The 230,686-nt window shown below is 30.4% G+C and carries 192 protein-coding genes, 4 pseudogenes, 2 CRISPR repeat arrays and 1 riboswitch (2 of these 199 cut by a window edge); of the genes and pseudogenes, 107 read left to right on the top strand and 89 right to left on the bottom strand.

What is annotated here, in order from left to right; all coding sequences use genetic code 11:
* Window positions 1–467 carry the 5' portion of an acyl-CoA reductase gene (locus GQR92_RS01120; protein ID WP_158837395.1) on the bottom strand. It extends 595 nt beyond the left edge of the window, so 467 of the gene's 1,062 nt are visible here — the first part of the coding sequence; the start codon lies at window positions 465–467; the stop codon falls past the left edge of the window.
* Window positions 468–537: 70 nt separating this feature from the next.
* Here GQR92_RS01120 and GQR92_RS01125 point away from each other — a divergent pair, with 70 nt between their 5' ends.
* Window positions 538–888 carry a 4Fe-4S dicluster domain-containing protein gene (locus GQR92_RS01125; protein ID WP_158837396.1) on the top strand — a complete coding sequence of 117 codons (351 nt, stop codon included), beginning with the start codon at window positions 538–540 and terminating at the stop codon, window positions 886–888.
* 212 nt (window positions 889–1,100) lie between these two features.
* On the opposite strand, the gene GQR92_RS01130 is transcribed toward GQR92_RS01125, so the two are convergent.
* The 4 genes from GQR92_RS01130 to GQR92_RS01145 all read right to left on the bottom strand — a co-directional run bounded on the left by GQR92_RS01130 (window position 1,101) and on the right by GQR92_RS01145 (window position 8,606).
* A complete protein-coding gene (locus GQR92_RS01130; protein WP_158837397.1) occupies window positions 1,101–3,869 on the bottom strand; it encodes a TonB-dependent receptor in 2,769 nt (922 codons plus the stop codon).
* A 161-nt stretch (window positions 3,870–4,030) separates the two neighbouring features.
* The gene (locus GQR92_RS01135; RefSeq protein ID WP_158837398.1) at window positions 4,031–6,961 is read right to left on the bottom strand and encodes a TonB-dependent receptor; all 2,931 of its coding nucleotides are present in this window, start codon (window positions 6,959–6,961) and stop codon (window positions 4,031–4,033) included.
* Window positions 6,962–6,981: 20 nt separating this feature from the next.
* Window positions 6,982–7,971, bottom strand: a complete 990-nt coding sequence (locus GQR92_RS01140; protein ID WP_158837399.1) for a FecR family protein — start codon at window positions 7,969–7,971, stop codon at window positions 6,982–6,984.
* A gap of 71 nt (window positions 7,972–8,042) precedes the next feature.
* Window positions 8,043–8,606 (bottom strand): RNA polymerase sigma factor, encoded by a 564-nt coding sequence (locus GQR92_RS01145; protein ID WP_158837400.1) that lies wholly within the window; start codon window positions 8,604–8,606, stop codon window positions 8,043–8,045.
* Window positions 8,607–8,734: 128 nt separating this feature from the next.
* On the opposite strand from GQR92_RS01145, the gene ychF reads away from it, so the two are divergent.
* Entirely contained in the window at window positions 8,735–9,826 is a 1,092-nt protein-coding gene (gene ychF / locus GQR92_RS01150) for a redox-regulated ATPase YchF (RefSeq protein WP_158837401.1), read from the top strand.
* Between the two features lie 96 nt (window positions 9,827–9,922).
* Here ychF and GQR92_RS01155 read toward each other — a convergent pair whose 3' ends face one another.
* The gene (locus GQR92_RS01155) at window positions 9,923–11,764 is read right to left on the bottom strand and encodes a PLP-dependent transferase (protein WP_158837402.1); all 1,842 of its coding nucleotides are present in this window, start codon (window positions 11,762–11,764) and stop codon (window positions 9,923–9,925) included.
* 467 nt (window positions 11,765–12,231) lie between these two features.
* Here GQR92_RS01155 and GQR92_RS01160 point away from each other — a divergent pair, with 467 nt between their 5' ends.
* Entirely contained in the window at window positions 12,232–13,020 is a 789-nt protein-coding gene (locus GQR92_RS01160; protein ID WP_158837403.1) for a transglutaminase-like domain-containing protein, read from the top strand.
* Window positions 13,021–13,055: 35 nt separating this feature from the next.
* Here the strand turns inward: GQR92_RS01160 and GQR92_RS01165 are convergent, their stop codons facing one another.
* From GQR92_RS01165 to gcvT, 12 genes are all read right to left on the bottom strand, one after another.
* On the bottom strand, window positions 13,056–14,033 hold the full coding sequence (locus GQR92_RS01165) for a permease (protein ID WP_158837404.1): 978 nt from the start codon (window positions 14,031–14,033) through the stop codon (window positions 13,056–13,058).
* Window positions 14,026–14,433, bottom strand: coding sequence for an OsmC family protein (locus GQR92_RS01170; protein WP_158837405.1), 408 nt, complete (start codon window positions 14,431–14,433; stop codon window positions 14,026–14,028). Before GQR92_RS01170 ends, GQR92_RS01165 begins: the two co-directional genes overlap by 8 nt.
* A gap of 14 nt (window positions 14,434–14,447) precedes the next feature.
* Window positions 14,448–14,684, bottom strand: a complete 237-nt coding sequence (locus GQR92_RS01175) for a thioredoxin family protein (RefSeq protein WP_158837406.1) — start codon at window positions 14,682–14,684, stop codon at window positions 14,448–14,450.
* A 50-nt stretch (window positions 14,685–14,734) separates the two neighbouring features.
* Window positions 14,735–15,040, bottom strand: coding sequence for an ArsR/SmtB family transcription factor (locus tag GQR92_RS01180; protein WP_158841893.1), 306 nt, complete (start codon window positions 15,038–15,040; stop codon window positions 14,735–14,737).
* A 141-nt stretch (window positions 15,041–15,181) separates the two neighbouring features.
* Complete coding sequence (locus GQR92_RS01185; protein WP_158837407.1) at window positions 15,182–15,976, bottom strand: hypothetical protein; 795 nt, start codon at window positions 15,974–15,976, stop codon at window positions 15,182–15,184.
* A 113-nt stretch (window positions 15,977–16,089) separates the two neighbouring features.
* Window positions 16,090–16,956, bottom strand: coding sequence for a YkgJ family cysteine cluster protein (locus GQR92_RS01190; RefSeq protein ID WP_158837408.1), 867 nt, complete (start codon window positions 16,954–16,956; stop codon window positions 16,090–16,092).
* A gap of 98 nt (window positions 16,957–17,054) precedes the next feature.
* Window positions 17,055–18,071 (bottom strand): Gfo/Idh/MocA family oxidoreductase, encoded by a 1,017-nt coding sequence (locus GQR92_RS01195; RefSeq protein WP_158837409.1) that lies wholly within the window; start codon window positions 18,069–18,071, stop codon window positions 17,055–17,057.
* Between the two features lie 51 nt (window positions 18,072–18,122).
* A complete protein-coding gene (locus GQR92_RS01200; protein ID WP_158837410.1) occupies window positions 18,123–19,316 on the bottom strand; it encodes a hypothetical protein in 1,194 nt (397 codons plus the stop codon).
* 131 nt (window positions 19,317–19,447) lie between these two features.
* Entirely contained in the window at window positions 19,448–20,446 is a 999-nt protein-coding gene (locus GQR92_RS01205) for a metal-dependent hydrolase (protein ID WP_158837411.1), read from the bottom strand.
* Window positions 20,447–20,468: 22 nt separating this feature from the next.
* Window positions 20,469–21,584: an SDR family oxidoreductase gene (locus GQR92_RS01210; RefSeq protein ID WP_158837412.1), complete on the bottom strand. Its 1,116-nt coding sequence runs from the start codon at window positions 21,582–21,584 to the stop codon at window positions 20,469–20,471.
* 191 nt (window positions 21,585–21,775) lie between these two features.
* Window positions 21,776–22,669, bottom strand: a complete 894-nt coding sequence (locus GQR92_RS01215; protein ID WP_158837413.1) for an IS1595 family transposase — start codon at window positions 22,667–22,669, stop codon at window positions 21,776–21,778.
* Window positions 22,670–22,732: 63 nt separating this feature from the next.
* Entirely contained in the window at window positions 22,733–23,818 is a 1,086-nt protein-coding gene (gene gcvT / locus GQR92_RS01220) for a glycine cleavage system aminomethyltransferase GcvT (RefSeq protein ID WP_158837414.1), read from the bottom strand.
* 132 nt (window positions 23,819–23,950) lie between these two features.
* Between gcvT and GQR92_RS01225 the strand changes: the two genes are divergently transcribed.
* Window positions 23,951–25,585: an aminopeptidase P family protein gene (locus tag GQR92_RS01225; protein ID WP_158837415.1), complete on the top strand. Its 1,635-nt coding sequence runs from the start codon at window positions 23,951–23,953 to the stop codon at window positions 25,583–25,585.
* Window positions 25,585–25,806, top strand: a complete 222-nt coding sequence (locus GQR92_RS01230; protein WP_068448094.1) for a VF530 family DNA-binding protein — start codon at window positions 25,585–25,587, stop codon at window positions 25,804–25,806. The genes GQR92_RS01225 and GQR92_RS01230 overlap by 1 nt, the downstream gene beginning before the upstream one ends.
* A gap of 219 nt (window positions 25,807–26,025) precedes the next feature.
* Here GQR92_RS01230 and GQR92_RS01235 read toward each other — a convergent pair whose 3' ends face one another.
* A complete protein-coding gene (locus GQR92_RS01235) occupies window positions 26,026–26,709 on the bottom strand; it encodes an SIR2 family NAD-dependent protein deacylase (RefSeq protein WP_158837416.1) in 684 nt (227 codons plus the stop codon).
* Window positions 26,710–26,780: 71 nt separating this feature from the next.
* Here GQR92_RS01235 and GQR92_RS01240 point away from each other — a divergent pair, with 71 nt between their 5' ends.
* Window positions 26,781–27,458: a TrmH family RNA methyltransferase gene (locus tag GQR92_RS01240; RefSeq protein ID WP_158841895.1), complete on the top strand. Its 678-nt coding sequence runs from the start codon at window positions 26,781–26,783 to the stop codon at window positions 27,456–27,458.
* A gap of 95 nt (window positions 27,459–27,553) precedes the next feature.
* Here GQR92_RS01240 and GQR92_RS01245 read toward each other — a convergent pair whose 3' ends face one another.
* The 4 genes from GQR92_RS01245 to tsaE all read right to left on the bottom strand — a co-directional run bounded on the left by GQR92_RS01245 (window position 27,554) and on the right by tsaE (window position 33,481).
* Window positions 27,554–27,922, bottom strand: a complete 369-nt coding sequence (locus GQR92_RS01245) for a DUF4258 domain-containing protein (protein ID WP_158837417.1) — start codon at window positions 27,920–27,922, stop codon at window positions 27,554–27,556.
* A 50-nt stretch (window positions 27,923–27,972) separates the two neighbouring features.
* On the bottom strand, window positions 27,973–31,800 hold the full coding sequence (locus GQR92_RS01250; protein WP_158837418.1) for a T9SS type B sorting domain-containing protein: 3,828 nt from the start codon (window positions 31,798–31,800) through the stop codon (window positions 27,973–27,975).
* Window positions 31,801–31,869: 69 nt separating this feature from the next.
* Window positions 31,870–33,066, bottom strand: a complete 1,197-nt coding sequence (locus GQR92_RS01255; RefSeq protein ID WP_158837419.1) for an alanine dehydrogenase — start codon at window positions 33,064–33,066, stop codon at window positions 31,870–31,872.
* 7 nt (window positions 33,067–33,073) lie between these two features.
* Window positions 33,074–33,481: a tRNA (adenosine(37)-N6)-threonylcarbamoyltransferase complex ATPase subunit type 1 TsaE gene (gene tsaE, locus GQR92_RS01260; protein ID WP_158837420.1), complete on the bottom strand. Its 408-nt coding sequence runs from the start codon at window positions 33,479–33,481 to the stop codon at window positions 33,074–33,076.
* 161 nt (window positions 33,482–33,642) lie between these two features.
* Here tsaE and GQR92_RS01265 point away from each other — a divergent pair, with 161 nt between their 5' ends.
* Window positions 33,643–37,626 (top strand): T9SS type A sorting domain-containing protein, encoded by a 3,984-nt coding sequence (locus GQR92_RS01265; RefSeq protein WP_158837421.1) that lies wholly within the window; start codon window positions 33,643–33,645, stop codon window positions 37,624–37,626.
* A gap of 9 nt (window positions 37,627–37,635) precedes the next feature.
* Entirely contained in the window at window positions 37,636–37,782 is a 147-nt protein-coding gene (locus GQR92_RS17765) for a hypothetical protein (RefSeq protein WP_199269167.1), read from the top strand.
* A gap of 109 nt (window positions 37,783–37,891) precedes the next feature.
* Here the strand turns inward: GQR92_RS17765 and GQR92_RS01270 are convergent, their stop codons facing one another.
* Window positions 37,892–39,439 carry a bifunctional response regulator/alkaline phosphatase family protein gene (locus GQR92_RS01270; RefSeq protein WP_158837422.1) on the bottom strand — a complete coding sequence of 516 codons (1,548 nt, stop codon included), beginning with the start codon at window positions 39,437–39,439 and terminating at the stop codon, window positions 37,892–37,894.
* Window positions 39,440–39,708: 269 nt separating this feature from the next.
* On the opposite strand from GQR92_RS01270, the gene GQR92_RS01275 reads away from it, so the two are divergent.
* The 9 genes from GQR92_RS01275 (at window position 39,709) to fabG (ending at window position 50,630) form a co-directional block, all read left to right on the top strand.
* Entirely contained in the window at window positions 39,709–40,932 is a 1,224-nt protein-coding gene (locus GQR92_RS01275) for an HD domain-containing protein (RefSeq protein WP_158837423.1), read from the top strand.
* A gap of 46 nt (window positions 40,933–40,978) precedes the next feature.
* Window positions 40,979–42,022, top strand: coding sequence for a UDP-3-O-(3-hydroxymyristoyl)glucosamine N-acyltransferase (lpxD, locus tag GQR92_RS01280; protein ID WP_158837424.1), 1,044 nt, complete (start codon window positions 40,979–40,981; stop codon window positions 42,020–42,022).
* Complete coding sequence (locus GQR92_RS01285) at window positions 42,015–43,406, top strand: bifunctional UDP-3-O-[3-hydroxymyristoyl] N-acetylglucosamine deacetylase/3-hydroxyacyl-ACP dehydratase (protein ID WP_158837425.1); 1,392 nt, start codon at window positions 42,015–42,017, stop codon at window positions 43,404–43,406. Before lpxD ends, GQR92_RS01285 begins: the two co-directional genes overlap by 8 nt.
* A 3-nt stretch (window positions 43,407–43,409) precedes the next feature.
* Complete coding sequence (lpxA, locus tag GQR92_RS01290) at window positions 43,410–44,195, top strand: acyl-ACP--UDP-N-acetylglucosamine O-acyltransferase (protein ID WP_158837426.1); 786 nt, start codon at window positions 43,410–43,412, stop codon at window positions 44,193–44,195.
* 9 nt (window positions 44,196–44,204) lie between these two features.
* Entirely contained in the window at window positions 44,205–44,771 is a 567-nt protein-coding gene (efp, locus tag GQR92_RS01295) for an elongation factor P (RefSeq protein WP_158837427.1), read from the top strand.
* A gap of 63 nt (window positions 44,772–44,834) precedes the next feature.
* A complete protein-coding gene (locus tag GQR92_RS01300) occupies window positions 44,835–45,761 on the top strand; it encodes a UDP-3-O-(3-hydroxymyristoyl)glucosamine N-acyltransferase (RefSeq protein WP_158837428.1) in 927 nt (308 codons plus the stop codon).
* A 61-nt stretch (window positions 45,762–45,822) separates the two neighbouring features.
* The gene (gene sucD, locus GQR92_RS01305) at window positions 45,823–46,695 is read left to right on the top strand and encodes a succinate--CoA ligase subunit alpha (protein ID WP_158837429.1); all 873 of its coding nucleotides are present in this window, start codon (window positions 45,823–45,825) and stop codon (window positions 46,693–46,695) included.
* A 106-nt stretch (window positions 46,696–46,801) separates the two neighbouring features.
* Complete coding sequence (locus GQR92_RS01310; protein WP_158837430.1) at window positions 46,802–49,765, top strand: M16 family metallopeptidase; 2,964 nt, start codon at window positions 46,802–46,804, stop codon at window positions 49,763–49,765.
* A 121-nt stretch (window positions 49,766–49,886) separates the two neighbouring features.
* On the top strand, window positions 49,887–50,630 hold the full coding sequence (gene fabG, locus GQR92_RS01315; protein ID WP_068448066.1) for a 3-oxoacyl-[acyl-carrier-protein] reductase: 744 nt from the start codon (window positions 49,887–49,889) through the stop codon (window positions 50,628–50,630).
* A gap of 65 nt (window positions 50,631–50,695) precedes the next feature.
* On the opposite strand, the gene GQR92_RS01320 is transcribed toward fabG, so the two are convergent.
* On the bottom strand, window positions 50,696–51,433 hold the full coding sequence (locus GQR92_RS01320; RefSeq protein ID WP_158837431.1) for an NUDIX hydrolase: 738 nt from the start codon (window positions 51,431–51,433) through the stop codon (window positions 50,696–50,698).
* 319 nt (window positions 51,434–51,752) lie between these two features.
* Between GQR92_RS01320 and GQR92_RS01325 the strand changes: the two genes are divergently transcribed.
* The 6 genes from GQR92_RS01325 to GQR92_RS01350 are packed head-to-tail and all read left to right on the top strand — an operon-like array spanning window position 51,753 to window position 58,623.
* Window positions 51,753–52,613: a hypothetical protein gene (locus tag GQR92_RS01325; protein ID WP_158837432.1), complete on the top strand. Its 861-nt coding sequence runs from the start codon at window positions 51,753–51,755 to the stop codon at window positions 52,611–52,613.
* Window positions 52,614–52,634: 21 nt separating this feature from the next.
* Window positions 52,635–53,693 carry a substrate-binding domain-containing protein gene (locus GQR92_RS01330; RefSeq protein ID WP_158837433.1) on the top strand — a complete coding sequence of 353 codons (1,059 nt, stop codon included), beginning with the start codon at window positions 52,635–52,637 and terminating at the stop codon, window positions 53,691–53,693.
* Window positions 53,694–53,744: 51 nt separating this feature from the next.
* Window positions 53,745–55,235, top strand: coding sequence for a sugar ABC transporter ATP-binding protein (locus GQR92_RS01335; protein WP_233269938.1), 1,491 nt, complete (start codon window positions 53,745–53,747; stop codon window positions 55,233–55,235).
* 20 nt (window positions 55,236–55,255) lie between these two features.
* Window positions 55,256–56,224, top strand: a complete 969-nt coding sequence (locus GQR92_RS01340) for an ABC transporter permease (protein WP_158837435.1) — start codon at window positions 55,256–55,258, stop codon at window positions 56,222–56,224.
* A gap of 11 nt (window positions 56,225–56,235) precedes the next feature.
* Entirely contained in the window at window positions 56,236–57,726 is a 1,491-nt protein-coding gene (locus tag GQR92_RS01345) for a mannitol dehydrogenase family protein (RefSeq protein ID WP_158837436.1), read from the top strand.
* A 6-nt stretch (window positions 57,727–57,732) separates the two neighbouring features.
* Complete coding sequence (locus GQR92_RS01350; RefSeq protein ID WP_158837437.1) at window positions 57,733–58,623, top strand: carbohydrate kinase family protein; 891 nt, start codon at window positions 57,733–57,735, stop codon at window positions 58,621–58,623.
* 62 nt (window positions 58,624–58,685) lie between these two features.
* On the opposite strand, the gene GQR92_RS01355 is transcribed toward GQR92_RS01350, so the two are convergent.
* On the bottom strand, window positions 58,686–59,585 hold the full coding sequence (locus GQR92_RS01355; RefSeq protein ID WP_158837438.1) for an EamA family transporter: 900 nt from the start codon (window positions 59,583–59,585) through the stop codon (window positions 58,686–58,688).
* Between the two features lie 484 nt (window positions 59,586–60,069).
* On the opposite strand from GQR92_RS01355, the gene GQR92_RS01360 reads away from it, so the two are divergent.
* Window positions 60,070–61,536 carry a circularly permuted type 2 ATP-grasp protein gene (locus GQR92_RS01360; protein WP_158837439.1) on the top strand — a complete coding sequence of 489 codons (1,467 nt, stop codon included), beginning with the start codon at window positions 60,070–60,072 and terminating at the stop codon, window positions 61,534–61,536.
* Window positions 61,537–61,542: 6 nt separating this feature from the next.
* Window positions 61,543–62,592 (top strand): alpha-E domain-containing protein, encoded by a 1,050-nt coding sequence (locus GQR92_RS01365; protein WP_158837440.1) that lies wholly within the window; start codon window positions 61,543–61,545, stop codon window positions 62,590–62,592.
* Window positions 62,593–62,659: 67 nt separating this feature from the next.
* On the opposite strand, the gene GQR92_RS01370 is transcribed toward GQR92_RS01365, so the two are convergent.
* The 3 genes from GQR92_RS01370 to GQR92_RS01380 are packed head-to-tail and all read right to left on the bottom strand — an operon-like array spanning window position 62,660 to window position 69,511.
* Entirely contained in the window at window positions 62,660–63,580 is a 921-nt protein-coding gene (locus GQR92_RS01370; RefSeq protein ID WP_158837441.1) for a transglutaminase family protein, read from the bottom strand.
* 1 nt (window position 63,581) lies between these two features.
* Window positions 63,582–66,152 (bottom strand): circularly permuted type 2 ATP-grasp protein, encoded by a 2,571-nt coding sequence (locus GQR92_RS01375; protein ID WP_233269939.1) that lies wholly within the window; start codon window positions 66,150–66,152, stop codon window positions 63,582–63,584.
* A gap of 26 nt (window positions 66,153–66,178) precedes the next feature.
* On the bottom strand, window positions 66,179–69,511 hold the full coding sequence (locus GQR92_RS01380) for a transglutaminase family protein (protein WP_158837442.1): 3,333 nt from the start codon (window positions 69,509–69,511) through the stop codon (window positions 66,179–66,181).
* Window positions 69,512–70,417: 906 nt separating this feature from the next.
* On the opposite strand from GQR92_RS01380, the gene mce reads away from it, so the two are divergent.
* The 8 genes from mce to scpA all read left to right on the top strand — a co-directional run bounded on the left by mce (window position 70,418) and on the right by scpA (window position 79,890).
* Window positions 70,418–70,822 (top strand): methylmalonyl-CoA epimerase, encoded by a 405-nt coding sequence (mce, locus tag GQR92_RS01385; protein WP_158837443.1) that lies wholly within the window; start codon window positions 70,418–70,420, stop codon window positions 70,820–70,822.
* Window positions 70,823–70,848: 26 nt separating this feature from the next.
* The gene (locus tag GQR92_RS01390) at window positions 70,849–72,408 is read left to right on the top strand and encodes an acyl-CoA carboxylase subunit beta (protein WP_158837444.1); all 1,560 of its coding nucleotides are present in this window, start codon (window positions 70,849–70,851) and stop codon (window positions 72,406–72,408) included.
* Entirely contained in the window at window positions 72,408–72,767 is a 360-nt protein-coding gene (locus GQR92_RS01395) for an OadG family protein (RefSeq protein WP_158837445.1), read from the top strand. The genes GQR92_RS01390 and GQR92_RS01395 overlap by 1 nt, the downstream gene beginning before the upstream one ends.
* Window positions 72,768–72,770: 3 nt before the next feature.
* Window positions 72,771–73,190 carry a biotin/lipoyl-containing protein gene (locus tag GQR92_RS01400; protein ID WP_158837446.1) on the top strand — a complete coding sequence of 140 codons (420 nt, stop codon included), beginning with the start codon at window positions 72,771–72,773 and terminating at the stop codon, window positions 73,188–73,190.
* Window positions 73,191–73,200: 10 nt separating this feature from the next.
* Entirely contained in the window at window positions 73,201–74,532 is a 1,332-nt protein-coding gene (locus tag GQR92_RS01405) for a sodium ion-translocating decarboxylase subunit beta (protein WP_158837447.1), read from the top strand.
* Window positions 74,533–74,590: 58 nt separating this feature from the next.
* Window positions 74,591–75,880: an acetyl-CoA hydrolase/transferase family protein gene (locus GQR92_RS01410; protein ID WP_158837448.1), complete on the top strand. Its 1,290-nt coding sequence runs from the start codon at window positions 74,591–74,593 to the stop codon at window positions 75,878–75,880.
* Window positions 75,881–75,958: 78 nt separating this feature from the next.
* Complete coding sequence (locus GQR92_RS01415) at window positions 75,959–77,761, top strand: methylmalonyl-CoA mutase family protein (protein WP_158837449.1); 1,803 nt, start codon at window positions 75,959–75,961, stop codon at window positions 77,759–77,761.
* Complete coding sequence (scpA, locus tag GQR92_RS01420) at window positions 77,758–79,890, top strand: methylmalonyl-CoA mutase (RefSeq protein WP_158837450.1); 2,133 nt, start codon at window positions 77,758–77,760, stop codon at window positions 79,888–79,890. The genes GQR92_RS01415 and scpA overlap by 4 nt, the downstream gene beginning before the upstream one ends.
* Window positions 79,891–80,194: 304 nt before the next feature.
* Here scpA and GQR92_RS01425 read toward each other — a convergent pair whose 3' ends face one another.
* The gene (locus GQR92_RS01425) at window positions 80,195–80,947 is read right to left on the bottom strand and encodes an acyl-[acyl-carrier-protein] thioesterase (RefSeq protein WP_158837451.1); all 753 of its coding nucleotides are present in this window, start codon (window positions 80,945–80,947) and stop codon (window positions 80,195–80,197) included.
* A gap of 33 nt (window positions 80,948–80,980) precedes the next feature.
* A complete protein-coding gene (gene meaB / locus GQR92_RS01430; protein WP_158837452.1) occupies window positions 80,981–81,985 on the bottom strand; it encodes a methylmalonyl Co-A mutase-associated GTPase MeaB in 1,005 nt (334 codons plus the stop codon).
* Window positions 81,986–82,202: 217 nt separating this feature from the next.
* Here meaB and GQR92_RS01435 point away from each other — a divergent pair, with 217 nt between their 5' ends.
* Window positions 82,203–82,436, top strand: a complete 234-nt coding sequence (locus GQR92_RS01435) for a hypothetical protein (protein WP_158837453.1) — start codon at window positions 82,203–82,205, stop codon at window positions 82,434–82,436.
* On the top strand, window positions 82,420–82,722 hold the full coding sequence (locus GQR92_RS01440) for a type II toxin-antitoxin system RelE/ParE family toxin (RefSeq protein ID WP_158837454.1): 303 nt from the start codon (window positions 82,420–82,422) through the stop codon (window positions 82,720–82,722). The genes GQR92_RS01435 and GQR92_RS01440 overlap by 17 nt, the downstream gene beginning before the upstream one ends.
* A 113-nt stretch (window positions 82,723–82,835) precedes the next feature.
* On the opposite strand, the gene GQR92_RS01445 is transcribed toward GQR92_RS01440, so the two are convergent.
* Together GQR92_RS01445 and GQR92_RS01450 are read right to left on the bottom strand one after the other, a co-directional pair.
* Complete coding sequence (locus GQR92_RS01445; protein WP_158837455.1) at window positions 82,836–83,576, bottom strand: acyl-CoA desaturase; 741 nt, start codon at window positions 83,574–83,576, stop codon at window positions 82,836–82,838.
* 142 nt (window positions 83,577–83,718) lie between these two features.
* Window positions 83,719–84,291, bottom strand: a complete 573-nt coding sequence (locus GQR92_RS01450) for a Crp/Fnr family transcriptional regulator (RefSeq protein WP_158837456.1) — start codon at window positions 84,289–84,291, stop codon at window positions 83,719–83,721.
* A gap of 175 nt (window positions 84,292–84,466) precedes the next feature.
* On the opposite strand from GQR92_RS01450, the gene GQR92_RS01455 reads away from it, so the two are divergent.
* The 6 genes from GQR92_RS01455 to GQR92_RS01480 all read left to right on the top strand — a co-directional run bounded on the left by GQR92_RS01455 (window position 84,467) and on the right by GQR92_RS01480 (window position 93,079).
* A complete protein-coding gene (locus tag GQR92_RS01455; RefSeq protein WP_158837457.1) occupies window positions 84,467–85,807 on the top strand; it encodes a DEAD/DEAH box helicase in 1,341 nt (446 codons plus the stop codon).
* Window positions 85,808–85,809: 2 nt separating this feature from the next.
* The gene (locus GQR92_RS01460; protein WP_158837458.1) at window positions 85,810–87,117 is read left to right on the top strand and encodes a DEAD/DEAH box helicase; all 1,308 of its coding nucleotides are present in this window, start codon (window positions 85,810–85,812) and stop codon (window positions 87,115–87,117) included.
* A 4-nt stretch (window positions 87,118–87,121) separates the two neighbouring features.
* On the top strand, window positions 87,122–88,657 hold the full coding sequence (locus tag GQR92_RS01465) for an SDR family NAD(P)-dependent oxidoreductase (protein WP_158837459.1): 1,536 nt from the start codon (window positions 87,122–87,124) through the stop codon (window positions 88,655–88,657).
* A gap of 190 nt (window positions 88,658–88,847) precedes the next feature.
* The gene (gene cas1 / locus GQR92_RS01470) at window positions 88,848–89,735 is read left to right on the top strand and encodes a type II CRISPR-associated endonuclease Cas1 (protein ID WP_158837460.1); all 888 of its coding nucleotides are present in this window, start codon (window positions 88,848–88,850) and stop codon (window positions 89,733–89,735) included.
* A 14-nt stretch (window positions 89,736–89,749) separates the two neighbouring features.
* Entirely contained in the window at window positions 89,750–90,055 is a 306-nt protein-coding gene (gene cas2 / locus GQR92_RS01475) for a CRISPR-associated endonuclease Cas2 (protein WP_233269941.1), read from the top strand.
* Between the two features lie 165 nt (window positions 90,056–90,220).
* A CRISPR array of direct repeats spans window positions 90,221–92,104; the repeat unit is 36 nt; unit sequence AATATCGTTTTTTCTAATCTTTAATCAAACCACAAC.
* A gap of 81 nt (window positions 92,105–92,185) precedes the next feature.
* A complete protein-coding gene (locus tag GQR92_RS01480; RefSeq protein WP_158837462.1) occupies window positions 92,186–93,079 on the top strand; it encodes an IS1595 family transposase in 894 nt (297 codons plus the stop codon).
* Between the two features lie 21 nt (window positions 93,080–93,100).
* Window positions 93,101–94,718: direct repeats of the CRISPR family, unit length 36 nt; unit sequence AATATCGTTTTTTCTAATCTTTAATCAAACCACAAC.
* 39 nt (window positions 94,719–94,757) lie between these two features.
* Here GQR92_RS01480 and cas9 read toward each other — a convergent pair.
* On the bottom strand, window positions 94,758–99,083 hold the full coding sequence (gene cas9 / locus GQR92_RS01485; RefSeq protein WP_158837463.1) for a type II CRISPR RNA-guided endonuclease Cas9: 4,326 nt from the start codon (window positions 99,081–99,083) through the stop codon (window positions 94,758–94,760).
* 392 nt (window positions 99,084–99,475) lie between these two features.
* Between cas9 and GQR92_RS01490 the strand changes: the two genes are divergently transcribed.
* From GQR92_RS01490 to GQR92_RS01500, 3 genes are all read left to right on the top strand, one after another.
* Window positions 99,476–99,742, top strand: coding sequence for a hypothetical protein (locus GQR92_RS01490; RefSeq protein ID WP_158837464.1), 267 nt, complete (start codon window positions 99,476–99,478; stop codon window positions 99,740–99,742).
* A 158-nt stretch (window positions 99,743–99,900) separates the two neighbouring features.
* Complete coding sequence (locus tag GQR92_RS01495; protein WP_105048543.1) at window positions 99,901–100,092, top strand: cold-shock protein; 192 nt, start codon at window positions 99,901–99,903, stop codon at window positions 100,090–100,092.
* Window positions 100,093–100,511: 419 nt separating this feature from the next.
* Window positions 100,512–102,311, top strand: a complete 1,800-nt coding sequence (locus GQR92_RS01500; RefSeq protein WP_233269942.1) for a hypothetical protein — start codon at window positions 100,512–100,514, stop codon at window positions 102,309–102,311.
* A gap of 78 nt (window positions 102,312–102,389) precedes the next feature.
* On the opposite strand, the gene GQR92_RS01505 is transcribed toward GQR92_RS01500, so the two are convergent.
* From GQR92_RS01505 to GQR92_RS01515, 3 genes are all read right to left on the bottom strand, one after another.
* Window positions 102,390–103,661, bottom strand: a complete 1,272-nt coding sequence (locus GQR92_RS01505; protein ID WP_158837465.1) for an adenylosuccinate synthase — start codon at window positions 103,659–103,661, stop codon at window positions 102,390–102,392.
* A gap of 39 nt (window positions 103,662–103,700) precedes the next feature.
* On the bottom strand, window positions 103,701–104,150 hold the full coding sequence (locus GQR92_RS01510; RefSeq protein WP_158837466.1) for a Fur family transcriptional regulator: 450 nt from the start codon (window positions 104,148–104,150) through the stop codon (window positions 103,701–103,703).
* A 75-nt stretch (window positions 104,151–104,225) separates the two neighbouring features.
* Window positions 104,226–106,445 carry a RelA/SpoT family protein gene (locus GQR92_RS01515; protein WP_158837467.1) on the bottom strand — a complete coding sequence of 740 codons (2,220 nt, stop codon included), beginning with the start codon at window positions 106,443–106,445 and terminating at the stop codon, window positions 104,226–104,228.
* Between the two features lie 106 nt (window positions 106,446–106,551).
* On the opposite strand from GQR92_RS01515, the gene GQR92_RS01520 reads away from it, so the two are divergent.
* A complete protein-coding gene (locus GQR92_RS01520; protein WP_158837468.1) occupies window positions 106,552–107,028 on the top strand; it encodes a hypothetical protein in 477 nt (158 codons plus the stop codon).
* On the opposite strand, the gene GQR92_RS01525 is transcribed toward GQR92_RS01520, so the two are convergent.
* From GQR92_RS01525 to GQR92_RS01575, 11 genes are all read right to left on the bottom strand, one after another.
* On the bottom strand, window positions 107,025–108,257 hold the full coding sequence (locus tag GQR92_RS01525) for a M48 family metallopeptidase (RefSeq protein WP_158837469.1): 1,233 nt from the start codon (window positions 108,255–108,257) through the stop codon (window positions 107,025–107,027). The genes GQR92_RS01520 and GQR92_RS01525 overlap by 4 nt on opposite strands.
* A gap of 54 nt (window positions 108,258–108,311) precedes the next feature.
* Window positions 108,312–108,764, bottom strand: coding sequence for a GNAT family N-acetyltransferase (locus GQR92_RS01530; protein ID WP_158837470.1), 453 nt, complete (start codon window positions 108,762–108,764; stop codon window positions 108,312–108,314).
* A gap of 30 nt (window positions 108,765–108,794) precedes the next feature.
* The gene (gene ppgK, locus GQR92_RS01535; protein ID WP_158837471.1) at window positions 108,795–109,541 is read right to left on the bottom strand and encodes a polyphosphate--glucose phosphotransferase; all 747 of its coding nucleotides are present in this window, start codon (window positions 109,539–109,541) and stop codon (window positions 108,795–108,797) included.
* 3 nt (window positions 109,542–109,544) lie between these two features.
* Window positions 109,545–110,342 (bottom strand): TrmH family RNA methyltransferase, encoded by a 798-nt coding sequence (locus GQR92_RS01540; protein WP_158837472.1) that lies wholly within the window; start codon window positions 110,340–110,342, stop codon window positions 109,545–109,547.
* Between the two features lie 324 nt (window positions 110,343–110,666).
* The gene (locus tag GQR92_RS01545) at window positions 110,667–111,473 is read right to left on the bottom strand and encodes a type 1 glutamine amidotransferase domain-containing protein (protein ID WP_199269168.1); all 807 of its coding nucleotides are present in this window, start codon (window positions 111,471–111,473) and stop codon (window positions 110,667–110,669) included.
* An 8-nt stretch (window positions 111,474–111,481) separates the two neighbouring features.
* The gene (locus GQR92_RS01550) at window positions 111,482–112,642 is read right to left on the bottom strand and encodes an iron-containing alcohol dehydrogenase (protein WP_158837473.1); all 1,161 of its coding nucleotides are present in this window, start codon (window positions 112,640–112,642) and stop codon (window positions 111,482–111,484) included.
* 12 nt (window positions 112,643–112,654) lie between these two features.
* Complete coding sequence (locus GQR92_RS01555) at window positions 112,655–113,653, bottom strand: NADP-dependent oxidoreductase (RefSeq protein WP_441339139.1); 999 nt, start codon at window positions 113,651–113,653, stop codon at window positions 112,655–112,657.
* Between the two features lie 10 nt (window positions 113,654–113,663).
* Window positions 113,664–114,296 carry a nitroreductase family protein gene (locus tag GQR92_RS01560; RefSeq protein ID WP_158837475.1) on the bottom strand — a complete coding sequence of 211 codons (633 nt, stop codon included), beginning with the start codon at window positions 114,294–114,296 and terminating at the stop codon, window positions 113,664–113,666.
* Window positions 114,297–114,306: 10 nt separating this feature from the next.
* A complete protein-coding gene (locus GQR92_RS01565; RefSeq protein WP_158837476.1) occupies window positions 114,307–114,972 on the bottom strand; it encodes an NAD(P)H-binding protein in 666 nt (221 codons plus the stop codon).
* A 1-nt stretch (window position 114,973) separates the two neighbouring features.
* On the bottom strand, window positions 114,974–115,558 hold the full coding sequence (locus GQR92_RS01570) for a TetR/AcrR family transcriptional regulator (protein WP_105048667.1): 585 nt from the start codon (window positions 115,556–115,558) through the stop codon (window positions 114,974–114,976).
* The gene (locus GQR92_RS01575; RefSeq protein ID WP_158837477.1) at window positions 115,558–115,923 is read right to left on the bottom strand and encodes a DoxX family protein; all 366 of its coding nucleotides are present in this window, start codon (window positions 115,921–115,923) and stop codon (window positions 115,558–115,560) included. Before GQR92_RS01575 ends, GQR92_RS01570 begins: the two co-directional genes overlap by 1 nt.
* A 196-nt stretch (window positions 115,924–116,119) precedes the next feature.
* Between GQR92_RS01575 and GQR92_RS01580 the strand changes: the two genes are divergently transcribed.
* From GQR92_RS01580 to GQR92_RS01610, 7 genes are all read left to right on the top strand, one after another.
* Entirely contained in the window at window positions 116,120–117,022 is a 903-nt protein-coding gene (locus tag GQR92_RS01580; protein WP_158837478.1) for a helix-turn-helix domain-containing protein, read from the top strand.
* Window positions 117,023–117,180: 158 nt separating this feature from the next.
* On the top strand, window positions 117,181–117,990 hold the full coding sequence (locus GQR92_RS01585) for a universal stress protein (protein WP_158837479.1): 810 nt from the start codon (window positions 117,181–117,183) through the stop codon (window positions 117,988–117,990).
* Between the two features lie 225 nt (window positions 117,991–118,215).
* Window positions 118,216–118,647 carry an RrF2 family transcriptional regulator gene (locus GQR92_RS01590; RefSeq protein ID WP_158837480.1) on the top strand — a complete coding sequence of 144 codons (432 nt, stop codon included), beginning with the start codon at window positions 118,216–118,218 and terminating at the stop codon, window positions 118,645–118,647.
* A 65-nt stretch (window positions 118,648–118,712) separates the two neighbouring features.
* Entirely contained in the window at window positions 118,713–119,048 is a 336-nt protein-coding gene (locus GQR92_RS01595; RefSeq protein ID WP_158837481.1) for a cupin domain-containing protein, read from the top strand.
* Window positions 119,049–119,068: 20 nt separating this feature from the next.
* Window positions 119,069–121,288 (top strand): nitric-oxide reductase large subunit, encoded by a 2,220-nt coding sequence (locus GQR92_RS01600; protein WP_158837482.1) that lies wholly within the window; start codon window positions 119,069–119,071, stop codon window positions 121,286–121,288.
* 65 nt (window positions 121,289–121,353) lie between these two features.
* A complete protein-coding gene (locus GQR92_RS01605) occupies window positions 121,354–121,746 on the top strand; it encodes a group III truncated hemoglobin (RefSeq protein WP_158837483.1) in 393 nt (130 codons plus the stop codon).
* Between the two features lie 106 nt (window positions 121,747–121,852).
* Window positions 121,853–123,133, top strand: a complete 1,281-nt coding sequence (locus tag GQR92_RS01610; RefSeq protein ID WP_158837484.1) for a porin — start codon at window positions 121,853–121,855, stop codon at window positions 123,131–123,133.
* Window positions 123,134–123,202: 69 nt separating this feature from the next.
* On the opposite strand, the gene GQR92_RS01615 is transcribed toward GQR92_RS01610, so the two are convergent.
* Window positions 123,203–123,640 (bottom strand): TlpA family protein disulfide reductase, encoded by a 438-nt coding sequence (locus GQR92_RS01615; protein ID WP_158837485.1) that lies wholly within the window; start codon window positions 123,638–123,640, stop codon window positions 123,203–123,205.
* Between the two features lie 150 nt (window positions 123,641–123,790).
* On the opposite strand from GQR92_RS01615, the gene GQR92_RS01620 reads away from it, so the two are divergent.
* The 10 genes from GQR92_RS01620 to GQR92_RS01665 all read left to right on the top strand — a co-directional run bounded on the left by GQR92_RS01620 (window position 123,791) and on the right by GQR92_RS01665 (window position 139,130).
* A complete protein-coding gene (locus GQR92_RS01620) occupies window positions 123,791–124,798 on the top strand; it encodes an LLM class flavin-dependent oxidoreductase (RefSeq protein WP_158837486.1) in 1,008 nt (335 codons plus the stop codon).
* 251 nt (window positions 124,799–125,049) lie between these two features.
* Window positions 125,050–125,835, top strand: coding sequence for a patatin-like phospholipase family protein (locus tag GQR92_RS01625; RefSeq protein WP_158837487.1), 786 nt, complete (start codon window positions 125,050–125,052; stop codon window positions 125,833–125,835).
* Window positions 125,836–126,340: 505 nt separating this feature from the next.
* Entirely contained in the window at window positions 126,341–127,411 is a 1,071-nt protein-coding gene (locus GQR92_RS01630) for a DNA cytosine methyltransferase (RefSeq protein ID WP_199269169.1), read from the top strand.
* A complete protein-coding gene (locus GQR92_RS01635) occupies window positions 127,401–130,301 on the top strand; it encodes an ATP-binding protein (RefSeq protein WP_158837488.1) in 2,901 nt (966 codons plus the stop codon). The genes GQR92_RS01630 and GQR92_RS01635 overlap by 11 nt, the downstream gene beginning before the upstream one ends.
* Window positions 130,301–131,857 (top strand): response regulator receiver domain, encoded by a 1,557-nt coding sequence (locus GQR92_RS01640; protein ID WP_158837489.1) that lies wholly within the window; start codon window positions 130,301–130,303, stop codon window positions 131,855–131,857. The genes GQR92_RS01635 and GQR92_RS01640 overlap by 1 nt, the downstream gene beginning before the upstream one ends.
* Window positions 131,858–132,048: 191 nt before the next feature.
* Complete coding sequence (locus GQR92_RS01645; protein WP_233269943.1) at window positions 132,049–133,344, top strand: TolC family protein; 1,296 nt, start codon at window positions 132,049–132,051, stop codon at window positions 133,342–133,344.
* Between the two features lie 11 nt (window positions 133,345–133,355).
* On the top strand, window positions 133,356–134,558 hold the full coding sequence (locus GQR92_RS01650) for an efflux RND transporter periplasmic adaptor subunit (protein ID WP_158837491.1): 1,203 nt from the start codon (window positions 133,356–133,358) through the stop codon (window positions 134,556–134,558).
* 6 nt (window positions 134,559–134,564) lie between these two features.
* Window positions 134,565–135,308, top strand: a complete 744-nt coding sequence (locus tag GQR92_RS01655; protein ID WP_158837492.1) for an ABC transporter ATP-binding protein — start codon at window positions 134,565–134,567, stop codon at window positions 135,306–135,308.
* A gap of 2 nt (window positions 135,309–135,310) precedes the next feature.
* Window positions 135,311–136,531, top strand: a complete 1,221-nt coding sequence (locus GQR92_RS01660) for an ABC transporter permease (RefSeq protein ID WP_158837493.1) — start codon at window positions 135,311–135,313, stop codon at window positions 136,529–136,531.
* A 217-nt stretch (window positions 136,532–136,748) separates the two neighbouring features.
* On the top strand, window positions 136,749–139,130 hold the full coding sequence (locus GQR92_RS01665) for an outer membrane beta-barrel family protein (RefSeq protein ID WP_158837494.1): 2,382 nt from the start codon (window positions 136,749–136,751) through the stop codon (window positions 139,128–139,130).
* A 203-nt stretch (window positions 139,131–139,333) separates the two neighbouring features.
* Here the strand turns inward: GQR92_RS01665 and GQR92_RS01670 are convergent, their stop codons facing one another.
* Window positions 139,334–139,843 (bottom strand): hypothetical protein, encoded by a 510-nt coding sequence (locus tag GQR92_RS01670; protein ID WP_158837495.1) that lies wholly within the window; start codon window positions 139,841–139,843, stop codon window positions 139,334–139,336.
* 160 nt (window positions 139,844–140,003) lie between these two features.
* Window positions 140,004–140,612, bottom strand: coding sequence for a hypothetical protein (locus tag GQR92_RS01675; RefSeq protein ID WP_158837496.1), 609 nt, complete (start codon window positions 140,610–140,612; stop codon window positions 140,004–140,006).
* 508 nt (window positions 140,613–141,120) lie between these two features.
* Between GQR92_RS01675 and GQR92_RS01680 the strand changes: the two genes are divergently transcribed.
* The 4 genes from GQR92_RS01680 to GQR92_RS01695 all read left to right on the top strand — a co-directional run bounded on the left by GQR92_RS01680 (window position 141,121) and on the right by GQR92_RS01695 (window position 144,211).
* A complete protein-coding gene (locus GQR92_RS01680; protein WP_158837497.1) occupies window positions 141,121–142,158 on the top strand; it encodes a sensor histidine kinase in 1,038 nt (345 codons plus the stop codon).
* A gap of 2 nt (window positions 142,159–142,160) precedes the next feature.
* Window positions 142,161–142,895 (top strand): LytR/AlgR family response regulator transcription factor, encoded by a 735-nt coding sequence (locus GQR92_RS01685; RefSeq protein ID WP_158837498.1) that lies wholly within the window; start codon window positions 142,161–142,163, stop codon window positions 142,893–142,895.
* Window positions 142,896–143,050: 155 nt separating this feature from the next.
* Window positions 143,051–143,353, top strand: coding sequence for a hypothetical protein (locus GQR92_RS01690; protein ID WP_158837499.1), 303 nt, complete (start codon window positions 143,051–143,053; stop codon window positions 143,351–143,353).
* A 231-nt stretch (window positions 143,354–143,584) separates the two neighbouring features.
* A complete protein-coding gene (locus tag GQR92_RS01695; protein ID WP_158837500.1) occupies window positions 143,585–144,211 on the top strand; it encodes a DUF6515 family protein in 627 nt (208 codons plus the stop codon).
* A 94-nt stretch (window positions 144,212–144,305) separates the two neighbouring features.
* Here GQR92_RS01695 and GQR92_RS01700 read toward each other — a convergent pair whose 3' ends face one another.
* Genes GQR92_RS01700 through GQR92_RS01710 form a run of 3 tightly spaced genes read right to left on the bottom strand, consistent with a single transcriptional unit; the run spans window position 144,306 to window position 146,916 of the window.
* On the bottom strand, window positions 144,306–145,556 hold the full coding sequence (locus GQR92_RS01700; RefSeq protein ID WP_158837501.1) for a mechanosensitive ion channel family protein: 1,251 nt from the start codon (window positions 145,554–145,556) through the stop codon (window positions 144,306–144,308).
* Between the two features lie 54 nt (window positions 145,557–145,610).
* On the bottom strand, window positions 145,611–146,249 hold the full coding sequence (locus tag GQR92_RS01705) for a thiamine phosphate synthase (RefSeq protein ID WP_158837502.1): 639 nt from the start codon (window positions 146,247–146,249) through the stop codon (window positions 145,611–145,613).
* 52 nt (window positions 146,250–146,301) lie between these two features.
* Entirely contained in the window at window positions 146,302–146,916 is a 615-nt protein-coding gene (locus tag GQR92_RS01710; RefSeq protein WP_158837503.1) for a DEAD/DEAH box helicase, read from the bottom strand.
* A 150-nt stretch (window positions 146,917–147,066) separates the two neighbouring features.
* Between GQR92_RS01710 and GQR92_RS01715 the strand changes: the two genes are divergently transcribed.
* From GQR92_RS01715 to GQR92_RS01730, 4 genes are all read left to right on the top strand, one after another.
* Window positions 147,067–147,495 (top strand): MgtC/SapB family protein, encoded by a 429-nt coding sequence (locus GQR92_RS01715; protein WP_158837504.1) that lies wholly within the window; start codon window positions 147,067–147,069, stop codon window positions 147,493–147,495.
* A 357-nt stretch (window positions 147,496–147,852) separates the two neighbouring features.
* Entirely contained in the window at window positions 147,853–149,022 is a 1,170-nt protein-coding gene (locus GQR92_RS01720) for an FAD-dependent oxidoreductase (RefSeq protein ID WP_158837505.1), read from the top strand.
* A gap of 12 nt (window positions 149,023–149,034) precedes the next feature.
* The gene (locus tag GQR92_RS01725; protein ID WP_158837506.1) at window positions 149,035–150,783 is read left to right on the top strand and encodes a flavin monoamine oxidase family protein; all 1,749 of its coding nucleotides are present in this window, start codon (window positions 149,035–149,037) and stop codon (window positions 150,781–150,783) included.
* Window positions 150,784–150,853: 70 nt separating this feature from the next.
* Window positions 150,854–151,924, top strand: a complete 1,071-nt coding sequence (locus GQR92_RS01730) for a peroxidase, FMP-type (RefSeq protein WP_158837507.1) — start codon at window positions 150,854–150,856, stop codon at window positions 151,922–151,924.
* A 108-nt stretch (window positions 151,925–152,032) separates the two neighbouring features.
* Here the strand turns inward: GQR92_RS01730 and GQR92_RS01735 are convergent, their stop codons facing one another.
* The gene (locus GQR92_RS01735) at window positions 152,033–152,914 is read right to left on the bottom strand and encodes an AraC family transcriptional regulator (protein WP_158837508.1); all 882 of its coding nucleotides are present in this window, start codon (window positions 152,912–152,914) and stop codon (window positions 152,033–152,035) included.
* Between the two features lie 198 nt (window positions 152,915–153,112).
* Between GQR92_RS01735 and GQR92_RS01740 the strand changes: the two genes are divergently transcribed.
* Window positions 153,113–153,787 carry an NAD(P)H-dependent oxidoreductase gene (locus GQR92_RS01740; RefSeq protein WP_158837509.1) on the top strand — a complete coding sequence of 225 codons (675 nt, stop codon included), beginning with the start codon at window positions 153,113–153,115 and terminating at the stop codon, window positions 153,785–153,787.
* Between the two features lie 39 nt (window positions 153,788–153,826).
* On the opposite strand, the pseudogene GQR92_RS01745 reads toward GQR92_RS01740, so the two are convergent.
* From GQR92_RS01745 to GQR92_RS01760, 4 genes and pseudogenes are all read right to left on the bottom strand, one after another.
* Window positions 153,827–154,711: pseudogene (locus GQR92_RS01745) on the bottom strand (IS1595 family transposase); the annotation flags it as partial.
* A gap of 138 nt (window positions 154,712–154,849) precedes the next feature.
* Entirely contained in the window at window positions 154,850–157,207 is a 2,358-nt protein-coding gene (locus GQR92_RS01750) for a sensor histidine kinase (RefSeq protein WP_158837510.1), read from the bottom strand.
* 269 nt (window positions 157,208–157,476) lie between these two features.
* The gene (locus GQR92_RS01755; protein ID WP_158837511.1) at window positions 157,477–158,109 is read right to left on the bottom strand and encodes an NAD(P)-dependent oxidoreductase; all 633 of its coding nucleotides are present in this window, start codon (window positions 158,107–158,109) and stop codon (window positions 157,477–157,479) included.
* Between the two features lie 66 nt (window positions 158,110–158,175).
* Window positions 158,176–158,586, bottom strand: a complete 411-nt coding sequence (locus tag GQR92_RS01760) for an Rrf2 family transcriptional regulator (protein WP_158837512.1) — start codon at window positions 158,584–158,586, stop codon at window positions 158,176–158,178.
* A gap of 157 nt (window positions 158,587–158,743) precedes the next feature.
* Here GQR92_RS01760 and GQR92_RS01765 point away from each other — a divergent pair, with 157 nt between their 5' ends.
* Window positions 158,744–159,523, top strand: coding sequence for a zinc-dependent peptidase (locus tag GQR92_RS01765; RefSeq protein ID WP_158837513.1), 780 nt, complete (start codon window positions 158,744–158,746; stop codon window positions 159,521–159,523).
* A 26-nt stretch (window positions 159,524–159,549) separates the two neighbouring features.
* Here GQR92_RS01765 and GQR92_RS01770 read toward each other — a convergent pair whose 3' ends face one another.
* The 6 genes and pseudogenes from GQR92_RS01770 to GQR92_RS01790 all read right to left on the bottom strand — a co-directional run.
* Window positions 159,550–160,074, bottom strand: a complete 525-nt coding sequence (locus GQR92_RS01770; protein ID WP_158837514.1) for a thioredoxin family protein — start codon at window positions 160,072–160,074, stop codon at window positions 159,550–159,552.
* Window positions 160,075–160,109: 35 nt separating this feature from the next.
* Window positions 160,110–160,760 carry a peroxiredoxin-like family protein gene (locus GQR92_RS01775; RefSeq protein ID WP_158837515.1) on the bottom strand — a complete coding sequence of 217 codons (651 nt, stop codon included), beginning with the start codon at window positions 160,758–160,760 and terminating at the stop codon, window positions 160,110–160,112.
* Window positions 160,761–160,952: 192 nt separating this feature from the next.
* On the bottom strand, window positions 160,953–161,672 hold the full coding sequence (locus tag GQR92_RS01780) for a tRNA-uridine aminocarboxypropyltransferase (RefSeq protein ID WP_302849595.1): 720 nt from the start codon (window positions 161,670–161,672) through the stop codon (window positions 160,953–160,955).
* A gap of 75 nt (window positions 161,673–161,747) precedes the next feature.
* Window positions 161,748–161,984, bottom strand: a pseudogene (locus tag GQR92_RS18225) (hypothetical protein); the annotation flags it as partial.
* 12 nt (window positions 161,985–161,996) lie between these two features.
* The gene (locus tag GQR92_RS01785) at window positions 161,997–162,902 is read right to left on the bottom strand and encodes an IS982 family transposase (protein WP_158837517.1); all 906 of its coding nucleotides are present in this window, start codon (window positions 162,900–162,902) and stop codon (window positions 161,997–161,999) included.
* Between the two features lie 97 nt (window positions 162,903–162,999).
* A pseudogene (locus tag GQR92_RS01790) lies at window positions 163,000–165,984 on the bottom strand (YobI family P-loop NTPase); the annotation flags it as partial.
* Window positions 165,985–166,036: 52 nt separating this feature from the next.
* Between GQR92_RS01790 and GQR92_RS01795 the strand changes: the two are divergent.
* The gene (locus GQR92_RS01795; protein ID WP_158837462.1) at window positions 166,037–166,930 is read left to right on the top strand and encodes an IS1595 family transposase; all 894 of its coding nucleotides are present in this window, start codon (window positions 166,037–166,039) and stop codon (window positions 166,928–166,930) included.
* A 16-nt stretch (window positions 166,931–166,946) separates the two neighbouring features.
* Here the strand turns inward: GQR92_RS01795 and GQR92_RS01800 are convergent.
* Window positions 166,947–167,420, bottom strand: a pseudogene (locus GQR92_RS01800) (YobI family P-loop NTPase); the annotation flags it as partial.
* Window positions 167,421–167,638: 218 nt separating this feature from the next.
* Here GQR92_RS01800 and GQR92_RS01805 point away from each other — a divergent pair.
* Window positions 167,639–169,516 (top strand): B12-binding domain-containing radical SAM protein, encoded by a 1,878-nt coding sequence (locus GQR92_RS01805; protein WP_233269945.1) that lies wholly within the window; start codon window positions 167,639–167,641, stop codon window positions 169,514–169,516.
* A 324-nt stretch (window positions 169,517–169,840) separates the two neighbouring features.
* Here the strand turns inward: GQR92_RS01805 and GQR92_RS01810 are convergent, their stop codons facing one another.
* Window positions 169,841–170,773 carry a hypothetical protein gene (locus tag GQR92_RS01810; protein ID WP_158837520.1) on the bottom strand — a complete coding sequence of 311 codons (933 nt, stop codon included), beginning with the start codon at window positions 170,771–170,773 and terminating at the stop codon, window positions 169,841–169,843.
* 62 nt (window positions 170,774–170,835) lie between these two features.
* Entirely contained in the window at window positions 170,836–171,348 is a 513-nt protein-coding gene (locus tag GQR92_RS01815; protein WP_158837521.1) for a VOC family protein, read from the bottom strand.
* Between the two features lie 157 nt (window positions 171,349–171,505).
* Between GQR92_RS01815 and GQR92_RS01820 the strand changes: the two genes are divergently transcribed.
* On the top strand, window positions 171,506–171,781 hold the full coding sequence (locus GQR92_RS01820; protein WP_158841907.1) for a winged helix-turn-helix transcriptional regulator: 276 nt from the start codon (window positions 171,506–171,508) through the stop codon (window positions 171,779–171,781).
* 458 nt (window positions 171,782–172,239) lie between these two features.
* Here the strand turns inward: GQR92_RS01820 and GQR92_RS01825 are convergent, their stop codons facing one another.
* The 5 genes from GQR92_RS01825 to GQR92_RS01845 form a co-directional block, all read right to left on the bottom strand.
* Window positions 172,240–172,755 (bottom strand): hypothetical protein, encoded by a 516-nt coding sequence (locus GQR92_RS01825; protein ID WP_158837522.1) that lies wholly within the window; start codon window positions 172,753–172,755, stop codon window positions 172,240–172,242.
* A gap of 179 nt (window positions 172,756–172,934) precedes the next feature.
* Entirely contained in the window at window positions 172,935–173,765 is an 831-nt protein-coding gene (locus GQR92_RS01830; RefSeq protein WP_158837523.1) for a mechanosensitive ion channel family protein, read from the bottom strand.
* A gap of 16 nt (window positions 173,766–173,781) precedes the next feature.
* Window positions 173,782–174,165 carry a DUF3037 domain-containing protein gene (locus GQR92_RS01835; protein WP_158837524.1) on the bottom strand — a complete coding sequence of 128 codons (384 nt, stop codon included), beginning with the start codon at window positions 174,163–174,165 and terminating at the stop codon, window positions 173,782–173,784.
* Entirely contained in the window at window positions 174,155–174,934 is a 780-nt protein-coding gene (locus GQR92_RS01840) for a HipA family kinase (RefSeq protein WP_158837525.1), read from the bottom strand. The genes GQR92_RS01835 and GQR92_RS01840 overlap by 11 nt, the downstream gene beginning before the upstream one ends.
* 80 nt (window positions 174,935–175,014) lie before the next feature.
* On the bottom strand, window positions 175,015–175,368 hold the full coding sequence (locus GQR92_RS01845; RefSeq protein WP_158837526.1) for a helix-turn-helix domain-containing protein: 354 nt from the start codon (window positions 175,366–175,368) through the stop codon (window positions 175,015–175,017).
* 473 nt (window positions 175,369–175,841) lie between these two features.
* Between GQR92_RS01845 and GQR92_RS01850 the strand changes: the two genes are divergently transcribed.
* The 3 genes from GQR92_RS01850 (at window position 175,842) to GQR92_RS01860 (ending at window position 179,564) form a co-directional block, all read left to right on the top strand.
* A complete protein-coding gene (locus tag GQR92_RS01850) occupies window positions 175,842–176,900 on the top strand; it encodes a M14 family zinc carboxypeptidase (protein WP_158837527.1) in 1,059 nt (352 codons plus the stop codon).
* 76 nt (window positions 176,901–176,976) lie between these two features.
* The gene (locus GQR92_RS01855; RefSeq protein WP_158837528.1) at window positions 176,977–177,456 is read left to right on the top strand and encodes an Lrp/AsnC family transcriptional regulator; all 480 of its coding nucleotides are present in this window, start codon (window positions 176,977–176,979) and stop codon (window positions 177,454–177,456) included.
* Between the two features lie 116 nt (window positions 177,457–177,572).
* Window positions 177,573–179,564, top strand: coding sequence for an alpha-ketoacid dehydrogenase subunit alpha/beta (locus GQR92_RS01860; RefSeq protein ID WP_158837529.1), 1,992 nt, complete (start codon window positions 177,573–177,575; stop codon window positions 179,562–179,564).
* Between the two features lie 91 nt (window positions 179,565–179,655).
* Here the strand turns inward: GQR92_RS01860 and GQR92_RS01865 are convergent, their stop codons facing one another.
* Complete coding sequence (locus GQR92_RS01865) at window positions 179,656–180,519, bottom strand: hypothetical protein (RefSeq protein ID WP_158837530.1); 864 nt, start codon at window positions 180,517–180,519, stop codon at window positions 179,656–179,658.
* A gap of 509 nt (window positions 180,520–181,028) precedes the next feature.
* Here GQR92_RS01865 and GQR92_RS01870 point away from each other — a divergent pair.
* The 4 genes from GQR92_RS01870 (at window position 181,029) to GQR92_RS01885 (ending at window position 183,970) form a co-directional block, all read left to right on the top strand.
* On the top strand, window positions 181,029–182,033 hold the full coding sequence (locus GQR92_RS01870; protein ID WP_158837531.1) for an NADP-dependent oxidoreductase: 1,005 nt from the start codon (window positions 181,029–181,031) through the stop codon (window positions 182,031–182,033).
* A gap of 5 nt (window positions 182,034–182,038) precedes the next feature.
* Window positions 182,039–182,218, top strand: coding sequence for a CPXCG motif-containing cysteine-rich protein (locus GQR92_RS01875; protein ID WP_233269947.1), 180 nt, complete (start codon window positions 182,039–182,041; stop codon window positions 182,216–182,218).
* A gap of 166 nt (window positions 182,219–182,384) precedes the next feature.
* Window positions 182,385–183,200 carry an alpha/beta hydrolase gene (locus tag GQR92_RS01880; protein WP_158837532.1) on the top strand — a complete coding sequence of 272 codons (816 nt, stop codon included), beginning with the start codon at window positions 182,385–182,387 and terminating at the stop codon, window positions 183,198–183,200.
* Window positions 183,201–183,340: 140 nt separating this feature from the next.
* Window positions 183,341–183,970 carry a hypothetical protein gene (locus tag GQR92_RS01885; RefSeq protein ID WP_158837533.1) on the top strand — a complete coding sequence of 210 codons (630 nt, stop codon included), beginning with the start codon at window positions 183,341–183,343 and terminating at the stop codon, window positions 183,968–183,970.
* Window positions 183,971–184,003: 33 nt separating this feature from the next.
* On the opposite strand, the gene GQR92_RS01890 is transcribed toward GQR92_RS01885, so the two are convergent.
* The 9 genes from GQR92_RS01890 to GQR92_RS01930 all read right to left on the bottom strand — a co-directional run bounded on the left by GQR92_RS01890 (window position 184,004) and on the right by GQR92_RS01930 (window position 193,343).
* Complete coding sequence (locus tag GQR92_RS01890; RefSeq protein ID WP_158837534.1) at window positions 184,004–184,708, bottom strand: pseudouridine synthase; 705 nt, start codon at window positions 184,706–184,708, stop codon at window positions 184,004–184,006.
* Between the two features lie 6 nt (window positions 184,709–184,714).
* The gene (locus GQR92_RS01895) at window positions 184,715–185,836 is read right to left on the bottom strand and encodes a TlpA disulfide reductase family protein (RefSeq protein WP_158837535.1); all 1,122 of its coding nucleotides are present in this window, start codon (window positions 185,834–185,836) and stop codon (window positions 184,715–184,717) included.
* Window positions 185,837–185,932: 96 nt separating this feature from the next.
* Entirely contained in the window at window positions 185,933–187,126 is a 1,194-nt protein-coding gene (locus tag GQR92_RS01900) for a multidrug effflux MFS transporter (RefSeq protein WP_158837536.1), read from the bottom strand.
* Window positions 187,127–187,233: 107 nt separating this feature from the next.
* The gene (locus GQR92_RS01905) at window positions 187,234–187,635 is read right to left on the bottom strand and encodes a DUF805 domain-containing protein (RefSeq protein WP_233269949.1); all 402 of its coding nucleotides are present in this window, start codon (window positions 187,633–187,635) and stop codon (window positions 187,234–187,236) included.
* Window positions 187,636–187,689: 54 nt separating this feature from the next.
* Window positions 187,690–189,024, bottom strand: a complete 1,335-nt coding sequence (locus GQR92_RS01910) for a DUF58 domain-containing protein (protein WP_233269952.1) — start codon at window positions 189,022–189,024, stop codon at window positions 187,690–187,692.
* A 421-nt stretch (window positions 189,025–189,445) separates the two neighbouring features.
* Window positions 189,446–190,450, bottom strand: a complete 1,005-nt coding sequence (locus tag GQR92_RS01915; protein ID WP_158837537.1) for an AAA family ATPase — start codon at window positions 190,448–190,450, stop codon at window positions 189,446–189,448.
* A 3-nt stretch (window positions 190,451–190,453) separates the two neighbouring features.
* Complete coding sequence (locus tag GQR92_RS01920) at window positions 190,454–191,665, bottom strand: DUF4350 domain-containing protein (RefSeq protein ID WP_233269954.1); 1,212 nt, start codon at window positions 191,663–191,665, stop codon at window positions 190,454–190,456.
* Window positions 191,662–192,378, bottom strand: coding sequence for a DUF4129 domain-containing protein (locus GQR92_RS01925; protein WP_158837538.1), 717 nt, complete (start codon window positions 192,376–192,378; stop codon window positions 191,662–191,664). Before GQR92_RS01925 ends, GQR92_RS01920 begins: the two co-directional genes overlap by 4 nt.
* A complete protein-coding gene (locus GQR92_RS01930; RefSeq protein WP_158837539.1) occupies window positions 192,378–193,343 on the bottom strand; it encodes a stage II sporulation protein M in 966 nt (321 codons plus the stop codon). Before GQR92_RS01930 ends, GQR92_RS01925 begins: the two co-directional genes overlap by 1 nt.
* Window positions 193,344–193,365: 22 nt before the next feature.
* Between GQR92_RS01930 and GQR92_RS01935 the strand changes: the two genes are divergently transcribed.
* The 3 genes from GQR92_RS01935 to GQR92_RS01945 all read left to right on the top strand — a co-directional run bounded on the left by GQR92_RS01935 (window position 193,366) and on the right by GQR92_RS01945 (window position 195,966).
* Window positions 193,366–194,178, top strand: a complete 813-nt coding sequence (locus GQR92_RS01935; RefSeq protein WP_158837540.1) for an RDD family protein — start codon at window positions 193,366–193,368, stop codon at window positions 194,176–194,178.
* A gap of 163 nt (window positions 194,179–194,341) precedes the next feature.
* Window positions 194,342–195,598 carry an ammonium transporter gene (locus GQR92_RS01940; protein WP_158837541.1) on the top strand — a complete coding sequence of 419 codons (1,257 nt, stop codon included), beginning with the start codon at window positions 194,342–194,344 and terminating at the stop codon, window positions 195,596–195,598.
* Window positions 195,599–195,624: 26 nt separating this feature from the next.
* Window positions 195,625–195,966: a P-II family nitrogen regulator gene (locus GQR92_RS01945; RefSeq protein WP_158837542.1), complete on the top strand. Its 342-nt coding sequence runs from the start codon at window positions 195,625–195,627 to the stop codon at window positions 195,964–195,966.
* A gap of 323 nt (window positions 195,967–196,289) precedes the next feature.
* Here GQR92_RS01945 and GQR92_RS01950 read toward each other — a convergent pair whose 3' ends face one another.
* The 6 genes from GQR92_RS01950 to GQR92_RS17770 all read right to left on the bottom strand — a co-directional run bounded on the left by GQR92_RS01950 (window position 196,290) and on the right by GQR92_RS17770 (window position 205,485).
* The gene (locus tag GQR92_RS01950; protein ID WP_158837543.1) at window positions 196,290–199,163 is read right to left on the bottom strand and encodes a type I restriction endonuclease subunit R; all 2,874 of its coding nucleotides are present in this window, start codon (window positions 199,161–199,163) and stop codon (window positions 196,290–196,292) included.
* Window positions 199,164–199,171: 8 nt separating this feature from the next.
* Window positions 199,172–200,701 (bottom strand): Fic family protein, encoded by a 1,530-nt coding sequence (locus GQR92_RS01955; protein WP_158837544.1) that lies wholly within the window; start codon window positions 200,699–200,701, stop codon window positions 199,172–199,174.
* Between the two features lie 374 nt (window positions 200,702–201,075).
* The gene (locus tag GQR92_RS01960; protein ID WP_158837545.1) at window positions 201,076–201,363 is read right to left on the bottom strand and encodes a GIY-YIG nuclease family protein; all 288 of its coding nucleotides are present in this window, start codon (window positions 201,361–201,363) and stop codon (window positions 201,076–201,078) included.
* Window positions 201,364–202,107: 744 nt separating this feature from the next.
* Window positions 202,108–203,496: a restriction endonuclease subunit S gene (locus GQR92_RS01965; protein ID WP_199269170.1), complete on the bottom strand. Its 1,389-nt coding sequence runs from the start codon at window positions 203,494–203,496 to the stop codon at window positions 202,108–202,110.
* 52 nt (window positions 203,497–203,548) lie between these two features.
* Window positions 203,549–205,123 (bottom strand): type I restriction-modification system subunit M, encoded by a 1,575-nt coding sequence (locus GQR92_RS01970; protein ID WP_158837546.1) that lies wholly within the window; start codon window positions 205,121–205,123, stop codon window positions 203,549–203,551.
* A gap of 224 nt (window positions 205,124–205,347) precedes the next feature.
* Window positions 205,348–205,485, bottom strand: coding sequence for a hypothetical protein (locus GQR92_RS17770; RefSeq protein WP_199269171.1), 138 nt, complete (start codon window positions 205,483–205,485; stop codon window positions 205,348–205,350).
* A 397-nt stretch (window positions 205,486–205,882) separates the two neighbouring features.
* Between GQR92_RS17770 and GQR92_RS01975 the strand changes: the two genes are divergently transcribed.
* The 22 genes from GQR92_RS01975 to cobN form a co-directional block, all read left to right on the top strand.
* Entirely contained in the window at window positions 205,883–207,340 is a 1,458-nt protein-coding gene (locus GQR92_RS01975; protein ID WP_158837547.1) for a cobyric acid synthase, read from the top strand.
* Window positions 207,340–208,347 (top strand): pyridoxal phosphate-dependent aminotransferase, encoded by a 1,008-nt coding sequence (locus tag GQR92_RS01980; protein WP_158837548.1) that lies wholly within the window; start codon window positions 207,340–207,342, stop codon window positions 208,345–208,347. Before GQR92_RS01975 ends, GQR92_RS01980 begins: the two co-directional genes overlap by 1 nt.
* On the top strand, window positions 208,338–209,270 hold the full coding sequence (cbiB, locus tag GQR92_RS01985) for an adenosylcobinamide-phosphate synthase CbiB (protein ID WP_158837549.1): 933 nt from the start codon (window positions 208,338–208,340) through the stop codon (window positions 209,268–209,270). The genes GQR92_RS01980 and cbiB overlap by 10 nt, the downstream gene beginning before the upstream one ends.
* 1 nt (window position 209,271) lies before the next feature.
* On the top strand, window positions 209,272–209,799 hold the full coding sequence (locus GQR92_RS01990; RefSeq protein ID WP_158837550.1) for an AAA family ATPase: 528 nt from the start codon (window positions 209,272–209,274) through the stop codon (window positions 209,797–209,799).
* Between the two features lie 18 nt (window positions 209,800–209,817).
* Window positions 209,818–210,025, top strand: a riboswitch (cobalamin riboswitch).
* 90 nt (window positions 210,026–210,115) lie between these two features.
* Complete coding sequence (locus GQR92_RS01995; protein WP_158837551.1) at window positions 210,116–210,520, top strand: hypothetical protein; 405 nt, start codon at window positions 210,116–210,118, stop codon at window positions 210,518–210,520.
* Window positions 210,521–210,523: 3 nt separating this feature from the next.
* On the top strand, window positions 210,524–211,333 hold the full coding sequence (locus GQR92_RS02000; RefSeq protein ID WP_158837552.1) for a (2Fe-2S) ferredoxin domain-containing protein: 810 nt from the start codon (window positions 210,524–210,526) through the stop codon (window positions 211,331–211,333).
* Window positions 211,326–212,873, top strand: coding sequence for a uroporphyrinogen-III C-methyltransferase (gene cobA / locus GQR92_RS02005; RefSeq protein WP_158837553.1), 1,548 nt, complete (start codon window positions 211,326–211,328; stop codon window positions 212,871–212,873). Before GQR92_RS02000 ends, cobA begins: the two co-directional genes overlap by 8 nt.
* A 4-nt stretch (window positions 212,874–212,877) precedes the next feature.
* A complete protein-coding gene (locus tag GQR92_RS02010; RefSeq protein ID WP_158837554.1) occupies window positions 212,878–213,810 on the top strand; it encodes a sirohydrochlorin chelatase in 933 nt (310 codons plus the stop codon).
* Entirely contained in the window at window positions 213,807–214,517 is a 711-nt protein-coding gene (cobI, locus tag GQR92_RS02015; RefSeq protein ID WP_158837555.1) for a precorrin-2 C(20)-methyltransferase, read from the top strand. The genes GQR92_RS02010 and cobI overlap by 4 nt, the downstream gene beginning before the upstream one ends.
* Entirely contained in the window at window positions 214,514–215,890 is a 1,377-nt protein-coding gene (gene cobJ / locus GQR92_RS02020; RefSeq protein ID WP_158837556.1) for a precorrin-3B C(17)-methyltransferase, read from the top strand. The genes cobI and cobJ overlap by 4 nt, the downstream gene beginning before the upstream one ends.
* A 2-nt stretch (window positions 215,891–215,892) precedes the next feature.
* Window positions 215,893–216,534 (top strand): 5,6-dimethylbenzimidazole synthase, encoded by a 642-nt coding sequence (bluB, locus tag GQR92_RS02025; RefSeq protein WP_158837557.1) that lies wholly within the window; start codon window positions 215,893–215,895, stop codon window positions 216,532–216,534.
* Complete coding sequence (cbiE, locus tag GQR92_RS02030) at window positions 216,535–217,734, top strand: precorrin-6y C5,15-methyltransferase (decarboxylating) subunit CbiE (protein ID WP_158837558.1); 1,200 nt, start codon at window positions 216,535–216,537, stop codon at window positions 217,732–217,734.
* A complete protein-coding gene (gene cobM / locus GQR92_RS02035) occupies window positions 217,735–219,576 on the top strand; it encodes a precorrin-4 C(11)-methyltransferase (protein ID WP_158837559.1) in 1,842 nt (613 codons plus the stop codon).
* Between the two features lie 25 nt (window positions 219,577–219,601).
* Entirely contained in the window at window positions 219,602–220,390 is a 789-nt protein-coding gene (locus GQR92_RS02040; protein WP_158837560.1) for a precorrin-6A/cobalt-precorrin-6A reductase, read from the top strand.
* Window positions 220,381–221,466, top strand: coding sequence for a cobalt-precorrin-5B (C(1))-methyltransferase CbiD (gene cbiD, locus GQR92_RS02045; protein ID WP_158837561.1), 1,086 nt, complete (start codon window positions 220,381–220,383; stop codon window positions 221,464–221,466). Before GQR92_RS02040 ends, cbiD begins: the two co-directional genes overlap by 10 nt.
* A gap of 26 nt (window positions 221,467–221,492) precedes the next feature.
* Window positions 221,493–222,179, top strand: coding sequence for a hypothetical protein (locus tag GQR92_RS02050; RefSeq protein ID WP_233269956.1), 687 nt, complete (start codon window positions 221,493–221,495; stop codon window positions 222,177–222,179).
* On the top strand, window positions 222,176–223,828 hold the full coding sequence (locus tag GQR92_RS02055) for an AAA family ATPase (protein ID WP_158837563.1): 1,653 nt from the start codon (window positions 222,176–222,178) through the stop codon (window positions 223,826–223,828). Before GQR92_RS02050 ends, GQR92_RS02055 begins: the two co-directional genes overlap by 4 nt.
* 9 nt (window positions 223,829–223,837) lie before the next feature.
* Entirely contained in the window at window positions 223,838–225,154 is a 1,317-nt protein-coding gene (locus GQR92_RS02060; protein WP_158837564.1) for a cobyrinate a,c-diamide synthase, read from the top strand.
* Entirely contained in the window at window positions 225,151–225,735 is a 585-nt protein-coding gene (locus tag GQR92_RS02065; RefSeq protein WP_158837565.1) for a cob(I)yrinic acid a,c-diamide adenosyltransferase, read from the top strand. Before GQR92_RS02060 ends, GQR92_RS02065 begins: the two co-directional genes overlap by 4 nt.
* Window positions 225,736–226,040: 305 nt before the next feature.
* Window positions 226,041–227,114, top strand: a complete 1,074-nt coding sequence (gene cobW, locus GQR92_RS02070) for a cobalamin biosynthesis protein CobW (RefSeq protein ID WP_158837566.1) — start codon at window positions 226,041–226,043, stop codon at window positions 227,112–227,114.
* Window positions 227,115–227,117: 3 nt separating this feature from the next.
* Window positions 227,118–227,633 (top strand): DUF6933 domain-containing protein, encoded by a 516-nt coding sequence (locus GQR92_RS02075; RefSeq protein WP_158837567.1) that lies wholly within the window; start codon window positions 227,118–227,120, stop codon window positions 227,631–227,633.
* Between the two features lie 104 nt (window positions 227,634–227,737).
* Window positions 227,738–230,686 carry the 5' portion of a cobaltochelatase subunit CobN gene (gene cobN / locus GQR92_RS02080; RefSeq protein ID WP_158837568.1) on the top strand. Its footprint extends 798 nt past the window's final position, so 2,949 of the gene's 3,747 nt are visible here — the first part of the coding sequence; the start codon lies at window positions 227,738–227,740; the stop codon falls past the right edge of the window.

Here is a 230,686-nt window from a genome sequence, read left to right on the forward strand (position 1 = left end):
TTTTCTTCTGTAAAAGTAATTTTACCCTTAAAATAGGAGTCAACATACTCTAAATACTTGGCTAAAAATGGTAATAAATGTTTATCGTTAGAAGATTGTTTTACCAATACCTCATGTCCCGAAATTAATACGGATAAGAAATCGTGAAATCCAACCAAAGGAACGTTACCCGCCATAATAATGGCAACTTTTTTAGATGGATTGTTGTTTAATTTAACATCTTTAGAAAAGTGTGTTAAATTGCTTTCTGTTAGCGCTTTACTCCAAGATTCAAAAGTAAGACGTATGTTTTCTTTTGTAAACCAAGAGTTATTTTCATGAGCTAATTTTATTTGATGTAGAAAACCATCAAAAAATATTTCATTATGTTCAATACTATCGATTTTTTTTATATTATCGATAGAAAACTGTCGTAAAAAGTCGCCTAATTTTACGAATGCAGTAATTCTGTTTTGAATACTATTCATTTATTTTGGTTGTCTATAATATTGGCTTTATTTTTGCAACTGCAAAGGTACAAAAACAGAACAGAAAATTATGGCAATTATAATAACAGATGAATGTATAAATTGTGGGGCATGTGAACCAGAATGTCCTAACACTGCAATTTACGAAGGAGCTGACGATTGGAAATATTCTGATGGAACAGATTTAAAAGGAAAAGCGGTTTTACCAAGTGGTAAGTCTGTAAACGCCGATGAAGATCAAGAACCTGTTTCTGATGAAATTTATTACATCGTTCCAGATAAGTGTACAGAATGTAAAGGTTTTCATGATGAGCCACAATGTGCTGCAGTATGTCCTGTAGATTGTTGTGTACCAGATGATGACGTTGTAGAAACAGAAGAAGAGCTGTTAGAGAAACAACGTTTTATGCATAATGAATAGATGCTAAACTTTTAGAAATAATAATCTATATTTTTAAATTAGATATAAAAAATCCCGAATTTACTTCGGGATTTTTTGTGTGTATTATTATTTTAATAAAAAATAATGCTATCAATAACATTAAAAATATAATCTATTAATATTAAAAACCCCCAAGCTTAAAAACTTGGGGTTTCTGTTTTTAAATAATCAACTTAAAAGAACTCTTAAGTTTAAAATTGATAATTAAATGATAGGTTAAACATAGTTCCTAATTGACTAAAGTGAGAACCATCATAAGTTGTTGTAGCATAACGATTGTTAAAAGTAATTGCATTAGAATTATTTTCTAGCGCTGTTAAACCAGTACTAGTAATTGATGTATCATCAATAATAGCTTGTCCTGCTGCATTTTCTGCTTTAAACGCCCATTCTGGAAGAATGTTAAATAAGTTATTAATATTTAAAGCAATTGTTATTTTTTCAGTTGCATTAAAGTTAATACCTAAATCTGTAACTATTTTTGGCGTAAACTCTGTTCTTAAATCATTACTCATAAACTTTTGTTTAAAAGTAGTTTTACCAAAGTATGTGTTGTTTAAAGAGAAACCGAATTTATTAATATCATAGTTTGCACCTAAAATCCATTTTGTTTTTGGTCTAGATGTAAACATTAATGCTTCTGTAGATCTATCTAAAACAGCATAACTATTTCCGTCTTCACCTACAATAGTAGGGATATCATTTGTTCTGTCATTTTCTATAGTATAGTTACCAGATAAGTTAAAAGCTAATTTACCATCACCTATTTCTATACCTTTAAAGTTAGAAACAAAATCAATACCAGAAGTTGTAGTGTTTAATCCGTTAATAAAGAATTGGTTTCCAGCAATTGGATTTGTAAAAATAATTCTATCATCAACATCAATTTTATAGTAATCTAAAGTAAAGCTAAAGTTTCTTGATGGTCTAGCACCAAAACCAATCGTAAAGTTTGTAGACTCTTCTGGTTTTAAACTAGGTATACCTAATGCTCTTGCTTTTGGAGATACATTATTAACAATTCCGTTTATTTCAATTCCACCATCTTCAGCAAAAGAATATTGTAATTTTTCTGTATAAATTTGGTGTAAAGTTGGTGCTCTAAATCCTGTAGAAACAGATGCTCTAATAGTATATTTATCATCTGCAAATTTATAACGAGAACTAGCTTTCCAAACAAAAGTGTTTCCGAAATCTGAATAATTTTCTCCCCTAACAGTACCATTGATCAAAAAGTCTTCAGAAATATCCCAAGCTAAATCAAAATATCCACCAACGTTATATCTATTAAAGTTTCCGGAGTTTATAAGGTCATTTCCTGCAAAAGAATCTGAACCTCCACCTTCATAAGAAGCAACGTCTCCTTCAATAATTTCGAAGTTTTCTGTTCTAAATTCTGCTCCAAATGCAATTGCCACTTTATCAGATAATATTTTAGAAAGATCTAAGTTTCCTACAATATGGTTAAAAGAAGTTCCACCAGGGTTAAAACTAGTAGTACTGTTTTCTCTATACTTGTTGTTGTTATAGGTAACTTCTCCATCATCAACTAGTGTGTTGTTGTTCGTATCCGTCCAAATAGGGTCTGTAAGTGTATAAGAACTATTATGAGAATTGTTTACATTATAATTTTGAGAGTTACCACCAAAAGTGATACTAGAATCTATATTCCAATCATTAATAACTTTTTTTAGACCTAATGTTGCATTATAATCATTTAAGATACCTTCAAAAGTAGGTACATATCCATCAAAACCACCCGCATTTGTAGGGTGATCACCAGGAAATAAATCAGCTAAATAAGGTTCTGTAACTACTGATTTCCAATATGGAGTTCTGTAGTTTGCAAAAGAATTTACTTTTTTAAATACATAAGCAGCATTAAAATATAATTTTGAAGTTTCGCTTAAATCATATCCACCATTAATTAAAAATTTAGCAGCTGCAGTTTCTGGAGAACCGTTAATGTTATTAGCATCTGGGTTTCTAGATAAAAATTCTTGTACATCACCTAAATTAGCACCAAACTCATTAGCTTCTCCTAATGCACTAACCGTACCTGGTCTGTTTGCTAAACTTGTTTTAGAGAAATCGACAGTATAGTTTATAAAACCTTTGTCATCACCAATTGAAAAACCGTTATTAACAGAAACACCAAACATTTCTCCATCACCTTCAGAAGTTAAACCTGTTCTTAATGTAGCAGAACCTCCGTCTGATGCATCTTTTAAAATAATATTCATAACTCCCGCAATTGCATCAGAACCATATTGAGCAGAAGCTCCGTCTCTTAAAATTTCAATAGATTTAATTGCGTCTGTTGGAATGGCAGAAATATCTGCACCTGTTTCACCACGTCCAGGAGAATCTTGAGTGTATAATAAAGCACTTAAGTTTTTACGTTTACCATTAATTAATATTAATGTTCTACTTGGTCCCATATTTCTAATTTCATACGGGTCTAATAAAGAAGTTGCATCATTTACTGGAGTTTGTACCGTGTTAAATGAAGGTATTTTGTATTGTAATGCTTTATCAAAACTTGTTTGCCCAGTAGATGTTAAATCTTTAGCAGATACTACATCTATAGGTAAAGGACTTTTGGTATTAGATCTAGAAGGTGTTCTAGAACCTGTTACTACCACTTCGTCTAAAGCATTGTCTTCATTAACAACAATTGTTAAAAAAGATTGGTCATTAACTTTTACAGATTTTGTTTCAAAACCCATAGAAGATACTGTTAATGTTACTGGTAAACTTTTTACAGTTATAGAGAATAAACCATTGTCATTAGAAACAATACCGTTAGATCTGTTTCCTTTTTGAATAATGTTCATATAAGGTAAACCTTCACCAGATGAATCCGTTACTTTACCTTTAATTGTTTGTGCCATGAATCCTAAAGGAAACATAAACAAAAAAGTAATTGTGCAAAATTTTAATAAATACTTTTGTTTCATAAATATAATTATTGGTTCATAAATTTGTTAGTTGAGTCTCTTACATTTTAAGTGGTTATTAAGAGCTCATTTATTATATAAGGAAGAAAACAAAAAAGTATACTCTTTAAAAATGAGTTTTTTTTAAAGAAAGTGCTAAAATAAAAATAGTATGATACATTTTAGAGCTTAATATTTAGTTTAGTGTAGTAAAATGAGCCATTCGTTCCCATTTGTGTAGCGTCCCATAAACCACCACTATCTGTATGGTTATTTTGGTTGGTGGGGTAGATGTTAAACAAGTTATCTGCACCTAATTGTAGGTTAACTGTTTTATTTAATTGATAACTAAAATGTAAGTCTGTTGTTATTTTTGGTTGATAAATGTCTGTAGCAGCTTCTAACCTTTCTAATTCAGAATTATTAAAATTAGATAAGTCTTGGCCTATTTGCCAATCTATTAATTTTACTTCACTAAACCTTGTTAGGTTTAAAGATATTTTTAATTTTTTGTACTCGTAATTTAATCCCAAGTTAAATTTGCTTTTTGGTGCCGATGCTAATAGAAATTGTTGATCTCTTTTACCGAAAAAAGTTTCTTTATCTAGTTCTTTATTTTTTATATTAGTAATACTCATGTGGTTAATGTTACCAGATAAATCAACAGAAAATATGTTGTTTTCAAAACTTTTTTTCCAGTTTAAAACCAAATCTACCCCCGTTGTTTTGGTATCTACACCATTTGCAAAAAATTGTACATTATTTACATCAAAACCAAGTGTTGTTGCATCAAAGTTTCCACTTAAAATTATTCGATCTTTAATGTGAACAAAGTAAGTATCTACAGAAGCTTTTAAATTTGAACTGAGTTTAGAGGTAAAGCCAAAACTAAAATTCTTAGCTTTTTCTTCTTTTAGATTATCAATGTTAAATCTTCTTGCAATTGGACTATTATTTGCCACTAATAATGATTCTGTTGGTTTATTACCAATAAAATTAGTAAATGTTAAATTATAATAGATTTGTGCTAAAGATGGGGCTCTAAAACCTGTGCTATAAGAACTACGAAGATTAAATTTCTTATTTATTTTATATCTAGAAGCTAATTTGTAATTTAAGGTACTTCCAAAATCACTGTAATATTCATAACGTAAGGCAGCACCTAACATAAGGTTTTTAGAAAAATCTATTTCTGTATCGGCATAAATACTAAAGTTAGACCTGTTTCTATCTACTTCATTTTCTGGGGCATAACCAGGAAAACCTTGAGAGCCTCCAGGTCTCATAATGCCATTGTATGTTTTGTAATCTTCAATAGGAGTTAGGTTTGTTATTAAATTACCATTAATATCATAACTAGCGTAGGACGCTTCTTCTCCTGCAAAAATTTTATATTTATCTAAACGATATTCTAAGCCTAAGGCAATATTAAACCCATAAGTAGTGGTATCAAAATATTTAGAAAAATCAATGCTTGTAGTATTTTGTATTAATTGATGACCACCAGCATCAAATTCTGTAGGTGAGTTTTCTAAAAGTGTTGCATTTAAAGTGTTTTTTATAAAATAATGAAAATTATTTCTTCCAAAAGTGTTATTTACATCAACGTTCCAGTCTTTAAAATAGGTAATCAATCCAAATGATAAAGAATTATCAAGAATATTAGAGGTAATTAAAGGGTTAAATCCGTTCTGATAAATTTCTAATACGTTTCTTTCACTGTCTGGTCTTCTGGTAAAAGCGTATGCTTCTGTATTCTTATAATTAAGTCCACCATTTATATATAATTTAGTGTTTTTATAAATAGGAATTTCAGAATTTAGAAAAAGACTTGCGTTTTTTACAGCAGCTTGCCCAAATTTTTCTCTTGCAAATGTACCCGGTCTTAAGGTGTTGTCTACAGATAGTGCTTCTACGGTGAAGTTTATAAAACCACCTTCGCTAATTTTAGTTCCGTAATTTAAAGCTAATTTAGATGTAAAACCATCTGTTTTAGTAGGTAAAAAACGATTGCTATTTGCATTATGAAAACCTAAAGTAGAATTTACATTTAGTTCATTATCTGTATCTTTTAAAACAATATTTAAAACTCCCGCAATAGCATCAGAGCCATATTGGGCAGATGCACCGTCTCGTAATAATTCTATTCTTTTTATGGCTGAAATAGGAATTGCATTTAAATCGGTACCAGAATTTCCTCTTCCTCTTGTTCCATATAAATTGATTAAAGATGCTTGATGTCTTCTTTTTCCGTTGATTAAAACCAAGGTTTGATCTGGTCCTAGACCTCTAATTGTTGCAGGATCTATATGATCTGCACCATCAGCACCAGATTGTTTTGTAGCGTTAAAAGAAGGAATAGCGTATTGTAAAAACTGATTAATTTCTACTTGACTACTTTTTGTTGCTGTTTCTTCGATATCAATAAAATCGATAGCAACGGGAGTATCATTGGCAACTCTATTTTTATTTCTAGAACCTATAAGTTGTACTTCATCTAATTGCTGACCAGATAATAAAACGATGGTATTAAATGTGTTTGTATTTAGCTGTAAGGTTTTAGAGTTGTGGCCAATAAAGCTAATGGTAATATTGTTTTTATCTTTAATTTCAAACTCAAAAGTACCATCTCTTTTTGTTGTTGTACCTTTTAAAGATTCTAATTCTTGCAGTGTTGCGCCACTAAGCGGTGTATTGTCAGAACTTAAAACGATTCCTCTAACAATAGATTTATTTTCTTTATAAGCACTGTTGGTAGTTTTAGAAAGATTTACTCTTGCTTTATGAATAAACCTCTTTTTAGAAGTGATATCCCTTAGGTAAATAACATAATAATTATTCCCTAAATCATCAAATAGAAAAGGAGTAAGTTTTTCTAATAATGAAATGGATTCATTTATAGATAAGTTTACAAAACCTTCTTTTTGGATGTATTTATTGTCTAGTAAGTTTGCATTGTAGGTAAAGAATATTTTATGCTCATTACTAATTTGATCTAGTAAAGTAGCTAAAGGAATCCGCTCTTTTTTTATGCTTTGAGCAACTAGTGTTTGATACGTAAAAGTTGCAAAAACAAGTAATATCAGTTTTATATATACAGATTTTTGAATCATTTACTGATTTAAAGTTATACCTACTTCTTACTGATAATTAAATTATTATCTTTTTTGACAATAATTACATTAACAGATTTTTCGATGGCTTTTAAACAAATGTCAATATTCGTAATAGGTACAGCTCCTGTTATTAATATATTTTTACTTTCATCATCTTTAAAAATTATAGAATAACCGTAAGATTCTTCTATTTTTTCCATCGCTTTTTCCAAAGATAGGTTTTCAAACAGTAAGGAACCATTTTTCCAAGAAGTTTTTATGGTAGGATCAAGAGTATTTATGTCTTCTAAGATTTTATTTTTTTCTGCTGAGTACGAAATATAATTACCAGGTAACATCTTTTTATCTGCACCATTATTTAGTTTTAACCAAATATTTCCTTCTTCTAAGAATACATCCGTTTTTTCTTTTTTTGTATTCACATTAAAAGAAGTACCGTAAACTTCTACAGATAAATCGTTTGTTATTACCCAAAATTTTGCATTTGTAGCTATTTTTTTATCCACCTGAAAAAAGGCTTCACCAGACAACCAAACTTTTCTGCTTTCGTTTTTATAGTAGGATAAACTAGAATTAGAATTTAAGGTAACACGGCTACCATCTAGTAATTTTATATTTAAAATTTCTCCATAACTGGTTTTATGGGTCATTTTGGTGTTAATAAAAGAAAAATAAATACCTATAGAAATTAGTAGAAGTATAGAAGCTGCTACACTAAAAGTTTTAAGATATTTAACTTTTTTCTTAGCTACTGGGTTTTTAGCTTTAATTTTAGCTTCTAGTTTTTGCCATTCTAAACTAATTTTTTCTTTATCAACAGTTTGTTGATTAAAAGCAATGCCTAAAACCAGGTCTTTAGCAGTACTTACTAATTCTTCTTTATCTTTATTGTTTGCAATCCAAAAATCCCAAAAACCTACATCAGTTCCGTTGTTTTGAAGCACCCAATTTTTAAATGAATCATCATCTAAAAAGTCATTTATGGTATTGTATTCTTTCTTAATCATTTCAATAAATAGGTCATTGTACTTGTATAAGGCAAATATTGTTTTTTTATACTCTTAATTTTATGTTAAACTCAATTAAATAATTTTAGAATAGAAATTTCTTCTTTTAAACTTTTTATGGCTTTATGAAGAGAGTTTATAACACTTTGATAATTAATACCCATTATTTCTGATATTTCGGTAGCTTTTAAACCACTGTAGTATTTTAGATAAATGGCTTCTTTTTGTCTTTTGGGTAATTTATTTAATAATATAGAGAGGTTTTTATTTTTAAAACTTTCTGTTTCTTGATATGTCATTATTTCCTCAGCAGTAAACTGTAGGTCTACAAAAGTTTCATTTGAAAAATCAGTATGTTTTAATTTTGCATTTTTCTGCATCATTTTTAATAAAAACCGTTTATAGGATGTAAATAGGTAAGGGGCAATCGTATCTAAATCGCTTAAATTTTCTCTATGTTCATAAACGTATAAAAAGAAATCCTGTAAAGAATCTTCTGTAAGAGCAACATCATTAGAAATTTTTAAGCCATAATTATGTAGCATAGGATAATAGATTTCAAAGAGTGTAGAAAATGCTCTAAGATCTCCTTCCTTTAAGGCTTTCCAAATAAATTGATCTGTTATTTTATTCATTTAAGAGTGTAAATGTGACAAATATTTTTTTAAAAATAAATAAAATTGATGATTCTACGCTTTCTTTATTAATTTAATTATATTTTTATGAAAGTTCCGTTATATTTGCACTCGCAAAATTTATTTACATGAAAGCCGGAATTGTAGGATTACCAAACGTAGGAAAATCAACTTTATTTAACTGTTTATCAAATGCAAAAGCGCAAAGTGCTAACTTTCCTTTTTGTACAATTGAGCCTAATTTAGGAGTTGTAAATGTGCCAGATTCACGTTTAAAAAAATTAGAAGAATTAGTTGTTCCAGAAAGAGTTCAAACTGCTACAGTAGAAATTGTAGATATAGCTGGCTTGGTAAAAGGAGCAAGTAAAGGAGAGGGTTTAGGAAATCAGTTTTTGGCAAATATTAGAGAAACAGACGCCATTTTACATGTAGTACGTTGTTTTGATAATGATAATATTATTCATGTAGATAATTCTATAGATCCTGTTAGAGATAAAGAAACAATTGATTTTGAATTGCAACTAAAAGATTTAGAAACGGTTCAAAAACGATTAGAACGTGTAAAAAGAACGGCTAAAACTGGTAATAAAGAAGCGCAAGCAGAACTGGTGGTTTTATTAAAAATTGAAGAAACTTTATTAAAAGGTGTTTCTGTAAGAACTTTAGATTTTTCTGAGAAAGAAATGGAGTTTGTGCAAGTTTTACAGTTTATTACAGCAAAACCAGTATTATATGTTTGTAATGTTGATGAAGGTTCTGCCGTATCTGGAAATGCGTATGTAGATAGAATTAAAGAAGCTGTTAAAGACGAAAATGCAGAAGTTATTGTTTTGGCAGTTGGTACGGAAGCAGATATTACAGAATTAGATGATTACGAAGAAAGACAAATGTTTTTAGCAGATATTGGCTTAGAAGAAGCTGGTGTGGCTAGATTGGTTCGTTCTGCATATAAATTATTAAACTTACAAACCTATTTTACAGCAGGTGTAAAAGAAGTTAGAGCTTGGACTATTCCTATTGGTTCTACTGCGCCACAAGCTGCAGGAGTAATTCATACCGATTTTGAAAAAGGTTTTATTAGAGCAGAAACTATTGCGTACGAAGATTTTGTAACTTATGGTTCTGAAGCTAAAGTAAAAGAAGCGGGTAAAATGAGAGTAGAAGGTAAGGAGTACATTGTTAAAGATGGTGATGTATTGCACTTTAGATTTAATGTGTAATTAGTTACACCTAATATTATAAAAAAAAACCAATGAGAAATCATTGGTTTTTTTTTGTCAACCTAAATTTATTTTAGGTTAAATATATGGTTGATTTTAAATACTCTCTACAAACTTTAAAAATACTTCTTTATGGTGTTCTAAATCCATGTTAGGAGATAATGATACACGTACAATATAATCTTTATCGCCTTCTTTTGTGGTTCCTTGTGTAGATGTTGCAGGTATCGTCCAATAACATCCTTTTAGTTGTCCGTAACTTACACAGAATTTACTTTCATCAGGAATTTCTGTAATCATTAAGTTGATTAACTTTAAATTTAAAGCTCTTTTATTAGTTTCTTTCTCTTCATCTGTGTTTCCTGTTGTAGGTAGATCTAATGAAAATACAGATGGCGTAAACCCTTGTGTAGCTAGTTCTTCTGACACAAAATTGATTTTTGCTCCTGGTAAAGTTTCGTGAATATAGTTTACAAAAAAACGTGTATTTGTATATGCATCTACAATTCTTTGTTTCATAGAAGGCATTTGTTGTGCTAGTATTTCGTACTGAAGACTAGTAGCTTCATTATCACAAAGAAGTAAATGATGCTCTATTTTATTTATTAGTGAGTCTGTTTTTTTATTTCCGATACAGTAACCTGCAGTACATTTTCCGCCACTTGGAAATTTAGAACCACTCGCAAAAGAAATAGTTCTTACTGTTGATAGTATTTCTCCTTCACCTAAAAAGTGAACATTAGGACAAAATGTTTGATCTAAAATAAAAACTGGGTCAATAGCAGTTTCTCCCGTGGTAGTTGTACGTTTTCTACTTAAAACTTCTTTTAATTTGATTAAATCCGGAACTTCAACTCTTGGGTTTGTTGGTATTTCTGCAATAATATAAGGTACAGCGTCTTGTTTAGCAATGTTGTTTAAAACGGTATCAATACTTTGTACCATATCATTATCTCCATCAACTAATAAATCTACAATTTCTACATGATCAATACAAGCAGCAACACGTCTTGCTTGGTCATTTGTACCACCATAGCAATTTGGAGGAACAATAATTTTAATTGCTTTTCCTTTATGGTTTTCTGCTGCATCATGAATCAACCCCATTAAAATGGCATACTGAATAGACAGTCCACTAGAAGCAACTAAAGGTTTTGTTTTAGATCCCGTAACTTCTTTAATAGCATTTAAGACACTTGTTTTATTGGTGTCGTTATCGATTTTATTTTCAATAGCAGATTTTGTAACCAAAGCTTTTAAAGCAATAAGAGAATTAGAAGGAGTCATAGCAATGGTTTCTCTTCTTCTTACATGCTGAATGTCTGAAATGTAATTTTCATTTTGCGTACCATTTACAACTAAAATACTACCAAGGTGTCCATAAAGATTAACTACAAAATCTATGTTTGAAATCTTGTTAAAGGTATCAATTTTGTCTTCTTCTGATATAAAAATTGTACTTCCGTTAAATGAAGAAATATCAGATAATTTTGTTAATTTTTCTAACTTAAAATTATAGTTGTAAATATTTGTAATTACCTCATTATCAAAATTTTCGGAAAGTTTACCTAAATAAACAATTCTAGTTTTTTTATTTTCTAATAAATTCTTTCTTAGCACTGCTAAAACAGGAATAGTTTGTGATGAAAAACTAATTACGTTCTCTGGTTTAATAGCGTTTAATTTTGCAATTCCCCATTCTAAAACACAAGATAATGGATGCCCTAAACGAATATAATCATAAGCGGTAGGCAATGCATTTAAAGCAGCTGATGCAGTATTATTGTTGTTAAACAAAGTTTCAAACTGATTTAAAAAGTCAGTTTTAGCTAATTTTTCATTATAAATATCTAATCGATGTGTCGTTAAATTTAACCATGATGTTGGTACATTTTCTAATACATCTTTAATATAATTTAATATTTTTTTGTCTTCCATAATTGACGTTTTTATATATTAGGTACTGTAGATTATTTAGTTTTTGTTAAAATAACTACAAGATATTTTATTAGTTTACTTTTAAAATAGTTAGCGAAGTTAGTTTTTTTGAGTTGAAAAATCAACGTGTGTCATCTCTCGTTTTAAATTTTAACAACTTCTGTTAAAATTCTAAAAGAATACATTCCATGTTTAAAATATCCTTTGTAAAAGGTTATTTTTTATAGATTATACAACAAAGATTTTAAAGACGGTTTATTTAGTTTGTTGATGATTTTTAATACGAAATGACTTTTTTTTATAAACACGGAGTACATTATAATCACCATTTTTAAGCTATATTATTGTTGTTTAAGTAAATTTAGGTTGTATTTAATACATATAAATCAACACTTTTCTATTATTAATCCGTTACATTTAAGAGTTACCAATTTTGGTGTCGCAATTGTTATTAATAAAATTTATTTATGTGGTTACGTGTAAGTTGTAATTTGGCTTTTGATATAGAAACACCAACTCCCTTTATTTTAATGTTACGTCCTAGAAGTGGTGCAGAGCAGTGGATTGAGCGAGATGAGTTTAAAATATATCCAAATGTACCCATCATAGAGTTTACAGATGATTATGGTAACTTATGCCAACGTTTGGTGGCTCCAGTAGGTAAGTTTACTCTTTTTACGAGTTCAGATGTAAAAACGTCTGAATTTGTTGATGTAAATTTTGATGCCTCTTTTGTAGAAATTCAGAATTTACCCAATGAAGTACTTTGTTATTTATTACCTAGTAGGTATTGTGAATCTGATCGTTTTAACGACTTAGCAAATACAATTACCGCAGACAAACTGGTTGGATATAAACAAGTCTTTGCTATAGAAGAATGGTTACGTACAAATATTAGTTACATTCCCGGTAGTAGTGATTTTCCTATTTCTGCCACAGAAGTAAATTACAAACGTTCTGGTGTTTGTAGAGATTTAGCGCATTTAGGTATTGCATTATGCCGAAGTTTAAGCATTCCTGCACGTATGGTTGTTGGTTATTTACATAAATTACAACCTATGGATATGCACGCTTGGTTTGAAGCTTATATTGGCGGACGTTGGTATACTTTTGATGCTACACAAACCGGACAAAAAGGTGGTTATGTAGCCGTAGGTTATGGTTTAGATGCTGCAGATGTGGCTCTTTTTAACCAATTTGGGCCTGTTGCACATTCTTTAGAGCAACGTGTAACGGTTAAGCAAATTAAAATTTAAGTTATTCTATTTATTCTTTTTGATGATCATTTGAGTTATAAAATCATATTAAATAAATATCCAGAAATAATGATGCAGAGTGTTACCACACCAAAAAAGATGGCTATTAATTTTAAGGTCATAACTTTCTTTAATAACATTGCTTCTGGTAGTGATAAACCAACAACCCCCATCATAAAAGCAATTGCGGTTCCTAAGGGAATTCCTTTTGCTACTAAAACTTGTGCTACAGGTAGTATTCCGGATGCATTAGAATACATTGGTACTGCTAAAATAGTAGCAATTGGCACCGCAAAAAGATTGTCTTTGGCCATGTATTTTTCAAAAAAACCTTCAGGGATATAGCCATGCATTAAACCACCAATGGCAATACCAACTATTACATACGGAATAACACCTTTTAAAATAGCAAGTACTTCTGCCCAAATTATGGGTAAACGTTGTTGTAAGGTTTGTTTTTCTGCTATAAAAAGGTCTTGTTCTTTTTGTGCATTAGCTAACACTTCTTTTACCCAAGGAGTTAAATAGGTTTCTAATTTTAATTTTTGAAGAATAACCCCGGAAATAGTTCCTAATAAAATACCACTAACTACGTAGATAATAGTAGTTTTAACTCCAAATAAACCTATAAAAAGTCCAATGGCAACTTCATTAACCAAAGGAGATGTTATTAGAAAAGCAAAAGTAACGCCTAACGGAATTCCGCCTCTTACAAAACCAATAAATAAAGGAACTGATGAGCAAGAACAAAAAGGCGTTACAACACCAAAAAGACTTGCCATTAGGTATTCTAAACCGTATAATTTATTTCTTGATAGGTAATTTTTAACTTTGTCTATCGGGAAATAACTATTTACAATTCCCATTAAAAAAATGATTACAAAAAGTAATATGAGAATTTTTGTAGTGTCGTAAATAAAGAAGTTTAAGGTTTCTGCTAAATGCTGTCCTTTGTTTAAGTTTAAAACATCATAGACAAACCAATCTGCTATATTTTGTATCCAATCAAACATTTTCTATCGCTTTTATAATACCAGAAATACTACAAGATAATTTTATGGTATTGTAGATCGTTCCGTGTTTTTCAATATTCTTTTTTAACAAATCTATATTTAACTTTTTATCGCTGCTATAGATCGTTAAATTGTAAATAAGGTTATCCATCCTTGGTGGATTTTTAAGTCGCGTAGCATGAACATCAAGCGTAGCTTTAGAATACGTAAATTTCATCATTGTAGAAAAACGTTCTACATTTTTAAGCATGCAGGCAGCAAATGAAGCTAAGAATAGTTCTGCCGGATTAGGTAAACTTTTAGCCATTTTTAGAGTAGTGCCAAATTTCACTTTAGATTCTTTGATATGAATAACAGCATCTTCATTTGATACAGAAGATGCTTTAATTTGATAATTCATAATTTAGAATTTAATTATTTTAGTAGCGCTAGTACTTCCTCTTTAGAAGGAATTCTACCTTTAATGGTAACAACATTATCAACAACTAATGCAGGTGTAGTCATTACGTTAAACTTCATGATTTCCATAATATCTTCTACTTTTTCAATAGAAGCATCGATGTTGTTTTCTGAAACTACAGTTTTAACAACTGCGGTCATTGATTGACATTTTGGACAACCAGTACCTAAAACTTTAATTACTTTACTCATAATTTTAATATTTGTTTATCGCAAATAAGCGATGTAGTTACATTATAAAATCATTCAAAAAATTGTTGAAATAAAGATTTTGCAATGTTCCAATTTTTTTGATTGATACAATACTTTATTTTTGGAGGTTTTAATTCTCCTTGTATAAGTCCCGCATTTTTTAATTCTTTTAAATGCTGAGAAATGGTAGATTGTGCCAACGGAAAAATTTCTACTAAATCTCCGGTAAAACAGCACGATTGGTTTTCTAGATGTTTTAAAATTGCAATACGAGTTGGATGCCCCAAAGCTTTGGCAAATTTAGCTAAGGTTTTATTATTTTCTTTGTGAGCTAAGGGAGTTAAATTTCTTTCCATAATTCTTATCGTAAATTTACGATAGGTATATGTTTTAAAATCTGACATTTATCACCTTTGCTATATTTATGAGAGAATAGTATTAAAGCAAAAATCCCACTGATTTCTCAGTGGGATTATTATGTGTAAAAAATAGAATGCTTATTTTTTAATATAGTTTTCTGGAATAGCAAAGCTTTTTCTAAAACCTTCCAGAAAGTGGATATTAGTAATTTTTGCACTTCCTATTTTATCAGACAAACCTGTTTCTATGTTCCAACCATAATATCCCCAGTTTGTAGCAAACGGAATTCCATCAATCATTTTATAATCTTCATATTTAATTGCATGAGGATCTGCTTCTGCCGCTTCTTTTGTTTTTCCAGAAGTAACAATGTATGCAACATCTTCTAAAAGGTGTGTCTTTTTATCAGCATAAACAATATACCAATCATCTGGTGCATCACCAATATTAGCTTCAAAACTTAACTTTGCAACATCGTAGTTGTTTGTTGTTTCTTTTGTTTTAAAATCGTCATTCCATTTTGTTCCATTGTCATTTAACTTGTAAGGAAACAAGAAAAAATAACTCCAAGTGTATGCGTGAAAACGAACTCCAGGATTGTCATTTAAACTAGGAGAAACAAAAACATTTTCTTTGTTTACATAAATTTCATCACCATTTTTATAAGTAATTTTTGCAATGTCTGATGTTGCTGAAACTGTAATGGTTGCATTAAAAATTTCATTTCCCCCAAATTCAATTGCTGCATCAAACTGAATTGCTTCGTTTTTTAAAAAAGCTTCTTTTTTATGTGCTGTTTCAATTTTTTGAGAAAATGTTTTTTCTACAACTACTTTTGGTTTTTCTTCTATTTGTTTTGCTTTTGCTGGAGCTTTGTTACAACTTACAATAAGTAATAAACTGGCAAATAATGTGATAATTGTTTTTTTCATGTTATTTGTTTAAGTGGATGTTATTTGATTTTAATTAGATATAATCGGTTAAAAAGTTGAAACCTTACATTTTTTTTAAGAAATTTTGAATATTATTTTAGAGCTCTAAAATACTACTCTTTTGCACCATGACTTTTTGCGGTTTCTATCCAAAGTTCTGCAATTCCTTTTGTGTCTGCTCCTAAACCTCTAGATAAGTGTAAAGCAACTCCCATAACTAAAACACAAGCTTTATGTACTTCTTCTAAAGTTTGTAAACTTCCAAATTCTTCTTGCGCTTTTAGTTGTAATAAATTATTGTGTTGCTGTGCAAAATCGATAGGGTTTTCAATAACATCAGTTATGTCAGGAATCATTAATGCATCTATCCAACTTTTACCGATTCTTTCAGCTAGGGTTTCAGGAAGTTCTTTTCCCATTTCTCTCCAGGTTGATAATGTTTTTGTATCGCCAGAGGCGGATAAGCCTGTATCTAACAATAATTCGAAAGCAATATCTGCAATGTTTTGCATCATCATTAAATATTCGTCTTGTGCTTTTTCAAAAGGATCTGCACCTTGTCCTTTTAAATACTCTCCAACACTCAATTTAGGTAATTCTAAAACTTCAGCACAATCTGTTAAACAAGGAAATTGTTTTCCTTCGTAAATATAATGCGCTTTTTCAAATTGTATTTGACGTCCTAAAGGATATAAACGACAAGCCAAAGGGCGACCTAAATGAACGCTACAGCCCATATTATCTACATATTGACTGCACGCTAATTGGCCTTTTTTATCTGGTTTTCCGTTAAAGGTTAATCGGATACCTCCAAAATCTGTATACAAATCACGAAACGCTCTTGGACTTATTTTTTTCTCTTTACTAAAACTCAATAATTCCCAAGGATTCAACATTACAGCTTTTCCAAAACAGCAGGTTCCGGAGCGAGAGCAGGTAAGAGGTAATATACTTTCTTTGCTCAGTTTTGTTGTTTGCATTCTTTAGGATGGTTTATAGTAATTTGGTTTAATATCGATTCAATAATTGTGCTGTAAAGGTATTATTTTTCAATCTTAAATTTATAAGAAATTGTTTTTTAACTTTCTAAAATTTCTAATTGAAGTATAATTTGTTCTTCGGTTACCGGATAGGGTTTTCCTTCTCTAATAGTATTGTAAACATTGTCAAAAACTTGCTTATAGGTAGATTTTTCTGAAATTATATTTTCATGTTGTTTTAATCCTTCATCTGTGAAAGTCGTTAAAACTCCATGTTTATGAGTTGCTTCTATTCCGAATATTGGGTTAGAAGGTTTTATGCCTTCTTGCAATTGTTGTTCTTGAACGTCTGTACGGTCTTTTACATAAGAACCTTTTGTTCCGTGTAAAATAAAAGCGGGTTGTGGTTCGGCAACTAACAGACTTGTTGTAATAAAAACTTGCATGCCTTCTGGGTACAATAAATGAAAATGAGCATAATCATCTACTTGTGTATTTGGTCTAAATTTACCTACGTTTTTTCTCCACTCTAACGGAGTGCCAAAAAGAGAAATTGCAGCATCTAACAAATGCGGACCTAAATCATACGCTAAACCGCTACCAGGAACGGGAGTTTCTTTGGTGATTTTTTCACCTATCACATATTTATAACGGTCATAACGAAGATGAAACTCTACTAATTTACCCAATTTACCAGATGCTAATACACTTTTAACAGATAAAAAATCACTATCATACCGTCTATTTTGATATGCCAATACATGACAATTATATTTCTTTGCAGCTATAAAAAGTTGCTTTGCTTCAGATGAATTTACAGTAAAAGGTTTTTCTAATAACACATGCTTTTTTGCTTTCAGTGCTTTTAATGCAAACTCAAAATGAGTGGGATTTGGCGTATTCACAATAACCAATTCAATTTCTGAATCGGCTAAAATTTCATCAATAGTATTGTAGCTTTTTATATCAGAATATATTAGATGTGCTTTCTTTTTAGACCTTTCTACGACTGCTTTTAATTCAAAATTTTGATGTTCATCTAAAAAAGGAGCATGAAATATTTGTCCAGACATTCCAAAAGATAAAATTCCTGTTTTTATTACATCATTAGTCATAAAGTCGATTTTTATTGTGTAATTTATTTGTAAAAAGTTGTAGCTAAAAATTTAATATTCCATTAAAGCATTAAATTTACTGTTTAAACTGTAGATGTTTAAATTATCATCAAAAGCAATCTGAACTGCTAAAAGTTTTGATTCTAATTCAGTAATTTTAGTATCAATTTTATTTTTATCTCCAATTACTTTACTTTTTTCTAAAACCTGTTTTAAAGCAGATTGATAGGTTGTAAAAATAGAGATATATTCTTTACTTAAAGACTCAATTTCATCTCTTATAAACTTAGCTTGATTTAACGCATAGTTAGGATACATTAAGTTTTTGTTTGTTAAATGATTGTTGTAATCTAAGGGTTTAGCACTAATTATTTTATCTACACTTTGTTGTATAATTCCTTTGGTGTAGTGTTTATTAATTACCTTTGTTAAGGTTAATTTTTTATCTTGTTCAGATATTGAATTCGGGTTTAATGTATTAGAACGTTCTGTTGTGTATTGTGTTAAAAGTAATACCAAACCTTCTTTTCTGATGTCTAAATTACCAAGGTTTTGTTCAAATTCAGTTTGTGCTTTCGCTAACCCTTCATAATGCACTAAATATGCACTTAAAGATTTTTTTAAATCAATAACATCATCTATCGAAACATCGTTTCCTTTAAGAGCATTTCCCATCACCAAATCTACCACAGATTTTATAGAACTTACAACAGGTATAGCGCTTGATATTTCTTGAGTTAGTGGAGATTTAATGATGTTATCTATAAAAAGTAAGAATTTAGATTTTTTAACTCCATTTATCTTTTTATTCCCTTTTATGATTTTATTTTCTAAAATTTCAGCAATTTTTTCTGATAATGAAAAACCTAAATCGGAGTTGTCAGGATTGTTTAAGCTAGAAATTTGAGTAAGATAATCACTTGTTGCATCTAATTGTTTTATAGCATTTAAACTAGCGTTTGATGCAAAAACAAATTCTGTTGTGTTTATTATTTTTTTTCTTCGTTGTTCTAATTGTTTCTTTAAACCAAAAAGTTCTGCGTCAGACAGTTCTTTAATAATTTGGTTATTAGATTTCATTAATTCTTCAAAATTATTTACTTTAAGAACAATGGTGTCTAATTTTTCTTTTGTTTTTAAAAGCTCAAAATAGTTTTTATAAATTACATTTAAAGAGTCTTTATTATTTTGTCCGCTTACAATTGATGTTGAAATAATGATAATAATTGTCAGTAATTTTTTCATAAGATAGGTTGTTCTTGGTTCAAGTTCCTTAAAATATTAATTCTGATGTAACGTCAATATTCATGCCTTTAATCAGAAGTGAGCGAAATTAGCTTTTTTGAGTTAAAATATCAAATTGAAAAAGACTCCTTTTAATTGCCTTTAATCCTTTCCCATAATTCTGATAACAGTTTTTTACCGTCGCTTTTATCTTTGGGTTCTTCTATAAAAAACGGAACTCCGTTCGCATCAATTTCAATTTTATATTTAAAAACAAAATTCTCTGCATTTGGTTTTATGCTTAAAGCTCCGAATCGTAAATCATTAAAATACAAAACACCTTCTTTTTTATTGATGGTGTACCAGCCTTTAGAAATAGCAATCATGCGTTTTACTTTAGGTTGATGTATTAAATCTGCTAACAACTCATGATTTTTAGGATAACGAGAAAACTGAATAGGATTTTTATCAAAAAAAGAGGAATGACCAATTAAAAAAGCATTTTCTGTTGCTACATTGGCAGTCCATAAAATGGTGTTTAATGGCGTTGGTTTTGTAGCTAGTTCTTTGTACTGAATATTTTGAGCGGCTAATTCTTTGGTAAATGTTTGGTAAGCAATACCTTTTAAAACCAATGTAAGTACTAAATAAGAACTGCTAATAATAAGCCCTAAATTATTGTAAAAACGTCTTTTTTTAGACTCTTTTTTCTGACGCATTACCAAAACTAAAAACACAATAAATGGTAAGGTATATAAAGGGTCTACTACAAATACATTTTTAAAAGCTAGCCGAATATCTAAAGGCCAAAAAAGTTGTGTTCCCCAAGTGGTTTGTGCATCTAAAATAGGGTGTGTTATAAATGCCCAAAAGAAAAGCCAAGACCAATCTTTAACGTTTTTATATTTTTCGAACCTAGTAACTATAAATGCAAAAATAGGCGCGAAGAGTACAGAAAAAAAGATAGAATGCGTAAAACCTCTATGCATTTCTAAAGCAGTAACTTTATCTGTAAAGAAAGCAGAAAGCACATCTAAATCAGGAATAGTACCTGCAATTGCACCATATAACATGGCTTTATTACCAATTTTTCTTCCTAAAACAGCTTCTCCAACTGCAGCACCTAAAACTATTTGCGTTAATGAATCCAATGTTTTAAAATGTATTTAATAGTTAGTAACTTTTTCTAAACTTTTTTTCTACAGAAAAATTAATTAGGTTCATAAAGTTTGCATGAACACCTAAAGTATCTTCTAACTTTAATTGGTGAATAAGTTTTAAAATCTGATCAGAATTAAACTGTAAATCAGGAATAGAGATATAATTTTCGAAAATATCACCTATGGTTTTGTAATACAGTTTCTCAAAAGTGTTTAGGTTTTCTGGTTTTTTGTTAACGTATTGGTAAGAATTTACATCAAAAGATTTTAAAACATCGCCTACATAATCTTTATGTAAAATCTGTGTAGGGTTTACAATATTCAATTCTTTAATCTGCGGATTTAAAAAAGCGTATAAAATGGCTTTAGAAACAAAATCTACAGGCACAATATTTAAGCCACTTTCTTTATCAATCCATATTCTAAAAGCATTTTTAGATTTGGTTGCATATTTTGCTAAAAAGATAGCCCAAGAATAAAAAACATCAAATTTTGGCGTTTCAAAAAAAGGTTTGTTAATTAAACGACCACAAATAATACTGGGTCTTAAAATCTGAGAAGCAATGTTTTTAGAAGCACAGGTTTCTTTTACAAAACGTTCACTTTCATATTTAGATTGCTCATACGGATTTCTAAAATCGGTAACCGTATAGTTTCCGATTGTATCGTTTACTTTTTCATTTTGTATGCCAAAAGAATACGCAGTACTAATGTATAAAAAGCGAGTTACACGTTTAGGTAACTGCTCTAAAAGTTGCTTGGTTACCAAATAATTTTGAGAATGAACTGTTTTTTTGGAATCGCTTGTACTAGATAAATTGGTAGAACCTGCGCAATGAATTACAGTATCAAAATGATATTTTTCTAAAACCTCTTTGCTAATTGTAGCTAAATCATTCTTAATTATAGTAATCTTTTCTAAACAAGCTTCAATAGTAAAATCATTTAAAAACTCCGGACGAGACGCGTCTTGTAAAACAGCTAATAAACGTTGTTCTGCTGTTTTTTCATTGGCTCTAATAACAACAAAAAGATGTTGTACCGTTTTGTCTACAATGGCTTTATGTAACCATTCAAAAATAATATGACTCCCAACAATTCCGGTTCCTCCAGTTAATAAACAATTCATGTTTTTTTTGATAAAATTTCAATAGGTGATTTAATAAAAAAATAGTTGTCTTAAAACAGACAACTATTTTTCCGCTTGAGCGAAGTAGAAAGGTATAGTCATAATAACTTATAAAGTTCTCGCCTGTGCTCGAACGGACATACTAATATTTTTTTAGAGAACTTCTAAAATGTTTTTATAGAGGTCAGTAGTTAGTTACATATAATTTTGTGATGTTCTACTTTCTCCTTTTCAACCATTTTAGTTATTAAGTTATTGAATATTGTTGCTTTACTTTGTGATCGATTAATTCTAAAACAAAATTCATTAAAATATCTATTTAGATTAAAGTCACTTACCCAAGAATACGTTGTTCTTATCCAAGATTTCACCTGATGAATCATTGTATGAAGTGCTTTAAAATTCATACCTCCATTACTTTCTATTTGAGTAATATTATAAGCTTTCGCAATAGGTCTGTAACCTCTCCATTTGTCGGTTATCACTTTAGCTTCTCGACTGATATGATTCACAAAAATATATTGCAAAGAACTAGCTGAAAAATCTTCGATTCTCATGGCATACATTCTTTTAACTTTTCCATCTTGAGTTAGTTCAACAGCAGTTATAGCTTTCTTTTTCTTAGCATTATAACTTCTTCCTACTTTATCTTTTTCTCGTCCACCCAAAACAAATTCATCCACATGAACAATACCGGTCATAGGACTATTTCCACTACTTTCCATAGCTTCTCTAATTTTGAGCATAAATAAACGGGCAGTCTTTTCTGTTACACTAAAACGAACTGCAACATAACTAGCAGAAAGGCTTTTAGTACTCGTACTCATTTCAAAAACAATAAAGAAAGCTTTTCTAACACCAAACTTTACTTTATGAAAAAGTGTGTTTGATGTAGATGATTCTTGATGAGAGCAAATATTACATGTCCGTGAAAAATCTTTTCTTATTTGAGCCTTTTTATGACCACATTTAACACATTGAAATCCATCTTTCCACTTAATATCTGCCAAGTATTTCTTGCAATCTTCATCCGTTTTAAACCGATCAGCAAACTCTAGAAGGTTTTGTCCTTTAAATATATTCATAATATTACTGTATTTGTTGTTTTTAAAGATATGAATTTAAATACTGACCTCTATGTTTTTATTTTATCCTTTGTAAAAGGGAAGTTTTACAATTGTTGCCGGAATCGCTTTCTTACGAACCTGAATATGAATTTGTGATCCTGCTTTAGACAAGATTCTAGGTACATACCCCATTCCAATACCTTTGTTTAAACAAGGACTCATGGTACCAGAAGTTACTACACCAATTACGTTTCCGTTTCCGTCTACAATATCATAACCATGTCTTGGTATCCCTCTTTCATCTAGTTCAAAAGCAACCAATCTTCTTTCTGGTTTGTGTTCTTTTTCTTTAGCTAAAGCTTCTGCATTAACAAAATCTTTGGTAAATTTAGTAATCCAGCTTAAACCAGCTTCTATTGGCGATGTGGTATCGTCAATATCGTTACCGTATAAACAATATCCCATTTCTAAACGTAAGGTATCTCTTGCGGCTAAACCAATTGGCTTAATTCCGTAATCTGCACCAGCTTCAAAAACTTTAGTCCAAATTTGTTCCGCCTCTTCGTTTTTACAGTAAATTTCAAATCCGCCAGAACCGGTATAACCTGTTGCAGAAATAATTACATTTTCGATACCAGCAAAGTCACCAATTTTAAATTTATAAAAAGGAATACCTGCTAAATCTACCGAAGTTAAAGATTGCATTGCTTCTACAGCCTTTGGACCTTGAATTGCAAGTAAAGAATAACCTTCAGATAGGTTTTTTAAATCGGCATTAAAATCCTCATTATATTTAGAAATCCAATTCCAATCTTTTTCAATATTAGAAGCATTTACAACTAATAAATACGTGTTTTCTTTAATTTTATAACAAATTAAATCATCTACAATTCCGTTTTCTTCATTAGGGAAACAACTGTATTGAGCATCTCCAATGGCAAGTTTAGAGGCGTCATTAGAGGTTACTTTTTGTATTAAAGCCAATGCATTTTCACCTTCCACCAAAAACTCTCCCATGTGGCTAACATCAAAAACGCCAACAGATTCTCTTACTGTTAAATGTTCTGCCGTAACTCCTTCATATTGTACAGGCATATTGTAACCAGCAAAAGGAACCATTTTAGCACCTAAAGCAACGTGAATATTATTTAATGCAATATTTTTCATGAATAAATTTCTTTAAATTTCAGCTAAAATATTGAAAAAAATGGAATTATCTATCACTAATAGTTTGTTAATATTTTTAGCTAGAAAAGAATAAATGTTACATTTGATTTTCTCAAAAATAAAATCACTTTTATGAAAGTTTTTAAATTTTTATGCATCGCTTTTTTATTACTTAGCTTAAACACTTTAGCACAAGCGCCCACAGATTTTCTATCCAAAGAATTTCATAAAGATAGGCGCGAGGTTTTGCGATCTAAAATGCCACAAAACTCTGTAGCTGTTGTGTTTGCAAACTCTGTTAGAAATAGAGCAAATGATGTAGATTATGTGTTTCATCAAGATCCTAACTTTTATTATTTAACCGGTTATAAAGAACCCAATGCGGTTTTAGTGTTGTTTTCGGAAAACCAAACAAATGCAAAAGGAGCTTCTTATAATGAAATATTATACGTTCAGAAAAAAGATGCGCAAGCAGAAATGTGGTACGGAACACGTTTGGGAGCAGTAGGTGCAGCAAAAGAATTGGGTTTTAATGATGTAATGACTGGAGAAGATTTTATAAAAACACAAATCGATTTTAAGAAATTTAATCGTGTTTTTATCGAGAAATTTAACGACGATTATAGAAATTCAACCAGAAATAAAGCAGAAATTTATGATTTAGTAGCTAGTTTTAAAGAAGTTTCAGGATTTAATAACATACAGTTTTCATCAGAATATGTAGAAAAAGTACATCAGGCAATTGCAAATGTTCCTGAAAAAAATAGGATTGAGCTTTCAAAGAAAATCAATCAAGAGCTTACACGGTATCCAGAACTGCAAAAAGACAAGTTAATTATGGATTTTGCAAGTGCAAAAAATGATACTGAGTTAAAAGATTATCAGCAAAAAATAAGCCTGAGTTTAAAAGCAAAAAAAGAAAATAATTTCGATTTTTCTTTCTTATCAAGTAATTTAGCTACGTTAAGAGAAGTGAAGACGGAAGAAGAAATAAAACTATTAACCAAAGCAATAAGAATTTCTGCTATTGGTCAAATAGAAGTAATGAAGGCAATGAAACCACACATGTCTGAAACCGAATTACAAGGAATTCATGAGTTTGTGTATAAAAAATACGGTGCAGAATACGAAGGATATCCGTCTATTGTAGGTGCCGGAAACAATGGTTGTATTTTACATTATATAGAAAATAATAAAACAATAATTGGCAACGATTTAGTTTTGATGGATTTAGGTGCAGAGTACAGAGGCTTTACAGCCGATGTTACACGTACCATTCCTGCCAACGGAAAATTTACAAAAGAGCAAGAAGAAATCTACAACATCGTTTATAAAGCACAAGAAGCTGGTATTGCCTTGTATGTTATTGGCGGTAGCATGAGCGCACCAAATAGAGCTGCAGTAAAAGTAGTAAACGAAGGGTTGTTTCAATTAGGAATTATAAAATCTGTTGATGAGAAACACAATTATTTACCACACGGAACCATACATCATATTGGTTTAGACGTGCACGATCCGGGAAATTATAATAACTTTGAAGAAAATATGATTGCCACCATGGAACCTGGAATTTATATACCAGAAGGTAGTAATTGTGATAAAAAATATTGGGGAATTGGTATTCGGATAGAAGATGATATTTTAATAACCCAAAACGGACCTGTAAACCTTTCTGTAGAAGCACCTAGAACCGTAAAAGAAATAGAAAAAATGATGGCAAAAAAGTCTGTTCTAGACGATTTTGTATTACCAAATTTAGATAAATAATGAGCACCGAACAACCAAATAATCCGTTACACGGAATAAAGTTAGCCACTATGTTAGAGCAATTGTTCAAAGAATATGGTTGGGAAGAATTAGGAGATATTTTAAATATTAATGCATTTAAAAACAATCCTACCTATAAATCTAGTTTAAAATTTTTAAGAACAACACCTTGGGCAAGAGAAAAAGTAGAGCGTTTTTATTTAAAAAATATGATTAAATAGTTTTTTTAGAAGCTATTTCCTGCTTTCCGCACTCGCTTTTTTTATGCTGAAAAAGCATAAAAAAGAGCTCAAACAATTGCTGCAATCAGGGCTAGACTTGTTTGCCAATTACTTTAAATTAAGAGGTGCTATTGCAATTCTAATTAGGAAGTAAGAGAAATATGAAATGAGTATAAGATTTCTCAATATCTAAAAAGTTCATTTCGAAATGACAAGCTTTCAGTAAATCAATAAATCAATCAATTTTTCTGTTCCAATACTTGCAATTTCTTTAATGATGGTTAAATTTTTAAAACTACTTTCAGAAATTGCAGGTTTTGTGTCTATAAAATAAATAGGTGTATTGGGTTTTACATAATCTACTAAACCTGCTGCAGGATAGACTTGCATAGAAGTACCAATAATAACCAAGATATCTGCTTTTTTAGTTATTTCTATGGCTTTATCTAACATGGGTACCATTTCTCCAAACCAAACAATATGAGGTCTTAATTGGCTTTTTTTAGGACATAAGTCTCCCAAAACTAAATCTTTTTTCCAATCTAAAATAATTGTTTCATCAGCAGAACTTCTTACTTTTAAAAGTTCGCCATGTAAATGAGTTACATTTTTACTGCCAGCACGTTCATGTAAATCATCCACATTTTGTGTGATAATTTCTACATTAAAATCCTTTTCTAATTCCATTAAATTAACATGGCCTTTGTTGGGATTAACGTCTAACAATTGCTTTCTGCGTTCATTGTAAAAGTTTAAAACTAATTCAGGATTTGCAGCAAAACCATCTGGAGAAGCAACCTCCATAACATTATGACCTTCCCACAAACCATCTGCATCTCTAAAGGTTTGTATGCCGCTTTCTGCAGAAATTCCTGCTCCAGTTAAAACAACTAATCTTTTCATGAGAGTATCGGTTTTTGTATTTTTATAAAATCTTTAATGAAGATAAAAATAATAATTCTAAGTTTGTAATTATGATTGATGAAAAACTATTAAATTACTTTGAAACCTATTTAACAGATAAAAGAAAAGATCTTTTTAAAAAGGTTTTAGAAGATAGAACTCGACATTTTACAGTGGTTTTAGAAGATATTTTTCAACCTCATAATGCAAGTGCAGTGGTTAGAACTGCAGATATTTTTGGTGTACAAGATGTGCACGCTATAGAAAATAAATATACAAATAAGGTTTCTAGACACGTTGCAAAAGGTTCTCAAAAATGGATAACTTCTACACGTTATAAAAAAGACGGAGATAATACCAAAGTATGTTTAGATAATTTACGAGAACAAGGATATCAAATTATTGCAACAACGCCTCATAATGATTCTTGTTTATTACAAGATTTTGATATCACTAAAAAATCGGCATTTGTATTTGGAGTAGAAGCAGAGGGCGTTTCTGATTATGTAAAGGAACAAGCTGATGGTTTTTTAAAAATACCAATGGTTGGTTTTACAGAAAGCTTAAATATTTCTGTAGCGGCAGCCATTATTTTACAAGATGTAACCACAAAATTAAGAAATTCTAACGTTGATTGGCAATTATCAAAAGAAGAAAAAGACGTTTTGTATTTTAATTGGGTAAAGAAAACAATTAAAAATGTAGATAAAATTGAAAAATATTATCAAGAAAATCTAAATAAAAAATAATGTTTTTAGAATTTTAATTATAACTCTTCATTATTAAAATTACTAAAAATAGATTCCTGCTTTCGCAGGAATGACAACAAAATATTTCTAAATTATTATTCTACTATTACTTTTTCTATAGTAGCAGAAGTTTCGCAACGTTTTACTAATAAGCTTACTTTTTCTAATTCTTTTGTGCCTGTAATATAATATTCGGCACAAGGTTCTTGTCTGGGTTTGCTTTTGCCAAAATCAACATCACCGGTATATAAAATGGTGTTTATTTTTAACGTATCAATATTAAATTTGTGCATCGCATTTTTAGCGTCATCAGAAAATATACGCTGTTTAATTCTAATGCTTTTTAGAGTTCTAGCATCCATTCCGTAATCGAATGTTGCTTGTTTCTTTTGCCAGAAAAAATAAACAGCAACAGAACCTAATGATAAACCTACTAAATAATAACCTATTCGTTTAATGAGCATTGTACAATTTTGAGATGCAAATTTAAGTTTTTTAATCAGTTATAAGTAATTTATCTTAGTAAAGAAAAGTGCGATCTAAAAATAGCTTCTTTTCCTTCTTTAGTATACTTTAATACAAACCAATAATCTGTATTTGGCATTTTATTTCCATTAAAATTAAAACCATCCCATCCTAATTCACTTGGTTTAATAATATTTATAAGTTTACCATATCTATCATAAATAGTTATAGTAGATTTTAGATCGTTTTTTAAATCAGAGATGTTCCATCGATCATTTTTATTATCGTTGTTAGGAGTAAAAAATTTAGGATAATCTAATGCTACAAGTTCTAATGTTAAGTTATTACAAATACCTGTAAGGTCTTTAATTGTAATGGTATATGTACCTGGTTTAATGTTTCCGAAGAAATTAGACTCTTGAAAAACACCATCATCTAAAGCATATTGATAATTACCTAAACCTTCATTAATAGTCTTGATCTCTACAGCATAAAAATCAGAAAAATTATCCGTTAAAAATTTAATTTCAAATTCTGGCGTAGAGCTTTGTATAATTACTTCTGTTGGTTTATAGTTACAATCTGCATTACCTATTGGGTTAATTTTAGTAGCTTCTATAGTGTATGTTCCTGCTTTTAAAGCGTTCCAATCAGACATAGAAGAATCTGGGTTTAGTAAGTTTCCTTCTAAAAACCATCTTATATCATAACTAGTTGGGTCTAAACCTGTTTCTATTAAAAATGGATTGTTTGTTTGGTTCGTTTCATTGTCTACACAAATAGCACCACCAAGAACATTTAAATCTAATAAAGGATATATCGTAATAGAAAAAACATCATCAATAAAACAATCTGGGTGTTCTTCTTGATAGGCATGTACATAGATTTCTTGTGTTTCAGTTACACTTGTTACGTTTGTAATTGTGTATTCTGAAAGATCTATTAAATCTGTTTTATTTGGACCTCTATAATATTCTACTATTATATTAGGTATTGATATTGTTGGTAGCGTTACAGAGCCACATAGATCTATATCGTCTAATACTCCTAAATTTGGTTTTGCAAATACAGTAACTGTAAAACTACTATTATTTTGACAAGGAAAAAATCTTGTATCATCTCCTATAATATAAATAGTTTGCGTTGTGTCAATGACATCTCCTGCATTTAAGAGACCTGTTTTATTGCTGTTTTGATAATAATTACCTGGTTTTGTTAATGCAGGGAGCTCATAAAAAACACAGGCTTTTACGTCATCAAAAACATCTACTTTAACATCTAAAATATTTACTGTAAAGGATTTCTCATTAGCACAAGTAGCAATGTCTGGGTCTTGATTATAGATATAAACAACTTGTGTTTCTTCTATAGCTTCTCCTGGATTTAATTGAGTACCTGCACCGTTAGCTTCTGTAAAAAACTTACCACCAAAACTTAATGTTGGTAAAATGTATGGTTCGCATACAGAAACATCAAAAAAATCGGGGATGGTTGGTATGGGTTTAATTGTAACTCTAAAACTTGTTTCATCATCACAACCAGTACTTGGATTTTTATTAAATATATAAATTGTTTGTGTTCTATTTATTTCATCACCTTCAAATAAAGGAGTACCAGAACCTTTTGGTCCTGTAAAGTAGTTACCATTAACTAAAGCTGGTAACGTAGGTAAATCGTCTACACATTTTATAATATCGTTTATTGTATCTACTTCTGGAAGCGGGTTAATTGTAATTGTAACATTATATCCAGTACAATTTGTGCTTGTTGTTATTTCATCGGCATAATAATATACATTTTGTGTAGCTGTAATATTTGTTCCTGGTCTTATTTCAGTATCACGAGTACTATCTGTATAATATTTTCCGTTAGCTAAAGTTGGTATTCTATAGTTGCCACAAGCTGTAATATCTGTATAATTACTAGGGTTTATAATGGTTATTTTAAAAATACTTTCGTTAGAGCAATCGGAGTCTGTATCGATATTGTAAATATAGATATCTTTGGTTTCGTTAATGATATCTCCAGCATTTAAAAGAGTTCCCGAACCATTTGAACCTGTATAATAGTTTCCATTCGTTAAAGGGGCTAAGGTTACAGACCCGCAAGTAATTATATCATCTATCGTATCTACTAAGGGTAGTGGATGAATAATTAGATTGAATGGAGTATCCTGACAAACGGTGCTATTTAATTCGGAATAAAAATGTACAGTAGTATCTTCTGTTAAGATGGTACCAACTGGAATTTCGTCTACACCATTTTGTTTTTTATAAAATTTTCCTAAAGAAGTATTTGGTATTGTATATGAGCCACAGTGTTCTAGCGCTATTTCAAAATTTCTTGCTAATGAAACCTTAAAAGATGTTTCATTAGAACAACTGCTTACGGCGTCTTCATTGTAAATATATATCGTTGAGTTATTTGTTATTTTTTCACCTGCAGATAATTTTGTACCACCTCCGGATGGAGCTGTATAATATTCTCCGTTTGTTAGTGTTGGTAATGTGTACTCATCACAAACTTGCACATCTGGTAAGTTATCAACTAAAGGTATTGCGCTAATTTTTATATTGAAACTAACCACATCAAAACAGGTTTTATCTTTATTAGATAATCTTGCCCAAAGCGTAAATGAATTACTTGGTATTGTATAATTTGCAGGGGCTGTAATAGGATCTAAATTGTTATTTGCATTATCTTCTGTTGTATAATAGTTGATATTGTAATTTGCAGCCGTTAATCCGTTTAGTATTATAGAATCTATTCTATTTGGAATATTAATGATTGTATTATCTGTACAAATTGATACATCATCTGGTTTTGTAGCTTTAATAGTTGTTATTTTAATTTCATCTTTTAATTGACAACTAACATCGGTTAAAGACGTAATTGTTAACCCGTAGGTATCTGGAGTGTTAACTGTTATTTCTGTTCCGATTTCTGTTAAAGGAATCCCGTTTTTTGTCCATTCAAATTTATAATTGTCTGTTTTAGAAAATCCAGAATCTAAAACAACTTCTTCTCCATCACAAATTTCTTTATTAGAACCTAAATCTAAAGTATTGGTAAAAATTCCTGGTGCAATAAAAACAGCAGAATCATAATCTGAATTACTATAGTCTCCAATAACAAACTTTATTTGATATTCATTATTGGGAATTACGGTTGCAGAGGCATTTATAACTTCAGTAAAACCTCTCATATTAATAGTTGAGTTGTTACTATTATTACCATAATAAGATCCAAATAATTCTATATTACTTGAATCGCAGATACCGTTATGTTGATTATCTCTAATGTTTTCAACAGATATATTTGTATCGGATTCTGGTATTGTTGCAATATTAATAGCGTCTCCTGTATCTATATTTGTTAATATGATTGCAAATAAATCTCTACTTTTACACTGAAACTCTCCATATTCATTAGAGGCAAATATGTAATTAAAGCTAATTTTTTTTCCTATTGGAGTAAAATTAAATTCTAAAAAACCTACGTCGGTAATATTAGAAATATCTCCTTCTTGTTCATTTATTTGTTGTAAATCTGTATCACCATTAGTAGAGTTTTCTGTACTTAGGTTTGTATTTGTAAAGGAACCCTCGGAGTTTTTTGCTGTTCCTGTTCTAATAATAATACCTTTCGATATTGGAAAACTACCTCCATTATTATTAAAAGAAGCAACAGATTGGTTAGAAGAGATATTAAAATTAGATTTTGAGATACAAGTACTCTCAACAAGTTGGTTTACAAGCTGTTCTTCTGTATAAGAAGTATCATCTACACTTACGGTTTGAGAAAATAATGAACTTGAAATTATTAGTGTAATAATAAAAACAAAAGTGTCAAAAAATCTATTTAAGGGGGGTGTCATTTCTGCTATTTTTTTATGTTGATAATTATCTAAAATTAATGAATAAAAACAAGATATCAAAAAAAGAACTTAAAGAATTAATAAGTTAATATCTCTAAAAGGTAAATCGAACCAATCTGCAACAGTTCTGTTTGTTAGAATTCCGTGATAAAAATACATTCCGTTTCGTAAACTTTTATCAAAACGGGCAGCGTTTTCAAAACCACCTTCTTCTGCAATATTTAATAAATAAGGCGTAAAAATATTACTAATAGACAAAGAAGCTGTTCTTGCATAACGGGCAGGAATATTAGGTACGCAATAATGTACAACTCCGTGTTTTATAAATGTAGGTGTTTTATGTGTAGTTACATTAGAGGTTTCAAAACAACCACCTCTATCTATACTTACATCAATAATTACAGCACCTTCTTTCATCGTTTCTACCATTTCTTCGGTAGCACAAATGGGCGATCTATTTTTACCTCTAATGGCTCCAATAGCAACATCGGCACGCATTAATGCTTTTGCAACAGACTTTGGTTGTAAGGTAGATGTGTAAATTGGTGAATTAAGGCAATCTTGTAATTTACGTAATTTACTAATAGAATTGTCAAAAACTTTTACTCTTGCTCCTAATCCAATTGCTGTTTTTGCAGCATATTCTCCAACCGTTCCTGCACCGAAAATAACAACACTAGAAGGCGGAACACCACCTATGTTGCCTAATAATAGGCCATTACCTTTATTAATTCCGCTCATTAATTCTGCGGCAATTAATACAGAGGCTGTACCTGCAATTTCACTTAAAGATTTTACAATAGGATAGGTGTTGTGGTCATCTTTTATATAATCGAAAGCCACTGCTGTAATTCGTTTTTTTGCGAGACATTCAAAATAATTTTTGTTCTGAGTTTTTAATTGTAAAGAAGAAATTAGAATCGTTTGAGGATTTATATATTCTATTTCTCTTTCTGTTGGTGGCGCTACTTTTAAAACAATATTACATTTAAAAGCTTCTTCTACATCGTAAGAAATTTTTGCACCTGCTTCAGAGTATTCTCTATCGGCATAATTTGCATTGTCTCCAGCACCTGTTTCTACAACTATTCTATGCCCATGAGCGCATAAAGCAGAAACAGCATCTGGTGTTAAGCAAACACGCTTTTCGCCTAAATAAGTTTCTTTAGGTAGGCCTATAAAAAGTTCTCCTTTTTGTCTTTTAATTTCTAACATTTCTTCTTGTGGAAGCAATTCTTCTTTACTGAAAGGAGAAAATGAACTCATAGTTTGGTTATTTTAGTTGAATGTTTCTTTGGTGGTCATTTAAAATAGATAAATGAATTTGAATAGCATCTAAAGGTAGTAAATTTTCTATATTTTCTGGCCATTCTATCAAACACCAGTCATTATTATCAAAATATTCTTCAATTCCCATGTCTAATGCTTCTTCTTCGTCTTCAATTCTGTAAAAATCAAAATGAAAAACACTTTCGTTTTTTGAGGTTTGATATTCATTTACTAGCGAAAAAGTTGGGGAAGAAATGGTGTCTAAAACATTAAGTTGCTTACAAATTTCTTTAATCAATGTTGTTTTACCAACGCCCATTTGTCCGTAAAATAATAAGGTTTTATTTTCTACGGATGCAATAAGTTCTGCAGCAACTTCAGATAAGTTTTCTAAAGAATAGTTTTTGTTCATAGTACAAAAATAAGAAACATATCAATTATAAATTCAATGAGAGGTTAAAATATACCTACTTGTAAGTATTTTTTATTTTGAATGTATTTTTATTTTTGTTGAAATTAATTTTAAATAAAATTGCTATGAAAATAAGATTACTATGTACTATATGTTTGTTTTTGAGCATAACTTTATTTGCTCAAAACACTACTTACATTCCTGACGACAATTTTGAACAAGCTTTAATTGATGCTGGTATTGATGATATATTAGATGATTATGTATTAACCAGTAATATTGAAAATTTAACGGAACTAAATATTCAATCTAAAGGAATTGTTGATATCACAGGTATTTCTGGTTTTGAAAATCTTGAAATTCTAAATTGTGCTTATAACCAAATTGTAACATTAGATTTGACTAGTAATTTAAAATTAACAAATTTAAATTGTAAACATGCTGCAATTGAAGAACTAATAATTACTAGCAATATTCAATTACTTGATTTAGATGCAAGTAATAATGAATTACTTAGTTTAGATATAAGCGGCAATGTTAATATACAGAAAATTGACATTAATGATGCGAGTCTTTATACCGGAGGTAATAAATTAACAGAACTAGATGTTAGTAACAATTTAGAACTTACTACGCTAAATTGTTCTGCAAATAATATTACTAATTTAGATGTAAGTAAAAACACAAAAATGATTTCATTAAGTTGTGCTTATAATCCACTACAAAATTTAAATGTTAAAAATGGTAATAATAAAAACTTTACTTTTTTTAGTTCTTATTGGTCACAAGTATCTTGTATTAAAGTAGATGATGCAGAATGGAGTAGCACAAATTGGTCTGCTAGGACTACAAATAGTGGTTTTAGTGAATTTTGTAGTGATGGAGGAAACACTAAAATTAATGATAATAATTTAGAACAAGCTCTAATAGATTTAGGTCATGACAGTATTGGTGAGTTAGATGGTTTTGTGCCAACAGAAGAAATTGTTAATATCACTGATTTAGATTTATCTAATAGAAACATAAAACATATAGCAGGTTTAAAAGCTTTTACTTCTTTAAAAAATTTAAATTTATCTAATAATATAATGGATTATGAATGTCAAGTACAAATGTCTTTGTATTTTAATAGTTATATAATTGAAAAATTAGATGTTTCAAATAATCTTCTAACAGGTTGTTTTAAAGTAAGTGGATGGGCTAATCTAAAAGAGTTTAATTGCGCTAACAATCAATTATCTTCAATATTATTACAAGAAGATAGTAATCTAGAAAAGCTTACATGTAATAATAATTTACTAACTGCAATCGATGTATCTAAAACCTATAAGCTTGAAACATTATCGATTAGTGATAATCCAATATCTCAATTAAATATCACAAACAATACAGAGTTAAAAACACTTGACGTATCAAATTGTGGTTTAAATAACATCAATACAACTAACAACACAAAATTAGAGTCATTTTATCTAAATAACAATTCTATAGATATTATTGATGTATCTAAAAATTTAAATATTAAAGATTTAAGAGTAAATAATAATCAAATACAAGAATTAGATATATCTAAGCATCAAAATTTAATTAGATTATTTGCCTCAGATAATAAATTAACAAATGTAAATATTAAAAATGGTAATAATATAAACATATCAAATGTAAATTTAAAATTATCAAACAACCCAAACTTAACCTGTATTCAAGTAGATAACCAACAATATAGTTTAGATAACTGGATTTTTATAGATGCACAAACAGGTTTTAGCGAAGACTGTTCTCAAAACGATGCTGTTTCTAATTACTATACAACAGTGCCAGATACTGATTTTGAAAAAGTATTAATATACTATAACATTGATGATGTAGTTGATGGTAAATTTATTACTAAAAATGCTTACTATATAACAGAAATAATTACTGATATACAAACTAATGGAGAGGATTTAAGACCTATAGATTTAAAAGGTATAGAAGCACTTAAATCTTTGAAAAAGTTACAATGTGGTAGTTATCGACTAGAAAGAATAGATTTAAGCAAAAATTTAGCCCTAGAAGAAATAAATATAGATGGAAAAGTTACAGAATTAGATGTAAGCAATCTTGTCAATTTAAAAAAATTATATTGTGATAATGGAGAATTAACCAGTTTAAATTTGGCTGGGGCAATTAATTTAGAAATACTTCAAACTCAAGGAAATCAACTTACAACTATAGATGTTTCAACAAATACTAAATTAACTTGGTTAAATGTTAGTAATAACCAATTAACTAATATAAATGTAACTAATAATACAGCTTTACAAACTTTTGCTTGTTATGATAATGAAATTGAATATTTATATTTAGGTCAGCTAGAAAATTTGATAAATTTTTCTGCTCAAAGAAATAATCTAAAATATCTAAATATAAAGAATGGAGGCAATAAAACAATGAGTGATTTTTACGTTAAAGAAAATCCAAATTTAAGCTGTATACAAGTTGATGATGAAGCATGGAGTTCTGCTTATTGGGCTAGTACTAAAGACGATATAGCCAGTTTTAGTAATGAATGTTCTGCTATAGATTTGCCTATAAATGTAGAAGGTATGTGGAATGATCCTTCAAATTGGGCGAGTGGAGTAGTACCAACAGCAACAGACAATGTTGTCATTCCTTCAGGTACAACGTTACAAATTAGTGCAGATATTTCTGAAATTAACTCTTTAGAAAATGACGGAACCATTGTTATTAGCCCTACTTTTTCTTTAAAATCTAAAAGTAATATGGTTAACAACGGTACTATTGTTATGGATTCTAATGCTGATGATAGTTCAGTATTATTTATCGTAGGAACTTCTACAGGAGAAGTTAAATACACTCGTGGAGGCTTAAAAGCAAACAAATGGAGTTTAGTGACTCCGCCTGTTTTTGGTCAAAAAATTAAAGAATTTGCAATAGATGTTACTAATGATATTCGTAAAAATACTACAGTAACTCCAAATAAATATGCTATTGGTTTTTATGATGATTCAAATTCTGGAGGAACAAAATGGGGATATTACACAGAAAATGTAGATGAAAACTTATCATTTACTGCAGGAGAGAGTTATGCAATTTCTAGAAACACAGACGGTGCTGTAAGTTTTACAGGAACTTTAACTACCAATAATTTAGATAAAATGTTAAAACCGGGAGAATGGAATGCTATTGGTAATCCTTTTACAACTTATTATCCTGCAAATAAAAATAGTAGTACTAGTTTTTTAAATGACAATTATGCTATTTTAGATGATAATTTTAAAGGTTTGTATGTTTGGGATACTACTCAAAATAAATATGTAATTGTTAGTGAGTTAGATCTCCAAAATCGATCATTTACACCTGGTCAAGGTTTTTTTATAAAAGTAAAAGCAGATGCCAATAAAATTGAGTTTAAAGAAGCAAAACGTAGTATAAAACCAACAACAGGTAATACTGGTTTTAGTAAAAGAGAAAACAGCTATATAAAATTGTTGGCTAATAATGGTGTAAATACAGTTGCTACAGATATTAAGTTTTTTAATAATGCAACTACTGGTTTTGATATTGGTTTTGATATTGGGAATTTTGATAGCTCTTTCGATTTATATACGCACTTAGTAGATAAAAGTAATACAAATAATTATACAATTCAATCGTTACCTATTCATAATGAAGAAAAAGTTATTATACCACTAGGTTTATCAGCAAAAGATACCGAAGTAATATTTTCTTCTTTCCATAATAGTCTACCAGAAGATACAACTTTAGTGTTAGAAGATAGAAAATATGAAACATTTACAGATATTACAGATGAGGGCAGTACTTATAAAATTTCCGTGAAAGATGCTATTTTAAGTAATAGATTTTATCTACATGTTAATTATTCAAAAGCTGCTTTAAGTTTAGAAAATTCAACTATAAATGCAATTCAAATTTATGCAAATAACAAAACACTTTTTGTAAAAGGATTAAAGAATAAGTTTTATTTAGAGTTGTATAATCTTTTAGGGCAAAATGTTTTTAAAATGACAATGAATAAGGATCAAGAAATAAAATTACCAAAGTCAATCAAACAAGGTGTTTATAGTGTAAAATTAAGTTCTAGTACCAATGTTGTTACAAAAAATATTATAATCGAATAATTAAGAATTATGGAAAATATATCAAGAAAAGAAGCCATAAAAAAAATAGGAAATTATAGCAAATATGCAGTATTAACTGCAATAGGAACGTATATAATTTTGTCTCCAAAAAAAGCACAAGCTGCAAGTCCAGAGCCTTTAGGAACCGGTTTTTAAAGTTATTAAAATAAAAAAAGAGTTAACTTAGGTTAACTCTTTTTGTTTTACTGTAAAAACAAGCTATAGAAATCATAAGATTTTAATGGTTTGTTATAAATATATATTTCTATTTAGGACTATAAACTGCACATGGAATAATCATTTCCTCTAAAGAAACGCCACCGTGTTGATACGTGTTTTTATAGTATTTTACAAAGTGATTAAAGTTGTTTGGATAGGCAAAAAATAAGTCTTCTTTTGCAAAAACAAAAGAACTATTCATTGCTATCGTTGGTAAAAAAATATCTTTCGGGTTTCTTACAGCATATACATCTTTGTCTTCGTATGTAAGGCTTTTACCAGTCTTGTAACGAAGGTTTGCACTAATGTTTTTATCGCCAATTACTTTTGTTGGGTGTTTACAATTAATGGTTCCGTGATCTGTGGTAATAATTAATTTCTGCCCTAATTGTTGTGCTTTTTGTATAACTTCAAACAAAGGAGAGTTTTTAAACCAGCTCAATGTAAGGCTTCTATAAGCTTTGTCATCTCCTGCCAATTCTTTTATTACTTCCATTTCTGTTTTAGAGTGTGATAGCATATCAACAAAATTATACACCACTGCCGTTAAGTCGTTTTGTTTTGTTCCGTTGTAATTATCGGCTAAATCTTTACCGTTTTTTAGGTTGGTAATCTTATAATATTCGTGTGTAATATTTAAACCTAAACGTTTTATTTGTGCTGATAAAAAGTCGTTTTCATACAGATTCATACCACCTTCATCAGTATCGTTTTTCCAAAAATTTGGATGACGTTTTTCCATTTCAGAAGGCATTAAGCCAGAAAAAATGGCATTTCTAGCGTATTGTGTTGCCGTTGGTAGAATAGAAAAATAAGAATATTCTTCGTCTTTTTTGTAATGATTATTAATTAATGGTTCTAAAATTCGGTATTGATCGTAACGTAAATTATCAATAACCACCCATAAAACACCTTGGTCTTTGTTTAATTGTGGTACTACATAATCTTTAAATAAGGTATGAGAAAAGGTAGGCTTGTCATGTGCTGTTAAATAATCTTCATAATTTTTTTTGATAAATTTAAAAAACTGACTATTGGCTTCTTGTTTCTGACTTTCTAGAATTCCTAACATTCCTGGGTCACTAATATTTTCTAATTCTAGTTCCCAATGCACCAATTTTTTGTATAATTCAATCCATTCTTCATAAGAATTTACCATGGCCAAATCCATAGAAATTTTTCTAAATTCTTGCTGATAACTAGACGTTGTTTTTTCGGATACCAAACGTGAGTGATCTAAGTTCTTTTTTAAACTTAATAAAATCTGACTTGGGTTTACTGGTTTTATCAAATAATCGGCAATTTTAGAACCAATTGCTTCTTCCATTATATATTCTTCTTCACTTTTAGTAATCATTACTACAGGCAAATTTGCTTGTTTTTGTTTAATTTCTGCAAGTGTATCTAAGCCAGTTAAACCAGGCATATTTTCATCTAAAAAAACGATATCAAAATTTTGTTCTCCCACTAAATCAATAGCATCTGCACCGTTTGTACAAGTAGTTACTTTGTAATTTTTACGTTCTAAAAAAAGAATGTGAGGTTTTAATAATTCTATCTCATCATCAACCCATAAAATTTGGATACTGCTCATATTTCGTTTGTAATTTTAACATTTAACGATAAAAGTAACCAATTGTTATACCTTTTTTGTTTTAAAAGTGATAAAATATTGCCAATTTTGTTTTTTCATATAATTGATATATTCTCATTTTTTTTTAACAAATAAAATTGATCTTCTTAATTTAAAAAAAAGCTTCTTTTTTCTAATGATAATGGCTTTTAAAAAAATCTAAAACTATAAATTTGTCAATTCGTGGCATTAATTTGTATTTTGCCATAGATTGATAAATAAAGCTCCTTTTGAAGAAAAAAAAACATAATAAATTAAAGATATTAAACGATCCTATTTACGGATTTATACAAATACCAAATACTTTAATTTTTGATTTAATAGAACATCCTTATTTTCAGCGTTTAAGAAGAATTGCTCAAATGGGTTTTTCTAATTTAGTGTATCCAGGTGCAAATCACACCCGTTTTCACCACGCAATTGGTTGCATGCATTTAATGCAGAAAGCAGTAAGAGTTTTACGTTTTAAACAGATAGAAATTTCTAATGAGGAAGAAAACGCTGTTTATATCGCTATTTTATTACACGATATTGGTCATGGATCATTTTCGCATGCTTTAGAACATAGTATCGTAAATGGTATTTCTCATGAAGAAATCTCTTTAAAATTTATGAGAAAGTTAAACGATGAGTTTAACGGAAAATTAGATTTGGCAATAGAAATTTTTGAAGGTAGGTATCATAGAAAATTTCTTTGCAAGTTAATTTCTAGTCAATTAGATATTGATCGATTAGATTATTTAAAAAGAGACAGCTTTTATACAGGTGTTACAGAGGGTAATATTTCTTCAGACAGGTTAATAGCCATGATGAATGTAAAAGATGATGAGTTAGTTATAGAAGGAAAAGGTATTTATTCTGTAGAAAACTTTTTAATTGCGAGACGTTTAATGTATTGGCAAGTGTATTTACATAAAACAGGTTTAGTGGCAGAAAACATGCTAGTAAATGTTTTAAAAAGAGCGAAAGAATTAGCAGAAAAAGGAGAGGTTTTATTCGCAAGTACTTCTTTAGGTTATTTCTTGTACAACAAAATATCGCAAGAAAATTTTACAGATGAAACTCTAGAAATGTTCTCTAAATTAGATGATTATGATGTAATGTCTGCTATAAAAGAATGGACCAATCATAGTGATAAAGTTTTATCTTTATTATCTAAAATGATTGTAGATAGAAAATTGTTACGCATAGAAATACAGCAAGATGCTTTTAAAGAAAGTTATTTAGATAAAAAATTAAATAAGGTTACTAAAAAGTTTCAGATTACATCAGAAGAAAGTAATTACTTTGTTTTTTCACAGCAAATAAGTAACCAAGCTTATAGTACAAATAAACCTATTTATATCTTAAATAAAAAAGGAAAATTAATGGATATTGCAAAAGCATCAGATCAATTAAATCTGCTAGCGCTTACAAATCCTGTCGTAAAATATTTTATTTGTTATCCAAAGTAATAAGGATATTAGCCAAATCGTTATAATTTTTATATTTTTGCCTTTAATGAAATTTACAGCACAAAAAATAGCAGAGATTTTAGAAGGTGATGTCATTGGAAACCCCAATGTAGAAGTTTCTAAATTAACTAAAATAGAAGAAGGAGAAAAAGGTTCTTTAACCTTTCTTTCTAATCCAAAATACAATTCTTTTTTATACAAAACAAATGCTTCAGTTGTTATTGTTAATAAGACTTTTCTGCCAGAAAAGGAATTTAACGCAACACTGATAAAAGTAGAAAATGCGTACGAAGCCTTTTCTCAAATATTAGCATTTTATAATGATATAAAAAATAATAAGACAGGTAGAGAAGTACCACATTTTATTTCAGATTCAGCAAAAATTGGTGAAAATGAATATATTGGTGCCTTCTCATATATAGGAGAAAATGTGGTTCTTGGAGAAAATGTAAAAATTTATCCAAATGCGTACATTGGTGATAATGCTTTAATAGGTAATAATTGTGTAATCTTTTCTGGTGTAAAAATATATTCTGAAACCGTAATAGGGAATAATTGTAAAATACATTCAGGTAGTATTATTGGAGCAGATGGCTTTGGTTTTGCTCCAAATAAAAACGGAGAATATAAAGCAATACCACAAATAGGTAATGTTATTATAGAAGATAACGTAGATATTGGATCTGCCTGTACTATAGATAGAGCTACCATGGGATCTACTATTATACGTAAAGGCGTTAAATTAGATAACCAAATACAAGTTGCTCATAATGTAGAGATTGGAAAAAATACTGTAATTGCTGCTCAAACAGGAATTGCGGGTTCAACCAAAATTGGTGAAAATTGTATGATTGGTGGACAAGTAGGGTTTGTTGGTCATATTACTGTAGGTAATTATGTGAAAATTTTAGCCCAAGCAGGTATCTCAAAAAATTTAAAAGATAATGAGGTTGTAAACGGATCACCAGCATTTAAAATACAAGATTTTAATAAAAGTTCTGTCTATTTTAGAAATTTACCTAAAATGGCCTCGAAAATTAACAATATAGAAAAAGAGTTGAAGACTCAAAAATCAATCATAAATGAGTAAGAAACAAAAAACGATTCAAAGAGAAGTAAGTTTATCTGGTGTTGGTATTCACACTGGTAATACCGTAAAAATGACAATTAAACCTGCACCTATAAATCATGGCTTTGCTTTTAGTAGAGTAGATTTAGAAGGATCACCAATTATAGCGGCAAAGGCAGAATATGTTGTAAATACACAAAGAGGAACAAACCTAGAAAAAAACGGTGTTCAAATTCAGACTTCAGAGCATGTTTTGGCTGCTGCAGTAGGTTTAGATATAGACAACCTTTTAATAGAACTAGACTCTTCTGAACCACCAATTATGGATGGTTCTTCTAAATACTTTGTAGAAGCTTTAGAAAAAGCCGGAATAGAAGAACAAGATGCAGACATTGAAGAATATGTTGTAAAAGAAATTATATCTTTTAAAGACGATGTTACAGGAAGTGAAATTATTTTAATGCCTTCGGATGAATACCAAGTTACAGCTATGGTAGATTTTGGAACTAAAATTTTAGGAACTCAAAATGCAAATCTAGAAAAGATTTCTGATTTTAAAGAAGAAATTGCTGGCGCAAGAACGTTTAGTTTTTTACATGAAATTGAAATGCTTTTAGAACACGATCTTATTAAAGGTGGTGATTTAAACAACGCTATTGTTTATGTAGACAAAGAATTGTCTAGCGAAACAATGGAGAAATTAAAAAAAGCATTTAATAAAGAAGACATTACAATTAAGCCAAATGGTATTTTAGACAACCTAACTTTACATTGGGCTAATGAAGCCGCAAGACATAAATTATTAGATGTAATTGGAGATTTAGCTTTAGTTGGTATTCGTATTAAAGGAAAAGTAATTGCTAATAAACCAGGACACTTAATTAATACTCAATTTGCTAAAAAATTAGCAAAAATTATTAAGCTAGAAAAAAGAAACAATGTTCCTTCATATGATTTAAATTTACCTCCATTATTAGACATTCATCAAATTATGGAGATTCTTCCTCATAGACCTCCGTTTTTATTGATTGATAGAATTTTAGAGCTTTCTGACAAACATGTAGTTGGAATGAAGAATGTAACCATGAATGAAAACTTTTTTGTTGGTCACTTTCCAGGTTCACCAGTAATGCCAGGAGTTTTACAAGTAGAAGCTATGGCACAGTGTGGTGGAGTTCTAGTTTTAAACACCGTTCCAGATCCAGAAAACTATTTAACTTACTTTATGAAAATGGATAAAGTAAAGTTTAAACAAAAAGTTTTACCAGGAGATACTATCATTTTTAAATGTGAGTTAATTACACCAATCAGAAGAGGTATCTGTCACATGCAAGCGTATGCTTATGCAAACGGAAAACTAGTTGCAGAAGCAGAATTAATGGCTCAAATTGCTAGAAAAAAATAAACTATGAATCAACCATTAGCGTATGTACATCCGCAAGCAAAAATAGCAAGAAACGTAGTAATAGAACCATTTACAACCATTCATAATAATGTTACTATAGGTTCTGGTACTTGGATAGGTTCTAACGTAACTATAATGGAGGGTGCTAAAATTGGTGAAAATTGTAGAATTTTTCCAGGAGCAGTAATTTCTGCAATTCCTCAAGATTTAAAATTTAATGACGAGGAAACTACCGTAGAAATAGGTAATAATGTTACCATTAGAGAGTGTGTTACTATTAATAGAGGTACTTCAGATAGAATGAAAACCAAAATTGGAGATAATTGTTTAATTATGGCATATTGCCATATTGCACATGATACTTATGTTGGCAATAATTGTATTTTTTCTAACAATACTACGTTAGCAGGTCATGTAACTATTGGAGACAACGTTGTGTTGGCTGGTATGGTTGCAGTGCATCAATTTGCTTCTGTAGGTAATCATGCTTTTGTAACCGGAGGTTCTTTGGTAAGAAAAGATGTTCCTCCATTTGTTAAAGCCGCAAGAGAGCCACTTTCTTATGTTGGTATTAACTCTGTAGGATTGCGTAGAAGAGGATTTTCAACAGAAAAAATTAGAGAGATTCAAGATATTTACAGAATACTTTTTCAAAGAAATTATAATAATTCCCAAGCAATCGATATCATAGAAGCAGAAATGGAAGCAACTCCAGAACGTGATGAGATCATTCAATTTATTAAAGATTCGCACAGAGGAATTATGAAAGGATATTATAAAGCTAATTAAAAAATAGAAATGGCAACAACATCAGATATTAGAAATGGATTGTGTATTAGATACAATAACGATATATACAAAATAATAGAATTTTTACACGTAAAACCAGGTAAAGGGCCTGCTTTTGTAAGAACAAAATTAAAAAGTGTTACCAATGGTAAAGTAGTAGATAATACGTTTCCTGCAGGAAGAAAAATTGATGATGTAAGAGTAGAAACACATAAGTTTCAGTTTTTATATCACGATGGAGAGTTTTATCATTTTATGAACGAAGCAGATTATACTCAAATTCGTTTGTTAGAAGCTGCTTTAGACAATCCTGGATTAATGAAAGAAGGAGAAATAGTAACTATTATCATCAATTCTGAAGATAATATGCCACTTTCTGTAGATTTACCAGCAAGTGTAATTTTAGAAGTTACGCATGCAGAACCTGGAGTTAAAGGTAATACAGCTACAAATGCAACAAAACCTGCAACTGTAGAAACAGGAGCGCTAGTTAATGTGCCTTTATTTATAAATGAAGGAGATAAAATTAAAGTAGAAACAACCAAAGGTACTTATCAAGAACGTATTAAAGAATAGTTTGTTAGCAATACGCTTTAGGCACTATGCTTAAAGCTTATTACATAAAGCATATAGCAAATAATGAAATTCAAAAAACCACAAACTCTACAAGAAATTGCATCATTAATTAATGTAAATTATATAGGTGATGCAAATTTTGAAATTTCAGGAATTAATGAAATTCATGTTGTAACCAAGGGAGATATCGTTTTTGTAGATCATCCAAAGTATTATGAAAAAGCATTAAATTCTGCAGCAACTACTATTTTAATTAATAAAGAAGTAGCGTGTCCAGAAGGAAAAGCTTTGTTAATTTCAGACGATCCATTTCGTGATTTTAATAAAATAACAAAGTATTTTAATCCTTTTATAGCTTCTAAAGTTAGTATTTCGGATTCTGCGGTTATTGGTGCAAATACAATTATTCAGCCAAATGTTTTTGTTGGTAACCATGTAACTATTGGTCAAAATTGTGTAATTCATCCTAATGTTACTATTTATGATCATTCTGTTATTGGTAATAACGTAACTATTCATGCAAATACCGTTTTAGGTGCAGATGCATTTTATTATAAAAACAGACCAGAAGGATTTGATAAATTAATTTCTGGAGGAAGAGTTGTTTTAGAAGACGATGTAGATTTAGGAGCATCTTGCACAATAGATAAAGGTGTTACTGGTGATACAACAATTGGAAAAGGTACCAAAATTGATAATCAGGTTCATGTTGGGCATGATACTAAAATTGGAAAAAAATGTTTAATAGCATCACAAACCGGTATTGCTGGTTGTGTAATTATTGAAGATGAAGTAACCATTTGGGGACAAGTAGGTACAAATAGCGGAATTACAATAGGCAAAGGAGCTGTAATTCTAGGGCAAACAGGAGTTACAAAGTCTGTTGCAGGAGGAAAAAGTTATTTTGGAACACCGGTTTCAGAGTCAAGAGAAAAATTAAAAGAAATGGCAGAAATAAAACGTTTTTTAAAAGAGAGAAAGAATTCTTAAAATCCTTTTTTAAAAACAATCAATAAACTATTTTTGCGTAACAAAATAAAATATCAAACCAATGAGTGTTTTAGTAAATAAAAATTCAAAGATTATTGTTCAAGGTTTTACAGGTAGTGAAGGTACTTTTCACGCTGGTCAAATGATTGATTATGGAACGAATGTTGTTGGAGGTGTAACTCCAGGTAAAGGAGGGCAAGTACATTTAGATAAACCTGTTTTTAATACAGTAAAAGAATCTGTAGAACAAGTAGGAGCTGATACTTCAATAATTTTTGTACCACCAGCTTTTGCTGCAGATGCAATTATGGAAGCTGCAGACGCAGGTATTAAAGTAATTATTTGTATTACGGAAGGAATTCCTACTGCAGATATGGTAAAAGTAAAAGCATATATAGACAACAGAGATTGTAGATTAGTTGGTCCTAACTGTCCAGGTGTAATTACTCCAGATGAAGCTAAAGTTGGTATTATGCCAGGTTTTATTTTCAAAAAAGGTAGAGTAGGTATTGTATCTAAATCTGGTACGTTAACTTATGAAGCAGCAGACCAAGTAGTAAAACAAGGTTACGGAATTACAACAGCAATTGGTATTGGTGGAGATCCAATTATTGGAACGACTACTAAAGAAGCAGTTGAGTTGTTAATGAATGACCCAGAAACAGAAGCAATTGTTATGATTGGTGAAATTGGTGGTAATTTAGAAGCAGAAGCTGCACAATGGATTAAAGCTGATGGAAATAGAAAACCAGTTGTTGGTTTTATCGCAGGTCAAACTGCACCAGCAGGAAGAACAATGGGGCATGCAGGTGCTATTGTTGGTGGCGCTGATGATACAGCACAAGCAAAAATGAAAATTTTAGCAGAAAACGGAATTCACGTTGTGAGTTCTCCAGCTAAAATTGGTGAAATGATTGCAAAAGTATTAAAGTAAATCAATTTTCATTAAGAAACTGTTAAAGTTTTGTGATAAAATAGTATAAACTCCGATGAATTCGTAAATTCATCGGAGTTTTTTTATTTCAACCAAAATTATTATTATGAAAAAGATTAAATTGTTATGTATTAGCTTTTTGTTAGTTGCAGCCGCGAGTTGTAAAACAGAAACAAAAAAGAGTTACGGAGTAGCATCACAAAAGGATGCCAACGGGTTATCCTACGAAACGGTAGAAAATGATCCGACAGGTTTACGCTTGTACACTTTAGAAAATGGATTAAAAGTCTATTTAAGTCAGAATTCTGATGAACCTAAAATTCAAACTTACATTGCAGTAAGAGCAGGTTCTAATTACGATCCTAAAGAATCTACAGGTTTGGCTCACTATTTAGAGCACATGGTGTTTAAAGGAACACACAAAATAGGAACTGCAGATTGGGAAAAAGAAAAAGTATTTTTAGATACAATTTCTAATTTGTATGAGCAACACAGAGCAGAAAAAGACGCTGACAAAAAATTAGCGCTCTATAAAGAAATTGATAGAGTTTCTTTAGAAGCCTCTAACTATTCAATTGCTAACGAATATGATAAAATGACTGCCTCTTTAGGGGCTACAGGTACCAATGCATATACTTGGTTTGAGCAAACTGTGTATACCAATAAAATACCAGCCAACGAATTAGATAAATGGGTAGATTTAGAAGCTGAGCGTTTTGGTACTTTAGTGTTGCGTTTATTTCATACAGAATTAGAAGCTGTTTTTGAAGAGTTTAACCGCGGACAAGACAATGATTTTAGAAAACGTTATGCAGCAATGTTAGATGGTTTGTTTCCGAATCATCCATACGGACAACAAACAACAATTGGTAAAGCAGAGCATTTAAAAAATCCATCTATGGTAGATATTCAAAACTACTTTAATAAATATTATGTGCCCAATAATATGGCTGTAATTTTAGTTGGAGATTTTGAATTTGAACCAACCATTAAAAAAATAAATGCCACTTTTGGTAAATTTGAGAGAAAAGAATTAACGCACCCAACTTTAGCAAAAGAAACTAAAATTACAGCACCAATTGTAAATGAAGTTTTCGGGCCAACATCAGAATCTATTTCTATAGCATTTAGATCTGAAGGAATTAATAGCGAAGAAGAAAAAATGGTAACGCTGTGCGATATGATTATGTCTAATGGAAATGCAGGTATTATCGATTTAAATTTAAATCAGAAACAATTGGTGCAAAGAGCAGGTTGTTCTCCTACTTTTTTAAATGATTATGGTTATCACTCATTTACAGGATCTCCAAAAACAGGTCAAACTTTAGATGAAGTTAAAGATTTATTATTAGCTCAAATAGAAAAATTAAAAAAAGGTGAGTTTGAAGACTGGATGATTGAAGCAGTTGTTAATGACTTAAAATTAAGTCAGACAAAAGAGTATGAAAACAATTCTACTTTAGCAGATACTTATGTAAATGCTTTCATTTATCAACAAGATTGGTCTAAAAGAGTTCAGTTTTTAGATGATTTAAAGAAAATATCAAAAGAACAATTAACTGTATTTGCTAAGAAATTTTATCAAGATAATTACGTAGTAACCTATAAAAGAAATGGAGAAGATAAAAATATTGTAAAAGTAGCAAACCCAGGTATTACGCCAGTTCATTTAAATAGAGATAAAAGCTCTGTATATTTAACAGCTTTTAATAAAGTTGAGTCGAAACCTTTACAACCTAAATATGTAGATTATAAAACAGCAATTAAAGAAACAAAAACAGCAAACGGAATTAAAGTTTCTTATGTTTTAAATGATAAAAATGATTTGTTTGATATGAATATCATTTTTGATATGGGAAGTGATAATGACAAAAAATTAACTTTAGCTGCTGGATATTTAGAATATATTGGTACAGATAAATATACCAATGAAGCGCTTAAAAAAGAGTTTTACAAATTAGGGATTTCTTATTATGTAAACACCTCAAATGATAAAACATATGTTGGCTTAAATGGATTGAAAGAAAATTTACCAAAAGGGTTAGAGTTATTAGAAGATCTTTGGGATAACGCTAAAGCGGATAAAGATGCTTATAATAAATATGTAGAAAAAATTTACAAAGGGCGTCAGGATGGAAAAACTCAAAAAGGAAATATTCTTTGGAATGGTTTGATGAATTATGGTAAATACGGAGAAAATTCTTCATTAAGAGACATCATGCAAATTGACGAATTAAAAGCAATCGATCCAGAAGAATTAGTGGCACTTGTAAAAGATATGAAAAACTACAAGCAGCGTATTTTTTATTATGGTAAAGATGTAGAAGCAGCTGTTGCCGCATTAAATACAAATCATAAAATATATGGAGAATTAAAAGAATATCCGGTAGCTAAAGAATATAAAGAAACTGAAACAGGTGGAAATGTATTTTTTACAGATTATGATATGGTACAAACCGAATTGATGTTTTTAGCAAAAGGCGCTCCTTTTAAGCCAGAAAACATGGCAGCATCAACGTTGTTTAATACATATTTTGGTAGTGGATTATCATCAATTGTATTTCAAGAGATAAGAGAATCTAAATCTTTGGCATATTCTGCTTTTGCCGCTTATAGCAATGCATCTAAAAAAGGAGATGCCAATTATGTAATGGCTTATGTGGGTACACAAGCTAATAAATTAGAGCAAGCTGTAGATGCTATGATGGAATTGATGAATGATATGCCAGAAGCAGAAAAACAATTTAATGCAGCAAAAGAAGCAACCTTAAAAAAATTAGCAGCTCAAAGAATTACTAAATCTAGTATTTTCTGGTCTTTTGAAAGATTACAAAAATTAGGTATTGATAACGATAATAGAGAAGAAATGTACAACGCTATAAAAGGGATGACTATAGGTGATTTAAAAGCATTCTTTAATAAAAACATTAAAGGAGAATCTTATAATGTTATGGTGATTGGTAATAAGAAAGATTTAAATGTTGAATCTCTACAAAAACTAGGGAAAATAAAGGAATTAGATATCGATTATCTATTTAACTACGTAGATAAAAAGGAAGTAAAACAATAGTTGTTACGCCGGAAAAAATAAATATCTAAATTTATTGCAAATAAAAACTCGTAGACCAAATTTTGGTTTACGAGTTTTTTTATTTTTAGTATCTTTACGGCCGTAAAAACAACTAAATTATATGAAATTATTAGAAAATAAATCAGCAATTATTACTGGTGCTACAAGAGGAATTGGTCGTGGAATTGCTATTGAATTTGCCAAACAAGGTGCAAATGTGGCTTTTACTTACAGTTCTTCTGTTGATGCTGCAAACGCTTTAGAAGAAGAATTAAAAGCTTTTGGAGTTTCTGCAAAAGGATATCAATCTAATGCAGCAGATTTTGATGCTGCTCAAGAATTAGCAAAAGAAGTTTTAAAAGAATTTGGAGCTATTGATATTTTAGTAAATAATGCAGGTATTACAAAAGATAATTTGTTAATGCGTATTTCTGAAGACGATTTTGATAAAGTAATAGAAGTAAATTTAAAGTCTGTATTTAATTTAACCAAAGCAGTTATTCGTCCGATGATGAAACAACGTAAAGGGTCTATTATTAATATGAGTTCTGTTGTAGGTATTAAAGGAAATGCTGGTCAAACTAATTATGCAGCTTCTAAAGCTGGTATTGTTGGGTTTTCTAAATCGGTTGCATTAGAGTTAGGTTCTAGAAATATTAGAAGTAACGTTGTTGCTCCTGGTTTTATAGAAACAGAAATGACAGAAAAATTAGATGAAGCAACTGTACAAAGTTGGAGAGACGGAATTCCTTTAAAAAGGGGAGGACAACCAATAGATATTGCGAATGCTTGTGTGTTTTTAGCTTCTGATATGAGTGCTTATATAACTGGGCAAACATTGTCTGTAGATGGTGGAATGAATTAATAAAACACTTCTTATAAAATAAAAAAAAGCTTTAATAGTACTACTATTAAAGCTTTTTTTGTGTCTTAAATATTGATTAAATAATTTTTCTGAAACATTTTATCATAAATATCTTTACTAAACATGTATAATTGAGCTGGTTTTTTTGATACTCCAACTTGTTTTTCATCTAAAGGAACAATGTATTTTTTATTAATTAACTTTCTTCTAAAGTTTCTATTATCAATTTCTATAGCCAAAATAGATTGGTATAAGTCTTGCACTTCATTAATGGTAAACTTATCTGGTAATAATTCAAAAATAATAGGTTCTTGCAAACATTTTATTTTTAAATCTTCATAAGCTTCTTCTATAATTTGTTGATGATCGAAACCTAATTCTGGTAAATCATTAATAGAAAACCATTTTGCTTGGTATTTATTATCGGTAAGGGAAACGTCTTCGGTTTTTAATAAAAAATAGTAAGCAATGGTAATTGTTCTTAAATTGAATTTTTCATTTTCAATCCAAAGCAAATCTTTTTCATCCATCAACCTGTTAGGGTTTCCAAAAGCCTTAAATTGTTTTTTATAGAGGTTTGTTAATCCTGTTAGTTCTTTTAAAACTCTAGAAGCAGCAGTATCTAATGTTTCACTTTCAAATACATGATATCCTGTTAATACGTAATCATCAACAAGTACTTTCTTTTCGGTTTTAGATTCTAAATAACGTTTTATCAATAATACATTTAACGATTTTGCGTCTGTATCGTAACCAAAAACAACACAATCTACCGATAAATTGGGGATCTTCTTAATTTCCATAATATAATTTAGGGTGTAAATTTACATTAATATTTTATAAAGCACTAATAAACGTCAAATATACATTATTAGTTAATATGTTTTTTTTTTTTTACCTTAAAAATTAAGAATTGTAATTTTTTTATTTTTTTACAAGGCTTTAAATCCTTGTAAATACAACAATGTAGTGTTAATTTAGAGTACTATAAAGTTAATTTAGAATATTTTTTTAATTATTTTTTTGAGTTTGTATTCTTTTTTTATATACATTTGCGAATCAAACGTCATAATGACGCTTTTTGAAAAATTGATTTTAAAATAACTAATTAAATTAAAAACAATGAAACTAACATTTCAGCATTTAAAACAAAAAAGCACATTTACTTTAAAAGTAAATGTGCAATCACTATTTGTTATTGCAATTTTTCTATTTGTATTTCAAACAATGAATGCTCAGGAAAATAATACAAAAGGCGATTACCAGGCATTTACAATTGGTGGACATTTAAAAAACATGCATTTATGGCATGGGTTTGTTGTGCATTCAGGAGCATTATTTGCTACCAATTTAGAATACAATTCTAAAAACAGTAAATTTACCTTAGGTGTTTGGGGAGGAGCTGGTTTTGCAGGGGCAGATGTTTGGAATAATACAACTCAGCAATATGTAAATGCAAATTATAAAGAGTTCTCTATTTATACTTCTTATCGTTTTTCTGATAATTTCTTTATAGAAGCAGTTACACATAATAATTTTACAGGTGTAGAAGAAAGAGGAGATCAATTGCATTATTGGAGTTATGATAAAACACAAGGGTATAATTTTGTAGACATTAACTTTGGATACAATCTTACACAAAACACCTCTTTATATTTAGCGACCATTATTGGTGGTGGTTCTGGTGATTATGAAGTACAAACAGATGGCTCTCTTAAAGATTCTTGGACACAGTATTTAGAAGTTAAAAGCAAGGTTTGGGAAAAAGAGGATGCTAAATTATCTTTATTTGTAGGTGGAGCTTGGTCTTTGGCAACAGATAAAACTTTTTACACAGAAAGTAAAGGAAATATTATTAATGTAGGAGCTGCCTTTAATAAAAAAATAAAAATAGCTAACTTTAGCTTACCTGTAGAAGTTACTGCTATGTGGAACCCAGAAAAGGAAATTACTGTATTACAGTTAGACCTTACTTTATTTTAAACGAAACTAATTTACTTAATTATGAAAACAAAAAAAAATATCTTAAAGGAAATTCTTACACCGATTATTGCATTGGTATTAATGTTTACTTTTTCTAGTTGTTTAGATCAAGAAAGTACTACTTCTGCAAATGTAAATAGTTCTGATGCTTCTGGTGAAATCTATGAAAGTGCTATAAACTTAACAGGTAAAAAAATTGGCTATTGTACGCCTTCCTTAAATGCACCTTATTACCAAGCGCTGTTTCAAAGCATAAAAGCAACTACAGAAAAAAACGGAATGATTTTTTTATCTGCAGACGGTCAAGATGATATTAATAAACAAGTTGCCGCTGTAGAAGATTTAATAACCAAAGGTGTAGATGCTTTGTTATTAAATCCTAAAGATCCAGATGCTTTGGTTGGTGTAACTAAATTAGCAAAAGCAGCGGGTATACCTGTTTTTATTATTGATAGTTCTATCAATCCTTCTGCCGATTATGTAACTACAATTCAGTCTAATAATTTGGCAAACGGTGAATTAGCAGGTGAGTGGCTTGTTAAAAAAATGGGGAAAACTAAAATGAATATTGCTTTATTAAGTGGTAATGCTGGTAACCCTGTAGGAAGAACTCGTAAACAAGGTTTGTTACAAGGTATTACAGAAGAGCAATTAAGAACCCAAGGTAAAATTGATTTAAATGTAAAAACGCAAGCTTATACAGATTGGACCTATGCTGGAGGATTAAAAGCAATGGAAGATATTTTAGTAGCACATCCAGATATTAATGTAGTAATTACAGAGTCTGATGTTTGTGTGCTAGGTGCTATTAAAGCGATTGCACAAGCAGGTAAAACAGATGATATTTTAATTGTTGCTGGAGCTGACGGACAAAAAGAAGCGATTAAATATATTATGGATACCAATTTTTATGGATGTACCGCCATGAATAGCCCTGTTCAAATAGGAAAAAATGCTGTTAAATGTGCCATTCAATTTATCAACGGAAAAAAAGATTTTCCTAAAAAATCATATACAGCACCGCTTTTAATTACAAAAGAAAATGCTGCTAAATATTACAATCCAAAAGCTTTATTTTAAGAACCAAACTTCATGATTATGAAAACTTCAAATAGCGAATATAGGCTCGAAATGACTGGAATTTCCAAAAGTTTTGGTGTTGTTTCTGTCCTAGAAAATGTAAATCTAAAAGTAAAGCCAGGAGAAATCCATGCTTTATTGGGCGAAAACGGTGCGGGAAAATCTACTTTGGTTAAAATTCTTAGTGGAGTACATCAAAAAGATAGTGGTAAGGTTGTCTTAAATGGAGAAGAAATCAACCCGAAAAACACGCACGACGGACAAATACTAGGAATTAGTGTGGTGTATCAAGAGTTGTCTTTAGTAAACGATTTATCGGTTGCAGAAAATATTTATTTACACAAGTTAGGTGCAAGTAAATTTTGGATGAATTGGACAAAAATAACAAAAGATGCACAAGAATTAATAGATTCTTTAGGTTTCGAAATTGATGCTTCTGCAAAGGTTAGAGACTTAAGTATTGTGCAAAAACAAGTAGTAGAAATTGCAAAAGCTTTATCCGAAGATACTAAAGTACTAGTGTTAGATGAGCCTACTACAGTTTTTGATCCTACAGATACTAAGAAGTTATTTGAAAACCTTTTTAAACTAAAAGCAAAAGGAATTTCAATTATTTATATCTCACATCATTTAGAAGAAATTTTTAAAATAGCAGATTCAATTACGGTATTAAGAGATGGAGTAGATACCGGAAGTATGGCGGTAGCCGATACAGATACAGATGGTGTAATACGATTAATGATTGGTCGTGAATTAAAAGATTTATATCCTACAAGAAATGTTGTAATTGGAAAAGTGCCTGTTTTTGAAGTTAAAAATTTAACGGCAAAGGATAATTTGGTGCATGATGTATCTTTTTCGGTAAGACCGGGAGAAGTGTTAGGAATTGCAGGTTTAGGAGGAAGTGGAAGAACGGAAACAGCGAAACTTATTTTTGGTGCTGACAAGAAGAAATCGGGAACTTTAATTTTAAACGGAAAAGAAATAACCACCAAAACTCCTGTTTGCGCAGTTGGTCATCAAATTGGTTTTGTATCCGAAGATAGAAAAGAAGATGGTGTGTTTTTACCACTATCTATTAGAAGAAATATAAGTGTTACTAATTTTACAGGTATTTCTGGCAAATTAGGTTTTATCAATACAGAAAACGAATATAAAAATGTTTTAGGTTTAATTGAAAAGTTAAATATTAAAGCACCTAGTTCTGAGGTTGATGTTAAAAATCTAAGTGGTGGAAATCAGCAAAAAGTAGCTTTAGCAAAATGGTTAAGTATAGATAGTAAAGTAATATTTATTGATGAACCTACACGTGGAGTAGATGTTGGTGCAAAAATTGAGATTTATAACCTTATAAATGAAGTTGCTAAAAAAGGTGTTGCAGTAGTGGTTATCTCTTCTGATATGCCAGAAATAATGGGGATTTCAGACCGTATTTTGGTGATGCATGAAGGTACATTTTACGGCGAATTATCTAAGGAAGAGTTTTCTGAAGAAAACATTCTACGTTACTCAATAGGGAAAGAATTAAAAAAAGCAATTTAAAAAACTAAAAAAATAAAATCATGGCATTCACATTAAAACAACAATTAAGTAGCCCTGGGGGGTTTCTTAAGTTTCTAGTAAAATACAATACAATATTCATTTTTATATTGTTGGTCGTTTTTTCAGCATTTATTTCTGATGTATTTTTTACTTCTGTAAATCTTTCAAATTTATTAAAACAAGTATCTAGTATTGGTATTATCAGTATTGGTATGTTGTTGGTAATATTAACAGGCGGAATCGATTTATCTGTAGGTTCTATGGTGGCTTTATTAGCTGTCGTTTTTGCAATTTTAGTCAATACGGTTGTATTACCCGCGGCTATTGTATTAACCATTGCTTTAGGTTTTGGTTTAGGTAGTGTCTCTGGATATCTTGTAGCTTACCAAAAAATGGCGCCATTTGTGGCAACTTTAGCTTTAATGACCATTGCAAGAGGTTTAGGGTTTATCTACTCTAAAGGATCACCAATTACGTTTAGAACATCAGGAGGAGAATTTATGTCAAACTTTGCAAATAATTCTACTTTAGGGATTCCTAACATTGCAATTGTGTTCTTTTTAATTGTAATTTTTGCCATGGTAATGCTACGTTACAATGTATTTGGTAGATTAATAATTGCAATTGGAAGTAATGAAGAGGCTTCTCGTTTATCGGGTATAAAAGTAAATAAATACAAGTTTTTAGTCTACGCAATTTCTGGAGCTTTGGCGGCAACTGCTGCTGTTGTTGTGGCTTCTAGAACCAATTTAGGTTCTCCAAATATGGGAATGGCCTGGGAGTTAGATGCCATTGCTGCTGTAGTAATTGGTGGTGCAAGTTTAAATGGAGGAAAAGGAACTGCTATTAACACTTTAATGGGAGTACTTATTTTAGGTTTAATAGGTAATATTTTAAACCTATTAAATGTTCCTTCTTATCCACAACAAGTCGTAAAAGGTGCAATTATCATTTTTGCTGTATTGTTACAACGTTTTGAAAGTAAATAAAAAAATATATCATGAAAACTTATAAATTAAACAACCATAACTTATCTCAATTTTCCGAAGTAGTTTCTATCCCCCAATACGATAGATCTAAAGTAAAAGCAGGTATTGTACATGTTGGTGTTGGTGGCTTTCATAGAGCGCACGAAGCCTATTATACAGATCAATTGTTGCATAAAGAAACAGAAGGAAATTGGGGTATTTGTGGTATTGCATTATTAGAATATGATGCTAAAATTTACAATACTCTTAAAGATCAAGATGGTTTATACACATTAATTGTAAAAGAACTAGATGGTACTTTAACCAAACGAGTAATTGGATCTATTGTAGAGTATTTATATGCTCCTGAAAATCCAATAAAAGTGGTTGAAAAAATGGCGAATCCAGACATTAAAATCATCACTTTAACTATTACAGAAGGAGGTTATAATTATAGTGAAGCAACAGGGGAATTTAATTTCGAAAATTCTGCTATTCAGTTTGATTTAGAAAACCCACAAGCACCAAAAACAATTTTTGGCTTCTTAACGCAAGCTTTAAAAATGCGTAAAGAAAAAGGATTAAAAGGTGTTACCATTCAGTCTTGTGATAATATTCAGGGAAATGGGCAGATGGCAGAAAAAATGTTGCTGAGTTATGTAAAAGTTGCTGAACCAACATTAGTGTCTTGGATTAATGAAAATGTTTCGTTTCCGAATGCCATGGTAGATCGAATTACGCCTGCAACAAATGCTACAGATATTTCTAGTTTAAAAGAAACATCGGGTATTGATGATGCTTGGCCAGTAGTTTGTGAGCCTTTTAAACAATGGGTTATAGAAGATAATTTTGCAGCAGGAAGACCTGCTTGGGAAACTGTTGGCGCTCAGTTTGTTGATGATGTGGTTCCGTTTGAAAAAATGAAATTAAGCTTATTAAATGCAGGACATACAGTTTTAGGCATTCTAGGTGATTTAATGGGGTACGCAACTATTGATGAGTCTGTACATAACAAAGAGATACAAAACTTTTTACATAATTATATGAATATTGAAGTAACACCAACTTTGGCAGGATTAGAAGGTGTTAATCTAGAAGAATACAAAGAGTCATTATTACAACGATTTGGAAACATATATATTAAAGATCAAATTGACAGAATTTGTTCTGAAAGTTCGGCTAAATTTCCAATATTTATTTTACCAACAGTAAACAAGCAATTAGAAAATAAAGGTTCTGTTCAGTTTGCAGCTTTTGTGGTAGCTGCTTGGGCAATTTATAGTTTAGGAAAAAATGAAAATGGTAAACCTTTATTAATTAAAGATGCCATGCAAGGTATTTTGAATGATAAAGCAATAGCCTCGAAAGAAAATCCTACAGAATTTTTAGAAATAGCAGCTGTTTTTGGAAAGTTAAAAGAGTCTAAAACTTTTGTAGATGCGTACACAACTTCTTATCAAAATATTACAAAAAATGGTGTAGAGAAATGTGTTATTATTATGAATAATTCTATACTTAATTAATAGCTTATGAAAAATATAGTTTGTTTTGGTGAGGTTTTATGGGATGTATTTCCGAATCATAAAAAAATTGGAGGAGCACCCTTAAACGTAGCTTTAAGATTACAATCTTTAGAGAACAAAGTTGCTGTAATTACAAGAATAGGTAAGGACGTGGCTGGAGATAAAATAAAAGACTTTATTGAAGAACGAGGAGTACAAACGGAAAATGTCCAGATAGATGCAACTTTAAAAACAGGAGAAGTAGCTGTTGTTTTAGATACAAATGGAGCAGCATCTTATACTATAAATTTTCCAAGAGCTTGGGATGGTATTCAGTTAACAGCAACAGCAAAAGAAATTACTAAAAAATCTGATGCTTTTATCTTTGGTAGTTTAGTTGCTAGAAATGATGTTTCTAGAGATACTTTATATCAACTTTTAAAAATAGCAAAATATAAAATTTTTGATGTAAATCTTAGAGCTCCACATTATACAATAGCTATCTTAAATGATTTAATGCAGGAAGCTAGTTTTATCAAATTTAATGATGATGAAATTTTTGAAATAGCAAAAGGGTTAGCGTTTAGTTCAAACTCATTAGAAGAGAATATAAAGTTTATTGCAGAAGCTACAAACACAAAATCTATTTGTGTTACAAAAGGTGGTGATGGTGCTATTTTATATTATAATGATGTTTTTTACTATAATAATGGTTATAAAATTGAGGTTGTAGATACAGTTGGAGCAGGAGATTCTTTTTTAGCATCCTTAATTAATAAGTTATTAAAAGGAACTTTGCCTCAAGAGGCGATAGATTTTGCTTGTGCAGTAGGTGCTTTAATAGCTGGTAGCGAAGGAGCAAATCCTGAAATTAAAGAAACAGAAATTTTAAACTTTATTAAACAAGCAACGATATAAAAGTCGAGTTTTGATAGAATAAAAAAAAGGTTTCTCATTATAATGAGAAACCTTTTTTTTGTTTAAGAATATAATATAAAAAATACGCCTAACATGATTCCGAAAAGCGGAATTAGTTTTTTACGTTTATTTTGTTCTTTAAAAATAAGTCCACCCACCACCACGGCAATTAAAATCTGACTTCTTTTTATGGCAGACAATAACATAATTAATGCATCAGGATCTTGTAATGCCTTAAAATAAAAGTAATCTGCTGTCTGTAATAAGATTCCCACTGCGGGTATAGACCATCTCCATTTAAAAGCTTTTCTTTTATCAGCATAGGGAAACCATGTAATAGATAAAATAACAAACAAGATTAGTATAGTATAAAAACAGAACCAAAATTGTAATGTTTGAGGGTTTAGTGTTAAACTTTGTATTAGAAATTTATCATACAAACCACTAGAAGCTCCTAAAAAAGTAGCACCTATAATTGCAAAAATCCATTTATTTCTTTTAAAGTTAATTCCTTCCTTTTTTCCAATTTTAGAATATAAAAGTACCGAAAGAATAATTAGGAAAAAACCAATCCATTGTAAAAAGTTTGGTTTTTCTTGATAAATAAAAATGGCACCTATAAACGTGAAAAAAGGGCCTGCAGATCTAATTGGTGTTACAATAGTAATTGGTAAATGTTTTAAAGCCTGATAAGCCAAAACCCAAGAAGCTGCCATTATCATCGATTTTATAAAAATAAACCCATGAGTAGTCCAAGGAATACTTGTTATATAAAACCCTATCTTTTGCATATAATCTGGATTCCAAATAGATCCCAAATAGAAGGGAAGTATCAACAGAAAACCAGCAGAAATAGTGCCCAACAATACAGGGAAAACCTCATTACCTTGTACGGCATGTTTTTTACATAAATTGTGTAACCCTAAAAATAAAGCAGCTAAAAGTCCTAAGTACATCCACATAATGCGCACGAAGATACTAGAATCAAAAAAATATGAAACAGTTAATTATTAGTATTTTATTTAAAATTAAAAACATCAATTAAAATTAAGGTTAACTTGTTGTTAAATAGTGTTTTACTTTTTGTTTGATGTTTATTATTAAAAAGTTATTTTTTTAATAACAAACTTTTTCAATTTTTTAAGAGAATAAACGCTATCTTTTGTAGGTATTTTAAGAAAGTACCTAAATGCAGGTTTTTTAATTAAAAAAAGCGCTTTTATTGTTGTTTTTTATAGATTTCACTATTGTTTTCGTCTTTTTAACAAATAAATGCATATCAATTATATCCTTATTGTTGATTTATTAAAGATTTGGTATCAATTTATTATTATTACTGTAAAAAAATAAATGAAATAAAATTACTATTACAATAATCGCAACATAATTTAAAAATCATTGATATTTTCATAAAACTAATTTATATTTACTAAAAAATTATAAGATTTGAAAAAAACTACAACACTACCGCTATTTTCAACTTACGAATTAGATTCTAGATTTTATGATGAGCTCTTTAATAAGAATAATGAAATAAGAGAAGTTTATAAAACTTTGTATAATTTATTTGGATCTTATTCTGTGTCAGAATTCGATCGTTTAAATAAAAAGGCAAAAGATTCTTTTTTTAATTTAGGAATTACGTTTCAGGTTTATGGTGAGAAGGAGGTAAAAGAGAAAATTTTTCCTTTCGATTTATTTCCAAGAATTATTAATAATAAAGAATGGACGACCATAGAAAAAGGTGTTTTGCAAAGAAGCAAAGCGCTAAATCTTTTTCTTTGGGACCTTTATCATGATCAGAAAATTATAAAACAAGGTATTGTACCAGAAGATTTAATTAAATCTTCTGTCAACTTTTTACCTCAAATGATTGGGTTAGATCCTCCTGGAGGAATTTATAATCATATTTCTGGTACCGATTTAATAAAACATTCTGATGGTAATTATTATGTTTTAGAAGATAATATTAGATGTCCTTCTGGTGTGAGTTATGTCATTGGAAATAGAACTGCTGTAAAACACGCGTTGTTTGGTGTTTTTAATCAATACAATGCACATACTGTTGTAGATTATGGTTCTAAGTTATTAGAAACCATGGAATCTGTAAAACCGAATGGAGTAGATGCTCCTGTTTGTGTTATTATTACGCCTGGTGTTTATAACTCTGCTTATTATGAGCATTCCTTTTTAGCAAAACAAATGGGTGTTGTTTTAGTAGAAGGACGAGATCTGTTTGTAGAAAATGGATTTGTATATATGAGAACTATTTATGGGCCAGAAAAAGTAGATGTTATTTATAGAAGAATAGATGATTTATTTATAGATCCTCTAGTCTTTAAAAAGGATTCTATGTTGGGAGTTCCTGGGTTGTTTTCTGTGTATTTAAAAGGAAACGTAACTTTAGTAAATGCACCCGGTACAGGTGTTGCAGATGATAAAGCTGTTTATACGTATATGCCAGAAATTATTAAATACTATTTAGATGAAGAACCTATTTTAAATAATGTACACACCTATCATTGTAGTAGAAAAGACGAATTAAAGTATGTGCTAGAAAACATTGATAAGTTGGTTGTAAAACCTGTTGATGAGTCTGGTGGATATGGAATTTCTATTGGTAGTAAATTAACAAAAGAAGAAATTGAAAAAGTTAAAAAGACAATATTAGCAGACCCTAGAAAATACATAGCACAACCTATTATGTCTTTATCTACACACCCAACGTATGTGGATGAAAATGAGTCTTTTGAGTCTAGACACGTAGATTTAAGAACTTTTACTTTATTAGGAAAAGACATCGATTTTGTATTAAAAGGAGGGTTGTCTAGAGTTGCGCTTAAAAAAGGAAATTTAATAGTAAATTCATCTCAAGGTGGTGGTTCAAAAGACACTTGGGTTTTAAAAAAATAAAGAAATATGTTAGCAAGAGTAGCCAATAACCTTTTTTGGATGGGAAGATATATTGAACGTTCAGAGCACTTAGCAAGGTTTTTAAACGTCAATTATTTTTCTTCTTTAGATGCACCAGATGAATTATCACAATCTAGACAATTTGTATTGCGTTCTGTAATGTACATGTCTGCAAATGAAATTATAGATGCAGATATTACATTAGATGAAGAAGCTGTTTTATTTAATGTTGGGTTAAATTTAGAAAAACCTTATTCTGTTGTAAATACATTTGCAAATGCGCATGAAAATGCTCGAAGTTCTAGAGATTTAATTTCCACTGAATTATTTGAATGTATTAATACCGTTAACCATAGAATTAAAGCATATCCAATAGAGCTATTTGTAAAAAGTGGCTTGTATGATTTTACGTCTATTGTAACACAGTCTGCATCAGATGTAAGAAGTAAAATTAAAAGTACACTTTTACATGATGAAGTATATGCTATTATTATGTTGGGAGTTTATTTAGAAAGAGCCATTCAGGTATCAAGAATTATAAATTCTAAACTAAGTGATGTTGCTGCTTCAAAAGAACTTTATGGAGATTTAGCAGATAATTACCAATGGTCTACACTTTTAAAATGTGTTTCTACGCACGATATGATGCGTCGTTACTATAAAAAAACGCCTACTAGAAAAACAGCCTTAGAGTTTATTATTTTAAATGAAAAATGCCCAAGATCTATAAAAAATTGTTTAGCTCAAATTTATAAATATATCTGTATTATTTCTAAAGATAAAGTGATATCAAATGATTCTGCCGCTTTTTTAATTGGTAAAATGAAAGCTGAGTTTGAGTATAAATTATTTACTGATATCGATGATAATTTAGAGGAGTTTATTGCTGATTTAATAGAGAAATTAGTATTAATAGCATCTAAACTAGAAGAGAATTATTTTAATATTACAGACCCTAGTTTTGTAAAAGAACAACAAGGAAGTAATGATGAAAAAATAGAGGAAGAAGAAGTGAAAGCTGAAAAGGAAGTAACTCAAAAGCAAAAACAAAAATAAGTGTTTATATTCTTTTTGTTCATTTTGATAAAAAATATCAAAATGAACAAAAAGATAATTTTTTAGTTTAAAATTGAGTTTGATACTGACTTTGATTATTTTTTGTTGGTCTTAAATCTACAGAAACATCCATTTTGCTTTTACCTGTACTATAAATTACACCTTTTAATGGAGGTACATCATAATAATCTCTACCATGTGCAACTACAATATGTTGATTTTTTGGTATTTGATTGTTGGTAGGGTCAAAATCTACCCAACCCAAAGTAGGTATAAATACAGAAAACCAAGCATGAGAAGCATCTGTACCAATCAATTTTTCTTTACCTTCTGGTGCTACTGTTTCTATATAACCACTAACATATCTTGCAGGTAAGCCCATAGACCTAACACAAGCAATGGCAATTTGCGCAAAATCTTGGCAAACACCTTTTTTCTCTTTCATTACTTCTTTTAATGGTGTAGCTATGTTTGTAAAACCAGAAACAAAATCAAAATCGGTAAAAATACGTTGCATTAATTCATAAGAAGCTTCATATAAAGATCTTTCTGGTTTAAAAGAAACCAATGCATATTCTTTAATTACAGCACTCATATCAGAAATTAATGGAGAGCCTAATACAAATTGTCTTGCTTCAATAATGTCTGGTTGTATTCCTTTTAATAATTTTAAAGATTCTTCTACAGTCACTTTTTTTCCTTCCACAAAATTTTCTCCTTCTATTTGAAGGTTGTAATCTCTAGCAACTTTACTACGTGCGATAACAATTAGTTCTTCATGATTTTGCTGTATAGAAAAGCGTGTAACCGTATTACCAAAAAAATCTATTCTTTCAGAAATGTCTGTCGGAGTCGGACTTATTTCTAATACGTATTCTAAAACAGCTTGTCCTTTAAAACTTTTAGGTTTTAAGGTGGTTATGTTATGGCAAAAGGAAGCTCCGTTTTCATAACTATATTTTGTTTTGTGCCAAAGATCAAAAATCATATTAATTAGAAATTTTTCTATCTACCAACTGTTTCTGTTGTTGAGAGTGGTTAAAGTATGTGTCTGAAACAGACAAAGAAGTAGTGTGTAATAAATCGCTTAAATCAGATAATAATTCATCTAAATTCTTACGCATATTAGAAGTTTCATCAATTTCTAAAATTTCTTCTAATGATAAACTTTGTATTTTGTCAATAACTGATTCAATATTTTTTTGACAATCGGTCATTTCTATCGATACATTTGTATTAGGTAATCTATCAATATCTTTCTTCATTCGTTGTACTTGGTACATTAAAGATCTAGAATACTCTTTATCTAAAAGTAATAATTTCAGTACGTTTTCTATACTTAAATAAGATTTGTAACTGTATCTATAAATATTTAAACTTTCATGACTATTTAAAAGCGATTCTAAAATTTCGTATTCTAATTCTTCATTATAATTTACAATAATTAAAGATCTAAATTTTTCTATGGTCATAGAAGCTTGCTCTACCTGCAAACCAATAAAGTAGAGTAGTAGTCCTTGTCTTACTAAAATACTTTCTTCTGTTAAAGCCATAAATGCAATTAGTCTGGTAATAATTTTATCAAAAAATTTAGATAAGGTAGTAGCAGAGTAATCTTCTTCTTCTTTTAATTTGACCAATTGTTTCTGTATTCCATCAAAAACGCGCCACATATCTTTAGACCACAAGTTTCTTAAAGAATAATAAGAGTTGTTAAAGCTTTGCATAGACTGTGCAAAACCACCTATTCTTTGGGTATCTAAAGTAAGTGCTTTAATTTCTTTTAACGGATTTTTTAAAGCTTCTTCTGCTTTTTCTCCTGTAAAACCAGGAAATGTAGACGTTATGTTAGTAATAGATTGAAATAATATTTTTAAACTTTCTGATTCTGATTTCCGATCGTTGTTATATTGTACATGCGTCATTTGGTTTAAAACCATTCTTAAATACCTTGCAGTAAACAATGTTCTACCTAAATATCTACCAGACCAATATAAATTTTCGGCAGTATTACTTGGCACATCATTAATACTTTCTGTGTGCTTAGAGGTTGTTTTGTTCCAAGAATAGTTTTGTAAATAATTTTGTTTTTTATCACAAACAATCCAAAAATCTTTACTGGTTCCTCCTCTATGGTTAGATACAAATAAATCTTCTCGTTCTGTTGCAACCCTAACTAAACCACCAGGCATTACGCTATAACCATTATCTTTTGCTATAGAAAAAGTTCTACATAAAATTTTACGAGGTTCTAACTTGTCTTCTACAAAATTTGGTGCTGTAGAAAAAGATATTTTTTCTTGAGCAACAAATCTATTTGGGTTTTCTAATATTTCTGCTTTTAAATCTTTAAGTTCTTCTTTACTTAAAAACTCACAGAAATAAATATGTTCTCTATGCGATCTGTCAATTCTTTTTACCACATAAGAGGGCAGGTCTTCTAGTACATGTTTTCGTTCTTTTTCTTGTCCGCACCACCACGAAGCAATTTGTGGTAAAATCAATTTTTCTTTTAAGAAGAATTCACAGATGTTTTCCATAAATGGAATAAGGGCAGGGTTTTCTAAAATACCACTTCCAATAGGGTTTACGATGGCAACATTTTGTAAACGAACTACTTCTAATAAACCTGCAACTCCTAAATAAGAGTCTTCCTTTAATTCTAAAGGATCCATAAAATTATCATCTACACGTCTTAAAATAACATCAACTTGTTTTAATCCCTTTAAAGATTTTAACCAAACTTTACCGTGTCTTACCACTAAATCATTTCCTTTTACCAAAGGATGCCCTAAAAATGAAGATAAAAAAGAATGTTCAAAATAAGTTTCATTATGTGGTCCTGGTGTTAAAATAACCACCATTGGGTTTTCTTTATTAGACGGAGCAACATTCAACAATAATTTGTTAAAATCATTAAAGAAAGTAGAAGGTTGCTTTACATTGATGTTGTTAAATATTTCAGGTATAATTTTACTTGTAGAAAATCTATTTTCTAAAGCATATCCCATACCAGAAGGAGCTTGTGTTCTATCATTAACAACCCACATTCTTCCATCTGGACCTCTCGCTAAATCTACAGCATGTACCAATAATTGTTTTGCTGTTTTATATTCTATTTGATCGCAAGAACGTAAAAAACCTCTATGTGCATAAATTACTTCTGGCGGAATAATTCCGTTTTTAAGCAATTCACGTTTACCATATAAATCTTTTAAAATTAGGTCTAAAAGCTCAGATCTTTGTTGAATTCCTTTCTCAACTTCTGTCCATTCATTTTGATGAATCATAAACGGCACAACATTTAAATTCCAAGGTCTATTTAATCCTTTAGGATCATTATATACATTGTAAGTAACACCGTTTTCTGCTAAAAGCCAATCTATATCAGCTTGTTTAGAAGCTAATTCTTTGGGACCAATTTTTTGTAAATTGTCTAATAAAATTTTCCAATCCGATTTTTCGTCCATCTTAGAGATTAATAATTCGTCATATTTCGTTTTATTTAAAAAATAATCATATAAAATTGTCTTTTCAACTTTCTTGTCTTCTATCATCATAATTCACACTACCTATAAAAATTTCCTTACTTTTTTCTTAAATCTAAAGTATAAGGAAATTCAAAATTAACAGGCAACTCTTTAAACTTAAATCGTTTAGAGCTACTGTTTTGTTCTACACTTCTACTTGTGCTTTCTGTATTTGGGTTGATACTTTCTACAGGGTCAATTTCACCTTGTGTGTGTCCAAATTCCCAGAAGCGATTTATTCGTCTTGATTCTGCTTCATAACTATTTACTGGATATTCGTCATAAGATCTACCTCCTGGATGTGCCACAAAATAAGTACAACCACCAATAGAGCGTTTGTTCCAAGTATCTACAATATCAAAAACAAGCGGAGTATCTACAGGTATTGTTGGGTGTAAAGCAGAGAAAGGATCCCAAGCTTTATAACGCACACCTGCAACATATTCTCCATGAACACCAGTACTATTTAATTGCACTTTAACACCGTTACAACTTAATACAAAGCGGTCTTCATTAAAATTAGAAACTTTTACTTGTAGTCTTTCTAAAGAAGAATCTACATATCTAGCAGTTCCTCCACCAGTCATTTCTTCACCTAAAACATTCCAAGGTTCTATACCAGCTCTTAATTCTAAATGAATATTATTAATGTCTACCATCCCATGTAATGGGAATCTAAATTCGAAAAATGGATCGAACCAATCTTCTTTAAAGTCGTAACCCGCTTTATTTAATTGATCTACAATGTCTTTAATGTCTTCTCTTACATAATGTTCTATTAAGAATTTATCATGTAATTCTGTTCCCCAACGTACTAAATTATGTTCGTAAGGTTTTTTCCAAAACCAAGCTACTAAGGTTCTAACCAATAGCATTTGTACCAAACTCATTTTTGGATGCGGAGGCATATCAAAACCACGTAACTCTAAAATACCTAATCTTCCTGTAGAAGAATCTGGCGAGTATAGTTTATCAATACAAAATTCTGCTCTGTGCGTATTACCCGTTAAATCGGTTAATAAATGTCTAAACAATCTATCGGTTAACCAAAAAGGAACTTCTCCATCTTTCGGAATTTGATTAAAGGCAATTTCTAACTCGTATAAGTTGTCTAAACGAGCTTCATCTACTCTTGGTGCCTGACTTGTTGGCCCCACAAAAGAACCAGAGAATAAATACGTTAATCCTGGGTGATGTTGCCAAAAAGTTAACAAACTACGTAACAAACTTGGTTTACGTAATAAAGGACTGTCTGCAGGACTTGTACCTCCTAAAGTAACGTGGTTTCCACCACCAGTTCCTGTATGTTTACCATCTAGCATAAACTTTTCTGTACCTAATCTTGCTTTTTTAGCCTCGTTGTAAAAAGTAAATGTGTTTTTACATAAGTCTTCCCAATTGGTAACTGGGTGTACATTAACCTCTATAACAGCAGGGTCTGGTGTTATTTTTAGAGATTCTAATCTATTGTCATGAGGAGGTTCATAACCTTCCATAATAACAGGTACATTTAATTCTTTTGCTGTAATTTCTATGGCAGCAATTAAATCTAAAAACATTTCTGCCGTTTCTAAAGGAGGTAAAAATAAATACAATTTATCTTCTCTAATTTCTGCACAAAGTGCAGTACGTACAAAATAGTTTGGTTGGTTTAATTCTAGTCCAAAATCTAAAAAATCTTGATATCTTTTCTTTACAATATTTTTAAAACTTGGTAAACGTTTCTTTTTAGAAAATAAATCGGGTTCATAAATTGGAAAAACTTCATGTTCTGGTTTTTCCATTAATGAATCTAAAGGCAATCTTAATCCCATAGGAGAATTCCCTGGAGTTAAAAAGATGTGCTGTCTTCTAAAAGTCCAAGCACTGGTAAACCATTTATCTTCTGTTTTATTTAAAGGAAGTAAATGACCAACAGGTGTAGATGCTCCTTTTTCATAAATTTCATGTAATTTTTTACGCGCTAAAGAACCGTCTTTGTCCTTTGCAGGATCTATATCTATAGGTAAATTTCCTTGTTCCCATAAATGATAAAAAGGATCTTCGTAACTTGGTAAAATATGTTCTGTAGAAACACGTAAATATTTGGTAAGTGTTTCTAAAAATAATTTATCAGAATTTTCTGGTACAATAGGGTTATCAGCATAGCTAGATAAATACTTTTTGTTATACCAAATTGGTCTACCATCTTTACGCCAGCAAATTTCTATTTGCCATCTTGGTAAAGGCTCTCCAGGATACCATTTTCCTTGTGCATGATGTAAAACAGCTCCGTTACCAAATTTGTCATATAAACCTTTGGTTAAATCGCCAGCTAATTTTCTTTTATTTGGTCCATCTGCGGTTGTATTCCACTCTGGAGATTCTAAATCATCAATAGAAATAAAGGTAGGTTCGCCACCCATTGTTAATCTTACATCACCCTTTTCTAATTGCTTCTCTACTTTATTACCTAGTTTGTATACTTCTTTCCATTGTTCTTCTGTATACGGTTTTGTAACTCTTGGAGATTCTAAAATTCGTGTCACTTTGTTCTCAAAAAAGAATTCAGTTTCACATTTATCTGTCATTCCAGAAACTGGCGCAGCACTTTCAAAAGAAGGTGTACAGGCTAACGGAATATGACCTTCACTAGCCAAAAGACCAGAAGTAGCGTCAAAACCAATCCAACCAGCACCTGGCAAATAAACTTCTGCCCAAGCGTGTAAATCTGTAAAATCTTCTTCTGGACCAGAAGGGCCATCTAAAGACTTTTCATCAGATTTTAATTGCACTAAATATCCAGAAACAAAACGTGCTCCAAAACCTAAGTGACGTAGAGTTTGCACAAATAACCATGCATAATCTCTACAAGATCCATTTTTCTGATTCAAAGTTTCTTCACAACTTTGAACACCCGGATCCATTCTAATATTATAATTTAAAAACTCGTAAATTTTCTGGTTGATATCAATCAAAAAATAAATAGTTTTTCTAGGCGTATAATCTAATGTTTTTATAAATTCTTCTAATAATTTCCCTTTATCTGTAATTTCTAAATAAGGCTGTAACTCTTTCTTAACTGTTTCTGTATATACAAACGGATATTCTTCGGCATATTCTTCAATAAAGAAATCAAAAGGGTTTATCGTTTTTAAATCTGCAATAATCTCAACATCAATAGACATTTCATCCGTTTTCTCAGGAAAAACCAAACGAGCAACATAATTACCAAAAGGATCTTGTTGCCAGTTAAAAAATTGTTCTTCTGGCGTAATTTTAATTGAGTACGATTCTATGGGAGTTCTAGAGTGTGGTGCTGGTCTAAGTCTAAAAATATGAGGAGATAAGGATACTTTTCTATCATACTTATAAGTAGTCTTGTGTGATATTACGATTTTTAATGCCATATATACAGATATTATGAGTGCAAATTAGCGAGTTAATTTTAGATAACTTATTATAAATAAAGCGAAAAAAAACGCGGACAAATTTAAGTATTTATTATTCTAAATACGCTTAAATTTTTCAATAAAAATGAGTCTTAAAAAGATTATCACTAAATAATAGCTCAATTTTTAATATCATTTTGTTTCGATTATATTTTTTATAAATTTACTAATAAAAAAATGTAAAACCTTAATTAATTACATTGTATTTGTTTATTTTATTGATGTAGTAATAATATTTACGCAAATTTATTGTTAAAATGATAATATAGTGATTTGATGTTGTTTTATCAGAGAAAAAGAATTTAACGATATATAAAGTAGAAGACATTTAATTATTCAAATTATTTATTTGCAAAAATTTAAATAAAACCTCATGATCTTAGATGTGTAAACAAGAATTATTTTGGAGTTGTAATTATAATTGTCACTATAACTACTTTGGATACTTATAAAATAGGTTTTTAAAATTGACAAATTATCTGTTTCCTTCTAATTTTTACCTGAATTAAAAAAACAGCTATCATCGACAACCCCTAATCATCAAGAGACCTTCATCCTAGCTTTCCCAAAAGCTTAAGAAAGAAAGTAGATACCTATTTTAAAACACGTAATAAAAGAAGAAATATCAATAATCACTCTACGTAGTAGGTAAAATGTAAAAGTTTTTTTTAATCTAATTGACAGTGAGTAGTTTACCTTTTTTATAATAACTTAATAATAGAATAGAATCGTGAGAATAGCATGGTTAGTTTTTTTCTTTTTTGTTAAATATACAACTGCTTTTAATTGTCTAGGAACATGACAACTATCATAGTCTAAAATATATATGTAAGCTAAATTTGAGGAAATTAAAATATCGAAGTTATGAATATTTCACATATAGAGCATTTAGGTATTGCTGTTGATAATTTAGAGGAATCAATAAAATACTATGAAGAGGTCTTAGGATTGAAGTGTTATTCTATAGAAGAGGTTGCTGACCAAAAGGTTAAGACAGCCTTTTTTTTGGTAGGTAATACAAAAATTGAACTATTAGAAAGTACTTCTCCGGATGGACCCATTGGTAAGTTTATAGAAAAGAAAGGAGCTGGCATTCATCATATTGCTTTTGCCGTCCCCAATGCAACAGAAGCGTTAAAAACAGCAGAGAAACGAGGAGTGAGGTTGGTTGATAAAGTTTCTAGAAAAGGAGCAGAAGGACTAAATATTGGTTTCTTACATCCAAAATCTACATTAGGAGTACTTACAGAACTTTGTTCTAAAGAATAATCGACAAGAAAAATACATAAATAATAATGGCAAATCAAGATAAAATTAACGAGCTCATAGAAAAAAGAGCAGAAGCTAAAATGGGGGGAGGAGAAAAACGTATCGATTCTCAACACGCCAAAGGTAAATTAACAGCACGAGAACGTATAGATATTCTTTTAGACGAAGATAGTTTTGAAGAGTTTGACATGTTTGTAACCCACCGAACAAAATCTTTTGGGTTGGATAAACAAATTTATCTTTCTGATGGTGTGGTTACAGGGCACGGTACAATAGACGGAAGAATTGTTTATGTCTTTGCGCAAGATTTTACTGTTTTCGGAGGTTCATTGTCTGAAACCTATGCTTTAAAGATTTGTAAGGTAATGGATATGGCTATGAAAATTGGGGTTCCGGTTATCGGATTAAACGATTCTGGTGGCGCACGTATTCAAGAGGGAGTAAGGTCTTTAGCTGGTTATGCAGAAATTTTTCAAAGAAACATTATGGCATCTGGGGTCATTCCTCAAATTTCGTCAATTTTAGGACCTTGTGCTGGTGGAGCGGTTTATTCTCCGGCATTAACAGACTTTACTATTATGACAGAAAATACAAGTTATATGTTTGTTACTGGTCCAAAAGTAGTAAAATCGGTAACTGGAGAAGTGGTTACAGCAGAAGAACTAGGAGGTGCTAAAATTCATTCTACTAGATCTGGTGTTTCTCATTTCTTAGCAGCAAATGATGAAGAAAATTTATTGCTCGTTCGCAAGTTGTTAAGTTATATGCCTGCAAACAATTTAGAAGAACCACCAATAATTGCATGTAATGATCCTATTGATCGATTAGATGATGCTTTAAATGAAATTATTCCAGAAAATCCAAATCAACCTTATGACATTGTTGATGTAATATCAATACTTGCAGACAACGGAGAGTTTACAGAAGTGCATAGAAATTATGCACGTAATATTTGTGTAGGTTTTGCAAGGTTTAATGGTCGTCCGGTTGGTATTGTTGCCAATCAACCAAAATATTATGCAGGTGTTTTAGATATTGATGCATCAAGAAAAGCGGCTCGTTTTGTACGTTTTTGTGATGCTTTTAATATTGCAATTGTAACGCTTGTTGATGTTCCAGGATTCTTACCAGGTACTGGTCAAGAATATGGAGGAATTATTTTACATGGAGCAAAATTATTGTTTGCTTATGGAGAAGCTACGGTACCTAAAGTAACTATTACTTTGCGTAAATCTTATGGTGGTGCGCACGATGTAATGAGTTGCAAGCAACTAAGGGGTGATGTAAATTATGCATGGCCAACTGCAGAAATTGCGGTAATGGGAGCAAAGGGAGCTGTTGAGGTTTTAGAAGGATCTAATATTAGAAAAATAGAAGATGCTGGAGAAAAACAAGAGTACATTCAGAAAAAAGAGGATGAGTATACAGAGAAGTTTGCCAATCCTTATATGGCAGCAAAATATGGGTTTATAGATGATGTAATTGAGCCAAGAAACACCCGTTTTAGAATTGTTAGAGCTTTAGAATTACTTCAAAATAAAAAAGATGTAAACCCTCCAAAAAAACACTCAAATATTCCATTATAATGACATATCTACTAATAAATACAAACACAATAAGTGAAGGTTACGTTATCTTATTTACTGGGTTATTCATTGTTTTTAGTGCCTTGGTAACACTTGCACTTGTTTTTAATTATGGATTGCCTGTAATGCTTTATGTGTATAACATAATTACCAAAGGAAAGGACAAAAAAGTTAGTGAAATTAAAATAAAAAAAGATAGCAATTTCACAGGAGAAATTTCTGCGGTTATAGGAGCTGCAATTCACATGTATACAAGTGAACAGCATGATCATGAAAGCGCAATTTTAACAATTAAACAAGTTAAAAAAACATATTCACCTTGGAGTTCTAAAATTTACGGAATTCAAAATAGATTATAACAAATGAAAAGCTATAAATTTAAAGTAAACGATAACGGTTACACCGTTAATATAAAGTCACATGAAGACAATATTATTAACCTAGAAGTTAATGGTACTTTATATGAGGTGAAAATGAACGAGGAGATTAAAAAATCTAAAACTCCTACTTTAGTTCGTGCTGCATCGCTTAGACCTGCAGAGCCTCTAAAAGTAAATCCTAAGTCTCAAAAAACACGTATTGTAGCCCCAATTCCTGGTGTTGTATTATCTATCGATGTAAAAGTAGGAGATACACTTAAGGTAGGAGACAGAGTGCTTGTTTTAGAAGCAATGAAAATGGAAAATAGTATTGTTTGTGAAAATGCTGGTACAATTACGGCTATAAAAATTAGCGTTGGTCAGCAAGTATTGCATGATGAATTAATGATAGAACTAGAATAAAATACAAAACATGAAAAAAGTAATATTAATATTTTGTGTTCTATCTTTATTGATCTTTATAAGACCAGTATTAGGTTTTGACACAAATTCGAACACCGACAGCTTAAACGATGCTACGGTTTCTACTACGCAGGTTGATAAAGCATCACCACAACAAGGTGTTTTTGATGGAGCGCTTAAAGGGATTAAAACATTTTATGGGTACACCGGTTTTGCAAATGCAACATCAGGAAACTTAATAATGATTATAATCGGAATTGTATTTATCTACTTAGGTATTAAATATGATTACGAGCCCTTACTGTTAATACCTATTGGTGCTGGTGTTATTATAGGAAACATCCCTTTTGTCGCCGGAAATCAAACCGGAATCTATGAGACAGGATCTGTGTTAAACTTTCTTTATTTTGGGGTGGTAAAAGGAATTTATCCGCCATTAATTTTTTTAGGAATTGGTGCAATGACAGATTTTTCATCTTTAATTGCAAATCCAAAATTAATGCTTTTAGGTGCTGCTGCTCAAATTGGGGTTTTTGCTACTTTTATGGGAGCATTGTATTTAGGGTTTAACCTTCCAGAAGCAGGTGCAATTGGTATTATTGGTGGTGCAGATGGACCAACAGCTATTTTTCTTTCTTCTAAATTAGCCAATGGAGTTAATATAATGGCAGATGGTACTACGGTAAAAAATCTAATTGGGCCTATTGCTATTGCAGCCTATTCTTACATGGCATTGGTGCCTGTAATTCAACCTCCTTTAATGAGAATGTTAATCTCTAAAGAGGATAGAAAAATTAAAATGAAACCACCAAGAGCTGTTAGTCAAAAGGAAAAAATGATTTTCCCTGTGGTAGCTTTAATTTTAACAACGTTCATTTCTCCGAGTGCATTACCGTTATTAGGTATGTTATTCTTTGGTAATTTACTTAAAGAATCTGGCAGAACAGAAAGGTTAGCAGATACAGCAAGAACTAAATTAATAGACATTGTAACCATTTTACTAGGGGTTACTGTAGGTGCTTCTACACAGGCAGACATCTTTATTACTAAAGATTCTTTGTTAATATTTGGTTTAGGAGCCATATCATTTGTGATTGCTACTTGTGGAGGTTTATTATTTGCTCGATTTATGAATAGATTCTTAAAAGGCGATAATAAAATTAATCCATTAATTGGTGCAGCAGGTGTATCTGCAGTACCAGATAGTGCAAGAGTTGTACATACTGAGGGATTAAAATATGATTCCAGTAATTATTTATTAATGCACGCCATGGCGCCAAATGTAGCGGGAGTTATTGGGTCTGCAATTGCTGCGGGGATTATACTAAGTTTCTTAGGATAAAAAACGGTTCGTTTAATTATTTAAATGAACAAAACAACAATTTTTAAATTTTGATGAAATGAAAATACCAAATAAGATGACAGCAGATGAGGCTGTTAAATTAATCAAATCTAACAATAGAGTTTTAATACAAGGAGGTTCTGCAACGCCACAAGCATTAATTAATGCCATGGTTAAAAGAGCTCCAGAATTAAGAAATGTTGAACTTGTTCATTTACATACTGAAGGAGCATGTGGATACACTGCTCCAGAATTAAGAGAAAGTTTTCATACCAATGCTTTTTTTATTGGTGGTAACATTCGTAAAATGGTGGGTGATACTGTAGATTATATTCCTGTTTTTTTAAGTGAAATACCAAGTTTATTCCGTCAAGGCTATATGGATTTAGATGTGGTACTGGTAAATGTGTCACCACCAGATAAACATGGTTTTTGTTCTTTGGGAGTTTCTGTAGACATTGTTATTTCTGGTATTGAACGAGGTAAAAAAGTGATTGCTCAAATTAATTCGCGCATGCCTAGAACTTTTGGAGATGCTCAAATACATTTAAAACATTTTGATGCATGTGTAGAAATAGAAGAAGAAATCTACGAAATGAAATTTGTAGAACCTTCAGGTATTGAAAAATCGATAGGTAAAAACATTGCAGAAATTATTGATGACGGAGCAACCCTTCAAATGGGGATTGGTGGAATTCCAAATGCAGTTTTAACCTTTTTACACAACCACAAAAACTTAGGGGTACATACAGAAATGTTTTCTGAAGGGATTGTAGATTTGGTTAAAAACGGTGTTGTAAACGGTTCTAAAAAGAATACAAATCCGTATAAAATTGTTTCTGGTTTTGCAATGGGAACAAGGCGTTTATATGATTTTATGGATGATAATCCAGAAATTGAAATGAATGATATTGCGTATGTTAATGATACTTCTATCATTCGTAAGAATCCAAAAGTAACTGCAATTAACTCGGCTATAGAAGTAGATTTAACAGGGCAAATTTGTGCAGATTCTATTGGTCAGAGAATGTTTTCTGGTGTTGGTGGTCAAATGGATTTTATGCGAGGAGCTGCTTTATCTGAAGGAGGAAAACCTATCTGTGCAATTACTTCTACAACATGTAAAGGTGTTTCTAAAATTACGCCCGTTTTAAAAGTAGGTGCAGGTGTAGTAACAACGCGTGCACATGCAAGGTTTGTAGCTACAGAATATGGTATTGCAGAGCTGTTTGGTAGAAACCTAAAACAACGTGCGCAATCGCTAAGAGATATTGCACACCCAGATCACAGAGAAGAATTGGATAAAGCAATTTTTGAAAGATTTAAAAGTAGTTTAATGACAAAATAAATTAGTTAAATTTACAGAATATTTAAAAAACGACTTAAAATCACTGTAAATTTAACATTATTAATAAATTCACACATAATGAGCAATAAAAATAAACCACTTTTTTCTGATTTCTCTCCAGTTACAACTGAGCAGTGGATGGAAAGAGTGAATGTAGATTTAAAAGGAGCTGATTTTGATAGAAAACTAGTTTGGAAAAACCTTACTGGAATCAATTTTCAGCCTTGTTATAATATTGAAAACAAAATCACGCAGCTTACAAATACCGGAGAGAATTCTCAATCGTTGGTAAATTATAGATGTATTGCTGCTTGTTGTGGGAAATCTGGAAATGATTTAGCTTTAAAAGCAATTGAAGAAGGAATAAATGGTATCATTTTTCAAATGATGACTAATGTAGCTGTAAAAGAACTTTTAAACGGAATTGATTTAGATAAAATTTCGGTTTCATTTAAATTAAATAACAACGCACTAGTTTTTACGAAAGATTTAGTAGCTTTTGCAAAAGGTAAAAACTTAAAAGGATACATAGATACAGGCTTAATCTCTAGTTATGTAACAACCGGTACGTTTAATGAAAATCTTGTAGAGGTTACTGCAGAATTAGTGAAATTAACAACTAATTTTCCAAACTTTAAAGCAATTACTATTTCTGGAACTGAGTATTTAGATGCTGGTGCAAACCAAGTGCAAGAAATAGCGTATACTTTAAGTTCTCTTGTTTTTTTAACGGAAAAATTAAAAGAAAAAGGAATTTCTGTTCAAGCTATTTTCGATAATTTAAATTTCAATTTAGCTGTTGGTTTAGAGTATTTTGTAGAGATTGGTAAATTTAGAGCATTCAATAACTTATTAGCTGAGGTTGCGGCTAAATATCAGCTTGCTGATTTTTCGAATACAATAACCGCTAAAACATCTATTTGGAGTAAATCTATTACAGATGCAGAAACTAATTTGTTACGTTGTACAACAGAAGCAATGGCGGCAATATTAGGTAATGTAGACGGAGTTTTAATTGATGCTTATGATAAAGAATTTAAAAGTTCTTCTGATTTTTCTAGCAGAATAGCAGGTAATATTACCACTATTTTAAGAGAGGAATCTTACTTTGGTAAAGTTTCTAACCCTGTTGATGGCTCTTATTATATAGAAGAAGTAAGTTCTAAAATTGCAGATAAAGCTTTAGAGTTATTTAAAGAAACAGAAAAGAATGGTGGATTTTACATCAATTTTGAAAACGAAACCATTCAACAACAAATTACTGAAATTCGTTTGCAAAAATTAAAATTAATTAGCCAACGTAGAACACCGATGGTAGGTGTTAATAAGTATCCTAACTTAATGGAAACGGTTGCTGCAAATATACTTTCTAAAGATGGTGGTATCGCTAACTCAAAAGTATTAACTCCAAGAAGAGCTTCTTTAGAAATTGAAGCAATGCGCAGAGTAACTGAGGAGTTGGTTGCAGAAACAAATGTGCGTCCAATTGTACAATTAGCTAGTTATGGTAATTTAAATATGCGTAAAGCAAGAGCTGCTTTTGCGTATGATTTTATTGGAGTAAGCGGTTTTGATGTGCATCAAGAAGAAAGTTTTGCAAGTGCAGAAGTTGCCGCTAGAGAAAGTGCAAAATCTGCTGCACACGTGGTTGTTATTTGTAGTTCTGATGAAGATTATGATCAAACGGCTGTCAACTTTGTAAAAACATTTAGAGCTATAAATACTGAGAAAGTATTGTTGTTAGCCGGTGCTCCAAAAAATATGGATGAATTAACGGCTGCTGGTTTAGATGGTGTTGTTAACATGAGATCAGATGTTTTGGTAACGCTCTCAGCAATTCAGCAAAAAGTTCTACAAACCTTAAAATCTTTAGTAATATGAGACCAGATTTTTCAGATATCAAAATAAATTCAGCTGTTAAACAAACCGCTGCAACTTCAGATAATCATCACGTTTGGAATACTCCTGAAGGTATTCCTGTAAAAAAACAATTTACAAAACAAGATATTACCAAAGCAGAACATTTAGGTTTTGCAGCAGGTGTACCTCCTTTTTTAAGAGGACCATATAGTGCCATGTATGCAATGCGTCCTTGGACCATTCGTCAATACGCAGGTTTTTCAACCGCAGAAGAATCCAATGCTTTTTACAGAAGAAACTTAGCGGCAGGACAAAAAGGACTTTCAGTAGCTTTTGATTTAGCCACGCACCGTGGATATGATTCAGATCATCCACGTGTAACTGGAGATGTTGGTAAGGCCGGTGTTGCCATCGATTCTATTTTAGATATGGAGATTTTGTTCGATCAAATTCCGTTAGATAAAATGTCTGTTTCTATGACAATGAATGGAGCAGTATTGCCAATTATGGCTTTTTATATTGCTGCAGCAAGAAAACAAGGTGTTGCTTTAGATCAACTTTCTGGGACTATTCAGAATGATATTTTAAAAGAATTTATGGTGCGTAACACCTATATTTATCCACCATTACCTTCTATGAAAATTATTGGTGATATTTTTGATTACACCACTAAGAATATGCCGAAATTTAACTCCATTTCTATTTCTGGTTATCACATGCAAGAAGCCGGTGCAACTGCGGATATTGAATTAGCATATACTTTGGCAGATGGAATGGAGTACATTAGAACGGGATTAAAATCTGGTTTAAAAATTGATGAATTTGCGCCTCGTTTATCATTCTTTTGGGCTGTTGGTATGAATCATTTTATGGAAATTGCAAAAATGCGTGCTGCACGTATGCTTTGGGCAAAAATTATAAAAACGTTCAATCCAAAGAATCCAAAATCGATGGCATTGCGTACGCATAGTCAGACCTCTGGTTGGAGTTTAAGTGAGCAAGATCCTTTTAATAATGTTGCAAGAACTTGTGTAGAAGCAATGGCGGCAACTTTAGGAGGTACACAATCTTTACATACCAATGCATTGGATGAAGCGATTGCCTTGCCAACAGATTTCTCTGCAAGAATTGCACGTAATACACAGATTTTTATTCAGGATGAAACGCAGATGACCAAATCAGTAGATCCTTGGGCAGGTTCTTATTATGTTGAATATTTAACACAAGAAATTGCCAAAAAAGCATGGAAACTAATTGAAGAAGTGGAAGAACTAGGAGGGATGGCAAAAGCGATTGAAACCGGAGTTCCAAAATTACGTATTGAGGAAGCATCTGCACGTAAACAGGCACGTTTAGATTCTGGTCAGGATATTTTAGTGGGAGTAAATAAATTTAAAACGACTGAAAAAACGAATATTGAAATCTTAGATGTAGATAATACAGTTGTTAGAGATTCTCAGATAGCGCGTATCAATAAAATGAAAGCAGCACGTAATTCTGTACTAGTTGCAGCTAACTTAAAAGCATTAGAAGATTGTGCAGGAACAGGAAAAGGTAATTTATTAGCTTTGGCTGTTGAAGCTGCAGAAAATTTTGCTACTTTAGGTGAGATATCAGATGCTTTAGAAGTTCATTTTGGAAGACATAAAGCAGATACTAAATTAATAAGTGGAGTGTACGGAAAAGAAGTGAAAAACGATGATACATTTGCTAGAGCGCAAAAATTAACTGATAAATTTGCAGAAATCGAAGGTCGTAGACCAAGAGTTATGATTGCAAAAATGGGTCAAGATGGGCATGATAGAGGTGCAAAAGTAGTTGCTTCTAGTTTTGCAGATTTAGGTTTTGATGTAGATATGGGCTCTTTGTTTCAAACTCCGGAAGAGGTAGCAAAACAAGCTGTAGAAAACGATGTACATTTTGTTGGGGCGTCTAGTTTGGCGGCAGGTCATAAAACATTAATTCCGCAATTAATTGGCGAATTAGAAAAATTAGGAAGACCAGATATTATGGTTTTTGCTGGTGGAGTTATTCCTGCACAAGATTATGATTTTTTATTAGATAGAAAAGTAGTTGCCATTTTTGGTCCTGGAACGGTAATTTCTGAATCTGCGATTACTATTATGGAAAAATACTTAGAGCAAGAATAAGTTTAAAATTTATAAATAAAAGAGCCCAAACATTAAATTGTTTGGGCTTTTTTGTTGTTATCATCCACATAAATACGATTTTAGATTGTTATGTGTTTGTAATTATGAGTACTATATTGGTGAAAAAAACATAAGAACTTGTCACTTCGACCTGAGGAGAAGTCTCATAATACTGATAACACAAAAATGAGCACCTTTATGTGATTTCTCCCTTTGGTCGAAAAGACAAAACTGTATGGAAAGTTGAATGTTAGATAAAATATTTACAAAAAAAAACAAAAAGACAAACTGTGCTCGGTAAATGTCAATAAACTTTCCAAATAGTCTTTGCAGTAGCACAAACTTTATCGCTGCCTTTAATTTTGATGGTATGTGTAAAAGAATTTTCTATTTCATCTTTTTCAGTTAACGATACAACCGTGTCTCCATATGCTGCTTCAGCAATAAAGCGTCCGTCTATTTCGTATAAATAATAATTGTCTACAATATCTTCAGGAATAGATTCAATAACCCATTGTAAATATCTAATATTATTAACATGCTTATTCATGTCTGTATCAAACCTATTAACTCTAAATTGTTTTGTGTATTCAGAGAAATCTACAGCATTTATTTTTTTCTTAATATTTCTATTAATCGCTTTTTTATTAAAAGAAGACCATTTTTCTTTAATTTCATTAAAAATAGGGACAGGTTTTCTGTTTTTTATATCAAAAAATACCCATAAACCTTTTGCGCTACCAATAATTTTATCGTTTTCATCATAGATAATATTTTCTCTATAACCTTTAATTAAAGTGTAATCTGACAACCAAGTTCTAATGGTAATTCTTTCTTTATAATTTGGATAACGCTCCATTTGTAAAACACCAGAAACTAAAACCCAACCCACATTTTTCTTTACAAGATCGAATAAACTGTGGTTTATGGAGTAGCAATGGTCTGCAGCGGTTTCTTCTAATAAGGCTAAAATAATTGTAGGTGTTGCTAGCCCTAATTTATTCATTTCAAAATACCTTAATTCAAATTGCTTGTCAAAATATTTATCGAATTCCATATTTTATATTTTGAAGGTGAGCGTAAAAATTGTTTAAAATGATTTCTTAAATTGATCTATAATTTTTTGTGCTGCTTTAACAGGTGAAATTTTACTAGTAATAATCTCTTTTTCTATTTCTGAAAGTTGATTTTTAATATCTTTTGAACCGTAAAACAAATGTTTCAGTTCTTCATTAATATTATTATACATCCATTTTATTTGTTGATGGTTTCTGTTTTTTAAAAAGTAACCATTTTCATCAACTAACTTTTTAAAATTTAAAATTTCATTCCACACATTAGAAATTCCAATATTTTTTATTGCTGAAGCTGTACTCGCAACAGGAGTCCAACCAGACTCTGATGCTGGAAAAATATGCAGTGCGTTTTGGTATTGTCTTTTAGCTAATTTACTCATGGTAATATTATCGCCATCGGCTTTATTGATGACCACCATGTCTGCCATTTCCATTATTCCTTTTTTAATTCCCTGCAATTCATCACCAGCACCGGCAAGCATCAGTAATAAAAAGAAATCAGTCATTCCGTGTACAGCCGTTTCCGATTGTCCAACACCAACGGTTTCTATTAGAACAACATCGTAACCAGCAGCTTCACAAAGTAACATGGTTTCACCGGTTTTGTTAGAAACACCACCTAGAGTATCGCCAGAGGCGGAAGGTCTAATATACGCTTCTTGCAAGACAGATAATTCGTCCATTCTAGTTTTATCACCCAAAATACTTCCACGAGAACGCTGACTTGTTGGGTCTATGGATAATATGGCTACTTTATGTCCTTCTTTTACTAAATGCAAACCAAACACTTCTATAAAGGTACTCTTACCAACGCCTGGAACTCCAGTAATACCAATACGGATTGATTTACCTGAGTTTGGTAATATTTTTTGGATTATTTCTTTGGCTAAACTTTTATCACTTTCTAAATTACTCTCGATAATGGTAATTGCTCTAGAAAGAATTACTCTATCACCTTTTAAAACACCGTCTATATAGGCTTGTGCAAGTAATCTTTTTTTGGGTTTGTAGTTTTTCATTTTAGAGACTAAAAACTAAGTTTATAGGCTAGTTTTCAGGTATAACAAAGATACAAATAATGAAAAAAACACCAATAATTAAAGAGGGTTTTTAAATGATTTTTCTAGTTATAAATTCGAATAAATTTACTTTAAAAATGTATTTACCTAAATTAGGTAATAGTAAAAAAACTCTTATACAATTGAAAATCGGACTGAATTTTGTAATTTTGATATTATGGATATAAACCTACAAAATAAAAAAATTGAATTGATACAATGGTTGTCAACTTTAAACGATGTTTCTTTAATTGAAAAGTTAATGAAACTTAGAGATAAAGAGAAAACTGATTGGTGGAATGAAATTTCTACAGAAGAAAAAAAATCTATTGAAAAAGGAGTACTTGACGCAGATAATGGAAAAATAACTTCTCATTCTACTGTAAAAGAAATATATGAAAAGTGGCTTTAAAATATTTTGGACTGACCATGCTATTTCTGAATTAAAAGAAACTCTTGAGTATTTAGAATATCAATGGACAGAAAGAGAATTGAGAATTTTTTCAGCAAAATTAGACCACACAATAACTTTAATTTCTAAATCTCCTGAAATATTCCCTTCGTCATTAGGGAAAAATGGAATTAGAAAAGCTGTTATTGAAAAACATAATACTTTATATTATAGGATAAATATTGATACTATTGAAATTCTATCTTTATTTTCAAATAGACAAAACCCAAAGAAAAATAAATTATAATACATTTACCTAATTCCGTACAAACTTACTTGCTACTTTTAGTTCACTTGGAAACAAAGTTTATAATAACGTTTAAAAATAAAGAATAGAAATCAACCTTTTTTTACAAAGTATTACTCTTTTATTTTGATGGCTTTCAGTTTAATCAACCCAAAAAAGTCTAAAACTTTTATAATTAAATACGTCATGTCTATTTCGTGCCATTTTACACCAAAATTAGGACTACTTGCATGTTTATGATGATTATTATGATAACCTTCTCCCATCATTAAGAAATCGAAATGAAAAAGATTCTTACTGGTGTTTTTCATTTTATAATTTACATAACCATAAATATGTCCAAACCAATTGATGATAACTCCGTGAATAGGTGCCATTAAAAAAGCGATTGGTAATAAAAGCCATTGCCACCAAGAAGTTACAAAGAAGGCAAAGAATAAAATGTAAAATGCAATCCAAAAAATACGAGAAAAACGAGAACCAGCAAAAGCATCAAACGTTTTCCATTGAGGAACATTTTTAGTAAAACGATCATCAATAGCAATACGTTGCTCATTTATATCTTGATAAATAGTTTTTGTTTTCCACATCATTGCAAACATATTTGCATCGTAAGAAGGAGAGTGTGGGTCTTTTTCTGTATCTGTATACGCATGATGCATTCTGTGCATAATTCCGTATCCGTAAGCACTTAAGTAACTAGATCCTTGAAAAATCCATGTTAAAATAAAGGTGATTTTTTCCATGGTTTTAGACATGGTAAATACTTGGTGTGCCGCATAACGGTGTAAAAAGAAAGATTGAAAAAACAAACCTCCATACCAAAGCACTATAATAAAAATAACTACTGCCATATTTGTATTTTTTACAAAGGTAGTTCGCTATTTTAAGGGAAACAATGAACCTAAATCAATTAAAAAAAGAAATACAACCTTTAATTTTTGTTTCCGCCGTGGCGGAAAAAACTTTATAAATGAACATTTAGAAAAAAAAACTTTAAATTATCCGTTTTCTAATTCTGCTTAAAGCTTGTGCCGTAATACCTATGTAAGAACTAATGTATTTTAAAGGAACTTCTTTTAAAAGTTCTGGGCGTTCTTTAAATAATTTTAGATAACGTTCTTCTGCTGTTAGGTTTAAAAGATTTTGTTCTCTACTAGATTTGATTAAAAAAAGGCGTTCTGCGGTTAATCGACCAATTAAATTACCAATTTGAGTTGTTCTGTAAATTTCTTGTAAATCTGTATAAGAAATGCTTAAAAGGGTAGTGTCTGTAAGTGCTTGTAACTGGTAAGCAGATGGTTTTTGCGTTAAAAAAGAATCGTAAGCACTAATAAATTGGTCTTTAAAACTAAAACCAAAGGTGATTTCTTTTTCTGGATTTTCTTTCGGGATAAATAAACGCACCACGCCAGATTCTATAAAAGAAATATGGTTCTCTATTTCGTTCAGTTTTAAGAAAACAGTTTTCTTTTTAATGATACGAGGTTTTAATTTTGACGTAAAAAAAGCCCAATCTTCTTGAGATATGTTGGCTATTTGCTGTAAGTATGCTTTTATCTGTTCCAAATGTGTTTTTAGACTAAAATAGAGTTGCAAATATACGGATTCAGAAAGCCTATTTTGGTCTTATTTCTGTTATATAATACTCCTTTTATTTTTAAACAAAACAATTTAGCTTCACCAACAGTTATTTCTTTAATTAACTAGAACGATATTGTTACCTTTGCAAAAAATATATTTAATGTCAAAAACTTTTTCATCTTTAGGAATTCATAAAGAACTAGAAGCACGTTTAGCAAAATTAGAAATTACAGTTCCTACTGCGGTTCAAGAAAAAACCATTCCTTTTATCTTACATAAAAAGAAAGATATGGTGGTTTTAGCAAAAACAGGAACTGGTAAAACAGCTGCTTTCGGTTTGCCTTTATTGCAAAAAATTAAAGCTGATGAAACTCATATACAAGTTTTAATCTTAGCACCAACAAGGGAATTAGGACATCAGATATATGATAATTTAATTTCTTTTGCTTCTGATGAACAAAAAGAAAAGATTGTTTCTATTTGTGGAGGAATCCCAATAAAACCACAGATTGAAGCCATTAAAAAGAACCCAAGTATTGTAATTGCAACTCCAGGTCGTTTGGTAGATTTAATGAAACGTGAAGCGATTGATATTAAAAAAATCAACTATTTTGTTTTAGATGAAGCAGATGAAATGGTAAGCGCTTTAAAGGAAGAAGTAGATGCTATTATAAAAGAAATTCCGAATGTTAGAAGAACGTTGTTGTTTACAGCAACGATGCCCGGAACCATCAAGCAATTGATACAAAACTATATGTCTAAACACGTAGAACATATAGAAACTGATATGGATTCTGTTGGGCATAAAGGAATCGATCATCAATATGTGGTGGTAGAACCAATTGAAAAATTGAATGTTTTAATGCACTTTTTATCGACTAAAGAAGGAGAACGCGGAATTATTTTCTGTAAAACAAAAGCTGCCGTTAATAAATTAGCTAAAAATTTAGCGATTAATAAATTTTCATCAGGTGCTTTACACGGTAGTTTAACCCAAGGTATTCGTGATCGAGTTATGGGACAATTTAGAGAAGGAAATATCGATATTTTGGTGGCTACAGATTTAGCAGCTCGTGGTATTGACGTTAAAGAAATTTCTTACGTAGTAAATTACCATTTACCAGACAGGTATGATACGTATGTACATAGAAGCGGACGTACAGCTAGGGCAGGAGCAACCGGACTTTCTTTAAGTGTGATACAACCAGAAGAATTAGAAGAAATTCCTGAATTTGAAGAAGATTTAGGTTTGACTTTTAAAGAATATAAAAAAGCAGATGCACAAAGTATAGAAGACAATAATACAATTCTGTGGGCTAAAAAAGTGTTTAAAACAAAACCAAATCGTGGTATTTCAGAAGATTTAAAAGCAGAGATTAAAACAATTTTTCATCATTTAACCAAAGAAGAATTGGTAGATAAAGTTTTGGCTAATTATTTAGCACAAACAGCAAGTGCAAAAACAAAAACAGCAGTAATTAAAAAGAAGAAAAAGAAATAAGCATGGCAAATATTATAAAAACTCAACAAGATATATTATCAAAATTGCAGATTGAAGAGTTAAATCAAATGCAAAAAGAAGCTATTGCTACCATTCATAAAAATGATAATGTAATTTTACTTTCGCCAACAGGAACGGGAAAAACATTGGCTTTTTCTTTACCTTTATTAGAATTTTTAGATCCAAATTTAGAAGAAGTACAAGCTTTAATTTTAGTACCTTCCAGAGAATTAGCAATTCAAATAGAACAAGTAATTCGTTCTATGGGTTCTGGTTTTAAGGTAAATGCGGTGTATGGAGGTAGACCGATGTCTAAAGATAAGATAGAATTAAAGCATATTCCTGCAATTTTAATAGGAACACCAGGTCGAATTTCTGACCACTTTGCAAACGATCGTTTTTCTAAAGAGCATATAAAAACTTTAATTTTAGATGAATTTGATAAATCTTTAGAGGTTGGTTTTGAATATGAAATGCGTAATATTATCAATCAATTATCTTTAAATAAACGCATATTAACTTCTGCAACACAGGGAGTTGAAATTCCTGATTTTGTAGGTTTAAGTAAACCAAACACAGTTAATTACTTAAAAGCAGTAACTTCTAAATTAGAAATAAGAACAGTAGTTTCTCCTGCTAAAAACAAACTGAATACCTTATTACATTTACTAAATCATTTAGGAAATAAGCAAGGTATCGTTTTTTGTAATTTAAAAGATTCTATAAATAATGTAAGTACATTTTTAGAGAGCAAGAACATAAAACATGGTTGTTTTAGTGGAGGAATGGAGCAGAAAGATAGAGAACGTTCTTTAATAAAATTTAGAAACGGGACCAATCAATTATTAATTGCTACAGATTTAGCAGCAAGAGGTATCGATGTACCAGAAATGAGTTTCATCATTCATTATGAATTGCCACAAGCAGTAGAAGAATTTACACATAGAAACGGGCGTACAGCAAGAGTTTCTGCAGAAGGAACAGCCTTTGTTTTAAAATGGAAAGACGAACGTTTACCAGATTTTATTAAACATGCAGATTTACAAGATATTTCTAAACAAGCAGAAAGAAGTCCTGTTTTTTGGGAAACTTTATTTATTTCTGGGGGTAGAAAAGACAAAATTTCGAAAGGAGATATTGCTGGTTTGTTTATAAAACAAGGAAAATTAAGTAAAGATCAACTGGGTGACATAGAGTTGAAACAAGATTGTGCTTTTGTAGCAGTGCCATCAACATTAACAGCAGAATTAATAGAAAAATTAAACAATTCTCGTTTAAAAAAGAAAAAAGTACGTATTTACGAAGTGTAATAATATGAGTAATAAAGATTTAAATACAGAGGTAGATTCGTGTATTAATACCCTTCAAAAATTATTGGAGGACACAAATCAGCTTTTTGAATTGCCAGAAGAACAAAGAGTAGCGCTTTTTAAAGTTGCTGGCGAATTATCTCGTCCAAATAGAGATGAGTTTCAGCGTAGACGTAAAGATGCTAAAAAAGCGGCAAAACGTAAAATGATTGAAAGCGATAAACACGCTAGAAAATCTACCGGAATACGTTCTGCAAGAGAAGCCGCATTATTTGTTGCACCAAAATTATTAGGAGCAGCAGAATTAAATGAAGATACACCAGAATTAGAATCGCCAAGAAATTGTTATGTCTGTAAAACGGTTTTTACCAAATTGCATCATTTTTATGACACGATGTGTACCGAATGTGGAGATTTAAATTATGCAAAACGTTTTCAAACAACAGATTTAAAAGGTCAAGTAGCAGTAATTACAGGTTCTCGTTTAAAAATCGGATACCACATTACCTTAATGTGTTTACGTTCTGGAGCTACGGTTGTGGCAACTACGCGTTTTCCTGCAGATTCTGCAATTCGTTTTTCTAAAGAAGAAGATTATAAAGATTGGAGTCATCGTTTACACATTCATGGCTTAGATTTAAGACATATACCAAGTGTAGAAATTTTCTGTAATTATATAGAACAAAAATACGATCGATTAGATATTTTAATTAATAATGCAGCACAAACTGTAAGACGTCCGTCTGGTTTTTATTTCCATTTAATGGAAAATGAAAAATTACCGGTAGATCAACTTCCTAAATTGGCTCAAACATTATTAAAAGATCATTCTAGCTGTTTAGAAGAATTAGCAGATCTAAGTGTTTCTACTTCTAAAACAGATAAAAATAATGTTTTGCCAGTTACTTGGCACGGACCAGAACCTGGTATTGGTTTAAGAAATTCGGCAGAATTATCTCAAATACCGTATAGTTTTGACAACTCATTACAAACAGCAGAAGTTTTTCCGGAAGGAGAATTAGATGCCGATTTACAACAAGTAGATTTAAGAAAAACAAATAGTTGGCGTTTAAAATTAGGGGAAATAGAAACGACAGAAATGGTAGAAGTACAGTTAGTAAATGCTGTTGCTCCGTTTGTGTTATGTAATCGTTTGTCTAATTTAATGATGAAAGAAAATACGGGTAAAAAGCATATTATCAATGTAACTGCGATGGAAGGGAAGTTTCATCGATTTAAAAAAGTAGATAGACATCCGCATACAAATATGGCTAAAGCAGCCTTAAATATGTTAACACATACATCTGCATCTACATTTGCAAAGTCTGGTATTTATATGAATGCTGTAGATACAGGTTGGGTTACAGATGAAGATCCTGCAGAATTATCTAAGCACAAAGTAGAAACTCATGATTTTCAGCCACCGTTAGATATTGTAGATGGCGCTGCAAGAGTTATGGATCCATTAATTGATGGTATAAATACGGGTAAACATTGGTCTGGAAAATTCTTAAAAGATTATTTTCCGATAGATTGGTAGCATAACCTAAACAATTAAACAAAAGCTCAACTATAACTGGTTGAGCTTTTTTTATACAAAAATTTTGCTCAGTTACGGTTTTCAGTAAATTAAATATAAATTTTATGTCTATTCTTACCTTAGTTATATTGTTAAAGTATTCTTTTTTAATAATTTGACAGTAGAAATCGTCTAGTATAAAATGAAAACTATGATTAAAAGAACGTTATTTTTTTCTAATAAATATTCTTTAACTACAAAATTAGAGCAACTTGTAGTTAAGAATGAAAAACAAGAGATAAAAACTGTCCCCATAGAAGATATTGGTTTTATTGTCATAGAAAATCAAGAAACATATATTTCTGTTCCAGCACTTTCTAAATTAGCCGCTAACAATGTAAGTGTTATTTTTTGTGATCATAAACACATGCCGCAAAGCATGCTTTTAAATTTAGACAACCATCATATTCAACAAGAATTATTTAAACATCAAATAAATGCTACAGAACCACTAAAAAAACAACTGTGGCAACAAATAATAAAGTATAAAATAGAAAACCAAGCGTTACTTTTAGACAAGCAAGGGAAAATTAACACCCCTTTAAATTATTATAAATCTAAAGTTTTAAGTGGCGATATTGATAATAGAGAAGGGGTAGCTGCAGCCTATTATTGGAAAAATATTTTCGACTTCAAGTTTAAAAGAGAAAGAGTAGGAGTGTACCCAAATTTGTTTTTAAATTATGGTTATATTGTTTTAAGAGCTGCAGTTGCAAGAGCACTTTCTGGTAGTGGCTTATTAAATACACTAGGTATTCATCATCATAATAAATACAATGCATTTTGTTTGGCAGATGATATTATGGAACCTTACAGACCTTTAGTAGATGCAAAAGTTTTAGAAATTATAAATAAGTACGATGAGCACGATTTAATAACGCCCATTAAGTTAGATTTATTAAGTGTATTAACACAAACAGTTTATTTTGAAGATAAAAAAAGCCCATTAATGGTAGCTTTAAGCAGTACAACAAGTTCTTTACAACAGTGTTATGCAGGTAAATCTAGAAAAATTTTGTATCCAAAACTATGGATTTAAATGGGTATAGAATTATGTGGTTATTTGTTTTTTTTGATTTACCTACCGATACTAAAAAAGACCGCAGAAATGCACAATTGTTTAGAAAAAACTTATTAAAAGATGGTTTTACAATGATGCAATTTTCTGTTTATATGCGGCATTGTGCGAGTAGCGAAAGTGCAGATGCTCATGAAAAAAGGATAAAAGCTTTGTTACCACCTTACGGAAAAGTAAGTATTTTAAGAATTACAGATAAACAATATGGCAATATTATGAACTTTTGGGGGAAAGTACCAACCCCAAAAGAACCGCCTCCAATGCAATTAGAACTTTTTTAATAGCAGGGTAATAACCGATAACTTCATTATTTAGTTTTTTCCTAGAGGTTGCTTCTTAGAAAACAAAAAATGCTTCAAATAAAGCAATTAGGTCTTTATAAGAAGCATTTTTTATTTACGATATTTACTTTAAAACTATGATAATTAGAAGTTAACAGCACAACTAATATCGTTTTTTCTAATCTTTAATCAAACCACAACTGACACATACTGATACTGACACATACTGATAATATCGTTTTTTCTAATCTTTAATCAAACCACAACCTTATGTATTTCAATTATCTCTTGGAACTCAATATCGTTTTTTCTAATCTTTAATCAAACCACAACAACTACAAATCAAAAGAATCTGAAACTTTAAATATCGTTTTTTCTAATCTTTAATCAAACCACAACTAGGATAGATTTATCAGCAGAAGTGCAATCAATATCGTTTTTTCTAATCTTTAATCAAACCACAACTCAGCACCATCATATTCATCAACCTCAAAGAATATCGTTTTTTCTAATCTTTAATCAAACCACAACAGCTCTTGCAACGAAAGAAAAATTAACCAAAATATCGTTTTTTCTAATCTTTAATCAAACCACAACCATTTAATAGTGTTTTAAACAGCGTTTAATAATATCGTTTTTTCTAATCTTTAATCAAACCACAACATGAAACCAGTTTCTAATTTTATACGCTCAAATATCGTTTTTTCTAATCTTTAATCAAACCACAACTCGTACATTTCAACCGTCAACCAAACCGCTAATATCGTTTTTTCTAATCTTTAATCAAACCACAACATGCCATAACATTGTCTGTACTGGTGCTTTAATATCGTTTTTTCTAATCTTTAATCAAACCACAACCGTTTCTATCTGGATATTGGTTACTGTTTAAATATCGTTTTTTCTAATCTTTAATCAAACCACAACTTTAGATGCTGCAATAGAAAAACTGCTACTAATATCGTTTTTTCTAATCTTTAATCAAACCACAACTTTGAAACATTCTGCCCATCATCGCAGATAAATATCGTTTTTTCTAATCTTTAATCAAACCACAACTTTACCACGACCAAATACTTCTTCGATATGAATATCGTTTTTTCTAATCTTTAATCAAACCACAACAATTTGTAAACAGCTCATTCCATCAAAACAAATATCGTTTTTTCTAATCTTTAATCAAACCACAACAGTGCCTTTAGCAGACGTAGAACCACTCACAATATCGTTTTTTCTAATCTTTAATCAAACCACAACTGTTAAAGCTTCCTTAACTGGTTCTGCTGTAATATCGTTTTTTCTAATCTTTAATCAAACCACAACTTGCTTCTACGCTTACCTAAAGGATCTACAAATATCGTTTTTTCTAATCTTTAATCAAACCACAACCTGTAAGTACCACCATAGATGTAGCCTTTTAATATCGTTTTTTCTAATCTTTAATCAAACCACAACCATGATTTACAACAATCTATTCTTGGCAGAAATATCGTTTTTTCTAATCTTTAATCAAACCACAACAACAAAAAGACAAGAAGCTGAACTAAAACTAATATCGTTTTTTCTAATCTTTAATCAAACCACAACAATGCATCTTGTATGGTTGGTTTTAAGGCAAATATCGTTTTTTCTAATCTTTAATCAAACCACAACTTCTGAATCTGGCTCACTTATTACAGCAAAAATATCGTTTTTTCTAATCTTTAATCAAACCACAACACTTCGCCGCAGGCAATTACCTCTAATTCGAATATCGTTTTTTCTAATCTTTAATCAAACCACAACATATAAGCAATTACAAATACACGAAATACCAATATCGTTTTTTCTAATCTTTAATCAAACCACAACTATTAAGTGTTCAATATCTATTATACCTTAATATCGTTTTTTCTAATCTTTAATCAAACCACAACAGAAAATGCGGTACAATATTCCGATTTTCCAATATCGTTTTTTCTAATCTTTAATCAAACCACAACAACTCGTAACCAGTACCCGCCAATTTGCCAAATATCGTTTTTTCTAATCTTTAATCAAACCACAACATAATTTTACTGTTTTATATTAAAAATTTTAGAGGTCAGTATTTAAATTCATATCTTTAAAAACAACAAATACAGTAATATTATGAATATATTTAAAGGACAAAACCTTCTAGAGTTTGCTGATCGGTTTAAAACGGATGAAGATTGCAAGAAATACTTGGCAGATATTAAGTGGAAAGATGGATTTCAATGTGTTAAATGTGGACATAAAAAGGCTCAAATAAGAAAAGATTTTTCACGGACATGTAATATTTGCTCTCATCAAGAATCATCTACATCAAACACACTTTTTCATAAAGTAAAGTTTGGTGTTAGAAAAGCTTTCTTTATTGTTTTTGAAATGAGTACGAGTACTAAAAGCCTTTCTGCTAGTTATGTTGCAGTTCGTTTTAGTGTAACAGAAAAGACTGCACGTTTATTTATGCTCAAAATTAGAGAAGCTATGGAAAGTAGTGGAAATAGTCCTATGACCGGTATTGTTCATGTGGATGAATTTGTTTTGGGTGGACGAGAAAAAGATAAAGTAGGAAGAAGTTATAATGCTAAGAAAAAGAAAGCTATAACTGCTGTTGAACTAACTGAAGATGGAAAAGTTAAAAGAATGTATGCCATGAGAATCGAAGATTTTTCAGCTAGTTCTTTGCAATATATTTTTGTGAATCATATCAGTCGAGAAGCTAAAGTGATAACCGACAAATGGAGAGGTTACAGACCTATTGCGAAAGCTTATAATATTACTCAAATAGAAAGTAATGGAGGTATGAATTTTAAAGCACTTCATACAATGATTCATCAGGTGAAATCTTGGATAAGAACAACGTATTCTTGGGTAAGTGACTTTAATCTAAATAGATATTTTAATGAATTTTGTTTTAGAATTAATCGATCACAAAGTAAAGCAACAATATTCAATAACTTAATAACAAAAATGGTTCAAAAGGATAAAGTAGAGCAGCACAAAATTATATGTAACTAACTACTGACCTCTAAAAAATTTAATATCGTTTTTTCTAATCTTTAATCAAACCACAACTAATGGCAAAAGTTTCAAGAAGTATATTAAAATATCGTTTTTTCTAATCTTTAATCAAACCACAACATAAACACATCATATTGCTGCTCTTTATTTAATATCGTTTTTTCTAATCTTTAATCAAACCACAACCTTAAAACTATTTTATCAATAATAGTTTTAAATATCGTTTTTTCTAATCTTTAATCAAACCACAACTATCCAACTTCTCCAAAAGATTATAATAAAATATCGTTTTTTCTAATCTTTAATCAAACCACAACTATTCGTATAACTCTTTATCAGAGTCTTCTAATATCGTTTTTTCTAATCTTTAATCAAACCACAACTGGTGCGCTTGTTTCTTGAGAACCACCTACAATATCGTTTTTTCTAATCTTTAATCAAACCACAACTGGCTATCTAAGTGGGATTATGAAGAATATAATATCGTTTTTTCTAATCTTTAATCAAACCACAACTTGGTAAAACATTACTTTCTCAGGTGTTAGAATATCGTTTTTTCTAATCTTTAATCAAACCACAACATTGAAGGAATTGTTAATTTTTGCATTTTTAATATCGTTTTTTCTAATCTTTAATCAAACCACAACTTAAGAATAGATTATGAAGTATAATATAGTAATATCGTTTTTTCTAATCTTTAATCAAACCACAACAAAAAACATTTGATTACACTAACATTGACGAATATCGTTTTTTCTAATCTTTAATCAAACCACAACTATATGAAGTCGCTTTCATCTGATTCTGAAAATATCGTTTTTTCTAATCTTTAATCAAACCACAACTTTTTTTCCTGGTCCTTTTGGTTCTGACGCAATATCGTTTTTTCTAATCTTTAATCAAACCACAACTATATAACCTATCGTAATAAGGCTTGTAAGAATATCGTTTTTTCTAATCTTTAATCAAACCACAACTTTAATACATTAGTTGGTTGGAGAATAGAAAATATCGTTTTTTCTAATCTTTAATCAAACCACAACTCTCAAAGAATCGCTCTGGTTCTTACATTCAATATCGTTTTTTCTAATCTTTAATCAAACCACAACCGCATCATTACTACCGCCGTTTTCTATGCCAATATCGTTTTTTCTAATCTTTAATCAAACCACAACTTATTATTAGACATAAGTAAATCTATCTTTAATATCGTTTTTTCTAATCTTTAATCAAACCACAACTGGAATTGGAAATCACAAAACAAAACTAAAAATATCGTTTTTTCTAATCTTTAATCAAACCACAACAGTGGAGGTGAATGGAAAAAAAGAATTGATAATATCGTTTTTTCTAATCTTTAATCAAACCACAACTTACCGGTTGGGTTTCTTAAATCTCCAAAAAATATCGTTTTTTCTAATCTTTAATCAAACCACAACTTGGTAATACTACCAATTAAAAATTAATTTAATATCGTTTTTTCTAATCTTTAATCAAACCACAACTCTGTAGTGCTTTTCCATTATTGTAAATCTAATATCGTTTTTTCTAATCTTTAATCAAACCACAACAGTTTTAGCAGCGTTTTCTAAACCAGGAGAATATCGTTTTTTCTAATCTTTAATCAAACCAAATATGTCAAGGAACTTATTATTTGTCTCGAAGAGTCAAATTGTTATATTATTTCTAGTTTTCCAATTGAATTTATCTTAAAATCATAACCTTCTACAAGGCAATCAAAACTATTAACACCTACCTTTATCCATGGATATTTTTTGTGCTCGCCAATATTTTTCCCTCCTTTCATACCACTTTTTAGTCCCATAATAGATGTTAGAGTTTTCTTTTCTCGAGCTTCAGTATGATGTAATAACTTTATTTCTGCAGATTTTTCAACATCCAATTGTGTTATTTGAAATAAACGTTCCAGTAATTGTTGTTCATCCATTTCAAATAATTCTTCAGGATTCTTATCATAAACCAAAACCATTTTTCCCTTTATTAAAATATATTTTAACGGATTATTATTCTTATCTTTTTCTGGAGCAATTGGATAGAGTTGATTATTAACATTACTCTTTTTAAAATAGCTACCTGCCTCTAAATTATTAATTAATAAATTAGATCTTGTAACTCTACCTTTTCCATCAATTCCCTCATAAATAGCCATACAATAATTACTGTCATTCTTTGCAAAATAATGTTGTTTGTGTTCATGCCTAGATGCATCTCGATGCTTTTTTATTTCTAAAGGTACTTTTACATCTGTTGCAAAATATCGAATCTTTTTTATTGGGATAGGACTTCCATTTTTATTAGGCAAAATATAAAGTTCATGTTCCATTTTGTGTATTAAAACTTCAATTTCAGCTTTTAAAATGACTTCTTCTGCATCATTAACTTTATTAATTTTCTTTTTTAAAGTTTCAATTTCTTTCTTTATTATCTTTTCTTCTTTACGTGCATTAGTTACAATTTCTTTAATTTTATCATCAACAATATGTTTTATATCGGTGTCGGAAAAACTATCTATCGGTTTTCTCAATACATACTTTACGACTTCTTCAACTTCTCCTTTTTTGTTGGTTTCTTCCCTTTTTATAGCTCCATAAAAGCTTTCTTTATGTAAAGCACCTCTTACAGCGTCACCTTGTTGGTATTTAATTTCTCCTTTTTCATTTCGTTGAATAATACCACGTTTACGTATAGCTTTTTTACTTTGTATTGGTAAAACATCGGGTGTATGATGACTAATTAGTGTATTGTTATCAAAATTATTTACATCATTATTAAAACCCTTCCAAGGTATTCTATGTTTAAAGGAAGGTTTTGGTTTTCCGTAAAACTGATAGTCTTCATAATTATGATAATAGCTTGCCAAGGCATCATTAATATCTTTTTCGCAACATGCTACAACTACTGCATCTTTTGCGTGATGCGCGTGGTTAATCCTTTCTTTTTTATCTAAGCCCCAAATATCTCTTAAATTAGATGTGGTTCTTCCTTTTACTGGATACACTTTAGAAAACAATGATTTTAAAAACAAGTTTCCGTACTTGCTAATAATACCAATATCTACAGATTGGCTGTTTTTAAACCCTCTAGGTATTTCTGTTATGGTAAAAGTTTTATATTTACTCTTTAAGTAATTATATTCAAAACGTAACTTGGTTCTATTTTGAATATATCTATCTTTATTTTCTTTTGTAGTTGCTCCTCTTACTTTTTTAGTAATATCTCTAATTTGATTTTCTAAACTTTTATATTTAGCATACCAATGGTTTATTCTTGGCATGATTTCCTCATGATTATTACATTCGGTAGGTATTTTATCTTTTTTAATATCTCTATTATAAACGGAACAACAGAGCGTTTTATTAATTTGTGAATTGTCTAAACTTTTACTTCTAGGAACAGTATGTTCTATATCAAATTTTGGATTTGCTCCAATAAAATCAGATATACAAATAGTTTTACCAGTATATAAACAAACTCTATTTTGTTCTAACCAAAGTTGATATTTTAAAATATCTGTTTCCGTTGGCTCGTATTCAGAAATAATTTTATCATTACAATCATCTATTTTTATTTCTCCTTTAAAAATTGCTTTTATCTCATCTGCAAAACTAGTACGTTTCTTTTGTAAATCAGTTTGCCATTGTCTAATAGCTGTTCTTTCATTGGCGCTTTTAAGCTCTCTAGCCATTTCAATTCTAATAATTGTATTCTCATCTACAGCATCGTCTTTTATTAGTTGATTGATAACTTTACGAAGTTGATGCAACGCTCGCATTGCCATAGGATTTTTAATAGAAGATATAAGCGGACTTCCTAAATATAGTTTGCCATCTTTATCGCTACGTTTTGCTTTTTTATAAACTTCTATTGCAGAAGGGTGGTAGAGATTTTTCAAGCTATCTTCACTAACATTAAAGTTGTCTCTTAAAAAAGCTTTTACACGTTCGTCTAAGGTTTCTTTTTTTAAGAATTCTCCACGACCAGAGTTTAATTCCATTTGAGTAGAAAAAAGATTAAAACTATTTTTTAAAAGAACTCCCTTTTTTTCTTCGGAAAACAAATCCCAACGTTTTAAACCAAAATAATCTTGAATACTTTTTTCTATGTCTTTTTTATATGCTTCTACAACAAAAGTATTTTTGCCGTTCCAAGTTTCCTGATTATCCTTTACTTTTTTAATTGTTCCATTAACAATATCAACTATATTTCTATATGTATTATAATTCTCAATTATAGAAAATACTTCATTATTTATTACCTTTCTGTCGTCTTCATTATTCCAAATAGGTTGTGGTAAAACGGTTTTCATATTCGCTAGAAACACTGCATGAGAGTACAATAGGTCTTTTTCTAAATAAGGTAATATGTTTCTAATTGCCTTTAAACTTAACGAACCATAATCTTGCTTTAATTTAATTTTTGAAAATTTGATTGCAATGTCTTCATCACAGTCTAAATAATCAATTACAAATTGTTTTAGTTTTTCTGTTTTATCAAATCTAAAAAGCACATGCCAAATGGCGTCAATTATTTGATGTGGTGTTTTACTAGAATTGTCTTTATTTTTTTTATTAAAATTCTCTATTAAATAAGCTTTCCAATCATCACCAAAAACAGATTTTAAATTTGCAATTGTTGGGCAACTGCTAACATTTGTATAGTTTCCAAAATTGAACAAGACATCAAAGTCTTTAGCATTTTTGTCTTTATAATATCCAGATTTTAAATGTTTAGGTGTTAATTTTTTTGCTATTTCTTCAAAATCGAAATTTGGTTTTGATTTTCTATAAAAAAGAGATGCTATAATTGACTTTTCTTCAGTATTTAAAAACCTTAATTTATCTTGACTTTCTGGCTTTATTTTAATGGAATTAATAAAACCTTGCATTCTAAATAATTCAAAATCAGGATGAGAAATAGGTACACAAGCCTTGTCGTTTTCTAAAGGACATTTTGCGACCAATCCTTTTTGAGATTTTAAAGGTCTTTGATAAAAGATAGCATTTTCAATAGTTGTCCTTAATGTTATTGGTAGGTTTTGTTTATCGCAAATAATGTGGAATTCATTTAAATAATGTTCTTCTCTATGGGTGTAATTATTTCTAATTTTTTGCCCTTTTTTGTGTAAACCATAAAAATATTCTCCTAAAGTACTGCAATTAGCCTCTTCTATTTTAATTGATAAATCGCTAATTGCACTTTTAACTTTTCCTGAAAATTCTTTACGATTTAACCGTTCTAATAATTTTTCTTTTACTATATCGAATGTTTCATCAGTATTTTCCTTTAAAATAGATTTGAATGCTCTACCTAAAACAAATAATGCTTTACTGTTTGCTTCTGTTTTATCGTAAGCTTCTAAAAAATCATTATACATTTTTAATAATTCTTCTGAAGTATTGGCTTGTTGAATTATATCTTCAATGTCATTGTTTTTTTCTTCAACAATTGAATTATCCGAAGTATCTAATCTATTACTTAAAAAACCGCGTCTTTGTGAAATATGATATAAAGCTCTACCTAGTTCGTGCTTATCACTTATTTTATTTAAATCTAGTTTTTTGGAAGAAGCGTTAAACCGAAAGGCATAAGGGTTTTTAATTTGTTCTTTCCTTTCTAATTTATCATTTTGATTGTCTGTACTTAACCACAATCTGAATTCATCATTATTAGGATATATTTTTTTGTATCTCCAAAGTTTTAGTTCCTCGTCAGTTAATTTAGGGCATAAATTATTATCAGATAAGACCTTTAATAGTTCTAACTTTCTTAATTTTCTTCTATATTTAAGTTTTCGTCCACTTCTATAATCAGTACGTTGTGCTGCTTTAGAACTTTCGCTACTTGTTTTTGCTTCAATATTTACGCCCTCTGAAAATATCCTTACACCTTTATCAATTAAAGAAAACTCGTTTATATCTTTTTCTACTATTGCCCAACCAATACTGTTTGTTCCTAAATCTAATCCTAAAATTTTTGCCATAGCTTTTTTTTTACTAAAATAAAGGTAAGTAAATAAAAAATAGCTACTTTACGGAAAGCCGTAATAATTAATAGAATTTTATTTATATCTTTACAGTAGATTAAAATTTCTAATCTTTAATCTTATCACAATAAGGCTATATGCCGTAGATGAAAATCTTTAGTCCTGCTTCGGTAGGACTTTTTTTATGCTTTAAAAAGTAGAAAAACATAATTTTAACAGCCTTTACATACTGTTGTTTTTAAAGGAATGGGGATTGTTTTAAAACAACCTCCATTCCTCTTTTTGTATATGGCTATGTGTTTTTTTTGCAAGTATAAAATTAAAACAGTAACTTAGGAGGAGTTACTTTAGAGTAACATTATTTATGAACCCTTTAAATTTATACAATTATGTTAGCTTTTAGAACAGAAATTAGAAATTCACCAAGAGAACAAACTTTAAAAATTTATTTAAGTGACATTTCATTAGATCACGAATTAAAAATGTTACTAGAAAACATTAAAGGTGTTCGTATTGTAGAAGTACAAGAGAGTATGAGTAGAAATAGAGTGGAAGAAAATGTAACCATTTTTAGAGATTTAAAGCACTCTATAAATAGCATTAAGGAAAAAGTAGATGCTTTTTTAACCCTTTATTTTGAAAAAGCTGTTATCTAAATATTGCTTTTTTTAACTTACCTATTTACGCGTAATCATAGCCAAATAATAAGGAATTTTATAATAAATTAAAAAGAAAACAATTATAAGGTTGTATATCAGAAAAATGGAACCATCTTTGCATATATAATTAGTATTATAAATTTAACAACATTATTATGAGTAAAGGTACAGTAAAGTTTTTCAACGAAACAAAAGGATTTGGTTTTATTACTGAAGAAGGAGTAGACAAAGATCATTTTGTACACGTTTCTGGTTTAATTGATGAAATTAGAGAAGGTGACGAAGTTGAATTTGACTTACAAGAAGGAAACAAAGGTTTAAACGCAGTTAACGTAAAAGTTATCTAAGAAATATACTTAAAGTTTTATAAAAGCCCATCAATTAATTGATGGGCTTTTTTTTATGTTTTTAATTATCCTTAAGCTTTAAAAGCACAAAAAGGCCTAAAACAATTACTATAAGTACAAAGGAAACATACTTGTTTATTTGTAATAACTATTGCTTATAGCAAAAATTAAGATTGCAAATCATAGTTTAATAAGTTACTGTATTTTAGAGTTACAATATTGTTTAAGTACTTATTAAACAAAATGAAAATAACATAAAACTAGTGTTATTCTAATATGTACTCTAAAGTAAAATAACGGAGTATAAACTTATTAATGCTAGATTCATTAATTTTATTTCTATTTTTTTAATGATAATAGTCATGTTTTTAATAATGAGATAGATATAAATTGCAAGCTTAATTAAAATTAATTAAACAATGAAAAAGGCACATTCATTTCACATTCCTGTAATGGGAATTGGGTTTACAATAGATTCTCCTTTAAAAGTAGCACAATTTGGTATTGATTCTGTTGTTTCTTTGGTAGACGATATTTTAGTAGAAAAAATGCGTAAAATTTACAGCGAAAAATTTGAAATACCTTATAAAGAGATTTCAGACAAAGTTGATGATTTTAGAGCAAAGAGAATTACCTCTTATTTAAATCTATTACACGATCAAACAGAAGAAAAATTTAATCAATTAAAAAATATTACTTCAGAAAAAAGTAAGGCTTTAAAAGATTATATTCAGATGTTACCAGAATATTCTTCTTTAAAAAAAGAGTTTCATAAATTAACAGAAGATGGCGTAGATTTTTCTAAAATGAAAGATTGGGCAAATAAAAATTTGTCTATGGGGAGTATTGATGTCAATATTATGACAAAGATTGATAAAGCAAATTACCTTAATAAAGAATTATTACCAATAGAATATAATGATGCACATGCAGCTTTAAGAGGTTTTTCTGAAAGTAAATTAGCATCCTCATTAGTACTTTCTGCGGGTATGAATCCTAGGTTATACACTTATATGAGTAATTTTAAAGATTTTTTTCCTGATAAAAATGGTTACATTAAAAAGAAAATTATTTTAAAGGTAAGCGATTATAGATCTGCTTTTATTCAAGGAAAATTTTTAGCTAAAAAAGGCTTATGGGTTTCAGAATACAGAATAGAATCTGGTTTAAATTGTGGAGGACACGCCTTTGCTACAGATGGTTTTTTAATGGGGCCTGTTTTAAAAGAGTTTAAAGAAAATAAAGAAACTCTAAAAAGTACAACATTAACATTATTAATGGAAGCTTTAAAAGAAGCCGATAAAATTATACCTGCTAAAGATTTAGAATTAAAAATCACCACTCAAGGTGGTGTTGGTACCGATGAGGAGCATGCATTTTTAATGGAAGAATATCAATTAGATTCAGTAGGGTGGGGAAGTCCATTTTTATTGGTTCCGGAGGCTACAAGTGTAGATGCTAAAACAATGGAAAAATTAGCAAGCGCTAAAGAATCTGATTTGTATTTAAGTAATACATCTCCTTTAGGGGTTCCTTTTAACACACTTAGAGGAAATACAAAAGATATTCAAAAACAACAGCATATCGATAAAAACAGACCAGGTAGTGCTTGTCCTAATAAATTTATCGCTTTAAATTACGAATTTAAAGATACAGGTTTGTGTACTGCATCAAGAGAATATCAGCATTTAAAATTAAAAGAATTAGATGCTTTAGAATTATCTGTAGAAGATAAAAAGCGTAAATATGATGCAATTATCGAAAAATCTTGTATTTGTGTTGGTTTAAGTACATCTACATTAATTTTAAATAATGTAAGTACTAAGAAAACTGGCGATGGTGTTTCTGTTTGTCCTGGACCTAATATGGCGTATTATGATAAAGTAATGAGCTTACGCGGAATTACAGATCATATTTATGGTAGAAAGAATATGATTTCTAGATTAGACAGACCTAATGTTTTTGTAAAAGAGTTGTCTCTTTACATTACACATTTACAAGAAAAAGTGGCAGATGTAAAAGCTACAATTGATAAAAAACAATTGCGTTATTTATTAAAATTTAAAAAGAATTTAGAAGCCGGAATTCTGTATTATACTGAATTATTTTTAGAGAAAAAAGAGTCTTTTGTAGATCAAAAAGAAGCGCTTTTAAATGCACTTCAGTTTCAGCAAAACAAACTAATATTGATTAGTGAACAAATAGAAAAGTTAAAGTAATTTTTTTAGAATTGAACATAAAAAAAGCATCTTTCAAAATATTGAAAGATGCTTTTTAATTTTATAGTAAATTACTAATTATCTTGTAATTGTTTGTTTTCTATCTGGCCCAACAGAAACAATAGATACAGGAACTCCAGTTTCTTTTTCAATAAAAGCAACATAGTCTAGTAAATTTTGTGGTAATTGATCTGCAGAAGTCATTTTAGTTAAATCTTCATCCCATCCTTTAAATTCAGAATAGTTTACAGAAACATTTTCTGGTTCTATATTATAAGGTAAGTGGCTAATTTCTTTTCCTTTATAGTTATAAGTAGTACATACTTTTAAGGTATCAAATCCAGATAAAACATCACCTTTCATCATCATTAATTGTGTAACACCATTTACATCTACAGCATATTTTAATGCAACTAGATCTAACCAACCACAACGTCTTGCTCTACCTGTTGTTGCACCAAATTCATGACCAATTCTAGCCATATCTTCACCATCTTTATCAAATAATTCGGTAGGAAAAGGTCCAGAACCAACACGAGTAGTATATGCTTTAAAGATTCCAAAAACTTCTCCAATTCTATTTGGAGCAACTCCTAAACCAGTACAAGCACCTGCTGCAGTAGTGTTAGAAGAAGTTACAAAAGGATAGGTACCAAAGTCAATATCTAATAAAGACCCTTGCGCTCCTTCAGCTAAAATTGTTTTTTTATCTTTTATAGCTTGGTTTAAAAACTCTTCACTATCAATAAAAGCTAAAGTTCTTAATTTATCAATTCCTCTAATAAATTCTGCTTCTAATTCTTTTAAATCATATTCTACCTGAACATCAAAGAATTCTAACATTTTAATATGTTTAGCTGTTAAAGCATCATATTTTTCTTTCCAGTCTTCTAATTCTAAATCTCCAACTCTCATTCCGTTTCTACCGGTTTTGTCCATATAAGTTGGACCAATACCTTTTAATGTAGAACCAATTTTAGCTTTTCCTTTAGAGGTTTCTGAAGCTGCATCTAATAATCTGTGTGTTGGTAAGATTAAATGTGCTTTTCTAGAAATTAATAATTTAGAAGTATAATCTATGTTGTGTTTGTCTAGATTTTCTAATTCTTTTTTAAAGATTACTGGGTCAATTACAACTCCATTACCAACTACATTTAAAGCTGTTTTATGGAATATTCCAGAAGGAATTGTGTGTAAGACATGTTTATGTCCATCAAAAATTAAAGTATGTCCCGCATTTGGACCACCTTGAAAACGTGCAATGATATCATAGTTTTTTGTAAGTACGTCTACAATTTTACCTTTTCCTTCATCTCCCCATTGTAATCCTAGTAATAAATCTACAGCCATTATAGTTGTGTTAATTGTTGTTTATTGTTGTATTGTTAATTAAGATTTGTTCTTTTTTGTTCCGTAAAAGTAAAGTGAATGATTATGAATATCAATATCAAAAACGTCTTCTATGGTTTTTTTTATAACTTGAATTCGTGGATCACAAAATTCTTTTACGTCTCCAGAATCCGTAAAAATTACGTGATCGTGATTTTTATCGAAGTAACTTTTTTCATAACGGGCCATAGATTGCCCATCAAACTGATGCTTTCTTACTAAACCGCAGTCTAAAAGTAAATCTATTGTATTATAAAGTGTAGCTCTACTAACTCTATAATTTTTATTTTTCATTTTAATATAGAGAGATTCTATATCAAAATGCTCATCAGCTACGTATATTTCTTGAAGTATAGCATAGCGTTCTGGTGTTTTTCTATGCTTATTTTCGCTTAAATATGTAGTGAAAACTTTTTTTACTATTTCTTGATTTTCAAGAGAATTGCTCATTTATGAATGATTTTTTTACAAAAGACAAATTTACAGTTATTTCTTAATAAATTAATACTTTTAATCAATTGATATTTACAAAGTATTAACACGTTCTACTTTTTTAACTCCTTCTATTTTAAGAAGGTTTCTAACTAACTTATCTAATTGCGAACTATTTTTAACACTTATAGAGATTTTACCATCAAAAACCCCTTCGTCTCCTTTAATATTTATGCTGTTAATAAACACGCCCATATTATTAGAAATAGTACGAGTTACATCATTTGCCATTCCTTGATTGTCTACGCCTGATATTTCTAAAATTACTTTAAAGTCTTGTTTTGTAGAATCTATCCATTTTGCAGGCATAATTCTATAAGCATAATTAGATTGTAATGATATGGCATTGGGGCAATTCATTTTATGCACTTTTATACCTTCACTAATTGTTAAAAAACCAAAAACTTTATCTCCTGGTATCGGGTTACAACATTTAGAAAGTTTATAATCTAGTTTTTGTTCATCTTTTCCAAAAACTAAAGCATCATATTTACTTGAAACGGCATCAGTTTCTGGATATTCTTTTTCGGCAGTGTTTCTGGTTAATTTAGTTTTAAAGAAATTTAAAATCTTACTGTTTCGTTGAGAAACAAATGCTTTTAATTGTGTATTATCAATAGCACCATTACCAATTCTATAAAATAAATCGAAGCTGGTTCTTAATTTAAAATAGTTTACTAATTCATTAACTGTTTTATCATTAAAAGTAATTTTTAAATGACGTAGTTTTCGCATTAAAACAGCTTTTCCTTCTTCTGCAATTAATTTTTCTTCTTCATTTAAAGCAGCTCTAATTTTTGCTTTTGCTCTTGCTGTAATTACAAAATCTAACCATCTAGAATTTGGTTTGTTAGAAGCTGTTGTAATTACTTCTATTTGATCACCACTTTTTAATTGATGGCTTAAAGGCATTAATTTTCCGTTTACTTTTGCGCCTCTACATTTTAAGCCTACATCTGTATGTATCGAAAAAGCAAAATCTAAAGCAGTTGCGTTTTTTGGAAGCGATTTTAAATCACCTTTAGGTGTAAAAACATATATTTCTTTCGAATATAAATTGAGTTTAAAATTTTCTACAAAATCAACAGCATTTAAAGTTTGGGTTTCTAAGGTTTCTTTTAATTTATTTAACCAATCTTCTAGTCCGTTATCTTTTGTAGCTCCTTGTTTGTATTTAAAGTGTGCTGCATACCCTTTTTCTGCAATCTCATTCATTCTGCTAGAACGAATTTGCACTTCTACCCATTGAGAACCTGGCCCAACTACGGTAATATGCAAAGCTTCATAACCGGTAGATTTTGGTTGCGAAATCCAATCTCTTAAACGAGTAGGGTTGGGTTTAAAATAATCGGTTACAATGGTATAAATTTTCCAAGCATCAAACTTATCATCATTAGAGTTGGGTTCATATATAATTCTAATGGCGTATTTATCGTACACCTCATCAAAAGTTACATTCTGATTGATCATTTTTCTACGAATAGAATAAATAGATTTAAACCTACCTTTTATTTCATAATCGAAGTTTTCTTTATCTAAACCAGATTTTAAAGTATCCTCAAATCGTTGTAAATAATTTTTCTGATCTTCTTTACTTTCTTTAATTTTACCTAAAATACCATAATAAGCTTCTGGTTCTGTATATTTTAAACCTAAATCTTCTAATTCGGTTTTTATATTGTACAAGCCTAAACGATGCGCTAAAGGAGCATAAATGTATAGTGTTTCAGATGCAATTTTTACCTGTTTATGTGCAGGCATTGCATCCATTGTTTGCATATTATGCAGTCTGTCTGCAATTTTTATCAAAATAACCCTAACATCATCATTTAATGTTAAGAGCATTTTTCTAAAATTCTCTGCTTGTATAGATGCGTCTTGTTCTTTGTTTAAGCGAGATATTTTGGTTAATCCGTTTACAATTTTTGCAATGGTTTCACCAAAAAGGTGCTCCATATCTTCTATGGTATAATCTGTATCTTCTACAACATCGTGTAATAGGGCAGAAGCAATAGAAATAGCATCTAAACCAATTTCATAAGCAACAATTTTAGCAACAGCAATAGGATGATAAATATAAGGTTCACCAGTTTTTCTACGCTGAGTAGAATGTGCATCTACAGCAATATCAAAGGCTTTTCTTATGAGTTCTTTGTCTTCTTTAGACATAATCTCATAGGTTCCTTTTAGCAAATCTTTATATCGTTTTGCTATTTCTTTATTTTCTTCTTCTATGGTTGCTGTGTATTCCAAAAACGAGATTTTAAAATTGGGGTTAACTTAAAGTGAAATTAGCAATAAGTATTTTAACATACAAGTATTTCGTTTTCTAAATGTATTTATTTGCTATTTTTGCAAAATGAAAAACATTTACCTCATTTTAGTATTCTTATTTTTAAGTTTTAATAACTATTGTCAAGTTAAAGAAGGTGCAGATAATCTTTTTGAGCTTCAAAAAAAGAAAGTAGCAATTAATATCAGTAAAAATGTTTTTACAAGTGTTTACCAAAACATGTATGTATCTAAAAAACCAGATGCTTTAGTTTTGGCGGTAATTATTCCTATTTCTTATGATGCACAAAAGGCTAAAATAAACGGAGGCACTGTGGTAAAAGAAATTCCGTTTAAAGGTGAAAAAATGATAAATAATGAAAACGTATTATGTTTTACAGGTACAATAATAAAAAAAGGAATTGAATTTAAAAAACAGGTCTATTATATTAAGCAACACAAAAATACCTGTATAGAATTAACAACAATGTTGCCCCTTAATGCAGATACTAAGGATAAAAAGATGATGATAAACATTGTTAATTCTGTTGTTAAAAAGAATTAGTTTTCTAAATTATTAATTCTTTCCAACAAAGTTGGATGTGAGTAATGCGCAAATACATAGGCAGGATGTGGTGTTAAATTACTTAAACTATTCTTAGATAATTTTTTAAGTGATGTAACTAGTGCTTGTCCTTCAAAAGTTTCTTTGGCAAAATTATCTGCTTGGTATTCAAATTTTCTAGACATATAATTCATAAATAACCCTGTTATTTCTGATATTGGCGAATATAAAATTCCGAATGCAATTAAACCAATATGAAAACTTGGTTTAGCAACACCTAAAGCTTCTGATAAAACAGGTGTATTGATAAATAGCGAAAGAATAAACAGCGTGAATCCTGTTAATAAAATTGATGAAATTAGATTAAAAATGATGTGTTTTCTTTTATAATGACCAACTTCATGCGCTAAAACAGCTACTATTTCATCTGTATTTAAGTCGTTAATTAAAGTGTCATATAATGTAATTCTTTTTTGAGAACCAAAACCAGAAAAATATGCATTTGCCTTTGTAGAACGTTTAGAACCGTCGATTACAAATATATTATTGATGGTAAAACCAACCTTTTTAGCATATTTTTCTATAGCAGATTTTAATTCTCCGTCTTCTAACGGACTTTGTTTATTAAATAAAGGAACAATTAATTTTGCATAAAACATATTCATAAACAAAGAGAATACAGCAACTAGAATCCAAGCGTAAATCCAGAAATCTTCACCTGTAAGTTGATAAAACCATATGATTAAAGCTAAAATTCCGCCACCTAATAAAGCGCTCATTGCTAATCCTTTTAATTTATCTAGCCAAAATGTTTTTATGGTAGATTTGTTAAAACCAAACTTTTCTTCAATAACAAATGTGCTGTAATAAGAGAGCGGTGTGGTCATAATCTCTGAACCTAGCATAATGATTCCGAAGAAAATTAAAGCCACCAAAATAGGGTTATCAGTATATGTTCTTGCAAAAGAATCTACATATTTAAATCCATCAATAAAAAAGAAAACCAACGTTAAAAGTGTTGAAAATAATGAAGTTATGTTAGAGAATTTTGCACTCGTCTTTTTATAAGCTTGCGATTTTTTATATTCCTCTTTATCATAAACATCCTTTAGTTTCTTAGGAATTTCATCATCAAAACGTTTTTCATTTAAGATATCTAAGATTTTATCAACAATAAAACTGATAATTAATATGGAGATGATGATGTAAAATAAAGTGGTTGGTTGCATAAGTATGTATAAATTTCTTTAATCAATCTGATTAAAAGATGGGGTTATAAATAATTAAAAATGTAATTTCATGCCTTCGTGTGTTGCTTTAAAACCTAAGTTTTCATAAAATTTAATTGCTCTAGGTCTTTTTTTATCCGAAGTTAATTGCACTACATGTACGTTTTTTTCTTTAGCTCTATCTATTGCCCATTCAAATACACTTTTACCAATTCCGAGTCCTCTTTGATCATTTCTTATAAAGACATTCTCTATTTGCGCTCTTGTTCCGCCACAAAAACTCAAGTATTGAATATAGGTTATTTGTAAAGTTCCAATAACTTCAAGATTCTCGTTTTCTACAACAATTAATTCTTGATTTTTATCTGCATCTATTTTTTGAAATGCATTTAAATAGGAAGAAGGCAAGGGGTTTTTAAAGTTTTCTCTTTTTTTTCCGAGTTCATCATCAGCCATCATTTCTACGATTACAGAAATGTCTTTTTGAGTTGCTTTTCTAAAATTCATTACTATTTACACTTTAATAGAATACCTATTTTATTTTTTATGTTCTTTACTAGCGTAAATTGCAGCTCCAATAATACCCGCATTGTTTTTATATTCCGCTACTTTAACCTTTACTTCAGTTTGTAAATGTTCTTTAAAACCGTCATATCTTTTGCTAATACCTCCACCTAAAACAATTAAACTAGGTGTGTAAACAATTCTAATATATTCTAATAAAGAATCGAATCTTATTGCCCAATCTTTTAATTTTAAGTTCTCTTTTTTTCTTACGGAATCTGCTGTGTGAAATTCAATTATTTCACCGTTTGTATGCAACATTTTACCTATTTCTAAATTAGGAATTAAGTTACCGTTAAAAAATAAACCAGAACCTATTCCGGTACCAATGGTAATCATAATAACAACACCTTTTTCTTTTTTAGCAGCTCCTAAACTTACTTCTGCTAAACCTGCTAAATCTGCGTCATTACTAATATAAAAAGGTAACTTACATTCTTTTCTAAATAATTTATCAACTTTTACGTTCAACCATTTTTCACTTAAATTCCCTGGATGAATGCATTTACCATTTACAATTGTGGTTGGAAAACTACAACCCACAGCCTTTTTCCAATTAAAAAAAACGATCATTTGGTTTATAACCTTTGCAACAGCTTCTGGAGTTGCAGGTTTTGGAGTGTCTATTCTATGTCTTTCAGAAAGTAATTCTCCTGTTTTGGTGTTTACAATTGCTGCTTTAATTCCAGATCCACCTATATCAATTCCTAATACTTTCATTCTTTATAACTTAAAATTTCTTTGTCTTTTTGCTTCAAACAGAATAATTGCAGCAGAAACAGAAACATTCATAGAATCTATTTGTCCTTGCATGGGAATATTTATATTTTGAGAAGCAGCTTCTCTCCAAATTTCTGTTAAACCTGTAGCTTCTGTACCCACAACTATTGCAGTACTTTTTGTGTAATTTTCTTGATGATATTCATTTGAATTCTGCAAAGTAGCAGCATAAATATCAATATTTTTTTCTTGAAGAAAAGTAATTATTCCTTCAGATGTACCTACCGCAATTTGATTGGTAAAAACACAGCCAACACTAGATCTTATAATATTAGCATTGTACAAATCGCTTTTAGGATTTGCTATAAAAACAGCATCAATATTTGCAGCATCAGCAGTTCTTAGTAAAGCACCAATATTCCCAGGTTTTTCAACACCTTCTGCAACTAAAATTAGTGGATTTGTGGTTTTAAATTGAATGTTTTTTAAGGAGAAGTCTTTAGCTTTTGTAACGGCTATAATACCTTCTGTAGAATCTCTGTAAGCCAGTTTTTGATAGACTTCTTTAGAAATTATAACTCTATTAACGTTTGCATTAAAAAGGTGTAAAATTTCATTCTCTGAAATTAAATCAGGATTAAAAAGAATGGTATCAAACTCATAATTTGCAGAAATTGCTAAAGTTATTTCTCGCTTTCCTTCAATAATAAAGAGTTCCTGTTTTTTTCGTTCACGAGCTTTATCTTGCAGTTTTAGCAAGTTTTTTACGTACGGATTTTGGATACTAGTTATTTCTTTCATTAGTACAAATATACCTAATTATAGGTATTGACTAAGTAGTAAATTATAACAATATTTGTAGCTTAATAAACCAAATTATTAATTTTAGAGTATTAAATGTATTTGAATTAAATTTTCTATGAAAAGGAAAGATAAAAACAGGTTTATTATAAATTATTTTTGATAAAAAGGCTCGCTAATAGTGAGTCTTTTTTGTTTACTAGTTTTAGAAATTTGCTAACTATTATAAAATAATTACTAGATCTTTAATAAATTTTTATAATTAAAAAAAGGTTGTCTTTTTACAGACAACCTTTTACATAAAACCAAACTAAAACTAACTAATTATTTTAAACTTGCTAATAATTTTTCTGCAACTAATTCTGATGATGCAGGGTTTTGACCTGTAATTAAATTACCATCTTGTATTGCAAAAGGTGCCCAATCTTCTCCATTAGAATAAAATGCGCCATTTTCTATAAGCATATCTTCTAATAATAATGGTACAACTTCTGTTAAACCAACAGCTGCTTCTTCTTTATTAGAAAATCCTGTTACTTTTTTACCTTTAACCAATGCAGTTCCATCAGCATTTTTAACATCTCTTAATACCGCAGGTGCATGACAAACAAATGCAATTGGTTTCTCTTGACGATCGAATTTTTCGATTAGCGCAACAGATACCTTATCGTTTGTTAAATCCCATAAAGGACCGTGACCACCAGGATAAAATACAGCATCAAAATCATCTGCGTTCATATCTGCTAATACTTTTGTGTTTTCAATTAAAGACTTAGTAGCTGCATCTTTATTATAACGATCTGTAGAAGCTGTAGCTGCATCTGGAGCATCACTACTTGGGTCTATAGGTGCAGCGCCACCTTTAGGAGTTGCAATAGTAATTGTAGCTCCTTTATCTAATAATGTGTAATATGGAGTAGCAAATTCTTCTACCCAAAATCCTGTTTTCTTTCCTGTATTTCCTAATTTATCGTGAGATGTTAATACAAATAATATATTCATTTTTTTGTCTTTTTTAATTGTTGTTTTTACCTCCGAAATTTTATCCGAAGTTGTTTCTTTTTTTGAATCCTTACAACTAGAAGCTGTAATGATTGTAAGCGTTAAAGCTAAAATTTTTGTTATCTTCATAAATTAAATTAGTAAGCCATTTTTACAATTTCTTTTACCTTATTTGGTGATAAATTTTTGTGTTCTCCTAAACCTAACCAACCACGATCTGTAAAACGTTTTGCAATTTCTTCTGCGGTTCCTTTATAATCATCTGTATAATCAGATAGTTTTGTGTCTATTCCTAATTTGTGGAAAAAAGCAACTGTTTTTTCAATAGCAGCATAAGCTCTATCTTCTTTACTTCCTTCTTTAATTTTCCAAACACGTTCGCCATATTGAGCTAATTTTTCTTTTTTAGCTTCAAAATTATACTTGTAATGACTTGGTGTAATTATTGCTAAAGTACGTGCGTGATCTATGCCAAATAAAGCTGTTAACTCGTGGCCCATTGCGTGTACAGCCCAATCTCCTGGAACTCCTTTTTGTATTAATCCGTTTAAAGCCATGGTACAACTCCACATAAAATTAGCCGCAGCATCATAATCCGTAGGGTCTTTTAAAACCTTTGGAGCTATTTCTATAATAGTTTGTAAAATACTTTCTGCAAAACGATCTTGTAACAATCCTTGAACAGGATACGTCATATATTGTTCTAAAACGTGCGTAAAAGAATCCATTAATCCATTTTGCAATTGACGTTGTGGAATAGAAGCAATCACTTGAGGATCTAATATAGAGAACACAGGGAATAATCCTGGACCACCCATTGCTAGTTTTTCTTTTGTTTCTCTTCTTGTAATTACAGCACCAGAATTCATTTCAGAACCCGTAGCAGGTAATGTTAAAACAGTTCCAAAAGGCATTCCTTTTTCCGTTTTAATATTATTTGTTAAAATATCCCAAGGAGTTTCTCCTTCAAATACTGCTGCAGCAGATAAAAATTTGGTTCCGTCTATTACAGATCCACCACCAACAGCTAATAAAAAAGTAATACTTTCTTCTTTAATTACATGTAAAGCTTCCATTAAAGTTGCATATTCTGGGTTTGCAGGGATTCCTCCAAACTCAACAACTTCAACATTTGCTAACGCTTTTTTTACTTGATCGTAAATTCCGTTTTTCTTTATACTACCACCACCGTACAATAATAATACTTTAGCGTTTTTAGGAATCTCGGTTTCTAATTGTTTAATTGTATCCTTTCCAAAAATAATTTTGGTTGGGTTTTTTAATTCAAAATTGTTCATTTTTTTTCTTTTTTAAATTTTAACGATCATTTTTCCTTTGTTTTTACCTTCAAATAAGTCGATAAAAGCATTTGGAATATTATCGAAACCTTCCACAATCGTTTCTGTGTAAGTTAATTTTCCTTCTTTTAACCAACCTGATAAATTTTGCATTGCTTCAGGAAATTTATCAGCATAATTAGACACAATAAATCCTTGCATTAAGGCGCTATTTTTAACTAAAAATGGTTGTACGCTTAAACTTGTAGGTAATTCTGTTTCATTGTAAACAGAAATGGCACCACAAATAATAATTCTAGCAAAACGGTTAATGTTGAATAATACAGCGTCAGATATTGGTCCGCCAACATTATCAAAATAAATATCTACACCATTTGGCGCTGTCTTTTTAATATCAGCATTGATGTCTTTACTTGTGTTATAATTGATACCTGCATCAAAACCAAATTTGGTTTTAAGCATCTCTATTTTTTCGTCCGTTCCAGCAATTCCAATTACTGTAAGTCCCATAATTTTGGCAATCTGACCTACAATAGAACCAACAGCTCCGGCAGCACCAGAAACAACAATTGTTTCTCCTGCAACAGGTTTACCTATTTGGTTTAAACCTAAATATGCCGTTAAACCTGTCATCCCTAACACTCCTAAATACGTGCTTAATGGTGCTTTAGAACCATCTACTTTTAAAAGACCTTCTCCGTTAGAAACTTGTTGAGTTTGCCAATTTAATAATCCGGAAACAAAATCTCCTTCTTTAAAATTATCATTTTTAGAAGCAATCACCTTAGCAACAACTCCAGATTGTACTGGTTTATTTAACTCGAAAGAAGGAACATACGATTTTGCATCGCTCATTCTTCCTCTTAAATAAGGATCTACAGAAACATAAGCTGCTTCTAATAGTATTTCTCCTGTATTGATTGTAATTTCTTTGTCTTCTGTTAAAAATTCAAAGTTTGAAACAGTAGGTTTCCCTTCTGGTCTATTTTTTAATATGATAGTTTTCATAATTTCTTTTTTTTTACTCTATTACGGTTACTAAGTCTGTCATAGGTTTTCTAACTTTTACTAAGTTTACCAACCAATCTTTATCTTCTGCTCTATAACCAATTGGTAATAAAACTGCACTACGTAAACCTTTTTCACGTAAGCCTAAAATTTCATCTACTGCATTTGCATCAAAACCTTCTAATGGAGTTGCATCTACACCTTCATAAGCAGCAGCTGTAATAGCATTTGCAAAAGCAATATATGCTTGTTTTGCAGCATGGTTAAAGTTTTCTTCAGCATCTTTTTGAGGATACATGCCTAATAACATCTGACGGTAATCTTCCCAACCTTCGTTTTTAAAACCACGAATTTCGTTTGTTAAATCGAACATATAATTAATACGATCTACAGTATAAGTGTCCCAAGCAGCAAAAACAAGAAGGTGAGAACAGTCTGTAATTACAGATTGATTCCAAGCTACTGGTTTAATTTTTTCTTTAATATCTTTATTTTTAATGACAAAAATTTCAAACGGTTGTAAACCACTTGATGTTGGCGATAAACGTGCAGCTTCTAAGATACGTTCTATTTTATCTTCAGAAACTTTCTCTCCATTCATTGCTTTTGCAGCATATCTCCAGTTTAATTTATCTAATAATTCCATCTGTTTAATTTTAATTGTTTTTTGAAATTTGTTTTATATCGTTTGAGGTTATAATTACCTCGGTATTACTTTTATTATTAGCTAAAATGATCATTGCTTTTGCAATACTTTCAGCATTTATTATTTTGTACTTTTTTAGTTTTCCTATAAATAATGGTTGAATGATTTTAAAAACCACTAAACCAATTTTTTCTAAGAACCGCTGCTCTTTTCGTTCTCCATCAATTAAAGAAGGTCTTAGAATAAAGGTGTTTTTAATGTCTTGTTGTAAAACACTTTGTTCCATTTCTCCTTTTGTTTTGTTATAAAATACAGAACTATTTTTATCAGCTCCCATGGCAGAAATCACTAAAAAAGTAGAAATGTTGTTCTCTTTAGCTAATTTAGCAGCAGCTACAGGAATTCCATAATCTATCTTTTTATAAAGCGTTTTATCTGGTGTTTTCTTAGCCGTAGTGCCAATACAACAATACACTTCATCTGCTGTAAAATCGTCTTTAAATTCTTCTAGTTTTAAAACATCACCTATAAATTGATGCACCTTTTTAGGCAGCCCTTCTATTTTAGAACGAGAAAATAGTTTTATACTTTCGTATCTTTCATCTTTAATTAATTTTTGAAGAATACTATTTCCTGTTAAACCAGTTGCACCTATTATTATAGCCGTTTTTTTCATTCTATTTACTGACTTTTATACTGTTCCAAGCAGATTGATATGCTTCTTCTAAATGCGTTTCATCTAACTTAAAAGAACCTCTTTTTTCTGCCATCATTAAAAAAGATAAAGGATTGATTGCATAAGCATACAATAAATATTCTGACATAGGTTTTATAATGCCCTCTTTTTTACCTTTAATCCAAAGGTCGAGTAGGGGTTGTAAATGTTTAATACCCTCTTGTCTACTTGGTTCATCAATCATTGGTGTATTGTCACATTGAGCTAAAAACATAGCGTTTTCACACTCTTTTAATTTAAAGTTTGCAATACGATTCCAAATTAATTTAAAGCCTTCTTCTATAGGCATATTAGCATCATAAGTTTCAAAAGCATAATCTGTATATCTTGCTTTTACTTCTATGTATGTTTTGTTTACCAAATCTTGTTTGTTTTCAAAATACAAGTAAATGGTTGCAGGAGAAACGTTTGCCATTTTAGCAATTTTACTCATAGGCGTTGCATGAAAACCATTATTATTAACCAACTCTATAGTTGCTTTTATTAAAGCGTTTCTTTTATCGATACTTTTTTGAAGTTTTGCCATTACTTATTTTTTTGAAATTTATAGGCCAAAGCAATTAATATAAACTGTATTGGTAATCTTATAACAGCTGCTTTATGGCTACCAATAGCTGGTGTATCCGTAAACACATCCCAAATATGAATCGGTAAAAACAATAGCATCAATATTAAAATTCCGGTTGCTGCTAGCTTTGTGTATTTTGGTATTATTAAAAATACCCCTAAAAGTATTTCTACAATTCCGGATGCATAAATTATAAAGCTTTTATATGGTAGAAAATCAGGAACAAAAACTGAGAAAAAATCAGGTTTTATAAAATGTTGACTACCTGCATATATCATAAATAAAGCGAATACGATGCGTAATAGGTTCCAAAAATGTTTCATTACTTTGTTTTAGACTACAAAGATACGCATAAAAATGAACGTTCATTCTTTTTTAACAAATCTTTATATTTATACTATTATAAGATTAAATGATACCATGTAATTTACATTAACTATTTACAAAACGGAAGGTAATAAACGGAATGATAAAATCATAAATTGGTATCTTTGATATATAATTTATAGATTTCCTTTAGTGCAAACACCTTTTATTAAAAATTATACAATTAACGATATTGTTGACCTTCTAGGAGACAAGCCACAAAAAAATAGTGATTTGCATATCCATTTGTCTAAAAATAATTTTGATGAAACTCCTTTTATCGCCCCTTTTAGAGCTGGTAATTATACTTTTTTATTGATAGTTAAAGGAGTTTTTAAAGTGGAATTAAATTTAATTACACATACATTACACGCAAGTGAAATGATTACTATTAAACCACAAACGGTTTTAAAGATACTTGAAACTAGTAATGACTTAGAAATAATAGGAGTTAGTTTTACAATAGACTTTATTTTTAAAATACTTTTAAACAAAAACGAATTTGATGGTATAGATTTTTTAACAGCACATAGTTATCCTAAGTTAAAATTAACAAAAGAAGAAGAAGCTACTTCTGTACTGCTCTCTAAATTATTAGCAAAAAACAACGATGCAGATACTGCTGATATGCCTTATAGAAATGAAATTATTATGTATTCATTTGGTTTGTTATTGTATCATTATGGCGCTATTTTTAAAAGAGAACACCCTAATTTAGATGCTCACTTATCTAGGCAGCAAGAAGTAACACTTCGTTTTTTAAAAAAACTGAATGATCATTTTAAAAAAGAACGTTCTGTAAAATTTTATGCAGATAGTATGTTTTTAACAACTGGTCATTTATCTAAAGTATTAAAAGAAGTATCAGGAAAAACTGCAGGACAATTAATTGATGATGCTGTAATTATGGAAGCTAAATTGCTTTTAAGTAACCCTTTATTAAGTATTTCTCAAGTTGCAAATGAATTAAAGTTTAGCGATCAATCTTTTTTTGGTAAATATTTTAAGAAAAACACAGGGGTATCGCCTTCTAAATTTAGAAAAATTAATTCTTAGTTTTTTAAGAATCTAGGTGCTTTTGTTCTTAAAAAAAATATTAATACAATAGTTCTATTTTTTTATTATCATCGATTTAGACCAATATACCCTCTTTTTAGACTACTATTTATTGGGGTGTATTTTTTACCTTTGATACAAACTAAAGATACTAAATTATGAGTATTATCGTAGCCACCAATTTTTCTAAGTTATCTGAAAATGCAGTTTTATATGCAGCGGCATTAGCCCAAGAATTTAATACTAAATTAGTGTTATTTAACACCTTTAGATTACCTGTGCATGTTGCAAACAGTAGATTGCCTGCTTCTTCTGTTGATCAGTTTTTTCAAATAAATAAAAACAAATTAAAAGAGAATGCTTTAAAAATAAGTAAAGAATTTAATATAGAAGTAACTTATAAAAGCAGTTATACCAATTTAGAGGAAGAAGTAGATTATTTAATGAAACTGTATGCAGCACGTTTTATTGTTATTGGGATGTCTCCTAAATCTTTAGAACAAAATTTACTTGGTAACCCCACAACTACCTTAATTAGTATGAAAGAATTTCCGGTATTGGCAATTCCTCTTTGTGCTAAGTTTAAGGGGATTAAAAACATCCTTTTTGCCTGTGATTTACTAGAAGGTGTTCCGTTAAAAACGTTGGCAAAATTACGTCAGGTTTCTCTTAGTTTAAAAGCATCTGTTACTGTTTTTTATGTTGATAAAAAAGTAGAAGAGTTGCAAACAGAAATGAATCCTAATTTAGATAAGCAACTAGAAGACGTTACCCTTTTGTATAAAAATGTAAAATCTAATTCGGTTATAGATGCCATAGAAGCAGAAGTAAAAAAATCGAATTCAGATCTTTTAGTAATGATGCCCAAAAGGTATGGTTTCTGGGAATCTATCCTTCATAAAAGTAAAACAAGAATGATGGCTTCTGGCTTAAATATTCCTTTACTTTCTATTCCTATTAATAATTAGTGAACCTTTTTTATTAACTATTTAAATCCCCTTTTTAGACCAATAATATGTATCTCAATTTGATCTGTATTATTTTATTTCATATATTAAATACCCCAATTTCAATTTAAAAAACGATCAACTTGGTCGTTTTTTGTTATTATATTCTCTAAAATAATTATAACGGATAAATTTGTCCGTTATAAAAATAGTAATATATTTGCAGTATCAAATAAAAGGAAAAATATGTTTTCAAAAACTTGTGAATACGGTCTTAGAGCAGTGCTATTTATAGCAGAACAAAGCTCGAATGAAAAGAAGGTGAGTATGAGTACAATATCACAAGAAATAAACTCTCCACAAGCTTTTACGGCTAAAATTCTACAACAACTTACCAGAAATAAGATTGTTAAATCTGTAAAAGGACCCTACGGAGGTTTTACAATTGAAACAGAAAAGATGGACACCAAATTAAGTGAAATTGTAAGTATTTTAGACGGAGATTCTATTTATGTTGGCTGTGGTTTAGGACTTAAACAATGTGATGCAAATTCACCTTGCCCGCTTCATTTTAAATTTGTTGATATTCGTGATAATTTAAAAAATATGTTAGAAAACACTTCTATAAAATCTATTTTAAATGATATGACTTTAGGAGGATTAATATTAAAACGCTAAAAATTTAATTCAATAAAAGATATAAAGGTCTTTTAGTTACTTATAAAACAATTAAAACAAAAATTATGAAATCAGCATCTTTAACAGAAAACCTTGACTACGGAGAAGACAAACCTGCAGTAACCGTTTTATTAAAAACAGCAACCACAAAAGAAATACGAATCCTTATGAAAAAAGGACAACAAATGAAAGAACACAAAGCACCGTTTCCTATTGTTATAGAATTATTTGAAGGGAGCATCGATTTTGGAGTAGAAGGAGAAAAACAAGTATTAAAAAAAGGAGATTTAATTGCGTTAGACGCAAGTGTTCCTCACGATTTATATTGTAAAGAAGATTGCATAATTAGACTTACAGTTTCGGTAGCAGACAGTGTACAGAGAGTAAAAGACGTAGTATAATTTATAATAATAACAGAGAGATGAAAAAAGTTTGGATCGCATTTGCTAGTGTAGTAACCCTTTCCTTTATAGTACTTATATGGGTAGGTACAGAAGTATATCAAACACAACCGCCTATACCAGAAACCGTTATCATACAAGAAACCGGAGAAATATTTTTAACCAAAGCAGACATACAAATTGGACAGAATGTTTGGGAATCTATTGGAGGAATGGAAGTAGGTTCTATTTGGGGACATGGTAGTTATGTTGCACCAGATTGGTCTGCAGATTGGATACATAAAGAAGCCGTATTTATGTTGAATGCCTGGGCTAAAAAAGATTTTAATTCAACCTACGAAAATTTAGACGTAGAAAATAAAGCTGCTTTAAAAGCGCGTTTAATTAAACATGTTAAAACGAATACTTATAATGCAAAAACAGGTAGTATTACAATTTCTAAAGATCGTTATGCAGCTATCTTAGAAAATTATAAACATTATTCAGATATCTTTTCTAATGGATATGAAAAGTATGCAATTCCTAAGGGAGCTTTAGTAGACACTACTAAATTAGCTCAATTAAATGCTTTTTTATTCTGGACTTCTTGGGCAGCAAGTACCAACAGACCAGAAAAAGACTATACCTATACTTCTAATTGGCCTCACGAACCTTTAATTGATAATACAATTACACCAGATTCTCAAATTTGGTCAGGGTTTTCTATTGTACTTTTATTATTATTTATTGGAGGATTAACCTATTATTATATTCGTAATCATGAAAAAGGTGAAGCTGTAAAACACCCTGAAAATGATCCTTTAGACACATTAGTATTTACAAGATCCCAAAAAGCAGTATTAAAATACTTTATTGTAATTTCATTATTAATCGCTTTACAAGTTGTTTTAGGAGCTTTAACGGTACATTATACCGTAGAAGGGCAAGCATTTTTTGGCTTTGATTTATCTAGTTTTCTTCCGTATTCAATTACCAGAACTTGGCACACACAATTGGCTGTTTTTTGGATTGCTGCAACATGGTTAGCAACAGGATTGTTTTTAGCACCAATGATTAGTGGTAAAGAAATGAAGTATCAAGTATTCGGAATCAATTTTCTATTCATAGCGTTATTACTTATTGTATTAGGTTCTATGATGGGCGAGTGGTTAGGTGTACATCAATTTTTAGATTTAACAACCAATTTCTTCTTTGGTCATCAAGGATATGAATACATGGACCTAGGTAGATTCTGGCAAATATTCTTAGCAATCGGTTTGGTTTTATGGGTACTTATGGTAGGTAGACACGTAGTGTTTGCTATTAAGAAAAATGATGATTCTAAACATTTATTAATTATTCTTTTAATATCTGTAATTGCCATTGGTATGTTTTTCTTCTCTGGCTTAATGTATGGAGAAAACAGTAGCTTGCCTGTAATTAATTATTGGAGATGGTGGTTGGTACACCTTTGGGTAGAAGGTTTTTTCGAAGTTTTTGCAACCGTTATTATTGCATTTATTTTCTTAAGAATGAAAATTTTATCAGCAAAAACAGCAGGAAAAGCATCTATTGCTTCTGCAACGATCTTTTTAGCAGGTGGAATTATTGGAACCTTACATCATTTATATTATTCTGGTACACCTGTGCAAGCAATTGCTTTAGGAGCTACATTTAGTGCTTTAGAGGTTGTACCGTTAACTTTAATGGGCTTTGAAATTCGTGAAAACTGGAACCTTTTAAAATCTAATGAATGGATGCAAAAATACAAATGGCCAATATTTTTCTTTATTGCTGTTGCATTTTGGAACATGGTAGGTGCAGGTGTATTTGGTTTCTTAATTAACCCACCAATTGCATTGTATTATATTCAGGGATTAAATACCACAGCAGTACATGCGCATACCGCTTTATTTGGTGTGTACGGTTTATTAGGAATGGGCTTTATTATTATCTGTTTACGTTTTTATTCAGACAGAGTTTGGAGTTCTGTAAAATTAAAAAGAGCTTTTTGGTTGTTAAATATTGGTTTAGTTGCCATGGTGTTTTTAAGTATGTTACCCGTAGGTTTAATACAAGCGTATACATCAATTACAAAAGGATATTCTTTTGCTAGAGATGCCGAATTATTGTATTCGCCAACAGTACAAACGTTTAAATGGATGCGTATGATTGGTGATGTTATATTCTCTGGAGGTATCTTTTACTTTTGTTGGTTTACCATACAAGAAACTATTTATTGCATCAAAAAGAAAAATTAAGTTTAAATGTATAAATAATCTGCACAAGCTAAATTTCGGTTTGTGCGGATTTAATATTTTATAAAATGAAAGAAATAGAAAATAGAGAAGATATTTACGTATTGGTTACTACTTTTTACGATGCTATTAGAAAAAATGACCTTTTAGGACCTATTTTTAATCATCATTTAAGTAAAGAGCAATGGCCGCCACACTTAGAAAAATTAACTGATTTTTGGGTAACAGCCTTATTAGGTGATGTTTGTTTTAAGGGAAGCCCTAGCAAAGCGCATTTAAAAGTAGACAAGTTTCTAAATCATACTATGAGTCAAGTTCACTTTGGAAAATGGTTAGAAATTTGGTTTACAACCATAGATTTTTTATATAAAGGAGAAATAGCGCAAAGAGCCAAAGACGCTTCTAGAAGAATGGCTACGGGGCAATATTTATATGTTTTTAAAAATAGAGAGACAGCATAAATTAGTTTTTTTTATTATAAACGTAACGTGACATTTATCAGTAAGTTTTTTTTAGAGTTACAGTAGTTTTGCTATATAAAAACCAGCTTTTGCTAAACTAATTATAATGAAAACTATAAAATACTTTCTTCTTATTACTTTAATTTTTATGTCTAGTTTTAGCTATGCTCAAAGCAATAAACTAAAATTAAATTTAGATGAAACAGGTAAAACCTATGTAAAGGCTTCTGTTAGAATGCAATTGTGGGCTAGATACATGAACACCAATCCAGGTACTACTATAAATAACGAAGTTGCCAATAATGTATTTGATGTATCTCTTAGAAGGTTAAGAATGGGAGTTTCTGCACAATTAACACCTAAATTATATGTATACTCTTTGTTTGGTGGTAATAATATGAATAGCAAATCTGAAAAAGATTTTAAGTTTGGTGTTTTAGATTTATATGCAGAATATGAGTTTGCAAAAGAATTTGCTTTAGGTTTTGGAGAGTCTGGTTGGGACGGTTTAAACCGATGGAATGTAAGAAGCAGTAAATCTTTAATGGCTGTTGATGCTCCGTTGTATTCGTTATTAACGGTAAATAAAAATGATGATATTGCTCGTGGACTAGGTATCTGGGCAAAAGGACAAATACATAAATTCGATTATATTTTATCGTTAAAAAATCCTATTCAATATGGAGTTACGGCAACGGAAGGCAAAGTAGATTATGCAATTAATAAACCTAGAAAAAGAATTTCTGGCTATGTAAAATATGAGTTTCTACACAATGAAAGTAACAAATCTGCTTATAGTGGAGGAACAGGAACCTATCTAGGAACAAAGAATATTTTAAACCTCGGTGCTGGTTTTATGAACCAACCTAAAATGACTTCGCAATTGGTAAATGGTATCGAAAAATATTACGATTTTAAAAATTGGGCAGTAGATGTGTTTTATGATGTTCCTTTAAATAAGGATAAAAGAACTGCAATTACTACATATTTAGGATACAATCAGAATGATTTTGGTCCAAATTATATTAGAAATGTTGGCGCTAATGATATTACTTCTGGCGGAACTTCTTTTAATGGAAGTGGTAATGATTTTCCGATGATGGGTACGGGAAACACAACCTTTTTTCAATTAGGATATTTACTAGCTAAAGGAAAGAAAAGTTATCAATTACAACCTAATATTGCTATACAATATTCAGATTTTGAAGCGTTAGATGATGCCATGGTGGTGTATGATTTAGGGATAAATTGTTTCTTTAAAGGACACAGTAATAAATTGAGTTTAGGGTATCAAAATAGACCTGTTTATCAAAATATAAATAATGAACTTAAGGTTGATGAACGCAAAGGAATGTTCGTATTACAATATCAAATAGAAATAAATTAATCACTTAATAATTTTATAGATTGATAGGTAACAGTATTAGAATAAATTAGTTTAATAGTTAGTTCGCCATTATTTATCAACTAAACTTTCTAGCGCATAAAATAACCGATTTGCAGCATTTTCTTGCGACCCGAAAATAGAACGATACAATTCTCCTTTTTCAGTAATTAATAGCCACTGTGGAGTTCCTTCGGATTTAAATTGATCGTAAACTTTGTGGTTTTTATCAATATAAATAGGAAACGGATTTTCGCCACTCGTAAAAATACTTTTAATATTCTTTTTATTTCCTTCTCTGTTTATAAAATCGGCATGAATACCAGCCACTTGAATTGATGGATATTTCTGTTGAAAATCATAAGCCAACGGAATAGCACGTCCTGTACACCCCAAACAGTCATTGTTGTAAATAATAAGTAATAAAATTTTATTTTTATAAGCGCTCATTAAATCTACAGGTAATTCTTCTAAATCTAAAACTGGTATGGATTGTATTAATTTATTCATCTAATTTTTTTGCTTTTAAAGCGATATACAAATTTAGTGTTTCGTTACTTATATTAACAAAACATTATCTTAAAAGCGCACTACTTTCTGTAATTTTGTTGCTGTAAAAAAGATTTTATATTTATCATATAACTATTGATTAAAAGTATTATGAAAACTGAAAATACAGCGTATTCTATTTTAGACCTTGCCTTGGTTTCTAAAGATCATACTTTAAAAGAAACCTTTAATAATGTATTAAAATTGGCACAAAATGCCGAAACATTTGGGTACACACGGTATTGGTTGGCAGAACATCATAACTCTACAAATATTGGTAGTATTGCTACTTCTATTTTAATTGGGTATGCTGCACAAGGCACCAAAACACTTCGTATAGGTTCTGGCGGAATTATGTTACCCAATCATTCACCTTTAATTGTTGCAGAACAATTTGGAACCTTAGGTTCTTTATATCCGAATAGAATAGATTTAGGTTTGGGGAGAGCCCCCGGAACGGACAGAGAAACTGCACAAGCCATTCGTTCTGATTTTATGGAAGCTGCGCAATCTTTTCCGAATGAAATAGAAAAGATTCAAACCTATTTTTCTGTAGAAAATAAACATGCTAAAGTAAGAGCTACCGTTGCAGAAGGAGTAGATGTGCCTCTTTATATTTTAGGTTCTAGTACGGATAGTGCACATTTAGCTGCCAAAAAAGGATTTCCTTATGCATTTGCGAGTCATTTTGCAACCACCCATTTATGGGATGCTTTGGCTATTTATCGTAAAGAATTTAAACCTTCGGATGTTTTACAAAAACCGTATACAATTTTAGGTGTAAATATTATTATTGCAGATACCGATGAAGAGGCTGACAATTTATCAACCTCATTAATTAGGATGATTGTTGGTTTGTTTACGGGTAAACGAGATTTTGTGCAACCACCAACTGCCATGACGGAATATTATAAAGAGATATTACAAAATCCACAAGTGCATCAAATGCTGAAATATTCTTTTATAGGTAGCAAAGCAACTGTAAAAGCGCAAGTAAAGGAGTTTTTAGCACAAACACAAGCAGACGAATTGATTGCCGTAACTAATATATATGGTATTAATGATAGAATACGATCTTATAAATTGTTTGCAGAAATTATGAAAGAGTTGAATTCTTAATGAATCAGCAACGAATCAAAGTAATTATCAAATCTCTCATTGTCCGTTAGAGCGCAGTCGAGAACTATTGAATTGCTAACATAAGTTTCGACTCCACTCAACCAAACATTTTGATTTAAGTCTATAGAATCGTTATTCGAATTTTATGACATTCTATAGTTGTGATTATATCTAACAACGATTGTCGTCTTAATAAATAGCCTATAAGCCATTTTAAAAGTATATTTACGTGTATTTTAGAGTTTAAATAAATGATCCCAATACCTATAAATTACAGTGAACAACTTTCTAAACTAAATGTAAACATTCCTATAAACTTAGTGTTATCGGGAGGCGGCATTAAATGTGCTGCACATTTGGCAGTGATTGAAAAAATTGAAGAATTAGGCTTGCAAATAAATGCTATTTCTGGGAGTAGTGGAGGCGCTTTGGTTGCCTCATTATATGCTTCTGGTATTTCTACGCAAGAAATTTTAGAAATCTTTAAAAGAACGAGTCTATTTAAGTTTTCCTTCTTTAGCATGACAAAAGCAGGAATCTTTGATACTTTTTTATTCAAATCGATTATAGAAAATAAAATAAAAGATAAATTTAGAGATTTAAAAATTCCAATTTACATTACTGCCTCTAACATGCAAAGTGGTAAACCTCGTTATTTTAGTAAAGGGAAGTTATTGAAACCTGTATTGGCTTCTTGTGCGATTCCTGGTATTTTTACGCCTATTATCATCAATAAAACATTGTATTCCGATGGCGGAATTTTAGATAATTTCCCTATTAAACCCTTTCTAAAATCAGGTTTACCCATTGTAGGCAGTTATGTAGCTGAACCTGCTACTAAAACTCCTTTACAATTAAATTCTACTTTTAAGGTAATTGCACATGCAACTTATTTAAAAGCACATGCAGCAGAAAGTTTTAAGTTTGCAGCCACAAAAATGACGGTTAGTTTCCCGTTGTCTGAGTATTCTGGATTGGATAATAAAGATTCAGAGAAAATCTATACTATTTGTAAATTGTATCTAGATGGGCTTTAATTCATTCTCTTTTACTCAGTAGCAACCTCAACCCCGACATATTATAATTTTAGTAGCAATTCAAAAGATATGGAGCGGCAAGTGTCCAAAGAGCTTTTGCGGTCTGGACACGATAGTGTAATATCTTGTAGAATTCAATAAAATTATCAGAAGTCTAGATTTTTGTTTCTTTTCATCAATGGAAAAGAACAATGGAAGTAAATTTAAAAGCAAGAAAATAAATTATTGAGTTTCGCTTTTGTTCAGTAGTATAAGTATTCTGGTTTTGTTAATAAAGATTCAGAAGATATTTAAAATATTGGTAAATTGTATTTGGATGGAGTAATTTGATATTCTTAGTTTCGTTGCTTTTAATTTTCGTTTTTTTTACTAAAAATTAGTTTAATCCTTGTTGAAAATGATTAGACATAAAGAAATATATAATGTAAGAGCATAATAAAACAAAAATTTCTTTGTTTAAAAGTGAAAAAATGTTTAATTTACATAGTTAAAATCTAAATCAAAATTGAAACATAAAATCAAACCAAAAATTAAAGCTGTAGATTTCTTTTGTGGAGGAGGAGGTATGAGTTATGGTATGCAAAAATCTGGTATTCAGGTTTTAGCAGGAGTTGATTATGAAGAAAACTGTAGAGCTACTTATGAAGCTAATATCAAAAAAGCCAAATTCATAAAGGCGGATGTTTTTGAATTAAAAGAAGAAGAATTAGAAAAAACTCTAAAATTAAAACGTAATGATGACGAATTATTACTTATAGGTTGCAGTCCTTGTCAATTTTGGAGTATTATTAATACAGATAAAAACAAATCTCAGAAATCAAAAAACTTATTAGTTGAGTTTGAAAGATTTGTTAAATATTTTAATCCTGGTTATGTTGTGGTTGAAAATGTACCAGGAGTTCTTCGTAAAAAAGGTGAAAGTGGCTTAGAAAAATTTATAAATTGGCTAGAAAAAAACAACTATAAAGTTCATTTTGATATTCACAATACATCTGAATATGGTGTCCCTCAAAATAGAAAGCGATTTACTTTAATTGCTAATAGAATTACTGATACTGAGTTAGAGCCCATAAAGGCGAATACAAAATTAACAGTAAGAGATGTTATTGGTGAAGAAAATGGCTTTTATAAAATTAAGGCTGGCCATAAAGATTTAACTGACTTTAATCACTCAGTTCCTAACGTTAGTGAATTAACGTTAAAACGTTTAGAAAGAGTAGAAAAGGATGGAGGTAATCGTTTAAGTTTTGCAAATGATAAAAATCTTCAATTAAATTGCTTTATAGATAGGGATACTTCTTTTAAAGATACATTCGGGAGACTTTGGTGGGATAAACCTTCACCAACTATTACTACAAAATTTTTTAGTGTTTCTAATGGACGTTTTGTTCATCCGGAGGAGAATAGAGCGTTGTCAATTAGAGAAGGTGCTACACTGCAATCATTTCCTAAAGATTATAAGTTTATAGGAACAAGCATGGGAAGTTTAGCTAGGTTAATTGGTAATGCAGTACCACCTGAATATGCAAAACGAGTAGGACAAGCAATAATTCAAAATCATAAGAATGCAATTTAGAACCAAAGCAAGAGCAGTAGATTTACTCGGAAAAGGACAAATTGCAGATTTACCTACAGCAATTACAGAGTTATGGAAAAATGGTTATGATGCCTATGCTGATAACTTAACGGCTGAAATTTATTTAGATACTTATAAAGACGTTGATTCCCCATTGTTTGTTATGACAGATGATGGAAAAGGAATGTCTAGAAATGATATTTTTGAAAAATGGTTAGTACTTGGTACCGACTCTAAAAGTAGAGCTACACTAGAAGAAAAAGAAAGTGAAGAAACACTTTGGAAAAAACCAAGGATCAAAGCAGGAGAAAAAGGTATAGGAAGATTGTCTGTAGCATTTCTTGGTAACCCAATGTTAATGCTGACTAAAAAACAAGGACATCCTTTACAGGCACTATTCTTTGATTGGAGATTACTAGAAAACTATAATCTATTCTTAGACGATGTAGATATACCTGTTGAAGACATTGAAAATATTAATGAATTAACTTTTAAATTTGAAAAGTTAAAAGAAACATTTCTTAAAAATTTTGATAAAGAAAACGACACAGATGGCAATTATATTTGGGAAGAAAAACAATTAGGATTAAGAAGAGATATTGAATACTCTATTATTAAGTCCAAAATCCCTGATTTTTTATCAGAAAAACTACTTGTTGATTTAATAGATATTGAAAATGGTCATGGAACAAAATTTATTGTCTTTGAACCTATTGAACAAATAGTTGACTTAACTAAAAATGATGAAGATGGTCTTGAAGATAGACAATTCGTAATTTCAAGTTTATCTGGGTTTACTAATGATTTTAAAAAAGATAATAGTATAATAAAAACCTCAATTCCAATTCATAAAGAAATTAATCAGGAGTATGATTTTTTAACTTCAGAAGGAAAGTTTTTTACATCTAATGATTATGATTTAGCTGATATAATTATTGAAGGTGAGTTTAATGGAACTGGAAAGTTTGATGGAAAATTAAAGATATATGATGAAATAATAGATTACACATTTATTAATCCTAGGAAAAATGATTCGAGAAATGATTATGGAAATGTTTCTATCAAGCTAGGTTATAATCAAGGTAAAGAAAACGAATCCATTCAAAATGAAATATCTTATGAAAGTATAAAGAAAAAAGTAAAAAATTATGGAGGCCTATATATTTATCGTGACGATTTTAGAGTTCTTCCATACGGTAGACCTAATGCGGATTTTCTAAGATTTGAAGAGAGACGTTCAAAAAGAGCAGGTTCATACTATTTTTCATATAGAAGAATGTTCGGATATTTAGGATTAACCAGGAATGAAAATTTTAAATTAAAAGATAAATCAAGTAGAGAAGGTTTAATTAATAATGGAGCCTATAGAGCTTTTGAAAGTGATTTAATTCATTTCTTCAAAGATTTAGCTAATGAGTATTTTTCCGATAAACCAAAAAACAGTTTGTTTAGAGATAAAATGGCTCAATTAAAAGAACAGAGCGAGGCTATAAAAAAAGACAATAAAAGAGCCACAGAAGAGAAAAAGGCATTTACTAAGTCATTAAGAGAATACCCTGAAAAATTTGAAAAATATCAAACTGAATATCAATATATTTTAGAACAGTTAGAAGAAAAAACAAACGCATCTAATGTTCTGTACTCAGATATTGAAAGTTTACTTGATAGATTACACACTCTTGATATAGAATTTAAAAATTTAGTTCCTAGAATACCAAAAAGATATAAACCAACCGACACTCAACTAGACCGTTTAGATAAGTATGAAGATAAATTATTAGGCTTCAACGAAACTATTAAGAAAGATAGTGCTCAATTAATGACTAAGGTTCAAGAAAAACTTGAAGTCAAAGAATTGAAAGTGGAGTTTACTAAGAGTTATCAAAAATATAATGGCACACTTGAAAAGATTATAACCGAAAATAGAATCCAATTAAAAACTAAATACGATAGTTTGTTGAAGGATTTTTCATTTCGCTCAAGAAGAGTTATTGATGAATTAAATTTTGAAAAAGATAAGATAGTCAACTCAATAGATTCTAAAGAAAGTGTACTAATTGAATCTGAAAAATTAGCTTCAAAATTTGAATTTTTAAGAGATCAAATAAATAAAGAATTATCTCCGTTAGTTGAGCACTTAAGTAAATTAAGTTTTGATATAGATGAAGAATTAGTTCAAGGAGCTTATAAAGCCGAATACGACACCATCAAATATAAGTGGGAACAAACTAGAGAAACTGCACAATTAGGTGTTGCTGTTGAAATTATAGACCACGAGTTCAATCAGTTGTATGCTAAAATAAACAGTTCTATTGATAAATTAAGTGAAGTCAATCTCTTTACGGATGTAGAACAATTTAATTTTTTGAAGCAAAATTTCAAGCAATTAGAAGACAAATATGATTTGCTATCACCATTATATAGAATATCTGGAGTTGTACCTAAGAATGTTTCTGGCTTAGATATCTCTAAATATTTATTAAAATTCTTTGATAGAAGAATTGAAGATTACAAAATAAATTTCCATTCTACTGAAGCATTTAAAAATTTCTCTTTAACAATTAAAGAACCAATTATCCACACGGTATTTATAAACATAATTAACAACGCAATTTACTGGATGCGCAACAAAGAACATCGTGAAATTTTATTAGATTATTATAATGAAACTAACGAAATAGTTATTTGTAATTCAGGATTAAAAATTGAGAATCATCGATTAGATAAAATATTTGATATGTTTTATTCTAACAGACCAAACGGTAGAGGGATAGGTTTATATCTTTCTAAACAAAGTCTAAATGAAAGTAATTTAGATATATATGCTACTAATGACAAAGAATACAATGTACTTAGTGGTGCTTGTTTCGTTATAAAACCTTTAAGTTAATGAGTAAAGAAAGCTACAAAGCAAAGGCAAATTCGATATTAAGTAAGGCTATTAAGTCAGTAGTCTTTGTAGATGAAAAAGCAGCGGATGTATTTACTGTTCCTGATATGAAAATAGATGAAAATAAGCTATCAGTGGAACTTTACAAAGGGTTTAGAAATTTGGGGATATCCTTATCAATAGATAAGTTTGATTCGAATAAAATTGAAGATAAAAAATATCATGATTTTTTATTTAAAAAAAGAGATTTAGTTTTACTTGATTGGAAATTAGATGATAAATCTGGGGAAGAATATTCATTAAAATTATTATCAGAAGTAGTTAAATCAAATAACATACATTTTTGCTCAATTTATACGTCTGAACCAGATACAGATAATATAATTAACAATATTGGTTCTTATTTCTCTGGTTTTGATAAAAACAAATATGAAGAAATATTAGAGGATTTAGGAGTATACAATGGTATTGATAAAATTATAGATAAAATCTCTTTAGATGAAATTGGTTCTAATGCTCGTTTATATAGAGATTTAATTGATATAGACAGTGCTTTACCTGATGAAATAAAAAAACTTACTGCTACTAAAAACATTGGATGCGCATTAGTTTATGTCAAGTTAGCTTTTATGAATTTAGTTGCTTCAGATATCGCTTTAGATATGGATATTAAAATTGACAGAGCTAATAAAATTTTATCAATAAACAACACAATAGTTACAATAATTAATAAATCAGATAATTCGGCATCAGGAATTCTAGATAAAATTATAACTCATTTGGTTGATAATGATGACTGCTTTATGAAATTATTAGGCTTGGATATGCAAAATAATTTTTCTGAAAACAATTCATTTATTTCACCAGCTGTTTTATCTATTGATACTAAAGCATTACTGTTTCATCACGATCAACTTGTTAAGTCGGAAGACCCTCAAACAAAAGAAGATTTCAGATTTTTTATCAATAGAATATTGTTAGAACAAACAAAGTTGAATTTATCAAATTCAAAATTAGAAATTATTGATGATGATTTTTTAAAATCACTGAGTAGAGTCGATGATACTAAAGAAATTACCAATGATTTATTTTTATTAAATACATTCTACAACGGTAGAATTTTAGAACATCAAAATTTAAATTTTGGAGATATATTTTTTGGTAGTGACAATGAATATTATTTGTGTATCACAGCCCTTTGTGATTGTTTAAATCCTACCGATAATATCAATAATTCTTATTTCTTTGTTAAGGGTGTTAAAAACACAAATAAAGAAGAATGTTTAGAAGCTGGTGAAGGAGGTTTTAAGTCGTATATTTCTAAGGATACATGTATTGAATGGACAAAAGGAGAATATATAAAGCCTTTTCAATTATATATAGAAAATCCAAATATTACAACTGGGGAATTACTATCTAAACGATTCAAAGAAGGAAGTGTTACAAATTTAAAATTAGAGTACAAATTCACTTTAAAAGATAATTATGCTCAAAGAATTGCTAATCATGCATTCAATCATCCGTTAAGAGTTGGAGTTGATTTTGTAAAAATATAGGTGAATATTAATTCATTGTATTTTGTGCTTTTATCAAATCTCTCATCCATAAAACAACCGCTTTCGTATAGTCAATTCTACCAAACGTCTATTACCTTTTTATAAGATAGTATATAATTTCACCTTTGATGTGTTCAATTAAAACACTCAAAAAAATGAAATTATATATCCTCATTCTTAGCGTCCTATTTGTGCAGTTTTCTTTTGCACAAGAAGTAGCTACAAATTCGGCATCTAAAGTTTGGTCTTTGCAAGATTGCATCGAATATGCTTTAGAAAACAATATTACAGTTAAAGATGCAGCACTTACTAAAAACATTGCTGAAATAGATTATAACAAAGCAAAATCATCTCGATTGCCAAATTTATTTGGAAGTGCTTCACAAAGTTTTTCTAACGGAAATACAATAGATCCAATTACAAGTAGCTATGTTACAGATCAAATACACAGTACAAATGTGGGGATTAATAGTTCTATGACCTTGTTTCAAGGAAATCAAATTACCAATCAAATAGCACAAAATAAAATTTTATTTGACCAAAGTGTTTTTGAAGAAGAAGTAGCTCAAAATAACATTGTTTTAAATATTTTAGAAATCTATTTACAAACATTGTATAGCAAAGAAAGTATTACCATTACAGAAAATAACTTGTTAGCTTCTGAAACAGAAGTACAAAGAGCAAAATCTCGTTTAGATGCAGGAACCATTGCTTTAAACGATTATACAGAAGCCCAAAGTCAGGCAGCTACCAACAAATACAATGTTATTTCTGCTAAGAATGATTATCAACAATACATTATTGCATTGAAACAATTATTAGAATTATCACCAATGGAAACTATAGAAATAGAAACCATTGATGAAAATATGGATTTAGTAAATCTAGAATTGAACAAGCTAGAGGTGTATCAAAAAGCGTTAGGTATTTTACCAGAAATACAATCTAGTAACTTAACTATTGAAGCAAGTAAGAAAGAATTAGACATTGCAAAAGGAGGATTTTTACCAACACTGGCTTTATCAGGAAGTTTAGGTTCTGGATATACGAGCATCAATACAAATACATTTTCAGATCAGTTTGATGTGAATTTCAATCAGAAATTAGGGTTGTCATTAACGATTCCGATTTTTAATAGAAATCAAACTAAAAGTGCGGTACAAACGGCAACCATCAACATAGAAAAAGCAGAAATACAAAAGTTATCTACAGAAAAAGAAGTGTATAGAAAGGTAGAAACAGCATATCAAAATGCATTGTCTGCACAAGAGCAAGTAATTGCTGCAGAAGCCTCTAAAGTAGAGGCTGAACAATCTTATAAACTGGCACAAAAAAAATACGAATTAGGTGCTTTAAGTACTACAGATTTAGTGATTAGTCAAAATACGTTTACCAATGCACAACAAAACTATTTGCAATCTAAATACTTAAATATTTTATACCATCAATTATTACAATTTTACCAAGGAAACGACATCAAACTTTAATACAAGAACTCATGAAAAAAAATAAAAACATAATCATCATAAGCATTGCAGTTGTTGTACTTGCTATTATAGGATACTCTTTTATAAATGGCGATGATGCTGTTGTTATAGAAGCAAAAACTGTGCTAACAAAAAAAGAAAACGTAACTACTATGGTTACTGCAACCGGAACCATAGAACCAATTACGCAAGTACAAGTAGGGACACAAGTATCTGGAGTTGTAGAAAAAATATATGTAGATTATAATAGTATTGTTAAAGAAGGTCAGTTAATTGCAGAGTTGGATAAAACCAATTTGAATACTTCTAAAACACAGGCACAAGCAGCGTATGACAATGCCGTAAGTCAAAGAAATTACATGAAAACAATTTTTGACAGACAAGAAAGTCTATACAATAATCAGGTAATTAGTAAAGCAGATTTTGATGAGGCAACTTACAATTATCAAACGGCAAAAGGGACAGTAACACAACGTTATTCTGATTTGCAACAGGCAAAAACCAATTTAGGGTATGCTAATATTTATTCGCCAATAGACGGAGTTGTTTTGTCTAGAGCTATTGATGAAGGGCAAACGGTTGCGGCAAGTTTAAGTACGCCAACACTATTTACCATTGCACAAGATTTAAAAGAAATGCAAGTAGAAGCAGATGTAGATGAAGCAGATATTGGACAAGTTAAAAATGGACATAGAGTAGAATTTACAGTGGATGCTTACATTGGTGAAACTTTTGAAGGTGTTGTAACGCAAGTAAGACTAGACCCAACTGTTACTTCAAATGTAGTGACGTATACGGTTGTAATTAAGGCAGATAACCCAGACTTAAAACTAAAACCAGGCTTAACAGCAACCATTTCTATTTTTACTTTAGAATTAAATAATGTGTTAACTGCAGAGGCAAAAGCAATTAACTTTAAACCAGAAAGAGAAACCTTAACAACGTATAATTTACAGCATCAATTAACAGCAAATAAAAGTGAATTATCTAGATCGGAAACAACACTTTGGGTATTAGAAAATAACGGAGCCATTACTAAAAAAGTAGTAAATCTTGGTGCAAGTGATGGTGTTAATGTGCAATTATTAAGTGGAGTATCAGAAGGAGAAAAACTTGTGTATAGTTTAAGTGGCATTAGCAAAGCAGCATCAAAAAAAGAAGGAACTAGCGAAAGCCCGTTTATGCCACAACGTCCCGGAGGGAAGAAAAAATAAAGAGCCATGAGTAAAGAAATCATTAAAATAGAAGATTTAAAACGACAGTTTACCATGGGTACCGAAACGGTGCATGCACTTAGAGGTATTTCATTTGATATAAAAGAAGGCGAGTTTGTTACTATTATGGGATCTAGTGGTTCTGGTAAAAGTACCATGTTAAATATCTTAGGATGTTTAGATCAGCCAACATCTGGTGTGTATGAAATTGATGGCGTATCTGTAAAAGATTTAAGCAGAAATGAACTGGCAACCATTAGAAATGAAAAAATAGGATTCATTTTTCAATCGTACAATTTATTGGCAAGAACATCTGCCATAGAAAACGTAGAGTTGCCGTTATTATACAACAGTAACGTTTCTACAGAAGAACGAAGAGAGCGTGCTATAAAAGCCTTAAAAATGGTTGGTTTAGGAGATCGAATGGATCATACACCTTCTCAACTTTCTGGAGGACAGCAACAGCGTGTGGCTATTGCAAGATCTTTGGTAAATAACCCTGTAATGATTCTTGCTGATGAAGCTACAGGAAACTTAGATACTAGAACGTCTTATGAAATTATGTCCTTATTTCAAGAATTAAATAAACAAGGTATTACGATCACTTTTGTAACACATGAGCCAGATATAGCAACATTTAGTAACAGAACCATTGTATTAAAAGATGGGCATGTTATTAAAGATTATCAAAATGATAATATTCAATCTGCAGCAAACGAATTAGCAAAATTACCTAAACAAGACGATTAGTTATGAGACTATTAAATTTATTTAAAATCGCAACAAAAGCCATCATTCTTAATAAAACAAGAACTTTATTAACCATGCTGGGCATTATTATAGGTGTAGCATCTGTAATTACCATGTTGGCTATTGGAGAAGGATCTAAAGAAAGTATAAGAACAACCATTTCTGCTATGGGTTCTAATATGATTACTATAAAAGCCGGAGCAGATACACGAGGTGGTGTTAGACAAGCAGCAAGTGTTATGGAATCGCTTACTTTGAGTGATTATGAGGCGTTAAAAAAACAATCTACCTTACTAAGTTATAGTACACCAATGGTAAACGGAAACGGACAAGTCATCAACGGATCTAACAACTGGCCAAGTACCATTTATGGTGTAAACCCAGAGTATTTAAAAATTAAAGTAGTTGGTTTACAAAGCGGAAGTATGTTTACAGATTCCGAAGTTAAAACAGCTTCTAAAGTTGCTATAATAGGTCAAACTGTGGTAGATAATGTTTTTCCTGATGGTCAAGAACCAGTGGGACAAATGATTCGTTTTAATAACATTCCCTTTAAAGTAATTGGTGTTTTAGAAGAAAAAGGAGAAAACACCTTTGGTCAAGACCAAGATGATGTAGTAATTGCACCATACACAACGGTTCAAAAACGTATTTTGGCTATAGATCACTTAAATCAAATTATGGCTTCTGCTATTAGTGAAGAAGATGCACCTAATGCCGTGATAGAAGTTTCTGCAATTTTACGTGCGCAACATAAACTAACCGCTACAGAAGATGATGATTTTAGTGTGCGTTCTATGGAAGAATTGATTTCTACTTTTAGTTCTACAAGTGAAATGTTAACCTTACTTTTAGTAGCCGTGGCAAGTATTTCTTTGTTGATTGGAGGTATCGGAATTATGAATATTATGTATGTTTCTGTAAAAGAACGTACCAAAGAAATTGGTTTACGAATGGCAGTAGGAGCAAAGGGAGCAGATATTTTAATGCAGTTTTTAATTGAAGCGATTCTAATAAGTATTACTGGTGGCGTTTTAGGTGTTTTACTAGGCTTAGCATCTACAGTGTTTATAGAAAAATTCTTAAACTGGCCTACAAGTGTTGCTTTGTACTCTATTATAATTTCTTTTGTAGTATGTGCTGTAACAGGTATTTTCTTCGGATGGTATCCTGCGAGAAAAGCATCAGCATTAGACCCGATTACTGCTTTGCGTTATGAGTAATTAGCAAACAAATATTAAATAGTAAATGTGAACTTTACAATGAGAGAACCTAGTTTTTAAAGACTAGGTTTTTTTATTTGTGAAAATTTTGTTAAAAAGAACGGTTTTGATTTACATCCGATTGGTTTTATGAAAAGTGAAGCTTGTTATATATTGAATTAGTCTTATATTCAACTCTTTTAAGCTATAAACACATCAAATTATAAAATATATTCAGATGAAATCTTTCCTAAAAAACACCTTATTTATACTGTTTTTTTTACTGACAATCGGTAATATAATAGCACAAAATAGTAATACCACAATAACAGGTACATTAATTGAAGATACAACTTCGCAACCAATTCCGTATGCAACGGTAGTTATAAAGGAGACCAATTCTAGTAAAATTATTGCAGGAACAACCTCTAGTGAATCTGGGAAATTTAGTATTGCTACAGCTAAAACTAATTTCTATTTAGAGATTAGTTTTATGGGTTTTGAAACAAAAACCATCAAGGAGTTTAAAACAACAAATGGAAAGATCAATTTAGGAAAAATTATCCTTATTACAGACAGTCAATCTTTAGATGAAGTAGTTGTTACTGGCGAGGTTTCTAAAACGGTTTTTAAATTAGACAAACGTGTTTTTAATGTTGGTGCAGATATTAGTAGCACAGGTGCAAGTGCGTTAGAAGTATTAAACAACGTACCTTCTGTAAATGTTAGTATCGAAGGAGAAATTAGTCTTAGAGGAAGTTCTGGTGTGCAAATATTAATCAACGGAAAACCATCTGTTTTGGCAGATGAATCTAGCAATGCGCTTGGTACTATTACGGCAGATATGATTGAGAGTATTGAGATTATTACAAATCCTTCTGCTAAATATGAAGCTTCTGGAACGGCCGGAATTTTAAACATCATACTAAAGAAAGAAGAAAAAAGAGGTTGGAATGGTTCTGTCTCTTTAAATACGGGAATTCCAGACAATCATAGTATCGGTTTAAGCTTGAATAGAAGAACAGAAAACTTTAATTTATTTGCGCAATTGGGTGCGGGTTACAGGTCTTTACCAAAAGATTCTGAGGCTATTAATAGAGATTTAGTGAATAACGAAGTTATTTACAGTGATGGAACAGAATATAGAAATGAAACCTTTTACAACCTTACTTTAGGAACAGATTACCATATTAACGATTTAAACGTACTAACGTTATCTGGTAATTTTGCCTATGAGGTAGAAGAGCAACCTTCTGAAACAACCTTTAGACAGTATGATGCTAATAATAGTTTGGTTTCTAGTTGGGCAAGAAATGAAGTTACGGACGCTACAAACCCTAAATATAAATACGAATTAAATTATAAAAAGCAATTTAAAAATAATGAAGAGCACACTTTATTGTTGAGTGCTTTGGGTAGTTTCTTTGGAAAAGATCAATCATCTAACTTTACAAATACAACCATTTCTGGTGCAGATAGTGATAGCAATCAAAAAACAGCAACCAATTTTCAGCAAGCAGACTATACATTTAAAGCAGATTATACAAACCCAATTTCTGATACTTACACTTTAGAAACAGGTGCACAATATGTAATTAATGATGTTGGTAATGATTATGAAGTAAGTGATTTAACCAATGGTGTTTTTGTGATTGATGATGCATTAACAAACAATTTTGAGTACAATCAAAAAGTGTTGGGTGTTTATGGTACTGTTGCGTATGAAAGAGAAAAATGGGGTTTAAAAGTAGGATTAAGAGTAGAGCAGACCAACTTAACAACGTTATTAACAAACACCAACGAATCTAACGAACAAGATTTTACTAATTTATTTCCAACCTTGCACTCATCTTACAAAGTAGGGGAAAATTTTTCTTTGCAAGCAGGATATTCTAAACGTATTTTTAGACCAAGATTGTGGGATTTGAATCCGTTTTTTAATATTAGAAATAACTTTAATATTCGAGTAGGAAACCCAGATTTACAGCCAGAATTTACAGATTCTTATGAGTTGACAAGCATTTATAAGATTGGTAAAGCTTCTTTAAGTTCTAGCTTGTATCATAAATACACCACAGATATGGTAGAGCGTGTTTCTACCTATGTAGATAATGTAACCATTACAACTCCCCAAAATATTGGTACAAATGCTGCCATTGGTTTTGAAACAAATGGTAAATATAGAGCGAACAATTGGTTGACGATTACTGGCGATTTTAACTTCAATTATTTTGATAGAGTGGGAACTTTTGAGTCTCAGGTTTTTGATTTTTCTGGAGAACAATGGTCTTCTAGATTGGGTTCTAAAATAGGATTACCAGCAGATATTGATGTAGAATTAACAGGGAATTATCAATCTGGTTTTGAAACCGTACAAGGAAACGTAACGGGTTACGCCTTTTTAGATGTAGGTGTCCGTAAAAAAATATTTAAAGGAAAAGCAATTGTAAATTTAGGTGTTAGAGATTTGTTTGAGTCAAGAATTTCAGAACAATTTGTATCGCAAACTACTTTTGAAACCTATAGTTTTGCACAACGTGGTCGTTTTATTACTTTAGGAATTAGCTACGGATTTGGTAAAGGTGAAGCTATGACTTATTCTGGTGGTAGAAGAAGATAGCAGCATATTATAATAACATAATTATATAGACAAGAAGCCAGCAATAAATTATATACTGAGAAGCCAAGCGGTTGTGTATTGCATATAAAAGAAAAGCTCAAAATACCAATTAATAGCATGATGAGCCTATAATAATTGTGCGTACTTTTAATGTAGAATTGTGTTGTTTTTTAGCTCAGTTCTTTGTTGGCAAAAGTTTTTTATTACTTATTCAAAAATTCAGTTACTAAATTATTCTTTTCAGCCTCCATTTCGCAAGTCCAACTGTCTATAAACCATCTTCCATTTTCATAATGAAGTTGAACGCTATTTAGTCCTCTAATATTGGATTCAGTTTTTAGGTCAGTTCGTATTTCAAATGCACTCCAAACTTGCGCAATATTTCCAAACTTACTAACTACTCGTTTTAGTTCCTTTTCATAAAAATCCTCTTTTGGTGATAATCCAATTGGTATATATTCCGCCTCCAAAGAATGAGTTTCCGCTTTTCCATTTTCATCAATTCTTGTAATAAAAGCATTTTTTGAATGCATAAAACTATCTCTTTCAAACTCCCAAGGTTCACTACTCGAGCCAGAAACAACATCATAGTACGCATTCATTATCGCATCTACTGATTTTACGTCTTTTGCGTATTTGTCATTAATAGTTTGTCCAAAAATTGAATTACAAGCGAAAATTATGCTAATTGATGTAATTATTATTTTGTTCATTTCGATTGGTTTTTAAGTTTTTGCTAACGTTGTTGTTTATGGGAAAGTTGCGTTTAAAGTGAACGGATATTTTCCGCAGGAAAATAGAAGTTTACATAAATGCAACTAACTTTGGTAAAGCACTAATTTAGCAATTTTTTATAAACGGTGTTGGCTACTTTTATTCTTTAAAGCCTATTTTATTTTTGTTTTTTTTAGCTTTTATTAATTCAGATTTTAATTGTTCAAACTCTAAATCTGAAATCACTTTCCTTTCTTTTAACCAATTTATATTCATTAGTTGTGGTTCAATTGGCATATCTAAGTCTATTTTACCATATTTATTTTTTAGGGTTAGATTAACTTTTTCAGAAAGCTCATTTATAAAGTTTTTTACATTTTTTTCATCCGGTTTAGTTCTAAATAATTCGATATATCCATTATTTATGGTAGGAATAATAATAACATTTTTTGATTTTAAGAATGTAATTAATCCTGAAATTAAACTTGCACCAAACAGAAATATCAAAACTCCAAACAAACCATTATCATTTTGTTCATAATTGGCAGGATTGAATAGGTTTATTAAAAAGAAAACACCAAAAAAAAGAGTAATAATAAGCATAAGATTATCTGTCGTTTTTTTGTATATCAATCTTGAAATATCTAATTCTTCCAAGTTGATTATAATCTCCTCAGAACTAGTCAAATTTTTATTTTTCAATTTGATTCGATCTTCCTCCAGAGTGATTTCTTTTTTTAAAAATAATTTTTTTTGTATTAACTTCATATTTTATAATTGTACACAACTACTTATATAGCTTAATAAACAAGTTATATAATACTAAAAAGGAGGGATGTTAATACCTTTTAAAGGTATTATACAGCTTTAATATTGCGTGTTTTTAATAAGTAGACCAATGTAGTTCCTTTTTACTAATTGTGAAAGATTCATGCTAACAAATATTTCTTTTTACAGATGTATACAGCTCTTTACAGGTACAAAACATTGGTTTTATAGTGGTTTTGTTAGGGTAGGTTAGGGTGTGTGTTTTTTAAAAACATACTTTTGGAAAGCAAACAAGTAGCCGCTTTAAATAAACAGAATACCGCTATGCTATTGTTTGCTTATTTTAATAACAATTGTCATCTATAAAAAGCTAGTATTGGTATATAAAATACCGTAAAACATCAATTATGTGGCAGCAAAAGCCTAAATAGTTTTACCTTTGGTTTACAGAGGGACACTCCAATAGTTCTCTATGAATTTTTCAGTTTTAGAATAGAATATTAAACCAATGTACAAGAATAAAAGAATAACCGTATTATCGCATATGCTCGTTTGGTTAACACTAATCTGTTTGCCTTATTTATTGTCTTACGGACAAGAACAAGATTTTAGTAGGGTAATTGCACATTTTTGGATTCCATTGTTCTTTTCTGCAATTATATTTTACCTCAATTATTTTGTGCTAATAGATCGTTTTTTGTTTCCTAAAAAAATGCTCTATTTTATTATCATCAATGCAGGAGCAATTGTTTGTTTTTTATATTTAAAAGAATATATAGAAGATAATTTCTTTAAAGACATCATTAAAAAAAGTGTTGCAGGTGTAGAACGAGTAAGACCACCATTTAAAATAGCAATCTACATACAAATACTATCATATCTAGCTCCCTTATTCTTTTCAATCGCTTTAAAATCTACAAAACGATGGATTAAAACAGAAGCAGAGCGTAAAGAAGCTGCTAATTTTAAATTAAAATCGGAGTTGCAGCATTTGCGTTATCAACTGCAACCACATTTCTTTTTTAACTCCTTAAATAATATTTATGCTTTGGTTGATATTTCGCCGGATCAGGCTAAAAAATCGATACATAGTTTAAGTAAGTTAATGCGTTATATGTTGTACGAAACAAATGAAGAATCCATTTCTTTATCTAAAGAAATGGATTTTATGAAAAAATATATCGATTTAATGAAACTACGTGTTTCTGATAAAACTAAAGTAAATTATCATTTTCCATCAGAAGAAACAGGGATAAAAATAGCCCCTTTATTATTTATATCATTAATAGAAAATGCTTTTAAACATGGCGTATCTGCAAGTAAACCAGGTACAATTGAAATCAACATGACTTGTAGTAATAAAAAAGTATTGTTTGTGATAGAAAATGAAAATTTTCCTAAAAAGATGGATGATAAGAGTGGCTCTGGCATTGGGATACCTAATATAGAAAAACGTTTAGAATTATTATATCCAAATAAAAATAGTTTTAAAACGGCTGTAACTAACAATCGTTTTGTAGCGGAATTAGAAATTGAAACGAACTAAATATGAGCAACTTAAAAATATCTTGTGTTATTGTAGATGATGAACCTATGGCACTTAATTTAGTGGAAAGTTATGTAGAAAAAACACCTTTTCTAGTGCTAAAAAAGAAGTGTAGTAGCGCCATTGAAGCCATGGAGTTTATTAAAAATGAGCCTGTAGATTTGTTGTTTTTAGACATTCAAATGCCCGATTTAACAGGTATTGAGTTTTCTAAAATGTTGCCTAAAGAAACTCGTGTTATTTTTACTACTGCTTTTGATCAATATGCATTAGAAGGTTTTAAAGTAGAAGCTTTAGATTACCTTTTAAAACCTTTTGATTATGCCGAGTTTCTAGCGGCAGCTAATAAAGCAAATACATGGTTTGAGTTGGTAAAAGGAAAACAACAAAAAGTGGTTTCTGAAGAAAAAGAGTTTCTTTTTGTAAAATCTGAATACAAACAATTGCGTATTAAATTGGCAGATGTCTTGTATTTTGAAGGCTTAAAAGACTATATAAAAATATGGGTAAAAGACAATCCGAAAGCTATTTTAACGCTTATGAGTTTAAAGTCTTTAGAAGAAGAATTACCAGAAACTCATTTTATGCGAGTGCACCGTTCTTTTATTGTTTCACTAAAAAATGTTGAAGTTATAGAGCGTAGTCAGATTATTATCAACAACCAACGTATTACTGTTTCTGAACAATACAAACCTAAGTTTTTGGAGTTTGTGAATAATAATTCTTTAAATAATTAAGAGTTTTTTAGTTTATCTATCTATCTATCTATCTATCTATCTATCTATCTATCTATCTAATTAATAGGTGAAAATGCTATGTTTGTCTATTTCATTTTATCAACCTAATGGTTAAAACTACTTTTGTGGCAACATAAAATCATAAATACAAAATCATGAAGAAAACCGTATTATCAGTCCTTTTAGTGGGTACAATGTTTAGTTGTAATAGTATTAAAAACATTGGGTCATCAACAAACATTCAGCAAGCTGCAACTTTATTAGGTTCTTTAAGTTCAAACTCTACTGTACAGCAAATTTCTAGTCTTTTTACTTTATTAGACACAAACAAAGATGAGGCTATTAGCTCTACAGAAGCTATTGGTTCTGTAGCAGAAAACTTTAATGTACTAGATACAGATAGTGATGCTAGCTTAAATCTTACTGAATTAACTGGTTTATTAGCTTTATTGAAATAATAGCTTAAATGTTAGTACTTAAAAAGGCATACTTTTAAAAGTATGCCTTTTTTTTGATATCAAATGAACAGAAACACTTTATAAAATAGTTTTAGTATCGTCTATAAAATCATGCTGTTTGTAGATAGAATTGAGGCATTTGTCTATCTGTTTAAAAAGTCATTAAACCGTGCTTATAATATACAGTCTTAGTAGTGTAACAAAGAAAGTTTAATTTAAAACATTAATATTATGAAAGCATTTATAAAATCATTTGTATTACCATCGTTATTTATTGTAGCTGTTGCAACAAGCGTTTCTGCACAGACACGTAGAACTACAACAACTAAAAAAACACCGGTAAAAACAACCAGAACCACCACAACAACAAGAACTACAACAACACCTAAAAAAAGTACTTCTAGTAAACGAATTGCAAGTAAAAATGTAACGTATAAAAAGCCAACAAAAAAAGTGGTTTCGGTAAGAAACGTACCTAATAGAACTGTTGTAAAACATAATAACCAAAATTACTATTATGCAAATAATAAGTATTACACACAATCTAGAGGTCGTTATATTGTTATAGCTCCAAAAATTGGCTTTAGAGTTAGAGTTTTACCAACAAACTATAAAAGAATTAGGTTTAATAATTACAACTATTATAATGTAAATGGTACTTTTTACATACATGTAAATAATGAATACGAGGTAGTAGAGCCAGAAGTAGGTACAGTTGTATATGAGTTACCAAATGATTATGAAAAAGTAGTAATAGATGGTCAAACGTATTACGAATACGCAAATATTTTATACGAAAAAGTTCAGGTAGATGGTACTAGAGCTTATGAAGTGGTAGGTGTTATAGATATGGATTAAGACCCATAAATTGATTCGAAAAAAGGAGTATAATTTTTAATGATACTCCTTTTTTTATGTTCTTAAAATAATAGACTCCACTAAAATAGATGAACTATTTTTTAGAATTGTTAAAATTAGAACTATTAGGCAATTCAAAAATTTCTAAATTAAAATAAGGAACAGAGGCAATTACATGATCAAAAATATCAGACATAATGTACTCGTAATTTTTCCAACGTTTGTCATTACTAAAAGCATAAATTTCTATAGGAATTCCTTGTGTTCCAGGAGCTAATTGACGTACCATAATCATCATGTCATTATTAGTACCAGAATGATTTTCTATATAAGTTTCTATATATTTTCTAAAAACACCAATATTGGTAAGGTTTCTACCATTTAAAAGCAATTCTTTATTGATGTTATTTTTTTGGTTATACTCATCAATATTAGCCTGACGTGTTTCTAAATAAGTGGTAATAGACTGGATTTTTTTCAAATTATTTACCTCCTTTGTCGATAAATGATGAATACTATCCATATTAATATTTAGCGATCTTTTTATTCGTCTACCATCAGCGTCTGTCATTCCTCTCCAGTTTTTAAAAGAATCAGAAATTAACGCATAAGTAGGAATTGTAGTAATTGTTTTATCAAAATTTTGAACCTTTACGGTAGATAAATTAATTTCGATAACATCTCCATCTGCTCCGTATTTTTCAAAGGTAATCCAATCTCCAATTCGTACCATATCATTAATAGAAACCTGAATACTTGCAACAAAACCTAAAATGGTATCCTTAAAAATTAAAAGAATAACTGCAGATGCAGCTCCAATAGTGGTAATAAATTTAATAAACTCGATGCCGGTAATTATTGCAAAGGCAGATAAGATTCCGAAAACCCAAGAAAAAATCATAAATACCTGTATGTAGCTATCTATGGGCTTGTCTTTTAAACGAGGTACTGTTTTTAGGTAGTCTTTAAGCGCATTTAAAACACTTCGTACAATCCAAAGTATTAGAACAATGGTAAATACTTCTAATCCTTTTTGAATGATGTTTTCAATATATTGAAAATCTATAAATACTAAAGGAGTAAATTCTAAAGCAAAAATTAACGGAATGATATGCGCTATATTTCTTGGTACTTTGTTTTTTACTAATAAATCATCAAAATTAGTTTTACTCTTAATAGCAAACTGTGTAAATAATTGTATTATAATTTTTTTAATGATAAAATCGATTAAAAAAGTAATAATTAATACGCCTGTTAGCAAAGTAAACATATTTATATATGTTGCTAGCGTAGTAGAAGTACCTGCTGTTACTAAATAATCGTATAATAGATGTTCAATTTTCATGTGTGTACAATTTTTAAAGAAAGTCTATTTGTTTTAAAATAGTATTCTTAATAATTAAAATGTATGACGTTGTTCATCGATAGAAGAAGCACTTAGTAATTGATTAAACAATTTAATACTATCAAAGTTTTGTGTAATTGCTGTAGCTACGGCAACACCAGAAATACCTGTTTCTAAAATAGCTGTAATATCATCTGTAATAATTTCTCCTTCACCAATTATTGGGGTTTCGGTTTTTAAAGCATCTAAAATAACCGTAAAACCATTTAAACCTAAAATAGTTGGTATATTTTCTTTTTCTGATGAAACTCTAAACGGACTTAAAGTAATATAATCTACTTTTTTACTAAGTAAGGTTTCACAATCTTGTAAGGTATTTGCAGTTGCACCTACAATTTGCCAAGTATACAAATGCTCTAAAGCTGTTGTTGCGCAAAAATCTATATTTTCTAAATGCACACCATCTGCTTTTACTTCTTTTGCTATTTTGTAATGATTGTTTAAAATTAACCTTGTTTGAAAGTGAGACGTAATTTCTCTAGCTTCTTTTGCTAATTTTAAATATTTTTTTTCAGAAACACCATTTATACGTAATTGTACTAATTCTGCACCAGATGAACACGCTTTCTGAATATTTTCTAAATGTTCTTTTGGAGAGTTTCCTTGAGATATGTAATGTAATTTAGGAATCATTGTGTGCGTTTTTATAATTGAGAATGATTAAAAAAAAGGTATTTGCTTAAGATTACTTAACAGATACTACTTTAGCAAATTGCATAAAATAATCTTCGAATCGTTTTAACATCGGATTCATTTTTTCTGAATACAATACATACTGGCATTTATGAATACTTTGTGTAATAGCCATTACTGCGGCATACGCTGTTTTTTCAACTAAAAACTCAGCATCATCAATATTAAAAATCTTTAATTGTGTGGTATTTAAACCTTCTAATAAAAGCAATTTATTTACGGTTTTAGGTGTGGCAATTAAAATATCTACACCTTCAAATATTTCAGATTTTAGCAAATCGATATGTTCTCTATCATCACAAGCATAAACTCTTACAGCATCATATTTACTCAGCTTAATAAATTCATCATGCAACGCTAATGCCTTTTCTGAGTTTTCTACTAAAACCAACGCTCTAGGAGCAGCACCAACTTCTTGGCATTTTAGTTTGTGCAAAGTAGTTAATACAAGTGTGGTTGTTTTGCCACTATCTTTTGGTGCTGTACAATACACATTAGCACCACTTTTTATAAGAGGTATACTTTTACTCTGAAACGGAGTAGGTGTTGTTATTTCTAAAGATTCTAAAATTTCTTTAATATCAGCATGTAATTTTTTAAAAGGCATATCTAGTAAAAAGGTAATTATTTATAGTAAAAATGAAGGCAAAGATACAATTAAATTGATGTACTTATTTCTTTGTGTGCAGCATTTTAGTTAAAGTATATATTGTGAAAAATGGAATTAATATTTTATCTTTAAGTTTTAATTTTTTATATGACAATTACAGATTTTACAATACGTCTTCTTACGGCATTATTTGCAGGATTAATCATAGGTTTTGAGCGTCAATGGCATCAAAAATCAGCTGGTTTAAAAACTAATATGCTCGTGGCAACAGGTGCTTCTATTTTTGTTTTATTATCATTTATTTTAAAAAATGATGATACAACAATAGATGTTACAAGAATTATTGCACAGGTAATAACAGGTATTGGTTTTTTAGGTGCAGGTGTTATTTTTAGAGAAGGCGTAAATGTACATGGATTGGGCTCTGCAGCCACCATTTGGTGTAGTGCCGCTATTGGTTGCATTGCTGCTACTGGCTTGTATTTAGAAACCTTAATTTGTACTTTATTAGTGGTTCTTATCAACTCTTTTATTACACCTTTAGATAATTGGCTAAAAGACCGAAAAATGAAGTAAAAACATTTTTATTTTTTCTGAACCTTCTTTTGTAAATACCATTCAGTATTCAATAAACAAGTAAATTGAATACCGAGGATTTTAGTGTCTTTTTTTTATCATTACTAAAACGAAACCTGTAATGTAGCACTAAATCTATTGTAAAGTAAAGTCTAAATTTAAATGGACTTACTACTTCATTAAAAAAATAACAGATTATTTGTTTATAAACACCTTGTTATAAGTTACGTTTTTATAACTGTCTTTTAAAAAGGGTATTTATACGTAAAATTTAATGCCTCCTGTTTTATAGTTTTATTGCATTGAAAATCAATTGATTAAATCTTTTTTTTGATTTAACTATAAAACATAAGTACTATGACAAAATATGATGTTATTGTTATTGGTGGTGGACCAATGGGGTTGGCTACAGCTGCAGAACTTTCTAATTCTAATAAACAAACTTTATTAGTAGATAAATATGGTTTTATCAATCAAAATGGAAGTTCAGCCGGATTATCGAGACAATTTAGATTGCAATATGCGCAAAAATATATGGCTCAATTAGCGCTAGATTCCATTCCGTATTGGAATAATTTACAAAAAACAACAAAAGATACACTTATGGATCATGTAGGTTCTTTGTGGTTTGGAGACCCTGCGTTGAGTTCTCAAGAAGGAGGAATAGGAGCTGCAATGATAGTAATGGATGAATTAAATATTCCGTATAAAAAATTAAATGCCTCACAAATACAAGATCGATTTCCTTTTAAATCTATTCCAGAAATTTATCATGGATTTTTTCAGAAAGATGGTGGTATTATAGATTTAGCTGCAACTCAAAAAGCATTACTCAATATTTGTATATCAGCACCAAATGTAACTTTATTAGAACATTCACCCGTAACTAATATTCAATCCTTAGAAAACGGAAATATCATTGTATCTATAGATGGAGTCGATTTTATTACAGAAAAATTAGTACTTACTCCAGGAGCTTATATTAATGAACTTTTAAAATATTTAGGATTATCAATAGACATTGATATTTGGGAAATGTCGTCTGCCTATTATAAAGTAATTGAAGACATAAAATTACCTACTTGGTTTGTTTTTCAGAAACCACAAGCAACAAGTTTGTTCTATGGTTTTCCAGAAGTAGATTGGGCGCATCCTGGGTATGTACGTGTGGCTCCAGATATTCCGGATGCCATAATTCAAGATCCATCACAGAGAAGCCGTATTCCTAGTCAAAAAAGTTTAGAATTAAATGAAGCTTGGGTAAGAGATCACATGGATGGTCTTGCACCAAAATCAGAATTTACGGCAACCTGTATCATTACATTGGTTAAAAATAGTAAAGAAGAATTGTACTTAGATACGCTTCCATCTTCAATACCAAACAACAAAAATATCATTGTATATACAGGTGGTTGGGCTGCAAAATTTGTTCCTTTAATAGGAAAAATCCTTTCAGACTTAGTTTTAACAGAAACAACATCTTATGATATTTCTAACTTTAAAATAGCGTATAAAACTACTAACTAAACATAAAATATAATGAACTTAAAAAAACAAACATTTGAAACGAATGTACCCAGCAACACAGAAATAGAAGTTGCTATTATTGGCGCCGGAGTATCTGGTTTATATTCGGCATATCGACTAACAAATGATGAAAGTACTCCGTTACCCGCAAACCAAGTACAAATATTTGAAATGGGAGATCGTATTGGAGGACGCTTAGAATCTGTAGAATTACCAGGAATGACCATTACAGGAGAGCTTGGTGGTATGCGCTATATGACATCACAAGAAATTGTTACCTCATTAATAGAAAATGTATTTAAAGACGAATTAAATAACATTCCATTTCCAATGGGAAATGCTTCGCAACATTTTGGCTATTTTAGAAAACAACGTTTAAAAATGAACGCTTGGGAAGAAGCACAAAACCAAGGTGGTGTCTTAGAAACCAATTATATATTAAATAAAAATGATGAAGGCTACAGTGCCGATCAATTATTTAATAAAATTATTTATGATGTATTAATGGCAGATCCATGGTTTGTAAGTAACTATGGTAGTCTTGTTGCTAACCCAAGCAAATATGAGTATACTTTTAAAATTACAAGAAACCAGTGGAATAGTATTAAACCCAAATTAATATACTATTTTATAGGACCTTATAATGGGTTAAAAGTAAATGATATTGGTTTTTGGAACCTAATTAAAGATAGAGTCTCACAAGAAGGATATACTTTTTTGGCAGATGCAGGCGGTTATTTTTCTAATACAATAAATTGGAATGCTGCAGAAGCTTTTCCGTATATGGTTGGAGATTTTTCTAACGCAGGATCAGAATACAAAACAATAGATGGCGGTTACGATCTAATAGCGTATGCTATTGCTAAAGGATATTTAAATAACCAAGGAGCCAATATTTGGATGGGAAATCGTTTGGTAACATTTAAAAAGCAAACTACGGGTACTTATAAGTACGAACTAGAATTTTTTAACAAAGAAACACAAAGTAGTTGGACGCTTAAGGCGAATAAAATTATACTTGCCATGCCTCGCAGATCTTTAGAATTGTTAGATCAAAACAACTTCTTTTTTAACCAAGATTCGCAAAAAGTATTACAAAAAAACATGGCTTCGGTAATAAAAGAACCTTCTCTTAAAATATTAATGGGTTTTGAAACGCCTTGGTGGAGAACAGATTTTAATACCATGGCAGGTCATTCTATTACAGATTTACCTTTACGTCAGTGTTATTATTTTGGTAAAGATCCAAACGACAGTCATTCTTTATTTTTAGGTAGTTATAATGATATGCAAACGGTTACTTTTTGGCAAGCTTTAGCCAACTCTAAAAGAGAAGGCGGAATCTTTAGAAAGTTATTTCAGCCAAAAGCAACCGATAAAGTTGCAGCAACAGCATTTAGCAAAAGACTTTTATCAAATCAGGCAACACAAGTTATGGTTTCTGAAGCGATGAATCAAATAAAAGAATTACATGGACGTAAAGAAATTCCGATGCCTTATGTAACTTGGTATAAAGACTGGAGTATGGATCCTTATGGAGGTGGTTATCATGCTTGGAAAGCAAATTATAATATTGCAAACACCATGAAATATATGAGAAACCCAATAGCAGAAGAATCAATTTATATCTGTGGAGAGGCGTATTCTGATCAACAAGGTTGGGTAGAAGGGGCATTTTGTGTTGCAGAAAGAATGTTACAAAGCTATTTTGAATTGAAAAGACCAACATGGATTTCTAGTGATTATTATTTAGGTTGGTAATCCATCTAAAAAAAACGTAAAACGATTATTTATTTAACCAAATAAAAAATATAAACTAAAACTATTACTGATGTCAAAACAAAAAGAATATTCTCCTGCCGTGTTAAAATTACCAGCAGATTATGGAGTATTAAAACAATTAGAAGGTACTTGGGTAAATCATAATCCAGATAACAATACTACGGGTTGGGGTTTGCATACTACTTGTATGCCTTCTCCAGGTACTAACTCAGAAACAACTCCTGGTAAATATCACTTTTTATGTGAAGATTATACCGAAGAGCTTACATTTACCTTGGTAAAAGGTAGTGTACGTAATAGAGGAGGAGCAAACGAACAGTTTGCAGGAGCAGTAGAATACAAAACAGCTATTAACGATTTAAATGGAAACCCGCTACATGCAGAAAATGGTATGTATTTGTGGTTGAGTGATGTATACAATCATCCTGCGAGTGTAGAATCTGTAAAAACAGACATTGGCCAACCTGAATTAAAACCAGGTGATGGTGCTAACGGCCCCAATTTTGTGCCGTCTTACTCCGTTTCTAGAAGTGGTACAATTCCGCATGGTAGTACTATTTTACTATTCGGAAAAGATGAAGAAAAAGAAGGGAAACCAGTGTTTCCTTCAGGCACAAATACTTGGGAACCTGGTTTTTTAGCAATTTCTCAGAGTATGGGTGGCGCAGACATACCGCCAGATGCTCCAATAAATTTAGACAAACCAGCACCTGCTTGGGTACATGACACCAGCATTCCAATAAAGCAACCAAGCTCTAACAAAGCTTATACACAACGTATTTTAGCTCATAATTTATACCCATATTCTGTAAGACCAGATTTACGATTGCGTGATGCTCTTAATAGTCAAGAAGTAAAAAAACATGTTCTTATAGAAATGAATACAACAGAAACTGGTGGTCCACAAGGTGGCGTTTTAAACAATCCTTTTGTATCTAGATTTGCTCCTGTTCAAGAAATGAAAATGAGAATGTGGATTGAAACGATTGTAGAAAACGGAGAAGAAATTCTTCAATTGCAATACGAACAGATTATGTTTTTTCAATTTCAATTTGGTACAGATGGTGGCGAAACACGCTGGCCACATATTCAAATAAATACACTACGTAAGAAAAAATAAGCTTATTGTCTAATAAAAAAGATAGTATCCAAAAGTTGATTGTGGATACTATCTTTTATTTGTTAAATCGCTTATTGTAAGTGTGTTGTGTATAGAGGTATGATGTATTTAACTAACACAAGTGCTGCGTTTTAAAAGCATGTATTCTCCATTTTTTTTAAACTCACGTATCGATACTCCTTCATAACGTTTAAAGGTTTTAGAAAGGTGACTTACATCTGTAAAACCTAAATTTTCTGCAATTTGAGTTAAGGTGAAATTAGAATTTAACAAACGAATTTCTACCAATTTAAGTTTCGCTTTTATAATGTATTCTCTTAAAGGCATGTTTACTTGTTTCTTAAAAAATTCGCTAACATAAGTAGGAGACATCATAAAAACATCCGCTAAATTTTCAACCTTTAAAAGTTCACTTTTGTCAATGTTTTTATTGATATAATTCAGCATATTGGTAATACGGTCATCAGAATGCTTAGGAAGTTCAAAAAAACGACCTTTATTAATATTTCTAATAAGTATTTCTAAAATACAGGTCATTAAGTTGATAATAAGATTGATAGAATCCTTGCCGTAATTATGAGATTCCTTTAAAATCATGGTTAATAAACAATCTAAATGAGTTCTATCGATATCATTTTTAACAATATCTCCGGGTAGTTGATTATAATTCGATAAAACATAAGACGCTTCTTTAAACCACTCATTTCTATCTATGGCTATTTGATTTGCATCTTTAAAAAAGGAATCTGTAAATTTTAAGAAAACAAATTTAGTAGGTTTTTCTATGGTAAAAGAATGACATTTTAAAGGAGGTAATAAAAAAATACTTCCTTTACTATACTTGTATTCATTATAGTTGATGCATTGTGTACCTTCACCAGATTTTACTAAAACCAATTCGAAAAAGTTATTTTTAACAGGGCGTTGTTTCCATGCTGTTAATTCTATCTCTTGTATTTCAAAAGGTTTATATGTTTCTAATATTTGCATTTTGTACTTAATTAATAATAATGTGATGTAAAATTAGGTAAAAAGTAGTTGTGTTTCATTTTTAAATGATAAAAAACCTTTTAAAATACATTAAATACATTTTAAAGAGACGCTTGTATATTTATCTTTGCCGCATAATTGATAAAAAACAAAACTCCTAAAAACAGGAAACTTAAAAATATATTTAAAAAAACAAACATGAGCACACCAAACATTGCAAAAGAAGACATCCTTAATGCGTTTAACTTTAGACATGCAACAAAAGAATTTGATGCTACTAAAAAAGTTTCAGATCAAGACATAAAATTTATTTTAGAAACAGCACGTTTATCACCAAGTTCTTTTGGTTTTGAACCTTGGCACTTTGTAGTTGTACAAGACAAAGAATTACGTGAATTATTAAAACCTGTAGCTTGGGGAGCGCCTTTAAAATTAGATACTGCAAGTCATTTTGTACTAGGTTTAAGTATGAAAGCACCCATGGTAAAACACGATGCTGATTACATTATGCACATGATGAAAGGTGTAAAAAAATTACCACAAGAAGTTATTGAAATGTATTCTAAATTTTATAGAGAGTTTCAAGAACGTGATTTTGATTTAGATACAGACAAAAAATTATTTGATTGGGCTTCTAAACAAACTTATATTGCTTTGGGTAATATGATGACTGCCGCAGCTTTAATAGGAATTGATTCTTGTCCTATTGAGGGATTTCATCAAGAAAAAGCAGAAGCATTATTAAAAGAAAAATTTGGTATTGATACCGATAAGTATGGATTATCATTTATGACTGCTTTTGGATATAGAAAAACAGATCCAGAATTTGGTAAATCAAGAAGAAATTTTGAAGATATCGTTACCTTTAAGTAAGATTTCAAAAGAATTATAAAACATAAAAAAACCTATCAATATAATTTTGTGATGTTCTACTTTCTCCTTTTCAACCATTTTAGTTATTAAGTTATTGAATATTGTTGCTTTACTTTGTGATCGATTAATTCTAAAACAAAATTCATTAAAATATCTATTTAGATTAAAGTCACTAACCCAAGAATACGTTGTTCTTATCCAAGATTTCACTTGATGAATCATTGTATGAAGTGCTTTAAAATTCATACCACCATTACTTTCTATTTGAGTAATATTATAAACTTTAGCAATAGGCCTGTAACCTCTCCATTTGTCGGTTATCACTTTAGCTTTTCGACTGATATGATTCACAAAAATATATTGCAAAGAACTAGCTGAAAAATCTTCGATTCTCATGGCATACATTCTTTTAACTTTTCCATCTTGAGTTAGTTCAACAGCAGTTATAGCTTTCTTTTTCTTAGCATTATAACTTCTTCCTACTTTATCTTTTTCTCGTCCACCCAAAACAAATTCATCCACATGAACAATACCAGTCATAGGACTATTTCCACTACTTTCCATTGCTTCTCTAATTTTGAGCATAAATAAACGGGCTGTCTTTTCTGTTACGCTAAAACGAACTGCAACATAACTAGCAGAAAGGCTTTTAGTACTTGTACTCATTTCAAAAACAATAAAAAAAGCTTTTCTAACACCAAACTTTACCTTGTGAAAAAGTGTGTTTGAGGTAGATGATTCTTGATGAGAACAAATATTACATGTACGTGAAAAATCTTTTCTTATTTGAGCCTTGTTATGACCACATTTAACACATTGAAATCCATCTTTCCATTTAATATCTGCCAAGTATTTCTTGCAATCTTCATCCGTTTTAAACCGATCAGCAAACTCTAGAAGATTTTGTCCTTTAAATATATTCATAATAATACTCTATTTATTGACTTTAAAGATATGAATTTAAATACTGACCTCTATATAATTATATAATACTAATATTGGTACATTTTTACTTTGTAAAGCATATCAAAAAAATCTATATTTTAAATAGTTAATGATATTTTACAAGTTAGACGTTTTAGGAAGTGTAAAATAAAAAGTAGTTCCTTTGGCAACTTCACTTTCTACCCAAACTTTTCCTTTGTAAAAATGGATGACTTTTTTAACAATAGAAAGTCCAATTCCAGATTTTGTTTCACTGTCATCAATACTTTGAAAAAGCTCAAATATTTTTTTAAAGTATTTTTCTTCAATTCCTTTTCCGCTATCTTTTACGTAGAATTCCCAAAATTCTGGAGTTTCTTTTACTCCGATTTCTATTTGTCCCGTTTCATTGGTAATGCTTTTTATGGCATTCTGAATTAGGTTTTGAAACACTTGAAGAATTCGATGCTTATTTCCTTTAATAATAGGAAGGTTGGCATCTATTTTAATTTCGATAGATTTAGGTACTAGAATTAATTTTACAATCTCATTAACCAAGTCGTGCGTGTTAATATCGTATTCAGCCATTTTATCATCGTCTATACTAGAATAACTTAAAATTCCGGTAATTAGAGACTCCATTTTTTCTAGGTTATCTAAAATCAATTGAGAGTACATTTTACTTTCTTCAGTTAATGTATTTTCAGGTTCTTCTTGAATCCAATTTAATAAGGTATAAATGCTTCGTAAAGGCGATTTTAAATCGTGAGAAACAATATGTGCATAGTTGTTTAACTCGCTATTTTTGTGCTCTAAATTGGTTAAAAGTTCTTCTCTGGCTTTGTTGGCTTTTAAAATATCTTCCGATTGTTTTTCTATGTATTTTACTAAATTGATAGATTCATTAATTTCAGAAATATTTTCTACAGAATCAATTTGTAAAACTTTTGCAATATAATCAAGGCTTTTAATTACTTTTTTAAGGTTTCTAGTTTCTCTTTGTGCGTCTTTACGTTCTGTAATATCACTAACAGCACCAATTACATTGATAATTTCATTTTCTTTATTTAGTAATAAAGAAACATTTAAATCTCCCCAAATAACCGATTGATCTTTACGGACATATCGCTTTTCTATGTTGTAAGAATCGATTTCTCTTTTTATTAGTTTATTAAATTGAATCATATCAGATTCTAAATCATCTGGATGTGTAAAATCAGCAAAGGTCATTTGTTTTAGTTCACTTTCTGAATACCCTAAAACGTCTAACAATTTTTTATTTGTAAATACGGGTTTTCCTTTTAAATCTATTAACGTAATTCCGATACCTGCATTATTAAAAATTGAATAAAACTTTCTTTCGGTCAATTTTAATTCATCAAGTTTAATACTTAAAGTTTCTTGCAGTTTATTTTTTAAATTTTCTAATTCATCATTTTTACCTAATAACGATTTATTTTGAACATGTAGTTTGTTGTTGTAATATTGAATACCAATTAAAACCAATAGAATTAAAAATGTTATAATCGTAAACGAAATCCATTTGTAAATAATGTAAATAAATTGAGAATCTTGTACCTTATCTAAATCTATTTTATTAATTAATATTAGTGCTTTTTGGTCTTTGTCGTGCTTATTTTTTGTGCTATTGTTATCTATGGTTAATTTATTAAATAGATAAATAACATCTTTAGAAGCATAGCTACCAGTAGATTCTTTCTCAATTTTACTCCATAATTCTTTATGAGTATTATACAACGCCAAACTGTCTGACGCAGATGTAATATGACTAAAATCTTTATGATTACCTTCCGAAATTAAACTAAATCCTTCTTCGGTTTTTAATTCAAAAGAAGCATATTTTAAGTTATTTTGTGTATTTAGTTTATAAAACAAATCATTCATAAAATAATTGATGACTATTAAACCATTCCACGTTCCGTTAGAAGTATATACTTTTTTAGCGACTCTTAATACGGGGTTATACGGAACTTCAATTTTTCCATATTCCATATTTAAATCAATATTAGAAAAATAGATATCACCTTTTTCTAGTTTTTTTGCATTCTTAAAATAATAGCGATTACTTTTATCTTGTAACTTATCAAAATCTTTAATTTTTACAGAATTAATGCTGTCAAAATCAACACGAATAATTTCATGCCCTAAAGTATCTATAAATCGTACTTGATCGTAAGTGGTTTGTAAGGTTGATAAATGAAGAAAAAAGTCTTTTAACTTGTTTTTATCTGGCTGTATATCTTGCGCAAAGTCCTTATTAAATTCCCAGTGAATAATATCAATATCCGTGGCAAGATATTTATACATATCATTAATTAAAATTCCTTTAGAATTTAAATCATTAGCTGCTCCATTTTTTATAATCTCCAATTGATTTTCGGTAATAATCGTATAATAATTATTGATAATTGAATACGTTATTACAGCTAATGGGATGAAAAAAAGGAGTAGTTTTTTAATATTTATAAATTTCATTCTTACTATTTTACGGAAATACAAAATGTTTGGGGCTTCTAAAAAGCCGAATTTACTTTAAAAGAATGTGAATTTAGCTAAATTTTAAAATTATTAAAAAATTTAATTCATCATAAATACTATTAAAAATTATAGGACAGTAGGTTTTTTCTGTAATTAGAAATACCAAATTTCTGTATCATTTATTTTTATCAAGGTTTGTAAGAATTAAAAAAGCACAAGTTTTTATAACTCGTGCTTTTTTTGATTAAAAAATATTTTTTTAAAGATTAATATCCTATTGTAAAACGTTTTTTTATATGTTTAGGATTTTCTATTTCATTGATAATTCCTACTGCGAAATCTTCCATAGAAATAGAGCTTTCTCCTTTATCATTTGCAATTAATTTATCTTCTGCGGTTCTAAATTTATTGGTTCTTTCTCCTTCAAAAATATAAGCAGACGGAGAAACGTTTGTCCAATTTACAGCGTTTTCTTTTAAATACACTTCTTTTAAAACTTTTCTATGTGAAAGCGCAGCAGGTTTATAAGCTTCCGGAAAATCTTTAGAATCTACTAAATCTAAATCTTCACTTAGTTTTAAACTACCAGCGCCACCAACAGAAATTAATCTAACATTAGCTTTTTTAGAAGCCTCTAGTAAAGATTTTGATGCTTCTAAAATTAAATCTGTATTTTCTGCTGGTGGAGCATAAGCACTTATTACTACATCGCTATCTTTAAATATTTCTGCTAAGGCATCGGTATCTAAAATATCTGCTTTTTTTGTAGTAATGTCTTTCAAATTAAAAAAACTTTTCTCTTTAGAAGTTACTAATTGTAGTTCATGATTTCTTGTTGCTGCTTCTTTTGTAATTCTTTGTCCGATGTTTCCACCAGCTCCAATTATGGTTACTTTCATTTTTATTGTTTTTATTTGTTTATTTTATAGTGTAATTATTTTTGTGACAGTTTGTGTTAAAAAAAATCAAAACTGATTTTTAAATTCTTCTAATGTTTGTTTATCTAGTTCCTCACTAATAGCAGTATCTATGTTGTTCATTATAGACACTAATTTTGTATTAATATTTTTACCAACCGAACACTTAGGGTTTGGTGTGTTTTTAAGTAATGATAAAACTGTGTCACATCCTTTTATGATATTAAATATGTCTGATAATCGTATATTTTTAGCGTCTTTTAGTATTTTAATTCCACCATTTTTACCTTCTTTACTCTCAACAAGCCCTCCTTCTTTAAGCGTTTTTAACTCCTTTCTAACCAATACAGGATTCATGTTTAAACTTCCTGCTATATAGGTAGATGTTAACCAATCGTCTTTATGTAAGGCCAATAAAGTCATAATATGTAAGGCGATAGAGAAACGAGTTTTAATCAAAATAAACTGTATTGTTTTTTATTACAGTACAAATGTACTAAAATATTTTAACTAGAACGATTTTTATTTAAAAATTAATAAAATAACATCATAAATAAAGATTCATAGAAAGTAGAAGTGGAGAAGTTGTTGTAATTTTCCTTTTTTAAAAAAAACAATGCTATATATAATCACCATTATTTTATTACTTTTTATTCTATACTTAAGTTTTAGGTCTAATAAAAAAAGAAAAAATATATCACTACAAAAAGTTACAATTCCTACACATTGGCATGCAATACTTTTAGACAATGTGTTGTTCTATAAAAACCTAACCACCAATGAGCAACAAGAATTTTGTGTTAAAATGTTCCGTTTTTTAGAAGTAACAAACGTAGAAGCAGTTCATTTTAAGCTAGAAGAATTAGATTGTTTGTTAATTGCAGCAAGTGCCATAATTCCGGTTTTTAGATTTAAAAATTGGCAGTACACCAACTTAACTACGGTTTTAATTTATCCTGATTATTTTGATGAAGATTTACAATTTAGCGATAAAACTGCCGATAGAAATATAGGTGGTTTGGTGGGTACAGGAAGGTTTGAAAATCAAATGATTCTGTCTAGAAAAGCCTTGCATCTTGGGTTTAGTAATAAAACGGACAAAGGAAACACTGCTATTCACGAATTTATTCATCTTTTAGATAAAGCAGATGGTGTTATAGATGGCATTCCGGCTGTTTTGTTAGACAAACCATATACCATTCCGTTTTTACAATTGGTACATAAAGAAATGGAGGCAATTAATAATAACAAATCGGATATTAGAAATTACGGTGGTACTTCTGAAATTGAATTTTTAGCCGTTGCAGGAGAATATTTTTTTGAAAGACCAAAGTTGATGAAAAGAAAACATCCAGCATTGTATAAAATGCTGGATGCTTGTTTTATAAAATCGTAAGATTGTAAAATAGGGCAGTTGCTACTTTATTTTTTCATCACAAATTGATTTGTAATATTTTCTACATCTCTAGCCGTAACTTTTTTGGCAGATTTTTTTATCTTATTAATAAATACGGTTACTTCTTCTGGGGTTCCAGGACCGCCTAAATTCTGACCATTTTCATCAAAAGAATTGGTAATTACCTTTAAATCTGCATCTAAAATAACCCAAAAAGGCAAACCTGCTGTATCACCACTGTATTGCTTTAATAAATTGGTAGAACCTGGGTTTTCTAAATGTTCTTTTCCTTTAGATTCTTTAACCACTACAGGCACCATTACATAATTGTCTGCAAAGAATTTTTTGGTATGTTCCGCTTTCATATCTTTGATCATTTTATGACACCAACCACACCAAGAGGCTTCAAATTTTATAAAAATAGCTTTCCCTTCTTTTTTAGCTATTGCTTGTGCATTTTTTAATAAGACATCGGTACTTTCTTGTGCAGATGTTTGTAAATTAACGGCTAATAATGCGGTGATAAAAAGGGTTACAATTTTAATTTTCATGAATCGTTTTTTTAAGTATGTTTAAATGTAATTAATTATGATATTTTTTTTAAAGCTTCAATAATTTCTTCTGGTTCAGAACGTGTTCTGTAGTCTACATTTACATAGTTCCAAGTAACAACGCCATCTTTCCCTAAAATAAAAGTAGCAGGAATAGGCAATATGCTTCCATCTCCGTTATTTACTTTGTCTAAATCTAAACCTCGGTCTGCACGCATGTGTTCTGCTAAAAATTCTGGCACTTTCCAAGCAACACCATATACTGTAGCTACTTTTGCATCTTGGTCAGACAATACCGTAAAATCCATTTCGCTAATTTCACTTTTGGTTAAGGAACCGTCTGGTACTTGCGGACTAATAGCTACCAAGCTTGCGCCAAGTGCATCAATTTCGGGTAATCTAGCTTGTAATGCTCTTAATTGTAAGTTGCAATACGGACACCAATCACCACGATAAAATGTAATTACCAACGGACCTTTTTCTAATAAAACATCTAACGAAATTAATTTTCCATCAGGATTTGGTAGTGAGAAATTGGGTGCTTTTTCGCCAACTTTAAGTGCATTTTTTCCTTCTTCAAAAGCTTTTGCTTTCTCTATAACGGCATCAACACCTTTCATAAAGTCTGGTTTTGCATTTCGTCCTGCCGCTATTTTAGCATCTGTTTGTTCTCTTAAAGTTTTCATTTTTTTTGTCTTTATATGTGGTATACTCAGTGTAATTTTCTAAAAATACTCCTCAAAATTAGGAGTAAGCATTAACGAATTTAAGGTTTTTTATACAGAAAGTAGTAAGTATTAAGGCTCTTAAGTAAGTTTTAACAAAGCGTAGAAATAGCATTGCATAAAACACTACGAATTAATGAATTACATTTATTTTTATTCAAAAATAACACGTCTTTCTGTAGGTTTTTTATACAGGTTCTTAGAAATTTCTGTACTGTTTTCTGTAGCGCAATAGTTTTTATGAGTTGGGTCTAGCGTATATTCTAGTTGATAGGCTATCATTTTTTCAAAAGGAATTAAAAAGTCTTTGGTATCGCATTTTTCTAATTCGGCTTTCTTTAATAAATTTAAGACCGTATACACCGACTCAATAGTACTTAAACAAAGAGGATCTGGCTGCTGTTTGATAATAAATTTTGATATGATCTTGTTATCAAAACTAACTCTTTTTAAGGCTTGCAAGTTTTTACTTAGTTTTAGCATTTTTCTAGCACAAGGCCATGTACCATCTAAAATAAAAATGTTTGCATTGTTCCCAATAACCGTTTGTATTTCTGCACTTTTTCTTGTTGATAAATTAAAACTGTCCTTGCCAGGATACAATAAAAATGAGGTACTATTTTCTTCAGTAAGTATCTCATTGATACGTTTATGATTCGTAAAATCGACACCAACGATGATTTCTGAATTTTCAAGTTGAAGATGCGTCATAAATCCCGTTCCTTTTTTTTCTTTTTTGTACTCCTTTGGATGCATCAAAATAATAAAACGTGTCTTGGTCTGCAAAGAACTAATGTATTTACAAATACAGGTGCTTAAAGATCGCATGCATTTGTAACATTTTATTCTTGGTTGATTTATGGTTAGTGGCAAGGTGAGGGTATTTTGTTTTTTAATTGATTTAAAGTTTGTTGAATATTTTTAAATAACTTAAAATACAGTTATTTGTTATTTTCTTTTATGATTCACTCTTAAACCAAATAATCCATCAGAAAAACTTGAAATGTAATCTTTTCGGCGCAAATTAGTTAATAATTCTCTGTTATCAGGATTGTCTTGAATTTTTGCTTTTTTATCTTTATTTGTGATTTTTTCATAACTGTTACCTAAATTGTTTAAGAATTTTTCTATGAAAGCTTCATCAGTGCTATAAAGATTCTTATTGAATAGTTTAATTCTATTTAACGTGAGTTCGAGCTAATCAATCGCAATATTCGGTAACATATTCGGGATTTTTATAGAAGGTTTTTTAGGTAAAAAAGAATATGCAATTAATCCAGAGATCATATTTGTTATGAAATTATCAAAAGATCTATGTCTAGAATGTTCAATTTGGCAAGTGTTTTTTAGTACATCATTTACTGTTTCGATGATTGCTCTTTTTCTTAGGATAACTTTATCCATATAGTCCATTGCTTTCTTTTTCATGTTTTTTCGAACTTTAGTTATTAAATGAATTCCGTCTACAAAAAGTCTTTCAAATAAATCTTTCCCAATATATCCTTTGTCTCCAAAAATTTTTCCAAATAATTTGTCGTGAAACTTCTTTTGTTTGAGAGGGAATCTGTCGTCTACATTGGCTGGAGTGAACATAAAATCAATAATTTCTCCTTTGTCATTGCAGACAATATGTAGTTTAAATCCAAAATACCACCCCATAGTTCCATAGCTTTTTTTGGCAATATCTTTAAATACTTGATGTTGTTTTTCTCTTTTATAGTGACATACTTTTAAAGGAGTAGAATCAATAAAAGAGATACCTGTGCAATCGCCTAAACAATACATTTTCATAAAAACGGCTAAAGGTTGTGTAACCTTTTTTTGAAGTTCTACAAATCTATTATAAGAAACACAATCTGGAAACAGATCTTGTCTGTATTTACAAATATGGTTTAAGTAAAAGTGTTTAAGGTTTCGGTAAGACTTTAGGTGAAATATAACAAGTATGGTCATCACTTCACTATCATACATTTTGAACTTTCTATTACGTTTTTTAGTTGTTGAACCATCAGAAATGCTGTTTTTATTAAGAATTAAGTTAAATTCTTTCATAAAATCATCTAAAGAACAGAAAATTTCTATAATTTTACTATCAGAAATCATAAGCAGGATATTTATTAATATATTAGAATTCAGTACTTTAATATACTAAATATTCTGCTTTTTTTATAGGTTTAATTAAAATTTCTTACATCGAACTCACGTTATTTACAATCGATACATTTTTGTTTATTATTAAATCATTGAAAAGCTGCTCATTTATTCGAAATGAATTATCATTTAATAAAATTTGACTTATTAACTTAAAATTCTCAAAGTTTGATGCAATGGTATTATTAGAACAAGATTCTAAAAATTTGAGTTTTTCTATATTGTTTAAAACTGTAGATTTCAAGATTAACTCTAAATCATTTTCATCTAAAACAAGCTCTTCAATTAGTTTTATAAATTCAGACTTATATTTCTCTAACAACTCAATGGCTGACGTCTGATATTTTTCTTTTAAAATATTAAAACTTTCAATTGTTGGACTAATTACTTCATTCTTGATTAATGAGTTAACTTTTTCTTTATCAAGATTAGCAATATTTAATCCGCTATAGCTCCAAGGAATTGAGTTTGTAATTAAATCAAAGGATTTATTTTCGATATCGTTTGATAGGATTAAAAGTTCACAGAATACACCAAAAATGTTTTCATCATTAACTTTAGTTGGTATTTTTACTTTTGATAATTTGTTCGCATTTTCAATATTATTAATGAAGTCAATAGTTGAGTCTAATATTTTATCTTCAGACTTTATGAAAAAGGACAATAAGTTTTCCCATTTAGGCTCTATTTTATTATTTTCAATAATATATGACAACAAATTAGCATCTTCAATAGGTGAAATGTCAGATATTTTTGTAACTACTTTTTTAATGACTTCTTTTTTAAGCTTTAAACTTAATTCTGAGTGATTTAATAATTCTAAATAAGCTTTTTGTTCCTCATTAATATTCGTCTCAAGCTTTAAGTAAATATTTTTTATGTAGTCATTTATGTTAGCTTCTATATAATTAATAAGACTATCAGATTTTGAGTTTTTAAGAGAAGAGTAATTAGAATTATCAAAACTCACTTGTTCAAATTCACCATATTTTTTTACAATTTTACGAACTATTTTTGCGTTAAATTCATAATGGTTATTCTCGTAAATAAAGTCTAGAATGTTTTCTGGAGAATTTTCAAAGTTTAAATCAATAAACTTTAATTGTAATTCAGAGATGACACTTATTAGTTTATCATTGTTGGAAGTGATGTTTAAAATTTCAGGGTCTTTTGTTAGATGATTTTTTAGATTAGATTGTTTATCTATTTTAATTATAGATTCAATATCTGCATATTCTATGATGTATTTTAATGTTTTATTTACTTGTTCATCAGAATACAAAACATCATTCACATAATATCCCCAAATACCAATCCAATAGCTACATAACGTTTTAATAAATAGATTTAAATTTTCTGTTCTCTCAATAAAACCATTTATGAATAGAATAGAAGCAGAGGATTCATCTTTTAATTTTGTAAAAATATATTCTAAAGGAATTTTATTAGTTCTATGGTATTTAAGTAAGAAGTCTAATAAATCATAATTTAAGATGTATTCAGAGTTAAAATCAATAGGATTTATTTTTGATTTTACTTTATCAATTTTTGAAAGCTTATAATCAAACTCTAATTTTTGTCTATTTCTTACATTGATAACGAATTTATGGTCATTTCTTGTTATACTACCTTCGTGAAACAAAGAAATGTAATCAATATAATCTTCTGATATATATCCATTTCTAATTAATGTTGTAATGAAATCTTTATCTAGACTTTCATTGATGTTTAAATCAATTTCTTTATTTGATTGTAGTAACTCAGATATTTTTAAATTTCTAGTTGTAATTTTTTGTTTTTCAAGCTCTTGAATTTCTTTTCTTAAAGAGTTTGATTTATTTGATTTAATATCTAGTATTTCTTGTTCTCTAGCCTTATATGATTTATTAGAGTTTACTAATTTTTCAATTTCAGAAAATGAAATTGGTACTTTTTTTATTGAATAATCAAGTCTGTTATTATAATAATTATTAATGGGAGTTCGATAGTAAATTTTATTCTCCTTAAAATATTCAAAGTTTTCGTCTTTTAATAAATCATCAATAGTGATAGTTTCGTTATTAATGACAAAAGAATTAAAATTATCTAATGTTTCTATTACTCGAATTATATATAATTGTCGAAGTTCTTTAATGCTTTTGATATTTATCAATTCGAGGTTTTTAACCTCTTCTTTAAAAATAGATATTTTGTCTTCTATTCGATTGACTTCTTGACTTACATATTTTGATTTGGAGTTTAGAATATTGTATAAGTCACCTTCATTTTTACTTAAAGAAACAAAATCATTAGGGTATTTATTTTTATAAGTAATAATCGCAAATAATTTATCTTGATTTAATGGGGTTTCACCTTGTTTTACTTTATACAAGTAAAATTCATTAGTGATATTATGAAGTAATCGCATATCGTCTATAAAAAAGGATATGTCCTCAATAAAAGTATCTGTTAAATGATAATTATATTTTTTCTTTTTTTGTAGTAAAATTTCACTCGAATTTGAAGAATTAATTACTGGTATGACAGGAATTATAAAATCAAAAAACTTTATTCTTTCATTGTCTGAAAACATATCATCTCTAACGGCATATAAGAAGACAATATTTTTTTTCTTTGTTTTTTCGGAGTTATTTAAAAGGAGGTTAATTTCTCTAAGTTTTGTAAATATTTCAGTTTCTTCAAAACGGTCAAGGTCTTCAATGATTACGACATTATAGGGTCTTATTGTAAAGAAGTAAAGGATTTCATCTAAATGGTGATTTAGGATTGATTTATTAATACTTTCTCCAATTCCAATCTCAGCATTTTGAAATTTAAGTTTGTTTATTGTTACAGAACTAATAATTCTAATGGACTTATAAACTAAAAAGAAAATGCCAATTATAATTATTAAAATACTACTGTAGTGCAATGTATTGCAGGTAAAAAAGCTTAAAGAGGTGTCTTTGAAAACACTTTGTATTATATATGGATTAAAATAATTTAATAGAGCTATTATGAATAGTGAAATACCGATTGAAGTAAATAAAAGTTTAGAGGTCAGTATTTAAATTCATATCTTTAAAAACAACAAATACAGTAATATTATGAATATATTTAAAGGACAAAACCTTCTAGAGTTTGCTGATCGGTTTAAAACGGATGAAGATTGCAAGAAATACTTGGCAGATATTAAGTGGAAAGATGGATTTCAATGTGTTAAATGTGGACATAAAAAGGCTCAAATAAGAAAAGATTTTTCACGGACATGTAATATTTGCTCTCATCAAGAATCATCTACCTCAAACACACTTTTTCACAAGGTAAAGTTTGGTGTTAGAAAAGCTTTTTTTATTGTTTTTGAAATGAGTACAAGTACTAAAAGCCTTTCTGCTAGTTATGTTGCAGTTCGTTTTAGCGTAACAGAAAAGACAGCCCGTTTATTTATGCTCAAAATTAGAGAAGCAATGGAAAGTAGTGGAAATAGTCCTATGACCGGTATTGTTCATGTGGATGAATTTGTTTTGGGTGGACGAGAAAAAGATAAAGTAGGAAGAAGTTATAATGCTAAGAAAAAGAAAGCTATAACTGCTGTTGAACTAACTGAAGATGGAAAAGTTAAAAGAATGTATGCCATGAGAATCGAAGATTTTTCAGCTAGTTCTTTGCAATATATTTTTGTGAATCATATCAGTCGAGAAGCTAAAGTGATAACCGACAAATGGAGAGGTTACAGACCTATTGCGAAAGCTTATAATATTACTCAAATAGAAAGTAATGGAGGTATGAATTTTAAAGCACTTCATACAATGATTCATCAAGTGAAATCTTGGATAAGAACAACGTATTCTTGGGTAAGTGACTTTAATCTAAATAGATATTTTAATGAATTTTGTTTTAGAATTAATCGATCACAAAGTAAAGCAACAATATTCAATAACTTAATAACAAAAATGGTTCAAAAGGATAAAGTAGAGCAGCACAAAATTATATGTAACTAACTACTGACCTCTATAAAAGTTTTTTTCCGCTGTAACTTTTAATCTTTTTAAACCTAGAATCTGGAATTTTTTTATCTTCTTCGTGATAAAATATTTGTTGTAAAATACTTGTTTCTATTAGTCTTAAAAGGTCTTTTTTAATAGGGTTTTCTTGTTCATCAAACTTCGGTTTTTCTTCTTTAAATGTTGCTAAAGAAATATTCAGAAATTCTAATTCAGCTCCTTTGTAATTTTTTTGAAAAGTTTTAAGAATTGTACTTTTACCTGAGCCATATGACCCAGTAAGTGCAATGTTTTTTATATCTTCTTCTTCACGGTTTTCAAGAGCCCATTGTAAAGCTTTAGAGTAGTGACCATTTTCGTCACCATTATCAATTGGAGATAAGGAAGTGTAATCTAATTTCTCTGAATTTCTTTCAGATAATTTAAAATGTAATTTTTCAATTTCTTTTGAAGCAATTAATAAGAAATCAAGTAGTTTTTCTTTCATAGCTATATTTTTCTAAAAATTAGACCTAATTAAACATTGGTATAACCTCTGTTTTAATAGTTTATATTAGAATCTAACAAATTTAACCTTTTCCCTTCAATAATTTCAAAAGTAAAAAAACAGGTTATAACAACTTATCAACCAAAACCTCCTTCCAAATCCCCATCAACAAAAACCAATAAAACTTTTCTGTCCTTTTCCTAAATGAGGTAGTATCTTTGCACTTTATTTTATTTATGTCTGTAAACACACTTCTAGTAACTCCACCATTTACACAGTTAAATACTGCGTATCCTGCAACTGCCTACATTAAAGGATTTTTAGATTCTAAAGAGGTACCAACAACACAAATAGATTTAAGTATCGAGTTGTTTACCGCAGTGTTTACCAAAGAATTTATAGATGCCATTTTTAAACAAGCAGAAATGCTGGGTGGTAAAGAATTGCCTTTGGTTTGGCAACAAAAAGAAGATTACATCAATAAAGTAGACTCTGTAATGAATTATTTGCGTGTGCAAGAAGTTACGGCAGCGTATCAAATTGTGCATAAAGATTATTTACCACACGGACACCGACGCATAAAACTAGACAAAGATTTAAGTACCGAATTTGGAAAATTAGGAATCTTAGACAAAGCCAAACATATTGCCACGTTGTTTGTAGAAGAATTAGGCGATTTTATAAACGCCAATGTAGACGAGTTTTTCTCATTTACCCGTTATGCCGAACAAATTGGTAGAGCAGCCTCTAGTTTCGATGAGTTAGACGACTGTTTGCAGTTTGAAACGACGCTGATAGAAGACGAAATGTTGTATTTGTTAGACCAAGAATTACAAGAAAACAAGTACGATTTAATCTGTTTTACAGTTCCTTTTCCTGGTAATTTGTTTTCTGCGTTGCGATGCGGGCAGTTTATCAAACAGAATTATCCGAACATTAAAATAGGAATGGGTGGCGGTTATTGCAACACCGAATTAAGACGTTTGTCGGATCCTAGAATTTTCGATTTTGTAGATTTTATCACCTTAGATGATGGCGAAGGTCCGTTGTTAAGAATCACAGAATTTTTAGACGGAAAAATAGGCGAGGAGCAGCTAGAAAGAACCTATATCTGTAGAAATAACGAAGTTGTATATGCAAATAAATTGCCCAACACGATATTTCATCATAAGAATTTACCAGCACCAAGTTATATTGGTTTGCCAACGGCAAAATATTTGTCTTTTTTAGATGTAATGAATCCGATGCATAGAATGTGGTCTGACGGAAAGTGGAATAAACTTACCATTTCTCACGGTTGTTACTGGAAAAAATGTTCTTTTTGTGATGTAAATCTAGATTATATCAGCAATTACCAAAACACCACAGCCGATGATTTGGTGGATAAAATTGAACAAATAATATCAGAAACCGGAATTACAGGTTTTCATTTTGTAGACGAAGCAGCGCCACCAAAAATGTTAAGAGCCTTGGCAAACAAGTTGCTAGAACGCAAAGTGTACATTACTTGGTGGACCAACATCCGTTTCGAGAAAACGTTTAATGCAGAATTGTGCGCATTATTATCTAAATCTGGTTGTATTGCGGTTACTGGCGGATTAGAAGTTGCCTCTGATAGATTGTTAGAGAAAATGAAAAAAGGGGTTGACATCGGACAAGTTGCAAGGGTAACCAAAGCCTTTTCTGATGAAAATATTATGGTACATGCCTATTTAATGTTTGGTTTTCCTACAGAAACAGCGCAAGAAACCATCGATTCTTTAGAAGTGGTACGTCAGTTATTTTACAACAATTGCATTCAGTCTGCTTTTTGGCATCAATTTGCGTGCACAAGCCACAGTCCGGTTGGTAAAAACCCAGACGAATTTGAAATTAATATTATTGGTCCAGAATTTAAAGGATTTGCAGAAAACGATTTATATCACGAAGATCCAACAGGAGCAGAGCACCATTTATATAGTGAGGGTTTAAATTCAGCTTTAAACAACTACTTAAATCACAAAGGATTTGAAATTCCGCTGCACAAATATTTCGATTTTAAGGTTCCTAGAGTTACTGTTAATAGTACTATGATTGAAAAATGTTTGAAAGAGTAGGTTGTTTTTTTGAAGCTATTTCCAGCTTTCACTACTCGCTTTTTTTATTCCGAAAAAGAATAAAAAAGAGCTCAAACAGACCGTTCAATCTGGGCTAGACTTGTTTGTCAACGGTATTTATTTCCATTGTCAGTTCGAGCGCAGTCGAGAACTAAGTACTTCTTAAAACATCTCAATTGTCATTTCGACGATAGGAGAAACCACATAACAATAACCACAACAACAGCATCACTTTATGAGATTTCTCCCAAAGGTCGAAATGACAAAACTGTGTGCTTTAATTCTAACACAAAACAAACCTCCATTATTCCTAACAACTAATTCCTAATTTAAAATCCAATTCATTAAATTCTCTGTATCAATAATAGACCAACTATGTGGATGTCTGTCTCCATTTGCTCTGTAGCCTTTATTTTTTGTAGTAATGTATGCAACGTTTTTAAAATCGCGTTTTTTTAAAGATTCAGATAATTGTTGAATGTAATAAGCATTGGTTTGCTCAAAATTAGTCTTTCTATTTACTTTCCACCAATTTACATCTGGCTCTGTGTAGAATCTAATTTTTGTGTTTTTTAAATTACTAAGGTTTGCCGTGTAATTAGATGCCGATGTAAATACGGCATATTTTTCATAATTAGAAATTCCGTCTTTTGGGTTTCCTAATTCTTTATCAAATAAATTTTTAATCCAAGTACTTTCCTGAACAGCAATATCAGAAAAATTTCTTTCTATATTTATTAAGGAAGCCTCATATAAAGCTAAAAGATCGATAGGCGAGTCTACAATAAAAACCCCTTTAGGTTGTATATGGAACTCTTTTAGACCTGTAATGTAATCACTAATTAATAAGCTTACAATTCCTCCGCTAGAAAAACCACCAATATAAATATCATTAGTACTTAAATTATGTTTCTCTAAAGTATTTTGTAAAAGCGTAGCTAGATTTTTTTTATCACGTTCTTCCAACCAAAGTTTATCGCTATAATTCATTAAAACCAAACTGATTTGATTCTTTTTAGCAATGTCTACAATTTGGAATTCCCTTTTTATATCAGCAGGTTTTTCTCCAAAACCTCCAAATAAAATTAATACCGCTTTAGAATTTTCTGTCGGTTTTATAATTTCAAAAAGATCAGTAACAATGGTTTCTGTTTTAGCTTCCTTCTGAACTTCTTTATGTACAGGATTTTTCTTTTCTGATTTACAAGAAATAAAAATAGTTAAGAGAAATAGTATAAGTAAACTGTTATTCTTCATTTTTAGCTGGTATAAACTTTACGCTGAATTATTCAACGTAAAGCAGCTAAGTTACTAGTTTTTTACTTTGCATAGGCACCAGAAGAATAGGTTAATTCGTAACTATGCGTGTACACTTCAAAAACAATTCCGAAAGGATCTTCTACATAACACATTTTAAAAGGCTTGTCTTTTGGGTAATATTCTCTAATTGGCATTCTTTGTTTTCCTCCGTAAGCAACAATTTTATCGACCAATTCTTCTATATTAGGATCTTGAATACAAAAATGAAAAAGACCTGTATTAAAAGGACTAAATTCTGGTGCTTCTTTAATTCCGTTCGGAAAACAAAACAACTCAACACCAATACCATCTGAAGTAGATAAATGTGCAATTTCAAATTCGGTCCAATCTTCACCAAAAACGTCAATACACATTTTACCAATGGCAGTTTCAGTTTCTTTTTTAACTGTAGAAGGTTCCATAATAATGTACCAGCCCATTACTTCTGAATAAAATTTTACAGCTTCTTTAATGTTAGGAACGGTAAGACCAATATGTGAGAATGATTTTGGGTAATTTTTATTTTCAGTCATAATTTCTAATTTAGACTGCAAATTTAACTTATATTTGCCTTTATAGCAATAACTTACCAAAAAGTAGTATAGTTACCTAAACGAGTAAATTAATGATTATCAGCATTATAAAAATATAAATTTGATAGAAAAAATTACATGTCCGTTAAATTACACCATGAATTTAATAGGTACAAAATGGAAACCTTTAATATTATTCCACTTATTAGAAGGTGGTTTGCGTTCTGGAGTGTTGCAAAAACACATTATAGGTATTTCTAACAAAATGTTTACACAAACGGTAAGAGAGTTAGAAAAAGACGGACTAATTTCTAGGAAAGTATACCCTGTTGTTCCGCCAAAAGTAGAGTATACGCTAACAGAAAGAGGGCAATCTTTAGAAGCAATTCTAAGAAGTTTAGATGCTTGGGGTTTAAAAGATATTGCAGAATAATTATAAGGATTTTGTTTTATTTATTTTAAAACGCAAAACAAAACCACCCCAATTGTCATTTCGAGCGCAGTCGAGAAATCACATAACAAAAAACACAACAATGTCATCACTTTATGGGATTTCTCCCAAAGGTCGAAAAAACAAAACCCCATTTGTCATTGCGAGGTTACGAAGCAATCTGTTAATTTGTAACTCAGAATAAACAGATTACTTCGTCCTATCGTCCTCGTAATGACGGTAGGTTTGTCATTGCGAGGAACGAAGCAGTCTCTTTATCTAAACAAAGATTACTTCATTCGTACCTCATTCGTAATGACACTCGAAACAATCCCCAATTGTCAGTTCGAGCGCTGTCGAGAACTAAATGCTTCTATAATTTAAAAATTCGATTTTACTACTGCTTGAAAACAATAGTAAAACCGAATTAAAAAATTAAGCTGCTTAACGTTTATTGGGTGTTAAATAAACAATAGAATAATGGTTAGCACAATTCCGCCAACCGTAAAATACATTCCTTTTTTAAAAATAGGCATTTTTGGTGTGTACATCCAAAAAGCAGAAAAAACAAAAAATAATAAAGACACTCCAAAAAAGATGTTTAAAAAATAGAGTGGACTATTGGTGTTTGCTTTGTGCAAATGTTCCATTTTATCAAGAATAAATGGCAATTGCATTTTTTTGATATTAGCTACACCTGTTGTTTGATTGTAACTACCATTTCTTAAGTATAATACATCTCCTTTTTGACTTAAAACTTTTGCTCCTTTTTTAAATATCGGAGCTAAATCTCTAGCGGTTAAATTTGGAGCTAATTTTTTTTCTGTGATAACTTCTGTTTTTAGAAAATCGGTATCTCTAAAAACCATTATAATTCCACTTAATGCGTACACAAACATAATTCCGGCTAAAAAATAACCTAAATATCTGTGAATAATTCTAATTTGAAATGAGAACGGAGTCTTTCTTTTTGCCATGACGCTATGTAATTTAAATGTCTACAATACAGACATAAATTTACGACAAAGGTTTAACGTAAAAGTTACTTTTATTTAAAAATATAGTGCTTTTTTAAAATTTGTTTTCGGTATAAATAGGCTTGTTTTAGTCACTATTTTAATACTAAAAATCATCTTAAGCAGAAGGTTGTTGCTTTCTAGCTCTGTTTTATGTGTACATCCATTTGCGGAAAAGGAATGGCAATATTGTTTTCCATAAATTTACGTCTAATAATTCTGCGGATATCACTTTTCATTCTATCCGAACCAAAAATAGTGCTGCTATAAAATAACACCTGAAAATTTAAGGACGAATCGCCAAAACTAACCAATCGTGCTTCTATCAATTTTTTATGATCTACTTCTACATGTTCTTTGGCACTTTCTTCTAGCATTTTAATTACAAATTCTACATCACTATCATAAGAAACTCCAATATCAATTCTAAAACGATTTAAATGCGTTTGATGGCTCCAGTTAATAACTTTATTAGTAGTAATTAAAGAATTAGGAATGATAATAGAAATATCATCTGTATTTAATCCTTTAGAAGTTCGTAAACCAATTTCTTGAATTTTTACAATATCTCCATCTATTTCTAAAACGTCAGAAACTCTAATAGATCTTTCTGAAAGTAAAATAATACCAGAAATAATATCGTTAAAGGTTTGTTGCAATCCCAAACCAACACCTACTAATAATGCTGCAGAACCCGCAATTAAAATGGTTACTTTAATGCCAAATGCTTCTAAAATAAAAGCAAAGGCAATTACCCAAATAACATATTTTATAATTTGAAATAAGGAATAGATGTTTCCTTCATTAAATTCGTTAACACCTTTATTTCTAAACAAAGATTTTTTAAGCAACCATAAAACAACTTTAGTGATGATAAAAATAAGGAGCACCATAAATAAGGCACTAATCTTTAAACTATAGTTAGCGACATTAAAGAGTTCGAATTCTAAAATTTTTTGTAATAAATCCATTTACTTTATATTAAAATTATAACACATACTTTTCAAAAATATCTTTTAATTCTTTTTCTGGCTCAGAACACAAGCCAGGATGCGTTTTAGAACTTTGTATTATGGTACTTCTACAAGCTGCTAACCATCTAAATCGATCAGAAATTTCAAATTCACCAATTTTACCTCCAGTGGTTTTTCCTTCACAAATTAATTTCCAAGCGTTTAAATAATCGTTTAAGAATTCTAACTCTAATTCTGGTGCCAATGCTTTTAGTTTATCTGCATTGATATGATATTTCATATCCAAGAATTTTTTACGTTTCGAAAACAAAATAACTCCCACGTTAAAGAATTCTTCGCGTTCTACTTTAGGTACCAATCTAATAATGGCGTATTCAAAGGTAACTTTATCTTGCATCTTCAGCTTCTTTTACTAATTCATCAATCATAGAAAGTTTTGCGTTTAAAAATTGAATATACGCTGCTCTCATTTCATCGGGTGTTAAAACTTCTCCCTCGCTTAACAGCCAATCTTCTGGAATGTTAGAAACGATTTCAGTAATTACATCAATATTTATAAGTTGTTTTATTTCTTCTGATGCTTTTTTAAGATTTGTTGCTTTAGGTAAAAGCACGTGGTCTTTTATTAAAGGGAAGGTTCTTGTTAAGTGATTTTTCCAAGTAGTCCAATTATGATGAAAGTAAAAACTTGCTCCGTTGTCTATTACCCAAAGCTCATTATTCCAATTTAATAGATTGGTGTTTTTTGCAGTTCTATCTATATTGCTAATTAAACTATCTAGAATAACCACTTTAGAAGCCGTTAATGCATCTGCAGTAGAAACTAAAGGATCATAAGTAATGGCACTCGATAAAAAATGCAATCCTAAATTTAAACCAATACTAAATTTTAGCAAATCCTGAATTTCTTCATCGGGTTCTGTTTTGCTAAAAGAGTCGTCTAAATTCATAAACACCAACTCTGGCACTTTTAAGCCAATCGCTCTAGCGAGTTCTCCTCCAATAAATTCTGAAATCAATGCTTTTTTACCTTGTCCTGCACCTCTAAACTTAAGTACATATAAAAAACCATCATCTGCTTTTACAATTGCAGGCAAAGAACCACCTTCTCGTAAAGGTTGTAAATACTGAACAACATTTACAGTTCTAATATCAATTTTATTCATAAAGACTAAATTATGCTATTTATCTAAATTGAAGATAAAAGAGGAATATTTGTTTTGATCTCCTTTTGTTAAAGTTTTTACTATTTCTGATATTCATCAAAAGTTCCATCAGAATAAAAAACAACAATACGTTGTATTTTTTTTCCAACAGTTTCAGCCGAAGTCTCATTAAAAAAAGTTGGAGTAGCTGCAACCTTCGTTTCCGCATTTTTAGGAAAACTTCCTTTTCCGTTTAACAGCCAATACATATCTACATCAACAAATTCTGATGTTACTTTTAGAATAAAATCTAAACTTGGTTTATTTCTTCCAGACAAAATATGAGAAATACTAGAACGTTGCACACCCACTTTGTCTGCAAACATAGAGGCAGATAATTGGTGAAAATCCATTACTTTCTTAAGTCGTGTTGTAAATTCAGATATGTTTACCATTGTAACATTATTGTATTATACAAATGTAACCAATCTAATCACAGCAACAAAGTATATAATTGTAAATAAGAAATAATGTGATTTTAATATTAAACTAAAGCTTTAAGTAAATATCGTAAATATCTAAAATAAAGTTAATTAAAAATAATACATAAGAAATGTTTATGTAAGGAAGAGGGGTGATTAAATAGAATTGATTGGTTACAGTTTACAATTTACAACAGTAACATTTGTAATTCAATCTTGATTTTACATTTGTAACATTAATGTGATTTACAATTGTAATCTTTTGTAAAGTGACAATTGTAAACATTAAAATGACAGTGCTTTTAACTACTTATAAACATGAAATAAAATGTGGACTTATGAAGTTTAAGCTTACATTATTTTATAAATAAATATGATTTGATTAATTATAAATGATAGCTAACTTTTAAAATTTCTCTATTTTTGAAAAAAAATACCAGCATAATATGAATAGTTTACCAATCGGTTTTTTAGAAAATATATACGCAGCGCAAAAAGAAAATACTTTGCATGGAAAATGGATTACATATAAAGACATAGAAAACCTTTTCTCTAAATACGAATCTAAATTTGAAGTTTCTCAAATTGGTACATCCGAAGAAAACCGACCGATTCATCAATTAAAAATTGGGAATGGTTCTAAGAAGATATTATTATGGTCTCAAATGCATGGAAATGAAAGTACGGGTACAAGAGCTTTATTCGATCTTTTTAACTGTATTTTAAATAGTACAGACGCTGTTTTTTCTAAAATACTAGAAGAATGTACGTTGGTTTTTATACCAATGTTAAATCCTGATGGAGCACAAGCCTATACTAGGGTAAATGCAAATAATGTAGATCTTAATAGAGATGCCGTAAATAGAGTTGCTACAGAAAGTAAGCTGTTACGTAGTATTCTAGAAGAATTCAATCCGCAGTTTTGTTTTAACCTGCACGATCAAAGAACTATTTTTAGTGTAGAAGGCACTAAAAACCCAGCTACTATTTCTTTTTTAGCTCCTTCAGAGGAGGTTACAAGAGGTCTTACAAAGGGTAGAATTGCTACCATGGATGTTATTGTTAGCATGAATGCGATGTTGCAAAGTGCAATTCCTAATTTTGTTGGTAGATATACGGATGAATTTTATCCGACTGCTACAGGAGATAATTTTCAGAAATTGGGCTACAATACAATTTTAATAGAATCTGGGCATTATCCTGATGATTATGATAGAGAAGAGGTTAGAAAATACACCTTTTACTCGTTATTACAAGGACTTCATCATATTGCAAATACAACAAGCTTTATAAATTATGAGGATTACTTTAATATCCCTAATAATGATATAATTTTCTATGATGTTATTCACAGATACCCTGATACTAAAAATGATGTTGCTTACCAATATGTGGACCAAATTATAGATGGTAAGTTTGTTTCAAAATTAAACAAAGTAGACGAAAATAGTTTAATTTCTAAAGTTGGACATCACGAAATCGTTTTCGAAAGAGAAAATATTTAAGTATTTGTTAGGTTTATGGTGGTTTAATTAAATTAAATTCATAAATTTGCACAGGAATTTGAATAATACGTAAAAAATGAAAAAATTTATATTAGACGAAATTGATCATCAAATATTAGATGTGTTAATTGAAAATGCAAGAACACCATTTACTGATATTGCGAAACAATTATTAGTTTCTGCAGGTACAATTCACGTACGTGTTAAAAAAATGGAGGATGAAGGTATTATTCAAGGATCTACACTTACCTTAAACTACGAAAAAATGGGCTATTCATTTATAGCACATGTGGGTATTTACTTAGAAAAAACTTCTATGACTCAAAACGTAATTACAGATCTAAGAAGTATACCAAATGTAACTGTAGCTTATGTTACTGCAGGTAAATACAATATCTTCTGTAAAGTAAGAGCAAAAGGAACTAATGACGCAAAAGATATTATTTATAGAATAGATGATATTAATGGAGTTAACAGAACAGAAACAATGATTGCTTTAGAAGAAAGCATCAATGATAAAAAGAGAATGATGCACGAAATTTTTCAGCAGTTGTAATACTTCTTTTTTATAATATGTATAATCCTTATCAATAAAATGATAAGGATTTTTTTTTGTAGATTATACACCTGTTACCACTATGTTAGTTTGTATAATTATGAAATCTGCAATTTATGACTTCTAAAATTGATTTTAATAAAGATTCTTTCCGTAACGGCATGCTATTAAGTTTGTATAAAAGTATGCTAAAACCTCGCTTAATTGAAGAGAAAATGCTGATTCTTTTAAGGCAAGGAAAAATATCGAAATGGTTTTCTGGTATTGGGCAAGAAGCAATTTCTGTAGGTGTTACCGCTGCTTTAGATAAAGACGAGTATATTTTACCAATGCATAGAAACTTAGGGGTTTTTACAACGAGAGAACTTCCGTTATATCGATTGTTTTCTCAATGGCAAGGTAAAATGAATGGTTTTACAAAAGGTAGGGACAGAAGCTTTCATTTTGGTACACAAGAATATCATATTGTAGGCATGATTTCTCATTTAGGTCCGCAACTAGGTGTCGCAGACGGCATTGCATTAGGTTATAAGTTAAAAAACAACCACAAGGTTTGCACTGTTTTTACGGGAGAAGGTGGTACAAGTGAAGGTGATTTTCACGAAGCCTTAAATATAGCTGCCGTTTGGAGTTTACCTGTATTATTTTGTGTAGAAAATAATGGGTATGGTTTATCTACACCAACTTCAGAGCAGTTTAAATGTGAAAATATTGCAGATAAAGGAATTGGTTACGGTATAGAAAGCCATATTATTGATGGAAATAATATTTTAGAAGTCTACACAAAAGTTAATGAGTTAGCAAAAAGTGTCCGTAAAGAACCAAGACCCATTTTATTAGAGTTTAAAACCTTTAGAATGCGCGGTCATGAAGAGGCAAGTGGTACAAAATATGTTCCGCAAGCGGATTTAGATTTTTGGGGAGCCAAAGATCCTTTAGAAAATTATCAAGAATTTCTTAAAAATGAAGGAATTTTATCCGAAGAAATAGAGGTTTCATATAAAGAAGCAATTATTCATGAAATAAATGAACATCTTCAAATAGCTTTTAAGGAAGAAAAAGTGATCCCCAATTTAGAAACCGAATTAAAGGATGTGTACAAAAAGCACCATTACAAGGCAATAATACCTGCTGGTAAGAAGGAAAACATTCGTTTTATAGATGCTATTTCTCAAGGATTAGAACAGTCTATGGAAAAGTATGATGATTTAATTATCATGGGACAAGATATTGCAGAATACGGAGGGGCTTTTAAAATAACAGATCAATTTGTAAAGAAATTTAGCAAAGAGCGCGTTAGAAATACGCCAATTTGCGAATCTGCCATTGTTTCTGCGGGTTATGGTTTGTCTGTAAATAACATAAAATCTGTTATAGAAATGCAATTTGCAGATTTTGTGTCGTCGGGCTTTAATCCAATTGTTAATTTATTAGCAAAATCGCATTATAGATGGGGGCAAAATGCAGATATCGTGGTAAGAATGCCTTGTGGAGCGGGAGTTGGCGCAGGTCCTTTTCACAGTCAAACCAATGAAGCTTGGTTTACCAAAACACCTGGTTTAATTGTGGTGTATCCTGCATTTCCGCAAGACGCAAAAGGTTTATTAATTGAAGCGATTAATAACCCGAATCCTGTGCTTTTTTTCGAACACAAAGCACTGTATAGGTCTGTTTATCAGGAGGTTTCTGAAAATTATTTTTCAACAGAAATAGGAAAAGCAGCACTTTTAAAAGAAGGAGATCAACTTACAATAATTAGTTACGGAGTGGCAATTCATTGGGTTTTAGCTGTTTTAGTAAACTTAAAAAACATTGCAGTAGATGTTATCGACTTAAGGACTTTACAACCTTTAGATGTTGAGACCATTTATGCTTCGGTTAAAAAAACAGGTAAAGCGGTTATTGTGCAAGAAGATTCCCTGTTTGGTGGTATTGCAAGTGATATTTCTGCTTTAATTAACGAGCACTGTTTCGAGTATTTAGACGCGCCTGTAAAGCGTATTGCAAGTTTAGAAACTCCAATTCCGTTTGATAAGGGTTTAGAAGATCAATATTTGGTAGGTAAAAACGGACTAGAAAAACAAATTTTAGACTTGTTGAGTTATTAAAATTTATTTTAAAAAAAATAAAGCGCATAAAAAAAGAGGAAAAATAAATTTCCTCTTTAAAAACAATTAACTGATTTGGTTAGTTGATAATTTATTTAGATTCTAAGTTAGAGAATTCTTCTTCAGAAATTTCGCCATTATTGATTTTAGTTAATTCATCAATTTTAGATAGTATAAAATTATCTAATTCAGGTGTAATTCCTTTAGGTTTAGCAACTTCTTGTTTAAGCAATCCTCCTAAAACATACTGATTATAGTAGTAGAAAAAGTATTGATCAAGTTGTGCAGGAGTAAATGTACCATAAGTTTGGGCCATCCACCATCCTAATCTAAACGCAGAACGTCTTTGTGGAGCAGAACCATGAGATGAACCGCTTGCCCCGGCAATTGCTTGTGCAAAACTGTAAGCTGATGATACACTATTCCAGTTAGTTGAATACGTTTTATAAAGAGCGTAACCAGAAAAACCGTCTGCTTCAAGTTCTACCGCACTAACATTGTTACTACTTGGTATTCCGTAGTTTCTAAACTGAACTTGGTGTCCCATTTCATGTGCTGCAACATAAGCTATAGCTGCATTTCCATAGTTTTTAGCAGCTTGCAAAAGCTCTTGACCCCATACAATATAGTTGTTTGGTGGTCCATAAGATAATGCATTGTAAGTACCAGATCCTGCCGCAAAATAAATAGGCACATTGCCTAAAGCAAATAAATTTGCTGAGCTATTATGGTAAGATTTTAATCGGTTTGTTGTATTTACATCAACAATCCAACTTGCCCAATAAGAGTTTTGTCCAAATTGACTCACAGTGTAATTGGCAGACTCTCCTTCAAGGTTGGTTGGACTAGTAACCCCTTGAGGTTCGTTTACTTCGACGTTTCTTTCTTCATTTTCACAATTTTGAAATGAAAAAGCAATAGCAAGTACTATTGATAATTTTTTTAGGTTATTCATAATATATTAAGTTTGTGTTAATTGTTTTTCGTTTTCTTAAAACTCTTAAAAACAAGAAACTTCACAAGTATATTGCGAAAGTTAGTTGTTGTAAATAGTGGGGGAGTTATTGGTTTTTTATTTGTAAAACAAAAGTTAAAAAAAAGCGGTATTCGTATTTTTTTAAATCTATTTTGAAATATTTTATAAAAAAACAATATTAAGTAAATTTATTTACAATTTTATATTTAACTATCCTGTAGTGTCTTGGTTCTTATTTATATCTCAATAAATAGAGAATTATAGGCTATTTTTTTGAGCAAAAAAAAAGAAGATTTCACCAGTAAATAGAGTCTTTACAAGGAAGAATTGATGGACTTATTTTTTTTTTTAAATATTTAATATATATAAACTTGTGTTTTTTATATTTTTTATTGAAATTTATATTTAATAAAAAAATAAATTAAAATTGTATTTTAAATTTGATTGATTCTTAAAAAATACTATTTTTAGAATCTAAAATGTTAGTAATGACCAATAAGCAAATCACCCTAAAAAATCGTCCAAAAGGAACGCCAGATAAAAATACTTGGCAAATTCAAGAAACTCCAGTTCCAGAACTAGAAGAAGGAGAAATTTTAATTCAACAACATTATGTTTCTTTAGATCCAGCAATGCGTGGTTGGATGAATGACACAAAATCTTACATTCCTCCAGTTGCCATAGATAGCGTAATGCGTGCAGGTTCTATTGGTAAAGTAATTCAAAATAACAACAACCCTAATTTTCAAATAGGAGATTGTGTTTCTGGTTGGGGTGGTGTACAGCAATATATTGTTTCAGACGGAGAAGGCTGTTTTAAAGTAGATGAAAAAGTAGCACCAATGCCTACTTTTTTAGGTGTTTTAGGAATGCCAGGTATGACTGCTTATTTTGGAATACTAGAAGTTGCAAATGTTAAAGAAGGAGATATTGTATTGATTTCTGGTGCTGCAGGAGCAGTTGGTAGTATTGCCGGACAAATTGCTAAACTAAAAGGTTGTAGAGTAATTGGTATCGCTGGTGGAAAAGAAAAGTGTGAATATATTAAAAACGAATTAGGTTTTGATGAAGCAATCGATTATAAATCAGAAAACATTTATACAGCATTAAAAAGAAAATGCCCAAAAGGGGTTGATGTTTATTTTGATAATGTTGGAGGCGTAATTTTAGACGCGGCTTTAAGCAAATTAAGAATGAATGCAACCGTAGTTCTTTGTGGTGCAATTTCGCAATACAACAACAAAACAAAGATAACAGGTCCAAGCAATTACTTGTCTTTATTGGTAACTCGTTCTACCATGAAGGGGATGGTAGTAATGGATTATACCAAAGATTTTGGAAAAGCAGCCAAAGAAATGGCTATTTGGATGAAAGAAGGGAAATTAAAATCTAGAGAAGATATCTATGAAGGTATCGAAAACTTTCAGGAAACCTATAATAGATTGTTTACTGGAGAAAAAAATGGAAAATTAATTTTGAAAGTAATCGAATAGTGGAGTTGGAGCATTTTTTTCAATGTCCACATTGTTGGGAAGATATTTCAATGATTTTAGATCAAAGCGTGCGCCAACAAACCTATATAGAAGATTGCGAGGTTTGTTGTAACCCCATAGAAATTACACCTTCTTTTGAGGATGGAGAGTTAATTGGTTTTAACGCACAGTCTATAGAGCAATAAGTTTTGAAACTTTTTTTTTGAAGCTATTTCCTGCTTTTAGCACTCGCTTTTTTTATTCCGAAAAAGAATAAAAAAGAGCTCAAACAATTGCTGCAATCAGGGCTACACTTGTTTGCTAGCTTTTTGTGTTTATTAAAAAATTCAGTTCTCACACATAAAAAAACTTATGAAAAAACATATTTTTTACTTATTCATCATAATTCTAACTGCTAGTTGTAAAAATAGCGCAACAGTTTATAATGACCCGATTCCAAAACATGACAGTTTAAAAATAAACTCAAAATTCACTAATGAAGAACGAGTAATAAATGTTTGGACACCTCCAAACTATAATGCTTCTAAAGATAGCTTAACAGTAATCTACATGCCAGATGGTGGTATAAAAGAAGATTTTCCGCATATAGCAAACACATTAGATACGTTAATTAAACAAAATAAAATTCCTAATGTAATATTGGTTGGTATTGAAAATACGGAAAGAGGAAGAGATTTAACAGGACCATCAAACATTGAATACGATTTAAAATTTATTAAAAATCCAGGAGGAGCAGATAATTTTAGAAAATTTATTAAAAATGAATTATTTCCTGTAATAGATAGAAAATATAGAACATCAAACAAAAAGGTAATTATAGGCGAGTCTTTGGCTGGTTTATTTGTTATTGAAACATTCATTTTAGAACCAAACATGTTTGACTATTTTATAGCAATGGATCCTTCTTTATGGTTTAATGAAAATTACTTGGTTAAAAATTACGAAAACTTAACCAAAGAAAATAATTATAAAAACAAAAGGCTTTGGTATGCTGGTTCTAGTGTTGCTGATATATCTACTTTTACAAATAAATTAAACCAGAAATTAAAAAAGACTAAAGGTGAATTAATCTGGAAATATGAAGACGAACCTAATGAAAAACATAATACTATTTTTAGAGCAACAAAAGACAAAGCTTTAACATGGATTTTTAGTGAAAATAAATAACGTTTTATTTATCCCTTGTTCTATTTAATTTTTTACAGAACTTCTGTATACAATCTCATAATTTTACTACGAGTCAGGTTTAGAGGTCATAAAATTTTTAAAGAATAAAAATAGTGATTAAACTGCATAATTAAAACCCAATGAGATCAAATACTATTCCAGTTGAATTAAGGACTTTAATAAGTCCTGAACAAGCCGATTTTATAATTAAAAGCGCTAGAAATTATCCAAAAAAGAAAGGGTTATTTCTTTTGTTCTTCTCATTATTCTGGAATGCTTTTGTTAGTATTTTCGTAATTGCCTTTATAGTACCTGTGTTGTCAGGAAAAGAAGTTCATTTTAAAGAGAATGATGTGCCAACATCTGGAAGCTTAGATAATTGGGAGCCAATATTAGTACCAAGTTTGGTAATTGGTTTGTTTGTAGTTGTTGGTATTGGGTTATTTATTTGGGCATTCGTGCAGCTTTTTCAAAAAGGAGGGTATTTTGTTGGAACAGAGACCAGGTTTATAAAATATAGAACTGGTGAATTAATCGTTAAAGACTGGGAACAGTTTTCTGGAAATATAAAGATGAGTAGTAATAAATCTGGAATCGGAGAATTAGAGCTAGAATTAAGAACAGGAAAAATGCAAAGCAGAAATAAAGGTGCCGACAGGTTTGTGCCTGATGTGGTATATATATCTGGAATAAAAAATGTGTTTGAAATTGAAAAGAAAATTAGAAAAAGAATCAAAGAAAATGACCCAACACCAAAGATAACTACATAGGTTTTTATTTCTATAAATAAAAACCTACCAAAATTAATCTAACGGGTTTCTCCAAGAAAAAGCTTTAAATAACGCAATCCAATCTTTTGGAAAAGAAGCTTTTAAAATAAGGTCTTTTTCGGTAAAAGGGTGCTTAAATTCTAATTTTCCAGCATGTAGAAACATGTTTTTCCAACCAAAATTTTCCTCAAACATAACATCATGATTCTTGTCTCCGTATTTTGTGTCTCCAATTAAAGGGTGACTTATTTTGTTAGAATGCACACGTAATTGATGCATTCTTCCTGTTTTAGGCAATAACGCTACCAAACTATAACGAGAAGAATCATACGGTTTTACAGGAATATCTAAAGTAACTTGTTCTAAGGTTCTTAAATGTGTTAAAGCTTCTTTGTGAACGTTTGCATCTCTTCCTTTTACAGGAGAATCAATAATTTTCGTTTCAGGAGAAAAACCACGAACAACTCCATAATACGTTTTCTGAATTTCGTTTGCAGTAAACAAATCTTGAAACTTAGAAACATACTGAGTTTCTTTGGCAAGTAATATAATTCCAGATGTTTTTCTATCCAATCGATGAATCGGATAAAATTTACCACCTATTTGCTCATCTAATAGTTGCAAAAGAGATTTTTCATCAGCCACATTTCTAGAGTGACGAGCATGATGTACTAATATATTATTTGGTTTTGCAACACAAATGATAAAGTCATCTTGATAAACAATAGGAATTTCCATAAAAAATTATAATAATTTTTGAAGTTGATACTCTAATTCTGTAATTGAAATTTTTTCTTTAATAACGCCACCGTTGCCATCAATTAAAACCATATAAGGTATGGTGCGAATGCCATGCATGGTAGAAATTCTACCATAATCATCAAAAATATGATACCAACTTAACATACCGTCTTGCTCGATGCCTCTTTTCCAATCCTCTTTATTTTTATCTTCAGAAACCGTAAGAATTGTAAAGCCTTTGTTTTTATATTTATGATATAATTCTTTAACCCTAGGAGTTACCAATCGACAAGGACCACACCAACTTGCCCAAAAATCGACTAAGATTACTTTTTTACCTTTTATAATAGTTTCTAAGGAAATTAATTCTCCTTTTAAACCGTCTCCACTAAACATTATGGCCGGTTTTCTATAAACTTTTTTGGCAGCTGCAATTTTATTTTTTTCAGCCAGTTCCTCGTCAACAATTTTCTGCAACTTAGAAATTTCATCATCTAAAAGGCTTGTTAAAGTATTTGTTTTAACTACTTCCGTATTATTTTTAATTTCTTTAAGTTCTTCTAAATTAAAGTTTTGAATGGTAGGGAATAGGGTAGAAGACAATACATTATTTGCATTGGATATTAAAAAACTTTTAGCAATTTCTTTCTTCTCTAATTCAATTGCTTTAATTGATTTTTGCAAGCTATCTAGCTTTATTTCTTCTTTTATAAAAGCATTTAGAGATACTAGCTTTTTAGTATCTAAGTCGTTTTGTAAATTAGAATAATCAACTTGTTTATTATTTAGATTTCCGCCAGAAATAGTTGCTTTATCATCATTTATAAGTATTGTGTACTTACTATTTTCTAAGACGATAGCATGTTTCTTCGGTTTATTTTTTAACTGTAGATGATGTGTTTTAGTTGTAGTTACTATTCCTTTAAAAGAAAACGTATTATCGATTACAATAGAAGAATCTATCTTTTTATCCTGCTCATTGATAAGATAAACAATAGGGGTATCCGTAGTTGATAAAACACCTTTAATGGTATAGCCTTTATGGTTTTCTTCTTTTTTATCAACTGAATTACAAGAAGTTAAAAAAATAAAAAAGCTACCTATTAGGAATAATAATTTACGCATAAAAACATATTTATTGTTCAAATAAATTTAAGAACCGTGCAAAATACTATAATTTTAAGAATTTTAAATACTTTTTAAGATAATAGCGTAGTTATCTTAATTTTTTTTAAGTTTCAGTAACATTATTAAAGCTAAAGAAATAATACCGCAGACAAAAAAACCAATAAAAAGAGGTAAAGCTGTTTGGTCTATAAAACTCCCAATATACGTTGCAATGGGTACCGCCATAATTGTAGAAACAAAACCATTAATTGCGGCTCCAACTCCTGCAATATGACCAATAGATTCCATGGCCAATGCTCTGGTATTTCCAAAAAGAAAACCTATAGAAAAGAATTGTATGGCAAAAAATGCGATAATAACATAGATACTAGGATTATTTTCTCCAGAAAATAATAACAGATAAATAATAGGAACTACTGTAAAAATTACAGTAAATATAGAGACTAACTTAAACATCCCAAACCTTACAACCAATTTTCCGTTTAAAAACGTAGCCAAACCAATACTAATAGCAAGACCTGCAAAAATATAAGGAAACTCTTCTTTTAAATGATATTGCTCTTCAAATATTCGTTGACTTGCACTTAAATACACCATAAAAGAACCGGTTATAAAACCAGAAAATATAGTGAAAATTACAGCATACTTATGTTTAAAAAACTCTTTAGATCCCTCAATAAAAAGGGATAATTTAAACTTTTTTCGATTTTCTATTTTTAAGGTTTCTGGTTGTCGCTTCCAGACCCATAGCATGATAAAAAAGCCAATAATTAATTGACCATAAAAAATAGATCTCCAACCATATAAATCTAAAACAAGTTTACCAACAGCAGGTGCAATTACAGGTACTAAAATGAAAATAACCACAATAAAAGACATCACTTTAGCCATATAATTACCGCTAAAACGGTCTCTAACCATAGCAATACTAATGGTTCTTGGGGCAGAAAGCCCAATTCCTTGTAAAAGCCGACCAAAAATCATCATTTCTAGACTGTCCGCAAAAACACAGATAAAACTAGCAAAGGCAAATACAATAAAACCAACATAAATAACTGGTTTTCTACCAAAACTATCAGATAAAGGTCCAGAAATAAGTTGTCCAAAACCCAATCCTAAAAAAATCATAGTTATAAATAACTGATTGTCTTTTGGATCTACTATATGTATTGTTTTACTAATATCTGTAATTGCAGGCAATAATGCGTCTATTGCAAAAGCAACCAAAGACATTAAAGATGCCATTACAATAATAAATTCTGATTCTGATTTTTGTCTAATTTTCACTGCACAAAAGTAGGTTTATTTAAACGCTAAGTGAGCTAATAACTCTTAAAAAAAACAAAAAAAGGTTGCTAAATCAGCAACCTTTTAACATATCTTTTGAAATATTTTTATTCTTTACCTATTTGATCTATCGTAGCGTTGTTACCAGTTCCTTTTGGGTTATCTCCCCATTTATTTGTACCGTTTTGAGAATCTGTATAATAAATAACTAATAACCATATACTACCAACTAATGGAATTAATGAAACTAAATAAAACCATCCACTTTTTCCTGTATCGTGTATTCTTCTAACAGCTAATGCTAAACTTGGTATAATTATACCTAAAATATAAATATATGATATAAATAGTATTGATGGTGTTTCCAATAATGCAGCAATACCTCCAAAAACAATCATTATAACGATGATCGCTAGAAAATTGAATAATTGAAACATCCAAAATTCTTCTCTTCTTGCTCTTCCATTAAAATCTGCGTAATGTGTTCTTTTAATACTTTTAAATACCAATTCATTCTTTAAGTTTTATAGTTAGTTAATTAAGCAGACAAATATATGTTTTATTTAAAATAATCCCCTAGATTTTAACTCTAAATACTTGTTAATCGTATCTCCTGTTAAGTTTTCTGGTTTTGTTAAAACAGACTGAATTCCGTATTTTCTGAGTTCTTTTACAATACTTTTCTTTTCGTACATAAATTTTTCAGCAATAATACTGTCATACACATCTAAAACAGCATCACTTTTTGTTGTAGTTAATGCTTCTAACGCGGTATTTTCGAAAAAGACAACCAATACCAAATGGTTTTTTGCCAAGGCACGTAAATAGGGGAGTTGTCTATTTAAACCATCCATAGTTTCGAAATTTGTATATAAAATAAGTAAACTTCTTTGTGTAATTTTCCTTTTAACAACTGAGTATAACGTACTAAAGTCCGATTCTGAGAAATCTGTTTTTATGTTATGTAGCGCTTCGGAAATTAAACTCATTTGTGAGTTCCTTTTTTCTGCAACCACCCAATCCTCCAACTTTGTTGAAAAAGACAACATACCTGCTTTGTCTTGTTTCCTAAGAACAACATTGCTAATTGCCAATGTAGCATTAATGGCATAATCTAATAAACTTAAATTATGAAAATGCATTTGCATAGCACGACCTTTATCAATAATGGAATACACCGGTTGCGATTTCTCTTCTACATATTGGTTGATCATCAACTGACTTCTCTTTGCCGTCGCTTTCCAGTTTAAAGAGCGAATATCATCACCAGAAACATATTCTTTAATTTGCTCGAATTCTAATGAATGTCCGATTCTACGTACTTTTTTTGTTCCATAAGAAATAGCATCATTATTAAAGGCTCTAAAATCGAATTCTCTCAATTTTAAAAAAGAGGGATAACATTTTAGTTCTTTTTCCTCGCCTAAAACATATTTTTTAGTAGCCAGTTGCAAAGGTGAACTCGCAAATACATTGATATTTCCAAATAAATAAACACCTCTTTCAGTTGGAGTTAAATCGTAATGAATTGTTTTTTCTTCTTTGTTGGCTAAAATTAAAGGAAAGATAAAATCTCTTTTTTGAAACTGATACGGAATTTCCTCAATAATAGAGATATGCGCATTAAATCCGTAGGTGTTTTTTAATTGCAACGATATTTTATTAGCATCTCCGTTCGATAATCTTTCTGGTAAATACCTGTTTACGGTAATTGCATCTTTTGTTTTATATAAAATAAAAATATCAACCAAAAGCAACACCACTACGATAAAAAGTAACACTTTAGAAACTTCAAAAAAGATAGGTATAAAAAAACCAACCACAAAAAGGAGCGCAATTCCTCCTAGAATGTAAAAAAATCGGTTGTTTAAGAATAAAGTGTTGTAAAAATGTTTCAATATTTTGTGTAATTGTTTATTTGTTTAATCGTGTAATTGTTTGTTTTTCTCTGTCATTCCTTTTAAAACAGGTATTCATGCTTACTTGGTTATGGATTCCTGCCTACGCAGGAATGACAAACTGTACTTATTTCATCTTACGCCTGTCATTCCGAACGAAGTATGAGGAGGAATCTCATTTGAAATTACTTTCAATATTAGATTTCTCAATCGTTCCTCATTTCGAAATCACATAAAGATTAACTTATAATCTCTACATTGTTAATTACTTGCTTTCCTTTGTCATTCCTGTGAAAACAGGAATCCAGACTTACTTTGTTATGGATTCTTGCCTACGCAGGAATGACAAACTGTACTTGCAATTACTTTACTGTTGACTGTGTACTGCAAACTGCTTACTTTACACCGCCTACTAAAAAAACTACCTCGGAATCTCCACCGCTTCAATAATCTGTTCTATAATTTGTTTGCTTGTTAAACCTTCCATTTCTCGCTCTGGCGTTACAATAACTCTGTGTTCTAAAACCGGAATGGTTGCTCTTTTAATATCTTCTGGAGTTACAAAATCGCGTCCTTCAATCGCTGCAAAAGCTTTTGATGCACCTAAAATAGCAATACTTGCTCTTGGTGAAGCGCCTAAATATAAAAACGAATTAGAACGCGTATTCACCACAATATTGGCAATGTATTTTAATAAATTATCTTCAATTTTAATCTGATTGACTAAATTTCTAAACTCAACAATTTTTTTACCTGTAATTACTGTTTCTATTTTACTTGCTTTGGTGGTGTTTTCTAAGGCTTGTTCTTTTAAAAGAATCTCTAATTCCTCTTTAGCATTTGGGTAATCTACATTTATTTTAAATAAAAAACGATCTAATTGTGCTTCTGGCAATCTATAAGTTCCTTCTTGTTCTATAGGGTTTTGTGTAGCTAACACCACAAAAGGTTCTTCCATTTTAAAGGTTTGTCCGTCTATAGTAATTTGCTTTTCTTCCATCACCTCAAACAAAGCAGCTTGTGTTTTTGCAGGCGCTCTATTAATTTCATCAATTAAAATCATGCTAGAAAAAATAGGGCCTTTTTTAAACTCAAATTCAGATGTTTTTACATTAAAAACAGAAGTTCCTAAAATATCCGAAGGCATTAAATCTGGTGTAAACTGAATTCTACTAAAGCCAACATCAATAGTTCTTGCAAGCAATTTAGCGGTAATGGTTTTTGCTACTCCAGGAACACCTTCTATTAAAACATGACCATCTGCAAGGAGGGAAACGATTAATAAATCCATCATGTCTTTTTGCCCCACAATTACCTTTTGCAATTGCTTTTTAATCTTAAAAACACTCTCTTGTAATTCCGATAAATCTATTCTATTTTCGAATGATAAATTTTCTTGTACTTCCTCGTTATTTGGTACTTCCATATCTTATTTATTAAAGAAATTTTCAATAATTTTATGCAACACAACTAATTCTTCCTCAGAACATTCTGACTTTTTATTTAAAGTGATAATTGTATTTACTAAATATTTTGTTCTTTGCAATTCATTTCCAGATTTAGACGCTAATTTCTCTATAAAATCAGCATTTAAATTAGCCGTACTTAACAAGTATTTAGAACGGATTTTTTCTAAAAAATAGGCTATTTTTTTATCAACTAAATTGGTATGGTCTTGTTCTTTTAAATACAAATTGGCAATGGTTTGTGTAAATGCAACAGTAGAGTTTTTTAAAGGGGCTATAATAGGAATCGGACGTTGTTTTCTTCTAGCGTTAAAAAGCATAAACAATAATAACCCAATTAAAGAGACAAACAAAAACCACGTTAAAGTTTTATGTGCTAAGAAAAATTTAAATACGTTGGTATTGTCTTCTTTTTCATCTTGATATTTACTCGACTTTATCTGCGGATCCCAAATTACAGGTGCATTTGGTAAATAAGAAAGCACATTTGCTGCATACGCTTCGTTTCCGTTTAATAAATTGTAATTGGTAAACGCAATAGGTTGTGTGTGTAGGTAAAAAGCCCCTTTACCATGATGAATTTTAATAAAATTAGGTACTTTTTCTCCATCAACTTCCATGGTTCCTAAAACAGTGGTAGCGTTTTCATTGTATTGTAAAAAGTAATTTCTACGGATGTTTCTATCAAACGTAAAAGAGGTTTTAGAAAATTGAGTATTCTTTAACTGAAAAGTTCCTTTTAATTTTTTTAGCGCTTTTATAGCATATACATCCTTATCTAAATTATTGGTTGTAAACTTTAAAGACGCTTTTAAAGTATCTCTAAAATTGTTAAAAGCCAAAAACACATTATTTCCTTTAGCTACAAAATTTAAAAGCTCTGCTGTGGTTCCGTTTGTGTATTTATACCCACTGTGTTTTATAGATACATAATTTTGAGTTTTAGTACTGTCAATTAGGGACTCAAACATTAAATAATCGTAAATGTTCTGTTTTAATAAAGTAACGCTATCCTTCTTAAAAAGTGTGGAGGCTTCGTTATAAATGATGTAATTACCAAACGGACTTTTCTCTTTTTCTTTAAAATTTTCTGTCCAATCTGTTTTATTACAGCTTATTAGTGCAAAAAAGAACAGGAGCGGAGCGTATTTTTTAAACTGTTGAAGTAGCATCATTTTAAAGAGTTTTTAAAAGATTTATACTTGTTTTCAGCCAGTTTAAAGTTGGTTTCATCTATTGGAAAATCTCCATACCAAACATACGAATAGACATACGATAAATAGGAAAAATCGGTTCTGGTTTGGGTATTTTCAATTTCGAAAAGGTATTCTGAATTGGTTTTATCTTTATGATAATCAATTAGTTTCTTGTTAGATAATACTTTTAAGACAGACAAATAGTAATACCGAACTGCCAATCTGTATTCTTTACTATGAATAGCTTCTTGTAACAAGCCATCAATATCTGTTTCGTGGATATCTTCGTCTTCGTAAATTAATTTTTTGGCAACTTTCTTTTTTGGGTTTTTAAAATTCCAGAAACTGGCATCTGTACCTAAAAATGTTTTAAGAATGATAAAAATGATAATTCCGCCTAATAAAAAAGGAAAAATGTTACTAATAAAATAAAGGATGGCACCAACAATAGCAGCACTTACGGCCGAATCTTCTTTTTTCTCTTTCTTTTTTTCTGCTTCTTCTGTATATACAAACTCTTTATCGTTGTATTTTTCTTTTAAATCTTCTTTAAAAGTCCGTTTTTGTGCAAATTCAATCGTTTTTTCATACTGAATCGTGTCTTTTTCTAAAAGAAGAAGACTATCATTTTTAATCTGCCCAAAACCAATGGTTGCAAAAAAAAGTAAGAAAAGAAATATTCTTTTTTTCATCAACGTACATTGTATTTATTGGCCACCTTAAAAGGTAAAATTAGGTAGTAATAACTAATAGAAACCAAACTAAAACCAATTATAGCAAAACAGATAATAGTGGGCATTGTATTAGAATATCTTGTAATATAACCTTCTAAAAAAGCCGCCATTAAGGTAAACGGAATGGTGCTTATAAAGATATAAAAGCCAGCTTTCATGCCACGTTTAAAAGATTCGAAGCGTTTGTAAGCTCCCGGAAATAAAATACTTGCGCCAACAATATAACCGGCTGCAGCTTCTATAATCATACTAAAAATCTCGTAGGTTCCATGAATCCAAATTCCTTTTAAACTATCAAACAAACTATTATTTTGATAAAAAAAAGCTTGAAAAACCGCCACCATAATGGCATTATAAACTACATAAAAACCAGTGCCTATTCCTATAAATAATCCAGATAGAAACATATTTAAGCCTACACGTTGGTTATTGTCATAAATACCTATAAAACTCCCCCAATTACTGCCGCCTTTGTAAATAGCCATGGCATCGCCACTTTCTATGTTTTCTAGCGTTTTGTCTATATAAGTATCGCCTAAAATTTGACGTGCAAAAGAAACATCGTTCAAAGTAGATAATAAACCGATGAAAAAGCAGGCAAAAAAGACAATAAAAGATAAGTAAATATATTTTCTGTATTGGTAGGCGAGTAGTGGTACTTTATCAAAAAAGAAATATAAAAATACGTTTTTATCGCGCCTTTTAGAGTGATACACCTTGTCAAAACTAGACTTTGCTAATTTGTTTAAATATAAGGTAACTTTACTTTTTGGATAGTAGGTTTGGGCATATACCAAATCGTTCATGATTTTTATATGCAGGTTGGCGATGTCATCTGGACTTTTTTTCTCTTTATTTGAAAAACCTTGTTCAAATTCGAGCCATTTTTCTTTATTTTGCTTTATAAAAGCGACCTCTCTCATTACGAGCGAATTTAAACATTGCATGAAAAGACTCCAAATAAAAACAGCACAAAATGTAAACATCAATTTTACCCTTGCAAATGTGGGGCAAAGGCTCTTGGCGTTTGGTTTAGACAATGTAATTAAATTTGCTTATCTCTATTTTGCTATCAAGTTTTTAGACTTTAAAATGTTCGATGCTGCTGTAAACGGAGATTCTTGGTCATTGCGTGCCATAGATGTAATGCTATTTTTACCTGTTACCTTTTATTCTTTATACACAGAATTATTGTTAGACGGGCAGACAGTAGGTAAAAAATTATTAAATTTAAAAGTGATTAATGTTGATGGTTTTAAACCCTCAACCACAGATTTTATGATCCGTTGGTTTTTAAGAATGGTAGATTTTAACTTATTTACCTTGTTGTTTGTCTATGTTGCCTCACTGGGGTTAGACAGTGAAATAGCCTTATTAATGTTGCTTTTTTTCTTTGGAAAAATGATTGGTTTCTTTCTAGTCTTATTTACAGATAATAACCAACGTTTTGGTGATATCATTGCCAATACGGTAGTTATTTACCTAAAGGATGATGTAAAATTTTCTGAAACCATTTTAGAAAACATTTCAAATACCTACGTACCCACGTATCCGAACGTGATTAAATTGTCTGATAATGATGCTCGTATAATTAAAAGTACGTTTCGTTCTGCTAAGAAATTTAACGATTATAAAACTCTAATTAAGCTACGTACTAAAATTTTAGAAGTCACCGAAATTAAATCGGTTCATCAAAACGATAAAGAATTTATAGATGTGGTTTTAAAAGATTACAATTTTTATACACAAAACATGTAATTAGCATTTTAAATTTCATAAAATTGAGTATATCTCATTTTAAAGCCCTAAAAATAGTGTTATAATAAATATTAGCCGATTATCTCTTTTTTATTATTTTATTAAAAGGGACATTCTCTAACATCCATAGTATATTTAAAAACTTTAACAATTAAATATATTTATGTATTCAACTATTACCCCAGTAGTAACAGAACAACCAGAATTAATTAACGCAATAGACACTATTTGGGTGGCTATTTGTGCAGCCATTATCTTCTTTATGGAAGGTGGTTTTGCCTTATTAGAAGCCGGGTTTGTACGATCTAAAAATGCCATGAGCATTATTGCAAAGGTTATTATTGATATCACTTTTGGAGGTATTGCCTTTTATATATTAGGTTTCGGAATTGCTTACGGAAACTCTAACGGTTGGTTTGCTTTTGATGTTGGAATTACAACAGAAGATTTAGGCTTAGGTTTAACCGTTTCTAACAAGCTTTTTTGGTTTATTCAACTAGGGTTTGCAATCGCTTCGATCTCTATAGTATCGGGCGCTGTAGCAGAGCGTATGAAAATTTGGAGCTACGCAATTTATGTGTTTATATTCTGTTCGGTAATGTATCCGTTAGTTGCCAATTGGGTATGGAATCCTAATGGTTGGTTGGCTTTAAAAGGTTTTAATGACTTTGCAGGTTCTGCAGCTGTGCATGCCATGGGTGGTTTTTCTGCTTTAGCAGCAGCCATTGTTTTAGGCCCAAGAATAGGGAAGTACCAAAAAAATGGAGAAGCAAATGCTATTCCTGGTCATAATTTACCATTGGCAGCAGTGGGTGCTTTTATCTTGTGGTTTGGTTGGTTTGCCTTTAATCCGGGTTCTACTTTAGGTGCCGTTGGTAATTGGGAATTAATTGGAACTGTTGCAGCAAATACTTTTTTAGCTTCTGCAGCCGGTGGAATTTCTACCATGTTTTATACCTATTTTAAATACGGACAAATAGATATTACCATGACTATGAATGGTGTGCTAGCTGGTTTAGTGGCTATTACAGCAGGTTGTAACGTTGTAGACACCAATGCTGCCATTATTATTGGTTTAATTGCGGGTGTTTTAGTAGATGTTGCTGTATTATTTATTGATAAATTAAAAATTGATGATCCTGTTGGAGCCATTGCTGTGCATGGTGTTAATGGTTTATTTGGTGCGTTAGCAGTGGGTTTATTTGCAACTGATGGTGGTTTGTTTTTTGGAGGTGGAGCTGCCATGTTAGGAGTACAGGCATTGGGTATTTTAGTAATTGGTGCTTTTTCTTTTACTTTAACATACATTATTATGATCATTATGAAAAAGACTATTGGTATTAGAATTTCTAAACAAGAAGAATCTGCAGGAATTGATGCAGTTTCATTTGGTGTAGAAGCATATTCTACTTTTGAGTAATTATAAATCAACTAAAAACGAAAGACATGAAAAAAATTGAAGCAGTTATAAGACCCTCAAAATTAAAAGATGTTCAGCTTGGTTTAAAAGCAGCAGGAATTCCTTGTAATACGGTAATTCCTGTAAAAGGAAGCGGAATGCAAAAAACATATAAAGAACGATATCGTGGTACTGAATTATCTATGATTCTACAAACTAGAATTATGATTATCTGTATTGTTAGTGATGCTAATTTAGAAATAGCCATTAATGTAATTCTAGACAATGCATCTGAAGGTTTGGTGGGCGATGGAAAAATATTTGTATATCCTGTAGAAGACGCAATAAGAATTAGAACAAGAACCAGAGGAATAGAGGCTATTAAATAAACGTCATAATTATAAAAGAGTGTATTCATTTACTTTCTTTTATAAAGTCTATTTAACATAATATAAATTATAGTACATATTTGTATAATGCAATTTTGCGATAATATTTAAAGTTAATTGTGTTCTATGATTGTAGAATAAATGTTATAGATTCTATCCAACAATAAATAATATAAGAAATAACACCAAATCCGTTTTTCTAGTTGGCACTAGAATTGAATATTCGGTACAATGGTCAAATAAATTTCAAATACGCGATTCTACAGATAGTAATATTCTAAATTAATTTGAATAAAAACGAGGTCAATATTGAAGGTTATAAATTATGCAGTCATTCCTGTAACAAATACATCAATAAATTTTTTCATTTTAGAGATAATTCTTTCACCAATTTCACGAGCCTTTAAAATACTTGGTCTATTTTCTAAACATTTAAAAACGTCTTGTCTAATGGGTTCTTGTCCGTTATACACATAGCTATCAATTAAAGAATTGAATTGTTGTTGATCTAAGTTTTCTTCATCACAAATTTTTGATAATGCTAAAACTCGTTCTTGTTGCCAAAATTTTTCAAATTCATCAGTAATAGCATCTACATCATTAATATGCGGTAAATTTTCTTCTATGAATTTTTCTATGAGTTCTTTTTTACTTCTTAATTTTACATCACCACCTAATAAATCTATAATTGCTTTTTTCTGTTTTTGAGCTTCTGTTTTATCTTTTACTTTTATTTTAGATAATAACTGTAAAATATAAACGATATTTATTTCATCCCTATGAATTAATTCTAACTCAAAATCTACATCGTTTAAAATTGATGTTTTATGAGTTCTTCTTTGTTCGTCTACAAAATCTTTAATATCTAAATATTCGCTTTTATAGTTTTCAAATGTTTGCTCATCAATATCTAAAGTTTTCCAGTCGAAATCTACATAAGATTCTAGAACGTTTTTTGCTCTTAAAAGCCTTCTAAACGCTTGTACAAATTGAAATTTCTGCTCCTCTCCTACTAAATTATCTACACTTTGGTGAGTTGGTGCAATTGTTAATAATGCTTTTAAGGTTTCATCAAATTTTGTAGCAATATCTTCATAAGGTGGCACAATTATAGTTTCATTGGCTTCTTTATTAGAAAACAATGTAATGGCTTCATCTGTAGCCTTTTTTAAGTTTCTAAAACATACAATATTACCTTGAGATTTCTTTTCTCCTAATATTCTATTGGTTCTAGAAAAAGCCTGAATTAAACCATGTTGTTTTAAATTTTTGTCTACATACAAGGTATTTACTTTTTTAGCATCAAAGCCAGTAAGCATCATATTTACAACAATAACAATGTCTAAACGGTCTTTAGCATCATTAAAATTCTTCTTTTCTCGTTCTTTTAAACGTTTGCTAATGTCTTTAAAATACTCTTCAAATAATTTACTGTCTTTTGTAGAAAAACTAGTGTTGTACATCTGGTTATAATCTACAATGTATTCATCTAATTTTTCTCTAGAATGGCTAGATTTATAGCTTAATTCACTTTCTGCAGCAACATCAAATTCATCGTCTGGTAAATTATCTTGCGCATCTTCATTTGCTTCATTTGCTCCATAAGAAAAAATAGTTGCAATTCTTAAATTGTGCTCTCCAGCTAATTTTTTAGCTTTAAAAATATCGTAATATTTAATTAAACTTTTAATATTACTTACAGCAAACAAGGCAGAAAAATGTTTATTATCTGTTTTTGTACTGTGGTATTTTATAATATAATCTGCAATTTTTTCTAAACGTTTTTCGTCTTTAAAAACTTCTGTTTTGTCTATATCTTCTACATCAATATCTAGTAATGTGTTGCTTTTCTTTTTGTAACGTCCTATATATTCTATTCCAAATTTTAATACATTATCATCTCCTATTGCATCTGTAATTACATATTTGTGCAAACAGTTGCCAAATAAGTCTTTGGTGGTTCTTTTTCCTAAATCGTTTTTAGATGCATTGTCTGCAAAAATGGGTGTTCCTGTAAAACCAAATAATTGCGAATTTGTAAAGTAGTCGGTAATTAGTTTGTGCGTTTCTCCAAATTGACTTCTATGGCATTCATCAAAAATAAGTATTACGCGCTTATTCTTTAACGTTGTTAATTTCTTCTTATACTGTTCTTTAGAAATAGCATTGTTTAATTTCTGAATGGTTGTTAACACTAATTTAGAATCGCTTGCGAGTTGTTTTACTAGGTTATTGGTGTTTTTGGTAACATCTACACTATCTTTTTTAAAAGAATTAAATTCTTTCATGGTTTGATAGTCTAAATCTTTTCTATCTACCACAAACAACACTTTATCTACAGATGGCAAATCCATAATAATCTGACTCGCTTTAAATGATGTTAAGGTTTTACCAGAACCCGTTGTGTGCCATATATATGCGTTGTCTGTATTGTTTTCTACTTGCGCTACTAGTTTTTCTACTGCATAAAATTGGTATGGTCTTAACACCATTAAAATTTTATGTGTTTGGTTTCTTACAATATACTTGGCAATCATTTTGCCTAAATGATTTGTATTTAAAAAAGCAGCAGTAAAATGGGTTAATTCTCTAATGTTTTTATTCTGTACATCCGACCAGAAAAAGGTTTGTTTTACAGACTGTAACTCATTATTAGCAAGGTATTTTGTGTTTACTCCGTTGCTAATTATAAATAGTTGTACGTATTGAAATAACCCATGATTAGACCAAAAAGAATGTTTTTGATAACGATTAATCTGATTAAATGCTTCTTTTATTTCTAAACCACGTCTTTTTAATTCTATTTGTACCAATGGCAAACCATTGACTAATAAAGTAACATCGTATCTATTTTTATAAGTACCTTCTTGGGTGATTTGGTTGGTAACTTGAAACAAATTCGCATTCCAATTTTCACTATCAAAAAAACGAATATAAGTAGCTTCTCCGTTATCATTTACAAACTGAAAACGACCTCTTAACGTTTTGGCTTTATCAAAAACATTACCTTTTTCTAAATGATTTAAAATGGCAGAAAATTCTTTATCTGAAAATGTAAGTTGATTAAACGCTTCTAACTGCCTTTTTAAATTAGAAACCAATGAAACAACATCTGTTACAGTTACTTTATGATAGCCTAAACCAACTAATTGTTTAATTAGATTGTTTTCTAGTTGAAGTTCTGATTGTTTGCTCATAAACTGATTTAAAAAATTTGCTTATAATTTAATTCTATAGCTTTAATTTCAGTAGCTTTTAATGCTGAAAACTCCTTTTGTAAAGCTCTTTTTGATAATATACCTTCGTTTTGTTCTAGAAAACGAACCAATAATGCAACCATTTTATCAGGCATTTCAAAATGATTATCTATATACTTTTTAAATACATCATATTTTTGTAAATAGTTTACTTCTTCCGGAATTACTCTTTCTAAAGTATCTTCTACACAGTCATATAAAAATTCTGCTTGTTTTGTTGCATTAAAATAACGGTAAAAATCAATGGTTTTATTTGCAACTTCTACACTATGGTCTTTCGTTTCTTTCCAAGAAATATAATCTAACAAAGGATGTGAATATTCTTCTAAAACATTTTTATAATCGTTTATATGATCTAATATTGATGATGATACGGGAAAAATTACGCCTTGTTGTGTAAACGCCTTTTTTGCTAAAACATGATGAATTATATACCGATGTAAACGACCATTACCATCTACAAAAGGATGCATAAAAACAAAACCAAATGCTATAGTAGTAGCTGCTAAAACTGCGTCATAAGTTTCATCTTGTAAAATCTCATTTGTTGCCGTTAACCCATTTAATAATGGTGTTAAATCTTCATATTTTGCAGAAATATGATCTGGAATTGGTTCTCCTGTACTTCTATCATGTTCACCTATAAAACCACCTTCTGTGCGCAAACCCATTTTTGTAAAGCGGCTATTTTCTATGACTATTTGTTGTAAACGTTCTAATTCTGAAATACTTAATTTTTTAGAACCTGCTTGTCCAATTGCTTTTCCCCAACGAATTGCTCTATTGTTTGTGGGTTTTTCTCCCTCTATGGTAAAAGATGCTTTAGAGTCTTTTAGTAACAAAAATGAAGATGCTCGTTGTAATACGTCTTTATGAATACTATTTAGAAAAACATTTTTTTTACTAGCAACATTGGCGCTAATATGATTTTCTAGTTTTTCGGTTTTAAAAATTAACGGACAAAAATCTACTGTTCCTGGAAGATTATTTACAATACGATGTCTAGAAGATCTTATTCCTTTTACACCATATTGTAATTTTTTATCTAATAAAGAAACAAAGTTCCCACTAGTTAAATCTTTTATATTTAATTTAATTCCAAAAAACCATTCGTACAAAAACCAAATTCTACGACTATATTGTCCTAATAATTCTAAAGTAATAATGTTTTCTATTTCTTGTTGTGGTATTTTTTCGAATAGTTTTTTTAAGACTAATAAGTTAACTCCTTCATATTTTAAGGCAAATATAAGTTGCTTGTAAAGTGTTTCTTCTGGTTGATGTCTAGATGTAAATACTTTAAAATTTTCTGTAGTGTACTTTCTCTTTTTAAAACTAATTAATGCCAATTGATTTGGTATTGGCACTTCTAAATTATAGGCTTCAATAATAGCTCCATAACCTACTAAATAGGCTTCTTCTGGTGCTGTTTTACCGCGAAAAACAGTTATTTTAAGTGAAAAAGGCTTATTATTCATTGATTTTGGTGAAAAATAGTTTTTTAAATTTTGGTGAAAAACACTTACAATTAGTGAAAAACACTTATAATTTACAGTAATTGGTGAAAAATACTTATTCAAATATAACTAAAAAACGTGCGAAACTCTTAAAAAAGATGCGTAAAACATTGTTTTTCTTTCCTTCTGTCATTGCGAGGCTTTTTTGCCGAAGCAATCTGTTTGAGTCCTCTGTTATTGCGAGTTAGTTATTGCGAGGTACGAAGCAAAGCAATCTGTTTGTTGGGTTTCCTACTCTTGTTTTAACCCGTATGCATTTTCTGTATGTTTTTACTCTTGCGTTCTCACTCTTGCGTGGGATTGCTTTGTCGTGCCTCCTCGCAATGACGAGTACGTTAACACTCATAAAACAATTCCTCCCATTCCGGATTCATACTTTCTATTAATGCAATTTTTTGCGCTCTATTTCCTCCTTTTAACTGCTTTTCTCTTGCAATTGCATCACCAATCATTTGAAAAGATTCATAATAAACTAATTTACTTAAATTATATCTGGCTGTAAAAGATTTTTTATCAATTTTAGATTGATGTTGTTTTATTCGCTGCTCTAAATCGGCTGTAACACCAATGTATAAAGTGGTGTTGTTTTTGTTGGTTAGTATGTAAATGAATCCTGGTTTCATAATCTAATACGTCATTGCAAATAAACTTAATTAACACTCGTCATTGCGAAGAATGAAGCAATCTGCTCGTTGGGTTTCCTGCATTTTATTAAACAAACATCTGTTGCAACAACCTTTTTTTAAACGCTTGTGTTCTCACTCTTGTGTGGGATTGCTTCATTCTTCGCAATGACACTCATGCGCTCGTCATTGCTTTAAAACTCGTCATTGCGAGGCACGAAGCAATCTGTTCGTTGGGTTTCCTGCATTTTATTTAACAAACATCTGTTGCAACAACCTTTTTTTAAACGCTTGTGTTCTCACTCTTGTGTGGGATTGCTTCATTCTTCGCAATGACACTCATGCGCTCGTCATTGCTTTAAAACTCGTCATTGCGAAGAATGAAGCAATCTGTTCGTTGGGTTTCCTGCGTTTTATTAAACAAACATTTGCTGCAACAACCTTTTTTTAAACGCTTGTGTTCTCATTCTTGTTTGGGATTGCTTCATTCTTCGCAATGACACTCATGCGCTCGTCATTGCTTTAAAACTCGTCATTGCGAGGCACGAAGCAATCTGTTCGTTGGGTTTCCTGCATTTTATTTAACAAACATCTGTTGCAACAACCTTTTTTTAAACGCTTGTGTTCTCACTCTTGTGTGGGATTGCTTCATTCTTCGCAATGACACTCATGCGCTCGTCATTGCTTTAAAACTCGTCATTGCGAAGAATGAAGCAATCTGCTCGTTGGGTTTCCTGCTCTTTCTTAAACAAACATTTGCTGCAACAACCCTTTTTTAAACGCTTGTGTTTTTTCTATTTGTGTTTGTACATTTTCTATTTTTGTATCGATAGCACTTAAATAAGTAGCTATTTTTTGTTGTTCTTTTAGGGATGGAACAGATATTTTTAATAATTTTATATCTTTTCCACTAACGGCTGTAAACGTACTTCCTTGTTCTAAACTAATCCATTTTAATTCATAGCTTAATAAAAATTGATATAAAAACTCAATATTAGAATTTTTATTATTTTTAATAGAACAAACTCCTCTACCAATACAAGCATTATGTAAAGATTTAGCTATTGAACCAACAGGTGCTCTAACAGTTAAAATTAAATCACCTATTTCACAAGTTTTTGTAGGTTCATTTGTCCATTGTCTTGGGCTTGTAATTCTTCCTTTAATATCTGCGTTTCCTTGGATTAGAAAAGAACCTTTACCTTTTTCATTATATGATTTTGAGTCTGGTGATTGCCCCATAGTTATTATAGAAACCTCCCCCAACTTCTTCTCTTCCCAATCAGGGAAAGAGGTTTGTGCATTTTTCGAATTAGAGATTGCTTCGTCCTTTGTCCTCGCAATGACGTTTGTATTGGTATCCTCTGGTTTAAAACGCAATTGCTGACTAAACAATTGTTGCATTGCACCTTTTTTATAGTTTTCTAATAACTGCTTTTTAGTGGTGAGTTGTTGTATTTTGGTATCTACGGATGTTAAAAATGATGCTATTTTATGTTGTTCTGGAATACTCGTTAATTTAACAAAGACTTTACTCAAACTATCTTGACCAACATTATATCTTGTACTGCCTCCACTTTTTGTAGTTACTTCCTTTCTTGCTGATGAAGTTTTTAGTAAATAATTCATAAAATATGGATTATAATCTACTTTTTTTCTTCCTCTAATCACAAATCCACCAAATACAGCTCTTTTATTTTCATCAACATAAACATTGGCTTGTCCTACTTCTTCCCTTGTTTCTGAGCTTCTTTGAAAAAGTACATCACCATAAACTACTTCATTTTTTTCCAGTTCTTTTTCTGTAACTTCTACTTTTCCTATAATTGAATTATAAGTAATTACAGATTCACCAATAATATCAAGGACATTAATAAATTTTATACCAGAACCATATTTTTCTTTATCAGAATTTAAACCATTTTTAAAAGTGAATAAATTTCCTAAAGTGGTTTCTTCCCAATCACCATCAAATTCCTTAAAGCGAAGTTTAGGAATTAAAGAAACAGATTGCTTTGTCGTTCCTCCTCGCAATGACAAAACCTCTTGCAATTCGTCATTGCGAGGCACGAAGCAATCTGTTTGTTGATTACTTGTATTCTTTATTGTTATTTTGTTTTCGTCTTTCATCATAAACAGATTGCTTCACTTTCACTGCGTTTCGTTCGCAATGACGCGTATAAAATTAAAAAGGAGTTTCAATATTTAATTCTTTACAAAAATCTGATATCGTTGCATCAGTTACTGCAATATCTTTTTCTAATGCTTTTAAATCCGCAGAAATACTTAAAAGGTCAATTGCTTCTTCCTCTTCAAACGTATCTACATAACGTGGTATGTTTAAATTGTAATCGTTTTCTTGTACTTCTTCTAAACTGGCAACATAACTATATTTGTCTTTGGTTTGTCTTGTTCTGTAGGTATCTATAATTTCTTGTAAATGCGCATCTGTTAATACATTTTGCGTTTTTACTTTATCAAAATGATTGCTTGCATCAATAAATAAAATATTTCGACTGCGCTCAATATGACTGCTTCTGTCTTTTTTTAATACCAATATACATGTGGGAATACTTGTACCAAAAAAGATGTTAGACGGCAAACCAATAACGGCATCTAATTGGTTTTTATCTTCAATTAAATACTTTCTAATATGTCCTTCTGCTGCACCTCTAAACAAAACACCATGCGGTAAAACGCACGCCATGGTTCCGTTTTCATCTAACTGATGAATCATGTGTTGTACAAAGGCAAAATCTGCTTTACTTTTTGGCGCCATTTTACCATACGGAGAAAAACGTTCGTCACTAATAATACTATCTGGATTCCAATTGGCAGAAAAAGGCGGATTTGCTACAATGGCTTCAAAACGTTTGTCTATGTGTTTTGGTGATGGATTTACTAAGGTATCTTCATTATAAATATCAAACTTTTTATAATGTACATCATGCATAATCATGTTCATTCTGCATAAGTTGTACGTAGTTGGGTTGCTTTCTTGTCCGTAAAAGCCACCAACCTCTTTTACTTCTTTAGAAACTCTTAATAGTAAAGAACCAGAACCACAGGTTGGGTCGTACACAGATTTTAAACGTTCTTTATCTGTAGTTACAATTTGTGCTAATATTTTAGAAACTTGTTGCGGTGTATAAAATTCTCCCGCTTTTTTTCCTGCTCCAGAAGCAAACTGACCAATTAAATATTCATACGCATCGCCTAACAAATCATTTTCATTGTTTTCTAAATCAAAATCAATGCCTTCTAAATGCGTTAATACTTTTACAATCAATTCATTTTTAGATTCTTCTGTTTTTCCTAGTTTACTACTTGTTAAATCTAAATCTTCAAAAAGGTTTCCAAAATCGTCTTCACTTTCACTTCCCATAGTGCTTTGCTCTATGTTGGTGAGTACTTTTTGTAAATCTTCTAAAATAAATTTATTGGTTCCACCAGAGTTTCCTCTTTTGGCTAATTCGCTAAATAATTCTGTAGGTTTTAAATAATAACCCAACGCATCTAACGCATCTAACTTTATTTCTTGTAATAAGATTTCTTCTGCTTCATGTCCTATCACTTCGTGATATTCTAAACCATCTGGTTTTAAAATTACATTAGCGTGTAAAGACATTTTTTTACTTAAATACTTGTAAAAGATAAAGCCTAGTATATAATCTCTAAAATCATCAGCATCCATATTACCTCTTAAATCGTTGGCAATACTCCATAAAGTTTGATGCAATTGTAATTGGTTTTCTGACATATATATGTATAATTCTAATTATAAGATTGCTTCATTATATTCGCAATGACGTCTAAAATTAGTGTGATAAACAAGCAATTTATTTTTTGTTTAAAATTACATTTTTTGATGGATTTGACAAGTGAAAACTAGATAGATTTATAGTAAAGGAACATATTTGAAATTTCTAGGTAAACATTACAAAATATGAAATTAAAGGCTTTAAGAATACTTTAAATAGATTATCAATTCTTAGTTGATTTACTCGGTTTTAACGAGGGTTTGTTACCTGGTGTACTTTTATTGTCTCTTCTTCTTTTATCAAGCGTACCGTCTTGTTTCTTAGGTTTTGGTCCTGGTTTAATAGCTTCAATTATTTTCATACTATTTTTATTTAACTATTAGAAATTAAAAGTAAACAGTTGATATGATAAATCTTTACGGAAATCCATAACTAATAAAAAAATATATAATAATCCAATCTCGTATTTGGTATTATTCAATAATATTTTTTAAATACGTTATTCTAATAAACATTCGAACTATAATAATTTGTAGCCATAATTAGACATGGCGCTTGTACAGAACTTGTTGAAGTATTAAATTGCCTCTTGCCAAAATCGCTCGATTGTTTTATTAAAAATAATTATGCTACGCAGTAATTTTTTTAAACACAATTTTCCAACTACTTAATTATTCTTTTATTTAAATTTCACAGTAAAGCCCATAAAAACTATATATTATTCAATATTTTTGTTTTTCAAAAAAAACAAATTTAAAATGCAAAACCTACAACCTATAATGTTAGTTGGTACTGGCTCTGATGTTGGTAAAAGCTGGATAACAACTGGAATTTGTAGATGGCTTAAACAAAAAGGGTATCAGCCTGCTCCGTTTAAAGCTCAAAATATGTCTTTAAATAGTTTTTCTACACCAGATAATCTTGAGATTGGCAGAGCTCAAGCAGTACAAGCAGAAGCTTGTGGCATTCCGCCAACGGTAGAAATGAACCCTATTTTATTAAAACCGTCTTCGGTAAATAAATCGCAAATTATTTTACACGGAAAGCCTATTGGCGATCAAACTGCTAAAGAATATTTTTTAGGTGATAATAAAAAACACCTTTTCGAAGAAGCTAAAAATTCATTTAAACAATTAGCTTCAAAACACAATCCTATTGTAATGGAAGGTGCTGGTAGTATTAGTGAACTAAACTTAAAACATAGAGATATTGTAAACATGAGAATGGCCGAAGCAGCCAATGCTTGTGTTTATTTAATTGCAGACATCGACAAAGGTGGCGTATTTGGTAGTGTTTACGGTACTATTGAATTACTAGAACCTTGGGAACGTAAACTTATAAAAGGTGTTATTATTAATAAGTTTAGAGGAGACCCTGCTTTGTTTGTTGATGGTAGAAAAAAACTAGAAGAATTAACAGGTGTGCCAATTTTAGGCGTTTTACCTTATGATAAAAGCATTATAATTGAAGAAGAAGATTCCGTAGCTTTAAATAATAGAAACACAACAGCTGTAGAAAATAAATTAAACATTGCAATTATAAGATTGCATTATATGTCTAATTATACTGATTTTCAGTCTTTAGAACAAGAACCTTTAATCAACCTATATTTTACAAGAGATTCTGAGGAAATAAATAAAGCTGATGTTATCATAATTCCTGGAACAAAAAATACCATCGAAGATTTAATTAGTTTAAAAGAAGATGGTCTTGATACAATTATTAAAAATAAATACAACCAAACACCTATAATCGGAATTTGTGGTGGTTATCAAATGTTAGGAAAAAATATTAAAGATCCTTTTTCTGTAGAAAGTACTATTAAATCTGTAGACGGATTGGATTTATTCGATATAGAAACAACACTTTCTAAAACCAAACAAACTGTTCAACGTAATTTTCTTTTTAAAGATTTAAAAGAAATTTTTGAAGGTTACGAAATTCACATGGGAGAAACATCAGTTCCAATAAACAAACACCTGAATCTTATCAACGGAAAAGAAGAAGGTTATTTTGATGGAAATAAAAGTTGGGGAACCTATTTACACGGCATTTTTGATAATCAAGAAATAGTTACCGAATTACTACAATTAAAATACCCTAACGCTAAGGCCATAAATTACAAAGCTTTTAAAGCAGCACAATTTGATAAGTTAGCAGATTGGATAGATAATAACTTAGATATGGCAACCATCTTAAAAAATAGCGCACAATAATGTTAAACGGACATGGTGATGACCTTCATTTAATTAAAGGAGAAATTAAACACAACTTTAGCTCTAACGTGTATTATAAAGGTTGTCCAAAAGCATTACTCAACGAGGTATCAAAAAACATTCATCAAATTGAAAGTTACCCCTCGCCTATTGCCAATGAATTAAATATTTTGGCGGCTAAGAAATTCCGACTTAATAGCAATCAATTTTTATTCACCAACGGTGCAACAGAAGCATTTTATCTTATCGCTCAATTATTTTCTGATAAAAAAGCAGCTATCGTAGCTCCTACTTTTGCAGAATATGAAGATTCTTGTAAAATCTTCAATTTGAATTATAAATTAATCTCTAGATCAGAAATAAAAGAAACCAAAGCAGACCTAATATATATATGTAACCCAAATAATCCTACTGGTGACATATTTTCTAATGATGAATTAGAACTTTTATTTCAACAAAAACCTGAGACTACCTTTATTATTGACGAAGCTTATATCGAATTTACGAATAAATTAATATCAATCGTATCGTTAACTAAAACATACTCGAATTTAATTATTGTCCGTTCGTTAACCAAAACATTTACGATTCCTGGTTTACGTTTAGGGTATGTTATTTCTGATTCATCAAACATAGAAAAACTATTGGAATTAAAAATGCCTTGGAGCGTAAACACGCTTGCTATTAAGGCAGGTGAATATATTTTCAATAACTACAAAAAAATCCAGTTTAACGCTTCAGAATTAATAACAGAAACTACTATTTTTAAAGAGCAGTTAGCTACATTAAAAGATATAAGAGTTTGTGATAGTAATACTTCTTATTTTTTAGTCGAATTATTACATCATTCTGCAAAAGAATTAAAGGAACACTTAATTGTCAACCATCAAATTTTAGTTAGAGATGCAACTAATTTTAATAAACTAGAAGGAGAATATATTCGTGTAGCTACACAAAGTAAAGAAGCCAATAGCATTCTAATCAAAGCCTTAAAAGAATGGATTTAAGTACTATTTACATATTAATTATTGCTTTTCTTTTAGATTTAATTATTGGAGATCCCAAAAAACTACCACATTTAATTATCGCTTTTGGAAATAGTATTTCTTTAGGAGAAAAATTACTCAATAAAAACAAGTCTAAGTTTTTAAAAGGTGCTTTATTAACCATTTTATTAGTTAGTACTTCTTTTATTACGCCGTATTTCATCATAAAATATCTAAACGCTTATGATTTTCAATTTATAGCAATTGCTTTTTCTGTACTTATGCTATTTTATTGTTTAGCCAATAAAACACTAGTAAAAGAAGGAAATGCTGTTTTTAATGTTTTAAAAAAGGAAGGTTTAGAAGCCGGGAGTAAACGTTTATCATGGATTGTAGGGAGAGAAACTAGCAAGTTAAGCGAACAACAAATTAGAGTAGCTACTTTTGAAACGATGGCAGAAAATTTAAGTGATGGTGTAATTGCTCCATTATTTTATTTTCTAATTTTAGGAGTGCCTGGTGCAATGGCTTATAAAATGATTAACACACTAGATTCTATGATAGGTTACAAAAGTGACCGTTATTTTTTCTTCGGAAAATTTGCAGCAATATTAGATGATGTTGCTAATTATATTCCTGCAAGAATTACGGGAGTATTAATGTTAGTTGTTACCTTTAAATTAAAAGGATTCTCATTTATTTTTAAAGAAGGAAAGAAACATAGCAGTCCGAATGCAGGGTATCCTGAAGCTGCTTTAGCATATATTTTAGACTGTCAATTTGGTGGACCTAATTATTATCATGGTAAATTGGTTGACAAACCTTTTATAGGAAGCAACAATCGAACAATTGAACATGAAGAAATTAAAACAGTAAGTAACATAAATTACACAACAAGCATACTCTTTTTTCTTTTGATGATTGGATTGTTACTACTATTCTAATATGGTTAATTTTCGAAAAAAATATATTATTACAGGCGCACCAGGAACAGGTAAAACAACCTTAATAAATCTTTTAAAAGACACAGTTCCTTGTATGGATGAAGTTTCTAGAAAGGTAATTATTGATGAACAAAAAAACAACAGAGATGGAATGCCTTGGTCTAACATAAAACGTTTTACCAACCTTGTCTTTAAAAAAACAAAACAAGAATTATTAAATACCGATACAAGAATTTGTGATAGATCATTACTCGATTTAGAAGCTTATTTAACTGTAGAAAACAAAATAGTGCCTAAATATTTACATAACTTTCCTTATTTAAAAACATACCATAAAACGGTTTTTTTTGCTCCAACTTGGTTTAATATTTACTGTCAAGATGCACAGAGATTACAAGAATTTGATTATTGTTTAAAGTTAGAAAAAGCGCTGTTAGAACAATATAAAAAAAAGGGGTTCAAAATTATAATGCTTCCAAAATCTTCTCCTATTAAAAGAAAGCAACTCATTCTAGATTCAATCTTATAATTCAAAAAATTATCTATACATTTGTCTCGTTATATGGTTTCTTATTCTTTAGTAATTTTTAGAATATAGAATTAAAAGGGAATTTGGTGTAAATCCAAAACTGTTCCCGCAACTGTAAAGCTTATTAAAGGCTTCATTAATAAAAACCACTGTAGTAATTAAAACTATGGGAAGGTAAATGAAAGTTAAGCTAAGTCAGGAGACCTGCCAATATTACAATGATTTATAATAGTAACTCTCGGGTAAAGAGTTAGAGAATTATGTTTTTTCATATTTTCTTTCCCTACCTGCTTAATTTCGTTTTTAAATGCAAAAATTGATTTTATGCAGTTTATGGATAACGTGTTTTTCACAATCCATATTCACGCAAAACAAAACCCTTAAAGGTAAGGTAACTGATGTTGAAACACAGTTAACAATTTTACAAGTACGTGTACAAACTACAAACAAAACACTTTTAACAACCACAAATGAAATTGTTGAATTTTCTATAACACCAGAAAATTTTTATAATGATTATGCAACCGATTTTGCTGTAAAATACGCAACTCCTAAATATCAAATAGATGTATCCGTAGAAAACATTTTTAACAATAAATGGACAGAAGCCGTATTTTATGACTCTTCACAATTAAAAGGAGAACCTGAACCTGTAGACGATATTCATTTTACACCTGGAACTCCATTTTTAACAAAACTAAGTCTTACATATTTCTTATAAATTATGGGTAAAAACGTCGCCAACACTACACATACTTTTTTCTTCTGTGACGGAGGTTCTTGTCAAAAAGCAGGAAGTGAAAAAGTTATAAGAACAGCAAGAGCTTATTTACGTAACAATGGGCATTGGAATGATACACACACTATTAAAACAAGATGTAATGGTAGATGTGAAGACGCTCCTACTTGCATTGTGTACCCTGGGCAAAATTGGTATAAAGAACTTACACCAGAAAAAATTACGCCTATTGTAAAAAGGCATCTTGATAATGCGCCACTTGTTAATTCTGAATTGTTATACAAAAAAGGTTGGCAACAACAAGTTTCTAATAATGAAATTGCTCCTATAAAACCAAAACCGTTCGAATTAAAAAATGATACCGAATTAGGTGAATGTTTTATAACCAAAGGTTTTAGTTCTGACCAATATTTATACCCATTGTTTTTATATCTATTAGAGAATCCTAAAGGAGTTTCTTTAATTTCTTCGGATGAAAAAAGAATTTCGTTTCAAGAGATCATCTCTTTAGACTATTCTAAAACATACACATTAGAATTACATACAGAAACAACAGCGATACCATTTACTATTGCAGCTGTTCCTAAAGAAAATAAAGAATTACAACAAGCTAAAATTTCTAGTACAGAATATTATTTTCATAAAGAAACACAACAAACAGGTATTCGTTTTAAAAATAAATTTGGAAAAATTTTAGGTCAGATTGAATTCGATTCTCTAAATAATAAAGCTTGGGAATATTGTACTAAAATACAATTACAAAACGTACATCTAGATTTAAAAAATTATGAATAAACAACATATTTCCATATTAGGATTAGGCTGGTTGGGTTTGCCACTTGCTTTGAAGCTTCAAAAAAGTGGTTATTCAATTAATGGAAGTACGGCTACATTAGCACCTTTAAAATCTCTCGCTAAATATTCTTTTCATACTTGTAGAATAAACGTTGAATCTGATACTATTATTGGAGATTGGGAATCTTTTATTGCAGAAACAACAACACTTATTATAAATTTTCCACCAAAACGAATTGATAATATAGAAACGATACATCCATCACAAATAGCTCAGATTATAGCGCACACGCCTAAAACTACAAAGGTTATTTTTGTAAGCTCTACATCGGTATATCAAAACAACAACGAGCTTATAGATGAAACTGTAACTTGTCTTCCAGAAAAAGCATCTGGACACGCATTAGTGAAAGCAGAAGAGTTATTACAAGAACATTTTGGTAGCAACTTAACTATTTTACGATTATCCGGATTAATTGGACCTAAACGTCATCCTGGGAGATTTTTAGCGAAAAAGAGGGAACTAAAAAACCCAAACATCCCTATTAATCTTATTCATCAAAAAGATGCTATCGGTTTAATTGAAACAATTTTAGAACAAAACTGTTTTGGAGAAATTATAAATGGTTGCGCAGATGTACATCCTAAAAGAAAAGACTTTTATGAAAACGCAGCTATTAAATTAAACTTACCTGCTCCTATTTTTGGTTCATCAAAAGAAACCTATTATAAAATAGTTAACAATTCTAAATCGAAATCATTACTTAATTTTAAGTATCAGTTTTCAAATCCTGAATGGATTTACACAAAAGAACATTTACCAGAAATATCTATTGTTGGTGCTGGTCCTGGTAATAAAAATCTATTAACATTAAAAGCTTTTAATGCTATTGAAAATGCTGAAATTATTTTACACGATAATTTAATTTCTGATGAAATATTAGATATCAACACACAAGCCAAACGGATTTATGTGGGGCGTAAATTTGGCGATAAAGAAGATCAAGAAACACGCCAGAACAATATTAATAGATTGATGAAAATGCATTGTAAACAAGGAGATAAAGTTGTTCGCATAAAATCTGGTGATCCATATATTTATGGTAGAGCTGCAGAAGAAGTTCGGTTTTTAAAGCAACATCAACTTCCGTTTACTGTTGTTCCGGGAATTTCAGCCGCTTTAGCTGCTGCAAGTTCTGCTAATATCCCTATTACTGAGAGAAGACAATCTAATGCTATTTTAATATGTACTGCCCATACCGCAGATTATTCTACTGCACAACTAAAAGGAATTGCAGAAATGTTAAATGCCGGTAATACATTGGCACTTTATATGGGCTTAAAAAGTTTAGATAAAATAATTCCTAAACTAATAGAAGTTTGTAAAAACCCAAAAATCCCCATCAATGCAATCTCTAATGTTTCTAGAGAAAACGAAGTTTTACTTTCCTCTACATTAGATAAAATAGAAGAAGATATAAAAAAACAAACGCTACAGATGCCTGTAGTATTTTTAATAGGTGTAACACCGATCAACTAAAAGAATGAAAAAAGGAATTTTACTTTGCGGACATGGTAGTAGAACCAAAACAGGAACTACCGCTTTTAAAGAATTGGTTGCAGCGCTACAAGCACGTTATACAGACTATGAAGTAGATTACGGCTTCTTAGAATTTAACCATCCTGTTTATGAAGCTTCTATTGAACGCATGTATCAAAAAGGTATTCGTGAAATTTATGCATTGCCAATTATCCTTTTTGCAGGTTCACATGCTAAGAATGATATTCCGTATGAAATGAATACCATTCAAAGCTACTATAGTGATTTAACCATAAAAATGGGAAAACATTTAGGTGTGAATTCATTTTTATTAGAATTAGCTCAAAAAAGAGTTTTAGAAGAAGAAAGCAAACATTCTGTAATGGACAGAAAAGACGTTTGTTTAATGGTAGTTGGTAGAGGCACAACCGATACCGATGCCAATTCTGATGTTCACAAACTAGCTTGTATGCTGGGTGAAGGAATGGGGTTTGGGTTTACAACCGTTGCCTACAGTGGTACTGCTTACCCAAGCGTTACCAAAAGTTTAGAACTCACTAGTAAAATGGAATTTAAACGTACTATTGCCATTCCTTTTTTCTTTTTCACAGGAATTCTTTTAGAACGTATTTATAAGCAAATAAGAGATTTTAGCGAAACCTCTCCTTTAGAACACGTTTACACACAAGCTTTTGGTAGTGACGAGTTAATTTTAAAAGCCTTTGATGAGCGTTTAGAAGAAGCTATTAACGGAACAGCAAACATGAATTGCCAAATGTGTAAATACCGTAAACAAATTGTAGGCCTAGAATCTGAAATAGGAAAAGAACAAATGGGACATCATTTAGGTGTAAAAGGAGTTCTGTTTGAAGAAGATGAAAAAGTGGGACAAAAAAACAGTCTATTTACTAAAATTAAAAAAGGTTTAGGAATATGATGGTAGGAAAAATACAAGGCGTTTCCTTAGGACCTGGTGATCCTGATTTGATTACCCTAAAAGGTTTAAAAGCATTACAGCAAGCTGATAAAATATACTATCCAGGCTCTTTGTTTAAAGGCGGAAGAAAGGCTAGCTATTCTTTATCAATCTTAGACCATTATAAGTTAGATTCAGAAAAATTAGTCGGTTTTTATCTAAAGATGGATTTAGGAAGAAACCATGTGAACGAGACTTACGAAACTGCTTTTCAGCAAATACTTGCGGATTATAACAAAGGTTTATCCGTAGTAATAGTTAGTGAAGGAGACCTTAGTACGTTTAGCTCTTTTTCTTATCTATTAGAAAAAATTAATACACACGAATTAACGATAGACTTAATTCCTGGTATAACATCTTACTTACATTTAGCATCAGAAAGTAAAACACCTTTGTGTTTACAAAATGAAAAAGTAACCATTATTCCACGCATACAAACTAAAGAAGAATTACAAGAAGCTATTGCTAATTTTGATACCGTAGTATTGATGAAAATCATATCCGTTATCGATATTATTAGTGCTGTAATTGATCAAAAAAAACACAGTATTACCTATGCCGAACGCTTAGGAACAGACCAACAATTTATTACAAACAGTTGGCAAACCGCAAACCAAAGAGAAACCCCTTATTTTTCTCTTATGATTATTAAAAAAATAAAAAAATGAAAATAACCGTTGCAGGCTTAGGTCCTGGAGATATCAATTATATGTTACCCGTAGTTAAAAATGCTTTACAAAAAGCAGATGTTGTTATTGGGTACGACTATTATTTTCAATTTGGACAAACGCTTTTTAAAGAAGATGCTGAGCTAATTTCTATGCCCTTAGGTAAAGAAGAAGCAAGAGCACATAAAGCTGTAGAAAAGGCGCAAGAAGATAAATATGTAGTAGTTATTGGTTCTGGTGATGCAAGTATTTATGCGATGGCAGCCATCGTTTACGAAGTAGTATCCAAAGAAAACCAAAACGATATAGAATTAGAAACGCTACCTGGAGTTTCTGCTTTTTTAGCTGCAGGAAGTAAATTGGGAGCTCCTTTAGGTCATGATTTTTGTTGTATTTCATTGTCGGATTTAATGACACCTTGGAACAAAATCGAACAAAGAATTAAGGCCGCTGCCATGGGCGATTTTGTTACTAGTTTATACAATCCTAAAAGTAAAAAAAGACATTGGCAGTTAGGGAAACTTCAAAAAATATTTTTAGAAGAACGTGCCCCTTCTACTCCAGTCGCTATCGTTAGACACGTAACGCGTCCAGAAGAAGAAATTAAAATCACCACTTTAGGAGAATTTAATCCTGAAGATGTAGATATGTTTTGTTTGGTGATGATTGGTAATTCACAAACCTATCAGTTTAAAAATTATTTAGTAACACCCAGAGGTTACCTTAACAGAAAACCACATACAGGTAAAGAAATTCAGCAAGAAAGTTTTAGAATTGTTACCGAACATATTAAAGAATTGCCTTTTTCTATTGCTAATAAATGGGCAATAACAAGAGTTATTCATACTACAGGAATTTTAGAAGATTTCAACCATTATTCAGCTTCACCACAAGTCATTGAAAAATGGCATACGCATCTTAAAAATGGTGGAGAAATTGTTACCGATGTTACCATGGTACAAGCGGGAATTACAAAAGCATTTATAAAAGAATATGGTAATCAAGTACATTGTTTATTAAATGATGAAGATGCACAAGAGTTAGCCAAATCAGAAAATATTACACGTTCTCAAGCAGGAATTAGAAAAGCTATTGAAAAGCATCCGAATGCTTTATATGTTGTTGGAAACGCTCCTACTGCTTTATTCGAAATTGTAGACCAAATAAGAGATAATGACAATTTTAAACCTGCAGGAGTTGTGGGTGTTCCTGTTGGTTTTGTAAATGTTTTAGAAGCTAAAGAGCAATTATCGCAAGCTAAAAACACGAACTGGGTAATTATAGAAGGCAATAGAGGTGGTAGTAATGTTGCTGCAGCAATAGTAAATGCTGCTTTTACATTACCTGAAGCTTTAACTTATTTTAAATCTTAAAAATGAACAAATTCACTCCAGAAAATATTGAAACCTTAGAGCAAATAATACTCGCTCGTAGAGATGTTAGAGGAAATCGTTTTATAGATAAAGCGATTGCTAAAGCAGATTTAGATAAGATATTGTTTGCTGGAGTAAATGCACCTTCGGTGGGGTTTTCGCAACCTTGGGAATTTGTTATTATTAAAGATTTAGAAATTAGAAATAAAGTTAAAGACAGTTTTTTTGAAGAAAACGAAATGGCTAAAACACTTTTCGAAGGAAAGAAAACAGATGCGTATACCCAATTAAAACTAGAAGGTATTGTAGAATCTGCTTTAAATATAGCTGTTTTTTATAAACCAAGCCAACATCCCGTTTTAGGGCAAACTGCAATGAAAGAAGCCGGAGTTTATTCGGTGGTTTGTGCTATTCAGAATATGTGGTTAATGGCACGCGCATTGGATATTGGATTGGGTTGGGTAAGTATTCTAAATCCTGATACCATTAAAACGATACTAAATGCACCTGAAGACAGACAACTAATAGGCTATTTATGTTTAGGACACGTAGATGAGTTTTATGAAAACCCTGAATTAGAACGTTTACAATGGGAAAAACGAAAGAATATTAACGATGTGATAATTAAAGAATCGTATTCTTAAATGGAGCAAAAAAATACACATATCGATTTTTATTTAATTGGAATTAGCAACCATGCTATTCCCCTATTAAGTAATGATGCTTTAGAATTAATGAAGGGTTCAATAGTTTTTTCTGGCGGAAAACGTCATTATCAATTAGTAAAATCGTTTTTACCTAAACACCATACTTGGATTGAAATTTCAGGTAAAATGGATGCTCTTATCAAACAATATAAAAACATGGATGCTTCTATTGTTGTTTTTGCTTCTGGAGACCCATTTTTCTATGGTTTTGGTAATACTTTACAACGATTAATTCCAAATGCGAAACTAAAAGCATATCCTTATTTCAGTAGTATTCAATTACTATGTCATAAAACACAAACCAACTATAATACCTTAAAATCGGTATCCATTCACGGTAGAGATTGGTCGGCTTTAGATGAAGCTTTAATTCAACGTAACGAATTAGTAGGTGTCTTAACCGATAACAAAAAAACACCTGCCGAAATTGCCAAACGAATGCTTCAATACGGTTTTGATAATTATTCAATAACCATAGGAGAAGCTTTAGATGGAAACGAAGAACATATTGAACAATTAGATTTAGTTACTTGTTCTCATAAAACACATAATAACCTCAACTGTGTATTACTAAAGCAAACAAAACATAAAGACAAACCATTTGGTATTCCAGATGATGCATTTATTCCTTTAACGAATAGGCCAAATATGATTACCAAAATGCCGATACGTCTAAGCACTCTTAATGCTTTACAATTACAAAATAAAAAAGTGCTTTGGGACATTGGTTCTTGTACAGGTTCGGTGGCTATTGAAGTAAAAAAACAGTATCCGCATTTAAAAATTGTTGCCTTCGAAAAGCGAGAAGAATGTGGAGCAATAATTCAAAAAAATACAGAGAAATTCTCCACTCCGGGGATTGATATTGTTATTGATGATTTTTTCAATATCAACTTAAAAGAATTTCCAATTCCTGATGTTGTTTTTATTGGCGGTCATGGCGGACGATTAAAAGAATTGATTAGGATTATTGATGCATTAAATCCATCAGTAAGAATCGTAACCAACGCAGTCAAAGAAAGCAGCACAGTAGTATTTGTTACAGAATTATCAAAATTAAATTACAAAATTCATACAAGCTCAATTCAAGTAAATGAGCATAATAAGATTAGCATTCACACAGCAGAAAAAATATAAATGAAAAAAATAGCCATTATTGCAGTTACTGAAAAAGGGTTAGATAAAGCACTTACTATTCAGCAAGAATTCCCAAAATCGTTGGTAATAACAACTTTGCAATCTAGTAACGGAAATGTATCAAGCATTACCTCTATTTCAGATTATTTAAAAGACAATTTCGCAAAGTTAGACGGTATTTGTTTTGTGAGTGCCTTAGGTATTTGCGTGCGTTTAATTGCTCCGTACATTCAAGATAAAAAAACAGACCCAGCAGTTATTTCTGTAGATGATTTAGGGTTGAATGTACAATCTGTATTAAGCGGACATAAAGGTGGAGCAAATGATTTTGCATCAAAAATAGCAACTATTTTAGGAGGAAATGCAATAATTTCTACTTCTAGTGATGTACAAAATATTTGGGCTTTAGATACCCTTGGTAATCAATTTAATTGGCAAACAGAAAGTTCTATTTCTATGACTAAAACAATGGCGTTGTTTGTAAATAACAAACCAACGGCGTTACTTTTAGATATTAAAGACAAAGGAACTAAACATTTAGAAGAAACAGCTCCTAGTTTTGTGACTGTTTTTTATAATGTAGCAGAAATTGATTTTACAAAATTTGAATTATTTATTGCAGTAAGTTACAAAGTATACGAAGCTTTAATACCTAGTTTATTTTTAGTTCCTAAAGTACTTTCTGTAGGTTCTGGATGTTCAAAACAATTAGACTTCAAACTTTTTGAAGATACTTTTAAAACAAAATTAGCAGCTGAAGGATTGCGTTTTTCTGCAATTAAAAACTTTGGTTCTATTGATATTAAAGGAGAGCAACAAGCTTATTTAGATTTTAGTAAAGCTAATAATATACCATTCAGCACATTTACTTCAGATGAAATAAATACAATTACGATACCTAATCCAAGTGAAATGGTGTTATCTAAAATTGGTGTAGACGGTGTTTCAGAATCTTGTGCGATGCTCCTTTCTAATAATGATGAATTACTTGTTGAAAAACAAAAAATACATTTAGAAACTAATGAAAAATTTACTTTTTCTGTTGCTTTAGATGTAAACGTAAGACGTAAAACTGCCGTTGCCATTATTGGTGCAGGTCCTGGTGATGAAGAGTTAATCACTATAAAAGGTAAAAAATATTTGGAAAAAGCAGACTGCGTATTATATGCAGGAAGCTTAATTCCTGAAGAAATGACCAATTGGTGTAAACCTGGAGCAATTGTAAGAAATTCTGCAATGATGACTTTAGAAGAGCAAATTGCTTTAATGCAAGAACACTACAAAAAAGGAAACGCAATTGTTCGTTTACAATGTGGAGACCCTTCTTTATATGGAGCAATTCAAGAACAAATGACCATTTTTGATGAGTTAAAAATGGATTATTTTATTGTTCCTGGTATTTCTTCTTTTAGTGCAGCAGCAGCGGTATTAAAATCAGAATTTACAATTCCTGAAATTGTGCAATCTATTGTATTAACTCGTGGAGAAGGAAAAACACCAATGCCATCAAAAGAAAGTATTTCTGCTTTTGCAGCAACTAATGCTACCATGTGTATCTTTTTAAGTGTAGGAATCGCTAAAAAAGTACAAGCACAATTATTAGAACATTATGATGCAAATACTCCTGTAGCTGTGATGTACAGAATTAGCTGGAAAGATGAAGAAATTTATCAAGGGAAATTAGAAAATCTAGCAAAAATTGTAAAAGACAGTAAAAAAACAAGAACGGTATTAATTATAGTTGGTCATGCAATTGGAGCTCGTAAAAACAGGTCTCAATTATACAGTCCTGATGTAAAACACATCTTTAGAACGAATAAGAAATTTGTAGTAACAGAGTAATTATTCATTATAAAAAAGCACAAAAATGATATTGGTATTTGGAGGAACAACGGAAGGAAATAAAGTAGCAAATTTACTACAAGGAAAAGAGATGCCTTTTGTGTATTCAACAAAAACCAATATCCCTTTTGAAGAAAATAAGATAGCTAGTTATAGAAACGGAGCTTTAGATGAAAAAGAGCTAGAAGAATATTTATTAAAAAATAAAATTCACACAATTATTAATGCTTCCCACCCTTTTGCTGAAATATTACATAATACCATTGCAGAAGTGGCAGAAGAATTACAAATACCAGTAATAAGATTTGGTCGAAAATTACTTTCAAAAACCATCCATCCATCAGTAATTTATGTCGATTCTTATGAGAATGCTTTAGAACAATTTGAAGAAAAATCAACTTTATTAGCACTTACAGGAGTTCAATCCATAAAAAGACTAAAACCTTGGTGGAAAAACAATCTTTCCTATTTTAGAATACTCGACAGGTCTGAATCATTAGCAATTGCAAGAGAAAGTAATTTTCCTGAAGAACAATTGATTTTAGGTTTACCATCGTCTAATTTAGAAAAGGAAATTGAAATTATACAACAGAAAAAAACAACTCTAATTTTAACTAAGGAAACTGGAAATAGTGGTTTTTTAAATACCAAAATTGAAGCTGCTTTAAAAACCGATTCGAAAATAATCATTATTACTCAACCCAAAACTCCTGCTTATTTTAAACAAGTATTTAACGAAACTGAATTACATCACTTGTTAATCAAAATCCAACCTTTGGAATTATTGACTAAAAATTCAGGTTTATGGGGTTAAGAGAAGTACCAAAAGGCCCTTTAAGAGATGGCTTTACAACCGGAACATCAGCAACTGCAGCAGCAAAATCTGCGTTGATGGCTATTATTCATCAGAAAGAAATAACTGCTGTAAAAGTGCATTTGCCTATTGATAAAATATTGGAAATTCCTGTACATCATTGCGAGTTTACAGATAACACGGCAAAATGTTCCGTAATTAAAGATGCTGGTGATGATCCTGATGTAACAAATGGAGCAGAAATAGGATGTATTTTAGAATTAACACAACAAAAAGGAATTCAATTTATAGCAGGAGAAGGCGTTGGTACAGTAACTCTTAAAGGCTTAGAATTGGCAATTGGAGAACCTGCAATTAATCCTGTGCCTAGAAAAATGATTAGCAGTGCTATTCAAAAACTATTGCACAATTACGATTTAGAATGTGGTGTATCTGTAACTATTTATGTTACTGATGGAAGAAAATTAGCAAAACGGACACTTAATGAACGCGTTGGAATTATGAACGGAATTTCCATTTTAGGAACTTCAGGAATTGTAAAACCATATTCTTCATCTTCATATATCGCAAGCATAGAACAAGGTATTGATGTTGCCGTTGCAAATAAAAACTCTGAGTTAGTTATCAATTCTGGAGCAAGAAGTGAAAAATTCTTATCAAATAAATTTACGCATTTACCAGAATACGCATTTATCCATTATGGTAATTGGATTGGAGAAACACTTGTAAAAATTAACTCCTCTCCTATTGATAAAGTCAGTATAGGAATTATGTTAGGAAAGGCTGTAAAATTAGCTGGTGGAGTTACAGATACGCATAGTTGTGTTTCTAGTTGGAATAAAGATTTTGTTGTACAAATTGCTAAAGAAGTTGGCTTTTATGAAGCTGATAAAATAAGAGCATTAAATATGGCTGGTCGATTGATTGAGTTATTTGATTTTGAACAGAATTCGCCTTTTTTCCAATTGTTATTAGATCATTGTTACCAACATACGCATACAAAAATGAATAAAGTAAATCTTGATATTTACCTTATTCATAAAAATGGAACACTTATAAAATATATTAAAAAATGACAATAGTATCTTTAATTAGGCCTCTTATGGCTGGGATATTACATTCTTTTGAACCCGATCATGTTACTGCCGTTTCAGTATTGGCTACAGAAAACGCTATCCGAAAAGAAAAAGTAAGTTTTAAAACAGTTTTTAAAGCATCACAATGGGCGCTTGGTCATTCTGTAACGCTACTTCTATTTGGAGGAACCGCTTTAATATTTAAAAGCATGGCTACTTTAGTGGTAGACGGAATTTCTTTTTATGCTGAATTAAGCGTAGGACCAATTATGATTTGGTTAGGAATTGTTGCCATCAAAAGAAACCATAAAATCAACGAAATGATTGATGAGCACAAGATCATTGAGGCTCATGAACACGAACTTTCTAACCCAATACATTTACACGGTACCAAAGGAGAAGAAATAGCTGTAAACCCAATGAATAAATCTTTTTGGGTTGGTATGCTACATGGTTTGGCAGGAACAGGAGGCGCATTAACCTCAGCTTTAGTTTTAAGTAGCACAACCTTGGGAGAAGCAATTCTTATTCTAGCAGTAGAATCTATAGGTATAATCGTTGCCATGGGTGTTTATAGTTACGTTTTAATTCATGTAATGAGTCGTTTTTTAGAACGTAATCTATCCATTTTTAAATGGATGAACGGAGTTGCAGGTGCAGCTTCTATAGTTATCGGAATCGTATGGTTATATAATTGCACATCAAATTTATGATACAAAATACACAACAAATAAATTTTCCTTTTTCGGCAATTGTTGGTCAAGATAATTTTAAGCTAGCGCTTATACTAAATTTAGTAGATCCGCTTATTGGTGGCGTGTTAGCTATTGGTGATAAAGGAACAGGAAAAACTACATTAATACGTTCGTTAACCAACTTAATGGACACAGAACAAAAGTACCCTTTTGTGAATCTTCCTATCGGTGTTTCTGAAGACAGACTTATTGGTAGTATTGATTTAGAACAATTGATAAACCATAAAAAAGAAGTGATCAACCTTGGGTTAATGGCACAAGCACATCAAGGTATTTTATATGTTGATGAGGTAAATCTTTTACAAGATTACCTTACAGATATATTATTAGATGCCGCTGCTTCGGGTACTTTTTATTTAGAAAGAGAAGGCGTATCTCGTAATTTTAAAAGTCGCTTTTGCTTAGTCGGTTCTATGAATCCTGAAGAAGGAAATTTAAGACCACAATTAAAAGATCGTTTTGGGTTAAGTGTGCAAATAACAACACCTACGGATGCTAAAGTGCGACAACAAATCATAAAGTCTCGTTTATCTTTTGATGATAATCCCACTCAGTTTGCTACTGAATATATAGATAAAGACCTTGCTATTTCTAAGCAAATTACAAATGCCAAAGTAAGACTATCCTTTATCCCTATTAATGATGCTATTATTGAACATTGTAGCGAACTAGCCATTCAGCATCAGGTAGAAGGTTTGCGTGCAGATATTTTATTAGTAAAAACTGCTAGAGCTTTTGCAGCTTATAATAATGCATCAGAAATTACCACAAAAGATGTAGATAGTATTGCCGATTTTGTTTTAAACCATCGTAGTTTAAATAAAGACCCAAATCAGCAAAATCAATCTCAAAACGAAAACAAAAACGAGCAACAACAAGAATCTTCTTCAGAACCTAATAGTTCTTCAAAAGAAGAAAATATTGCTTTTTTAAATCCGAAGAATACCTTTCAGAAACAAAAAGAGGTAACAACAAATACGTTACAACACGAAACGAATTCAGTTTATAGTTCTGAAGGGAATCTTACTGTTACTGATACTAGAAAAACTGTAAGTCAATATTTAGCAACAGATAAGTTTGATTTAAAAACCAAACGAAAATCGAATATTTTAAAACAGCATCATATCTTTTTAATAGACTCTAGTGGTTCTATGTTAAAAGACCAAATTATAGCCTATGCTAAAGGTACCGTTAACAAAATAGCAGAAAGCTCTAAAAAACAAAACACACAATTTTCTATAGTTTCTTTATTTAACGGAGAAGCACAATTAATTTTAAATCAAACAGGAATATTAAAAGATATTGAAATCGCTTTAACAGAACTTAAAACTGGTGGAAAAACGAATTTAACTGCTGGTTTTAAACAAGTAAAAGGTATTTGTAGTTCTGTTGATTTTAATCACAGTCTACATATAATTACGGATGGAAAATTAAATGCAGAAAGCAATTTAGATGATACGGTTTTGGCTTTTCAAACCTATTGCAAAGGAATACAAAAAACGCAGGTTATTGATGCAGAAAAAGGGATGGTAAAAATTGGAGAAGCAAAAGAACTAGCCAATCGTATTCGTGCCAATTATGAAATTTTAATTACAGAAAATATATAAATCTTAATCTTGGCAAAACAACTCATCATATCGGCTCCGAGTAGCAACGCAGGTAAAACAACGCTTACTTTAGGTTTGTTGCGTTTATTGAAACGTAAAACAAAAGCAGTACAACCTTTTAAAGTGGGACCAGATTATATAGACCCAAAGTTTCATAAACTAGCTTGTGGACAAACAGGTGTCAATTTAGATTTGTTTATGATGTCTGAAGAAGATATTAATAACAATCTAAACTTTTACGGTAAAGATTCTCAAGTAAACTGCATCGAAGGTGTAATGGGGTTATTTGATGGTGCCAATAAAGACAAAGGAAGTACGGCAGAAATGGCTAAGAAATTAGAAACGCCCGTTTTATTGGTGATTGATGCAAAAGCGGTTGCGTATTCTGTTGCTCCACTTATTCAGGGTTTTGTCAATTTTGATGCTGATGTAAAAGTAATGGGTGTTGTTTTTAACCGTGTAGGTTCTGAAAGACATTATACCATGTTACAAGAAGCTTGTGAAGATATTGGAGTGCCATGTTTTGGATATTTAGCTAACTTAAAAAACATTGAAATTCCATCTAGACACCTTGGGTTAAATATTAAGGAAATTGAAAAATTTGATATTCTGATTGATGAAATTGCAGATGCTTTAGAAACTACTATGGATTGGAAAGCAATATTAGACGCTTCTAAAGAAGTGCACGTTGCTCCTATTTCATCCGAAGAAAAAAAATCAACTAAAAAAATAAAATTTGCAGTCGCTAAAGATGAAGCTTTCAACTTTATATATCCTCAAAATATAACAGCCATGGAGCAATTAGGTGCTGTTACATTTTTTAGTCCTATTCACGATAGTGAAATTCCTACTTGTGATTTTATGTATTTCCCTGGTGGATACCCTGAGGTGTATTTAAAAGAATTATCTGCTAATAAAAACATGTTACATAGCATTAAAGAATTTGCTGCAAATGGCGGACAAATATATGCCGAATGTGGTGGTATGATGTATTTAGGGAAATCTATAATTTCTGAAGAAAATGAATCTTTTGAAATGGTAAATTTCTTCGATTTCGAAGCTACAATTGCAGATAAAAAACTGCATTTAGGATATCGTACTTCTACTATTAACGAGCATATTTTTAAAGGACACGAGTTTCATTATTCGAGTTTAATAGAGGATAACGAAACAGTTACCGAAGCAACAATTACAAATGCGAGAGCAGGCGATACAACAACAAAAATTTATAAAAAACAGAATGTAATGGCTTCTTATGTACATCATTATTTGGGTACATCAGAAATACTTTTACAATTGATTAACGAAATAAATAATAAAGCATGAAAATTTACACAAGAAAAGGAGACAAAGGTACCACCGGCGTTTTTGGAGGAAAAAGAGAGTTTAAAAACTCTGCAAGAATTGAATGTATTGGTACTTTAGATGAGGTGAATTCTACCATAGGATTGATGCGTTCTAAACTAGGAAATGAGCATGAATGGCAATCAAACCTGCACCGTATTCAAAAAGATATGATGAATATGATGTCGCATTTGGCACGTCCATCAGATTCTAAAAAAGTAAACCCAAATCCTGAACCTAAAGATGGTGCTGAATTCTGTGAAATTTGGATGGATGCTATGGAAGACAATATTAGTTCTCCTTCTGATTATTTTTTGTTACCTGGTGGAAATGAAATATCGGCACTTTGCCACGTTTGTAGAACACAAATGCGCAGAGGCGAAAGACAATTGGTTACTTTAATGCAAGAAGACCCAGAATGTGTACATGATTATATTATGAGTTATGTAAACAGAATGTCTGATTTATTTTTTACAATGGCAAGAGCAGAAATGGACAAGCACGGTGTTGCTGAAGAAAAATGGAATCTGTTTTTATACAAGAGAAAGAAAAAGAAAAGTTAAAGTGGACAAATAAATACTATTCAGAACAAAATGAAGATATAATAGAATGTCTAGTTGAGCACAGTGGAAACCTAATTTTACACAAGCACAGTTCTCGACTGCGCTCGAACGAACAATTGAACTTATTTATATGTAAGAATATAATTTATTAACGATATATCATTTTGCATTAGGGATAGCAGCGGCATCCTTTTTTGTTCCGTCAGGACAAAAAAGATATAGCGTATAGCCCGACCCAAAGGGAAACGCCCAAAAACAATAAAGTAGCTTTATTATAAAAAAAATAACGACTTAAATTAAAAGAAATGAATAAAATTCCAATTACCATAGTTACCGGATTTTTAGGGGTAGGAAAAACTACCTTAGTACATAATATGTTAAAAAATGCCAATGGAAAGCGCATTGCTGTGTTGGTAAATGAGTTTGGAGAAGTAGATGTAGACGGACAATTAATAGCTTCATCTGAATGTGGAGACGACGATTGTAACTTAATTCAACTACCAAACGGTTGTATTTGCTGTACAGTACAAGAAGAGTTTTTACCGTCTATGTTGCAATTATTAGAGCGTAAAGAAGAGATTGACCATATTGTTATAGAAACTTCTGGTTTATCGATGCCTAAACCCTTAGTGAAAGCGGTAAACTGGCCCGATTTAAAACCTCATATTACTATAGATTCTGTGATTACCGTTGTGGATGCTGTAGGAATTGCTACTGGAGAAATTTGCGATAGAGAGCGTGTGCAAGCACAACGATTAGCAGATGATTCTTTAGATCATGAAACTCCGATTGAAGAACTTTTTTTAGACCAATTAGTTTGCGCTGATTTAGTTTTGGTAAGTAAAAGAGATTTAGTTGATGACGAGAAATATGATGAAATCACTAAAATAATTACTGCTAAAGCAAGACCAAATACTAAAATTATTCCTGTTATAAATGGTGAATTAGATAATGCTTTGTTGTTAGGTATAGAAGCTTCTGCGGAAGACGATGTAGATAATCGTCATTCAATTCACGAAGAGCACCATAAACAAGGAAGCCATCACCACCATAATGATGATGTTAAAACGGTTTTACTAGAGTATGCTGAAACGGCTGATATTAAAGCTTTGGTTAAAGATTTAAAAAAGTTGGTGGAAGACCATGAAATATACAGAATAAAAGGTTTTGTTAATATTTCTAACAAGCCAATGCGTATGGTTTTACAAGGAGTAGGTTCTCGTTTCGATTATTATTTTGAAAGAGCTTGGGGCACTACTGAAACTCGTAAAACAAGTATTGTGGTTATTGGTAAAAATATAAAATTGACTGAAAACAACCAAATAAAGACGCATGTACATCATCACGATCATGGACATTCTCATTCTCATTCTCATTAACAGATGACACACATTTTCACAACAAAAAAACTGGAGAAAATAATCCACAAGAAAATAAATAAAGACGATTTCTTTGTTGAAAACAAGCTTGGAAACTGGAATGCAAATGTCTTTTTTATTGCTAAGAAGAAATGCATTCTTTTTGTAAACTCTAAAACTTTTTTTTCGGTTGTAATTCCACGATTTTCAGTAAAAGATATTAATAATCTGGACCAATTATTTATTGATAATTTACATGAGCAATTATTATATGAAAACATAGAAATTGATTACAAGGTTATGCTTTCAGAAATTGGTGAAATAAAATTCAATCCTACTAATAACAACAGAAAAACCATTGGTATTCTTACTTATAATATCGAAAAGATGAATTATTTTAAATATGAATATCCTGTTTTTAATAATCTTGTAATTAGAGAAATGACCGAAAAGCTAAACAACACGCCATTTAAACAATTAGACTGGAAAAACCCTGGTGAAAAAATGCTTTCACTTTTAAAAGAACAAAGCTTAATTTAAGAATACAAAGCCATGAGACCACACAGGTTTATTTTTTTTAAGGCACTTAATAAAATTCAGAAAGTAATTCAACATTAAAAACTAATAATTAAAAATTATAAAGTGTGCATTTAATTTCTACCATACCAGGCGGCTGGAACCCAAATGATGAGGGTGTTTTTTACATAGATCAATCTCCAGGAGATATTGTTTTTTTATCTTCTGCAGATTCTGATTTATTTATGATGAATAATGCCTACAAATTAATTTATAATTCTGTAGAAAACCCGCCTTCTTTTCGTTTTGCTAACCTTAGTTACTTTAAACAAGAATTAACTATAGATACCTATGTTGATGAAGTGATTTCGTCTGCTAAAATTGTGGTGCTAAAACTTTTGGGAGGAAAAGGGTATTACAATTACTTATGTGAAGCGCTTACTGAATGTTGTGAAGAAAACGATATTCAGTTAGTGTTTTTACCAGGTGATAATAAACCCGATTTAGAGTTGATGCAATCTTCTAACATCCCGTTAAAAGAGGTAGATTTAATTTGGAAATACATTCAGTCTGGAGGTATTGAAAATTGCCAAGCGGCTTTGCAATTAATTAGCAATAGAATTACAGATATAAAGGTAACTCCGAATGCTATTAAAACCATTCCCGATTTATTTTTGTATCACCCTGATGAAGGAATTTACAATGCATCAACCTTACCACAAGAAAAAAAACAAGCTATTATTTTCGGTTATAGAAGTTATTATTTATCTAATAATTTAGCTCCAGTACATAGTATTATTAACGCCTTAGAAGTACAAGGTATCTCTGCTATTGCCTTAATGGCTGCTGGATATCGTGAACAAGATATTCAACAACAAATTTTCGATTTATTAAAATCGCATCACATAGAAAAACCGCAAGTAATTATAAATACAACTGGTTTTAGTGTGCAAGGATTTCATGATACAACACAAAGTTTATTTGAAGTATTTAATGTGCCTGTTATACAAGCCATCATGGGAAGTTGCAATCGTGAAAGTTGGCTAGAAGGTACTTTTGGATTACCGCCTACAGATATTGCCATGAATATTGCTTTGCCTGAAGTTGATGGTAAAATTATAGCAAAAGTAATATCCTTTAAAGAATCTATAGAAAAAGATGTTTTAACAGACTCTGAAGTAGTTTCTTATGTACCTAACATCGAAGGTTGTGAGTTTGTGGCACAAATGGCAAAAGCTTGGATAAACTTACAACAGAAAACTAACTCAACAAAGAAAATCGCCTTAGTTTTACCCAATTATCCTAATAAAAATAGTCGGTTAGCAAATGGTGTTGGTTTAGATACGCCGCAAAGCACCTTGCAAATACTAGCACAATTGGCAGATGAGAATTATAGCTTAGCAACTGATTATCCAAAAACCACTAAGGAACTAATCAATAAATTAACCAATGCTGTTACGAATGATTTAGAAACGATAAATACCTTAAATGAAAGGCAAACCATTAAGTTAGATGCTGGTATATTTTATAAATATTATAACCAATTATCTGACGAACTTCGTGATAAAGTAGAAAAAAAATGGGGAAATCCTGAAAAATCACCTAATTACAAAGAAGGTCATTTTTTAATTCCTGGTTTTGTTTCTGATAATGTATTGATAAGTATTCAACCAAGTAGAGGGTATAATTTAGATTTACAAGCCAGTTATCATTCACCCGACTTGCCTCCTACTCCAGCCTATTTAGCGTATTATATTTGGTTACAACACGATTTTAAAGCAGATGCTTTAGTACATATTGGTAAACATGGAAATTTAGAATGGTTGCCAGGAAAAAGTGTTGCGTTAAGTAAAGAAACTTGTTTTCCTGCTGCAATATTAGGAGCCATTCCTCATTTTTATCCTTTTATTATTAATGACCCTGGAGAAGGAACACAGGCTAAAAGAAGAAATCAAGCTATTATATTAGACCATTTAATTCCGCCAATGACAAGAGCAGAAAATTATGGGGATCTTTTAAAGTTAGAATTATTAATTGATGAGTTTTACGAGTCTGCTTTAGTTGATAAAAAAAGAGCTTCATTAATTAAAATAAAAATTGAAAACCTTGTAAATGAAAGTCACCTTAAATCTGATTTAAACGAAGACGGAAAAGATATTGATGCTTTATTAGAAGTGATTGATGGGTATTTATGCGAGCTAAAAGAATCTCAAATTAGAGGTGGTTTACATATTTTAGGAAGATTGCCAACCGATGAAAAATTAGTAGACTTAATTGTTGCCTTACATCGTTTACCACAAGGAAACTTAAAAGGAATCACCCAATGTTTAGCGGATGATTTACAACTCGATTTCGATCCTATAAATGTGGTGTATTCTGATTCTTTTGATAAAGAAATATTTGGTATTCATTGCAGAACCTTCGGTCAAGCAGTTGAACTACTCGAAAACAAAGCTAAGAATATCGTTCATCAATTGTTAAATGGAAATCCTATTCATAAAATTGGTGATGATACCTCACAAATTATAAAATACATACTACAACACACCGTACCTGTTTTACAAAAAACTTCTAACGAAATTGGTAATTTAATTAAAGGTTTAAACGGACAATATATTCCCGCTGGTGGCTCTGGTGCGCCAACAAGAGGTCGCTTAGATATTTTACCTACAGGACGAAATTTTTATTCTGTGGATGTGCGCACGGTTCCGTCTGAAACGGCTTATCAATTAGGTCAAAAAAGTGCCCAAAATATTATTGATCGTTATTTACAAGAAAACGGAGAATACCCAACTTCTATTGGTTTATCTGTATGGGGAACCTCTACCATGCGAACTAGTGGAGACGATATTGCACAAGCCTTGGCTTTAATTGGCGTAAAACCCGTTTGGCAAGGAAGTAACCGTAGAGTTAAAGATTTTAAAGTACTCTCTACCTTAGAACTTAGAAGACCTCGTGTAGATGTAATGTTGCGTATTTCTGGATTTTTTAGAGATGCTTTTCCGGATTTAATTTCGCTGTTTAATGCCGCTATTGAAAAAGTAGCAGAATTGGATGAAACAGATGAGCAGAACCCT

The sequence above is a fragment of the Polaribacter sp. L3A8 genome, assembly GCF_009796785.1.
In the GTDB taxonomy this organism is placed as follows: Bacteria; Bacteroidota; Bacteroidia; order Flavobacteriales; family Flavobacteriaceae; genus Polaribacter.

Coding starts and splice junctions, on each gene's coding strand:
- GQR92_RS01700 (WP_158837501.1), bottom strand. CDS start 145,556: ATGAAAATTGAACATCTATTATACGATTATTTAGTAACAGCAGGTACT.
- GQR92_RS01710 (WP_158837503.1), bottom strand. CDS start 146,916: ATGCCTTTTAAAAAATTACATGCTGATATTAAAGAAATTTTAGAATCT.
- GQR92_RS01335 (WP_233269938.1), top strand. CDS start 53,745: ATGACTGGAATTTCCAAAAGTTTTGGTGTTGTTTCTGTCCTAGAAAAT.
- GQR92_RS01670 (WP_158837495.1), bottom strand. CDS start 139,843: ATGAACAAAATAATAATTACATCAATTAGCATAATTTTCGCTTGTAAT.
- GQR92_RS01870 (WP_158837531.1), top strand. CDS start 181,029: ATGACCAATAAGCAAATCACCCTAAAAAATCGTCCAAAAGGAACGCCA.
- cobW (WP_158837566.1), top strand. CDS start 226,041: ATGAATAAAATTCCAATTACCATAGTTACCGGATTTTTAGGGGTAGGA.
- GQR92_RS01330 (WP_158837433.1), top strand. CDS start 52,635: ATGAAAACAAAAAAAAATATCTTAAAGGAAATTCTTACACCGATTATT.
- GQR92_RS01345 (WP_158837436.1), top strand. CDS start 56,236: ATGAAAACTTATAAATTAAACAACCATAACTTATCTCAATTTTCCGAA.
- GQR92_RS01530 (WP_158837470.1), bottom strand. CDS start 108,764: ATGAATTTTAGAAAAGCAACTCAAAAAGACATTTCTGTAATCGTAGAA.
- GQR92_RS01915 (WP_158837537.1), bottom strand. CDS start 190,450: ATGGAAGTACCAAATAACGAGGAAGTACAAGAAAATTTATCATTCGAA.
- GQR92_RS02040 (WP_158837560.1), top strand. CDS start 219,602: ATGATATTGGTATTTGGAGGAACAACGGAAGGAAATAAAGTAGCAAAT.
- ychF (WP_158837401.1), top strand. CDS start 8,735: ATGAAAGCCGGAATTGTAGGATTACCAAACGTAGGAAAATCAACTTTA.
- GQR92_RS01285 (WP_158837425.1), top strand. CDS start 42,015: ATGAGTAAGAAACAAAAAACGATTCAAAGAGAAGTAAGTTTATCTGGT.
- GQR92_RS01635 (WP_158837488.1), top strand. CDS start 127,401: ATGCAATTTAGAACCAAAGCAAGAGCAGTAGATTTACTCGGAAAAGGA.
- GQR92_RS01235 (WP_158837416.1), bottom strand. CDS start 26,709: ATGAAAAGATTAGTTGTTTTAACTGGAGCAGGAATTTCTGCAGAAAGC.
- GQR92_RS02050 (WP_233269956.1), top strand. CDS start 221,493: ATGGCTGGGATATTACATTCTTTTGAACCCGATCATGTTACTGCCGTT.
- GQR92_RS01765 (WP_158837513.1), top strand. CDS start 158,744: ATGCTATATATAATCACCATTATTTTATTACTTTTTATTCTATACTTA.
- GQR92_RS01820 (WP_158841907.1), top strand. CDS start 171,506: ATGAATTTAATAGGTACAAAATGGAAACCTTTAATATTATTCCACTTA.
- cas2 (WP_233269941.1), top strand. CDS start 89,750: ATGTGGTTATTTGTTTTTTTTGATTTACCTACCGATACTAAAAAAGAC.
- GQR92_RS01585 (WP_158837479.1), top strand. CDS start 117,181: ATGAGTATTATCGTAGCCACCAATTTTTCTAAGTTATCTGAAAATGCA.
- GQR92_RS01785 (WP_158837517.1), bottom strand. CDS start 162,902: ATGATTTCTGATAGTAAAATTATAGAAATTTTCTGTTCTTTAGATGAT.
- GQR92_RS01945 (WP_158837542.1), top strand. CDS start 195,625: ATGAAAAAAATTGAAGCAGTTATAAGACCCTCAAAATTAAAAGATGTT.
- GQR92_RS01405 (WP_158837447.1), top strand. CDS start 73,201: ATGAAAAAAGTAATATTAATATTTTGTGTTCTATCTTTATTGATCTTT.
- GQR92_RS01965 (WP_199269170.1), bottom strand. CDS start 203,496: ATGATGAAAGACGAAAACAAAATAACAATAAAGAATACAAGTAATCAA.
- GQR92_RS01425 (WP_158837451.1), bottom strand. CDS start 80,947: ATGGAATTCGATAAATATTTTGACAAGCAATTTGAATTAAGGTATTTT.
- GQR92_RS01410 (WP_158837448.1), top strand. CDS start 74,591: ATGAAAATACCAAATAAGATGACAGCAGATGAGGCTGTTAAATTAATC.
- GQR92_RS01140 (WP_158837399.1), bottom strand. CDS start 7,971: ATGATTAAGAAAGAATACAATACCATAAATGACTTTTTAGATGATGAT.
- cas1 (WP_158837460.1), top strand. CDS start 88,848: ATGATTAAAAGAACGTTATTTTTTTCTAATAAATATTCTTTAACTACA.
- GQR92_RS01230 (WP_068448094.1), top strand. CDS start 25,585: ATGAGCACCGAACAACCAAATAATCCGTTACACGGAATAAAGTTAGCC.
- GQR92_RS01845 (WP_158837526.1), bottom strand. CDS start 175,368: ATGGTAAACATATCTGAATTTACAACACGACTTAAGAAAGTAATGGAT.
- GQR92_RS01510 (WP_158837466.1), bottom strand. CDS start 104,150: ATGAGCAATTCTCTTGAAAATCAAGAAATAGTAAAAAAAGTTTTCACT.
- GQR92_RS01730 (WP_158837507.1), top strand. CDS start 150,854: ATGTCAAAACAAAAAGAATATTCTCCTGCCGTGTTAAAATTACCAGCA.
- GQR92_RS01855 (WP_158837528.1), top strand. CDS start 176,977: ATGAAAAAATTTATATTAGACGAAATTGATCATCAAATATTAGATGTG.
- GQR92_RS01815 (WP_158837521.1), bottom strand. CDS start 171,348: ATGACTGAAAATAAAAATTACCCAAAATCATTCTCACATATTGGTCTT.
- cbiB (WP_158837549.1), top strand. CDS start 208,338: ATGGATTTAAGTACTATTTACATATTAATTATTGCTTTTCTTTTAGAT.
- GQR92_RS02065 (WP_158837565.1), top strand. CDS start 225,151: ATGAAAATTTACACAAGAAAAGGAGACAAAGGTACCACCGGCGTTTTT.
- GQR92_RS01920 (WP_233269954.1), bottom strand. CDS start 191,665: ATGATGCTACTTCAACAGTTTAAAAAATACGCTCCGCTCCTGTTCTTT.
- GQR92_RS01500 (WP_233269942.1), top strand. CDS start 100,512: ATGAAAAAGGCACATTCATTTCACATTCCTGTAATGGGAATTGGGTTT.
- GQR92_RS01240 (WP_158841895.1), top strand. CDS start 26,781: ATGATTGATGAAAAACTATTAAATTACTTTGAAACCTATTTAACAGAT.
- GQR92_RS01960 (WP_158837545.1), bottom strand. CDS start 201,363: ATGAAACCAGGATTCATTTACATACTAACCAACAAAAACAACACCACT.
- GQR92_RS02010 (WP_158837554.1), top strand. CDS start 212,878: ATGAAAAAAGGAATTTTACTTTGCGGACATGGTAGTAGAACCAAAACA.
- ppgK (WP_158837471.1), bottom strand. CDS start 109,541: ATGAAAGTATTAGGAATTGATATAGGTGGATCTGGAATTAAAGCAGCA.
- GQR92_RS01720 (WP_158837505.1), top strand. CDS start 147,853: ATGACAAAATATGATGTTATTGTTATTGGTGGTGGACCAATGGGGTTG.
- GQR92_RS01620 (WP_158837486.1), top strand. CDS start 123,791: ATGAAAACTGAAAATACAGCGTATTCTATTTTAGACCTTGCCTTGGTT.
- GQR92_RS01735 (WP_158837508.1), bottom strand. CDS start 152,914: ATGCAAATATTAGAAACATATAAACCTTTTGAAATACAAGAGATAGAA.
- GQR92_RS01340 (WP_158837435.1), top strand. CDS start 55,256: ATGGCATTCACATTAAAACAACAATTAAGTAGCCCTGGGGGGTTTCTT.
- sucD (WP_158837429.1), top strand. CDS start 45,823: ATGAGTGTTTTAGTAAATAAAAATTCAAAGATTATTGTTCAAGGTTTT.
- GQR92_RS01370 (WP_158837441.1), bottom strand. CDS start 63,580: ATGATTTTTGATCTTTGGCACAAAACAAAATATAGTTATGAAAACGGA.
- GQR92_RS01395 (WP_158837445.1), top strand. CDS start 72,408: ATGACATATCTACTAATAAATACAAACACAATAAGTGAAGGTTACGTT.
- GQR92_RS01460 (WP_158837458.1), top strand. CDS start 85,810: ATGGCAAATATTATAAAAACTCAACAAGATATATTATCAAAATTGCAG.
- GQR92_RS01935 (WP_158837540.1), top strand. CDS start 193,366: ATGAAAAGACTCCAAATAAAAACAGCACAAAATGTAAACATCAATTTT.
- GQR92_RS01895 (WP_158837535.1), bottom strand. CDS start 185,836: ATGCGTAAATTATTATTCCTAATAGGTAGCTTTTTTATTTTTTTAACT.
- GQR92_RS01380 (WP_158837442.1), bottom strand. CDS start 69,511: ATGGCATTAAAAATCGTAATATCACACAAGACTACTTATAAGTATGAT.
- cobI (WP_158837555.1), top strand. CDS start 213,807: ATGATGGTAGGAAAAATACAAGGCGTTTCCTTAGGACCTGGTGATCCT.
- bluB (WP_158837557.1), top strand. CDS start 215,893: ATGAACAAATTCACTCCAGAAAATATTGAAACCTTAGAGCAAATAATA.
- mce (WP_158837443.1), top strand. CDS start 70,418: ATGAATATTTCACATATAGAGCATTTAGGTATTGCTGTTGATAATTTA.
- GQR92_RS01215 (WP_158837413.1), bottom strand. CDS start 22,669: ATGAATATATTTAAAGGACAAAACCTTCTAGAGTTTGCTGATCGGTTT.
- GQR92_RS01955 (WP_158837544.1), bottom strand. CDS start 200,701: ATGAATAATAAGCCTTTTTCACTTAAAATAACTGTTTTTCGCGGTAAA.
- GQR92_RS01210 (WP_158837412.1), bottom strand. CDS start 21,584: ATGAATTGTTTATTAACTGGAGGAACCGGAATTGTTGGGAGTCATATT.
- GQR92_RS01655 (WP_158837492.1), top strand. CDS start 134,565: ATGAGTAAAGAAATCATTAAAATAGAAGATTTAAAACGACAGTTTACC.
- GQR92_RS01725 (WP_158837506.1), top strand. CDS start 149,035: ATGAACTTAAAAAAACAAACATTTGAAACGAATGTACCCAGCAACACA.
- GQR92_RS01270 (WP_158837422.1), bottom strand. CDS start 39,439: ATGAGCAGTATCCAAATTTTATGGGTTGATGATGAGATAGAATTATTA.
- GQR92_RS01665 (WP_158837494.1), top strand. CDS start 136,749: ATGAAATCTTTCCTAAAAAACACCTTATTTATACTGTTTTTTTTACTG.
- meaB (WP_158837452.1), bottom strand. CDS start 81,985: ATGAAAAACTACAAACCCAAAAAAAGATTACTTGCACAAGCCTATATA.
- GQR92_RS17770 (WP_199269171.1), bottom strand. CDS start 205,485: ATGAAAATAATTGAAGCTATTAAACCAGGACCAAAACCTAAGAAACAA.
- GQR92_RS01715 (WP_158837504.1), top strand. CDS start 147,067: ATGACAATTACAGATTTTACAATACGTCTTCTTACGGCATTATTTGCA.
- GQR92_RS01865 (WP_158837530.1), bottom strand. CDS start 180,519: ATGAATAACCTAAAAAAATTATCAATAGTACTTGCTATTGCTTTTTCA.
- GQR92_RS01690 (WP_158837499.1), top strand. CDS start 143,051: ATGAAGAAAACCGTATTATCAGTCCTTTTAGTGGGTACAATGTTTAGT.
- GQR92_RS01145 (WP_158837400.1), bottom strand. CDS start 8,606: ATGAATAAAATAACAGATCAATTTATTTGGAAAGCCTTAAAGGAAGGA.
- GQR92_RS01825 (WP_158837522.1), bottom strand. CDS start 172,755: ATGGCAAAAAGAAAGACTCCGTTCTCATTTCAAATTAGAATTATTCAC.
- GQR92_RS01490 (WP_158837464.1), top strand. CDS start 99,476: ATGTTAGCTTTTAGAACAGAAATTAGAAATTCACCAAGAGAACAAACT.
- cobM (WP_158837559.1), top strand. CDS start 217,735: ATGAAAAAAATAGCCATTATTGCAGTTACTGAAAAAGGGTTAGATAAA.
- GQR92_RS01355 (WP_158837438.1), bottom strand. CDS start 59,585: ATGTGGATGTACTTAGGACTTTTAGCTGCTTTATTTTTAGGGTTACAC.
- GQR92_RS01440 (WP_158837454.1), top strand. CDS start 82,420: ATGAAAAGTGGCTTTAAAATATTTTGGACTGACCATGCTATTTCTGAA.
- GQR92_RS01155 (WP_158837402.1), bottom strand. CDS start 11,764: ATGGAAGACAAAAAAATATTAAATTATATTAAAGATGTATTAGAAAAT.
- GQR92_RS01885 (WP_158837533.1), top strand. CDS start 183,341: ATGAGATCAAATACTATTCCAGTTGAATTAAGGACTTTAATAAGTCCT.
- GQR92_RS01685 (WP_158837498.1), top strand. CDS start 142,161: ATGAGCAACTTAAAAATATCTTGTGTTATTGTAGATGATGAACCTATG.
- GQR92_RS01300 (WP_158837428.1), top strand. CDS start 44,835: ATGAAATTCAAAAAACCACAAACTCTACAAGAAATTGCATCATTAATT.
- GQR92_RS01390 (WP_158837444.1), top strand. CDS start 70,849: ATGGCAAATCAAGATAAAATTAACGAGCTCATAGAAAAAAGAGCAGAA.
- GQR92_RS01705 (WP_158837502.1), bottom strand. CDS start 146,249: ATGATTCCTAAATTACATTACATATCTCAAGGAAACTCTCCAAAAGAA.
- GQR92_RS01435 (WP_158837453.1), top strand. CDS start 82,203: ATGGATATAAACCTACAAAATAAAAAAATTGAATTGATACAATGGTTG.
- GQR92_RS01810 (WP_158837520.1), bottom strand. CDS start 170,773: ATGAAGAATAACAGTTTACTTATACTATTTCTCTTAACTATTTTTATT.
- GQR92_RS01925 (WP_158837538.1), bottom strand. CDS start 192,378: ATGAAAAAAAGAATATTTCTTTTCTTACTTTTTTTTGCAACCATTGGT.
- GQR92_RS01650 (WP_158837491.1), top strand. CDS start 133,356: ATGAAAAAAAATAAAAACATAATCATCATAAGCATTGCAGTTGTTGTA.
- GQR92_RS01540 (WP_158837472.1), bottom strand. CDS start 110,342: ATGAAAGAAATAACTAGTATCCAAAATCCGTACGTAAAAAACTTGCTA.
- GQR92_RS01675 (WP_158837496.1), bottom strand. CDS start 140,612: ATGAAGTTAATACAAAAAAAATTATTTTTAAAAAAAGAAATCACTCTG.
- cbiE (WP_158837558.1), top strand. CDS start 216,535: ATGGAGCAAAAAAATACACATATCGATTTTTATTTAATTGGAATTAGC.
- GQR92_RS01465 (WP_158837459.1), top strand. CDS start 87,122: ATGAGTAATAAAGATTTAAATACAGAGGTAGATTCGTGTATTAATACC.
- GQR92_RS01175 (WP_158837406.1), bottom strand. CDS start 14,684: ATGAGTAAAGTAATTAAAGTTTTAGGTACTGGTTGTCCAAAATGTCAA.
- fabG (WP_068448066.1), top strand. CDS start 49,887: ATGAAATTATTAGAAAATAAATCAGCAATTATTACTGGTGCTACAAGA.
- GQR92_RS01930 (WP_158837539.1), bottom strand. CDS start 193,343: ATGAGAGAGGTCGCTTTTATAAAGCAAAATAAAGAAAAATGGCTCGAA.
- cobA (WP_158837553.1), top strand. CDS start 211,326: ATGAATAAACAACATATTTCCATATTAGGATTAGGCTGGTTGGGTTTG.
- scpA (WP_158837450.1), top strand. CDS start 77,758: ATGAGACCAGATTTTTCAGATATCAAAATAAATTCAGCTGTTAAACAA.
- GQR92_RS01640 (WP_158837489.1), top strand. CDS start 130,301: ATGAGTAAAGAAAGCTACAAAGCAAAGGCAAATTCGATATTAAGTAAG.
- GQR92_RS01125 (WP_158837396.1), top strand. CDS start 538: ATGGCAATTATAATAACAGATGAATGTATAAATTGTGGGGCATGTGAA.
- GQR92_RS01400 (WP_158837446.1), top strand. CDS start 72,771: ATGAAAAGCTATAAATTTAAAGTAAACGATAACGGTTACACCGTTAAT.
- GQR92_RS01190 (WP_158837408.1), bottom strand. CDS start 16,956: ATGCAAACAACAAAACTGAGCAAAGAAAGTATATTACCTCTTACCTGC.
- GQR92_RS01375 (WP_233269939.1), bottom strand. CDS start 66,152: ATGATGATAGAAGACAAGAAAGTTGAAAAGACAATTTTATATGATTAT.
- GQR92_RS01940 (WP_158837541.1), top strand. CDS start 194,342: ATGTATTCAACTATTACCCCAGTAGTAACAGAACAACCAGAATTAATT.
- GQR92_RS01170 (WP_158837405.1), bottom strand. CDS start 14,433: ATGAATTATCAAATTAAAGCATCTTCTGTATCAAATGAAGATGCTGTT.
- GQR92_RS01795 (WP_158837462.1), top strand. CDS start 166,037: ATGAATATATTTAAAGGACAAAACCTTCTAGAGTTTGCTGATCGGTTT.
- GQR92_RS01775 (WP_158837515.1), bottom strand. CDS start 160,760: ATGAAAACTTTAAGAGAACAAACAGATGCTAAAATAGCGGCAGGACGA.
- GQR92_RS02000 (WP_158837552.1), top strand. CDS start 210,524: ATGGGTAAAAACGTCGCCAACACTACACATACTTTTTTCTTCTGTGAC.
- GQR92_RS01975 (WP_158837547.1), top strand. CDS start 205,883: ATGCAAAACCTACAACCTATAATGTTAGTTGGTACTGGCTCTGATGTT.
- GQR92_RS01565 (WP_158837476.1), bottom strand. CDS start 114,972: ATGAAAAAAACGGCTATAATAATAGGTGCAACTGGTTTAACAGGAAAT.
- lpxA (WP_158837426.1), top strand. CDS start 43,410: ATGAATCAACCATTAGCGTATGTACATCCGCAAGCAAAAATAGCAAGA.
- GQR92_RS01520 (WP_158837468.1), top strand. CDS start 106,552: ATGAAAAACATTTACCTCATTTTAGTATTCTTATTTTTAAGTTTTAAT.
- GQR92_RS01505 (WP_158837465.1), bottom strand. CDS start 103,661: ATGGCTGTAGATTTATTACTAGGATTACAATGGGGAGATGAAGGAAAA.
- GQR92_RS01365 (WP_158837440.1), top strand. CDS start 61,543: ATGTTAGCAAGAGTAGCCAATAACCTTTTTTGGATGGGAAGATATATT.
- GQR92_RS01545 (WP_199269168.1), bottom strand. CDS start 111,473: ATGAAGATAACAAAAATTTTAGCTTTAACGCTTACAATCATTACAGCT.
- GQR92_RS01495 (WP_105048543.1), top strand. CDS start 99,901: ATGAGTAAAGGTACAGTAAAGTTTTTCAACGAAACAAAAGGATTTGGT.
- GQR92_RS01560 (WP_158837475.1), bottom strand. CDS start 114,296: ATGGAATTATTAGATAAATTAAACTGGAGATATGCTGCAAAAGCAATG.
- GQR92_RS01480 (WP_158837462.1), top strand. CDS start 92,186: ATGAATATATTTAAAGGACAAAACCTTCTAGAGTTTGCTGATCGGTTT.
- GQR92_RS01250 (WP_158837418.1), bottom strand. CDS start 31,800: ATGACACCCCCCTTAAATAGATTTTTTGACACTTTTGTTTTTATTATT.
- lpxD (WP_158837424.1), top strand. CDS start 40,979: ATGAAATTTACAGCACAAAAAATAGCAGAGATTTTAGAAGGTGATGTC.
- GQR92_RS01660 (WP_158837493.1), top strand. CDS start 135,311: ATGAGACTATTAAATTTATTTAAAATCGCAACAAAAGCCATCATTCTT.
- GQR92_RS01180 (WP_158841893.1), bottom strand. CDS start 15,040: ATGGAAAGAAATTTAACTCCCTTAGCTCACAAAGAAAATAATAAAACC.
- GQR92_RS01185 (WP_158837407.1), bottom strand. CDS start 15,976: ATGAAAAAAACAATTATCACATTATTTGCCAGTTTATTACTTATTGTA.
- GQR92_RS01680 (WP_158837497.1), top strand. CDS start 141,121: ATGTACAAGAATAAAAGAATAACCGTATTATCGCATATGCTCGTTTGG.
- GQR92_RS01325 (WP_158837432.1), top strand. CDS start 51,753: ATGAAACTAACATTTCAGCATTTAAAACAAAAAAGCACATTTACTTTA.
- GQR92_RS01840 (WP_158837525.1), bottom strand. CDS start 174,934: ATGAATAAAATTGATATTAGAACTGTAAATGTTGTTCAGTATTTACAA.
- GQR92_RS01625 (WP_158837487.1), top strand. CDS start 125,050: ATGATCCCAATACCTATAAATTACAGTGAACAACTTTCTAAACTAAAT.
- GQR92_RS01575 (WP_158837477.1), bottom strand. CDS start 115,923: ATGAAACATTTTTGGAACCTATTACGCATCGTATTCGCTTTATTTATG.
- GQR92_RS01755 (WP_158837511.1), bottom strand. CDS start 158,109: ATGAAAGTAACCATAATTGGAGCTGGTGGAAACATCGGACAAAGAATT.
- GQR92_RS01695 (WP_158837500.1), top strand. CDS start 143,585: ATGAAAGCATTTATAAAATCATTTGTATTACCATCGTTATTTATTGTA.
- GQR92_RS01600 (WP_158837482.1), top strand. CDS start 119,069: ATGAAAAAAGTTTGGATCGCATTTGCTAGTGTAGTAACCCTTTCCTTT.
- GQR92_RS01200 (WP_158837410.1), bottom strand. CDS start 19,316: ATGAAAAAATTACTGACAATTATTATCATTATTTCAACATCAATTGTA.
- GQR92_RS01570 (WP_105048667.1), bottom strand. CDS start 115,558: ATGGCAAAACTTCAAAAAAGTATCGATAAAAGAAACGCTTTAATAAAA.
- GQR92_RS02055 (WP_158837563.1), top strand. CDS start 222,176: ATGATACAAAATACACAACAAATAAATTTTCCTTTTTCGGCAATTGTT.
- GQR92_RS01160 (WP_158837403.1), top strand. CDS start 12,232: ATGTGGTTACGTGTAAGTTGTAATTTGGCTTTTGATATAGAAACACCA.
- GQR92_RS01595 (WP_158837481.1), top strand. CDS start 118,713: ATGAAATCAGCATCTTTAACAGAAAACCTTGACTACGGAGAAGACAAA.
- GQR92_RS01310 (WP_158837430.1), top strand. CDS start 46,802: ATGAAAAAGATTAAATTGTTATGTATTAGCTTTTTGTTAGTTGCAGCC.
- cobJ (WP_158837556.1), top strand. CDS start 214,514: ATGAAAATAACCGTTGCAGGCTTAGGTCCTGGAGATATCAATTATATG.
- gcvT (WP_158837414.1), bottom strand. CDS start 23,818: ATGAAAAATATTGCATTAAATAATATTCACGTTGCTTTAGGTGCTAAA.
- GQR92_RS01130 (WP_158837397.1), bottom strand. CDS start 3,869: ATGAAACAAAAGTATTTATTAAAATTTTGCACAATTACTTTTTTGTTT.
- GQR92_RS01605 (WP_158837483.1), top strand. CDS start 121,354: ATGAAAGAAATAGAAAATAGAGAAGATATTTACGTATTGGTTACTACT.
- GQR92_RS01255 (WP_158837419.1), bottom strand. CDS start 33,066: ATGAGTTCATTTTCTCCTTTCAGTAAAGAAGAATTGCTTCCACAAGAA.
- GQR92_RS01525 (WP_158837469.1), bottom strand. CDS start 108,257: ATGCAACCAACCACTTTATTTTACATCATCATCTCCATATTAATTATC.
- GQR92_RS01770 (WP_158837514.1), bottom strand. CDS start 160,074: ATGAAAATTAAAATTGTAACCCTTTTTATCACCGCATTATTAGCCGTT.
- GQR92_RS01615 (WP_158837485.1), bottom strand. CDS start 123,640: ATGAATAAATTAATACAATCCATACCAGTTTTAGATTTAGAAGAATTA.
- efp (WP_158837427.1), top strand. CDS start 44,205: ATGGCAACAACATCAGATATTAGAAATGGATTGTGTATTAGATACAAT.
- GQR92_RS01195 (WP_158837409.1), bottom strand. CDS start 18,071: ATGACTAATGATGTAATAAAAACAGGAATTTTATCTTTTGGAATGTCT.
- cas9 (WP_158837463.1), bottom strand. CDS start 99,083: ATGGCAAAAATTTTAGGATTAGATTTAGGAACAAACAGTATTGGTTGG.
- GQR92_RS01835 (WP_158837524.1), bottom strand. CDS start 174,165: ATGCAAGATAAAGTTACCTTTGAATACGCCATTATTAGATTGGTACCT.
- GQR92_RS01590 (WP_158837480.1), top strand. CDS start 118,216: ATGTTTTCAAAAACTTGTGAATACGGTCTTAGAGCAGTGCTATTTATA.
- GQR92_RS01225 (WP_158837415.1), top strand. CDS start 23,951: ATGAAAGTTTTTAAATTTTTATGCATCGCTTTTTTATTACTTAGCTTA.
- GQR92_RS01990 (WP_158837550.1), top strand. CDS start 209,272: ATGGTTAATTTTCGAAAAAAATATATTATTACAGGCGCACCAGGAACA.
- tsaE (WP_158837420.1), bottom strand. CDS start 33,481: ATGAACAAAAACTATTCTTTAGAAAACTTATCTGAAGTTGCTGCAGAA.
- GQR92_RS02075 (WP_158837567.1), top strand. CDS start 227,118: ATGACACACATTTTCACAACAAAAAAACTGGAGAAAATAATCCACAAG.
- GQR92_RS01610 (WP_158837484.1), top strand. CDS start 121,853: ATGAAAACTATAAAATACTTTCTTCTTATTACTTTAATTTTTATGTCT.
- GQR92_RS01455 (WP_158837457.1), top strand. CDS start 84,467: ATGTCAAAAACTTTTTCATCTTTAGGAATTCATAAAGAACTAGAAGCA.
- GQR92_RS01740 (WP_158837509.1), top strand. CDS start 153,113: ATGAGCACACCAAACATTGCAAAAGAAGACATCCTTAATGCGTTTAAC.
- GQR92_RS01950 (WP_158837543.1), bottom strand. CDS start 199,163: ATGAGCAAACAATCAGAACTTCAACTAGAAAACAATCTAATTAAACAA.
- GQR92_RS01890 (WP_158837534.1), bottom strand. CDS start 184,708: ATGGAAATTCCTATTGTTTATCAAGATGACTTTATCATTTGTGTTGCA.
- GQR92_RS01245 (WP_158837417.1), bottom strand. CDS start 27,922: ATGCTCATTAAACGAATAGGTTATTATTTAGTAGGTTTATCATTAGGT.
- GQR92_RS01445 (WP_158837455.1), bottom strand. CDS start 83,576: ATGGCAGTAGTTATTTTTATTATAGTGCTTTGGTATGGAGGTTTGTTT.
- GQR92_RS01350 (WP_158837437.1), top strand. CDS start 57,733: ATGAAAAATATAGTTTGTTTTGGTGAGGTTTTATGGGATGTATTTCCG.
- GQR92_RS01415 (WP_158837449.1), top strand. CDS start 75,959: ATGAGCAATAAAAATAAACCACTTTTTTCTGATTTCTCTCCAGTTACA.
- GQR92_RS01860 (WP_158837529.1), top strand. CDS start 177,573: ATGACTTCTAAAATTGATTTTAATAAAGATTCTTTCCGTAACGGCATG.
- GQR92_RS01135 (WP_158837398.1), bottom strand. CDS start 6,961: ATGATTCAAAAATCTGTATATATAAAACTGATATTACTTGTTTTTGCA.
- GQR92_RS01880 (WP_158837532.1), top strand. CDS start 182,385: ATGAAAAAACATATTTTTTACTTATTCATCATAATTCTAACTGCTAGT.
- GQR92_RS01750 (WP_158837510.1), bottom strand. CDS start 157,207: ATGAAATTTATAAATATTAAAAAACTACTCCTTTTTTTCATCCCATTA.
- GQR92_RS01830 (WP_158837523.1), bottom strand. CDS start 173,765: ATGGATTTATTACAAAAAATTTTAGAATTCGAACTCTTTAATGTCGCT.
- GQR92_RS01850 (WP_158837527.1), top strand. CDS start 175,842: ATGAATAGTTTACCAATCGGTTTTTTAGAAAATATATACGCAGCGCAA.
- GQR92_RS01165 (WP_158837404.1), bottom strand. CDS start 14,033: ATGTTTGATTGGATACAAAATATAGCAGATTGGTTTGTCTATGATGTT.
- GQR92_RS17765 (WP_199269167.1), top strand. CDS start 37,636: ATGGAAAATATATCAAGAAAAGAAGCCATAAAAAAAATAGGAAATTAT.
- GQR92_RS01320 (WP_158837431.1), bottom strand. CDS start 51,433: ATGGAAATTAAGAAGATCCCCAATTTATCGGTAGATTGTGTTGTTTTT.
- GQR92_RS01550 (WP_158837473.1), bottom strand. CDS start 112,642: ATGAACAATTTTGAATTAAAAAACCCAACCAAAATTATTTTTGGAAAG.
- GQR92_RS01970 (WP_158837546.1), bottom strand. CDS start 205,123: ATGTCAGAAAACCAATTACAATTGCATCAAACTTTATGGAGTATTGCC.
- cbiD (WP_158837561.1), top strand. CDS start 220,381: ATGGGGTTAAGAGAAGTACCAAAAGGCCCTTTAAGAGATGGCTTTACA.
- GQR92_RS01980 (WP_158837548.1), top strand. CDS start 207,340: ATGTTAAACGGACATGGTGATGACCTTCATTTAATTAAAGGAGAAATT.